Genomic DNA, 230,686 nt, shown 5'->3' on the forward strand with positions numbered 1-230,686 from the left:
CGGTGGAACCGGAGAAGTCGCCGGATGCGGAGTCCAAGCCTGTAGAACCGGAAGTTCCTTCCAGCAAGCCAGCGGGTTTCAAGCCACGATTTAAGGCGGGTGCTACCAAGGCCGTGGAACCGGAGAAGTCGCCGGATGCGGAGTCCAAGCCTGTAGAACCGGAAGTTCCTTCCAGCAAGCCAGCGGGTTTCAAGCCACGATTTAAGGCGGGTGCTACCAAGGCCGTGGAACCGGAGAAGTCACCGGATGCGGAGTCCAAGCCTGTAGAACCGGAAGTTCCTTCCAGCAAGCCGGCGGGTTTCAAACCAAGATTTAAGGCCGGTGTGACCAAAACTTCACCGCCAAAAACAGAAGACGATTAAGAATTGCTTTGTAACATATGAGCCAAACTGCGGATGACTCTGTCGTGTTTTTTAACAAACGGATTGTCTTCGTTCCATACATAACCTGCTAACACGGCGCATATTTTTCGCTTCACATCAAGATTTTCGGGACGATGGAAAAAAAGCGTTTGTAGATTGCCTGTATACCATTCTTTTACGTATGTTGTAAAAACATGAATACCACGTTGCATATAATCGGCATATTCAACCTGCCAATTAATTTTTTCGCCTTGTAATTGCCGATAGGCTAGTTTTGCGGAAAGAATACCGGATTCTGTTGCAAAGCACACGCCAGAAGAAAATACGGGATCCAAAAATTCCGCACTATTGCCCGTTAATGCAAAACCTTGCCCAAACATTTTAGAGACAGCAGCCGAGTAATTTTTAAGATGTATAGGTTCAAATTCGAAGTCTGTATTCGCAAAACGCTTGACATAAAAATCGGAGAGCTTAATCGCTCTTTTTAGAGCCTCTGCCGTGCCCTCATCTCCCTTTAGTTGTTCGATAAAATCCGTGTGTGCCACGATGCCCAGACTTGTCAACCCATTGGAGAAAGGAATAACCCATAACCAAACCTCGGTATCTAGTACATCAAATGAAATTTGTGTGCCCTCTATACCGATAGGACGGTTGGCATCTTTTACATGTGAAAAGATGGCGGAATGCGGATTCAGCTGTGACGGCGTGTCTAAATGTAGTAAACGAGGGAGGACACGCCCGTATCCGCTGGCATCGATCACAAATCGAGCCTTGATTTGTGCATCGACTCCTTCTTTGTCCTGAACGGTAGTCAAAGAATCAGTTCCGTTAAACTCGATCGCTGTAACCGCAGTCTCAAAAGCAATGTCTACATTCTTTTTTTGGAGCTCTTGGGTCATCGCATGATCAAAATCAGCCCTTGGAACTTGCCATGTCCAATTCCAACCCTCTCCAAATTTGTCTCCAAAATCAAAATCGCTAATGACGTTGCCTCGAATAAAACGTGCACCAGGTTTCTCCTGGAAATTTTGCGCCTGTAGGGCAGGTAACAGTCCCGCTTCGTCAAAATGATCCATAACACGGGGGATAAGGCTTTCGCCTACAACTAAACGAGGGAACTTGGATCGCTCGACAATCTTGATGTGAACACCCTGTTGCTCTAAATAACCCGCAGCTACGCAGCCTGAAGGTCCTGCGCCAATAATTAAAATATCTACTTCCTCGACGTGCATAGCTTGATGAATTAACCGAATTAAAATTAAATTATAGTATTTTTGCAAATGTTTCGATACGACACCGACCTACAAAAATAACAGTAAAATCTGTGCTTTTTGATGGTAAAAGAAAATTAGCGAAGAATATAGGCATACATGATTTCGGTAGATAAAAAATTAACGCTGTCTCAGTTTTATGAGATTATATTTAAAGGTGAGCCCCTTGCTATAGAGCCGGAGGTACTTCAGATAGTGGAAGAAAGCCATGTTTTCCTGAAAGAATTTGCTGCGAATAGAGTGATTTATGGCGTGAATACGGGGTTTGGGCCGATGGCGCAGTATCGTATACAAGACGAGGATACAAACCAGCTGCAATATAATCTGATCCGCAGCCATGCGGCGGGTACAGGTGATGTCTTATCGCCACTTCACGTAAAAGCAGCAATGCTCACGCGTCTGACCAATCTTTCTAAAGGGAAGTCTGGCGTCCACGCAACTGTTATTGAATTACTCAAAGAATTGATCAACCGAAATATTATACCTGTCATTTTTGCACATGGTGGTGTAGGAGCGAGTGGTGATTTGGTACAGCTTGCACATTTAGCCCTAGTGCTGATTGGTGAAGGAGAGGTATTTCATAAAAATGAACGTAGGGCTACAGCAATCGTGTTTAAGGAAGAGGGGCTGAGGCCTATTGAGGTGGTGGTGCGTGAGGGACTGTCGTTGATTAATGGTACATCGGTAATGACAGGCGTAGGGCTTGTCAATTATTGCTATGCATCGAAATTGCTAGATTGGTCGATTTGGCTTTCTTGTGCCATGAATGAAATTGTCAAGGCACATGACGACCATTATTCAACGCATTTGAATGCCGTTAAACTGCATGTTGGACAAAGTCAGGTTGCATCTCGAATGCAGGAGCATTTGATTGATAGTACGTTAATAAAAAAGCGGGAAGACGATTTGTATTCGGGAAATAATCAAGAAGATATTTTTAAAGAAAAAGTGCAAGAATACTATTCGCTGCGTTGTGTTCCACAGATTTTAGGGCCAATCTTGGAAACAATTCAGCAAGTGGGAAAAGTACTTGAAGACGAGCTGAACTCGGTTAGTGATAATCCGATAATTTCTGTGGAAAACCAAAATGTGTACCATGGGGGAAACTTTCATGGTGACTATGTTTCCTTGGAGATGGATAAGCTGAAACTAGCGATTACGCGTCTGACGATGTTATCGGAAAGGCAGCTAAACTATCTTATGAATACTAAAATAAATGGATTGTTACCGCCTTTCGTGAATATGGGTAAGCTTGGTTTTAATTTTGGTATGCAAGGAGCTCAATTTACCGCAACGTCCACCACGGCAGAAAACCAAATGCTCTCGACGTCTATGTATATACATAGTATTCCGAATAACAATGATAATCAGGATATTGTGAGTATGGGAACGAACGCCGCGGTGATAGCAAATCGGGTAATCGTAAATGCATTTGAAGTACTTGCGGTTCAAATTATTTCCGTGAGGCAGGCAATTGATATTTTAAATTATCAAAATTTTGTATCTTCAAAAACAAAAGCGGTGTATGATGAAATTAGTGCGATTATTCCTGCCTTTTCAGACGACAAACCGCTTTATCCTGCCATTCAGCAGGTTAAAGATTATTTGATGAGGTAATATGAAATGTGCATTGGTAACAGGCGGATCGAGAGGTATCGGACGGGCGATCTGTAAAAAGGTAGCAGTCGAATTGGGATACCATGTGCTGATTAATTATCAGGGAAATGAAGAAGCCGCTAAGGAAACATTGGCCATATTAGAAGATGAAGGTGCGACAGGGGAGATTATTAAATTTAATGTTGGAGACCCAGCGGAAGTAAAGGATGCGTTACAACGATGGAGTGAACGTCATCCGGAAGCGGTTGTGGAGGTTATCGTTAATAATGCAGGTATCGCGAGAGACGGTTTGTTCATGTGGATGTCTCCGGAGGATTGGTCGTCCGTGTTAAATGTCTCTTTGCAAGGGTTCTACAACGTAACGCATTTTTTTATCCAAAAACTATTACGTCAACGGTATGGTCGAATCATCAATATCGTTTCCGTCTCGGGCGTTAAGGGAACCGCAGGCCAAGTTAACTACTCGGCGGCGAAGGCTGGTGTCGTTGGGGCTACAAAAGCATTGGCGCAAGAAATTGGAAAGAGAAATATCACCGTCAATGCCGTTGCACCGGGATTTATCCGTTCAGACATGACAGAAGGGATGGATGAAAAAGAGTTGAGAAAGATCATTCCTGCAAACCGATTTGGTGAAGCAGAAGAGGTAGCGGATTTGGTTTGTTTTCTTGCATCAAAAAAAGCCGGTTACATCACCGGAGAAGTTATCAATATAAATGGTGGAATTTATGCGTAGCATTGTTGGATGAATAAGCGTGTAGTCATTACTGGAATGGGCATCTATTCCTGTATCGGAGTTAATTTGGAAGAGGTCAGACAATCGCTTTTTGAAGGTAAATCAGGCATTGTGATTGATCGGGAGCGGGTAGCTTTTGGTTTCCAATCCCCTTTGACGGGTACGGTGCCCGCACCGGATTTAAAGAAGGTGCTCAACAGGCGCCAACGTATCAGTATGGGGGAGGAATCGGAGTATGCGTATATGGCAACAACAGAAGCGCTAGCGCAAGCGAAGCTGGAAATAGAAGATCTAAATAAGCGAGAGGTAGGTATTTTGTTCGGGAATGACAGTGTTTCGAAGGCAGTGATCGACGCCACGGATATCGTGCGAGAAAAGAAAGATACCCAGCTAATTGGTTCCGGGGCTATCTTTAAATCCATGAATTCTACTGTTACGATGAATCTGGCAACAATTTTTGGACTGTCTGGTATTAACATGACCATTAGTGCTGCCTGTGCCAGTGGTTCACATGCTCTTGGTCTGGGATACATGTTTATTCAACAAGGGTTGCAGGATATGATTATTTGCGGGGGGGCGCAGGAAATCAACCCCTATGCGATGGCAAGTTTCGATGGTTTAGGGGTATTTGCTACCGATATTAGCCATCCACAACAAGCCTCTAGGCCATTCGATAAGAGACGTACGGGACTAGTGCCCAGTGGGGGAGCAGCCGCAGTCATATTGGAGAGCTATGAATCTGCTATCAATAGGGGGGCGCCCATTATAGCCGAAATATTAGGCTATGGCTTTTCTTCTAACGGAGGTCATATATCTACACCGAACATCGAAGGTCCTGCGAAAGCTATGCGACGAGCACTCGAACAGGCCGATATACGAGCGGCTGATATTGGCTATATTAACGCACATGCCACATCGACACCGATTGGTGATGCGAATGAGGCAAAAGCAATTTTAGAGGTATTTGGGGATAGACCGTATGTCAGTTCCACAAAATCTATGACGGGACACGAATGTTGGATGGCTGGTGCGTCGGAAATTGTATATTCTACGCTGATGATGCAGCATGGGTTCATCGCCCCTAACATTAATTTGGAAGATCCGGATGATGACATCAAGGAATTAAATTTTGTTTCCCGCACAATAAAACAAGAATTTGATATATATTTGTCTAATTCTTTCGGATTTGGTGGGACCAATTCCGCATTGGTGGTCAAGAAATTTAATGATGGATAAAGCGCGTATATATCAAAAGATAAATGAAATCTTGGTAGAAGAATTTGAGGTGGATGAAAAGATTATCAGTCCGGAAGCATCTTTAAAGGAATCGCTTGATTTAGATAGCTTAGACTACGTAGATTTGGTTGTTATTATCGAATCCAATTTCGGAGTTAAGTTGGTGGAGGCAGATTTTGAAGGCGTGGTGACTTTCCAGGATTTCTATAACATCGTAGAACAAAAAATGACGGTAAAGAGTTAAGCAGGGTAAGATGAGCCAATGGGACGGAAAATCAAAAGGAACACTCCTTGGCTATAAGATATTTGTCTTTTTAATCAAAAAACTGGGCGTTCGAGCGGCGTATAGCTTACTTATTTTTGTAGCATTCTATTATTTTCTCTTCTCTCCCAAAAGCTTTCGAGCCATCTATTATTATTTGCGTCATAGACAAGGTTATAGTCATTGGACAACATGTTGGAAAGTTTATCAAACCTACTTTGTATTTGGACAAACCATTATCGATAAGGTAGCGATTGCCTCTGGTCTTAGGAACAGGTTCACCTATGAGTTTGACGGAATTGATACATTAAAAGAAGTTCTCGAGAATAAAAAAGGTGGTGTTCTTATTTCTGCACATGTGGGTAATTTTGAGATTGCGGATAAATTTTTTGCGGATATTGACTGGGATCTTCAAATTAACTTGGTTACAGCAGATCAGGAACGCACGATCATTAAAGAATATATCGAGCGTATCTCTGAAAAACCAAGGGTTAAGTTCATCCATATTCGAGAAGATATGTCGCATGTTTTCGCTATCAACGACGCTTTATCGAATAACGAACTAATTTGTTTCACCGGCGACCGATATTTTGATGGTGCCAAAACGCTAACCGCCCCTTTGCTCGGCAAAGATGCCAACTTCCCTGTCGGACCTTTTCGCATCGCTTCCCGCTTATCTGCTCCTGTTATTTTTGTATATGTGATGCGCGAACCGGGATTACATTATCACCTTTATGCGCGCAGAGCGATCGATGTAAAACAGCGTGATCCGCAATCTTTTCTTGCAGCTTATACAAGCAGTGTGGAAAGTATATTACGGAAGTATCCGCTACAGTGGTTTAACTTTTTTGATTTTTGGAAATGATATCTCTACCTATTTCAGGCGAAGAACTATTATTACTCATTCCGCAACGAGCGCCGATTGTTATGGTCTCTACCTTAGAAAGCTATGACGATAAACGGCTGGTGTCGACTTTTGTCGTCTGTGAAGAAAATATCTTTGTTAATGAGGTAACGTTAGTAGAAAGTGGTTTGCTCGAACATATGGCTCAATCTGTCGCGTTGCACACGGGATATAGCTATTTCTTGAAGGGGGAAAATGCACCGATGGGCTATATTGGCTCTATGCAGGATGTAGACATTCAGGATCTACCAGAAATAGGAGAGACTGTTTTTTCTACCGTCACCATCCTACAAGAATTTATGGGCGTGACGTTGGTTGAAATCGAAACAAAACTCGAAGACAGTGTCATTGCACGTGCGCGCATGAAAACAGTGATAGCCAAATAGCGGTATACACCCTCCTCACGAAAATGTGTCGGATTTTATGGTCATTTTGACAGAACTGACATTTCCTTCCCTTAAAAAAATATGAAAAAAGTTTCGAAGTAGGTTAAGCCCTTACTTAACAGAGCTTTGTGCCGTTTATTTTGAGATAATATACCTGTTTATATTGCATCATCTTAATTTTCAGCACGTTCCTTGTGGGGTTATAACCGAACTAATGTTATTCAACAAAAAATAAACAGATGAAGATTCTAGTAATTGGCGCCGGCAACATGGGGCTAACGTATGCCCATGGGATGGCCCAATCAGACTTATTGAAAGAAAAAGATTTAATGATTTTGGACAACTCGGCAGAAAAAATTGCCGAACTACGAGCGGAGGGAACGTTCGATGTCTACGAAAAACTGGAAGATTGTTTGCCTAAGGCAGACATCGTATTTATTGCCGTGAAACCTTACCACAGCGACGAGGTTTTTGAAGCTATCAAAGCGCATAAGAGACCAGATCAGATTTTTGTGTCTATTATGGCAGGCGTCACGATAAAGACGATGCAGGAAGCGATGGATATTAAAAAGGTCGTGCGGGCTATGCCAAACCTTGCCGCACAAGTGGGACATGGCTTTACCTCGTTTATTGGCTCTAAGGAGGTCTCCCGATTGGAGCTTCTTACGGTAGAAAAATTGATAGATACAACCGGACGATCCATCAAACTGGCAAATGAAATGGAAATTGATAAGTCCACAGGAATATCGGGTTCCGGCCCCGCCTATGTATTTTATTTTATGGAATCAATGATGGAAGCAGCTACCAAGATGGGATTCTGTGAAAAGGATGCGCGCTTGATGGTTGCACAAACTTTCCAAGGAGCGGTTGAATTGTTTAATAGCTCTGATATCAATCCAACTGCATGGATGGATAGAGTTGCCTCCAAAGGTGGTACGACGCGTGCCGCGCTGGATTCTATGGAAGAAAACAATGTCAAGGAATTAATTAAAGATGCCGCTTATGCAGCGTTCGACCGGGCGGTACAGCTGGGAAAGGAAAGTAATAAATAGACATGTATAAAAAGAGAATTGTTATTAAAGTCGGTACGAGTGTTATGGCGAACCGGGATAACCGGATTATGCTGTCGGCATTAAATAAACTTGTTGATCAAATAGCACAATTATATGAGGACAATATCATGACGGTATTGGTATCCTCGGGATCGGTAAACGCGGGGCGTGAGATATTGGGAGATAGTGTGATAGAAGATAAATCGCAAAGAAGACAGGTGTATTCTGCTATAGGGCAGCCGCGATTGATGCGACATTATTATACCCTCTTCCAAAATTATGGTATGCGTTGTGCACAAGTGCTGGCTACAAAGCGTGATTTTAACCCTGGAGAGCACCGTACCAACATGATTAATTGTTACGAGGGATTAATGTCTGAAGGTGTTATACCCATCGCAAACGAGGATGATGCCGTTTCCGTATCACACTCTATGTTTTCAGACAACGACGAGCTAGCGAGTTTAATTGCGGAGTTGATCCATGCAGATATGCTCATCATATTAACGGATATTGATGGTTTTTATACTGGGCATCCCGCAGATGAAGATTCTAAGCTGATTAGCGAAATTAAAGTTGACCAGCAGGTAGAACAGTACGTTACGAAGATAAATAAGGGCGAAACCTCTGGTCGCGGAGGAATGGAGTCGAAGCTTAAGGTAGCTAAGCATACTGCGGCAAAAGATATTCCGACGTATATTGCTAACGGCAAAAGGGATCGTGTGATTCTAGATATCATCGAAGGAAAACCCGTAGGAACGAAAGTTATAGCTTAAGTCCTATTCCGATTAGAAACATAGCTCGATAATTTTTCAGTGTTGAGCTATGTTTATCGATCATTCTTCTTCGCTACCTCCGGATTCCGTATGGTTCTCGTTGGTTGAGGATGCTACCAGTTTTGCTAGTAATTTTTCCACTTCCTCTTCCGAAGAAGTAAGCTTGGCTTTGCAGAGCGCGATGAGTTGAGAAGCTTTGCGAATTTTCTCTGTAAGCTCATCAACATTCGTTTGGCCAGATTCGATTTCGGAAACAATCAATTGGAGTTCCTCGAACGCGTCACTATAGGTGTATGTCTTTTCCATAATTGTTAAAGGATTTATCTCACTATTTTACTGTATACAATCCCTTCGTATAGGATGGTTTCGATCTCGTCGCCCACCTTCACGGTACTCTCTTGTGTAATAGCATGACCATTAATTTTGGTGATACTGAACCCTTTTTTGAGTAGTTGCTTTGGGTCGGCTAATTGTAGTAATCGTTGTATGTTATTAAGATCTGCTTTTCGTTCTTTCAATAATTGCATGCTAAAAAGTTGTAGATGGTTTATCACAGTAGAGAGTTTGTGTCCTTCTGTAGCAAGGACAGCCTTGCTGCTCCAGGATATGGATTGACTGTATTGTGCTAACCTACTCTCTTCTTGTTCAAATTGGCTTTTTGAGGCCTGCATGATACGACTTAGTGCCTCGTCAACCGGAATAGCAAATTGATGAAATTTTTGTATCAGAAAATCTGCAAGCTCACTAGGCGTTATGGCATTTTCGTAGGCCACCATTTCACTGACTGTCTCATTGGTTGAATGGCCGATCCCCGTAATTACCGGAATGGGAAAAATCGCAATAGCCTTGGCGAGTTGGTAATTATTATAAGAGGAAAGCCCAACCTCTCCGCCGCCGCCACGAATGATAGCCACGGTGTCAAACTCCCCCGTTTTCTCTGCAATATTGGCTAATTGTCGGATAATAGAGGGGATGGATTTGTCTCCCTGTAACAGTGCAGGAAATAGGGTATATTCAAATTTATACTTCCAAGGATTTCGATGAATAATTTTGAAAAAATCGGATAACCCTTTGCTTGTCTCCACGGATATAATCGCAAGACGTTTGGGTAGAAGAGGAAAGGATAAATTTTTATTCGAATGGAATATACCCTCCGCTTGAAGCTTTCGGACACTTTCTCGTTTTTCCTTTTCCAGTTCGCCTAACACAAAGGTGGGATCGATATCTACTATTTTTAAGCTAAAGCCGTATAGCGGATCATAAGATATACCCGCTTGAAATAGAATCGTGATGCCATCCCGTAAGGGCTCGCCCAGTATCTTGATAAATTGCTGATTCACCCGCTGAAAATCTGCGTTCCATAAAACAGAACGCATTTCTGCTACGACCTTACCGTCTTTTTTCTCGACCAGTTCGGGATAACAATGTCCCGAATGTGTGTAATGATTGAGCTTGTTCATCTCTGCTTTAATCCAATACAAACTTCTGTAGCGTTCTGCAATTGTTTTTTGAATGCTACGAGACACCTCTAAGAGAGAGAAAATAGTTTTATCGCTGACAGTTTCGGGCATAAATCAAACCTAAATAAAATGCTTCGCATTCACGAATTCTCAAATTATAAAATTATCATGAGTAATTCATTTTTATATGCAATTTAATTGCGCATTATATAAAATTAATTATTCATATTCGTATGCTTCCAAAGGCATTCATGAGCACTACGTGGTTTATTTCGCTCTCCTCTGCCATTCAGGCTTATTTTATAGAGGAAATATAGAGTTTTTATGTTCTTTTTTACCTCAAAAAAGAACCAAAACCAAACGAAGTGAGCTCATGGGCACTAAAATTAAACATTTGTCCATAAAAATCGTCGCTGCGGATATTGGAGATAAGGGATAGTGCTAAGGAATGATTCTACATGACTCAAATATCCGGAGGCGACCTTTAGCTTAAATGAGGGGGTAGTACAAATCTTCAGTAGATTTTAATACATTTATGGTTTAAATCAGTAAATGAAATGAAAAGTACGATAACCTGTTTTTGTTTATTACTACTCCTATATACATCGAGCAGTGTGGCCCAATATAAGCAAACAATCGTTAATCAGGCGACGTTGATCCAGAACACGGGAGGCGTGGTGCCCTTAAAGCGTTTAGACAGACATCGTATGGTGGTGATTACACCGTTTCCTAACAAATACGCTCATTTTGTAAACATGGTAAAGCGTTATGCTGATGCCGAAAGTTTTGATTTCAACGGTTACGAAGAGCATACAAAATATCACAATACCATCATTATAGCCGGAACAAAGGAAGATCTCCGAAATGATCTATTGTTGCTGGTTCAACAATCTATTGTACACAATAAACAGATTATTGTCGTACAATTTGAAAGTAGGACGACGTCTTCGAGTTGGTCACGGGGACGCTTACAAGGTCGGTTTTCGGAGTTGATTTACCCCGAATTTAATAAGGAGGCTCAGCAGTATGCTGCCATGTCGGTTTTTGGGGGGCTAGCTATCACGCAAGGGCAAAATAGAACGGAGCAAACCCGCTTGCAGTATGCTACAGAAAATTCCTGTGGGCTGGATATCGAGGGCATGACAAAAAAGATTGATGCTATTGCGGCGGAAGCTATTCGCGAACACGCGGCTCCAGGTATGGTTGTTATGGCCGTGAAAGATGGACAGGTTATTTTTGATAAAGCGTATGGCACGCATACTTACGAGGGAAAAATACCAACTAAAACGAGCGATATATTTGACCTTGCATCTGTTAGTAAGATAGCGGGTACAACGCCTGTGGTTATGCATTTGCAAGAACGGAATATTATTAATCTGGACAGCGCAATGGGCTGTTATTTAGGACAGGCACAAGAAACAAATAAAAAGGATATTACACTTCGCAGTGTGTTGTTGCATGAAGCAGGGTTTACGCCTTTTATCCCATTTTATCGAAATCTGAAACCGGGGGATTTAGTTCATAAACCAGATACCGCTCATCAAGTACGTGTGGCGGATAGAGCCTACCTCCGGAACAACTACTATAGAGATGTCATGTGGCCACAAATGATGCAATCTCCTGTAAAACCTGTCGGTAACTATGTCTATAGCGATATCAGTATGTACGTGATGAAAGAAATTGCGGAACGTATGACTTCTAAGCCTATGGAAGACTATGTACAGGAACTGCTCTATCAACCTATAGGCATGAAAACAGCGGGTTATAATCCGCGTCAACGCTTTGCAAAAGACCATATCGTACCAACGCAGGACGATACTGTTTTCCGAAAAGAGCTATTACAGGGCTATGTGCATGATGAGGGCGCCGCTATGGCCGGTGGTGTCGCGGGGCATGCGGGGCTTTTTGCTACGGCAAATGACCTGGCTATTTATGGACAATTGCTGTTAAATAGAGGCGAGTACGGTGGTATCCGATATTTCAGACCGGAGACAGTCGATTTATTTACATCGAAGCAATCATTAACCAGTCGGCGTGGACTCGGCTTTGATCGAACTGATCCGGACAAGAAAAAAGAATATCCTTCCCGATTGGCAAATGAATCCGTGTTTGGGCACACAGGTTATACAGGGACTTGTATATGGATCGATCCAAAAAATCAACTTATTTATATTTTCCTGTCGAATCGGGTGCATCCGCAAGTGTCGACAAAGCTGTTGGATTTGAATATACGAAGTCGTATACAGGATGCTATTTATGAAGGACTTTGATAAAATGTTTTCATGATCTTCATAAAAATATAACAGCCGGGTTAATCCTATCTTGTCTTCACTTTTCAATACGGTTTAATTCTTCGTAGTTATTGTCTAGTTTGTTTATCAGCCTGCGGTATAGGATGTGATAATAACGTTTTAAGAGGTACGTAACGATTAGAATAACAGGGGTAAAAACAATAAGTACCAAAAAGGTCATTATGATTCCTTCCGCTACAGATTTATTTATGATTGTTGTAACAATCTCTTTCAATCCCGCTAGTGCGCCATAAAAGATAACAAAGTAAATGTTGAACTTGATGTAATTGTCAACAGATTGCCGTGTTTTTAAGATTGTTTTCAAGAGTGTCTTGGTGTTTGTGGTATTCTTGATCAGTCTATAGTTTTTAAAGAAACGGTAAATAAAATAAAGGATCACTGCTTTGAAGGCTATACCAAAAGTTATATCCAGAAATGATTCGAAGGACGTGCTTTTTTGATCCATCGGCAATATAAATCCAAGTATAATTCCAACGGACAATTCGATGAGGCTAATTATAAAAACCCATTTTATAATCGAAGAAGACCGCTGGTGTAACATGTGCCTTATTTCCTCTTTGTTTATTTTTGGAAAACGATCATCGTTATTCCAATGTTGCTTTAATAAATCTAATCCGTCCATTATATACCTCCTTTTTTGTTTAGTATAGCTTTCAATTTCGTCTTAATCCGATTCATTTTTACGCGAGCATTTCCCTCGGTGATGCCTAGACTTGCTGCAATCTCTTGATAATCTTTATCTTCTACGTACAAATAAACGAGTGCCTTCTCAATATCGTTTAGCTGTCGGACAGCTGTATAAAGAAACTTGAGCTTTTCTTCTTCTTCTGGATTGTATTCTTCATAACGTATACGGTGGAAAGAACTGTCCCATTCGACTGTGGTTATATTTTTCTTTTTGTTCCGGTATAAGGAGATGGCTGTATTTAGACAAACGCGGTAAGCCCAAGTCGAAAACTTGGAATCGCCTTTGAAATTAGGATAAGATCGCCACAACTGTATGACCATTTCCTGGAATAGGTCTTTATGCGTTTCGTTATCCTCTGTGTAGAGCGAACAAATTTTATGAAGGATATTTTGGTTTTCCTCCAAAAGATTAATGAAGCTTGATTCCAAGTGTTTGGTCATGATACGCTATATGTCGAAGGTAAGGAGAAGATGTTACAGATGGATAGCGTTATTTTTAAAAAATCTTTTTGTTTTTCTTATTTTCGCTTAATGGCTAAAGCAAAATCAACGTATTTCTGTCAGCATTGTGGGTACGAATCGCCTAAATGGCTGGGGCAATGCCCGTCTTGTAAACAATGGAACGCCTTTGTTGAAGAAGTGGTGGAAAAAACCGGCTCGAAGGTGCCGGAATGGCGGAGTACGTCTACGCCGAGTACGTCCCGTCGATCGAGTAAGGCGGCGGTTATCAATGAGATAGTTTATCAGGACGAGCAACGCGTAACCACACCCGACAAAGAATTCAATCGCGTGCTTGGGGGCGGAATTGTGCCGGGGTCACTTGTTTTGATTGGTGGAGAACCAGGGATTGGAAAATCTACGCTGATGTTGCAATTAGCGTTGAGTATACCTCAAGTAAAAACACTCTATATCTCCGGAGAAGAAAGCGAGCAGCAGATCAAGATGCGAGCGGAGCGGTTGTCACAGAGCTCCAAGGCGAATTGCTATATCCTCACGGAGACATCCACGCAACAGATTTTTAAACAAATCGAGACTGTACAGCCCGATATCGTCGTCATTGATTCGATACAAACGTTACACTCATCGCACATCGAGTCGGCTCCTGGATCTGTATCTCAGGTTCGGGAATGCACCGCAGAGCTTTTGCGCTTTGCGAAGGAAACCAGTACTCCCGTATTTATCGTGGGGCATATTACCAAAGACGGCTCTATCGCAGGACCGAAAGTATTAGAGCACATGGTCGATACGGTACTACAGTTTGAAGGTGATCGAAACCATGTCTACCGAATATTACGCGCCGTTAAAAACCGCTTTGGATCTTCGTCGGAACTTGGAATATATGAAATGCAGGGGTCGGGCCTTCGGGAGGTTTCAAACCCTTCTGAAATTATGATTTCTCAGCGCGACGAGCCTGTCAGCGGTGTGGCAATTGCTGCGATGTTAGAAGGAATGCGTCCGTTGATGATTGAAGTGCAGGCTTTGGTGAGTAACTCCGCTTTCGGAACGCCACAGCGAACGTCGACCGGTTTCGACACGAAACGCTTAAGTATGCTGCTTGCGGTTTTAGAAAAACGCTTCGGCTTCCGACTTAGTGCACAAGATGTCTTTTTGAATATAGCCGGAGGATTACGTGTGGAAGATCCTGCTATAGATCTAGCTGTCATAGCTGCGCTAATCTCTTCCCAACAGGATATCCCGCTCCCCTCGCAAGTCACTTTTGCGGGAGAAGTCGGTCTCTCTGGTGAAATTCGCGCGGTAAACCGTATAGAACAGCGAATTACAGAGGCAGAAAAATTGGGATTCGAAGGAATCTTTATTTCGAAATATAATACGAAAGGATTGGATGCGAAAAAGTACGATATCGCTATCCGCCCATTAGCAACCTTAGAGAATCTATTTAGCGCTTTATTCGGTTAAAAGAGGAAAGATAGGGCTCTCTTGATGAGCCTCATCGATATATATCCCGAGTTTTTTGGCTATTTTGCCATGCTTGCGAATGATATTATTGCTCTCTGTCGGATCATCTTTTAAGTTGTATAACTCCTCGGTGGTTCGACTTCCGTCTTTAACTTTAAGTCTTACCAATTTCCAGTTATCCGCACGGACCGCTTGTCTTCCTCCGTCTTCATGGAACTCCCAATACAGGTACTGATGCTTGTGCTGTTTTCCTTCTCCGGTGAGCGTGGGTAATATCGAAATCCCATCTGTAAAATCGGGTATCGAAACGCCCGAAACCTCCGCGAATGTTGGTAGTACATCCCAAAATGCAGCGAGATGCGGTGTTGTACTTGCAGGACTTATTTTATCCGGCCACACGGCTAACATTGGGGCTTTTATACCTCCTTCGTAAAGATCACGCTTGTATCCTCTTAGACCAGCCGAACTGTTGAAAAAATCGGGGTCTGCACCACCTTCGCGATGTGCGCCGTTATCGCTGGTGAAAATAATTAAGGTATCGTCCGATAATCCCAGTTCCTCTAACTTGGCAATGATTTCCCCCACATAGTTGTCTAGTCGACTAACCATAGCGGCAAAAGTTGCGCGAGGCTCTTCAACGGATGCATAGCCGGAAACGGTGGCATTTGGCCCATAACCATTACCCTTATGAGCCGTTTCCGGAAAGCTGGTGCTATATCGCTGATAGAATCCATCGTTAGGCCCAGCTAATTCCGCATGCGGAAGGACTGTAGGTACAAAAAGAAAGAAAGGTTTTTGTTGATTTTCCTCGATAAAAGCCAGTGTTTTTTGTTGGATTAGCGCGGGTGCGTAGTGTATTTTTTGCTGTAGATCGTTTCCCTCCAACATTACCTTTTCCCTATTATGCCATAGATGAGTAGGATAATAGCGGTGTGATTGGCGTTGACAATTGTAGCCGAAAAATTCATCAAAGCCTTTTTTTAACGGATCTCCAGACGTGCCGACCATGCCCAATCCCCATTTTCCAAAGGCCCCTGTAGTATAACCGGCTTCTTTCAGCAACAGGGCGACCGTTGCGATGCTATCGGCCAATGGTTCCTGTCCTTCCGGCTGGACTTCTTTGTTCCCCCGGATGTAGGTATGTCCCGTGTGTTGTCCTGTCATCAACGCGGAACGGGAAGGTGCACATACGGATGTGCCCGAGTAGAAGTTTTCAAATCGCATACCGCGGCTGGCAAGTTTATCGAGATTTGGGGTTTTAATTTTTTCCTGTCCATAAGGGCCGATGTCGCCGATACCCAGATCGTCGGCTAGAATAAGGACGATATTTGGTTGTCGATGCTGCGACATTACAGGAAGGATCAAGCTGAATAACAGGAACGTACTTAACAAACGGCTTTTTGAATTCATACCATAAAATTTTACCCACAATGCGACATGAAAATTTATAATGACCATGTTAAATATAAGATTATTTTTTATTTTTATTTTCTATATACAATATACGAAGAATATGGCGTCAGGTATTTTTGCAGTTTTAGATGATATTGCAGCTCTAATGGATGATGTTGCAGTAGCAGCTAAGGTCGCTACACGCAAAACAGCGGGGATATTGGGTGATGATTTAGCGGTCAATGCAGAAAAGGCGACAGGTTTTTTGTCTTCTAGGGAGATACCTGTACTCTGGGCAATTACCAAAGGTTCATTCGTAAACAAACTCATCATTGTCCCAGTCGCATTATTGTTAAATGCATTTTTTCCAATAGCCATTAAGATAGCTTTGTTGCTAGGAGGATGCTACCTTGCCTACGAAGGCGTAGAGAAGATTATTGAATACTTTTTCCATCGGTCGAAGCCGACACCAGTTGTGGAAAAGAAAGAGGAAGAGAGTAGTGGGGAGGAGAAGGTAAAAGTCAGATCGGCAATAACAACCGATTTTATTCTCTCCGTCGAGATTGTTATTATAGCATTAGGTACTGTGCTCGACAGGAGTTTGGCCATACAGATTTTAACTGTTTCCGTGGTGGCCCTTTTGGCTACCGTGGGCGTATATGGTATTGTGGCACTTATTGTCCGTATGGATGATGCAGGTTATCGGTTGATTAAGTACAGCGATAACAAGGGGTTTTTGTTCCACTTAGGACAGTTATTGGTGAAGGCTTTGCCCATTGTGATCAAAGGACTGTCTATTATCGGCACCATTGCATTAGTCTTGGTGAGCGGTGGTATTTTTGTGCACAATATAGACTACATCCACCATCTTTTTCCTGCGTTGCCAGCTATATTAAAGGAATTTGTTGTTGGTTTAGTCGCTGGTATACTTTTGGTAGGCTTAGTTACAGCAGTAAAAAAAATTTTTATGAAGAGCAGAGCGTAACGCGCTGCTCGCTATAACAGTTCCCTCAACTTCGTATTCAATTCCTCCCCATGCAGATTGCGCGCTACGATGATGCCTTCGGGATCAACGAGAATATTCTGTGGAATCGCACGCACACCATATAGCGTTCCTGCGGCATTCTGCCACGATTGTAGATCGGAGATATGTTTCCAGGTTAATTTATCTTTCTCAATACCAGCGACCCAATCGTCAAGTTTACGATCAAAAGAAACCCCTAAGATTTCAAAATTCTTATCCTTAAATTCAGCATATGTCTTGACCAAATTGGGGTTTTCTCTACGACAATCCGGACACCAAGAGGCCCAGAATTCGATTAAGACGTACTGACCACGAAGATCAGAAAGCGAGAAAGGTTCACCTTCTGGGGTAAGCTGCGTGATGGCAGGTGCTTTTTTACCCACAGAAGAATTCTCTAAACGCTTAAGATAATAGCCGAATTGCTTGCCTTGTGCCGACCGGCGTACAGTTTTATCTAAACCTTTAAATAATTTTCGCAGTTCTTTATAATCGGGATTGTATCCGCCCACTCGTTGTATAGTTCTCAGTGTTTCGATACTCGAGGGATTGGCTTTGACCTGCGTAATAAGCTCTTCTTTGGTTTGAGCTAAAAGGAGAGCAGGTATCGTGAACAAGAATATCGCTATATATTTTTTCATGATCATCTTGATTTATTCCTACAAAGATACGTGAAGTTTTTTAGAGCTGCATAACAGAGTTATAAACTTACGTTCCATATGCTTATCCCTTGGTTATATGTTTATAGGGATTTAACAGGGGGTTAATAGGGGTATAGTAGGGGTATAATAGGGTCTTAACCCCTATTAATACCTTATTATACCCCTATAAGATCTACTTTAAGAGATAATCGATATAGAAGGTGTATCAAGCGTTCCCCCGTCCCGGATTTGGCTATAATAAAAATATGAGTATATTTGCCTGCATAGAATCAATCTAAATAAAATGGAGAATAGTTGTGCATGGAAGATGACACAATATGCCTTTCAGCATCAATATATTAAAGGAAACGTACTGTTTTCTTATGAAACAACGAAAGCTTGTTATATTAACATTCTCTCTTATAATTGTTCGCAAATTATTCATTATACGTTATCCGATAATTCGCGCATTTTACCAGAGGGGCATAACGTTATTCACTATCTTGACGCAGATAGCACTATTGAAATACGAAGTGAGGATGAAAGTAATCATCTGTTAGTTGTGTTGATTCCGCCCGGAAATCTTCATTTTTTTCACGATAAATATCAGCAAGAATCAGCGAGATTTGCAAACGGTTTTATGACGAAAAGCGATGCGCGCTTCCGATTTTTATTTGAGCAGCTCCATGGGTTACCAGAAACTGATTTACTCTATCGTATGCGTTCGGAACTGATTATTTTGGAAGTTATATTTCATCAGATACAATTGCTAGGCGTAGACAGTAAAGATACACAGCAGGTAATTGTCATGAAGGAACATTATGAAAAAATTCGATTAGTCAAAGAGATTATTGACGAAGATCTATCTAAGAATCATAGTATTCCAGCGCTCGCGAAACAGGTCGGAACAAATATGCAGTATCTAAAAAAATACTTCAAGCAGTATTTCGGTACAACGGTAATGAATTATGTTGTCGAGAAAAAAATGGAATATGCAAAGGAGCTCATTCTCACAGGCAATTATTTGGTATCAGATGTTGCACGGATGACGGGTTATAAGCATTCCACGCATTTCACTACCGCCTTTAAAAGGCATTTTGGTTTTATTCCAAATTCGCTAAAATATGGCTTTCTGATCCAACAAGGAACTGAAATTTTGATAGATTTTGAATATGTTTTGGGGTGTTTGTAATTGGTTTTAGGTAAGGAGTAATAAGCGTTTAGTGAACGCACACCACCGCCTATTACTCCTTATTATAGTAGTTATTCAAACTTCCATCTTACAAAAGCTTCTATTGCTTCGTAATCAGCCAGCCCTAATTTATGATATAGCTCGGCAGTTTCACTGGTACGATCTTCTGCACGCACCCAAAATTCGCGGGGGTCATCGCCGGGAAATACAGGGACATCTTTCTGTGATTGGTGTTTGAAAATGGCAAGCCGCTTGCGTTTCACCTCTTGTGGAGAGAGTGGAACTGCCATTTCGATTTCGTGAATTGGATATTCGTGCCAAGCTCCACGATACAGCCACAGCCAACAGTCTTTTGTCCATTCATCAGTTTTCGATAAGCGTTTCAGAGCCTCGAATATGATATCAAAACATACTCTATGTGTTCCATGCGGGTCTGCAAAATCCCCGGCAGCAAATACCTGATGCGGTTTCACCGCCTGGAGCAACACCATTGTTTGCTGGATATCGTCTTCATAGGAAACCTCTTTGGAAAATTTTCCGCGATCATAGAAAGGTAAGTCCTGAAAATGAATGTTGCTGTCTGGGAGTCCTACAAAACGTGCGCCTGCGATTGCCTCCCCTTTGCGGATCAAGGCCTTAATTGTACGGATGATTTCTGGATCAACCTGATTTGGCTGTTTTGTTTTGAAAAACTCTTTCGCCTCCTTATACACGTTGGCCGTAACCCCGTTGTCGTCATCCACAGCGACGGCGAAGTCTTGAACAAATTCTAGATATCGTAATACGTCGTCGTCCCAAACAGCCGTATTACCTGAAGTTTGATAAGCCACATGCACATTATGTCCTTGGTCAGCCAAACGGATGAATGTTCCTCCCATAGAAATAACATCGTCATCCGGATGAGGTGAGAATAAAATAACGTTTTTGCGTCCTGGCTCCGCTCTTTCTGGTCGGTTCGTATCATCTACGCCGGGTTTTCCTCCTGGCCAACCAGTAATGGTGTGTTGTAATTCGTTGAATATTCTGATGTTGATGCTATATGCTGGGCCTTTTTCTGTCACCAATTGTGCCATACCATTATTGTTATAGTCATCATCTGTTAACTTCAAAATGGCTTTATTCAATTTCAATGATAACCACACAACCGCCTTCTTTATGAGGGTATCCGTCCACTTTACTTCATGGGCCAGCCAGGGTAAGTAAAATCTGGTCAATTGCGATGCCGCATCCGTATCCAATATAAATTCTACAGAATTGGAAAGCTGAAGGTATGTCGCTGGGATGTCTGACGAAATTTCGCCCTCCACCGCTTTTTTGACGATCTCCGCTTTTTTCTCATTCCAAGCCATGAGTACAATCTCTTTCGCTTTGAAGATTGTTCCTACGCCCATTGTTAGGGCTTTTGTGGGAACGTTCTCCTTACCGCCAAAGTCGCGGGATGCATCACGACGGGTTAAGTCATCTAATACGACCAGACGGGTGCCCGAGTTCGGTGCTGAGCCAGGTTCATTAAATCCAATATGTCCCGTTCGACCGATACCCAAAAGCTGAATATCAATACCGCCTAAATTCGATATCTTTTGTTCATAAGCTTCGCAATAGGTGTGAATCGCTTCTTCAGGCAATGTGCCGTCGGGGATATTGATATTCTCTTTAGGAACATCAATATGATCGAACAAATTTTTGTTCATAAAGGTCACATAACTTTGGGGAGCATCAGGTTTCATAGGGTAATACTCGTCCAAATTGAATGTGATCACGTTTTTGAAACTTAGTCCCTCTTCTGTATGAAGACGAACCAATTCTTTATAGACTTTAACAGGGGTAGCGCCGGTGGCTAGACCGAGAACGGCCATTTCGCCCTTTTCCTGTTTTTGTTTGATGATGTTAGCTATACGATTAGCAACATCCACAGAGGCCTCTTCTTGATTAGCATATACCTTCACCGGTACACGTTCAAAACGAGTCTCCTCCAATAAGTTTAATCTTGCCATTGAATAAGGAATAATTATATTGTTTACAACCTGAACTAACAAATTTAAAAATAAAACCCATCTGAATCGAAGAAACTAGGCGAAATCGTGCAAAAAAAAGCATAAATAGGGATCGCAATCGGTTGTTCAAACGTAACGTCATGAACAAAATTAATTAGCATACCCATCCATTTTCCGAATTTGAATGTTTATTTTCCGAATCCGTCATTTTATTATTTAGAATAAATCTATATTTGCAGCGAATTATTTAGACCAGTTCTAAAATGAAATTAGAGGGATTTATACGTTATATAGTAAGCTGTTTATTAATCTTGTCTTCCATTGTCGCATTTGGACAACAAAGTATCGTAAAAGGAAGAGTCCATATAGAATCTGGAGAGTCAGTTAGCCATGCTACGATAACGGTGAAAGGTACTTCTATCAGTAGTATGTCTGATAAGAATGGATATTATTCCTTACCCAATGTGCCTTATGGTAATCAGGAAATACAAGTGACGGCTATTGAGATTCAACCTAAAACTGTTCGGTTAAAAATAGATAAACCCACGCATGATTTTTCTATATCTGTATCATCTACCGGTGATATCGCGATAGAAGGTGTAGAAGTAAGTCGGATGACGGAGAAAAAAGATATGGAGACAAGTGGTTTTGCTGTAGCGGTTATCGAAACAAAAGAAGCATCTCTTAGAAACCTGACCACAAATGAACTGTTAGATCGCGCTGTTGGTGTGCGTGTTCGGCAGAATGGAGGGGAGGGTTCGCCCATCGAATATAATTTGAATGGTATGTCAGGCAGTACCATTGGCTTGTTTCTGGATGGTATCGAGATATCGACGTACGGCTCTTCCTTTAACCTCAATAACATTCCGCCCGCGATGATTGAGCGCATTGAAGTTTATAAGGGGGTACTTCCTTCGCATTTATCTGGTAATTATATCGGTGGTGCGATTAATGTCGTCATGAAAAAGGATGCGTCTGCCAATAATATCACTGCGTCGGTTTCCTATGGGTCGTTTAATACGTATCGCGCGGATATAGGTGGACTGTATCGTAACCAAAAAAATGGGCTTACGTTTCGTGCTTCTGGTTTTTATAGTCACTCGGACAATGATTATGAGATGTGGGGCAAGTTTTCGAAATACACGCTCCCTAACGGTCGGGTGAGCAGGTACTATCGTACGAAACGGCCAAATGATGAATTTAGAACGATCGGGGGACGATTTGAACTCGGCTTTACGGATGTTCGTTGGGCAGATCAATTCTTTGTAGGTTATAATGTATCTGATTCTTATAAGGAAATACCACATGGTATTACCATGACTAAGCCCTATTTCGGACGATTTAACGACTATCAGGCGCACGTATTCAGCTTAAACTACCATAAAAACAATCTATTGCTGAATGGCCTGTCGCTCCAAGTGAATGCGGTGCATAGTATGCGTAATACGTATCTGCAAGATACCGTTAGCCGAAAGTACAACTGGGATGGAACACCTTTAATGGCTCCACCCAATAGCAGCGGCGAGGTGAAGCCTTATCCTTACGAACCGGGAATGGGGCAACAGGGCGAGGCGGTGATGACTGATATAGACCGTAAGATTACCAACATCCGCTCTAATTTAGCTTACATGGTATATCCGGGACACCGTCTGTCTGTCAATCATAAATTTGAAAGTACATCAAGAGACGATCAGGATCTATTGCACGTCGAACGGAGCCGTTGGATTACAAACAGTGATTTGACGACTAATATTTTTTCGGCGAATTATGAAACTGAATTGCTTGATGGGAAGTTACGAACCAACCTCTTCGGGAAGTACATGCGCTACCACAGCATACAGCATATCCCTGTTGAAGATGTTAATGGAACGATGCGGTATGACCGGCGTAAATCGACAAATGATAACAAAGGTTTCGGTGGAACTTTGTCCTACCAGGCAATAAAGGATGGTTTTGTGATTATATCGGCGGAGAAAGCTTACATTATGCCTACAGAACGACATATATATGGAGAACCCGAGATGAATTTATTGCCTAATCCGGGGATCTTGCCGGAAATGGCCATTAACTATAATTTGGGTGCGCGATACGGATTGGTCGATTTTGGTAAGCATAAACTGGCACTGTACGGGAATTTTTTCTGGCGAAATGGCTACGATAAAATCATTTTACAGACCCGTGTTGATCCGGTGTTAGAGGGAAGAGAGAATCAGGTCGAAGATATACAAGTGACGCAGTTCGTTAACTTGGCAAAAACGCAATCGATGGGATTTGAAGGAGAAGTCAATTATATCTATGACAATAAGCTGAATGCAATGCTTAATTTCTCCAAGTTCAACTCCTTGTTTAAGGTGGAGCAGGACGAACGTGGCAAGCCGCATAGCCTATATGGCTTGCAGGTGCCGAATGAACCGTTTTTTACGGTCAATGGAAATGTACAATATCGTCTAAGAAATTTATTTCAACGTCATTCTGCGATGAATCTATATTATAACATGGGCTATGTGGCACCCTTCAGTACGATTTGGGTGGAGTCGGAATGGTTTACGACCCCGACACAGTTTGCGCATGATCTGGGAGTTAGTTATCGTTTTCCTAGCGGAAAGCTGGTCGCCAGCCTAGACGCGAAAAATATTTTTAATGCAGAGGTGTATGACAACTTTGGTGTGCAAAAGCCTGGGCGGGCATTCTATGTAAAATTAAACTATACAATAAACAATTTTAAATAACGATAATATGAAAATACAATTTTTAAAGAACATAGCTTTAGGATCGGTATTAGCGATTGCGCTGGTGGGCTGCGAAAAGAATGATGGTCCAGACGATAATACTCAGGAAGTTTCCGGTCCGGATGTCTGGGATAGAGAATTCGTTACAATAACAGAAGCTTTTCCGGATGCGGAAGGCACCGCCGGAAATGGTGGAACAATGGCTTATGCGTTAACGCTAGAAGAGGCTGCTGACCCAAACTTTGAGGTTGACGTCTATACAGTAGGTTATCCTTTGCGCTCACAACGTACGGCACGTGTGCAGGGGTCCGCGAATGGAAACTTTTTGTATAATATTCAATATACCGGAAATGATGGCGGAATTTTTAACAAATACCGTGTTCGAGGCGGAGATACTTTTGAAGATACTTTTGAGGAAGTGAATACAGAGCCTATTTTAGGGTCTTCTCCTCGTTGGGTACTCGCCGCTCCCGGTATCGGTATTGGGGTCTATGCATCGGCGGAGGTGGAAGCATCTGCTGAGGGTGCAGGCGCTGATTTTATCGACGTGAAAAGTACGGCGAAAATCGCCGTTCTAGATTTGGATAACCCGGAAATTATTCGCCAAACGGAGTTCATTATTCCTTTTACCGACGAGCAGACAAAAACGGGCTACCAGATCGGACGTATTGATGTGCCTGTATTGAATGCTGCGAAGACGAAAGTGTTTATCGGCTGTAATTTGACCCGCTCGGATGTGACCAAGAAGTCGACCGTAAACAGTAGAGGTTCGCAGTCATGGCCAGCAGCAACAAGGGAAGTAGGCACGGCAACTTTGGTTGTAGACTATCCGTCGTTGACCAATCCGAAGTTGATTTATTCGGCGCAAGCGGATGTGAACAACCATTCTTATAGGACGATGACGCAATATGTGGGCGATGATGACCATGTATATCAGGCGGCGGCTTCACACGGAAGTGGATACAAAATTTTACGTATCAGTAGCGAAACGAATACTTACGATGATGGTTATGTGTTTGACCTTAGAACGGCTTTGGGCGTGAATGATGCCAACATCTCCGCATGGCGTTATGTAAATGATGGCGTAGGGGTCGTGTTGTACACCAGAGAAAATACAGATGGTGGCTATATTGCGCTTATTGATTTAACTGCAGGAACCGGGAAAACATTGAATACAGATAATCAATCTGATGTTGGATTTTCGGGCAACGACGATATAGACGGTACTTTCGCCCAATTTCAGAATATCGGTGTTGCAGGCGATTATGTATACGTTCCGATGACACCAAATGGTGTGGATGGGAATCTTTATTTGATTAATTGGAAAGAAGGAAGTATTACCAAAGGAGCAAGGCTTAAAAATCAATCAGGAAGTTATTATATCGGCGCGTACTAATGCTGATATAAAAGTAAATTTCTGATAAAAATTAGGAGAAGTAGAGACTGCTTCTCCTGTTTTTGTTCTTTTATAGATAGCAAAGGGAAAGTGAACACAATGAGTAAAAAAGCAAAGAGCGATTCAATCTGGTCGAAAGTCAGAAAGTTTTTCAACGATATCCACCTGTGGGGAGGCTTGATATCGGGTATTGTCGTTTTTGTGGTGTGTCTGACAGGAACGATTTATGTATACAATACGGAACTTCGGGAAGCTGCATTATCGGAGTATTATAACGTCGAAGAGGTACAAGAAAAGTTATCTCTCGATTCCTTATTGACGTTGGCGAAACCCGCTATCAAAGGAAAAATAACCGGTGTTAGCGTGCCTTTCAACGAAGGGAGGACGGCTGCTGTTTTGTATAACAAACCATCGAAGGAAGAAAGTGGGGGTGGGAGAGGTCGTCGCCGATCCAATCAAATGATGGTCAACCCTTATACAGGAGATGTGCTTGGCGACCCGTCCAATGTGAAGACGAAAACAGCAGAGTTTATGGGAAAAATGTTTGGTTTGCACCGCTGGTTATTGTTAAATGAGATTGAAGACCCTATTATCGAGGGTATAGAAAACCGCAAATTGGGTTCTTGGATTACCGGTACAGCGACGTTGTTGTTTTTATTGGGTGTGCTAACCGGATTAATCATCTGGTTTCCGAAAAAAATGAGAGCATGGAAGAATGGTTTTAAAATCCGTTGGACGGCTAATTGGAAACGGGTAAACCATGATTTGCACAATACGTTAGGATTATATACTTGGCTCATACTGTTTCTTATGGCGATAACAGGGCCTTTTTGGTCGTTCGAATGGTATAGAGAGGGCTGGCAGAAGACATGGGGAACATATCAGAACCCGAATACCCCTAAGGAAGAAAAATTGAAGCCTATATCGACGATTATAAACGGGAAGAGTGCTATGACCGTAGAAGAAACTATTTTGACGGTGAATAACGTGTTGCCTTATGATGGCGATATCACGATTAATTTTGCCTCAGACAGTATCGGAACCGTTGGTATCATAAAGAATAAAGTAGGTTTCTTTGCGCCTTCAGCAAGTGACAGGCTAACGCTAGATCAATATAGCGGTGAAGTCTTAGAGAAAGATATCTTCCGGGAAAAATCCTTTCGAAACCGTATCGGTAGCTCCATTAAAGCACTACATATAGGAGATGTATATGGACCGTTTACTAAGCTCCTATATTTTATTGGCTGTTTGGTAGCAACATCACTTCCGATAACCGGCGTACTTATATGGATAAATAAAATGAAGAAAAAGAACGGCAAGAAAGGCAAAGCCCGGCTTTAACGTCTTTTTTCTTTGCCGCCGATACTGCCGATAATCATTTCAATAATTGCCACTACGATCGCAAATAATGTAGCTGTCCAGAAACCGTCGACTTCAAATTTACTCCCCATAAGCTTATCACTCAACAGGATCATTAATACGGTGATGATAAACGAGACAAGCCCAAATGTCAACCAATTTAAAGGGAAAGTAAATAATCGCAAAATGCCTCCCACAATGGCATTTACTAATCCAATAACCAGTCCGGTTATAATCGCCCACCAAAAATTGGCAACGGCAGCTCCTGGAACAATATAGGCCGCAATAGCAACCACGGCACCTGTAAGTAATAAACTGATAATAAATTTCATCTGATTCTTTTTCACAAAGAACTCAAAAAAAGTGCCAAAGGGTGGAACTTTCTTAATAGTGCTTATTCGTTTAGCGCTCATAAAAGATTAATATTGTAAATGGTGAATTAATTTCTTAATTTAAATAGATGAGCAAAAAGTTGAATAATTGCGATCATTTTTGCTTTATGTGCCGCCATGCTGGGCGAGATTGGTGGGAAAATATCGATATCCGGCGACAGGTTATCAAAGCAAAAAAGGGACAGCAAATCATTAATGAAGGAGAGGAAGCTATAGGGGTGTATTTTGTGCAAGAAGGATTGGTCAAAGTACATAAAAGACATGGAGATAAAGAAAGTATTGTACGTTTTGCTAACCAAGGAGAGATTATAGGACATCGTGGTATGCCGGGAGATAAACCTATTTTTCCGATATCGGCTACTTGTTTAGAAAATTGTGTACTGTGTTTTGTTCCCTTCGATTTTTTTAAAAAATTATTGCGAACGAATCCCGCATTAACGTACGCCATGCTGCTGTTTTATGCAGATGAACTACAGCTCTCTGAACGAAAAACGACTAATCAGGTTCATTTATCGGTTAAAGGAAGGCTTGCATGGAGTTTTTTTCAGTTGGAGGAGAAAATGGGTACGGATAACGAGGGATATATTAAATTGATGCTGTCTAAGACAGATTTGGCGGCTTATGTGGGATCAACTTACGAGAGTGTGTACCGCATGATGACCGAGTTGGTGACAGAGGGCGTTATAGAGTCGGTTGATAAGTGTGTCAAAATAAAGGATAGGGCAAAACTTCTTAGTTATAGTAAATCGTAATAGATGCGGTTGACGATGAAATGGGCTAGAACGTGAGCGTATTATAGATTATGGTTTATTTCGGTCTTTTGCCATTTACGGATACTATCGGGCGTATTGTAGTTCCGGAAATCTTTCGCATTCCCCGAAGAAGGGAGTTTTACCGCGCAAAGATTTTTTATAGCACGTTTTACGGAAAAGCTAGTCAGGTACCCATGTTGGTAATCGAGGAATAATTTCTGTAGTCCGGAAGCGGTATAAATGGCACACAAGGGTTCGACCTGTTCATTTTTCGTATACAGATATACGTCAGCCCCCACAATCTGCCGACGAATGTCCAACAGTCGCTGTAATAGTGGCGTTTCAATATCGATCATATCACAGGGTAGCACGAAGAGGTCTGCTTTGGGGAACAGTTGGTGAGCGCTCAACAAACCAGCTAAAGGGCCTTTTACATCGACTTGATCGATGATCAATGTTTCGGAAGAAAATAGCTGACGATAAGTGCTCTGCTGGAGCGGATTAATAGAGAAATAGGTTTCCAGGCCCAGACTTTCTAACCTGTCGCTCATATGTTTGGCCCAGGTACAGCCATCCTTGCGTAACTGTCCTTTGTCGGTTCCCATACGGCTGCTTTTACCTCCGCATAGCACTAATCCTAACAATGTGTGTGCTGTGTTTTCCATTGATAAATAGTAGATTTCCATGTCGTCCATTTACTTCTGTTGACAGGAGCAATGTCCTCCCCAGGCCCGCTCACCGTCCACGAAATGCTCACATTTCCATAGCGGTACATGATGTTTGATACGGTCGATGATATACTGATTGGCTGCGTAGGCTTCCTCACGATGGGCAGCAGCAGTAATGACCACCACTGCTGTTTCCATGACTGAAACTTTGCCCAAACGATGGACGGCGATTGCAACTTGTAGTCCCCAACGTTGTTTTGCCTCATCCAGTAATGCCGCAATCATCTTGTTGGCCATCTGCTCGGCAGCCTCGTAAGAAAGGTGCGAGACTTCCTTTCCTTGGTGGTTATTCCGTACTTCGCCACTAAACAGCACGACTCCCCCCGCTTCTGGATGATGAGCCTGCTTCCAAAGTGCCATTACATCAATTTTTTCGGTGCTAAGATGTGTCATCATTAGCCTCCGCTACTAGGTGGAATGACTAAGATAAGATCGCCCTGACGAAGCTGGTAGTCCTCCTGCACAAACGTATCATCTACCGCAAACCGACATTGCTCCAATAATGTTGTGGCAAATGATTGCTGATCAATCAGGTAACGTCGTAAACGATTGATGTCTTTTGGGGTCTCTTGGACCTCCATAACGGAAGGGAAATAATCCTTCAATCCCGCAAAAAATTCCAAAGTAATCATATTTATCCTCCAATTGTCAACATACTTATTTCGCTTCCGGAAAACTGCATTTGTTTTTGCCCGAGTGCTGCATATAAACTCGTTTCCAATCCTTTCTGACTGCTGACCTCCCGAAGAGGTATGGGCGTATTACTACTTAAACAGCCATAAATATTTCCCTGAGCGTCTAATCGCAGACGATTGCAGTCGGCACAAAAAGGATGGCTTTCATTGGCAATGATCCCGAAGCTATGGCCGCAAGCGGTGTTCCAGTACGTTGCGGTGTCTCCGTATTTCTTTGCCTGTTCGTCGATTGCATAGACACTACTTATTCTTTCCAGCATGGCTTGCCTCGAGAAAAACTTGCTGTCTGTATCGCCAAATAGATGGCCCATGCCCATCAATTCCAAAAAGCGTATTTTAATACCATGTCTAAAGGCAAAATCTAGTAAAGGCAGGATCTCCTTATCGTTTTCACCGGCCATAATCACCGTGTTAATTTTTACCTCCAACCCTATTTTTTTTGCGGCTATTATTCCCTCGATCACCTGCTTTACACCCGCCCGTTTTGTGACCCTAAAGAAGGGAGTTTCGGATAATGCATCTAGCGAGACATTGATGGATCGAAGGCCGGCTTCTTGGAGAGAAGTAACTTTTTTCGCCAGTAAAAAGCCGTTTGTCGTCATCTTAATATCATGGATACCCAATTGTCGAATACCCGTTATTAATTTGGGGAGATCGGGGTATAGCAGTGGCTCACCTCCTGTTAAACGGATTGTCTGTAGATGCAATACATCGTGCAAGCGACCTATGAGGTCAATGAGCTCATCGCTGGACAACACAACCGGCCTTGGTATGGCTGAGGTGATTCCATCTTCACATACACAATAGGTGCACGCAAAGTTGCATCTATCGAGCAGGCTTACGCGCAGGACTTTGAATGATCTTCCGATAGGGTCTGTCAATGTTTGCATTACATGAAAAATAATAGTTTACAACAAGCAATCAGGAGCACTACGCTCAGCAAGGTGCGTACAGTTGCCATAGGAAAACGCGCACTACCAAAATATGCGCCCGTAAATCCTCCGGCAGCGGCCGCACAAAACCAGATGGCGAAGGATGTATCGATGTATATCGGGGTGGTATTACCTAATAAGCCGCTGAAAGAATTTAACGTTATAAAAATGGCGGAGGTAGCTGCAGCTTCCTTGGCATTGGCCCAGCCCAATAAGATAAGCAACGGGCTTAAAAAGATACCGCCACCGATATTGAGCATACCCGATAGGAGGCCGATAATGGCGCCTATGAGTAACGCCAGCGGTATATTTACCGTTTTGCGTTCTGGGCGCTCTTTGGGTGTTATCCCCAGCAGCCGGATGATAGGCAATATTAAGGCAAGTCCAAGTAGTACAAAATAGACTTTCCCCTCAAGCGCATACCGTGCACCTAGGAATGCCGTTGGAATAGAGGTGATCAAAAATGGCCAACAGGTAGACCATCTGAAGTATCCGGCACGCCGAAACTGAAAGAATCCTGTGCCGGCAACGAGCATATTGAGCATTAATATAAGTGGTTTGTATTGTGCTACGGGAATGGAAAAGATGGAAAAGACAGCAATGTAGCCGCTGGCACCTCCGTGTCCAACCGAGGCATACAAAAAACCAACAACAAATAGGACGAATGCGATATAATAGAGTTCCATGTCAATGTTTTAAAGATGTGGTGTTGATTTGATCAAATGCTATAAATTCTCTTTTGGGAGAACCGCATAGACCACAGGTATAATCTGCAGGTAGATCGTCGAAGGCGATACCTGATTCTATTGACGCTAATGCATCCCCATAAGCGGGATCATAAATACTGAGGCAATGTGGGCAGCGGAATAATGATTGCTGCGGGGCACTATGCGAAAACTCCGGTAAATCGGAGGGATGATGTTGAGGCTCCGGATTGCTGTTTTGTAATGTGGCATCGTAAAAGCAATCACAAAGTGTTTTTAGCGTGGCGGGTAACGATTTCTCTGTTACGCGTTGTTTATAGAGAACGAGGTTATAAGAGTTGGCCTTGAAATCTTGCGTGTGGAAAACATCGAAGTAAGGTTCACTGTTCCCATGGTTGATCTGTTTGATGATAATCGAACCCCAGATGCCACTGTTTGATCCAATCTTAATGCCAAAACAAAGTCGGTAAGTTCGAATATTCCAGCGATCAAAATACCTGACGATGGAACGCTTCAACTTTAGCGCTGGTTCGCACCAGTCTTCGATTTGCCAATTTAGCTCGTTGGAGGCGTGGCGCAAGTTAATACGGTGTTTGTCGAGAATGATATCCCATTCTTTACGATCTTGCTGTCGGATGTCTTTAATGATGAGAGACCGCCAGGGCGTCGTATATATCTGACCTACCCGAGATGTTTGGCAAACGTTGCAAACGTCCAGCAAAAAGGAAACGGTGTAACACTCGTCTGGCCGATAAATGCCTAGCCAATATTTATCGTCATATGGGTTAAAACCTTCATAATAGGGAAGACGGAAATCCGATTCCGTTAGCGGTTCTTGGACTTGTTGAAAATGAAACGCACCCGACGCTTTAATTTTTAATTCCAGATCCACACATACAGCAGCAATGTCGTCTTCTGCTATATCTTTGTTATCCATTATGGCGCTTTCCAGTTCCTTGCTGACGGCGGCAATATCCATGGAATAAATGAGTGATGACCAGCTTCTTACTTGATTTGTTTTGGGCCATCGGATATAGACATGCCAATAATTGCCTACTCCGGAGGATACAAAATTCAAATTACCGGTATAATAAGATACAAAAGACTGATTCGCATCTACAATGTTGATCTTTAGTTTGGGCGTAAATTCAAAGGACGCTAAAATATCTTTATAAATTCCCTCTCTCAACCAATGCGGCTGATTGTAAAGACCATCGGCCACATAAGAACTTACGATATTTGGATAGTGATTTTCATTTACTTCATACAGCAGTTCTTGATTAAAGAGCTGATATTCGATGTCTTCCATTTGTGTTGGAGTGGCTGAAAAAAGCAGTTGTTGGCGTGTGCCGATCTTCACGGTTTTAACCTCTGCCGCATGCGCTGCTTCCAGTATGGCCTTGAAATCACCCACCGATACATAGCCTCCAGGTAGATTGATTTTCACGCGTTTCCATTCCTGTTGTATCTGCTTAGCCATTCGTAACCTCCATTTCTTCTTTTTCTGCCAAAAAATTATCCAAAATTGCCATCACTTGCGGACGGCATGAGCCGCATCCTGTTCCGGCACCACTGGTTTCGCATAATGTTTTTAGCTCCGTGCATCCGGATTGGATGAGCTTTTGCAGGTTCCCTTCTCCGACCTGGCTACAGCTGCAAATCAACTTACCGATAACCGGCTCTTTTGCACTGCCGCTACGCAACAATTGTAACCGTTTTTCACTAAGTTCTGTCTTGTTGGTGATCAGGTCTTTGAATTCTAGAAATTCATTCTTATCACCAATGAGTACAGCGCCTACTAAGCGATCTTGATGAATAATACATTTTTTATAATAGCGCTTTGCCTTGTCAATAAATACAATCTCTTCATATTCCTCGTTCGGACAATCAACGATGCCAATACTACAAAGATCGAAGCCCTGTATTTTGATGATGTTCATAAAGACAGAACCTGGATATATACTACCGATGTCGCCGTTATGATAACGGGCCACCACAGCGCTTTGCTGTTCGGCGGCAGCCGAAAAGCCGTACATGATCCCCTCAAATTCGGCAATTTCACCGATGGCGTAGATAGCTGGATCACTTGTTTGTAATCTATTGTTTACCACTACGCCACGCTGGCAGTACAATCCGGCGGCTTTTGCCAGCTCAATATTAGGCGTTGTACCGATAGCAACAATAACGGCATCGCATTTGATCTGTCGGCCACTCTTCAATTCCACCTTATTGACTTTGTTTCTGCCGTAATAGAGTTGTACCTCGTCGTTATAAAAGACATCACAGCCTTGGTCAATCATCTCTTCATGGAGCAATTGACTACCGAGGACATCCAATTGCCGGTTCAAAAAACGCGAAACACGCTGGACAACCGTAACCTGTACGTCCATCTCCCGCAAACTCGCCGCCATCTCCAAGCCCAACAGTCCGCCCCCGATAATGACTACAGAAGCGTCCTTACGGAGGAATTTACGGAGATTATCGGCATCCGACCGATGTCTGATGCTGAATATCCCCGGTAGCGATGGAATATCTTTGGGCATTGCCGACCGACTGCCGGTGCCTAGAATCAAGGTGTCATAAGGTGTTTTTATTCCTCTGGAATCTTCGACATATTTATGCTCGCGATCGATACGGGTCACGGTAACGCCTCTGATATGGTTAATGTTGTAGACATTCTTTTCTTCCTCATCCCGCATTTTGACGAGTTCCTCCCATTGTTGGTCGCCGCTTACATAATGTGGTAGCATGACCCGGTTGTAAAAGGGCAGGTTTTCATTGCTGATCACGGTTATCTCATCCCTTGTATTGATTTCCCGAAAAGCTTTGACGAAACCGAAAGCTCCGGCACCGGCGCCGACAATCACAATGCGCTCAAAGGGCTTCTCGTAAGGAACTACCTGAACGGCGCAGAATTTGAAATCCGGTTCTTTTGAAATGGGATCGAGCAGCGGGTTGGTGAGGTTATTTGCCCGATGTAAGTCCGTGTCACCGAGCTTTCCCCAGTGCATGGGTAAAAAGACACATCCCGGTTTTATGCTGGTGCTGAGGCTGGCCTTGACGCGTACATGACCGCGACGTGAGGTGATTTCGACCAGTTGTCCCTCCGTTACGCCGAGCCGTTCGGCATCCTCGCGATGGATTTCGAGCTGAGATTCGCTGATATGCTGTTTCAGCTTACTGACTTTACCCGTCTTAGACATCGTATGCCATTGGTCTCGGATGCGTCCGGTGGTCAGAATAAAAGGAAAGGCCGCATCTGGTAATTCGCTACGCAGATCGGTATCCGGACTGTGGATAATGGCTTTCCCGGACGGTGTATAGAAGTCATGATCGGCAAATAAACGCGTTGTTCCTATTTTTCGCCGCTTATTGTAAGGCCATTGAATGGTTTTATGTTTGTCGATCTGTGTATAATCCAGACCTTCGATATGCAGATTTGTTCTGGCTGTGAGTCGCGTATGTTCTTTGTATATGGCTTCGGTGTTTGGATAATCAAAACCTGCAAAGCCCATTTTTTTGGCAAAACGACAAATAATTTCAGCGTCAGGAAGTGCTTCGCCCGGCGGGTCGATGATTTTGTGTAAATGACTGATCCGACGTTCGGAATTGGTCATCGTTCCTTCTTTTTCTGCCCAGGCAGCTGCGGGCAAAATGACATCGGCATAAGCTAAGGTTTGGGGCTTGTTACTGATCTCCTGCACCACGACAAATTTAGCCTTTTCCAAGGCCTGTTCTACTGTTCGCGTATCGGGTAGGCTTGTCAATGGGTTGGTACATAATATCCAGACGGCTTTCAGCTTGCCGTCGGCCAATGCTTCAAACATTTCGGTAGCGGTAAGCCCCGGTTTGTCGGATAGGGTAGTTCCTCCCCAAAAATCAGCCACTTCCTGCCGGTGCGCCTCGTTTTTCAGATCACGATGTGCGGGCAGCAAATTGGCCAGACCGCCGACCTCCCTGCCTCCCATAGCATTTGGTTGGCCCGTCAACGAGAAAGGTCCGGAGCCTGGTTTACCGATTTTTCCGGTAATCAAGTTTAGATTAATGAGCGACAGATTTTTATCCACACCTTTCACACTTTGGTTAAGCCCCATTGTCCACATGGTCAATAGGGTTTTCGATTCGCCGATATAGGTTGCGGCTTGACGGATTTCATATTCAGGTATACGGCAGATACGTGCCGCTTCCGTTACGGTGCGCTCAAATACACGTGCTTTGTAATCTTCAAACCCCGCTGTATGGTGCGCTATAAAATGGTGATCAATAGTATCCTGCTCAATCAGAAGTCTGCCAATAGCATAATTCAAAACCATATCTGTACCCGGTTGGATCTGTAGGTGTAGATCGGCAATAGCTGCCGAATCCGTTTTCCGGGGATCGACCACAATGATTTTTGTGTGTGGATGATTTGCTTTGTGTGCTTCTACCCGACGCCAGAGAATGGGATGGCACCAAGCGGGGTTGGCTCCTTCTACTAAAAAGCAATCGGAGAGCTCGATATCATCGTAGCAAATAGGCACGGAGTCCTCCCCAAGAGCCATTTTATAGGCAGCAACGGCACTACTCATGCATAGGCGTGAATTGGTGTCTATATTGTTGCTGCCTATAAAGCCTTTTATCAGTTTATTGATGACGTAATATTCTTCCGTGAGGCATTGACCAGATGCGTAAAAGGCGACCGCATTCGGACCGTATTTATCCATCATCGTACGGAATACAGCGGCTGTACGGGTGAGCGCATCTTCCCAGCTGACCCGTTGCATCGGCATATTGCGGTGATATCGCATTTGCGGATAAAGTAGACGGTCGGACTTATCGTTGACCGTGTACTGCAGATTCATGCCCTTGCTGCATAATTTCCCCCGATTAACCGGATGTTCTCCGTCGCCTATTACCGTTACCGCATTGTGTTTATCTAGCTGGATTTTCACACCACATCCGACACCGCAATAACAACAGGTACTTGTTACTTCTGTTTCTTTCATGTCTGACAAAAGGCAAATCAATTCCTATTTTACTGTTGAAAGTCGAGCTCTCCTGTTTCCATACTACGCTTGATTGCTGGCTTTGGCTGGAATTTAGTCAGTGCGACTAACAAACCGATGAACACGACCCCTGCGCCGATATACTGAAAGGCATCCGCATAGGTCAGGTTTTCGGACTTGAACAGAAAACCAACCAACATGGCGCCAATGTTTCCGCCGGCACCTACGATACCGCTGACGATACCAATATTATCTTTGTTGATAAAAGGTACGATCCCATATGTACAGCCATTGGCCATCTTCAGAAACAAGGCGAAGATCAGCATGGAAACAACGGCAAAAACCAAAGTTCCTGAAGCAGCAAACAACGCGATACCCAGACCTTCCAAAACCAAAAGCAGCCCTAACAATGTCCCTTTTCCTTTTAGCCCGAATCGCTTGCCGACTTTGTCACTTACGATACCTCCCAGTGCACGGGCAAAAATATTCATGCCGCCGAATATACCGGCCATTGCACCTGCTACAATGATACTCGTGCCAAAACGGTCTATAAAAAATATGGCCGCCACATTATCTACGGTAATCTCAATGCCGAAGCAGGCGGCGTAAGCGAGTGTCAATACCCATACACGATAGTCTTGCAATGCTTCCACAAGTGATCCCTTGCTTTTTTTCTGATAAGCAGACACATCCTTTTTCTGCAAATCGCTAAAATTCCCTGCAGGTGCATCTGTCGTGTATCGGTAGTAAATAAAAGCCATGATCAGAAGGATGACGCCAGGAACAATCATGGCGAGTCTCCAGGAGTCCGCTTCGCTAACAAAACCCATCGCGGCAAAACCCGCAGCAATTAATGGCATAACCAAATTGGTAACGCCGCCGCCGAGATTTCCCCATCCACCAGTTACGGCATTGGCGGTGCCGACAATATTCGGCGCAAACATCATGGATGTATGAAATTGGGTGATGACAAAAGAAGCGCCAACAATTCCTATACAGAATCTGAATAGCAAAAAAGAGGTATAACTGTTGCTTAGGCCAATAAGCATGATCGGGATAGCACCCACAACTAATAAAATGGTATAAGTGAGGCGTGGACCCAGTGTGTCGCACAACTTGCCGATCAATAAGCGGGCAATAATGGTGGCGGAGACGGACGCTATAATGATATTACCGACCTCACTCTTGGTCAAATTCAGCTGATCGCGAATCATGGGCATCAAAGGCGCGACACCAAACCATCCGAAGAAACAGAAAAAGAACGTTATCCAGGTGATATGGAATGTACGCATTTGAACACCTTTGAATGAAAATATGTTGAGCTTTGAAAGGGGGGATTGATTCTGTTGCATCGTTAGTATGGTTTAAATAATATTAAAAAAAGGATGTAAAGAGAGTACCGGTATGCTGTCGTTTTCTGCAATTACATGTTTGTTATGGACATGCCAGCCGATACCATCGCATCCCACAGTAGCTGTTATATCTCCCGAGCCATGGTGAGGCTTCCAGGTGTATCCATATTCCCCAGCATGCCGAAAAACAGGAAAAAACTCATCGAGCGAAGATTTCTTAAATCTGGGAATCATTAATGTCGACGTTTGGAAGCGTTCGTTCGTAAACCCCAGACATCCGTGGAGATACTCCTCTACAAATAGTTTGAAGGTCATGAAACATGATAAGGGGTTTCCGGGCAACGCAAATATGATCTTGCCTTCTGGTAAGCATCCGACCAAAAGGGGTTTGCCGGGTTTAATGGAGACTTTATGAAATAATATCTCTACGCCCAGTTCTCGTAAAATCTGGGGCACATGATCGGCATCGCCAGCAGAAACACCTCCGTTGATCAGGATGAGTTGTTGCTGCGTGGCTTGTTTCAGGGCCGCTGATAACGCTTTGGGTTTATCAGACACATGCTGACAAGACCGAATGGGCAATTGCCATTGTTCGCAAAGCGCGCGCAATAGATATTGATTACTGTTGCGGATTTGAAAGTGTTCTGGTTGCTGATCGATATCGACCACTTCATTGCCGGTGGTGACAATCCCTACTGTGGGCATTTTATAAACGGGTGCTTGGTGGACGCCCAAAGCTGCTAATGTTCCGATTAGTGAGATATCACAAACGCGGGGCGTGGTAACGGCCAGTTCGTTTTTCTTTAGATCTTCGCCTCGTTGTGCAAGGTGTTGCCCACGCGAGATAGATTCACAGCGAATAAGAGCCGTACCATTTGGTGTAAAGGTAAGATCCTCTTTCCTGATAATGGTGTCCGCAGGAATAGGGCAGGCTGCACCGGTCATAATCTTATAGCATTCGCCGGTTGCAAGAGCTGTAGAAGTCTCCATACCGGCAAAAATTGTTGTGCGAATAGGGAATTCCCGGATGCCGTTATTCCAGTCGTCGATGCGTATGGCTATTCCGTCCATCGCTGCACGGTTAAACGGAGGATAATCCCTGTCTGCAAAGATGGGATGGGCGAGTACGCGGTTTAATGATTGGGCGAGAGGAATACGTTCTGTAGGAAGCAGCTTAACCATGCTTCGAATCTTGTCCCGGGCTTCCAGATAGGTCAACATATCAATGCCCTCCTCCCATCATCATTTTCCGGGCATGAAACAAGGCTGGCAAAATCGCCTCTAAACACTCTTTCACACCGTTGGTGCTTCCGGGTAACGTAACGATAAGTGAATTGCCGATTGTCCCCGCAACGGAGCGACTCATCATAGCCAGTGGCGTCCGTTGCTGCCCGTGTCCGCGCATAGCTTCGACAATGCCATCTGCCCTTTTGTCGATTAATTCAGAAACGGCTTCCACGGTAACATCCCGTGGTCCCAATCCAGTTCCGCCCGTTGTAAAAATAAAATGTATGTCTCGATCAACCCATGTTTTGACGGCTTGTTGGATGCGAGGTTTCTCATCTGCAACGATTTGGTAATCCAATACCTGTGCGCCAGTGGCCTCCAACATTTCTTCAATTTTTCGACCACTGTTATCCTGCCGATGTCCGCTAGCGGTAGCATCGGAACAAACCAAAATAGCGCAGGTGGCGAGGGGTGCTAAAAAGCGATTATGGTCAGATTTACCGCCTGTTTTATTTGCTAGGCGAATATGGCCAATCTCCAATTGATTGTCGACAGGCTTCAACATATCGTAAAGCTCGAGTGCTGCTATGGATGCAGCAGTAAGCGTCTCCATCTCTATACCGGTACGACCTATGGACTTGGCAGATACTGTAATCAATATCCCGGCACGCAACTGCGGTTCGGTAAAAAAATCTGGATGGGAGCTGGGATAGATATATTCGAAATCGACCTGCATCGCGTCAATATTAACTGAGTGACAGTGAGGCAATAGTTGTGGGGTGGTCTTTGCCCCCAAGAATGCTGCTGCGCGAGCAACATCAAACAGGTTTCCTTTGGGAAGTTCATCCCGTTGGATTTTGACAGCTGTTAACTCGGTAATATAGATCACTGCATGAGCTAGAGCTGTGCGTAACGTATTGATTTTATGACTTATATCTCTCATGCTTTCATTTCTGGGGTGGTCTCTGTTGGATCGGATTGCAAACTGGAAAAATTAATGACGCGTTTCTGAAGAGAAAGCACATCGAATAAAAGCAATTTACCCGTCAGTTTGTCTGGCAAATCCAATACTACTTTGATGGCCTCGTTTGCCATCAACATACCCGCTATCATACTGCCGATGACGTACGTGCCGGATACTTCACAGCGCATGCTTTCCGCAGCTGGCTGCAGGGTGAATAAATCGTCTATGGCCAGGCGTTGCGCTTCATAGTTAAAAATGGTGATCTGCACTTCAGAACGAAAAATAGATCCGTAGATGACTGGTCTACCGAGCTGAATACCCGTATGGCCGATTAATAAGCGGGAAGGAAAATTGTCTGTGGCATCGATGATGATGTCATATTCAGAAAATATGGCGTGAATGTTGGTTTCGTCTACAAAAAATGGGTGCTCTCTGAAGATCGTTGCCTGATATCGGTCCTTTAAATGGGTGACCGCAGCTGCAGTTTTCAATGTTCCAATTTGCGCTGGCGTATAGAGATATTGGCGTGCTAGATTTTTGAGCTCAACCTTATCGCCATCAAGTACTCCGATATATCCAATGCCACTAGAAGCTAATGCTGAAACCGCAGGGCATCCCAATCCTCCGGCACCAACCACCAGCACGCGGGTAGATTTTAATTTGTTGAGGCCCTTATTGCCCATAAACGGCAGTTGAAGATGGTCGCTAAAAAATCTACTATCCATTTCGCTCATTCGGTTATATCTTATATCCCAAACCGATACCTAAAGTCCACCTCCCGTTGTCAACATTTGTCTTGGGTATATAGAATGTCGGTACCTGTAATGCCAGATGCCTAAAAATGGTTAAGGTAGCACCAAGCCCTAAAGTGGGGGTAAACGCAGCATTCTTTACAACGGAGGTATCTTCTTTAATTTTGACAGAAGGTAAGAACCCTAACATAAGGTTCCATTTCTGTGTGGTATATTTCACGGCGGGTCCGGTACAATTGATATATGCGCCATTGTCCGCATAGCCACCTACGATAATTCCGTCAAAAGCTTGTACACTAATTTTTTTATGCTGCGCATGTACAGCTGTTGCTGTCAGTACTATGCATGCTATCGTACAAAAGGTGCGGTTTGTCTTCATGTTTACAAAGGATTACTTATTGACTGCTATTATATATTAATTCTGTAATGCAATATATACGAACCCGTCTTCCACTTTTACCGGATAAGTCTTGATAGCGCATTCATCGCCAGAGAGACATTCGCCGGTGTCCAGTGCGAATGTTTTCTTGTGAAAAGGGCAAGCGATTTTGGGTTTATCGCCTAATGATCCGATCATACCGCGACTAAGGATCATTTGTCTTTTATGTGGGCATTCGTTCTGTGTGGCGTACCATTCATTACGGCGCTTGAAATAGAACAGTGCAACCTGCTGATCTTCTAGTTTTACACAGATGCCTCCATTTTCAATGGTGTCTTCTACGCGACAAGCTAATTTCCATGAAGTGGTTGTTAACATTTCCATAATGATATTGTGTTAAAGTTTTGTATTTAGTTGATTAATATGTTATTGGGGCATTCCAGTCGGCCGCTTTCTTTTGCCCGCGCATTTCTTCGAATTTCACTGTTTCATCTTTCTCGGAAGGCGCATTCACAAAATGAACAAACCGCTTGCGTATATCCGGGTTGTTAACCGCAACCTTCCATTCACATTGATAGGCGTCTACTAATGCCTGCATCTCTTTTTCCCAAGTTTCCGCCATTCCAAGACTGTCTTCCACGACAACATTCCGGAGGTAATCGACGCCGCCTTCCATTTTATTCAGCCAAGTGGCCGTACGTGTTAATGGATCGGCAGTGTGTATATAAAACATAAGGAACCGGTCTAGATAGCGTATACAAGTTTCACTATCGATGTCACTCACCAAGAGATGCGCATGTTGAGGTTTGCTGCCGCCGTTTCCGCATACATACAAATTCCAGCCTTTTTCCGTGGCAATGATTCCAAAATCCTTACTCTGCGCTTCGGCACATTCCCGGATACAACCGCTGACGGCGGATTTCAATTTGTGGGGAGATCGGATCCCACGATACCGTTCTTCGATCTGAATAGCAAAGGATACACTATCGTGAAGACCAAAACGACACCACGTACTTCCTACACAGCTTTTTACCGTGCGTAAAGCTTTTCCGTAGGCATGTCCACTTTCAAAACCAGCTGCAATTAACTCTTCCCATATAAAAGGAAGGTCATTGAGGTGCGCGCCAAACATGTCGATGCGTTGTCCGCCCGTGATTTTGGTATAAAGCCCATATTTCTTAGCGACTTCGCCGATAACGATCAGTTTTTCGGGTTGGATTTCTCCTCCCGGTACGCGTGGTACAACAGAATAGGTTCCACCTCGTTGTATATTGGCCAAAAAGCGGTCATTGCTATCTTGAGCCACATCATTTCCCTTTCCCAGTATCATTTCGTTCCAAAGGCTGGCTAATAGCGAAGAAACTAGGGGTTTACAGACTTCACAGCCGTGCCCTGTTCCAAGATTGTCCAGTACACTGTCGTAGGTTCTTAGATCATGAATCTTGATGAGATCAAATAGCTCTTGTCGACTAAAATTGAAATGTTCACATAGGGTATTGCGAATATATTTACCCTGTTTCTTCATGGTATATGCTACCAGGTCTTTGACCATAGGGACACAGCCACCACAACCAGAACCGGCTTTCGTGCATTTCTTGATATCATCGGCATTCTCACATCCTTGCTGACTTACCGCATCACATATTTGAGCCTTTGTAATGCCTTCGCAGCTACAGATCAACGCCGTGTCGGGCAAGGCTTCCAGTCCTGTGCCGGCGGGTTTACTTTCACTTTGTTCTCCTAAAAGGAGCGTTTCGGGGTGTTCCGGTAGCGGCATATTGTTATTTACAGTCTGTAATAACATATTGTAACTCGCTGCTTCACCCACCAAAATACCACCTAATAGCCTTTTACCATCCGGACTGATATTGAGCCGTTTGTAAATACCTTTATTCTTGTCTTCCAGAAGAATGGTCCGAGCATGAGGCTCCGTGATAAATGGATCTCCAAAACTAGCCACATCGACGCCCATTAATTTTAGCTTTGTGCTCATGTCGAAACCAGAAAAAAGCTTTTGTTCGCCAGAAATGGTAGTTGCGGCGACCTCTGCCATTTCGTATCCAGGAGCTACCAAGCCATATATCATATCGTTATAAAGGGCGCATTCACCGATAGCGAAGGTGTGAGGGTCGGACGTACGCATGCTCTCATCGACGACGATTCCTCCGCGAGGTCCAATAGCCAGTCCCGCAGCTTTTGCTAACTCATCACGAGGTTTGATGCCTGCCGATATGATCAAGATATCGCTGTCCAATTGCGTGCCATCAGCGAATGCAAGCCCTGTTATTTTATTTTTGCCTAGTATTTGGGTTGTGGATTTTTGCAGAAAGCAGGTCAATCCTAGTGCCTGTAGCTTGTTTTGTAATAGGCTGCTAGCCATGTCGTCAATTTGTCTGGGCATTAGTCGTGGAGCAAATTCCACAACAGCTGTTTCTTTTATGCCGAGATCTACGAGTGCTTTTGCTGCTTCCAGACCTAACAATCCACCGCCAATGACCGTACCTTTATTTGCGGCCGAGGCATATGCTTTAATTTGGTCAAGGTCTTCGATCGTGCGATATAAAAATACCCCTTCTTTGTCGACACCGGGAATTGGGGGGACGAAAGCAGCCGATCCGGTAGCTAGGATGAGGTAATCGTAATCTATCTGGATATTCTTTTTGGAATGGATGCGTTTTTTTTCAATATCAATGTCTACAATAGGGTCATGGAGATATAAATCAATATTATTTTCTTCGTACCACTCGTTTTTTGACAAAAATAAATCATTTAATGTCTTATTTCCGAAATAATCAGTGAGATGTACACGATCATAAGCCCTAATTGGTTCCTCGCCGAACACTATTAGCTTAAAATTGCTGCTTTTTGTTGTTAATTTTTCGCAAAACTTATGACTAACCATTCCGTTTCCGATTACTACGACTGTTTTTATGTTCATTTTTCAAATATTTAGAGGTAAAAAATGATTTTTCGCTATTTATTTTGCTAATTTATGTTTTTGATATCAGTAAATGAAATATTTTCATGATATATATCATATTATTTTATATTTTTGATTGATTTGTGGTAAATTTTAATGATTTTTATATGGTAAATCGGTTAAAATCTCTAAAAATAGTCGGTTCTGGTCCGGGTGATCCAGAATTATTGACGATAAAAGCGTATAAAAGCATAAAAAATGCCGAGGTAATACTGTATGATAACCTAATTAATGAAGAAATACTCCATATTGCTTCGGAAAAATGTCTAAAAATATACGTGGGAAAGCATCCGTACGGAAAATACATGCCACAGGAAGATATAAATACATTAATAGCTTATTATTGTGGGCGTTTTTCCAATGTGGTAAGGTTGAAAGGAGGTGATCCGTATATATTTGGTAGAGGATTCGAAGAGTGGTTTGTTGCAAAGGAGTTGGAGATCGAGGTAGAATATATTCCAGGGATCAGCAGCATGCAAGGTGTAGGATTGAGTGATATACCGCTGACGCATCGTGGTGTTAGTGAAGGCGTATGGGTCTTGACAGGTATGAAAAGAAATGGTGATATCGCGACTGACCTTTCGTTAGCGGTTCGCTGTAATTCTACAGTTGTTATATATATGGGTATGCGTAAATTAGCAGAAATCGCACGGATCTATCTGATGAATGGTAAGGGAGATCGCCCGGCTGCGATCATACAGCGGGCTTCCAGGGCAGATGAAAAGAAAGTGCTATGTAAGGTTAAAGACCTGGTGAAGGCGAGTCAGCAAGCAGGGATGTCTCATCCTGCTATTGTTATTATCGGTGAAGTTGTCAATTTGCAGTATAATCTTTCTGCTTTATTGCAGCGAGAAAGAAATATGGTGTAATTGTTTTGATAGTCGAGCGTACTATATTTGATTTTCTGCATGCTTTTTGATAGCATTAACATAGTTAATAGTTATAAACTAGAAAAGATATGAGGAAGATGCTGTTTGTGTGGCTAAGTATGCTGATTGGACTTCAGGCTATAGCACAAAATAACCAAAATATAGTCGGAAAATGGAGAACCGTGGACGATGAAACGGGAGAGACAAAATCTATTGTAGAAGTTTTTCAAAAAGCAGACGGTAAGTATTATGGTAAAATTAGCAAACTCCTCATCAGGCCGGAGAACGACAAATGTGTGCAATGTAAAGATGATCGGAAGAATCAACCGCTGTTAGGACTGGAAATTATCCGTGGCATAATACGAAAGGGAAGCGAGTTTTCCGATGGTACCATTACAGATCCTAAAAATGGTAAGACATATAAGTGCATCATCACGAGGAAAGGGGATGAACTTCTTGTTCGAGGTTACATCGGTTTTTCCCTAATTGGAAGAACGCAGACCTGGAAACTTGTAAATTAGTTGTTCTCCCGTAGATAATGACTAAAAATATTTTCCGTGCGTTGCAATTTACACATTATATAAAAAAGTGTATTATTCATCAGATTTTTCTATTAGGAGTTCTTGAATGCTACGCATTTTGCGTAAGTTTGAGATGAAATAACGCGCCATGTCTGTTAATATGTCTTACCGGGAGAATGTTAAGCTTGCCTTACAATCCATTGTAAGCAATAAGTTGCGTACTTTTCTGACGGCGTTGATTATTGCTATTGGAATAATGGCACTTATTGGTGTATTAACTTCTATTGATGCCATGCAAAGCTCGTTGACCAACTCCTTCTCGTCAATGGGATCCAATTCATTCAATATTCGTAATCGTGGGGTGAATGTCCGCATTGGAGATTCCGGGAGCCAAGCAAAAGTGTTTCCGTCCATTACATACCGAGACGCTTCAGCCTTTAGGGAAAGATTTGACTATAGTGCTGTTGTTTCGCTTAGTGCAAATGTCACCTGGGGAGCAACGGCCAAGTATATGGCTGAAAAGACAAACCCCAACATCGGCGTAATAGGTGTGGATGATAATTACCTACAGACATCAGGGTATAAGCTTTCTGATGGACGAGATTTTACCATTCAAGATGTGGAAAATGCGCATGGTGTGGTTATTATAGGTGAAGAGGTTAAAGGTAAATTATTTAAAAATAATAAGAATCCAATAGGGGAATATATTACCATTGGTGGAGAACGGTTTACGGTGATTGGCGTGCTAGAAAGCAAAGGATCAAGCGCTGGCTTTGGTTCGGATAAAACGTGTTTTGTTCCCCTGTCGCGTGGAAGGGCGATGATGTCGCAGGGAAACCCCTCCTATGTCATTACTGTTATGACTACGGATCCCTATAAAATGGAGGGCGCTGAAGGAGAGGCTATTGCAACCTTTCGTAAAATCAGGGGATTGACAGCGAAACAAACCAATGACTTTGAAATTGTGAAATCGGATGCGGTGGCGCAGATACTGATGCAGAACCTTGCCTACGTAACGTTGGGTGCTGTTGTTATCGCTTTTATAACATTGGTGGGGGCTTCTATTGGTCTAATGAATATTATGCTGGTTTCTGTGACGGAACGGACACAGGAAATCGGTGTGCGGAAAGCCATTGGGGCAACTCCGGAGGTGATCAGGAAGCAATTCTTAATGGAAGCTATTGTGATTTGTGTGCTTGGAGGGATTGTCGGTATTGTAGTTGGTATCGCTATAGGTAACCTGCTGGCATTGGCCTTGGGGGCAGACTTCATTATTCCTTGGAAATGGGCGGTTTTGGGGATGTCTGTTTGTATCGGTGTGGGCATGCTGTCCGGCTACTATCCGGCCTCAAAGGCTTCAAAGCTGGATCCCGTTGAAGCATTGCGGTACGAGTAAACGGAGTAAACGATTGCATGCGCCGTATTCCAAAATATACCCCTATCTTCGTAAAAGTTCAAGGCAATATAGCTTTAGTTACTAATAACTCATTACTTTTAAGATGTACAACACTTTAAAACCAGCATTGGAAAAAGAGCTTGCAGCAATTAAAGAAGCAGGTTTGTATAAAGAGGAACGCATTATTGTGACACCGCAGGGCGCTGATATCAAAGTTGATACGGGGCAGGAAGTCATCAATTTTTGTGCAAACAATTATTTGGGCTTGTCTTCCCATCCGAAAGTGATAGAAGCAGCAAAGAGCGCGATTGACCGGTATGGTTACGGCATGTCGTCCGTTCGGTTTATCTGTGGGACGCAAGATGTTCATAAAGAATTGGAACGTAAATTATCCAAGTTTTTGGGGACTGAAGATACCATTTTGTATGCGGCGGCGTTTGATGCAAACGGTGGGGTCTTCGAGCCGTTATTTGGTGCGGAAGACGCTATTATATCCGATGAGCTGAATCATGCCTCCATTATAGACGGCGTGCGTTTGTGTAAGGCGCAGCGCTTCCGATATAAAAATTGTGACATGGAAGATCTGGAAGCTCAACTGAAAGCAGCTTCGGGAGCCCGTCATCGAATTATTGTAACGGACGGAGCCTTTTCTATGGATGGTTCAATGGCCCCTTTGGACAAAATCTGTGATCTAGCGGATCGGTATGAGGCCTTGGTCATGATTGACGATTCGCACTGCTCAGGCTTCATCGGGAAAACTGGTCGAGGGACACATGAGCTGTTCGATGTGATTGATCGCGTAGATATTATCACGGGGACATTGGGTAAAGCACTAGGCGGTGCATCTGGTGGTTTTACGTCTGGACGTAAGGAAGTTATCGATATGTTGCGTCAACGCTCGCGACCCTATTTGTTTTCAAACACCTTGGCTCCGGCTATTGCAGGGTCTTCCGTTGCCGTATTAGATATGTTGAGTGAAACAACTGCGCTTCGTGACAACCTCGAAAATAACACGCGATATTTTCGGGAAAAGATGACAGAAGCTGGCTTTGACATCAAGCCCGGTTTTCATCCGATTGTTCCGGTGATGCTTTACGATGCTAAATTAGCACAGGAATTTGCCGCTAAGATGTTAGAAGAGGGTGTTTATGTAATCGGATTTTATTATCCGGTCGTACCTCAAGGAAAAGCCAGAATTCGCGTGCAATTATCCGCAGCACACGATAAACAACATCTAGATAAGGCTATTGCTGCCTTCACGAAAGTAGGTAAGGAATTAAAGGTAATAAAATAATAATATAAAAAAATAAATTTTGAGGTGCAAAATGATTAACTTTGCACCTCAAAATTTTTATAATACATTATCGCTCAATGCAAAACATTAGAAATATTGCGATCATCGCACACGTCGACCACGGCAAAACAACCCTTGTTGATAAAATCCTCCATTTTACAAGCCAATTCAGGGAAAATGAGAATACCGGAGAATTGATTTTGGATAATATTGATTTGGAGCGGGAGCGAGGAATCACAATTGTTTCCAAAAATGTAGCAGTAAAGTATAAAGATACCAAAATCAATATTATTGACACACCGGGTCACGCCGACTTTGGTGGAGAGGTGGAACGCGTATTGAAAATGGCCGATGGAGTGGTGCTATTAGTCGATGCATTTGAAGGACCGATGCCGCAAACCCGTTTTGTAACAGGAAAAGCGCTAGGATTGGGAATCAAACCGATTGTGGTTGTAAATAAAGTAGATAAAGAAAATTGTCGTCCAGAGGAAGTTTATGAGCAGGTCTTTGATTTGTTTTTCAATCTGGGAGCAACAGAGGAGCAGTTAGATTTTCCGGTATTATATGGGTCCTCTAAACAAGGTTGGATGTCTACAGACTGGAAGCAACCTACAACAGATTTTACAGATTTATTAGAAGCTATCGTTTCGCATATACCCGCACCGGAAATTTCGGAAGGTACGTTGCAGATGCAGGTTACGTCCTTAGACTATTCTACCTTCGTAGGACGTATAGCTATCGGACGTGTTGCTCGAGGTACGATCAAGGAAGGTCAGCCTGTTTCTTTGGTTAAACGTGATGGAAAAGTGGTAAAGTCTCGCGTAAAAGAACTACAGATTTTCGAAGGCTTAGGGCGGGCGAAAGTATCGGAAGTAAAAGCCGGTGATATTTGTGCGGTAGTTGGTATTGAAGGTTTTGAAATTGGCGACACCATTGCAGACTTTGAAAACCCAGAACAATTAGAAGTTATCCACATCGATGAGCCAACGATGAACATGTTGTTCACGATCAATAATTCTCCATTCTTTGGTAAAGAAGGTAAATTTGTGACTTCTCGCCATATTTATGACCGTTTGCAGAAAGAATTAGAGAAAAACTTGGCATTGCGGGTGGTTCCTACAGAATCTCCAGATGCTTGGTTGGTATATGGTCGCGGTATTCTGCATTTATCGGTATTGATCGAAACAATGCGTCGTGAAGGATATGAATTGCAAGTAGGCCAGCCGCAAGTAATCGTAAAAGAAATTGACGGCGTAAAATGCGAACCGGTCGAAGAGATGGTTGTCGATGTGCCTGCAGATGTTTCAGGGAAGGTGATCGAACTGGTTACCCAACGTAAGGGAGAGCTACTCGTGATGGAAACAAAAGGAGAAATGCAGCATTTGGAATTTTCCATTCCATCCAGGGGAATCATCGGGTTGCGGAATAACGTGTTGACTGCTACGGCAGGAGAAGCTGTGATGGCGCACCGTTTGAAAGGTTATGAACCGTGGAAGGGAACGATTCCAGGTCGTTTGGCAGGCGTGTTAATCTCTTTGGATACCGGCACAACAACAGCTTATTCCATTGATAAACTACAAGACCGCGGACGTTTCTTTGTTGATCCTGGTGTAGACATTTATGAAGGTCAAATCCTAGGTGAACATATCCGTGACAACGACTTGACGATCAATGTTACCAAAGGAAAGCAATTGACGAATATGCGTGCTTCTGGTTCAGATGATAACGTACGTATTGCACCGGCCATCAAATTTTCCTTGGAAGAATGTATGGAATATATCCAAGCAGACGAATATATTGAGGTGACACCACAGTCTATCCGTCTGCGTAAAATTTACTTGACGGAAAACGAACGTAAGGTAAACGCGAAGAAATTCCAGTAGATAAGAATCGAACGGTTTGTTATATTTTATAGAGACGCCATCCCATCGGCGTCTCTTTTTTTTGTTATCTTTAAATATGGATAAGGATAACATAGAATGGTTTGTTGTCAAGAAGCCTCGCGAAGAAGGAAAAATAGAAAAGGTAGAGGTCGGTGGAAAAAAACTTTGCGTTGTTTTATGGAACGGAAAGCTTTATGCTACCACTAGTCGCTGTCCACACGCAGGCGCAGATCTTAGTCTGGGTTGGTGTGAAGGAGGAAAATTAGTTTGTTCGTATCATCGACATCGATTTGATTTGCAAACCGGAAAAGGAGATGAAGGGCAAGGTAATTATATAGATACCTTTCCGCTAAAAGAAGAAAATAATCAATGGTATGTGGGGATTAAGAAGTCTTGGTGGAAGCGGTGGTTTTAATTCAACGTTAAAATTATACATTTTTTATGTCGCTCAAGCCGCGACAGGGCTTGTACTTTTTTTCTCTCAAAAAAAGTACACAAAAAAAATCGCCACTTTAAAATTTTGATGGAATGTGAAGTGCACTCATAATATTTCTACATATTCAAAATTTTATATGTGGCATTAGAAGTTAAATAAGGGATAATACAATTGCATGAACCCACCTTAACTTTAATTGTCGCATCCAGATTTTTGAGGTGGGTAGACCCCCATCCTTAGCACTATCCATTCTCCTCAAAGATCTGAAGCGACGCTTTTTTGCGCAACTTTTTTCTAAAAAAAGGTTGCATAAAGAAAACGTTTCTTTTAACCTATCAGTTTTATCCCTTTAGGATAGACACTCGTTCAAGAACCAAATTATTTAAAAAAATAATCTGTATTTTTGTACACTATGGCTAAAGATCTTCAAGTTACGATTGATAAAGACTCCGGCTTCTGTTTTGGCGTGGTGTATGCTATTGATATGGCAGAAGAGATTTTGGAAGAGGATGGATATCTATACTGCTTGGGCGATATCGTTCATAATGACGAAGAAGTGGCTCGTTTAAAAGCCAAAGGTCTGCGTATTATCGGGCATGGCGATTTAGCCGGCCTGAAGAATGAAAAAGTTCTGATTCGGGCCCATGGCGAAGCCCCCGAAACATACCGTACAGCCCTTGAGAATAATATTACGCTTATTGATGCCTCCTGTCCAGTCGTACTTAAACTACAAAATAGGATCAAAACGTCTTTTGATGGTCAGGAAAAAATCTTGATTTTTGGAAAGCATGGACACGCAGAAGTGATAGGATTGCAAGGTCAAACAAATAATGAGGCAATTGTTTTCCAAGATTTAGAAGAACTAGATAGCATCGAACTTCCTCCATCCTTTACGCTGTATAGCCAGACTACAAAAAGTGTCGATAAATTTTACGCTATTAAACAGGAACTTCAAAATCGAGGCTATGAAGTAAAAGCCAACGATACGATATGTCGGCAGGTTTCCAATCGCTATGAAGACTTGGGTGATTTTGCTCGCCAATATGACAAAATTGTGTTTGTGTCTGGTAAGAAGTCGTCCAACGGGAAAGTGCTTTACGATGTGTGTAAGCAAGCAAATCTCCAGAGTTATTTTATCTCCGATCCGGCGGAATTGGATGAAACGCTATTTCAACCGAATGATACCGTAGGAATCTGCGGTGCGACATCCACGCCCATGTGGCTTATGAAAAATGTAAAGCTGGCGCTAGAGCAGTTTTAAGCTCAGTCATGTTATTCTCATATTATCTGTGTTTCCCCAACTTCCCTGTAATTTATGGTTATTTTTGTAGCAAATGAGTAAAAGCGCTACAAAAGGAATTCTTTTGGTGCAATTAGGCACACCGGACAACCCTACAACAGCTGATGTACGCAGGTATTTGACAGAATTTTTAATGGATCCTCGAGTAATGGATATACCTTATCTAGGACGTACACTATTGGTAAAAGGGGCAATTGTTCCAAAACGTGCACCGTTGTCAGCAGCAACTTACCGGACGATATGGGACGAGGAAACAGGATCCCCGTTGTTGTATTATAGTGAATTACAGCGTGACTTGTTACAGCGGGAGTTAGGTGAAGAATATCATGTTGAGTTAGCGATGCGTTACCAAAACCCATCGATTGCTTCAGCTTTGCAGAAAATGGAGGCCATGATGTTGGAATCCGTTCGTGTAATCCCTCTTTTTCCACAATATGCTTCTGCAACCACCGGTTCAGTCATTGATAAAGTCATGGAGATTATGCGGCGCTGGCAATACTTTCCAGAGGTATCTTTTGTTAGCAGCTATTGTGACGACGCAGAAATGTGTCAGACGTTTGCCGATCACGGGCGTCGATATCCAATCGAAGAATACGATCATGTGTTGTTCAGTTACCACGGATTGCCGGTAAGACAGCTTGGAAAGGTTGATCCTTCTGGTTCGCTAAAATGCCCAGACTCGGGTTGTGAATCCTGTAAAGAATCCAAAAAAGCTTATTGTTACCTGTCGCAGTGTTATGCGACATCGCGCTCCATAGCCGCGAAATTGGATATTACACAGGAGCAGTATTCGGTTTGCTTCCAGTCTCGGTTAGGAAAAACACCATGGATTCAACCCTATACTTCCGATACCTTGCACGAAATGGCGGCACGCGGGTTTAAAAAACTACTCGTATTTAGTCCGGCTTTCGTAGCGGATTGTATAGAAACGCTCGACGAGATCCAAGTCGAATACGCGGATGAATTTAAAGCGTTGGGAGGAGAAGAGATTACGATGGTAGAAAGCTTGAACGATGACCCAAAATGGATTAATGTGTTGAAGCGATTGGCACAAGGATAAAAAGAATGTTATGTTAATATTTAACGCCATATTATTAGTTGTTTTCGATTTTTATATTTTCTTTGCCTTACGTGCGACGAAAATTAAAATGGCGAAAACAAAATGGTTTTCATTGGTGTGGTGGGGCTATTCTATGGCTTTATTGCTCGGGCTCTACATCTCTGCGCAGTTTAATCTTCCTCTAGCATATAGATCCATTATTTTGGTTGCTTTTTTTATGACGGCAACCAGTAAGTTTATTTTTATCGTGGTACTGCTACTCGATGATATTCGTCGGGGAGGAATTTGGATAGCGAAACTTTTCGCTCCACGTAAGCGTGAAAATTTAGAGGAGCGTGTCGAAGCGCTTTCTGAGCCTCTGCCCGAAAAACCAATAAACGGAATCTCCCGTTCGGAGTTTTTAACCAAATCCGGTATATTAGTAGCCTCTTTACCTATCTTTCCCTTATCTTGGGGCGTTATTTCGGGCGGATATGATTATAAGGTCATTCGACAAAAACTGTACTTACCCAACCTTCCCGCGTCATTTCATGGTATGCGTATCGCACAGATATCGGACGTCCATTCGGGATCCTTTTATAACAAGAAAGCCGTATTGGGAGGAATTGAAATGCTTTTGGGCGAAAAACCAGATGTGGTCTTTTTTACGGGAGATTTGGTCAATAATGTTGCCTCTGAAATGCGGGACTATCAAGATATTTTCGCAAAATTAAAAGCAGATTTAGGCGTATATTCGGTATTAGGTAATCACGATTATGGAGATTATTATTTCGGTAGAGAGGATTCTGCTGCAAAGCGTAAAAATCTGAAAAATCTTAAAGAAACCCATCAGGTAATGGGGTGGGATTTATTGCTGGATGAAAATCGTTCCATCGAATTGAATAAGGAGAAAATTTCCATTGTAGGCGTAGAAAACTGGGGTACAGGTCGCTTTCCGAAGAAAGGGGATTTGAAAAAGGCATTGACGGGAACGGAAGACGCGCAGGTAAAGTTGCTCCTATCGCACGATCCGTCTCACTGGAGAGCACAAGTACTGGATACAGATGTGGATGTCATGTTTGCTGGGCACACGCACGGCATGCAGTTTGGTGTTCGTGGCGAACATTTCCAATGGAGCCCAGCTAAATACATATACAAAGAATGGGCTGGTCTTTATGCGCATCAAAATCAGAAACTCTATGTAAACGTAGGGTACGGATTTTTAGGTTATCCCGGACGCGTTGGGATTCTGCCTGAAATTACTGTTTTCGAATTAATAAAAGGAGAAAAGCCGATCATTTCTTAATCCCTGACTTGTCAAAAGTATGATCGAGACGGTAAGTTTCTGATAGTCATTCAGTTTTGTTTCTGTAAAGTGTATTATTGACACTTTTTGTTCTTCATCTATTTTGTTTTTCCAAAAAAAAGGGGATATTTATAAAAATATAACCTTAAGCCATGCTGGATTTTGCAGAACAACCACACAAACGTAAGAATCTTTTAACCGGAGAGTATATTCTTGTTTCTCCCCATCGAAGTAAACGTCCTTGGCAGGGGCAAGTTGAAGATCTCGCGCCGGACGACCGCCCGCAGTATGATCCCAAGTGTTATCTATGCCCAGGGAATTCGCGTGCAGACGGTACCCAAAACCCCGATTATACGGATAGTTTCGTATTTGTTAACGATTTTTCTGCTTTACTGGAAGATACATCGATTGAGCAGTTTGAAGACGAGGAATTGCTGATAGCCGAATCGGAGAGAGGAATATGTAAAGTGATTTCCTTTTCACCACGCCATGATTTGACGCTACCTCAGATGGATTTGCCGGCTATTCAGGCGGTTGTAAACCTATGGCAACGGGAATTCAAAGAGTTGGCGGAAAAGGAATGGATAAAATATATTCAGATATTTGAAAATAAAGGCAGCATTATGGGCTGTAGTAACCCACACCCGCACGGTCAGATCTGGGCAGAAAGTTCGTTACCAGTGGAAATAGAAAAAGAGGGAAAACAGCAGGAAATTTATTTTAAAAAACACGGACGTACGCTTCTTCAAGATTACGTGGTCCTCGAATTAAAAAAGGAGGAACGTATTATCATCGATAATACACACTTTGTAGCGCTTGTTCCCTTTTGGGCAGCTTGGCCTTATGAAACGATGATTATCAGCAAACGTCCCGTACCCTCTATTCTAGAATTTACGGAAGAAGAGAAGGAAGACTTGGCGCGTACGTTACAGGAGCTGACAATTCGTTACGATAATATTTTTAAAACTTCTTTTCCGTATTCAGCAGGTATGCACCAATCCCCCGTAAACTCTGGAGAACATCCGGAGTGGCACTGGCATATGCATTTTTATCCGCCTCTGTTACGCTCGGCGACTGTAAAGAAGTTTATGGTGGGGTATGAGATGTTAGCTACGCCGCAGCGTGACATTACCCCAGAACAAGCAGCGAATACGCTAAAGCAACAATCTACAATTCATTACAAAGGATAAACACATGATTTCTAAACAACAGATAGAGGAGAAATATACAGCCATTTTTGAGCAAGCACCGGCATATGTGGTACGTTCACCAGGAAGAATTAATATCATAGGTGAACATACAGACTATAATGAAGGTTTCGTGCTTCCCACAGCAATCGACAAAGCAATTTATGTAGGAATAGGAAAGCGCGATGACCATATCATCCGTTTGTATGCGGAAGATTTCAAAGAATACTTCGAGCTCGCGTTGGCTGATGTGCATCCCGTAGATAAAGGTTGGCCGAATTATGTACTTGGTGTTGTGCATCAGCTGCAGTTAAGAGGAGCGAATCTGAAAGGATTTGATATGTATATTGATGGCGATGTGCCGCTAGGGGCTGGATTGTCATCTTCTGCCGCATTGGAATGTGCCGTGGGATTTGCACTAAACGTACTTTTTGATCTAGAAATAGGGCGTGTGGATATCGCGAAAATTGGGCAATTGGCAGAGCATACCTATGCGGGTGTGAAATGTGGTATTATGGATCAGTTTGCATCGGTGATGAGTAAAGCAGGTCATGTTGTGAAATTAGATTGTCGTGATCTTTCTTTTTCCTACAAGCCGTTGGAATTAGACGATTATGCTATTTTATTGTTGAATACCAATGTGAAACATTCTTTGGCGTCGTCTGCTTATAATGATCGTCGCGCTTCCTGTGAAGAAGGTGTACGATTGGTGCAGCAAAAATTTCCGGAGGTGAAAAGCCTGCGCGATGTGACGCTGGAGATGTTGGAAGCCCACGTGAGGCCTGTTGATATGGAGGTGTATACGAAATGCCGGTTTGTTGTGGAAGAGAATGAACGATTGCATCAGGCTTGCGACGCATTAGAGCACGGCGATATAGAAACAGTAGGTCGACAGATGTTTAGCGCACATGAAGGATTGAGCAAAGAATATGAAGTAAGCTGTCCCGAACTAGATTTTTTGGTAGACTATGTGAAATCTTTTCCCGAAGTAATAGGTGCTCGAATGATGGGGGGTGGTTTCGGTGGATGTACCATTAATTTAGTGAAAAAATCTTTTCAGGATTTATTAGTAGAACGTTTAGCACCGATTTATAAGGAGGAATTTGATCTGGAATTGACAGCTATTAAAGTTATTCCTTCTAACGGGACGGAATTGCTGTGATAGCGACCGACACACGGATCATCTTTGCTCTTCAGGAAGTAACAACAATACGAGAATAAGGATGATCCTTTTTATTGGGTTGTTCGATACCACATAACGTCAAATGTGTCGGGGTATTCTTCACCCATCAAACGCCGGTAGTTCTCCGTAAAACGCTTATAAAAAAGTGCTGCACGAGGTTCGAGCTTTCCTTTGTACAGTGCGTAAAGACCTTGTTCCAAGGCCGATTCATTGACTGTGTCGATAGTAAGCAAGGCCTCTGCTGCACGAAATAACGACGACCAGTCTTTATCCTCGCGGCTTTTGGTTATACATTTTTGGAATTTTTCAATCAACATACTTTCGATATCATATTTAGACTTATCGAAAATGGGGTCATCCATCCCCAAAAGGAACTCGCCACGTTCTAAAATACGTAAAACCTTTGGAGAAAGAACATCGAGATCCTCGGTAAGAAGTTCCTTCAGTTGCCAATAATCACAATAGCAAGCAGATTCGAATATCACACGGTAATGCCCCTCTTCATAGATTATTTCTATACCATCCAATTCGCTCAATACCTTCCGAAGATTGTTTATGGCTACACCTCGAGACGTCTTTGCCTTATCTTTTGGTTTGTCCGGCCATAGTAAGTGGGTGAGCAGATTAGAACTAATGCCTGTATTATGGCTATGAAACAGAACTAAACAGAAAACCTGTTGCAACCGTGCGCTGAACAAATGGGAAATATCCATTCCTGTTCTATCTACGACCGTGAAATCCCCAAAAAGATAAATACGATTTATCTGTGGTTCTTCAGGCAGCTTTAGCTCGTCGGGTAGTGTTGTAATAGGTTCACCTCGCCTAGGGCGACGATAAACCTTGTATACGAAGATACCGATACAAAGAGCGCTAAACCCCAAGAGGTAGAACTTTATATTTTTCTGTGCACGCGGACCAGGAAAAGCATATAGTTGGGATTCGCTGATGGCCGGAAATTCCAAACTATATACGGTAAGCGTGGATCGGATATCATTGTCTGATTCCTGCACGAGTGCAATCAACTTCTTTAGATGAGGATCAAAATACAGGTTTGCATGGGTACTAATTTTATCGGAATAAATCGGGATGGAGTCTCCCAATTCTTCATATTCGCCGTCATGAATGGCAAATCGACGGAGTTTAATAAAGGAATGTGTTAAATGTTCGGGATACCCGAGCATATAAATCCAGTTGGAGTCGGGAATGACCAATCCTCGGGCAGGTACGAAGAGGTTTTCCTTCCGGTCTACGTCCCATATTTTCGTTGTTCTTCGGGTTGTTGGATCTAATGTATAGAGGTCGTAAAAGTATTTTCGTCCTACTATATGCTGCCCAGATTCGTTACCCATACCCCCAAAAATATAGATTTTCTGATCCACCTGAGACCGACCTGTAGAGGTAAAGTATCGAGGTAGAATAGAATCCCCACGCATGCTCTCTGGTTGGGACCAATTTTTCTCGGTTAAATCATAAAATAGCAAATCGTTACTATAGACCATTTTCCCGTATCCACCAAATAACAGTAATTTTCGGCTATCGGGTAGAAAGTATGAAGCATGGTGATTTAACTCGCGCTGTAAGTAATCACTACTCTCTATTCTCCAGGTAAAATCATGCAGATCTAAACTGACAACCGTGGGCCCCGTATAGGTTTCTTCGTAATAGGTTTCATAGACATACAGCCTGTTTTCTTCGTGATTTATAAAGCAGTTCCCGAGCTTAAACTTCATCGGGCAGGGAGCAGAAAAACGAGTACTACGGGTTACACCGGTTTGAATATCATAGATCTCTACAGAATCTTGGTTCACGTAGTAGATTGATTTTCTTTTTGGATCATAAGCGGCGCCCGAAGGGCTTGAAGAATGCATGACGGTGTGTTTATGCCAATGAAACGCATCGTTCAATAGCCAAGTGCCATTTGTAACCTTTCCCATCACCTCACCGGAAGCATTATGTAGTTTATTTCCTTCGCTTTCCAGTAGCGGGAAGACGATTTCCTTCTCTTTGTTACCGATCCGGAAATTTCGAAGAGAGAACGACGGGACATCAATCATGTAATCGCTACGTCCAAATGTTACGTTCGGAGAATAAGGTGACTCGATAGATACCGTTGCAGACTGTGGTATTTCATTGGCGATCTGAAGCTTGATTTGCCCCTTTTGGAGATCATACTCCATCCGCACCGGAAACCAGTGCCGTTCAATAAGATACTCCAGTGCAATCCGCATGGTAATCAAACTGGTTTTCCCTTCTTCGTTCAGACGAAACACCGCCTGTTCTCCTTCTTTGTCATAATGTAAATTGAAAATAGAGCCTTGGTTTTTCTCTTTAATCCGAACGATATAGCCGATGGTATTATTTTGAGGTAACTGGAGATCAAAGTTAATAGCAAACGCTTGATAAAAAGTAGGTACAGCATCCGAAAAAAATGCGACGGAGGTGCGCCCTTCAATAGGTTCGTCGCTTCCCGTAAACCGTATACCCTGCGCGGAAGCGTCATCCGGGAAAACGAACGAAATCATTAAAATGAAAAGACAAAGAAAAATAGATCGTACTCGGTAAATGCACATGTTGCGGTTTATCTCTGTCATAAATGTGATGTACAGTTTATAACTTTTAGTACAAAGGTAGCTAATATAATATAAAAAAGTTAGGGAAGCATGGAGGAAAAAAGATCGCTAGAAGGTATCGAGGGAGATGAAAATCAAAAATAAAAGGAGGGGTTAATGTTTTTGTTTAGGGTTAAATCTCATTTTTAACCCTAGTTTTAATCCGTGTCTACCTATTTTGGATAGGAAATATGTCGAAAGACTATTTCACCAATTTTAAATTTTGTTATAAACTTACTTAATCGCTAACATGAAGTTTTTCATTATTGCCCTGTACTGTACGATGTTTTGGAGCCTTACTTCGGTAACTGTCGTCCTATCAGGATGTGCCCGAAACTCGTTACCTTCGGAGGTAGAAGGAGAGGAGGAAACGGACGATCCACAAATTATAGCTAGACGGAATCTACAGCGTTCTATCGATTTAATCGACGTAACGATTGACCATTATTTTGATCCAGAGACTTTTGAGATGCGTCGCTTTTACAACCCGTTTACAAATGTTAAATCGGATGAGCGGGCTTCTGTCTGGATGTATACAGCCGGAATTGAAGCAGTCAATGCTGTGCTATCGGCGCTTAAACAGGCCCAAGAAATCGATGGGAACACCTTGTATAAAGATCAGTATGAGCGCTACATAAAACTGTTAGACAATCTGTACGCAAATGCAGATTATTATTTAGGTACTTTTGAACTTATTTCCTATACACAGACGAAGGAATGGTCTGTATACGCTGTTGATCGAGTCAATCAAAAAGGGCAAGCAAATGTTTCCGGTATTCTAAATGTGTATGACGACCAAATGTGGTTAATCCGCGAACTCTTGGACTCCTATAAACTAACAGGCAAAATGGAATACTTAGAAAAAGCCGAGTACTTAACAGCTTACGTGTTGGATGGATGGGATGTGACCCGCGATAGCAATGGAAAAGAAAACGGCGGAATACCCTGGGGACCGGGCTATACGACGAAGCATGCTTGTAGTAATGGACCACTGATCAGTCCATTAGTCTGGTTACATGAAATTTACAAAGATAAGTCTGACAAGATCGAACATCGCTACATAGATGCAGAAAACAAACAAACCCGCCGAACCGAACAGGTGGAAAAGGGAAAATACTATCTTGACTATGCGCGATCTATTTACGAATGGCAGAAAAGTAACCTCCTGAATGCAAGTGGCGTATACACCGATATGATGGGTGGTTGTCTGCCAAACTGTGATATACGTTATGAAGAAGTGGACGGTGTGCGCTATCGAGCAAATACACCATTGACCGAAGCTGTAGGCGAGGCATATACCTATAACAGCGGAACTATGCTGTCAGGCGCAGTGGATCTTTATCGTGTGACGGGAGAGAGAAAGTACGCAACGGATGGTCGGGAGCTAGCTAAAAACAGTTTCAAACAATTTGCTTCTTTGGGAAAGGATATTCCACAATATTACAGCTTCGGAACCGACGGGTTTAGAAATTGGTTTAATGGTATCCTCATGCGCAGCTACCACGAAGCGATTTCGCTTGATCAACAAGTAGAAACCTATCTAACCGCTTTCCAACAAAATTTGGATTATGGTTTTGAACGTTACAATCAGGATGGCTTTCTTCCGACAAACCTATTAAAGGGTTGGGCAGGAGAAAAGAATGGACAGGGAGTAGAAGGGATGTTTATGTTTACATATGCCGCGCAGTATGCTATTTTGGGTGAACATCAATTGACGTCTGATTTGAAAGTTCTCCACTAAAAAAAATTAACTAATCATCATTTTTCCACGTATAAACTAAACCAGCATGAATGTAAACTTTGAAAAACGAAAACTCCTACATGGAATAACCATCTTATTGGTATTCCTGTTGCTGCCAGGGTGGTTGTGGGCGCAAAGTCAGGTTTCTGGCGTTGTGACAAATTCCGCCGGTCAGCCGCTCATTGGCGTATCTATACGCGTCAAAGGTTCATCTCCTCAGCTTGCTACCAGCACCGGTGCGGAAGGACAATATTCTCTACAGGTACCGGAAGGGGCGGTCCTCCGCTATACCTTTGTAGGTTATCGGATGCTAGAGGAAGAAGTGAACAACCGCAGTCGGGTTGATGTCCAATTGGAAGCAGACGATTCCACGCTTGATGAAGTGGTGGTCGTGGGTTACGGGACGCAGAAGAAAGTAACCTTAACTGGAGCGGTATCGGGCGTAAAGGGAACCGAAATGCGAGCGACCAAAAATGAGAATCCACAAAACATGTTGGCAGGCCGTATTGCAGGTGTGCGCGTATGGCAACAAAGTGCAGAACCAGGAGCCTATCGGGCGAATTTTGATATCCGGGGTATGGGAGCGCCACTAGTTATTATCGATGGGGTACCACGTTCTATTGAAGATTTTCAGCGTCTGAACCCGAACGATATCGAGGATATTTCCGTACTTAAGGATGCCTCGGCGTCTATTTACGGCGTACGCTCCGCAAACGGTGTTATGCTCGTAACGACGCGTAAAGGTCGAGAGGGGGCGGTATCTGTGGGCTATAATGGATCTTTTACCTTCCAGAGACCGTCGAATATGCCTTTTCTTGCTGATGCTTTTGAGGCGATGACATTATATAATGAAAAATCAATGAATAATATCAACGGCGGCAACCTAATCTATACCGAAGCGGATTTTGAAGCATTTCGTGATGGTAGCAGACGCTCTTCCGACTGGACTTCGTTAATTTTTTCAGATGTATCTCCTCAGACTTCACATGATCTGAGCATTTCTGGGGGGAGTGCTAAAACCCAATATTATATCGGGGCTGGGTATGCTTCTCAGGAAGGTTTTTTCAAAACAGGTGACCTGAATTATAATAAAGTGAATCTGCGATCCAACATCACAACGGAAATTATCGATGGATTAAAATTTGATATTAATCTGGCTGGAATGGCTGATCAGCAGAACAACCCTTATTCCAGTTCGGTGGATATTATCCGGAACTATTGGCGGCAAGGCATGTTGTTCCCGGCATATGCTGATCCCGAAGAGACTATGCTGAATTATGAAGGGCTGGATCTAGAACAAAACACTGTGGCGATGATAGACTCGGATATTTCGGGTTATCGTAAATATAAAAAGAAAACATTCCAATCTTCTGCGTCACTGAACTACGATTTTGGAACGCTATCCGAATCGTTACAGGGATTTACGGCAAAAGCGTTGATATCCTATGACTATCGTACGGATAACAATAGTATTTTCCGAAAGGAATATGCCCAGTATGCTTTTGACCCGATAACCGATAGTTATCTTCAAAAAAACTATGAATTGAGCAGTCCGAATCGTTTGCGGCGCGAGTTCTATGAAAAACAGCAGATATTAAGTCAAATCACCCTAAACTACGATCGGCTATTTGCGGAAAAACATCAAGTTGGCGTCGTATTGGGGTGGGAAACCCAGAAGAATGATGGTGATAATTTTTATGCGTTGAAGAATCTGGCTTTTCCCTCTGATAAGTTGTTCCTAGGAATGGAAGATGGCCGTATGACCGGTATGTCGGACGCGCTGTCCGACTATTATCAGGAAGCCAAACAAGCGGCACTCGGACGCGTGAATTACGATTACAAAGGACGCTATATTGCAGAATTTCAATTTCGCTACGACGGATCTTCGCGTTTTATTAAAGGAAATCAGTGGGGATTCTTCCCCTCAGGGTCAGCTGCATGGCGTATATCCGAAGAACCTTTTTTCAAGGCAATCGAAGCGCTTAATTTCGTTGACCAATTCAAGCTGCGGGCGAGTTACGGTATTTTAGGTAATGATTTGGACGTTAATAATAATTGGGATTTTGGTTGGATTGGCGGATATGAATATCCCGCAACAAGCAATAATGCTGAAAATGGTTATTATAATCATTACGTGCCGGGCTACGTTTTTGGTGATCAATTTATAACAGCTGTTAGCCGTAAAGCTACTGCTAATCCATATATAACCTGGTTTGAGTCAAAAACTTTCAATGTGGGTGTGGATATGGATGCTTGGAATGGAAAATTCGGTTTTACATTGGATTATTTTGACCGTCGACGCAGTGGACTTTTTCAGCGTCGTACTTCAACCTTTCCTACCGTGATTGGTGGAATACCCCCCTTGGAAAACGTAGACAGCGACCAACACCTAGGTTTAGAGCTTGAACTTCGTCATCGCAATCAGATTGGTGATTTTGGTTACAGTATTAAGACGATCGCCACCGTTACACGAAACAAATACCTTACAGCCGTAGATAAAGGACCGTGGAAAAATTCTTATGATCGCTGGCGGAATGACAACATGAACAACCGCTATCAGGGTATTCAATTTGGTTATGAGTCGGACGGGCGCTTTATGGATTGGAACGATATCCGGACGTATCCGATTTACACCGAACGCGATATGTTGCCGGGCGATTATAAATACATTGACTGGAATGGGGACGGGGAAATCAGTGGTTTGGATGAACATCCCTTTGCATTTGATCAAACTCCTTGGGTAAACTTTAGCGCGAATTTGCAAGCTAATTATAAAAATATCGATCTCTCTATGTTGTTTCAAGGATCCGCACTCGGTTCAATGGAATACAAAGAACCTTTGTATTCCATCTGGGGAACCAACGGGGGTGGGACGTTGACACAGTACCTAGATCGTTGGCATCCGGTAGATCCTACAGCCGATCCGTACGATCCAAGTATCGAATGGGTGCAGGGGTATTATGCCTTTACGGGACGTTATCCGAGAACAAACTCGGAATTCAATCGCGTAAGTACGAACTATCTGCGGTTGAAGAGTTTGGAGCTTGGCTATACATTGCCAACGTTCGACAAACATCCGAATATGCGTTTACGCGTCTTTGCAAATACCTATAACCTTTTTACCATCACCGCGGTGAAGTTCGTAGACCCCGAACATCCTGATGACGATCTGGGACGGATGTATCCCTTGAATAAAACCTATACCATGGGCGTTTCCATGACTTTTTAACGCTTAAATAGAGGAAAGAAAATGAAGAGACAAAGATTTTTAACGATATTGGCAATAGCCGGAGCGGCTTGTATATGCCTAAACGCCTGTGTAGATTTAGATATTACACCCAAAAATGTAGTAGCAGACGAAGAGGTGCTTAGTACGGAAGCAGGTGTAAATATCTATATGGCCCGTATGTATAGCTTGATGCCTTTCGAAGACTTTAAGTATACAGCACAATGGGGCTTTGAAAATAATGGCTGGTTAAACTCCACGGGTATAGAGGGTACAGGCGAAGCTGTTAATAGGGAGGGGCTTTCTGCTGCATTTACCAGTGAACGTACGGCTTACTGGAATAAAGGTTTCGAACTGATCCGAGAGGCGAACTATTTGATAGAGAACCTACCGAACTATCAAGAGAATTTCGGTGAAGAGCTTTACAGTCACTATCTAGGAGAAGCTTATTATATCCGTGGGATGGTATTTTATACGATGGCTAAGCGGTTTGGTGGTATTCCTTTAGTGACTAAAGTTATCCCATATCCTGCTAGTACGGAAGAAATGGAAGTACCGCGATCAAGTGAGGAAGAAACTTGGGATCAGATTTTGACAGATTTTGACAAAGCTGCCTCCTTGATGATGGCAAAATCACCCATGGAAGGGTATGCTAACAAATATGTTGCTCTAGCGTTCAAATCAGAAGCAATGCTTTATGCCGGTAGCGTAGCGAAGTACAATCAAGAAGTATCGGGCCGTTTGACCGGATTAGGACGTAAAACTGGTGTTCGTGTGATTGGGTTTGATGCGGCAACGTGGAAAACAGCTTCTATCCGTTATTTTACAGAATCCTATAAGGCGGCAAGAGAAGTGATGCAAGACGGCGGTTATTCGCTCTATAAAAAGCGGTGGGCTGCGAACGACCCAGAGGCACAATACCAAAATATGGTCGATATGTTTTCCGACTTGAGTAGTCCCGAAAACATCTATGTAAAACAATATATATACCCGACGACCACGCATGCGTTTGATGCCTATAACCTCCCTTTCACTTTTAGAGCTCCCTTATCAAGTGGTACCTGTCCTACATTAGATTTTATCGAGCTTTTTGATGGCTTTGATCGTTATCCGGATGGCAGTATTCGGGTCACGAGTGGGGACCAGAATACCTCAGGAAATTATTTGATGTTTGATAGCCCACTCGATTTTTTTAAAGATGCTGAACCTCGTTTACGAGCTTACGTAATCTTTCCGTTCGATGAGTTCCGAAATCGACAAATTGAAGTGCGTGGAGGTATTTATACAGGTGATACACCGATCAAACCGTTCTTTTCGAATTATGGCTATAATACAGCAGATACCCGCTATCAAAACCTGTCGATCTATAATGGTTCGCCTAAGACACTTTACTTAAGTCCGCGTGAAGGAGGAAGCCAAGAGGTGGTCGACTATAACGGAAGGCAAATGAGAGCAGCAGGTGAAGAAGGCCCATTCTATGACAATGGAGAGGCAACTGTGACCGGGCTTTATTTGCGCAAATGGCTCAATACTGATCCAAATGCGGAAGGAGGAGAAGGGAAGTCTGCTCAACCATTTGTTCTCATGCGTTATGCTGATGTACTATTGAATGCGGCGGAATCAGCAGTGGAACTTGAACTGGCTGGAGCAAATTCTCCTGACGGTAGTAATCTTATGCAAACTGCTACGGATGCTGTAAACGAAATTCGGGAAAGAGCTGGTGCTGTATTGTTGCAGGGAACACTCACAAGCGACATCAACGGACGCAATGTCGTGCGTAAGGAGCGCCGAAAGGAACTAGCCTTTGAACATAAGTCGAAATGGGATATACGGCGTTGGCGTGTAGCACATTACGAAGGAAGAGATGGCTTTTGGGGAGAAACGCGTGATAAAAACAAGTTCAGCAATAATGAAAACTACCGCTTCCGCGGTCTTTATCCGTTCTTTTCGACAAAAACAGGCAAATATTTCTTTGACGCCCGTTTCCAGTGGGTAGCATCAAAAACTTATGGATACACGCCTTTGAATTATTATTTTGAAATACCCGGGGGGGAAGTGGCCAAAAGTAATGTTATTGATCAACAACCGAATAGATAAGGATTTAGATAAAAGAAATAATTAGATGAAAAAGATAATACAGAGTGGGCTGTTATGCCTTGTTTGGCTAATAAGCTCGTGTAGCCTATTTGAAACAGATAATTTCGAAGCACCAGACGTTACACTTGAAGGGCAGGTTGTCGATGTATTGACCGGAAAGCCTGTGTTTACCGACCAGGGATCGGAAGGAATTCGCGTTCGTCTGACGGAATTGAGCTGGGGAGATAATGTAGAGCATAACCCAGATTTTTACTGCATGCCCGATGGAACCTTCCGAAATACGAAACTTTTTAAAGGCAACTACCATATCACCGTTGACGGCCCTTTTATACCGTTGTTACGCAGAGATCCCAATGGTAAAGAACTGGCTGACGAAAGCTTGATCATGGATTTAGAAAGTAGCCATCAGGTTAAATTTGAGGTGCAGCCCTTTTTGCATGTAGAATGGGTGGGAGAGCCTACGGTCGATGATGGTAAAGTCACCGCACAGGTGAAAGTCTCTCGGGCTGTAAGTCCGGAAGACTTCAGAACGAAAGTAGAACCCATGGGGGGCTATAGTGATGATTTTCTAAACGTGACAGATATTCAATTTTTCGTAAGCTATTCCTCCAGTGTGGGTTACCGCGCCCGCGACGAACGTTGGTCGAGTCGTCTAGATTACGCAGGTAACTCATTTGATAACTTATTTGGTGAAGCGATTACGCTTGAATCGAATGGTACCATTCCTACTGGCCGAACTGTATTTGTCCGGGCGGCTGCTAGGATAAATTATGACACACCCACAGGTAGTGGAACAAAACGTTGGAACTATAGTGAAGCCAAAGAAGTATTGATTAACTAATGAACAGGTTGAAAATTTAAAGGATGATCATGGTAAATTGGAGAATATTAATTGGGATGGGATGCTTGCTAGGACTCAACGGCACGATTGTCGCCCAAAAAACGACAGATCAAGTTAAAACCACTTTTCAGACCTCTCGAGAATGGCGCCCTACATTCGATAACCGTGCGGACGCGGTGATGATTTATGGCGTAGGCGGAAATCCTTCGGATAAACATAAAAGGTTACCGTTTAACGAGCGGGTGAAATCTTGGAAAGACAGGGGTTATACAATTCATTTTATGACCGGAATTGCCTGGGGCGAATACCAAGATTATTTTACCGGTCAATGGGATGGTGAATGGCATCTGGACGAGGGGCAGGTTACCCGGCAGCAGGATACGATCTGGCATGGCCATATGGTTCCTTATATTGTGCCGACAGACAACTTCCTTGCGTATTTGAAAGAAAAGCACGTGAAGCCTGTCATCGATGCGGGGATCGACGCTATATTTATGGAAGAGCCGGAATTCTGGGCACGGGCAGGCTATAGCGAATCGTTCAAAAAGGAATGGAAGAAATATTATGGCTTTGATTGGCGCCCACAACACGAATCTCCAGAGAATACCTATCTTTCTAATAAGCTCAAATATCACCTCTACTATAAGGCGTTGAATGAGGTGTTTACGTTTGCTAAGGAGTACGGTAAATCGAAAGGCATGGATGTGAAATGTTACGTTCCCACACATTCACTCGTCAATTATGCCCAATGGATGATCGTTTCTCCCGAGGCTAGCTTGGCATCCTTGCCGGTAGTAGATGGTTATATCGCACAAGTGTGGACAGGTACCTCGCGAGAGCCCAATCACTTTAATGGAAAAGAAAAGGAGCGGGTCTTTGAAACAGCCTATTTAGAATATGGTTCGATGGAGTCTATGACCGCTCCTACTGGCAGGAAGATGTTTTTTCTGACGGATCCAATTGAAGACCGTGCCAAGGATTGGGTAGATTATAAAACGAATTATCAAGCTACATTTGTCGCGCAATTGCTCTATCCGAATATTGCCGACTATGAGATCATGCCTTGGCCCGAACGGATTTACGAAGGGTTGTACCGGACCAACTCGAACAGTGATCAAAAAGAACGTATCCCGCGTCATTATTCCACGCAGATGCAGGTTATGATCAATTCATTAAACCAGATGCCATGGAGCGAGAATAAACTTTCCGGAAGCGAAGGAATTTCGGTGTTGATGGCGAATTCATTGATGTTTCAACGTTTCCCCACGCACGACGGGTACGATGACCCACAGTTGGCAAACTTTTATGGTCTTGCCCTCCCTTTTCTAAAACGCGGTGTACCTGTGAAGACTGTGCATATCGAGAACTTAGGGTATAAAGAGGCTCTGGCGGATACCAAAGTGTTGCTCATGACCTATTCCAATATGAAACCGCTTGATTCAATTGCCCATGAGCAACTGGCCGAATGGGTGAAGTCTGGTGGACAATTGATTTATAGCGGAACCGACAGCGATCCATTCCAAAGCGTTCAAGAATGGTGGAACACGGCGAGCCATACGTATAAGGTCCCGGCTGATCATCTTTTCGAGAAAATGCGCATTCCGTCGGGAGCAGATGGCGGCATATATACCTATGGTAAAGGAACCGTACAGATTATAAGGGTGGATCCAAAAGATTATACCGTTAAAATAAACAACAGCCAACAGCTGATTCAGGCAGCACAGGAGCGATACCGAGCTGCTCAGGGTAGACCGTTGGTCTTCAAAAACAACTTTTACCTGCAGCGCGGTCCATTTGAGTTGGTGGCCGTGATGGATGAAAGTGTCAGCGAAGAAAACCACACGATTCGTGGTACGTTGATCGATCTATTTGATCCAAAACTACCCGTATATAACACCCGATCTATTGCACCCGGTGAGCAGGGCTATTTCTTAAACGTGGATTTGATTGAGGAAAAGCAAAAACCACAAGTTTTAGCTGCAGCTAGTCGTGTTTACGATGAAAAAATTACGGCGTCCAGTTATACTTACGTGGCAAAAAGCCCGATAGAGACCACCAATGCCTCTAGGATACTTCTTCCCAAGCCACCGACAAGCGTGAAAGTCCAAGGAAAAGAGGTGTTCGACACACGGAATTGGCATGGGGAGTCAAAGACTTATTTGTTGGGATTTGAAAACGACCCGGACGGCGTCGAAGTAACATTTGTATGGTAGAAATTAAATAAATAATCTTTAAATAACATGCATGAAATGTCCACGACTACCAACCATAAACATCGATGAATTTATGCTGGATATTCCAAATGGCCATAAAAAAATAAAATACAAACACATATGAAACAACATTCTTTTTTCCTGTTAATTCTATTATGGACGGCGAGCCTTCCGAAAATCTTTGCACAATCACCCGATCCTGTCGATTACGTAAATCCATTGGTAGGGACCTTATCTAAATATGAGCTTTCAACAGGGAATACCTATCCCGCTATCGCCCGCCCTTGGGGTATGAACTTCTGGACACCACAGACCGGTAATATGGGAGACGGATGGATATATACCTATACTGCAGACAAAATTAAAGGTTTTAAACAGACACACCAGCCGAGTCCGTGGAACAACGATTACGGACAATTTTCGTTGATGCCTATAACCGGACAACCGGTGTTTGATCAGGGTGCTCGGGCGAGTTGGTTCTCTCATAAGGCCGAAATCGCAAAGCCATACTATTATAGCGTATTCCTTGCGGATCACGACGTTAAAACAGAATTCAGTCCATCACAACGTGCTGTCGTGTTCAAGTTTACCTTTCCAAAAACCGATAGTGCGTATGTTGTCATCGACGCTTTTGATAAAGGTTCTTTTGTCAAGCTTATTCCGGAAGAAAATAAGATTATTGGCTATAACACCCGTAATAGTGGTGGAACACCAGAAAACTTTAAGAATTATTTTGTAATTGAATTTGACCAGCCGATGGACAGCCATTTCGTTGTGGACAATGGAAAAATGAATGCCAAGGGTTTAGAAGTTACGACGGATCATGCGGGTGCAATTATAGGCTTCAAAGGGTTGAAAAGGGGACAGCAGGTGACCGCTCGCGTAGCGTCTTCGTTTATCAGTTTTGAACAAGCATCGTTGAATCTAGATGAGGTGCGTGGGAAATCCTTAGAGGAAGTTGCTAGTGAAGGACGTAACCAATGGAATGAAGTGCTCGGCCGGATCCGTATCAAAGATCAGGATATCGATCGCCTCCGCACCTTTTACTCCTGTTTGTACCGCTCTACACTCTTCCCGCGAGATCTTTCGGAAATAGACGCCGCAGGAAACCGTGTGCACTATAGCCCCTATAACGGACAAGTATTACCGGGAGAGATGTTCACCGATACCGGGTTTTGGGATACGTTTCGTAGTCTTTTTCCGTTATTGAACCTGCTTTATCCATCCATGAACGATCGCATGCAGGAAGGGCTGGTGAACGCGTATAAAGAGAGTGGCTTTCTACCGGAATGGGCGTCTCCCGGACATCGTGCTTCCATGATCGGAAATAATTCTGCTTCTGTAGTAGCAGATGCGTATCTCACCGGACGAAAAGGTTACGATCCATTGGTATTATGGGAAGCGGTCCAATGGGGAGCGAATAACGTGCACCCAAAGAATACCTCCACCGGACGGTATGGACATGAACTTTATAACAAGTTAGGCTATATACCCGCTGATGCCGGTATTTCGCAGAATGCTGCCCGGACATTAGAATATGCTTACAACGATTGGTGTATATATCAGTTTGGCAAGGCTTTGGGACGACCGGATGCAGAAACCAGCGTATACGCCAAAAGAGCGCTAAACTACAAAAATCTCTACGACCCTTCCACAAAGCTTATGCGCGGAAAGAATAAGAATGGGTCCTTTATCGCAAATTTTGAACCAAGCGCCTGGTCTGAGGAATTTACCGAAGGTAATTCATGGCATTGGAGCTTCTGTGTATTTCATGATCCACAAGGGTTGATCGACTTAATGGGGGGCAATGAGGCTTTTACCGGCATGTTAGATACCGTCTTTTTGGTGCCTAGTTTGGAGGGGATGAAAAGTCGAGGCATGATCCATGAAATGCGGGAAATGCAGATTATGAATATGGGACAATACGCACATGGCAATCAACCTATACAACATATGCCTTACCTTTACAACTATTCCGCTTCGCCATGGAAGGCGCAGTATTGGGTTCGGCAGATCATGGATAAACTCTACTCTGCAGCAGCAGACGGTTATTGTGGCGACGAAGACAACGGGCAGACTTCAGCTTGGTATGTATTTTCTGCTGTGGGTTTCTATCCGGTCGCACCAGGATCCGGCGAATATGTACTGGGATCACCACAGTTTGACGAAGTAACACTACAGCTGGAGAACGGAAAAAAGATAACAATCTCCGCAGAAAATCAATCAAAAGAAAATGTATACGTTGATCAGCTGCGTGTAAACGGCAAGAACTATACACACAATTTCTTGCGTATAGCCGATTTATATAAAGGTGCTCAGCTAAAATTCAGCATGTCCGCACAACCCAATCTATCCCGAGGGATAGCACATGGAGATAAGCCGTATTCGTTTTCTGACGAATTAGGGGATAAAGAGTAATATTGTAAACCAAATAGAATAGTATGATAGGCGTTCGAAACTTTATAAAAAATGGAAAACACATGGGCATAGGGCTATTTGTTTTCGTCTTATGCATATTAACAACTTACGGACAAGTTGATCAAGTTCGGAAAGCTCCGGCCTATCCCTTGATTACACATAATCCGAATTTCAGTATCTGGTCGACTAGTGATCTTCTGACAGATAAAGTCACGGAGCACTGGACCGGTGCAGCACACGGTTTGACTGGCTATCTTGAAGTCGACGGTACACTGTACCGTTTCATGGGCAAGGAGAAGCTCCGTTACACCTCGATAATAGCCGAGGACGAAAAGGCCAGTATTCGGTATGTAGAGCAGCCGCAAAACGAAGCTTGGCAATTGCCAGACTTTGAAGATTCAGATTGGAAAGACGGCGTATTGCCTGTATCCGATGATAAATCAGTAGCGGGTACATTTTGGGCATCTGACAATATTTGGGTAAGGCGGGAGTTCTCGCTGGATAAGATAAATGACAACGAGCCGCTATTCCTGAAATTGCATCATGATGATAACATTGAAGTGTATCTAAACGGGACGCTTGTGTTTAAAAGAGACGGTTGGAACCATCGTTTCGATTATTTCGATATTTCGTCTAAAGCGAAAGGGCTTCTACGCAAAGGGCAAAATGTGCTTGCGGTTCACCTGAAAAATACGGCAGGTGGTCGCTTTTTAGATTTTGATTTAGTAAACAGTATGCCGTCTGATAAGGCGGAGGTATCCATTGCGGAACAAACATCGGTGGCGATAGAGGCTACACAAACAGCGTATACATTTGACGCCGGTGCAGTAGCGCTGAAGGTTACCTTTACTTCACCCTTATTGATGGATGATCTTGATCTTCTTGCGCGCCCCGTTTCCTATGTCTCTTATGAGGTGACAGCAAAGGATGGAAAGAAACATGATGTTAAGATACATCAGGAAGTATCTTCTGATATAGCGGTTTATATGCCCGACCAGCAAGAGGTAGAAGGGCAAGCCTATCAAGACGGAAAGCTCTCCATATTGAAAGTGGGTACCGTTGAGCAACCTGTATTGCAAAAGGGAGCCGACGATATGCGTATAGATTGGGGGTATTTATATGTGGCTGCTCCATCCGGAAACGATGTTAGGCAATTTTTGTCCGGGGGTAACGATCAGAAAAATGAGAATTCAAACCGAGGAAAATCGCTATCGTTGCATACCGAAATTTCTTTAGGTGCTGTCGGTTCCACTCCAGTACAGCGTTTCCTAACTATTGGGTATGATGAAATATATGCCATTCAGTATTTCCATACGGATTTACGTCCTTGGTGGAACAAAAATGGAAACCATTCTTTCGAAACACAGCTACATGCTGCGGTAAAAGATTATGAAAAACTGATGCAGCAGTGTGCTGATTTTGACAGAACCCTTAGAATGCATACGGATGAAGCAGGTGGAAAACAATACACCCACCTCTGTGTTTTAGCATACCGACAGAGTATTGCAGCCCATACCCTGGTTGAAGGACCGGAAAAAGAAGTACTGTGGCTTTCCAAGGAAAATAACAGCGGAGGATTTATTAATACGGTAGATGTGACCTATCCCTCGTCACCGCTATACTTAAAATATAACCCTGTCTTGCTACAAGGGATGCTCAATGGTATTTTCTATTTCAGTGAGAGTGGAAAATACCCACACCCTTGGGCGGCGCACGACCTCGGTACCTATCCTTTAGCTAATGGGCAGACGTATGGAGAGCCTATGCCGGTAGAAGAGTCCGGGAATATGTTGATTATGACGGCCGCAATAGCCCGCGCGCAGGGAAATGCGCGGTATGCAGAAAAACATTGGAAGACTCTAACCACGTGGGCTGATTATTTAGTGAAAGAAGGGTTGGATCCGAAAACCCAGCTCTGTACAGACGATTTCGCGGGTCATCTTGCGCGGAACGCCAATCTTTCGTTGAAAGCAATTATGGGAATAGCGAGTTATGCCCAGCTGGCAGAAATGTTAGGAAAAAAAGAAATTGCCAATCGTTACCGAAAGATTGCAGAGGACATGGTACCCCAATGGATGAACTTAGCAGACGGTGGCGATCACTATGCACTAACGTTCGATGACCCAAACACCTGGAGTCAAAAATATAATCTCATTTGGGATAAGGTTTTGGATTTTAATCTGTTTCCCAAAGAAGTGGCTACGAAAGAGATCGCTTATTATCTGCCACGGATGAATCGCTTTGGTCTGCCTCTTGATAGCCGTAAAAATTATACGAAGAACGACTGGATTATTTGGACGGCGACATTAACGGACAACCAGACCACTTTTGAAAAGTTTATCGATCCGTTATACCGCTTTGTACTCGAGGCTCCTACGCGTGTACCGCTGAATGATTTCTATGATAGTACGACCGGTATTCGCGAAAATTTTAAAGCGAGAAGTGTGGTTGGCGGGTTCTACATGAAGCTACTCGCCGACGAATGGACGCGGTAATGATCGTTTTGATTAGACATTGAGACGATTTGGTGCTATTTTGAATTAAAAGGTCAAGGTTTTATTTTCTTTATATTGCATTTTTGAAATATAAACCGGGAAATCAAAATAGAAACAATAATGAAGCGATTTTTTGCATTTGCATGTTTAGTCACAACGAGCTGCTTCGCTGTTCAGGCGCAAGATTGGAAGCCAGCAGGCGACAAAATTTTAACTACTTGGGGGGAACATCTGGATCCGGAGAATCCGCATCCAGAATACCCTAGACCACAATTGGAACGCAAGGAGAATTGGAAAACGTTAAACGGATTATGGAAATATACCATTGTCGATAAATCCATTTCTGAAAAACCAACATCTTGGGAAGGAGATATATTGGTTCCGTTTGCTGTTGAATCAGCCCTATCTGGTGTAGGGAAGGAGGTCGGAAAAGACAAAGCTTTATGGTATAGTAGAACGATCTCCGTACCTAAAACCTTTCGTAAAGGACGTGCTTTGCTACATTTTGGTGCAGTAGACTGGCAGTGTGACGTATACGTTAATGGGCAGCATATCGGTCAACACGAGGGCGGTTTCGATCCATTTTCTTTCGATATTACCTCCGCTTTAAAGAAGGGAACCGAACAAGAAGTGGTGGTGCGCGTCTGGGATCCAACCAGTGACGGTCCGCAACCGCGTGGAAAGCAGATCAATAATCCACATGGGATTTGGTATACGCCGGTAACGGGCATATGGCAGACCGTTTGGTTAGAAAATGTGCCCGAGAGCTATATAGTTAACACAAAGCAGACACCAGACGTTGATCAGTCCTTACTGCATTTTTCGGCCGAAGTCGCGGAAGCAAAAGAGGGAGATCAACTGCTCGTGGAAGTTTATGACGGCGCGCAGAAGATTGCAGAACAACAATTTGCTGCAAACCAAGCGTTAGCTTTGTCCTTGAAGAACCCTATGCTATGGAACCCGGACAATCCGAAACTTTATGATTTGGATATCAAGCTGGTGCGTAAGGGTAAGGTAATCGACCAAGTTAAAAGCTATTTCGCTATGCGAAAAATAAGTGTAAAAACAGGTAATGATGGTATTCAGCGCATGTATTTGAATGATGAGTTTGTGTTTCATTATGGGCCGTTAGATCAAGGCTGGTGGCCAGATGGACTACATACTCCGCCGAGCGATGAAGCGTTGAAATTTGATGTTGTCAAAACGAAGGAAATGGGGTTCAACATGATCCGTAAGCATATCAAAGTGGAACAAGCCCGCTGGTATCGTCACTGTGACAGCATTGGCATTTTGGTGTGGCAGGACATGCCGAGTGGAGATCTTGGCGAAAATATCTGGGACATGCAGCCCGGTAAAATTTCCAACGGTATACACGATAAGAACAGGACATCCGAATCGGAAGCAATTTATAAAAAGGAATGGAAGGCTATAATGGATGCATTACATAACTTTCCGAGCATCGTCGTTTGGGTACCTTTCAATGAGGCCTGGGGGCAGTTTAAAACGAAAGAGATTACAGAATGGACCATGAATTATGACCCATCTCGGTTAGTGAATAGTGCTAGTGGTGGTAACTTTGCCTATATCGGACATATATTGGATATCCACAATTACCCCGGTGCGGCTATGCCCGATCCGAATCTTTTCGGTGACAAATTTGTATTGGCTTTGGGCGAGTTTGGCGGACTGGGATTACCGGTAGAAGGCCACACTTGGCAGGAAAAAGACAACTGGGGTTATCAATCGTTTAAAAACAAAGAAGAGCTTAAAAAGCGTTATCAGGAATTGGTAACAGATTTGAACGCGTTAGTCAAGCGTGGTTTGTCTGCAGGCGTTTATACCCAAACAACGGATGTGGAGGTAGAAACCAACGGGTTAATGACGTATGATAGGAAAGTGATTAAAATTCCAGAAGCAGAGCTTAAAAAGATGCACGAAGTGTTATACCAACATGTTGTCCAGTAATAATGTGTTAAGATAACCTCAATGATGAATGTCGTTATCAAAAGTATATTCCTAATTGGGTTCCTAATGCAAACCCTTACTTCTTGGAGTCAGGAACAACCCCATATTATCGTGATTTTAACCGATGATATGGGGTTTAGTGATATCGGTGCATTTGGCGGAAATTTCGTTCCGACTCCTCGGCTTGACCAGTTTGCGTTAGAAGGTAGCCGGTTCACCCAATACTATAGTGCATCCCCGATTTGCAGCCCTTCGCGCACGAGTATTCTCACCGGTATGTTCCCGGCAGAATGGAATTTTACTACCTTTTTAAACAACAGACGGAGCAACGAACTGGCGGAGCAGGCCAACTATCTACATGTACACGCACCTTCTATCGCTAAGATCCTGAAAGGTGCAGGCTATACAACGGCACATTTTGGGAAATGGCATATGGGCGGCGGAAGGGATATAAAAAATGCGCCAAAATTTAAGAAATATGGTTTTGATGAGCACGCCAGCACCTATGAAAGCCCAGAGCCGGATCCGGTATTGACAGCTACCGACTGGATATGGTCCGACGTAGATAGCGTAAAGCGTTGGGATAGGACAGCTTACTTCGTGGATAAAACGCTTGACTTTTTGCGTCGGCATCAGGGCACACCCTGTTTTGTGAATTTATGGCCCGACGATATGCACGATCCTTGGGTGCCTGAAGAGAACCGGCGGCAGTCGGGTCAGTTTCCGATGAACCCTAAGGAAGAGGCCGCATTCAAACTCGTGTTGGCCGAGTTTGATAAACAAATGGGCAGGCTCTTCGACGGACTGCGTGAACTAGGTATCGCCGAGAATACCGTGGTCATCTTCACCAGTGACAACGGTGCATTGCCGAGTTTCAAGGGCAGTCGAAACGGAGGCCTTCGCGGCACGAAGCTTTCGCTGTACGAAGGTGGTATACGAATGCCGTTCATTGTGCGTTGGCCAGGCCAAGTGCCTGCAGGCGCAACAGACAGTGTTTCGGTATTGAATTCGACAGATTTGGTGCCGACACTAGCCCACATCGCAACTGCCGAGATACCCGCCAATTACAAAGGTGATGGTGAAGATCGCAAGTCCGTTTGGTTAGGAACACCAGCGCCGCGTACTAAAGATATGTATTGGGAATATGGTAGGAATGATTATGCGTTTAATTTCCCACGTGGTAGAGACCGAAGTCCCAATCTGGCTATCCGGTCGGGGAAATGGAAGCTGCTTATGGATAACCACAAAAATAATCCCGAATTGTATAATATGGAGATGGATCGCTATGAAACGAGGAATGTAGCCGACGCGCATCCGGATATTGTCAAGGAGCTGCGGACGAAGCTGATTACTTGGCGTACTTACTTGCCGGAATTGACGACCGGTCGGGCAAATCCACCGGTTGATTGAGTATAGCTGATGAATAGGAGAACTTATCTTTTAATAGCGGCGTCGATGGTACTGTCTCTTCTTGTGAGTGCACAAGAGAAGAAGCCTAATATCCTGTTTATTCTCGTCGATGACCTGCGTCCGGCAATAGGGGCGTACGGAGATCCTGTCGCAATCACACCGAACATCGACAAGCTGGCTGCACAAGGATTCCGGTTTGAGCGAGCGTATTCCAATCAAGCCGTTTGCGCGCCCTCGCGGTTTAATCTGCTGTTGGGTAGCAGGTCTACCTCGTCGGGAATTTACGGATTCGGACAAAATTTTCGGGACTATTATCCAGATGCCGTGACCCTGCCGCAATATTTTAAGCAACACGGTTATCACACCGAATCAATGGGTAAGGTCTTTCATATTGGCCATGGTACTTACGCGGATGACCTATCTTGGAGCGTGCCACACCACAAGGAGTTGGTCATCGAGTACGTTGATCCGACCAGTAAAGCGTTGGGGTTCACGCGTGAAGAAGCGCTCTTTTCGAATCAGGACGCTCGTGGATTGCCTCGGGGGCGCGCCTGGGAGTTACCTGATGTTGCCGACGATGCCTATGCGGATGGTCGTGTCGCGAAGCGGGCGGTTAATCGCCTTCGGGAATTAAAATCGCAACCGGATCAACCGTTTTTCTTGGCCGTAGGTTTCGCCCGGCCGCATCTACCATTTTCTGTGCCTAAAAAGTACTGGGCGCTGTATGATGAACCGAATTTACCATTACCTACACATCGTGTGCGACCGGAAGGGGCGCCTCCATATGCCGTGAAATACGGTGTGGAAATCGATCAGTATACTCCCATTCCGACCCATGTTACAGAAGCTGCCTTTCCGGATAGTCTTAGCCGTAAATTGATACACGGCTATTATGCCGGTGTGAGTTATGTGGATACCCAGATTGGCAAGGTGCTGGAAGAACTTAGTGCGCTTGGTCTCGATGAAAATACGATTGTCGTGCTCTGGGGCGACCACGGCTATATGCTGGGTGATATGGGCATGTGGACGAAGCACGTCAATTATGAGTTGGCGAATCATATACCCTTAATTATTTCTGCACCAGGCTTGGTACAGGCAGGTACCCATACCGCGCAGCTCACCGAGACGGTCGACATTTACCCCACGTTGGTGGAACTCGCCGGATTGCCGGTTCCGCAGGTGCCGCAACCCGTTGATGGGTTAAGTATGGTGCCTGTACTCCAGGATCCGGAAGTCCGGGTCCGGGATCATGCCTACCACAGTTTTCCGAGAGGAGGACGGTTGGGGCGGGCTATCCGTACCGATCGCTATCGTATGGTGGAATGGAAGAAAATCGGCGATACCACGGGAAACGCGGAATATGAGTTGTACGATTATCAGCATGGGTCGCGCGAAGTCAAGAATATTGCCGCAGAACATCAGGAGGTGCTCCGGGAGCTTCAGACCATTCTGGGACGGCATCCGGCACCGATGCCAGGGCGTGTTCCATCATCTCGATAACCCTTTTGTTACGTTATTTATGCTTTGCCGCGTAGTCTTTCGGGCTGATCCCAAATTGCTTTTGGAAATTTCGGGAAAAATGTGATGCGGTGCTAAAACCCAAAAGATCGGCAATCTCATAAACCTTATATTCGCCATCCAACAGCAGTTGGCTAGCTTTATTTAATCGTGTCAAGTTGATGAGTTCATTGGGTGATAGATCAGAAAGAACCTTTATTTTTCGATAAAGCGTCGGTCTGCTCATATGCAATCGATCGGCCAACATATCCACACAAAGTGCAGGATCGGCCATATTTTGTAAAATTAGTTTATTGATCTTTTTTAAGAAGGCTTGGTCAGATTTGTTATGCCCACTGATATCCAAGGGGCTGCTCGGTATTCGTTGGAAATGATCTTTGACATGTTTTCTATTGCGCAAGAGGCTAGCTATTTGAGCCTCCAGAAAGTTTGGTGAAAACGGTTTCTCAATGTAAGCGTCTGCCCCATATTCCAAGCCTTCTATCTTGGATTGTAGACTGTTTTTAGCCGTTAACATAATAAAAGGGATATGGCTGTACTGTTCATCTTCTTTCAGTTTAGTGCAGAACTCATAACCATTTAATTGGGGCATCATGATGTCGCTGACGATCAGGTCCACGTCATGTGCATACACGTATTCCAAAGCCTCTCGTCCATTAAGCGCTTTGACCACCTCATACTTCTCCTCTAAGTCATCCGCTATAAAATCCAAGATGTCCACATGGTCATCTGCTAACAAAATAACGGACTTTTCTATTGCCAAATCGATATGCATAGCATTTATAATGGTATCTCTAAAACAAATATATTCAAATTTTCTGAATTCTTTTTATAAACTAATGTGCCACCATGCAAAGAAGTAAATGAATAAGCCAGTGCCAGCCCGAGTCCCGATCCTTTAACGCGATAGTGCGTACTGGCGCGCTGAAAGGGTTCGAAAATCTGTGTTATCTCTTCGTCTGAAAGTAGAACACCATCGTTTTTTACCTCTATGCAGAAACTCGCCCTTTCTGCAACTTTATAAAGATTAACATGGACCTCCTTTTCCGCATACTTCGTCGCATTTGACAGTAAGTTGGAAAGAATCTTATACATCGCTTCAATATCAACGTCGGCATATAAGGTTTTGTCCAGGCACTTGGTCAGCTTGATTTGTTTGCTTTCTATTAGCGGCGCAAAATCCTGTAAACAGATTAAAATAAGGGAAGCTACCGATTGTCTCTTAAGCTTTAAAGAAAAATGTTCGCTTTCTACTTTTCTGAAGTCCAGAAGATTGTCTGTCATTAAGAGTAGTTTTTCCGTGTTTTGGTGGATCGTTTTTAGCCACTTTTCCGATTTTTTCGGCTCGGCACCCAACATTATTTTTTCAAGCGGCGCTTTGATCAGTGTTAATGGTGTTTTAATATCATGGGTTATCTGCATGAAAAAGTCCATCTTAGCCTTGTAAAGTTCTTTTTCCTTATGTGCTTTGATTTTCTCTAGTCGTTGTCTATTCTTTTCTTTCATTTTTTGGTCGTACCAATAGAGCACCATACCTATTAACCCCAGAGAGAACAATGCATAAATAATGTAAGCCGGAACACTGGCCCAAAAGGGCGGAAGTATGACGATTTCCAACGACTTTATTTTTGAAATAGGTGTCTTGTTGGCATCAGCAGCCATAACCTCGAACGTATATTTCCCGGGAGGAATTTTTGTGAAATTTGCTTTTGTATTGTTTCTTAAAAAAGTCCATGTTGTGTCTAGCCCGACGAGACGGTACAGGTAGGAGGTCGCATTAGCTGACGCAAAATTTAAGGCAACAAAATCAAGACTAACGGTTGATTCATCGTATTTCAATTTGATGCTGTTTGTGTATAAGATGGATTTGGACAGCGCGCTGTTTTTGTCTTGTATAGTTAGTTCATGTTGATTGGTTTGGATGCCGGTAATGTAAATAGGCGTGTAAAAATCTGTCTTATATAAGTCGGTAACGGATGACGGATCGAATCGGATTAGTCCTTTCGACGCTCCAAAATAAAGCAAGCCGTTAGAATCCTTGAACGCCGAGTTATAATTAAATTGAAGATCCAATAGACCGTGTTCTAAACTATACGTTTCAATGCGATGAGACAGAATATTCATTTTCACCAATCCTTTGGTAGTCGATATCCATAAATTCTCGGAATCGTCTTCCTGCATAGCTAAGATAAGGTTGCTCGGTAGCCCATCTTTTGAGGTGAAACGTTTGAAGGACTGATTATTTTCATCATAAATACATAGCCCACTCTCTGTGGCAACCCAAATCTTTCCTTTTGAATCTTGAAATACACGATTAACGCGATTACTGCTAATCGTCGAATGGTCTTTTGGGTCGTGTACAAAACGGGTCGGTTTTTCTTGGCCTGATTTTAATTTATATAAACCATCGCGCCAGGTAGTAAACCATAGTGTTTGTTCCCTATCCTCAAAGATCGATGTAAAAAAGACGTGATCCGGGGCACGTTTAAAGGGAATAAATCGATTTTCCCCTGGAATAAACTGGAAGATCCCCGGTGCAGTTGCCAATAAAATTTTCCCGTTTGATGTCTTGTAAATATGATAAATAAAATTACTCTTGAGGGCTTGATTCGTATTGTTAGAATCAAAGTGTTTGATCACTTTTTTTTGTCGTATATCGATCACGTCAAGCCCCTGGAAAAACGTACCGATCAATAAACTGTCTCCTGTAATGAGCAAGCCATGTATATTGGTATGCGCTAAACCATCTTCTGGCCCGAAATTGATAAAATTATTTGATTTTTGATCCCAATAGGCCAATCCCTGATCCTCTGTGCCTATCCAAAGGTTTTGTTGTCCATCCTCCACAATTTCTCTAACAGCATGGCCCCCAATCGAATTGGGCGAGTTACGCGGGAATATCTTTTCAAATAGGTTATGTTGCGGATGGTAATAGTTTATTCCGCCAAAAAAGGTACCAATCCATATCCCATCTTGGTTATCTTTCATAACAGCGTAAATGGCATTATCCGAAAGACTCCACGGATTATCTTTTTCATGCGTAATATGCGTTGTTTTATGGGTATGCATGTCGTGCACGAATAGCCCACTTTCTGTCCCAATCCATAGCTGATTTTCGTTTATTTGCGCTATTTCTCGTACATAAAGCGGCTTATTGCCGATGTTTTTGATCATGTGCTGGGTTTCCTTGCTGTCTCTGTTCCATTTGTAAACCCCGTGATGAGACGTTCCGATCCAAATGTCGTTGTTGTCGTCTACAAACAGCTCTTCCACGCCGCCCGTGAATTGCTTCCCGTTGGAAAAAGTATACTCTTTCCCGCTGTTCACATGGCAGATACTTTCCTTTAACCCTATCCAAACTTCGTTATTCTGGTCAATACAGAAGGCATGCGTTTTTTCCTTCCATCGCTCTGCATAGGTTTTATCGACTTGTTGCGTCTTTGGATCGTATTTGTGCAGGCTGCTATTGGAAATAAACCAAATATTTCCCTGTTGATCTTCGGAGATCTGTAAACTCTCACTTTTGTAAACCTTATCAAAAAGAGAAAATTCCTCCTGCTGCGGATCATAGATATAGATGCCCTGATCGGTTCCCACCCAAATCTCGTTTGTTTTGCGCACCATAAGGCTGTGGATCAGGTTGCTTCCTAAACTTTTCTCATTTTCCGATTCGTGAAAAAAGTTTTTGAAGCGATATCCATCAAACCGGTTCAACCCATCCCGTGTACCAAACCAGATAAATCCATCCTGATCCTGTACACTACATAATATAGCGTTGTTTGACAGTCCTCTATTGACTTGGAAATGATTGAAATAATAAGGAGAGCTTACCAACCGTACGGTGGTGACACAAAAAAACAAAAGAAGCCAAAGTCTTGCTAACATGTAAACAGGTCTATCCTATAAAAATAGGAGAAGTTTAGATACCGGACAAGTTGCGCCGACAAGAAAAGTTTTTTTGAGACGAATTCACTGTATATTGATACAATTTTGATAGAAATTTTCTGGATATGTTTTTATTATGCATTTTTCTTTTCAATGGAACCGAAATGTTGAAGAAAAGCTTTAATATTGATAAACTTAGAACAAACGCATGAAGAAAAATCAAATAAACCTACTATCCGTATTATTAACAATACTCGTCGGCGCCTGCCAAAGCCCAGTGAAAGAGCAGAAGACTGTTTCGGGGCTCGACCGGAAGAATTTTGAAGATGTAATAGAAAATAAAAAGACAGATCTGTTTATCTTGCGAAATAAAGCAGGAGTAGAAGTTTGTATAACAAATTATGGTGGTCGGATAGTCTCCTTCATGGTGCCTGATCGTGATGGACAGCTGCAAGATGTCGTGCTAGGCTTTGACAACATACAAGAATATGCGGACAAGCCATCGTCATTTGGTGCCACTGTTGGAAGATTCGCAAACAGAATTGCTTACGGAAAATTTGTATTGGATGGAGACACGATTTCATTAGATGTTAATGACGGTGAGCATACGATTCACGGCGGGGCAGACGGATGGCGTGGCAAAGTGTTCGACGCCGAACAGCCTGCGGATAATTCGCTTATATTAAGTTATGTCTCGAAAGATGGGGAAGCTGGATTTCCGGGTGAGGTTAAAGTCAAAGTAACGTTTACTTTAAACGAAGAGAATGCTTTGAAAATAGATTATTTGGCAGAGACGGATAAGAAAACGGTTATCAATATGACGAACCACAGTTTCTTTAATTTGTCCGGAAACCCGGAGACCACCATATTAGATCATGTGCTTTTGGTCAATGCTGATCGCTATACCCCGTTGAACGAGGAGCTTATCACTGTCGGTACGATGGAGAATGTGGCGTCAAGCCCCTTTGATTTTACGACCCCTATTTCCGTTAAGGATGCTTTATCACGAGATAGCTTGCACGAGCAATTGCAACGCGCACAAGGTTTTGATCATAATTACGTACTCCGTACCCCCGGTAAGTTAGACGTTCCTGCGGCCGAGGTGTATTCGCCGTCATCAGGTATAACCTTAGGCGTGTACACGACGGAACCAGGCATACAAGTATATAGTGGTAATATGTTAGACGGTTCGCGAACAGGAAAGAATGGAGTAGATTACCAAAAGCAAACAGGTCTTTGCCTAGAACCTCAGCACTACCCCGATTCGCCAAGTAAACCCGTATGGCCTTCGACGATATTGGAGCCTGGACAGCAGTATACCAGCTCCAGTATTTACCGATTTGGTATTAAACAATAGTATATACACCTTCAGGAAAAATGGGCGATGTAAATAAAATACATCGCCCATTTTCTTTATTATCCCTATCGGAAAGTCGTTACATTCAGTGCTTTAGGGTAATTGATACAATTATGCAAAAAAATGAGACAATTTAACCGATTATTGCCATTGCCTTTCTCTAAAATTGTACTAGCAATTAGAAATCGAAAATAGTGATGATGAAATAGCACCGACTAACTAGGTAAAACCTAAGGTATCTCACTTTTTTAAAAAACAAATATAAACGTTCTATTAGCGCGAGTTAAAACAGATGATGTCGCTCTACAAACTAAACTCTTAATTAATGAATACAAAAGAAGACACTTGAAAAGGGTAGCAAACCAATAGATCTTGTATGTAAAAGAAAATTTTTAACCAATATAAAACGTATATGAAAGTAGAGAAAATGAGTAAAATATGGAAGCCCTTCCATGGAATATGGCTGGCCATGATTATGCTTTGCTTTGTGCAGTGTAAGGAGAGTAGTGATGAAGATTCTGTCGTAGATTTTGATCCTTCGAAACCAGTCTCGATAACGGATTTTCTTCCGAAAGAGGGGGGGGCAGGGAGCAATTTGATCCTTTATGGTGATAATTTCGGTAGCGATCGTTCTCAAGTGAATGTCATTATCGGGGGGAAGCGAGCGCCGGTTATCAATGTAAAAAATAATACCTTGTATTGTACCGTTCCACAAGGAGCCTTTGACGGCGATATAAAAGTATCCGTAATTGATAGGGGAGGAGAAGAGGTGGCGCGTGCCGAGGCTAAAGAGGTATTTGTCTATATAAAAAAGTGGTTGTCTTCTACGCTCGCCGGTAAGTATTACGAAGTGACCAACCAATTCGAAGAAAAGGAAGGACCATTTGACGACTGTGGAGGATTTAATAATATAAACTGGTTTTCATTTGACCCACAAAACCCAAACCACATGTATGTTATGGCGGAGGGTTCGAATGCGAGGCTGGTCGATTTGGAGAACGAGTACGTCAGTTATTTTCGCACCGGGCTGTCAAGAGTAAGCTCTATGGCATGGCGAATTGACGGCAATCAAGATATGATTTTACCGGATAATCATGCGAGTGATACTAGGGTGGCCCATCATATCTTCGCTAGAGCCAATGGCTTTGCAGCACCGGGAAATCCGATCCTTGTAAATGCACGCGGCGTGAATGGTGTTATGGTTCATCCTACAAATGGTGAATTGTATTATGGTGGTTTCCGTGCGAACAGTGTATTCCGGTACGACTTTGAGGAACAGAAAGTGGAAGCCGCTTTTCCAAGTGCTTATTCTGCCAATGCGATCTATATGGTTGTGCACCCTTCGGGAGACTATGCTTATCTAACTAATTTTGAGAGGCATTATATTATGAAGTCTGAATACGATTACGAACGAAAAACGTTTAAAAATCCATATCCTATTGCGGGAATGCCAGGCCAAAGCGGGTATGCAGATGGCGTGGGAACTTTTGCACGCATAAATAATCCAGTACAGGGGGTTTTCGTGAAGAATCCGGATTACGAAGAACAAGGCGGTGAACAGTACGATTATTATTTCTGTGACATGGCTAATCATGCCATCCGGAAGGTGACGCCAGAAGGTCGGGTGACTACTTTTGCCGGGCGGGGTAATAGCGGTACTGCTGGATACGCCAATGGCGATTTACGTGCGGAAACACGTTTCGATCAGCCTAGAGCTATTGCGTACGATGAAGCACGCGAGTGTTTTTACATAGGAGAGCGTGGTAAAAATAAAATCATCCGGAAAATTGCGCGAGAAACCGAAGACGACGCAATTCCTGAAAACGAAGAAGAACCAACCGATAACGATTAATGATAAATTATGATGAAGAAAAACTTAATATTATTATGTGTCATCTTTCTAGGTACCGTCCTTATCTCCTCCGCACAGGATCAGGCGGCTCAGGAAGAGGTAACGATAGCGGGGATCGTCACGGATGAGGGGAAGAATCCGCTGATCGGTGTGAATGTTTCCGTTAGTAATGCACCCGGACTAGGAGCAATTACGGACGTTGATGGCCGCTACAGCTTAAAATTAAAACGCTATCAAACGCTAGTTTTTACCTACATCGGTTACGATAAGGTCGAAGTGCTGTTGAAAGAGCAGTCACAAGTTAATGTGGTGATGAAAGAATCCGATGCCAGTGTAATCAACGAAGTCGTTGTAACCGCTACAGGTAACCAACGTCGGATAGCTGTAACTGGTGCGATCACGACCGTTGACGTGGAGCGACTCAAAAATAACCCATCAACATCGATGGCTGATGCTTTGGCTGGCGAGGTGCCTGGAATAATGGCAATGCAATCTTCGGGTAGGCCGGGCGAAGTTTCGGACTTCTGGATTCGTAGTATTTCCACGTTTGGTGCGAGTAGTGCGGCGCTCATTTTGGTAGATGGTTTTGAGCGGGATATGAACGAGGTCAATGTGGAAGATGTGGAGTCTTTCACCTTGCTCAAGGACGCCTCTGCCACCGCCATTTACGGTAGTCGCGGTGCAAACGGAGTCGTTTTGATCAATACGAAAAAAGGGAAGGACGGCAAGGTCAACATCAATGCACGGGCAGAGGGTTTTTACAGCCAGTTTACCAAACTACCCGATTTTGTTGATGGTTACACATACGCATCCATGGCCAACGAAGCGCGAACGACAAGAAACCAAGAGCCATTTTATTCTCCAACAGAATTGGAGCTTCTACGGCATGGGTTAGATACGGATCGTTTCGCGAACGTTGATTGGATGGACGTCTTGATGCGGGATGCCGCTTGGAGCAAGCGTAGCGTACTGAGTTTTAGTGGTGGTGGAAAGACCGCCCGGTATTATGTGTCCGGCAGTTATCAGGATCAACAAGGGATGTACAAAATTGATGAGGCTTTAAAAGATTATAATACCAATGCGGGCTTTAAAAGATATACCTATCGACTAACAGTCGATATGGATATCACGAAAACCACGTTGTTACGGGCAGGGGTTTCAGGCTCCCTACGTACGCAAAACGATCCCGGAGTAGGAAGCAATGCAATCTGGACAGCTTTAATGGGATACAACCCGATTATGGAGCCTTTGATGTATTCTAACGGTAAGATACCGGCATTTGGTGACGATAACGGCGACCGTTTTAATCCGTGGGTACAGGCTACCATGACTGGATACAATGAAAACTGGCAAAACAATATCCAAACGACGTTAAATTTGGAGCAAAATTTGAATTTTATCACACCGGGTCTTCGGTTTATAGGACGTTACGGTTACGATACCAAGAACTGGAATAATATCAGACGCTATAAATTTCCAGAACTATGGAAGGCAAATCGTTACCGGGATGTAAATGGCGATTTATTGTTCGAACGCATAAAAGAGGAGCAATTGATGACCCAGACATCAGGTTCAGATGGTGAAAGACGGGATTTTTTCGAATGGGATTTAATCTATAACAAAGGGATTGGTAAACATAATTTTGGTGCGATAGCTAAATATATGCAATCCTCACTGGTATTTACCCAAGGAATCGGATCAGACTTGAAAAATGGTATTCCAAGACGAATACAGGGGTTATCTGGGAGAGTAAACTACAATTATGACCAACGTTATTTCGTAGACTTTAACTTTGGGTATACGGGATCAGAGAATTTCCACCGGGACTATCGCTTTGGCTTCTTTCCCGCTTTTTCCGGCGCATGGAATGTGGCCGAAGAGCCCTTCCTAAAAGATGCGGATTGGGTGGATATGTTTAAGATTCGGTATTCGCATGGTAAAACAGGAAACGATCGGTTGGGGTTCGGTAATGGGGTGCGTTTTCCCTATTTATATAATATTGAAACGATGGACGGAGGCGGCTATAATTTTGGTGATTATAATGCAGACAATATATGGTCGGGCATGCGTTATTCCTCTATTTCCTCCCCTGACGTCTCTTGGGAAATAGCAACAAAGAAAGATCTAGGTATTGATTACTCGTTTCTGAATGATCGCATTAATGGTGCGGTGGATTTCTTTTATGAAAAACGAGAAGGGATTTATATGCAACGTAATTTTCTGCCGGGCTATGTGGGGCTGGAAAGCGGGGCAAATCCTTCCGCTAACGTTGGGGCGGTCGAAGCGCGTGGCTTCGACGGCAATATTGCTATCAAACAAAAGGTGAATGCTGTGGATTTTACACTGCGGGGTAACATCACCTACAGTAAAAACGAAATTTTAGAAAGAGACGAGCAGAATACCATTTATGATTATTTATTGGATAAAGGGCATCGTGTCGATCAGGCGCGGGGATTGATTGCACTCGGCCTTTTTAAAGATTACGATGACATCCGCAATAGTCCTAGACAAACCTTTGGCGAAGTCATGCCGGGTGATATCAAATACAAAGATATCAATGGTGATGGAATTGTGGATAACGCGGATATCGCGTCCATTGGAGCAACTACACGACCAAATTTAATCTATGGGTTCGGGGTTTCAGCCAACTGGAAAGGCATTGATATCAACGTACACTTTCAGGGAGCGGGAAAATCCAGCTATTTTATCGAAGGCACTTCGGTGTACATGTTTCAGCTAGCTAGCGGCTGGGGGAATATACTCAATGATCTCGCGCAAAGCAATCGTTGGATATTAGGCGAAAATGAGGACCCAAATGCCGAATACCCGCGGTTAAGTCAAGGGGGCAATTCCAATAATTATCGCAGATCCACGTTTTGGATCAGAGATGGTTCTTACATACGTTTAAAGCGGTTAGACATCGGATATTCTCTACCGAAAGCGCTGGTGAACAGAATACGTGTGAATAATGCACGGCTTTTCTTTGCAGGTACAAATTTATTAACATTTTCACCTTTTAGTCTGTGGGACCCGGAATTGGGGAACCCGACTGGAAAAGTGTATCCGTTAAGTAAAACCTTAGCTTTTGGAGTAACCGTTAATCTATAACGAAATAAAAAAATGAAAAGAATAACTATACTATTATCCGTTGTTGGGCTAATCCTTATTGCCGGCGGATGTAAAAAATATTTAGATTCGGATTATCTGTTTGATGAACGCATGACGATCGAGGATGTATTTAGCAATCGGGATTATACCGAAAGATGGTTGGCACGTGCCTATTATTTCTTGGGGACCAATGCCATGCAGGATGTCAGTAGCAAAAAGTCGGTGATGTTCAACTTTGCCGACGATATGTATTACGGTGATGAGAATGATGAATACGCGCGGTGGCGGAAAGGACAATATGACGAAAACGGGCTTAGTGGAGAGAATAAAGGAATTTGGAGCACCGGATACCAAGGCATCCGACAGGCAACGGTTTTTATAAATAATATTCATTTAAATCAAGAATTTTCAGATTTTGAACGCGAAGACTTGAAATCGCAGGCGCGTTTTCTAAGAGCCTATTTTTACTGGGTGCTGCTTCGTACGTTCGGTCCTGTCCCGCTACTTCCTGATGAAGGAATTGATTATACCAAAAGCTACGATGACATTGCGTTACCGCGGAATACGTACGAGGAATGTATTAATTACCTCGCAGGTGAATTGGTGGAAGCGGCCAAGGCACTACCCATGTCGCGTGGTATCCAACAGATTACGAGACCCACGCGCGGAGCGGCTTTGGCTCTCCGAGCCAGAGTATTGCTATTTGGTGCAAGCCCGCTTTATAATGGAAAGGCGCCAGCTGACGTCGCAGCGGCACTGGTGGATAAGCAAGGAAATCCTTTATTGTCTATGACTTATGACGAGTCCAAATGGGCCCGTGCGGCGGCGGCGGCAAAAGATGTGATGGATCTTGGTCGTTATCAGCTGTATGTCTCTTATAGAAGAACTACAGGTGATATCGCTTATCCTGCTACCGTGACACCACCGTATGACGCACAATTCTCTGATAATAATTGGCCGATGGGCTGGCGAGATATCGACCCTTTCGAATCATATAGGTCGTTGTTCAACGGAACTGTTCCTGCTTTTCAAAATCCCGAATTGATTTTTACACGCGGTCAGAACCAAGGCAGCGAAAGTATTAAAGTCATGGTGTTGCACCAGTTGCCTAGACTGGAAGGTAAGGGGTACAATTCTCATGGTATGACCCAAAAACAAGTGGATGCTTACTACATGAACGATGGAACAGATATACCCGGGATGAACGACATGTATGCTGGCAGAACGAATTATGAAGGGCGATACAATACCGAAGCTCGACGATCCGGTTTGGTTACACAAGAGGAACTTTCCAGCTATCCCGAATTGGGCCCTTTGGGCGTCGACGTACACAAGCAGTATGTCCAACGGGAGCCCCGTTTCTATGCATCTGTTGGTTATAATGGCGCTACATGGCATCTGTTAAGTGGAGAAGCTAGTAAGGAAGAGGTTAACAATGCGCAGATATTTTACTATCGCGGATATGCCAATGGCTATAAAAATACAACCTATTGGCCGAGAAGTGGTGTCGGCGTTAAGAAATATGTACATCCAAATGACATTAGTAACACGACCGTTACTTCGTATGACCAATCGCGTATTGAGGATAAACCCGATCCAGCCATCCGGTATACGGAGGTTTTGTTGATCTATGCAGAAGCATTGAACGAATTGAATGGCAGTCATACGATTCCAGCGTGGGACGGAAGTAAAACGCATACTATCTCGCGAAGTGTTGCGGAAATGAAACAAGGCATCCAGCCTGTTCGAATTCGTGCGGGTGTACCAGATTATTCGGAAGAAGTGTACAATGATGCAGATAAGTTCCGCATAAAATTGAAACGAGAGCGACAGATCGAAATGTTCGCCGAAGGGCACCGTTACTTTGATTTACGTCGATGGGCGGATGCACCTAGTGAGGAGTCGGCGCCGATATACGGTTGTAACGCATTGGTAACAGATGATAGGAAAGAGCTTTTTCATACGCCGGTTGCTATTCCGTCCTTACCATCCATCTTCACGTTGAAAATGTGGTTTTGGCCAATTCATTGGGATGAGTTGAGAAGAAATAAAGAACTGACGCAAAATCCAGGTTGGACTATGCCGGAATAATAAATTTATAATCTTGAAGATATGATGAAGAAAATATATATGCTGTTTTTAGCAGTCACGGGCTTCATTGGTTTCGTGTCTTGCAATAATGAATGGGAAGACGAACAGTATGAGCAGCTGGTTTCCTTTAAAGCGGAACCGAATACACAAGGGGTATCCTGGACATATATACGTTATAAGCCGGACGGAAAAGTCACCTTTCAACTTCCGCTTGTGATCAGCGGCTCTACCCCGAATACGCAAGATCGTGTTGTTCGCATCGGTTTAGATCGAGATACCTTAGCGACGCTCAACCGTGAGCAATTCGGGCATCGGGAAGAGTTGTTTTTCCGAGAGTTACCGAGTAGTTTTTATAGTATGCCGGAAACAATTACCATACCGGCAGGGGAGAGTTTGGTGACGATACCCATTGAGTTTTCCTTAGCAAACATTGATGAAGTAGAAAAATGGGTGTTACCGCTGCAGATTCTAGAGGATCCTTCAGGAAATTATCAGGTAAATCCACACAAACATTATAAACGCGCCATGTTACGGATTACGCCATTCAACGATTACTCTGGCGTTTATAGCGGAAGCTTATATAAAATATTTCTGGAAGACGATGATAATGAAGCTTTGACCATAAATGAGCACCGGGCCTATGTGGTCGATGACGAAACTATTTTCTTTTATGCCGGTACCCGTGACGTCGATTTCCTCGATCGTAAAAACTATAAGGTATTTGTTAAATTTTTAGCTGACGGCCAACTGGAAATATGGAGCGATAATGCAGAGAACAATGCGTTTAAAATCAGTGATCAACAACCTATTTACTATACCAAGGAGGAAGAATGGGATGCCGTCAAACCGTATTTAAAGCATGTTTATATTACGCTTTCATTTGCCTATTCATTTGAAGATTACACAGCAATACCAGGTTTACGCGTGAAGTATTCTACAGAAGGTATGCTGTCTATGCAACGTGATTTGAATACGCTTATTCCAGACGAGGATCAACAGGTTCAGTGGTAAACAGCAGTACGGACTATGCGATAGGGTTATACATTGAATAGTATAGCCCTATATCACTATTTCTAAATTAACTTTCAGAACCTATATGAAAAAATCAAAACGACTATTGGCCGGATACCTTATCGTAATGGCTTTACCGCTCATGAATATTGCTTGTAAGGAATCAGAAAATAAAATTGGCGATGGAGAAATTACACAGTTCACCGTATGGGATCAGAATTCGACAAAACATGAGCTTCATGTAAATAACGTGAAGAATATCATCAGTAACAAAGAGACTTTTCCGATTAACGTGAATCTTTCTCGATTAGTTGCGGAATTCAAAACTAACCATGCGAACGTCGTCCTTAAGGTGAACGGTGAGCTGCAGCAAAGTGGCAAAACACGAAATGATTTTACGAAAGAAATAATCTATGATCTTTTTGTCGGAGAAACAAAGCAACGTTCCTATGCAGTTAATATCACCAAAGGTGTAATGACAAATTCCTTTCGGGCGTTTAGTTTTCCCGAAAAAGAAATGGAAAATTATCAGCCTATTATAAACGAAGAAACTGGTGAGATTTTCAATGAAAATGAAATTCCTAAAAACATAAATATCAGCGATTTGGCACCTGCATTCACTTTAACGGAGAGAGGTGCAACCGTCAAAGTAAACGGCGTAAAACAAGTGAGTGGTGTGCAACGGCATGATTTTAGCAAGCCTATCGTATATACAATTGAGGGCGAAGACGGATCGTCACGCAGTTATACTGTGGATCTAAAACAAGGTGATTTTGTAGCCATTAAGAATCCTGTTATGTCAGGAAGCTATGCAGACCCTACGGTTATCCACGTCGGTAATGAGTTCTATACTTACGTGACTTCTGGCCGTGTCAGAGGTTATCGATCATCCGACCTCTTTAACTGGAGAAGCATTGGCCCACCAAGTGAGGTCTTTACGACAAGGCCCGACTTCGTCGAAGTTGTTAGTGGAAAGGACGCTCCCGGCATGTGGGCACCTGATATCAATTATTTTGATGGTAAGTATGTCATGTATTACTCCATCTCCCAATGGGGCGAAGGAGCGAAATGTGGTATAGGTGTAGGCGTTTCGAACCTTCCACAGGGGCCTTTTGTCCCACCTGCTGGTAACCCCAATGGAAAACTATTTATCAGTACGGAAATCGGGGTACATAATTCCATTGACCCCTGTTTTTACGAAGAGAACGGTAAACGCTATCTCTTTTGGGGAAGTTTTCACGGGCTTTATATGACCGAACTTACTGCTGATGGTATGGCCGTGAAGGATATGGCCCAAAAGACCAAGGTTGGCGGTAAAGCCTTCGAAGCAACCTACATCCACAAACGAGGTAATTACTATTATCTGTTTACATCCGTAGGCGGTTGTTGTGATGGGGTTAATAGCTCCTACAAAGTAGTGGTCGGTCGGTCTCAGAACCTCGCTGGGCCTTACATGAGCCGTGGAGGAGTAGATATGAATACCGTTGATGCTTGGGGGGCTACTGGTTTTGACCCGATCGTCTTGCAAGGCAATGATACGTATACAGGACCCGGTCATAATGCACGTATTATTACCGATAAAAATGGCGTAGATTGGATGTTGTATCATAGCTATATTAAAGAAAACAATACGGTTGGTTCTAGGAATTTAATGCTGGGTAAAGTGAATTGGGATAGTGACGGTTGGCCTATAGTCGACAATGGGACGCCTTCTCCCGTATTAACGGAAATACCAGTCTTTTAGTAAGAGGAAGAAAGTAAAAATGTAATTATCATGATGAGTAAATATTTTGTTTTAGCACTTGCACTGTTTTGGTCTTGCAAAAGCAGCAGCAATGTAACACCTACCGAAAAAGAAGAAGATGATCGAGAGATCGTTGTTGTCGCAACAGTGTCCAATTTGATTGCGGAAGAGACGGAGAAAAAAAACGAGCTAAAACTTAGTTGGAATAACCCTCCCGCTGCAGTCTCTATGATGATTTCCTATACAGAAGAAGGTACAGATAATGAGCATACAGTCACGCCTCATGTACAGGCAGGCGGTGCCAGTAAAAGTTCATATGTATTAAGATTGCCACGTTATGCTACCTATAAAGTTACAGTTGTCGCTATGGATAATTATGGGAGGAAATCGGAACCGCTGTCAGTAACAGCCACCCCAGCCGAGAACGATGCGCCGATATCTTATGAAATCATTGAAAATAGATTACCCATTGCGGATCCCTATGTATTGTACCACAACGGTAATTATTACGCCTACGGTACACGAGTGAATGGTTTTGAAGTTTATATCTCCGAAGATCTGAAACATTGGAGACGTAGCGAGCATTTAGCATTATCTCCAGAGAATTCCTGGGGCGACCGATGGTTTTGGGCACCTGAAGTTTATTACGTTGAATCAAAAAATAGGTTTTACATGTTCTATTCCGTGGATGAGCACATTGCCGTTGCCTCGTCTAATAGACCAGAGGGACCTTTTGTCCAGCAGGAGAAAAAACCTGTCGTAAGTGAAAAAGCAATTGATACAAATCTTTTTATTGATGAGGATGGTACCCCATACCTTTATTATGTCCGCTTTACAGGGGGCAACGTGATCTGGGTGGCGGAAATGAACGATGATTTAACAAGTATAAAACCAGAGACGTTGACGGAATGTATTCGTGCGGAAGAACCTTGGGAAAGAAAGCAGGGGACAATCGCAGAGGGACCGTCGGTACTGAAGCGTGGCGATACATACTACCTGATGTACTCGGCTAACCATTTCGAGAGTAAAGATTACGCTGTCGGGTATGCCACAGCTACATCGCCTAAGGGACCTTGGAAGAAGTATGAAGGCAATCCTATTTTACGCAGGGATATGCCTGCAGCTACCGGATTGGTGGGTACAGGGCATGGTGCTCCTTTCGTTACACCTGATGGTGGATTTAAATACATCTATCATGCACACGCCAGTGAGAACAGTGTGGGGCCACGTACGTCTTATATCAACGATATGGAATTCTCAGCAGATGGTGTGATTCGTGTTTTCGGTGAGGCTATCCATCCTGTGGTGGTGAAATAGGATTTTTTATTTCTAAGGGAACTAGTTGAAAATTGTAGATGCTGCTTAATTCAGGTCATATTTGATTAATTCATAACTACCCAAAGAAAAATAATTTATTATACATCTAAAAAAATCAATAGATGAAAAGACTTAAATTAAATCTGGACCAATTGGGTAAGGAGCTGGAAATGTTGGACAATGAGCATCTGCGCGGTATCAAAGGTGGCTGGGACGGAGGGTATGGTGCTTACGGCGGCTATAATTCCTGGGAAGAACTTTGGGAAGCGATGCAAAATGGTTATGTTCCGCCGGAAGGTGATTACAATCCGGGAGGTTATGGCGGGTACGGAGATTACGGCTGGGGTGATTACGGTAATTATGGTGGATACAACGGAGGATGGCCGGGATGGTATTCGCCAGGAGGCGATTATGGAGGGTATGGAAGTTATGGAGGATATGGGAGTTACGGCGGATATAACGGTGGCCCGTTGCCCAATGGCGACTGTCTCTTCAACATGGTCGCGTATATGTTGGACGGGAATACGGACGACGCACAGTGCTATAAAGACGAACTGATGAACCAATATACGTTTACTGAGATGACTTTGGAAAACGGACTGCCGGCTTATAGTTATGATCCCGACGATGTAGTTTCTTATATGAATTCTTACAGTTCCGGCTACCATATCTCTTATGGTGATCTCCCCAATGCAAGTGATATCCAGTCTGTATTGAATAAGGACGGGGGAAAGGTAGGTGTATCCTATAATGGACATAATTTTGTGGTTAAGGAAGTAGATCCAGATAATGGTCAAGTACGGTTGTTCGACCCTAGCAATCCCGGCAATCAAGATATTTATGTGGCTTCCTCGGCATTGTATGGAGTCTATAACTTCTATAGGGATTAGGTTGAGTCATGTTCATGGAGTAGTATAATAAAAATTTACAAAAAAAATAACAGAGTAAAATATGGGCGTTTTAGGATCAAAAGGATTTTATAGCTTGATTGCGATAGCCTTTACCCTAGTCTCCTTTTTTCAGAATATAGGGTACGGTCAGGATTTTTCCAAAACTAGGTCGGCGAGATTTGGCGTCAAGTTCAAAGCACCGAAGGAGTTTAGGATGTTCAATAACGACGATGAACCTTTTCGGGAATATTTTTTTTATACCACAAAGCCGGATGACCGTCGAAGGAACATCCTGCCGGATTTCTACCTGGTCAACAAGGATTCGTCCATTCTAATATTGGCAGAAACATATGGCTACTCTCCGATGGAGCCAGATATTTTTAATCGATACTGGATCGACCCCAATCGGTTAGCCTTCAACCACGCATTGGGTTCTTCAGACACAACAGACCGGTCTATCGAATACTATTCTGCCGGTCGGCGCCGGTATTCGCGAGCGGACTGGATTGCTGAATTTACCCGTGATCTGGGAAGCCGCAATACGTTTGGAGACTACCTTTACAACCGTTGTCTGGTGATCAATAAGCACGACCAGGTTTTTTTGCAGGTGACGTACCTTTTTAAGGAATCCGCTAGGGATAAGGTGGATAAGGTATTGCACACGACCCGGCGTATGTTCCGTTTCGAGGACCGACCAGCGGCAGCGCCGGCAAGCATTGCGCGCAATCTGGAGAAGCATTATGTCGAGGTTGATGCGGATATCCTAGAGGATTCACTTGTTCATCGTTGGAACGAGGGAAAAATATATGATAATCAGTATCATTTCTGGGGAGAGGATCTTGCCTTTGAACGGGACGGTATGGTGATCAGTGTGAAATTTCCGACGAATGACAAATGGCCGTACATGAACCATATCTATCAGGAGCGAATGGACACGGCATCGAACAGGGTTAGGTGGGATGTGGCAAATAAAGACCACCACCGTTTTCTTGCGTTGGCCAGATTCACCCCATATAAGTGTACAGTTTCGGAGACAAGTGAACTGAACGCAGACGAGGCTTATATTTTTGATTTTTCCCATGACAGGGACGATCTGTACAGAGGTACTTATCAGGACTGTAAGGTCATCGTGTTTCACAAAAGGAATGTAGGTTCGGTGATCGTCAAATATTATTATCGAAGTAGGGACGGTGAAAAAGTGGATAGACTAATGGAAAGTACGTGGGGCAAGATCAGGTTTAGAGGCAGGGCATTCTTTGATGGGCTGGAAGGAAGGTTTTATCCGTATTAATCGGGAAGAAACTGCGGGAGCGAATTGATTGGGAAAATTGACCGCAAATATTTAGTCAAAGACAGTTTTATCAGGAATTTTATTACCGACAAACTGGGGACTCAGCGTTCCGACAGCTTTTACATTTCCATAAAAGTGATCTTGATATTAGCTAATTTCTAAACTCATTTTTTTATTAGTTCCTATAATAGAAAATATTTCTTAATTTTAGGATTGGTAAATAAAATTGTAAACTTTTTTAATAAACCATTAATTACCATATATTATCGTTATTTTCTAGAGATGACGAATGAGGTTATACTACGCAAAACCTTTGAAGCCAACTATTATCTATAAATAATTTTAAATGAAAAATTTTCGAATTTCTTTCTGTACCACTTGTATGAATCGACTTTCATATCTGAAGCAGACATTGGCAAAGAATTTGGATGATAACTTGGATTATGAAAATCTTGAATTTGTCCTTCTTGATTACAATTCGTCTGATGGTTTAGAATCCTATATCAAAGCAAATTACTCGGAAGAACTGAAAAACGGAAAGTTGGTCTACTTTAAGATAGATACAATAGAGTTTTACGACTGGACACATTCCAGAAACCTAGTCGTTTCTTTGGCTACGGGCGACATCATCTGCAATATTGATGCGGACAATTTTACCGGAACAGGTTTTGCAACATATGTGAACCATGTTTTCAATCAGGCATCCGATGTATTTCTAACGACCTACTACGTCCCGTTGCAGAAAAATGACGTTCTGGGCAGGATATGTATGCTCAAGCAAAGTTTTCTAAAGATTGGGGGATACGACGAGCGAATGAAGCATTATGGCTTTGAAGATATTGACTTGATCCATCGTTTAGAGCGTTCAGGCCTTAGGAAGATAGATATTAACAATCCCGTGTTTCTTAATGCGCTACCACATTCCAATACGGAACGAACATCAAACTCAAAGGAAGGTGCTTATCTTAAGGATCTTTACATTAAATATATAACAGGATACCGCTCCGAACTACTTTTTCATTTTCAAGATGGAACGACACGTCAGGGAACTATGATAAACAATATTCTTTTTAGCAAGCTGGAACCAAATATTCCATCAAATTTTTCACTTCGATATAATTACTCGATCTTGGAAGACTCTTGGCTAGGAGGTTTTTGGAGAAATGGAATCCCGGATAATGTCAATGACTTTACCAACTATTACCGGGTAGATTCAAAATACTTACGTGAGGAAGCTCTCTTCTTTTTCCATCAGATTTCCAACAGAATGATTATGGAAGAAAACACGCGAAAAGGAACTGTCACTGTTAAAAACGAAATAAGTAAAAGAGGGAATCTCTACAAAAACTTTTCGCCGGTTCCGATCGATAATTAAAATTATTATTTCCAAGGTATAATATCGTCCAACATTCCGGTCTGTACGATATTCTTAAATAAGACGCCGTTGAAATGCAGATGGGATGGTGTACTACCGGTAATTTCGTTGTATAATCTACTTTTATCAATATAAAAGTCCTCCAGCACATGGTTAACTTCTTCGAAAAATAATTTGTTTCTTGTGGCAGGATGGCTATGTAAGATATCTATACGGTTGACAAATGTTTGAAAGATAGTACAGTGGTAATCCAATCGAATTTCATTTCGATGCAGTAAGTACAATTTTGTCCATAGAAACTGATTACTCATCTGATAATTGCTTTCTGATGCACGGTCGGTAGAAACCATGAGCTCTAGCTTATCGAACAATTTCAACAATGACACCACGGAACCTATATAACCTCCGGAATTAAGGTATTGAAATTTAGTTTCACCTACACCGTACTCTATTTTGTGTGCTTCGTGCGGGAAGCAGTTGGTCTCTGCAGAAAATACTACAGCACCGTTAAAAGCATTGTATTTTTTTAATATTTCTTCCTCACCCGATACAAACATGGTATCATAACCATCCGTAAATAAGATGATCTCATGTGGGTCTAAAGTTTTTAAATAGTTCTTAACGTGAAAATCTTTTAATCGATGACTGTTCCATCCACCTTTATTATATAATGTTTTTAAATTCAGACCATAGTAATTACAAGATTTTAACAATAACTTGTAACCGGGATGTTCCATATCGGATATACACGTTAAAATTATCATAGAAAATAGGTTGTTTAAATAAAATTATTCATGGAGTTTATACCGTAAGTTGTCAAACAATCGTTCTATAAGACGGCGTTCGTGAACAATGATATCTCCGGTACCTTTCGTCTCAAAACGAAAACCAAGTTCAGATCCGTAATTTGTCTTTAAATCATTCGGCAAAGAAACGTTTACCAGATAATTTTCAACGGCACCTTCCGTTGTATTCTGCACATTGGTTGTTAAGGAGATGTCCGTAACGACTCCTTTGATACTTCCATACTCCATATAAGGATAATCCTCCAGCTTGATAATAACTTCTTGTCCTTTCTCTACTTTTCCCGCTCCCTGAACGGGTAAATTCATCTGCCCTAAAATGTTGTTATGTAATGGAACAATAGTAAAAATAGGTTCTCCCCCTTGGACAAATTCGCTTTCTACCCAAAATTTTAGGAATTGTACTTTCCCATCCATCGGCGCCTTCAGCACATATTTATCCTCCCACATCTTAAAATTATCCTCTAGATCGGTAAATGCAGAAATCAATTCCAGTTCTAATTGATTTTCTTTTTCCATTTTCTGGATCATTGTCTGTTGTAACTGGTTCTGTGTCTGCTGTAATTGGCTGTTGGTGGACGCATAAGATTGAAGCATGTTTTGATAAGCATCCCGTGCAGAAATCAACGTTATCTTGGACCGGTCGTTTTCAGCTTCGGAAAGTACTTTTTTAGAAAAAAGAATAGAGTCCCGGTTCGAGAATTTACTGACTATTCCCATGTTGGCTCTGCTCATTTCAATACGTTTTCTCGTGATATCTAGCATTGTCTCGTACTCCTTGATCAGTTTTTTTAGCACAGCTGCCTGTTCGTCATATAGGTTTGCCTGATAATACTGTGCCGTCTGTGTAAAAGCATTGAGAAACACAAAGTATTTGCTGCTTAATTCACCGAGTGAAACATTTTTAGGAAAGAGCGCCAATTTATCAAAGCTTTTAATCTCTTTTATACTAAATTCGCTAATTAAATGTGCCACTTTTCTAACGTCATTTAAATCAGCGGCATTATGGATAATACCAACATACTCTCCTTCTTTTACTTCCTTTAAATTTTTAATTCCCGCAAACTGGAGTTTACCGGATGTATGGGCAACCAATTTTACAGGCGCACTGCTGGCATTTATGGTAATGGCACCCGTTACAATATCCGAATATTTAATAATCCACCCGAAACTAAAGAAAACGGTTACCAACGCCAAAACGAATAAGGTAATGCGCAGCCCGAAGCGATTTGGCATCCGGTCAATGATAGCTTGGACTTCTTCCGTACGCTCTGCGTTCTTAAACTCTTCAGGGGTAATTTCGGTTTCCATTTCTTTTATCCTTTAGTTGTCTTTGAGCTCTCAGAACCTATTTCGATTGGATCTATTGTGTTAGAAGCTAGCATTGATTCTCCGTTGCTTTCCATATGTTGCTCTACCTTTTTAAGTATTTTGGCGTCTATTTGTGGTTTTGGTTCGCTGTCATTAACTTTCTCCTGCGCGTTCTCTGCGATATTACTGACCAGGTCCACTTGCGATTCGACCAATTGATAATAAAGACCGCGCCTCTTCATAAGCGTCTCATGCGAACCGATTTCAACGACACGTCCTTTTCTCATCACAACAATCTGATCGGCCTTACGGATGGTACTCAGCCGGTGAGCGACGACAATCACCGTCTTGTTTTTGAATACATTTTCTAATGAAGCAATAATTTTTTGCTCATTAATCGTGTCCAAAGAGTTTGTGGCCTCATCAAAAAATAAGAAATCAGGATTCTTATAAAGTGCGCGTGCAATCAGGACACGTTGCTTCTGCCCGCCACTCAACCCTCTGCCTTGTTCACCCATCATTGTTTGATATCCCAAAGGAAGGTGCTCTATCTCCTTTGCTATATTTGCCGTTTCTGCTGCGTGCCCCAATCGTTCATAATCGATCTTCTCATCATCGAGTACAATGTTATTTAAGATCGTATCGTTAAATATTTTACCATCCTGCATCACGACACCAACTTTATCACGCCATTGTTTTAGGCTGATATTATTGAGGTTCATATTGCCGATCAGGATTTCACCATGTGATGGTCTGTAAAGACGGAGCAATAGTTTGAGTAATGTAGATTTCCCACTTCCGCTATCACCTACAATCGCTGTCACTTTCCCTGCCGGTATGTTTAAATGTACGCCATTGATAACCATAGGTGAATTGGCCGTATATTGGAAAAAGACGTTTCTTAAAATAAGGCTTTTGTCAGAGGTCAATGTAATGCTGTTACTGCCCGTATTTTCTTCTTCTTCCTGTTGCTGGTGTATTTCATTCAACCTCAGAAAACTGAGATGTGCAAATTGTGCTGAAACGATGAAGCTGACAAATTGCTGTACAGGGCCGCTCAACATGCCGATAATAAACTGGGTAGATATCATGACGCCAAAAGTAATCTCACCGGCGATAACCGCTTTTGCACAAAAAAACGTAATCAATAAATTCTTGATACTGTCTATACACTGTGCACCCAAGTTCTGCATATTATTAACGGTCATGCTCCTCAGATTCACTTTGTACAGTCTTGCCTGGATATTCTCCCATTTCCACCGCTTTGCCTTCTCGTAATTATTTACCTTGATATCCTGCATACCTTCAATAGTTTCTACCCAGTAGCTTTGGTTTTTGGAGATCAATTCAAAATAGTTCCAATCCAATTTGCGCCTCAGTTTTAGAAAAGCTAATACCCAAAGGATGTAAAGTGTACTGCCGATCAGGAAAGTATAAAAAATGAATGTATTGTATATCCATAAGATTATACCGAAAACCACAAATGTCAAAACGGAGAAAATCATGTTCAGTGAGTTGTTCATAATGAAACTCCGGATCCGTTCATGATCGTTAGCCCGCTGTAATATATCACCCGTCATCTTGGTCTCAAAAAAAGTAATGGGAAGTTTCATCAATTTCATTAAATAATCCGAAATGAGTGCGATATTTATGCGTGACGTTACGTGTACCAATATCCAATCACGTACGGCGTTGGAAAGCGTTATAGATAGGATAATTGCAATATTAGCAATCAGTACAATATTAATAAAATCGATATCCTGCCGTTGAATGCCTACATCTATAACTGCCTTGGATATAAACGGTAGAAGAGCCTGTAGCAGCGTTACGACAAACATAACTACAAAAAGGTTGGCAAAATTCTTTTTGTACGGGGTAAAATAACCAATGAGGTTGTCGATCGTCTTTTTTCTATTTCGCTTCTCACCCTCATTTATGAGTTTGAAATCTGCCTGCGGTTCCAACGCCAATAATACGCCCTTTTTATCGCCATATTCCGGTTTACACCAGTTGTTTGTAAATTCCTGATGGGAATAGCTTAGGAGTCCCTTTGCCGGGTCAGAAACGTAAATTCTTTTTGCTGTTGTTTTGTAAACGACTATGAAATGGCTATTGCTCCAATGCACGATGCAGGGGAGAGGTACTTTTTCATATAAATCATGGATGGTTGCCTTAATACTGATACTTCTTAACCCTATACTTTCCGCAGCATAACTTAGATCGAGAAAGGATACACCTTCTCTCGATAAACCGCATTTGTCGCGTAAATATTGCAGAGAATAATATTTGCCGTGAAACTTTGCAATGGACTTGAGACAAGCTGGTCCACAATCCATCATGTCTAATTGTCTATCAATCGGGAACGGTCTAAACATGGTCAATGTACTTAGATTCGCGGTTTATAATTTTGTTAAAATTGTTTCCTAATATAGAGAATATTATTTAGCTTTACTGTAGCTAAATAAAAATTATAAACTTTTTTATTCTTTAATCAACCATTAATCGACATATAGCAGCGCATAAGAACATCGTTACTTTGTAAGATCACCGATGCTTGGATGCCACAGAAAATATGCCAAGCATATAGATGAAAATGAACAAACCCTACCCCTCGTGTTTCGCCATTTATTATACCCGGCAAGGGTGGTCTAATCTGTTGAAGAATTGCATAGACCCACTTATTCAACAGAGGGAGAAAGAAGGTAGCCGTAATGATTTTGCTCTGTACTTCTCCGATGATCAGGGAGAGCATATACGGTTAGAGCTTTATACGAATGCAATGGTTCATGATAAGGAAGCGTGTTTAGTTGCTTCGATAGAGAAGTTCTTGCATGTGCATCCTACAAGGAGAAGGGAAAAACCTTTGCCACTACGTCACTCATTCTTCATTGACCTGCCCAATAATATGGTCTATACAAATTGTTTTAAACCTGTTATACCGCCTACGACCGGGTTTAATCCAGTAGAGGTTATCCGATTTCGAACTGTTATATCCACAATGATACTGGAAGGCTTTGCTGAAAATGAAGTTGAGCAGGATTCGTTGTTCAACTTTTACCTATGTGTACAAATGGTGAGCTTGTCTGTGTTCGGAGGCGAATTGGATACTGCAGCAGATGCATTGCTAAGCGAATTTAACCGTATGGCCAGTAGATTATCCGTAGCAGAATGTAGTCGGATAGAATATGAAGCGGATCAACTTATAAAAAGCAATCTGGATGATCTGAATGATTTGTTGACTGTTGCGAAGCAGGGTGTACTTACGACCGATACGGAGTGGCTGGCAGCATGGTATCAGATATGTGGAGAATTGGGAGGCACGAGAGATCCACTTCGTTTATTCAACGATATCGGAATGTTTATTCGACAGCATATAAATTTTCGTGAGGCCAAATGGAACGTGCTATGTATGGCTGTTATTAACCGTATGCTATCCGAAAAAAATAACATAATCCACTATAAACTTAAAAAAATCAGCGTATGAAAAGACTTAAATTAAATCTGGACCAACTGGGTAAAGAACTGGAGATGCTGGACAATGAACATCTGTGCAGTATCAAAGGTGGATGGGATGGAGGATATGGTGCTTACGGCGGCTATAATTCCTGGGAAGAACTTTGGGAAGCGATGCAAAATGGTTATGTTCCGCCGGAGGGTGATTACAATCCGGGAGGTTATAGCGGGTATGGAGACTATGGCTGGGGTGATTACGGTAGCTATGGAGGATATAATGGTGGATGGCCCGGGTGGTTTCCGCCTGGATCGGGAGGCTATTTTGGAGGGTACGGAGGTTATGGAGGAGATGGTATCGGAGGTTATAGTGGCTATGGATCGTACGGTAGTTATGGGCCAGATTATGATAACTCTGAAGTTCGTATAAGTGGTGGTTCCGTAACTAATCATGGCAACGGTATTCTTTATAAGGGAGATGATGGCCGAATTGTGTATTTCGAAGGGGTGAATGTTGCGACGAATTCGTTTGATCATAACTCAGCTTATCAGCTAAACGGGAACATTTATATTGGCGAAGATTGGCGAGCCAATGGCTTTGATGTATACATTCTTGCACATGAATATGGGCACTACCTCCAGCAGCAGCAGTACGGCAGTGATACTTATTATGTGAATGTTGCACTGCCTAGTTTCATATCCGCAGCGTTTAATCCTGAAAATCACCATGCGCAATGGTATGAAGAAAATGCGACACATAGGGGAGAGCAATATTTAGAGGAATATTCTGTTTATCCATAAAGCCCATAATATATGAGATATATTCTGTTTCTATTATCTGTTCTGTGGTTGTTTGTTATACCTATTAGTTGTATGGATACCATGGAGACGTCTGTTCCCGGTGCGGAAGACTCATTACACCGTTTTGACGCCAAGGATTATAAAATTATCCACGGTCTGCCTGACTCGGCAGGATTCCGTATAAAATCTATTAAAGTAAATGAGAATTCGAGAGATAGATTGGTCCTTGATATAGAATTAAGTAAACGTAATGATGAGTACAATTTTCCTATCGTATATGGCGGTAAGAATTTACATGGAAAAACCATAAAACCTACTCAAATATCTGTTCAAGAAATGGGGAAAACAGATTCGTTGCTAAATAAGCAGTTGAAATATTCTATATATGGATTTATGTCGGAGTACAGCAGAGTATATATGAAACTTCCGGATCAGGATAGTGTATTATTGGAACTGCCGGTGCGGTGGCATCCCAGAGAACAGTATCGGTGACGCCTAAGGCTATTGGAGTATAAACACCCAATCCTTTATAAACTTAAAAAATCAGCGTATGAAAAGACTTAAATTAAATCTGGACCAACTGGGTAAAGAGCTGGAGATGTTGGACAATGATCACCTACGCGGTATTAAAGGCGGATGGGATGGAGGATATGGCGCTTATGGAGGCTATAATTCCTGGGAAGACCTTTGGGAAGCAATGCAAAATGGCTACGTCCCACCGGAAGGTGATTACAATCCGGGAGGTTATGGAGGCTACTGGGGTGATTTTGGTGGTTACGGAGGTTATAACAACCCTATTCCGATTCCAGGTGTAAATATCTATGGCGGCTACGGAGGTGGCTATAATGGATATGACGATTATTGGGAAGATTATTACGGTGGCTACTACGGGAATTATGGTGGCTACTATACCGGAGCATATGGGGGTTATTATAATGGGGGATACGGGGGTTATTATAATGGAGGATATGGAGGCTATTATGGAGGTGGTGGCGGAGGCGGCAGCTATACGCCGCCTACCAATAATACAGGGGATACTGATCCTTGGAAAAGGGATGCGAATGGAAATCTAATTGCTATACATACAGGGATATCAACTAGTAACAGTGATTACGGAGTTACGCTAATCATGGATCAGGTTAAGGTTCAGTTAGCTAACGGTCAGGAAGCTATTGCATATAAAGTTGGAATGGTTTATGATCCTGCAACACAGGAAAATAGGTTGCCTACAGATGCCGAAAAGGCGAATTGTTTCGGGCAAGCGTTGCTTGGTGGAGAGTATTGGTTTGGAGTTGATGATCCAAATACTCCAAATGTGAACGAAGGGGTTGAGCTTGAAAAAGTACTTGGTCTATATTTTGAGGAAACAACTAAGGATGAAGCTTCTCTAGTTATTGTAGATCATGGAAGCCCATACCATGCTGGAATTGTTAACGAAGACGGAAGTTATACTGCGAAAGGCGGAACAGGAGAAGAACAAACATATGGAAATGAGGGGGCATTCCGAAACGGTCCAGACGGAGAAGGCACATATACGGATGGAGAGATTAAATATTACAAGCTTAAAAATTAATAATCGTTAATACCATCTACGATGAAAAGGAAAATATTTTTACTTTTAAACCTCTTTTTCTTGTCTACTTATTTTTTGGTAGCACAGTCTGTTGATCAACAGAAAAATATTACTAGTATCCGTATCTCTATTGCGGATACTAGTAATAACTACCTTTTCTTAGAGCAAGAAAAACTGAAGGAAATATGGGGAATATTCCAGAACGACGAACTTCATGAAATGCGATTACGCTACCAAGAACCAGATAACGAATTTTGGAATAGTGAATACTACGATATGAATTTTGAGGGGGATGTATATGTTTTCAAAAAAAAATATAATAATAGTATTCACTTTTTAAAACCCAAAATCGATGTTCAGAATATTTATGGAAGGGCCAAACAATATGTAAACAGTAAACAATTTCTAATAGTTATTCGCAAAGATTCCGTGATATTTGATTTTAGATTGGAATGTTTGGGAGAGGATATGCAAGGCAATGTTCCTAACCGAAATAAGTTAGGAGTACCAGCAAAATATTTTGGCGATTTGAAAAAGCTCTCTTCATCAATAGAAAAACAGTTTGCCGAAATCAATTCCCCAGCTGAGGTTGATTCAATTATTGTTTTTCGCTGCGTAATTGAAGTAAGTGGAGATATGAGTAGTTTAATTCTAGAAGCTGGTGAGCGATCTGCATTTTCCGATGCTGTAAAAAATGCATTAAATTCTTCACAAAGAACTCAAACATTGAGAGAGCCTAAGCGCTGGGTGCCGGCACGGATCAGTAGAGGGGCCGTCAAATCAAACATAAGAATATACGCCAGACTCCATAAAGACGGAAGCGTTACGATGTCAACAACCCGTGTCTTAGGAACAATTTCTGTTTGGGATTAATTGTCGCTATTCTGAATATGAAAACAAGCATTTTGTCTATGTTTCAACTGACCTTTATATATTTTATTAATTTTCCTATCGCGTATAGTGATAGGAATTATCATGGTGCGAGTATAAAACCTACTCAAATATCTGTTCAAGAAACGGGGAAAACAGATTCGTTGCTAAATAAGCGGTTAAAATATTCTATATATATATCTATGTCGGAATATATATCTATGTCGGAGTATAGCAGAGTATATATGAAACTTCCGGATCAGGATAGTGTATTATTAGAACTGCCGGTGCGATGGCATCCCAGAGATCAACATCGGTGAAGACTGGTATTTAGCGCGTTTATAGTTTTTATTTAATTATGGAAAAGTGAGCGAGATGGCATCCTAGAAAAAGAGTTAATCATTAATAGACAGCAAATATGATCCATATTCTTTTTATCATACCGCTGCTGTTAGCCTGTGGCTCTAACAAGAGCGAAAGAATATCTGATTTCGCTAAAGATAAACCGCAATCTGCCTATACTAATGTTGATACACTTAAAAAAGCAAACGATCACCAAAAGCGTTTACAGTTCCATTGTTCTTTGAAAGATCGTCATGCGAGGAGATGAACTCTTTTTTAATACCTACCGCGGACGTTTTGCGAAAGCAAGAATTGTTAAAGATTCAAAAGGACGATTGAAGATTACGAATGTACGTGGTAATATCAATCTGTCTCATTACAAAGAGTCAAAGTTTAGCGATGTGGATTTCTATTTCATTTCGGACGGGGAATCAATCCTGCTGGAGAAAAACATGAACGGTAAGCCTGCTGATACGTTACGATATGTACTGATCAATAAACGAATAAACAGTATAACGTATCCGACGGCTGAGGCCTATTTATTGTTAAACAGTTCTTTTGAGTTTTCAAACTCACTTCAGCCGTATTTTAAGACATTCGAAATCGAATTTAAATTGGATGGAACAGTAATTTCACCGTTGTGGAAGGCGTATACTATACTTCGAAAGGGAAACATGATTGAAAATGTGAAGATGGACTATATGGCAAGTTCTGTATTGGAATTAGTAGATAAAAAAGGTGTTAAAACATCTAAAATGCTGCTTGTTCATAGTCCATCGGAATTTAGGCTTTACGATTTCACTTTGAGTGACAAGCGTGTATATCATTTGGATAATACGTCCTATTGGATTTTAAGACCTATGACAAAACATGTTGATTCAATCCATAATTTCTATGAACGGTTTTGAAATATCGGGCTATGCAAAATTATAAACACACATTTATTATTGTACTGACTATTGTAGCAGTTCTTCTGGGGTACGAACTATTACGGAGAAAGGTCGGTAGTTTTGCCGGATCCTATCCTTTTGCTGAAAAGTGGGAGATAGCCGCTCCGCTGGACAGCGTTAAAAGTGCCATAGTTAAATTAAAAAATAATGATCCAATGCTTTTTCCTGCACAGGACGTATTACAGTTTGATATTGATCATACGGGATATTATTCGAAAGTGGATTTCTATTACGAAGATAGTCAGCAGGTTGTCAAAACGCTACTACGGGAAAGAAAGAGCGGTGAAACAACGCTGACTTTAGTTGAGTTTGAAAAAAGCGAAAATGGCGAGTTAAAAAAAATGAACAGAGATTTTAATTATTTCGACAACAGGAAGGAAATCAAAAAATTTGAGCGGTTGATCTATGATGAAATTATCGAAAAGCTAAATGGGAGCGCTATTCAATCTAGAACAAAGGCTGTAAGGTAGTTTGCAAGGTAGATGAGTTTATTGGCTTCATAATATTAAATAATTTTTACAAATAAGCACGTGGTCAATGGCAGGATTATTAACTTTACCATTAACATCATTTACAAGCTATCGTAATATGGAACAGCATACAGATTTTGAAGTCATCATCGTAGGGGGCAGCTATGCTGGCTTGTCTGCCGCGATGTCACTCGGGCGGTCACTGCGTAACGTGTTGATTATTGACAGTGGTTTACCCTGCAACAGACAGACACCGCACTCCCATAATTTCCTTACGCAGGATGGCGAAAAACCGAGTGCGATTGCAGCCAAAGGTAAAGCACAGGTGTTGGCGTACGAAACCGTGACATTTCATCATGGTATTGCCATCAGTGGAAAGGAAATCGAAAATGGTTTTGAAGTCACAACGGAGAAAGGCGCAAAGTTTGCAGCAAAGAAATTGATCTTTGCAACAGGCATAAAAGATATCATGCCCGATATTAAAGGTTTTGCGGCATGTTGGGGCATCTCCGTTATCCATTGTCCCTATTGCCACGGCTATGAAGTCCGGGGGCTTAAGACAGGATTGCTGGCCAATGGCGAACGTGCCTTTCATTTATCGGGTATGATCAATAATCTAACCGATGATCTTACCCTGCTTACAAACGGCAAACCGGATTTCGATACCGGACAATTGACCACGCTCGAAAACAACGGTATTTCGATAGAGGACCGGGCGATAGACGAAATCATCCATGAAAATGGTTATGTCAAAAGTGCTCTTTTTAAAGATGGGACCACACGTGATTTTGAGGCTATTTATGCCGCAATTCCATTTGAACAGCACTCCGATATCCCGGCTACGATAGGCTGCGAACTAACGGAATTCGGATATTTAAAAGTAGATGATTTTTACAAAACAACAGTGCCAGGTGTATACGCATGTGGTGATAATACGGCTATGATGCGATCGGTAGCTAACGCCGTTTTCGCCGGAAATATGACCGGTGCGATGGTGAATAAAGAACTTACCGATGAGCGATTCCTTCCTTAATCTTCCATTTTGTACATGTACATAGCCCCGCCCACCATGTACTTAACGACTATGTACAGTGACATAATCAACAAAGCAATGTAGTTGTTGGTTTTGAACAGTGTCAAAATACACTTGTTGCCTGACATGGCGACAATGTCCTTTGAATGGTCAATGACCGCACGGTACTGTTCAGAGAAGTTCCGTGCGTCGACGACGTTGTCCTTGTAGCGGATGGCAAAGTCACGGGACATCGTCAATAGCTCACCTGACATGTCGACTTTGTTTCGGCACAAAGCAGACCTGTTACGTGCAGGTATTCACATGTACTGTGCAGGCATTCACATGTACATGTACATAATGGATAAGAATCATTATTACTGCTCCAATAAGGCATTCACACACCACAGATAGGGGAACTGTCCGTGGAAATCACCCGTTCTGCGCGGACGGTCGTAATAATATTGTTTATCGTTCTTTTTGTTTGTACCAACGCAAACCTCCGATACGCTCCCTTTTTCATCCACATAATCTACCAACGCTAACCAAGCCTTACGGGCTGCCGGAGCATACTCTTTTGAATCCAACCAACCTTGTTTCACGCCGGTGATGAATGCGTACGCAAACATCGCAGACCCCGATGTCTCCGCCCAACAATCAGCCTCGTCGATTAACTGGTTCCACATACCATTCGGCTGTTGGTATTGTTTTAAGCTTGCCATCATCTTGCGATACCCTTCCAAAATACGTGGACGGTATTCGCTGTCCTCCGGTAAGTAGCGTAGCAGCTCTGTTACTCCTGCGGCCATCCATCCGTTGCCACGTCCCCAGTAGAATGGAACATCAGGCGCATGGTAGAAAAGGCCGTTAGGGCGCTGCAACTCATCCAGGTAAAGCACCATTTCCTTCGCTGCGCGGTCAATGTACTTCCGATCGCCCGTCACTTTGTAGGCTTCGCTCTGCACAATCGTGATCATATACATGTCATCTATCCAAAGGCGTGTTTGCCAAGAATAGCCTTTGTCTGCCCAAGCTTTCTCCTCTGGCTTAGCATGTGCAGGTACTTCCCATTGCGTGTCTGCGTATGGTAAACCAAGATCGAAGTAGCGTTTGTCTTCGGTGATTCGATACAGTGTTAAGGGCAGGCTGCCGAACATATTCAGATCCACGTGGTTCTTAATGGGGAGCAACTCCCTGTCTTTGCCAAACAAGAGTTCAAATCGGTTTTTTAAGTATGTCGTCAGGAGCTCATCCTTCGTTAATTCTGCAAAATTAAGCCCACTTTTCCAGTAAAAAGTCTGTGGATAACCAATCCATTTGCCGGCATGCAACGCGTTACCCATATACACAAAACGATAGGCGATCAGCTTGCCAACTTCCTCCGGCGAATAGCCCTTCGGAAAATCCGTCAGTTCTTTATGTTGGGCAATAGTGGCCTGCAACGAGCAGGCGATTAACAACAAAAGGAATAATTTTTTAAGCATAATATTGATTTTTATAAACGTATCTTATATAATTTTTAACGACTGATTTTTGGGTCATAAATAGCCACACCTACTTGACTATCGGCGCAGCCGTAGTACAAAAACCATTTGTCCTTGAAGTAAGCAAGTCCTTGGATAAATACCGTGCCATCGGGATATTGGCCGCTTTTTTCGAAAGGTTCGGTGGGTACAAAAAAAGGTTTGTCTAACCGGTCGATAACCTTCGAAGGATTGTCGAGATCAAATAACACCTGACCTGCAGCATATGTATTGGCCGTATAGTTTGTATCTCTGCCATCGTTCCCTTTATTTTTACCATTGTACAGCACCAAAATGCCTTGTTCGGTCAGGAGAGCAGGAGGACCGCATTCGGTTAAATCACTATCGAAATAACCTCTTCGTGGTGTGACAACTAAATCCAGTCCGCCCGTATCATTTAAGGTAGGTATCCAGTTGATGAGGTCGTCCGATGTAGCAATATTCATATAACGCTCGCCCCAATACATCATGTACTTTCCATTGACCTTGGTAATGACCTGCTTGCCATTATCTAACTTCGTAACCACAGAGCCCGATTTGCAGAAGAGATCTTTAAATCTACCGTTATGGGCAGTCTGGAAAGCAGGTCCGTGCTTGGTCCAGTTTTTTAAGTCACGGGAGGTTGCTACAGCCAAGCGGGCAACCTTTCGGTTCCATTGCGTGTAGAGCATCACATAAAGACCGTCCGCTGTGACAGCGATACGTGGATCTTCACAACCGCCAGGCCATTCATTTTCTTTCTGTCCATCTTCATCCGGATAAAAGACCGGTTTCTTGTCGCGCTTCATGTGAATACCGTCTTTACTTTCGGCAATTCCGATACGGGACGTACGTTTGCCGATACCCATGCCGGATTTGTCTTCGCCACGATAAAGGACGTATATGCGATTATTCTTCACGACGGCTGCGGGGTTGAAAATGTCGCCCGCCTCCCAAGCGATTTCTTGCTTGCTCATGGGATCAAAAAAGGTGTTGTTTGGATCGGGAGAGATGATGGGATTGACACCGACCGGTCGTATAAAGGGCCCCAACGCCCAGTCCGGAAGCTGATGTTGCGCTTGCACGAACGACGCAACAAAAAATGAAGCAAGAAGAAGCCGTAGCCGTAAGACACCGAAATTCATACTGTTTATTTATAAAGGAATGATAAAATATAATTTATTAATATTTGAAATTATTTCCCCAGTAGAGCAGCCGCACACCAAAGATAAGGCGCCTGTCCATGAAGATCTCCCGGATTACGCGGGCGGTCATAGTAGTATTGCTTGTCGTTCTTTTTTCCCGTTCCGATGCAAATCTCTGTCACGTTATTACGATCGTCAATAAAAGGGATCATCGCTAGCCATGCCTTGCGCGCTGCTGGTGCATATTCGGCCGCATCCAACCAACCTTCCTGCACACCGACAATAAAAGCATAGGTGAACATAGCTGTTCCAGAAGTTTCAGCCCAAAATGTAGGTTCATCGATCAATTGATTCCACATGCCGCTCGGTTGCTGGTGTTCTTTCAAGCTTTTCATCATCTTTAAGTAGCCTTCCATGATACGCGGACGATCGGGATGATCTTCGGGCATCATACGCATGAGATCGGGCATACCGACTGCCATCCAGCCGTCGCCACGTGCCCAATAATAAGGTACGTCCGGTGCATGGTAGAACAGTCCGTTCGGGCGTTGCAACTCATCCAGATACATCACCATTTCTTTGGCTGCGCGGTCTAGGTATTTCTTGTCTCCGGTCACTTTATAGGCTTCACCCTGGACCACGGTAATCATGTACATATCATCGATCCAAAGACGCGTCTGCCAAGAATAGCCTTTATTTGCCCAAGCCTTCTCCTCTGCTTTGGCATTTGGAGGGACTTCCCATTGGGTATCTGCATACTTTAAGCCTAATTCTTTGTAACGCTCATCCTTGTTGATTTGATAGAGTTTCAACGCAAGACTTCCGAACATATTGTAGTCTACGTGGTTCATTGGTGGTAATAATGATTTTTCATACGTAAAAAATGGTTCGAACTTGTTCTCTAGTTGTTTAATGAGTTTTTTGTCATTTGTTTTCAAGGCGTAATCCAACGCCCCATTCCAGGCGCAGACGCTAGCGTAATGCATCCATTTCCCTGCATAAAGGTCATGTCGGCTACCAACAAAATGATCGGCTAACCGTTTTCCGACTTCCTTCGGTGTTGATCCTTTTGGAAAACTTTTTAATGAATTATCTTGAGCAAATAACAGCTGCAGCGAACATACTGCAATGAATAATGAAAATAGCTTTTTTAACATAACGTTGTTTTTAGTGATTAGATTTAGAATTTTGTATCCATGTTTACGCCTGAATCGCCTTGTTCTTTCATCCAGTTTTGTAAGCGACTCGTATATTGGGTGACTAACGTTTTATAAGCGGGTATTTCCGCCAAATTCTTCAATTCATTAGGATCCTTTTGTAGATCGTAGAATTCAATTGCCGATTTGTGTGAAATACGATTTGTTAGCTCGGCTGCGGCTTTGTCGTATTTGGCTTCAGCTATCCAGGTAGGCCATACCAACGAAGGATCTTTGTCGTTCATCATCCATTTGATGGAATAGGTGGCTTCTGGTTTTAAATTTAAGATTAGTTTATACTGGTTGTCGCGTATACTGCGCATCGGATAGGCCGGACCTTCCGGAATGTTGTTGTGAATACCGAAAGCGACGTCCCGGTGTGGTTTCTCTGGATGCGATAACACTTGTTTAAAACTCCGACCATCCAAACCTGTTATCGTTTTTCCCCCCGCAATATCGACAAGGGTAGGTGTAATATCTTCGTATTGTACGATCGCATCCGTTTCTATTTTAGCCTTCACTTTTTCTGGCCACCGAACGATCATGCCGCTTTTCTGTCCATAGTCGTACAGCCCCCATTTACCGCCGGGAAATTGCGGTCCTTGTTCTCCCAGAAAAATAACGATGGTGTTTTTGTCCTGACCTGTCTTTGCTAACATTGCTAAAACATCACCCACCTGATCGTCTAGTCGCCTAACCTCAGCTAAGTATTTGCGGAACTCTGTACGACTCTGGTCTGTATCGACCCAATGTGCGGGCAGTTTCAATTCCGCAGGGTTAAATTCACTCGGATCTCCAACCGTCCAGGGCGCATGCGGATTGTTACTCATGATGAACAGACAATAGGGCGAACCTTGCGTGATGTAGTGTTGAACACTGTCTAAAAAATAAACATCTGTTGGGGATACACAATTTGGTTCAAAACCATCGATGAGGTCGAAAGGAAAGATGGCTTTCGGTTTCGTCATGTGGTCTTTTCCGGTAAGCCCTACGCGATAGCCCAAATCCCCGAGATAATGAACAATGCTTTTTAGCCCTTTGTTTATCGGCTTATGATTCTGATAGGCACCGTGGCGCGCTGGATATAAGCCAGTCAATAAGGAAGCCCGCGTAGGAATGCACATGGCTTCCGAAGCAATCATGGAATTGAACTTTAGTCCTTCCGATGCAAGGCGGTCGATATGTTTCGTCTCTAGATTTTTTCCACCGTAACAGCTAAGTTGCTGCACATCCAGATCGTCCGCCATGATGATGAGGAAGTTGGGTTTGTTGGGATCATGAGGCGTATTATTTGCACCTTGAGCAAAAGCCGTTTGTACATGTATTGCACATAGAAAGACGAATAATAGGCTTTGAAACCTATTATTCGTTTCGATAAAAATATCCATATCCTAACTGTTAATCACCAGTGTTATCCTCGTCGGCTACAGCTTCTTCCCAAGTTTCCCATTTTGGTGTTGCCGGATCGTAGCCATCATAACCAAAGTTTTGTGCTAGTTGTCCTTTATTGTTAGCAGAGATAGCAGCATATGGTATTGGCCAGTACATGTTCTTTTTGTCCATGGTAAAGTTCGGCTCGCTATTGCCGGTAGCATCGATTTTTATGGGGCCTTTGTTATACAAACTATAATGCACGATACGTTGATACCAGTAGCTTCCACCCTGAGCATCCCGTCCACTTTGTTTATCAAAATTGTCTAGGTTGTACGTATTTCCCCATTCGTCCGGTTTGCCGCTACGCGCGAGACACAAAGACACGCGTTTTAGTTCTACGTTACGCCATTCCTCCCAATATAGCTCACGGGCACGTTCGTTCATAATATCGCCTATGGTAACGGCTCCTTCATATAACTGAGTAGCTTTGGCTCGTTGCCTGATGATGTTGAGGTCGTCCTTAATCGTAGGATCCCCGGGATTGATATAATACTTGGCTTCTGCTCGGAGTAGATAAGCTTCTGCCAAGCGATACAGATACCAGTCTGCATTTCCTCCGTTTGTAGCGCCCCGAAGACCGTCTGAACCGGTGATATTAGCCTCGTTTACCGGATCGTCTAGAAATAATTTATAATGAGGCACATCAAACCAACGACGGACGGTGTCGCTGCATTCTACATTTCCCTCGATATTTCTTTTTTCATCGTGGAGTACGAGTGGTTCACCGAATAGAGAAGAAGCTTTATTATTAACGCGATAATCTTCCATCCGAATCCAGTTTCCCACTTCTGAATTATGGCGTAAATCGGTTTCGTCCATTACGCCGTTGACCTGCCATAAATTGGTCATGTGAAAACGGGTAGGACGAAAAGTCGCAATGCCGCGTCCGAATGCGCGCATATAGTCATATTGAGGGTTGTAATCCGCATGGTTACGTCTGAGGTTCAGCAAAGCCTGTTTACCATCTTTTGTTTGGATTCTATTGTCAAAAACAAACGGATATAAGATGCGCATCGTGAGCATCTTGGTAAAGGCTTCGGTGTCTGATCCGCGGTTAGGCATACCCATAATCACCTCGCTGTTTGCGGCGATAAGTTTATTTTCCGCACGATGCATATCCCAGATAACGTTGCGTGTAATTTTCCAGGTTTCTGGTTCAGGCCCTTCATTGAAGGAACCGAAGCCATCGCCTGAGATGAGGGCATAGCCCGATTGATCAATTAAAATATCGGTTTGTTCCTTTGCTTTCTCGTATTCACCCAATGCGAGGTAACACTTGGTTAGTAACATGCGACAAGCGCCCTTATTGACCATACCGATTAGATTCATATCTTTCTGATCTGGAACCCATTCTACAGCGAATTCTAAGTCTTTTTGCAACATTTGGAGAATAGCTTCTCTTTTTGTACTTTGATAGGTCTGTTTAGGAGCTTCGATAATGGTGGTCACTAATGGCACGTCACCGAATTGAAATACCAAGGCCATATAGCGAAAAGCACGATGAAAGTAAGCTCTACCTATATAGGCATTCCTAGCCTCCTCATCCAAACCCTCTACCAAGTCAGCGTATTTAATGACGGTATTGGCATACATAATGCCCTTGTAGGTTTCCTCCCATAAATACCAAATACTATTTGTTCTTTCAATGTTTTGATAAGAAGTTTCACTGGTTGGTGTAAGCATATTCGCTACGTCGGCAAGCATATTCCGTTTATCGGTTGCGCTGGCGACCATGAGTTCCGAAAAGATGTACTCCGTACCCAATGTCAACATTTCGTTATGATCCGTCGCCCAATACGACTTTAGATGACGATCGCATATCGCTAACGCTGAAAATAATCCCTCTTCGGTACTGAAAGCGGCATCGGGGTCATAAAAAGACAGTGGCTTTGGAGTTAAAAAATCTTTGGAGCAACTGCTAACGATAATGGTCCCGCCCATAAGGAGAGTAAAAGATATATATTGTATTTTTTTAGCTAAGTGTCTCATTTTTATTGTTTTTAATGTGTTTAAAAAACTAAATTCAGTCCCAAGGTATATACCCGTGTTGCCAATCCGCCATCTCCGCCATTATTTCTATCGAAAGAAGGATTAGCTTCAGGATCACCGTATTCCCAATCTTTGGCCCAGGTAGCTACATTACGGATAGTGCCGTAAAGTTTAACGCGGTTTAGGTTCCAGTTAGATGTCCATCTTTGAGGTAAGGTATAGCCGACCGAAATATTTTCTAGACGGATGAAAGAGCGGTCATGTAGTTTTTGTGCCCCAGCGGCACCCGTAGGCCCCGCAGCTTCAATACGACCATATTCGTTCGTCGGATTTTCAGGTGTCCAATACTCCTTTGCCGGCACATTTTGTAAGGCATAAGCCATCCGCCCGCCCAGATCATCATTGTTCAGGTACTGACCATTTAAGCTCTTATGGCCCATATAGGAATAAATATTGAAAGAGAAACTGAGATCACGCCATAGCACAAACTCGTTTCGCAATGACCAATGGTAAGGTGCAAGCGTTTCTCCTAAGAATTCCTTATCGTTGTCGTTGTATACATGTGTAACCGAACCGTCAGCATTGACTACATCGTCGGCGGTGTAATTATTGGCAACTTTCGGATCACCCGGTTTCTGCCCGTATTTTGCGGCTTCTTCAACTTCATTAGCCTGCCAGATTCCTGTTACCCGATAATCCCAAATGGCACCGATAGGCTGGTCGATAAACCAACCGTTGGATATATCATCCATTTCTTTTCGGTCGACGACGTTTCCGTTTGCATCCAGTACGTCTTCATATTCGTAATACAGGTGTTTAATCCTGTTCTTGTTGTAAGAGAAACCGAAGGTCGTTGACCAACGGAAATTATCTTTAGTGACATTTACGGAATTGATAGCTAATTCGATCCCGCTGTTATTTACTTGTCCCAGATTGCTCGTAATGTTGGTGAAGCCTGTGAAACTTGGCAATCGTTGCCGCATAATCATATCATGTGTTTTCATACTGTAGTATTCCAAACTACCAGAGATCCGGTCGTTAAGGAAGCCAAAATCAAGTCCGAAATTCCAAGACGCTGTTTTTTCCCATTGTAGGTAAGGATTAGCCAGTCGCTCGGCCATTAAATAACGGTATAGGGAAAGGTCGCCTGACGGATTAATATATCCTTGCATTCGACCAGCTCCGGAATAAAGATTGGCCAAGGCTACGTATGGATTATCCAGGGATCGGTTACCATTCTCACCGTATGATACACGGAGTTTACCGCTACTCATGACATCGTGCCATTGGAAGAAGTTTTCGTTTGTGAATGACCATGCTGCAGCAATCGATGGGAAAGTAGCGTAAGGGTTTGACGTTCCGAAAGCGGAATATCCATCGCGACGTATTGACGCAGTCAACAAATAACGGTCGTCATAGGAGTAAAACAAACGGCCCAATAAACCTGTAGCTGTTTGATGTGCATCGCTGCTGGAGTATGCACTGTTCTCTTTAGCACCATTCTCGGTATTATGGAAACCTAATGCATCGGAAGGAAGAATGTTTCTTGCCTCTATACGGTCATTCCACGACTTCAATTCTTCGGCTTCTTGTACAAGGGTGACGATAAAATGGTGCTTCTCGTTGAATGTCTGATCCCAAGTAATCGTATTGTTTAACGACCAGTCGAGTCGTTTTCGCTGCTCACGATTTACGCCGCGTGAAGCAGGATCGGAACCAGGTAATTCTGCTGACATAAAATAACGGTCATAGAAAAATTGATACCGCGGTGACGCATTAAATGAATAGGTAATGTTGAAAGGAAGTTTGACTTTCGCTTGCAGTATCGTATTTAATACGGTATAACCTTTTTCTAGGTCCAGATATTGCCGCTGAAATTCGTAATTGTACCCGCGTTGGCTGTATTCTCCGCTTAAGGGGAATTGCACCGGATTACCCATTTCGTCACGATAATCTGCGTATGGACTGTTCCGAAGCTGATAATCTAAATCAACATCCATATTGCCGTCGGATCGATCTTGAAAGTTTACATTGGCGCCAATTTCAAACCAATCCGTAACCATCGTATTTAGTTTTATGTTCGCACGAACAGCTTTGTAATCATCACTAACGTCGGCTCCCTGATTTTTTAGATAGCCCATAGATAAGTAGTAATTGGTTCGTTCACTGGCTCCGCTTACGCTGATGTTATAATCCTGATCGAATCCATTACGGTAAGTGGCATCTTCCCAATCGACCGTTTTGCCCGCGAGTAGATTTTGTAGTGCGTTCCCCTGAAAACCTAACCTTTTACCCCAAATACTCAAATCGGATTCATCCGAACCATTGGTGGTGTAATTCCGCCATGTATCGAGAGATATGTTTCCCGGGAGTTGATCCGGCCGCATAAAATAACCGGGTCTGTTGTTGTATACGCCCGTTTGATAAGCCTCATAAGCACCCGTTTCCGGATTTACTCCGTAGGTGTTCTTCGTATACCAGTCCTGCCGATGTTGTAAATAGGCTTCCGGACTGAATCGTTTGCGGTAATCAGCAGGCGTCGTCATGCCGATGTTCGTGGTCATGTTGATGACAGGTTTTCCTTGCTTACCCTTCTTGGTATTCACGATAATGACTCCGCTTGCGGCTTTGGCACCATAGACCGCTGCCGCAGAAGCATCTTTCAGTACATCAATCTGATCAATATCATCGGGATTTATTTCCGAAAGCTCACCGTAAAAAATCATACCATCAAGAACGATTAACGGGCTGTTATGGCCTCCGTCATTATAAACAGATCGTCTTCCACGAATATTAATTTCGCCGCCACCTTTCGCAGAGGGACTGTAGCCGACTCTTATACCTGGTGTTCCACGTAGGATATCCTGAACTGTCTTGGGATTCTCATTTGCCAACCGATCTGCCTGGATTTGCGTAATGGAACCCGTCAAATCCTTTTTTCGCATCGTACCATATCCTACAACAACCACTTCTTCTAGTGCATCAGTATCACTCGATAACGAGACGTTAATAACATCTTGGGAACCGAGGGGCAACTCCTGTGTTTCATAGCCAATTAGCGATATGACCAATGTTTGTGCTGTGTTAGGAACAGATAAGGTATATTGCCCCTGTTCGTCGGAGGCCGTGCTAACAGAAGTTCCCTTAACGGTGATGGTTGCACCTTCTAAAACGGTGCCTTCCGCATCCGTCACTCTTCCACGGATTTCTTTGGTCTGCACCCGAACGGCTTTCGTGCCTGTATTCGGACTGGCTATAACCGTGTGGATTGGTGTGCCTACCGAAAATAGACATAATAAGCAACTGGCCGATATCCACTTCATTTTCGCCAGTGAAAAATGACGTTTGGTTTTATAAGGAATTAACATAAGACTTATATTAGTTACATCGTTAAATATGTTTATAATGGTTCCTTAATGGAAACTTAATAAACAAAGTTTGTTAATATTCATCGATAGAAATTGCTGGATTGTATCAATAAATTGTTGTTTTGTCTCAATCTATATTTCCTCTATAAAGTAGCCCTTGATGGCAGAGGAGAGCGAAATAAATTCATTTTATATTATGCGCAATTAAATTGCATATAAAAATGAATTCATTTAGGTTTGGAGTGATGTCTGTACTTTTATAGCTAACCTTGTGATACAAAACGATGCGTTTTTGAATCGAAATGGTAACTTTTATTGGGAAGCAATTTGCATTTTTGTTGGTGTTGTAGGTAAAGCTGCATAAATCAAAAGCTCTTAATTAAAGTGCAATTATAAACAAACTACATATTAAATTTTAAATGTTGAATTGTTGCTGGACTCAGCTGTATGGATAAAAGAATGAAGAGAAAAAGTAAAAAACTTGTCGTGCCTTTTTTGTCGGTTGTTTCATCTTGCCTGTTTCTCGCTTGTGCAAGTAGTACAGGTGGACAGGGGCGAATGCCGAAAGAAGATCCTGAAACCCGTTTTGTTAATCCGGTATTTGAACCCATTTTAGCCGACCCCACTGTGCTTCGTGATCCCGTTTCAGGCGTGTTTTACGCCTATGGTACGCAAGACGACTGGGGCGATGGGGTAGGCAGTAGATTGGTCCCTGTTTTGAAATCCAAAGATTTATCGAAATGGGAATTGGTAGGATCTGCTTTTGAATCGAAGCCTAGCTGGAAAAAGAGAGGTGGCATTTGGGCCCCAGAAGCTGTATATAATAATGGTAAATATTTTTTGTATTACGCTTTTTCGATCTGGGATGACCCGAATCCGGGAATAGGTGTAGCAACTTCGGATAAACCAGAAGGTCCGTTTCGCGATCACGGCAAGCTATTCGACAGTAAATCAATCGATGTGCCTAATTCGATTGACCCGTTCATGTGGCAGGAAGATGACGAAAAGTACCTATTCTGGGGAAGTTTTGATAACGGACCTAAGCAAGGGACATATGGCGTTCCCCTGCACGAAGATGGTATTCAGATTACGGATCCCGCGGATAAGTTTAAAATTGCTGCCGGCGACCTCGAAGCCGTTATTATCCACAAACGTAACAATTACTACTATTTTATTGGTTCCAGAGGATCGTGTTGTGATGGGGTAAGAAGCAGTTACCACATGGTGGTCGGGCGATCTAAAAATCTGAAAGGCCCGTATCTGGATAAGGAGGGGCGTGACCTACGTGAAAGAGGAAACGGAACACTCATCCTAAAAGCAAATGACAAATTTGTGGGCGTGGGCCATGGCTCCCGAATCTTGAAGGATGATGCTGATCAGGATTGGATTTTATACCATGGCATTGATGTCGAAAAAGGAAAGGTAGCTGGGGGTGCGAGTAGACGGATGCTGTTCCTCGATAAAATAGATTGGGCAGACAATTGGCCTGTTATAAAAGGGGATACACCCAGTGTTGTTGCTCAACATAAACCTTATTTTAAACAATAGAAAATCATGAATAAACTATTTTTTATCCTCATTGGATTGCTGTTCACCATGCTGTCATGTAATAGCAATCGTACGCAAAGTCAGGAAAATCAAGAAAATCCCGAAAGCCAAGATAATAAAGCAGCGGTATACGAGTCGAATAATCCATTGGATGTAGCATTTGGCGATCCGTTTATTGTTTATGATGATGAATCGGATACGTACTATATGTATGGAACAGGAGGCGTAAAAAATGGTTTTATGGCCTATTCGTCCAAAGATTTAAAAACTTGGGAGAAGCGGGAGCAGGTTTATTCTGCGGATCAAGAGAAGTCCTGGGGAACAAAAGATTTCTGGGCACCAGAAGTATACAAGGGAAACGGAAAATACTATATGTTTTATAGTGCGCATTGGAAAAACAACCCGAATAATGAATTGGAAAACTATAAAATAGGGGTTGCAATAGCCGATAATCCATTAGGACCATTTGAAGATATGACCGGAGAACCTTTATTCGATCCGGGATACCCGATTATTGATGCCAATGTTTACTTTTCCGAGGATGGCAAATTGTATCTATATTACTCCAGATGTTGCTATAAACACGCCGTAGAGTCTGAAATTGCCGACTGGGCCCGCGAGAAGAAAATGTTTAACGAAATCGAAGAGAGTTGGATATACGGTATAGAGTTATCGCCAGACTTTGCTTCGGTTATAGGCGAACCGGTACTGTTGCTCCGACCACCCGTTTCTATGGACGACCAACAAGCTGAATGGGAAAGCCGTTCGGTCACGTCGGGCGAAGTGAACCGCAGATGGACGGAAGGTTCATATCTGTTTAAGCACAATGATACCTATTATATGATGTACTCCGCTAATTTCTTCGGTGGGCAACATTATGCTGTTGGTTATGCGACGGCGTCGAGTCCATTAGGTCCGTTTGAGAAGTCAGCTGCTAATCCCATCCTACAAAAAAATACAGAAAGTGGAGGCATTGTGTCGGGTACGGGACACAACAGTTTGTTGCAAGATAGAGAAGGAAAGATGTGGTGTGTGTATCACGGTAGAACGAATAAAACAGGGGATGAACGCCTCGTGTTTTTAGATGAGCTACAGCTAACAGAGAATGGAGAACTCAAAGTTAAAGGCCCAACGGTTAAAGTGGATTAAGTCGATAATAATTACAACGTTTTCGTAAATTAACTATTACGGGTGCAGAAACTACGTTCGATATTCTTTACATTTGGGTGAATTGTAAGCCCGAAGAATAAGATTGAATTTCTTGAAATCGGAAAAAAGAAAGTACTAAATGAACAGAAAAGATTTTATAAAGATTTCGTCGATTTTTGCTGCATCTGCTTTTGTGCCTTTTTCTGGAGTACTTGCCAGCCAAGTGTCCCTTAGAGTTGGGCTGATTGGCGCACACGGAATGGGGTGGGCAAATTTGAACGCGATATTGAAGAATACGAACGTACGATGTACCGCATTGTGCGATGTAGACGAAAACGTATTACAGAGACGTACAGCCGAGTTGGCCGAACGCGGCATTGATGTGCAGACATTCGTTTCCTATCAGGATATGCTGGAAGCGGATTTGGTTGATATCGTCATCATCGCTACACCCGATCATTGGCATTGTCTGCAGCTTGCAGATGCGGTGAAAGCGGGGAAACATGTCTATTTAGAGAAGCCAATCGGTAATTCGGTCGAAGAATGCGACGTGATGGTAAAAGCTGTAGATAACAGCGCGAGCGTAGTACAAATTGGTCAATGGCAGCGTAGCCAACAGCATTTTCGAGATGCCATCGACTTTGTGCATTCCGGACGGTTAGGGAAGATTAGGACGGTGAAGGCTTGGTCTTATGTAGATTGGAAGAAGACCATCGAGCAGAAACCCGATACGGCTGTCCCAGAAGGCGTACATTACGATTTATGGTTGGGTCCGGCAACAAAACGTCCCTTCAATCCCAATAGATTTCACTTCGAATTCCGTTGGTTTTGGGATTATGCAGGCGGACTTATGACTGATTGGGGCGTACATATGTTGGATTACGCCTTATTGGGAATGAAAGTATCCGATCCTGTTTCGGTGATGGCATCGGGCGGTAAATATGCGGATCCAAACGGCGCTTCTGAAACACCCGACACGATGCGTGTTGTGTATGCGTTTGAGGATTTTAGTATAGAATGGGAACATGCCATTGGAATCGGCCTTGGCCCATACGGTAGGAATCATGGGGTGGCATTTATAGGGAATAACGGTACGCTGGTGTTGAATAGAAATGGATGGGAGGTCATCCCCGAGAAAGGGAGGATGGAGGCTGTTGCACTGCAAAAACCGAAAGATAATGGTCTGGATATGCACATGCAAAACTTTGTTCAGGCCATAACGAAAAAAGATCGTACCCTGGTCAATGCGCCTATTCAGGTCGGGGCTCATATAGCTGTTTTTTGCCAGATGGGCAATATCGCTTACCGGACAGGTGAAAAATTATATTGGGATCGCACGAAACGTAAATTTACAGATAGAAAAGCCAATAACTATCTCTTGGCCAAATATCATAACGGTTATAAATTGCCTAAGGCGTGATGCGCTTTTCCTATCTATTATCTAAATACGAATATATAAATACACTAAAAAAATGAACGCAATATCTAAATTTTTGGTCGCAGCGACTATCAGCTTTGTGGCTTGTCAATCTCCGACTGAAGCACAAAACGGAGGTAAATGGACGGATCTGTTTGACGGTAAGACGCTGGAAGGGTGGAAATCGGTAGGCGGAGATGCACCCTATACGGTTGAAGACGGTGTAATCGTGGGAACTATGACCAAAGGAACACCAAATTCATTCCTGATTACGGAAAAAGAATATGGAGATTTTATCCTGGAAGTGGATATTAAATTGGAGGGAACCGAAACCAACTCAGGTATACAGACGCGTAGCCATATCGACCCCGAAGGGAATAACGGTAAAGGCCGGGTATATGGTAGACAGGTAGAGGTAGATCCGACGGCAAGAGCGTGGGCAGGGGGTATTTACGACGAAGCACGCCGCATGTGGCTCTACCCTTTGGATCTCAATGAAAAGGCGAAGACCGCTTACAAGGTCAACGAATATAATCACTACCGTATCGAAGCCATTGGCGACGAACTGCGTGTTTGGGTAAACGATACGCCGACCGCATATGTTATTGATACGCTGGACAAATCCGGGTTTATCGGTTTGCAGGTACATAGCATTAAAGACCATCTGGACGGACAAAAAGTATACTTCAAAAATATCCGCATACAAACTGAAAATTTAGAGCCGACGGCTTTTCCAGAAGATGTGTTTGTCGTAAATCTTAAACCTAATGATTTGAGTGATGCGGAGAAAAAATCCGGTGTGGAGTTACTGTTTGATGGCAATACGGCCGACCAATGGCGTAGTGTGCGCGGTGACGCATTCCCGGAGAAAGGATGGAAAGTAGGAAATGGCGAAATTACCGTATTGAAATCTGATGGTGGCGAATCGACGAATGGGGGAGACATTATCACACGGGATCAGTATGCGGTTTTTGATCTTTCTTTCGAGTTCAAACTGACACCAGGTGCAAATAGCGGTGTAAAGTATTTTGTGACGCTAAAAGAAAAAACCAAAGGGTCTGCAATCGGGTTGGAATACCAGATTTTGGACGACAAACTGCACCCAGATGCGAAGATGGGCCGTGATGGCAACCGTACACTTGCTTCGTTATATGACTTGATCACATCAAACAAGGATGGCCGTGCCCGCAGACCTATAGGACAATGGAACCGTGGAAGAGTACGCGTCTCGGAAGATGGTACGGTAACGCACTATCTCAATGGCACTAAAATGGTCGAATATAAGCGCGGATCGCAAGAATATCTTGATCTGGTAGCGAAGAGCAAATACAAAGATTGGGACAATTTCGGTGGAGCTCCTCAAGGACATATCCTTTTGCAGGATCATGGGGATAATGTCTCTTTTAGAAATATCAAGGTTAAAAAAACGAAGTAATCACCTATAAAAAGATAAGATATGAACCATTACCTTTCACGTCGTAGTTTTATCAGCCGTGCTGCTATGGTAGGCGGTGGCGTGATACTATCCAATAGTCTGTTAGGAAAAATTCCGTTTGCTCCGGCCAATGAACGCGTGAACTTAGCGTGTATTGGAGTAGGAAACCGGGCGGGTGAAATCATCCGTGATTTGTATAAAACAGGACTTTGTAATATTGTTGCACTGTGCGATGTCGATATGAATGCGCCGCATACGCAGCAGATTTTGAAGATGTTTCCGGATGTTCCCCGATTCCAAGACTTCAGACAGATGTTTGACAAAATGGGCAATCAGATCGATGCCGTATCGATCGGTACGCCCGATTTTGCGCACTTTGCGATAACGATGACCGCTTTGGAGTTAGGCAAGCACGTATATGTGGAGAAGCCAATGGCACAGACTTTCTGGGAAGTGGAACTGATGATGCAAAAAGCGAAAAAGCACAGCAATGTCGTCACGCAGATGGGAAATCAAGGGCATTCAGAAGCAAATTATTTCCAGTTTAAAGCTTGGAAAGATGCTGGTATTATTAAAGATGTAACCCGTATTGATGCGCACATGAATAGCCGGCGTCGGTGGCACGATTGGGATCCGAATATGAAAAACTTTCCGCCGGCAGAGAAAATTCCATCTACATTGGATTGGGAATTGTGGCAGATGCAGACACTAGGGCATAACTATAATAAGGATTTTATCAACGGACAATGGCGTTGTTGGTATGATTTCGGTATGGGAGCCCTAGGCGACTGGGGTGCGCATATTCTCGATACAGCACATGAATTTTTAGAGCTGGGCTTACCAACGCAAGTGGAAGCAACTTATCTGGAGGGGCACAATGCGTTCTTTTTCCCCATGTCTTCTACGATTAAATTTCATTTTCCAAAACGGAAAAGGATGCCTGCAGTAGACATCACCTGGTATGATGGTTTGGATAATCTACCTGAGATTCCGGAAGGTTATGGCGTTTCGGGCCTAGACCCGAACATCCCACCACCGAGTACGGGGAAAATTGAACCAGTGAAACTTAATCCAGGGAAGATTATTTATAGTAAAGACTTAACGTTTAAGGGAGGCTCGCACGCAAGTACACTGCAGATTATTCCGGAATCAAAAGCGCAAGATATGGCGAATAAACTTCCAGAAGTTCCGCAGTCTCCTTCGAACCATTTTGCAAACTTCTTGAAAGCTTGTAAAGGCGAAGAGAAGACGAGGTCTCCTTTCGAGATCGCTGGTCCGTTAAGTCAGGTGTTCTGTCTGGGCGTCATTAGTCAACGATTGAATGGTAAAATAGAATTTGACCCCGTGAAGAAAGAAATTACCAACGACAAATTTGCAAATGCATTGTTGGTAGGTCCGCCACCAGCGAAAGGTTGGGAGCAATACTATAAAGTATAAGGAAACAAAAAGGAACTGGTTTTCAGTTCCTTTTTTATTACGCTCAGACGCATCATATTGCTAATCAAAGCTTAGAACATATGAAGAATTTAGTGCTATTTTTTATGGCGATAAGTTTCATCATCCCGACTGTACAGGCGCAGCAATCAACCAAACCCAATTTTATCTTTTTTATTACGGATGATATCGGATGGGCGGATTTAAGTTGCTATGGCAGCCCGAATGTAAAAACGCCACATATCGACAGTCTGGCAGCAAACGGACTTAAATTCGAAAACGCTTACCTGACAACCAGCAGCTGTAGCCCAAGTCGTTCGAGTATTATTACCGGGCGTTATCCACACAATACGGGAGCACCGGAGCTGCATGATCCGCTGCCCAAGGGACAGGTGATGTTTCCGCAACTATTGAAAGAAGCGGGTTACTATACGGTGCTATCGGGCAAGAACCATATGGGGCCGCAGACAAAACATGCGTTCGATATGATTTCACCGGGCAAAGGTCCAGGGGGAGAAGAAGATTGGAACGAGATTATAAGAAACCGACCCAAAGACCAACCCTTTTTCTTTTGGTTTGCTTCACACGATGCACATCGCGACTGGCAGATTAATGATAAAGGAACACAGTATAACCCGGATGAACTTGTCGTACCCCCGATGTTATATGACGGCCCGCAGACGCGTAAGGATCTGGCGGCGTATTATCATGAGGTATCGCGTGCAGACTATTATATGGGAGAGATTGTGAAGGAATTGAAGAAGCAGGGAGCCTTGGAGAATACGTATATTATCTTTATGAGTGATAATGGTCGGCCTTTTCCGAGAAACAAAGGAAGACTATACGATAGTGGGATCAAGACGCCTTTTATTGTTTATGGTCCTGATATAGTTCAAGGCACTACAAAAGCCTTGATAAGTTCAGTTGATATCGCACCAACAATTTTACACTTAACAGGTCATAAAATCGATGATCGAATGCAGGGACGGAGCTTCCATCCCATTTTAGCGGACAAGGAAGGGGCTGACCACCGTGACTTTGTTTTTGCCGAGCATAACTGGCATGTTTTTCAAGCCCATGAACGCATGGTTCGATACAATGATTGGGTATATATCCGAAATGCTTTTCCCGAGCGTCAAAATCTGCTAGGTGAGTCCACTCGTCAATTTCCTGCGGGGGAGGAATTGTGGGAAGCCCATGATAAGGGATTGACAACGCCTGAACAAGAAGATGTCTTTCTCGTGCCTCGGGAGGAGGAAGAATTATACGACCTAAGCGCTGATCCTCATCAATTTAAAAATCTGGTATCCGATAAAAAACACGGCGATACCCTTAATTACTTACGAAAGGTGATGGATCGATGGATCGAAGAAACTGGCGATTCGGTTCCGCAACACCCAACACCCGATCGAGACAATGTACATGGCAAGCGTTTACCCGGAACTTGGAAAAAAGGTGAAAAGGCCGGAGCAAGTAAGCAGGCTGAACGTATTCAATTAAAGGGACCGTTAAAAATTCAGGATCTGAGGTAAAAATTAGATCTGCCAGAAAAACATCATAATTTTTGTATCTTCATGGCGCATAAATAGAGATCGCTATATTATAAATCAAAAGTCGCAAAAACATCTTGTTACAATTAAAGATGGGATATGAAACACCTAAAAAATCATACGGATGAAGCCTTGGTTGTCTTATTGAATAAGGATGACCAAAAAGCTTTTTTGGAGATTTATGATAGGTATAAAAATGAACTGGCTACGCATCTGGTTCGACTACTTCGTTCCTACGAACTGGCCGAAGAGGTTTTGCAAGATGTGTTTATGATGCTATGGGAGAAGCGACATGACATGGATGCTTCAAAGTCCGTTCCGGCTTACCTATACCGGAGCGCAATAAATAAAACCAAGAATGTATTTCGTAAAATAGCGAACGACAATCGTTTGCGGGAAGAATTTCTGATGCACGTTAGCGTAGCGAATAGCAATAGCGTGGAGGAGTGGATAGAAAATAAGGAAATTCAACAATTATTGCAAACATTGTTAGACCGCTTACCGCCGCAACAAAAGAAGGTATATATGCTTTGTAAGCTTGATGGTTTAAGCTATAAAGAGGTGAGTGAACAGCTAAAAATATCGATAGCAACTGTTAATAGCCATATTAGAAATGCCAATATTTTCTTAAAAGGGGAGCTTAAAAATAAATCTGAACTTTCTAGCTTTTTATATATCGCGCTTATTCTTCTCCTTTTTTAATTTTTTTTTACTGATTATCAGTGTATTGTAAAATATATCCTATTCTTCTTGCTTGCTTTTTGCATTTCAGGTGTAATGTATAAAGTTAACCGAAATGTTATAATGCGATAAAGAGCCAGTATGATATGATTTGATAGCGGCGAATGAACAAACAACCGAAAGTGCGACCAACACTTCCGGCGTATCTGCTAGGCAGAAAATGTTCAGTACAACTTGTAAATCTATAGTTATTCAATTAAACCAAACATTGTTGTAAATGTACGAAAAAATTACTTTCACCTTGGACTGGGTGCTAAAAAGACAGGTGCTTATGCGCGTTCAGCTTACGCTTACCATTATTATTTTTTTCGTTATGCAAGTAGGCGCTAGTAGTGTGGCACAGCATAATATCACCCTCCGGCAGAACGGTATTTCCATTAAAAATGTTTTTAATGAAATTAAGAAACAAACAGATCTCACAGTCTTCTATTCGGCGAAACGGTTGAATGATTCCCGAAAAGTCAATATCAATGTTAAAAATGCTGCTATAGAAACTGTATTGCATGAATGTTTGCAGGGGCTTCCGTTGACGTATGTTATTATGGATAAGACAATCGTTCTTAAAGAACGAAACGAACAATCGGCTAAAGCTAAAAACACCCGATTGCCTAAGCAGGATGAAATGTCTACCATTTTACATCAACATATTGTTCGCGGAACTGTCCGGGATGGAAGTGGGACGCCATTGGCAGGGGTTTCTGTATCGGTAGTCGGTACCACTGTACGCACAGCGACCTCCAACGATGGCGGCTATCGCGTGGAAGCAAAACCCGATGCGAAGCTCGTATTTTATTCGGTAGGTTTTGAACAGCAAGAGGAAGACATTCAAGGAAGAAATGTGGTGGACGTCACTTTAATGCAGCAAGTCAGCGATTTGGACGAAGTGGTCGTGGTCGGATATGGACAGCAGAAAAGAGCTTCTGTCACGGGGTCGGTTGCCTCGATACAATCTGAAGAACTAAATAAAGTGAAGACCCCTAACGTCACGAATATGCTTGCAGGAAGACTACCTGGAATAAGAGCAGTTCAACGTTCAGGCGCGCCCGGCGATGATGCCGCTTCCGTGGATATACGTGGTTACGGGAGTATGCTGGTTATTGTAGACGGCGTACAGCGCGAGTTTGGTCAGATTAATGCCAATGACATCGAATCTATTTCGATTTTAAAGGATGCTGCAGCTGCGGTGTATGGATTTAAAGGAGCTAACGGTGTCCTCTTAGTCACGACCAAAAGTGGAACATCATCTAAAACGAAAATAGAATATAATGGTTTTGGTGGAGTCCAACAAGTTACCCGTTACCCACGCATGATGGATGCATACGAGTACGCATCGCTCTATAATGAAGCTATTTTGAATTTGAATCCAAGTGCTACGCCTGCTTTTACAGAAGAACAATTGGCAAATTATCAAAATGGAGGGGGAACAGATTGGTGGAAGGAAATGGTTAGAGGAACAAGTGCGCAAATGTCGCATGATGTAAGCGTTTCTGGCGGAAACGATAAAGTGAAGTATTTTAACTCATTTGGTTACATAGACCAAGGAGGTATTTTGCGGTCTGGCGATTGGAAATTTAACCGTTATAACCTGCGTTCCAATATCAACATGATAGTTACGGAGGGACTCACGGTGGATGTCAAATTAGGAGGGATTTTTCAGGATCGAAACAAACCGTATTTCGCGGATGATATATTCAGGTCAGCACAAATGGCTGTCCCGACATTTGATGTTTTTGCGAACAATAACCCCGCATACTGGCAGGCTGTCGGGGATAGAGCCAATCCCGTTCATACATCCTATATAGACGATACAGGGTACGAACGACGGTTAAGAAGACAATTTGTTAGTTCGGCAACATTAAACTGGCAGCTTCCATGGGTAGACGGCTTGAGTGCTAAAGCAATGTTGGCATACGATTTCAACAATAGCGAATGGAAAACCTGGATTAAGGAGCTCTCTGAATATACCTACGACGCAGCTTCAGATACTTATAATGAAAAGATTTTAAGAAGTTTAGGTGGGTTGGAATCAAAAATGGAGAACTATTATAAACCCACCCAGCAGTATTCGTTAAACTACAACCGTACATTTGGTGGTAATCACGATGTGAGCGGGTTGGTATTGTGGGAGATGTATCATGACCGTGTTACGTCTATCTTCGGCGGGCGGCAGTATACGATTGGTTTAATTGACGATATCGACTATGGCGATAAGATCAACCAAAAGACAGAGGGTATTTCCAGAGAAACCGCTCATGCAGGTTTGGTAGGACGATTTAATTATGCTTATGCGGGCAAATACCTTGCGGAATTGAGTTTTCGGTATGATGGCTCTTATAAGTTTCGTGCTGATAATCGTTGGGGTTTTTTCCCGGGCGTATCGCTTGGGTGGAGAATTTCGGAAGAAAACTTCTTTAAGCAGCATCTTTCAGACTTCGATAATTTGAAGATTAGAGGATCTTATGCCAAAGTGGGCGACGAAGGAGATTTCGCTGCATATCAATATCTTGACGGTTATCAATATAGTGGAGGGTATGTTTATGGAGATCAAGGTATCACGTTGGGGTTAGCCTCTAGAGGCATGGCCAATCCTTGGTTGAGTTGGTACGAATCCAAAATCATGAATTTTGGGTTCGAGGCTTCGTACAAGAATGGTCTGATCACAGCGGAGTTTGATTGGTTTAGAAGAAATCGTTCCGGGCTTCCGGCAACGAGACAAGGGTCTTTACCGACAACGTTTGGTCAACCCATGCCGCAGGAGAATTTAAATTCGGATATCCATACGGGGTTCGAATTAAGTATCGGTCACCGGGGGGCAGCAGGAGAATTTAAATATAATATATCTGCGAATTTTTCCACGACACGGATTAAAAATGATTATGTGGAAAGAGCGATGCCGATTAATCTTTATGATAACTGGAGAAACAATACTAACAGTCGTTTTAAAGACATCCGATGGGGTAGAAAGGTCATCGGACAATTTTCCTCGTACGAGGATATCTTAAATTCACCGATACAGGATAACAATGGAAATAAATCGTTGTTACCTGGTGATTTGAAATTTGAAGATGTCAATAACGACGGTATCATTGATGATAACGATGTGCAGCCTATAGGGCATGGATCTACGCCGCGTATGTATTACGGATTAAACATCGGTGCACAATATAAGGGGTTTGATATGACCGTTTTCCTCCAAGGGGCAGCAGGACACGATGTATACCTCAACGGCGATGTCTTGGATCCATTTATCCAGCAAGGATTGGGCAACGGGTTTTCGTTTATGACCGATCGCTGGCACCGGGCAGACCCCACGGACCCAAACAGTGAATGGATACCAGGAAAGATGCCCCCGGCTCGTGTGAGCGGTTTCGGTAACAATAGATCAGGCAATACATATACATTACATAAAGCCGATTATTTACGTTTAAAAACCGTAGAGGTTGGTTATACCTTACCAGACACATGGCTGGCGGAAAAAGGAATTGATCGTATCCGAGTTTACATCAACTTAAACAACTTCCTGACCTTTACCAGCAAAGATGGTCTGATGCAGTATATAGACCCAGAAGCCGATAGTAGCACACTGCGGTATTATCCGCAAATGAAAACGATGAATTTTGGTGTCAATGTAAGTTTTTAAGAGTGAATATTATGAGATCTATATCAAAAACATATAAAAGCCTATTGTGGGTAGCTTTGTCAACATTTATATGCAGTAGTTGCGAAGATTATTTAAATCGAGAAGATACCAGTGGATTTATTACCAACGATCAGATTTGGGAAAACTCGAAAGCAATTGATGCCGTATTGGTGAATCTTTATGACGGTGGTTTGCGGCTAGACGAATTCGATGATTGGTACACAGATAAAGCAAATCATTTAAATCCAACTTCTTTATCCGATGAGGCACAAGGATCGTATCAAAAGGATCCTGCTTTTAGTAATGCGAATACGGTCTACACCTACGGAGACTACCTCTTTGAAGATAAATTTTCAGATAGGTATGTGCACATTAGACGAGCAAATGAATTTCTGTTGAACCTACAAAGTACCGATGTCGTTGATGATGAAGCAAAAAAAGCCTACAATGCCGAGGTGAGGTTTGTTAGGGCCATGGAATATTTTGGATTGATAAAGCGATATGGTGGTGTGCCTTTGCTAAAAGAACCTCAAGAATTTAATCCAGGCGATTTTAGCGCCTTACAGATACCACGCAATACGGAAAAGGAATGCTATGATTTCTTAATAGAGGAGTGTAAAGAAATAAGTGAATTTTTACCCGATAGCAGACCGGGTGAGGTGAAATACCGGGCCACGAAAGGAGCTGCATTAGCCCTATTATCAAGGGCCGCATTGTACGCAGGCTCTATAGCGAAGTATGGAACGGTACAGATTGATGGTTTAGTCGGTATTCCTGACGACCAAGCAATACATTATTTTACGGAATCTTACCATGCCTCGAAAGCTATTTTTGATTTAAACTATCAGTTATATGATGTAAATCCGGATAAAGCACAGAATTTTTATGATTTATTTTCCAAAGCGGTAAATGGCAATAATGGGGAATACATTTTCCAGAAACAATATAGCCTATCGGGTGGTAAAGCCCACAGCTGGGATAAGATGAGCGCCCCGTTTTCCTACCGGGGCGGCGGTTGGGGCTGTGGAATGGCTCCGACGTTAGAAATGGTAGAGGAATTTGAATACATCGATGGTTCTGAAGGAAAATTAGTCCTACTCGAAGCCGATGGCGTAACACCCAAACGTTATGACGATCTTTTCGATCTTTTCGAAGGTAAAGATCCGAGATTATTTGGATCGGTCTATGTTCCGGGCAGCCCCTTAAAAGGTACTAAAGTAGAATGGCAACGGGGGATCGTGGGCAAGGATGGAAAACGTTATCAAGCTTTTAATCAACCCGATAAAGATAATACTGTCACCGTGGACGGAAAAGCGTATACCGCTTCTGGGAAAGACGGCGGTGCGGATGTAGGGGATGCTTCCAAAACCAGTTTTTATCAGCGGAAGTTTTTTGATGAGACGCAAACAAATATGGACATGAATAAATCAGAGACACCTTGGGTTGTATTCCGTTTGGGCGAAATTTACTTGAATCTAGCAGAAGCTTGTGTCGAAATAGGAGGAAAAGAACAGGAGGCACTAGACGCGGTAAATGCTATTCGGGATCGGGCAGGGATAAAGCCGTTAGATGCCATTTCTTTAGACAAAGTACGCCATGAACGTAAAGTGGAATTGGCGTTTGAAAAGCATCGGTTTTGGGATATGAAGCGTTGGCGGATTGCGCATCTTGATGTGGCTAATGGTGGTTTGACAAACTTTAGGGGTACGGCTTTATATCCCTGGTACAACGTGTCTGACGGAAAATACACCTTCACAACAGGCAATCCTCCGAAACAACTGCGCTCCTTTTTGCAACGAAACTATTATGTTCGTTTGAATAATACCGATATCAGTACGAATCCAAAACTTATTCAAAATCCCGATTATGAAAACTAGAAGAAATCATGCAGCATATATTTTTTTGTGGAGTCTTTTTATGCTTTTGTCTTGCGAGAATGATATCGATAACTATAAGGCCCCGGATGGTGGAATATACGGAATAATATATGACGAAGAGACGAATGATCCTATACCATTGCCGGTTCAGGGAAATACGGGCGTATTAGTGAATTTAATTGAACAGCATACTAACGCGACGAAATCGGTTGATTTTAGGGCAAAGCAAGATGGCAGTTACGAGAACAGTAGGGTATTTAACGGCGATTATAAAGTTGTAGTGAATGGGCCTTTTGTGAATGATTGCGAAGATGATGTGGCTATTAACGGTCAAACCCAATTAGACTTTAAAGCCTTGCCTTTTTCTAGGATTGCTATTGCCGCAGAAGTGAGCAATGATAACAAAGTGAGAGTCGATTATCAAGTAGAGAAGACAGATGATGCTTTTAACTTAACGGAAGTCGTAGTGATGTGGAACTTTGCTCCGGGAGTGGACGACAATAGTTCAAATTACGCCACGAAAGTTAAATTAAGTACGGATGCCGAAGGTTTTCATATATTTGATTTGCCAAATGAGAAATCTTTTCAAGATAATTTACATAAAATAAAAGCTAATAGTAACCGCGTCTATGTTCGGGTAGCGGCAAAAGTGAATAATGTAATGAACTATAGTCAGGTTATTATGGTTACTGTTCGTTGATAGGATAATAAAAAAATTATAATGGGAAAAAGCCGATACGACATCGAGATACTATGTAGAAAATATATAGACCGCTCTATTTCTGAAGAGGAAGTAGCAGAAATGCTCGACTATTTTAAAGATCATGGTATCCCAGATAAATTTGACCAGCTTTTAGGTGAAGAATTTTCCAAAGCCGTGGAATCTACTAACCCAACCGAGCAAATAGAGCACCTAACCGATAAAGTCAAATTAAATTTGAAGCAACATGTCGCATCGAAAAGGAAATCAGATTTGTATCGTTGGCTACCTTATGTTGCTGCCGTATTAATATTTGGCACGGTAGGGGTTTCCTGGTTTATATTCTCGCCGAAAGCGGATGATACGATTGTCTCTGAAATGAATATTATGCCCGGAGGAAATAAAGCAACGATAACACTTGCTGATGGTAGGGTACTAACCCTGGACGAAAGTCGTGAAGGTATTATTATTGAGGGGCAGGAAGTCACCTATAATGATGGTACCTCCACTGTTTTAGCATTGGAATCATCTTCCCCTCAAAAGTTGACCCTAACTACACCTCGCGGAGGAACTTATAGAGTTACACTGGCCGACGGATCCATGGTCTGGTTGAATGCCGAGTCAACACTAAAATATCCTTCCCATTTCGCTAAAGGAGAGCGCGTCGTTGAATTGGAGGGAGAGGCCTATTTCGAAGTAAAGCGTGTACAAACGGAAAGCTCGGATGTGCATTTTCAGCCCTTTAAAGTCGTTAGTGCCAACCAAACGATAACGGTTTTAGGTACGGAATTTAATGTATCGGCTTATCATGATGAAGATGATACGAAAACAACGTTAGTTGATGGGAAAGTTCGTATTCAGGCTGCTCAGGATCGTAAAAACATCACCCTGTTTCCGGGAGAACAAGGAATAAGCGGACAGGGTGGATTGGGGAAGAATAAGGTGGACGTCAGTGATTACATAGACTGGAAGAATGGGGAATTCGTATTCCGAAATGAAACAGCAAAGGAAGTGTTGCATAGGATAGCCCGTTGGTATGATATTGAAATTGATTATCGCAAATACCTGCCTGCCGATGAGATATTCTCCGGAAGTATTTCACGGCAGAGCAATCTCCAGACCGTGTTGAATATTATGCAAGAAGCAGGCGATTTAGCATTCGAAATTGAAAATAGGACGGTCATAGTTCGGAATAAATTTAAAAAGAAAAACTAATCACTCCTAAAAACCAACCATATTATGATATAAAAGACGACGAGATGAACAAAAAAGCCGAAAGCGCGACCAACACTTTCGGCAATATCTGCTAGGCAGAAAATGTTCAGGACAACTTGTAAATCTATAGTTATTCAATTGAACCAAACAGTATTGTAAATGTACGAAAAAATTACTTTCACCCTGAATTGGGTGCTAAAAAGACAGGTGCTTATGCGCATGCAACTTACGCTAACAATCATTATCTTCTTCGCCATGCAGGTGGGAGCAAATAGTGTCGCACAGCACTATGTCACCCTACAACAGCAGGATATTTCCCTAAAGGAAGTTTTTAAGGAAATTAAGAAGCAAACAGATCTCACGGTTTTCTATTCAGCGAAACGGCTGAATGACGCCCGTAAAGTTAATATCAATCTTAAAAATGCCGCTATAGAGACGGTATTGCAGGAATGCCTTCAGGGGTTGCCGCTGACATATGTTATCATGGATAAGACGATTGTCTTGAAAGATAAAAGGGTAAAAACACCAAAGGATAACAATATGCAATCAAATAATGGATCGGCAACTTCGGTTTTCCAACAACATATCGTAACAGGCACCCTCCGCGATGCAAGTGGAAACGTATTGACGGGGGTTTCTGTTTCGGTGGCAGGAACGGCCTCTACCGTAGCCACAGCTGAAAATGGTTCTTATCAAATCCTAGCGAAGCCGGACGCAACGCTTGTGTTTTATTCCGTAGGCTTTCAACGTAAAGAAGAAAGCATTCGTGGTCGATCAGTGATTGATATAACCTTGGAGCAAGAAATCAGTGATCTGGATGAAGTGGTCGTGGTGGGGTACGGCACGGTGAAGAAATCTGATTTAACAGGAGCTGTTAACGTGATCAGTGAACAAACGATCCGTAATACGCCTGCCGCAAATATTGGAATGGCGCTGCAAGGGGCAGGGGCAGGCGTGAATATACAACGTAGCGGCGGGTCGACGCATCCGGGGCATACGCCCGAAATCCGTATTCGGGGAACCCGTTCCATAGCTGCCGGCAATGATCCACTTTTGGTTGTAGATGGCATTCCTTACGATTTAGGTATGATGAACAATATTGCACCAGACGATATCACTTCGGTTACTGTTCTTAAGGATGCTTCGTCAACAGCGATCTATGGTTCGCGTGGAGCCAATGGCGTTATATTGATGACGACCAAGCGCGGAGTAGAAGCGGCAAAGGCTACCGTTACCTATAACGGATATCTTGGAATCAACAAGCCGTTAGGGTTTTATGATCTTATGAATGCGGACGAGTACATGGAACTACGGAAATGGTCCATGTACAATCGATACAAAAATTCGGACGGCTACACCGGCATCGATGATCCCAGGGTATTGGAACGGGTATTCGAAGGGGGGCTTGACGGAGAAACGGACGGCTATAAAAATGGCGTGTATACCGACTGGCAGAAGGAGCTGTATGACAAGGATCCGGCAATCACCAATCATCAGGTCGGCATAGCAGGCGGATCGAAAAATACCCAGTATGCCGCATCATTGGGGTATTATAAAGCGACAGGTATATATGATTTACAGTCGATGGAACGCACAACTCAGAAATTATCTGTGGATCATACCATAAACAAATACTTAAAAATAGGGATCAACACATTGAACACCTATTATATAAGCAGAGGAGAAAGCCTCAACCCAATGGGCGACGCCCTAAGACTGAGCCCATTGCTCACGCCGTTGATGGACGATGGATCAATACGGGAGAAAGTACATCCGAATGACCTGATGAGCAACCCACTAATGGATTTGCGCGAGGGCGCTATCCAAGACGATCGCAAACGATTATCGACCTTTACAACCGGCTATCTGGATGTGGATCTCACGCACGGCTTTAAGTACAGGCTTAATGCGGGTGTGCAGTTATCGCAGACCACATTGCAACGCTACTATCAGCAAGGAACAAGCAAGCGTCGTCAGTCATCGAATTATGGCTATAACGAATCGGCTTCACTTCTAGACTATACCATTGAAAACCTGTTGACGTATGATAAAAAAGTAGAGAAGCATAATTTTAATGTTACGGCGTTATTTAGTGCTGGAGAAAGAGAAGCGCAGAATTTTGACCTGAACTATGAAAATGTACCGACCAATCAAGTAGGTTATTACAATCCGGGTACGGCTGAAAACCATAAAGGAGGTGGAGAATACAGCAAGTGGAGCATGCTTTCTTACATGGGACGGCTTAATTATGATTATGACCAACGTTATTACCTGACGACGACGCTTCGTGCCGATGGCTCTTCACGCCTGGCTAAAGGTAATAAGTGGCATTATTTCCCTTCTGCCGCCTTTGCGTGGAATATAGGAAACGAGCAGTTTATGAATAGAACCTCTTCTATATTGTCTCAGTTGAAACTGCGTCTCAGTTATGGGGAAGTAGGTAACACCAACGTGGCTCCCTATGACACGCAGGGTAATATGAGCAGCAATAGGTATATCTTTGGGTCTCAGGGGGTACTTGGATATTATCCGACTGCCGCCTCCAACAGCGAACTAAAGTGGGAACGTACAGCCAGTTATAATGCGGGTATAGATTTTGGTTTTTTAGATAACCGGATTACCGGTTCGATGGAAGTGTACAAACAGTACTCCAACAATTTGATGATGAGTTTCACTCCTCCTGCAACGAGTGGTGTTAGTACGGCAATCCCTTACAATGTAGGTAAAACAGAAAATGTAGGATTTGAGACGAATGTCCGTATGCATGTTTTCAATGGCGACGGCAGGAATAAATTCCAGTGGACCACCGATTTAAATATCTACTTTAACCGGAATAAAGTCGTTCAGCTTACCGAAGGAGCAGATCAACTGATTTCTGACAACCTCTTTGTCGGTCATCCGCTGGGATCTTTCTACGAATATGTAGGATTGGGTATCTGGCAAGATACGCCTGAAGACAAGACGCTTGCCGAAAGCTTAGGACTTCAAATCTCGGGTGATGACTCCGTAATAGGAACAATTAAAGTGGCCGACATCAGTGGACCGGATGGTGAACCCGATGGCGTCATCAACGACTATGACCGGAAAGTATTGGGAAGTCATCAGGCTAATTTTGAAGGTGGATGGACCAATACGCTAGCCTATAAGAACTTCGACTTCACGGTGGTTATGAATTTCCGACAAGGAGGTTTGCTTCGGTCTGAACTCTATGGCGGTGGACAAAATTCGCTGATAGGAGGTTACTACAACAACCTGGATGTTGACTATTGGACACCGGAAAAAACAGATGCTCGCTGGCCAGCCCCAAATAACAGGGTACAGAGCATACCTTATAAAGGAACGCTTACGTTGTTCGATGCATCTTACCTCAAGATACGGACACTGACATTGGGTTATACGCTGCCCGATAAATTGCTTACTTCAATTGGGTTAAGCCGGGCTCGTATATACGCAACAGCGACAAATCCGTTTACGTTCTTCTCCGAATATGTAAACAAATACAATGGACTTGATCCCGAGACCAACCGGGTGATGAATACGGTAATTCCTCCATCATGGCAAATGTTATTCGGTATCAATGTAACTTTCTAATTAAGAGATGACAATGAAACCATCATGATTTATTCAATCACACAGAGGAATGAATAAATTTGATAGCTTCATCACCATTAAAAAACAAATTATATACAGATGAAAAATATAATATATTTATTAGCCTGCCTTCCGTTACTTTTCGTTACGGGATGCGCTGATTTTCTGGAAGAGGAAAATCATTCAAAAATGACACCCGAGTCGTTTAATACACCACAAGGGTTTGAACTTGGGTTGAACGGTGTATATGGCGGAATGAGAGCTTTTTACGGACCAATTAGCGCTATTCATATGTTAACAGTACCTGGAACGGATGAATTCTATAGCCGTGCTTCGGGTGACATTTATAATTTTGGAAATTATACAGCAAACTTCAAACCCAGTTCGGATTATATTTATTCCTATTGGAGATCTTCCTATACGTTGATTAATACGTGCAATGGTCTTGTACACTTTGGTGAAGACATGACGGGCATTACCGAAACTAAAAAAACAACCATGCTGGCAGAAGCTAGGTTCTTTCGGGCGTTGCTTTATTTCCGTTTGGTGCAGTTCTTTGGCGATGTAACCTTGAACCGTACCTATAATGATGGAATTGTAAAAGAGGCTACGCGTGACCCCATAGCCGATGTATACGACTTTGTTATCGAAGACCTGTTGTATTGTACAACGGCGGGGAATCTGCCTGCCGGACCGAAAGATACCGATCCGGGTCGTGTTACACAAGCTTTAGCCCGCCATCTGTTGGCAAAAGTATATCTTACCCGTGGATGGAGCAGCGCTGCTCAGTCTACTGATTTTGAGAATGCGTACAATACAGCCACTGCACTGATTAACGATGGAGAACAGATAGGCGTCAAACTTATGCCAAGATATGCAGATATCCATGAACCGGGCAATGAAAATAACCAGGAGATTCTTTATAATGTACAGATGACAGATGATCCGATTTACGGTGTGCCGCAAGCAGATGCCAACATCAATCATCTGAGCCATGTTTTTGTCGGGGGCTATTTTAATTTTAATGGTAGCGGTAATGTTCAACAAATAGAAGACGGACGCGTGTATGCGCGATATCACGGAACGAGCTGGCTATATAATGAAGTTTTCGGCGATATAGATAAAGACTCGCGCTATTATGCTACTTTCCAAAGCGAGTGGACGGCCCCAGTTGATTTTCAGAATAAAACACAGGAATTTTATGTGGGCAATAATAAGTATGCTGCCGTTAGAAGTGGAACAAAAGGAGACCTTGCAGGTTATCTTCCCGGCAAACATATGACCAAAGAGGAAATAGAGGCGACGAATTACTATATACTTACGCCCGAAAACTATACCGATCCATCATTTCCAACCATGAAGAAGTTTTTAGATCCCAACCGGGCAAGTCTCTCATTCGACTCCCAACGTTCAATCATCGTATATCGTTTGGCCGAGACATACCTTGTCGCCGCAGAGGCAGCTTTCAAACTCGGTAACAATTCTACCAACAATGGTGCAGCTTATTACATTAACGAACTTCGTAAACGAGCGGCCTCGAAGGAAGAATATAGGGATGACCTGATGATTACTGCCGCCGATATAACCATAGATTATATCCTTGATGAAAGAACACGCGAGCTTTGTGGAGAACAGTTACGCTGGCTCGACCTTGTTCGCACACAAAAATTGGTTGAGCGCGTACGAAAGCATGGGTTCTTCACGACAAAATGGACAAATCACACCCTGCCCAAGGATAATATCCAGGATTTCCATGTGTTACGACCCATTCCGCAGAAGCAAATCGAGTCTGTTATTGCAGGCGACCCTTATCCACAACAACCTGGAGGATGGGATAGGATGTAACCCCTTCTACAAGTTATACAGACGTACGACATCTGGCGTGCGTCTGTTTTAAGATGGAAGACTTAATAATAGAAATAGCGTACGTAAAATAATATAAAAAATGAAGGTTATTGCGAATTGATACAGTAATGCAAAAAAACAAGATGATTTAACCGATTATTCCCGGTATCTTTCTTTAATATTGCTAATTATCATTGTAATACCTATTGCTAAAATGAAAAGAACATTATTACTTTTGGCTACTTTGATACTTTGCTCGTCGTCGTTTTGCCAGCCCAATTTCATAAAACGCTTGCAGAAAGGCCAACCACAGCATCTTGTCGTGTATGGGACAAGTTTATCCAGCGGAGGCGCCGGGAATGCATGGATGCGGGTCGTTTCAGCGGCTATACAAGAGCAATTCGGAGATGGTTTAATTCAATACTCCCTTGCCGGCAAAGGCGGGATGTGGTCTGTTTGGGGCGTAAAAAACTTCGAAGATAGTGTCATTGCCAAAAAGCCGGATGCCGTGTTCATAGAGTTTGGTATGAATGATGCGTTTCAGGAATACGGGACATCTGTTGCATTAGCTAAATTGAATCTGGAATATATGATTGATCGCCTACGGCTTTATAACGATTCCTGCGATATCTTTTTACAGGTTATGAACATGCCGATTGGTAAATCCGCTACTTTTCGGCCCTATCTCCAAACATATTACGCGATGTACCGGGAAGTGGCGCGAGAGAAAGATGTCATGCTTATCGATCATTACGCCAACTGGCAGGCTATCCTAGATCAGGGAGAAGACATTTTCAGGCAATACGTTCCGGATGGCTTACATCCAAATAAGAAAGGTGGAGAAGAAGTTATCGCACCGAAGATAGTAGAAGTTTTAAACTTAAATGTAAAAGAAAAATAGAACACATGAGGAAAACACTATTAGCTGTGGTTATCATAGGACTGCTTGTTTCTTGTAACCAATCGCACTCCAATGAATATCAGGCAGACCTGATTATCTACGGTGGTACATCAGCCGCTATCACGGCGGCTGTACAGGCTAAGCAATCCGGAAAAACGGTGATTGTCGTATCACCGGATAAACACTTAGGCGGACTGTCTTCGGGCGGCCTAGGGTTTACCGATACCGGTGATAAATCGGTAATTGGTGGATTAGCTCGGGATTTTTACCATCGCGTATATCTGCACTATCAAGATAGCTCGGCGTGGCGCTGGCAGAAGCAGGCTGAATATGGAAATACAGGACAGGGAACGCCTGCTATCGATGGCGATGCCCGCACGATGTGGATATTCGAACCGCATGTAGCTGAACAGGTATTCGAGGATTACGTCCAAGAATACGATTTGGAAATTTGGCGGGATGAATGGCTGGACCGGGAGAGCGGCGTATCAAAAAAGGGAGATCGGATTATATCCATGACAACATTGAGCGGGAAGACCTTTAAAGGCAAGATGTTTATCGATGCCACCTATGAGGGGGATTTGATGGCTGCTGCAGGTGTGAGCTACCATGTGGGACGCGAGGCAAATAGTCTCTACGGGGAGAAATGGAATGGTATTCAAACGGGAGTGTTACACCACGACCATTGGTTTAAGAGCGACATTAGTCCGTATGTAATACCGGGGGATAGTACGAGTGGACTGCTATATGGTGTTTCGGCGGAAGATCCAGGGGTGTATGGTGAAGGTGACCATCGTTTGCAGGCTTATTGTTTCCGGATGTGTTTAAGCAATCACCCGGATAATCGTGTGCCTTTTCCTAAACCAGACGGTTATAACCCGGAGAACTATGCATTATTGTCCCGGGTTTTCGCTTCAGGCTGGCGGGAGACTTTTCGGAAGTTTGATCCGGTTCCTAACCGCAAAACGGATACGAATAACCACGGCCCCTTCAGTACCGATTTTATCGGAATGAATTACGATTACCCGGAAGCCAGTTATGAACGCCGCAGGGAAATCGTTAAAGAACATGAGGACTATCAGAAAGGGTTACTGTATTTTATGGCTAACGACGCGAACGTGCCATCCGACGTGCGGGACCAAATGAAACAATGGGGCTTAGCAAAAGATGAGTTTGTGGATAACGGCAATTGGCCACATCAGCTTTATATTAGAGAAGCCCGTCGGATGGTTGGGCAGCATGTCATGACCGAGCACGACACGTTTAGCGAAGGCGAGATTTTAGATCCTGTTGGTATGGGATCCTATGCGTTGGATTCACATAACGTACAGCGGTATGTCAAAGCTGATGGTTATGTCCAGAATGAGGGGGATATCGGTGTAAAACCCAAAAAAGGGCCTTATAAAATAGCCTATGGCTCCCTCGTGCCCAAAAAAGAAGAGTGTACAAACCTGCTGGTTCCGGTATGTGTTTCTAGCTCCCATATTGCTTTTGGCAGTATTCGTATGGAACCGGTATTTATGATATTGGGGCAAAGTGCAGCTTTAGCGGCATCTATCGCTATTGACGAGGGAATTGGCGTGCAAGAGGTTTCTTATGATGCGCTTCAAAAATTACTATTAGATAGTAAACAGGTTTTAGCAAAACCATAATGACTATATTTACCTATAGAAGAAATCCGAAATTAGAATTTTGTAAAAAGATACTATGAAAGTAGAGGTTATCAATAGAAGAACCGCCCTTCGACGCTTATTGTATATAGCAGGCGGAACACTTTTGCTTCCGGCTTGCTATCGACAATCGGGTAAAGAGACCATAGCATTAACCCATTTGGTAATCGATGAAGAACAGGAAAACCTGCTGGCTGAACTGGTGGAGACAATTATTCCCGCATCCGACACACCAGGAGGAAAAGAATTATTGCTACACCTTTTTGTGTTGAAAATGGTCGATGACTGTCATAAACCGGAAGATCAAGCAGATTTCATGGCGGGATTGGCTTCTTTTTCTGCTTGTTCGCGGGAAAACATGGGGCAAGACTTTATGAAACTGACAGTTGATCAACGAATCGCTTTTTTAGAGACAATGGGAGAAATAGCCGATGAACAGGTTAAGCGATTTTATGCCATAACCAAACGTCGAACGATACAGGGATATATGAATTCGAAGTACGTGATGACAGATTTGAAGAAATATGAGCTTGTCCCCGGAAGATATAATGGTTATTTTAAAATGACCTGATCGCTCATAGCGGTCAGGGATTAGCTTCGGTGCTCTCCCTTGGATACGCATGAGCAACCTAGGGACGTGAGCGGAGCGAGCGTTCCAGTTGCGACGCATACCAAAGGGGCAAACTGAAAACATACGAAATGTCCATGATTGCAAAACACAAACACGAATGAAAATAACCGAGCTTGCGAGCTCATCGAAGATAATCTGGACATTCCATATGGCCTTTAAAAAACAAACCGAGTGTAACGAGCTCATTTACATAAATGAATACTTACACTTATAAATAATTATTTACATATGAAATCTTCAGAAGCGAAAGCTCGGCTATAACGGAGATTAAAAAGAAATTTTAGAGAGAGAACACCAAAAGAATGGCAAACTTAAATATAAACAGTATAAAAGCACGCACGTTCGATGCGATCGTCATAGGTTCAGGTGCGAGCGGGGGGTGGGCAGCAAAAGAATTCACCGAAAAAGGCCTAAAAACACTTGTACTTGAAAGAGGACGCGATGTGGTACATGTCAAAGATTATCCGACGACCAACCTTTACCCTTATGAATTGGAACACCGCGGAGAGATGACATATGCTGATAAGCAAGCAAACCCTATTGCCAATAGGTGCTATGCTTATAAAGAAGATACACAACATTTTTTCGTTAAGGACGAAGAACATCCTTATGTTCAAGAAAAGGATTTCGATTGGATCCGGGGATATCAAGTAGGTGGAAAATCGCTTTTATGGGCAAGACAGACCCAGCGATGGAGCGAATATGATTTCGAAGGACCTGCACGTGACGGCTTTGCTGTTGATTGGCCTATCCGATATCAAGATATTGATCCGTGGTATAGTTATGTCGAGCGTTTTGTGGGTATTGCGGGCAATAAGGATGGTTTATATACATTGCCAGACGGAGATTTTTTGCCTGGTTATCCATTGAATGCCGTAGAGGATTACTTTCGCCAATCCGTTAACAAAAATTTTAAAGATAGACATATTATCAGTGCTAGATGCGCACATCTTTCAGAACCACAACCGATCCATATGGAGCAAGGGCGTGTAAAATGCCAACACCGTATATTGTGTCAACGTGGATGTCCGTTTGGAGGGTATTTTAGTAGTAATGCATCGACGATTCCTTGGGCGCAAAAGACAGGAAACCTAACGTTGCGCCCGCATTCTGTGGTGCATTCGATATTATACGACCAAGAATCTGGAAAGGCTACGGGCGTAAAAGTAATTGATACCGAATCGCTGGAGGAAATAGATTTTTTTGCCAACGTGATTTTTGTCAACGCCTCGGCATTGAACACGAATCTCATCCTGCTGAATTCCAAATCCGACCGTTTTCCAGAAGGCTTAGGAAATGACAATGGCTTGCTGGGAAAATATGTGGCTTTCCATAATTATACGGCGCGTATCCATGCGGAATATGATGGGCTACTGGAATATCGAACCGATGGTCGTAACCCTGCCGGCGGCGGGTATATCCCGAATTTTCGGAATGTAGATCGTCAGGAAACAGACTTTTTACGGGGCTGGGCGGCCGCTTTCGGCGCTGGCCGATCACAGATTCGAGATACGAAAGGTGTGGGTGAAACACTGAAGGATGCACTGTTGGATGATTCCAAATGGAGCAACTGGCGTGTACATTCCCATATGATGGCGGAGACAATTCCCAAAGAGGAAAACCGGGTGTGGCTCGATACCGATAAAGCAGATAAATGGGGTGTACCGCTCTTACATATTTCTGTGGACTATGCAGAGGATGACTGGCAACGACGTAAAGATTATTTTGAGCAGATGACCGCGATGTACGAAGCTGCCGGATTTACGAACATCCGAACATCTAATGATGGTCGTCGGCCCGGTAACGATATTCACGAGATGGGTGGGGTTCGGATGGGGCATGATCCCAAAACATCGCTATTAAATAAATGGAATCAACTGCACCTTTGCCAAAATGTATATGTCACCGATGGTGCGTGTATGACATCGACTGCAACGCAAAACCCGACATTGACCTATATGGCACTTACAGCAAGGGCGGTCGACCATGCGGTCAAATCGTTGAAGAACGGTGATTTATAAGAAGAGGAGAATCCTCTTCTTATATCTCTTGTAAAGCCCTTTCAAAATCTGCAATAAGGTCATCGATATGTTCGATACCTACCGACACACGAAGCAACCCTTTACTAAAGGAGGGTTGATTTCCGTTTTTTCCGGATTGATGTGCGCCCCACATGCTGGCGGGATGTGTAATCAACGATTCGACTCCTCCTAAACTAACGGCGTTGTGGAAGAAGTCTAATCCACTTAATAGGGCTTGTGCGCGTTTAAATTGTTCCGCATCATCTTTGCCATCCACCTCAATAGCAAGCATGCCGGTGAATCCTTTCATCTGTTTTGTTGCTAGGGTATATTGCGGATGACTTTTTAACCCCACGTATGCCACCGACCTGATCAGCGGATGCTTTTCCAACCATTGCGCTAAAACAAGCGCATTTTCATTAATTTGACGGACACGTAATGCCAGTGTTTTTAATCCCCGTAATAGCAACCAAGAATCAAAAGGACTTAACGATGCTCCTAATAAAAGGGATCGGCGCCAAACTTGCTCGATGTACTCTTTTGAACCGCATACCGCACCTGCTGTGAGGTCGCTATGTCCGCCGAGATATTTCGTAGCACTATGGACAATAATATCAATACCGAAATCAGCAGGTACTTGGTTAATAGGAGAAGCAAAGGTGTTGTCTATCATGGTCAAAATACCATGTTTTTTTCCCAGTTTGCCAATATATTCCAAATCCGTAATATCGAGGTTTGGGTTGGAAGGGGTCTCTACAAAAATGAGCTTTGTATTTGGGCGTATAGCGGCTTCGAAAGCGTCGTTATCTGTCTGGTCTACTTGCGTCACCTCGATGCCATATTGCAGCAGAAAATCGCGCATAAATGTCAATGATGCGGCATAATGGGCGTGCTGTGCGATAATATGGTCGCCACTTTTAACGACGGCTAGGATAGCTGCGCTGATTGCCGCCATCCCGGTAGCTAATACAAGCGCGTCTTCTTTTTTCTCTAATTTTGCGATAAGCGCTGCCGCCTGACTATTATTGGGATTGCCGTGACGATGATAAAACGCAGGCGATTTGACTGCTGCCGCCGCATGTGAAAAAGTATCTATATCATCAGCAAGATACGTCGATGTTTGAAAAATTGGAGTAACGACGGAATTCGTAGTATTGAAATGTTCACCTTCGTGAATCAAAGAGGTTTCTAGCTTTGCCATAACGAATAAAATATAGCGCAAAGCTAATAAATAATCTACTTAAATAGTAGTGATTAACGGACGGTATCGTGGTGACTTGATGCAGAGGAAATAGTCGCTTAATATGTATTTTATATGATATGCGTATCTTGTGGACAGAAAATCAATTCATTAAATATGAGAAAAATAGCCCTTTTACTGGCGTTGACAGGTTTATGTAGCTACATAGGTCAAGCACAGACAGACAATGGAATCATACGTTTGGATGAATTCCGTTACACTAAAAAACGAAATATGATAACTATTCCAGACGTAAACGGACGAAAGGTTTTGAAATGTGATTTCCATATGCATACTGTGTTCACCGACGGGCATGTATGGCCGAATGTACGTGTTCAGGAAGCTTGGAAAGAAGGACTGGATGTGATTTCTTTTACGGAGCACGTCGAATATACACCGCATCAAGCGGATGTTAAGCCCGGCAACCTCCGCTCGTACGAATTAGCTAAAAATATGGCTGATGAAAATAATATCCTTTTGATCAAAGGAACAGAGGTAACCAGAAATACGCCTCCCGGACATTTTAACGCACTTTTTATCGATAATGATGAGAATCTTGTCGCTGATAGAGCGAATGCGTTGGATGAGCAGGCCATCCAAGCTGTTATAGACCAAAACGCGTTTGTTTTTTGGAATCATCCCGGTTGGAAGGCCACGCAAATCGAAGGCTCATACGATTGGATCCCTTTTGTAGAGAAAATGTACCAAGAAAAAAAATTACATGGAATCGAGGTTGTGAATGGTTTAGGGTTTCATAAAAAAGCATTGGATTGGGCGTTAGATCGAAATTTAACCATTATAGGAAATACAGATATTCATAATTTAATTGCGCATGAGTATGCTATTGAAAGAGAAGGAGTGCATCGTACCATGACATTGGTCATGGCAGAAGATCGTTCGGCTACCGCTATCCGTGAAGCGTTAGAACGAGGTAGAACTATCGCTTGGTCCAGTAATTACTTGTTTGGGAAAGAAGAGCACGTCAACGATCTTTTTCATACGTGCGTTTCGTTAAGCAGCGCCTACCATAGCAAAAAGAATGCGCAAGGTGTGGTCACGAAGTACTACGAAATTAGCAATCATAGCGATCTGTATTTTGAATTACATTTGAAGAATGGTAAAGGAACAAAAAAGATAACGCTTTTTCCTTCCTCTTCACAGATTATTACCGCTCAGGACGGACAAGCAGAGCTAACGTACGAAGTCGTGTCGACATATATACGCAGTGACAAGCATTTAGAGGTCAAGTTAAGTCTATAATAATATAGGCTATTGAACGGCAAATAACATACGGTGGTCGGTAGCTACAAGCCGACCACTATATCTATATCATCTCTTTTAATAAATGCAACGCATAATCAATGCTATTAACATTGCTAAGCGCTAGCCTAAGTTGCCCTTTTACCTCTTTTAAATTCGATATCGCTGGATGTGCCTGCACGAATGCCAGTACTTTCCCAAATTGATCAGATTCATAATAACTGGATTTCGGATTACTGACAAAATAGCCTTTGAGTGTATTCTTCTTAAAAGAAATCTTCTCGAAGCCAATTTGTTTACCGAGCCATTGTAAACGTAGGGTATTGAACAACTCATAGACGGGCTTCGGTATTGGGCCAAATCGGTCCTCCAATTCTTTTTCAAACGTCGCTAACTGCTGTTCGTTTTCCAGTTTACCGATGTCGTTATACAGGTTATAACGTTCACTGATATTGGTGACGTATTCATCCGGAATCATGACTTCCAGATCGGTATCTATTTGGGTAAACGTAACATACTTTTTATCCTTTTCGTCGGCAAATAGTTCTCCAAATTCATCTTCCTTTAACTCCTGGACGGCTTCGTCTAGAATCTTGTTGTACATCTCGAAGCCGATTTCGGCAATAAAGCCGGATTGTTCTGCACCCAATAGGTTCCCCGAACCGCGAATATCGAGATCACGCATCGCCACATTAAAACCTGAGCCGAGTTCTGAAAACTCTTCCAGGGCGGAGAGGCGTTTATACGCTTCGTTGGTTAATGTGGATAAGGGCGGACTTAATAGATAGCAGAATGCTTTTTTGTTGGAACGCCCTACACGGCCGCGCATCTGATGGAGATCACTGAGCCCGAACATATGCGCATGGTTGATAATGATCGTATTGGCATTGGGGATATCCAGACCCGCTTCTATAATCGTGGTGGCGATCAATACGTCAAACTTGTGGTTAATGAATTTGAGCATGACATCTTCTAGTTCATCTCCTTCCAATTGTCCATGTGCAATACCTACGCGAGCGCCGGGGACCAATTTTTGAATCATAGCACCCAGTTGCGGTAAATCAGCTACTCGGTTATGAATAAAAAACACCTGACCATTCCGTTCGAGCTCATAGGCAACAGCTTCCTGTATGAGTGTTTCGTTAAACACGTGTAGTTCTGTTTGTACGGGCTGCCTGTTGGGTGGTGGTGTGGAGATGATACTCAAATCACGGGCACCCATCAGCGAAAAATGCAGCGTACGTGGAATGGGGGTGGCGGTTAACGTCAGGGAATCTACGTTTGCCCGAATCACTTTGAGCTTCTCTTTGACGGAAACACCAAACTTTTGTTCCTCGTCGATAATCATCAGCCCCAAGTCTTTAAACTTGACGTCTTTACTGACCAATCGGTGTGTGCCGATGATAATATCGATTTTGCCTTCGGCCAACCGCGTCAAGGTATCTTTAATCTGCTTGGATGATTTGAAACGATTAATATAGTCTATGTTTGCAGGCAGTCCCTTCAGACGTTCGCTGAACGTACGGTAATGTTGTAATGCTAAAATGGTTGTGGGGACTAATACCGCTACCTGCTTACTGTCGGCTACAGCTTTGAAAGCCGCGCGAATAGCAACTTCTGTTTTTCCAAAACCTACATCACCACAAACCAGCCTATCCATCGGATGGGGCGATTCCATATCCCGTTTGACGTCGTTGGTAGCCTTTTCTTGATCTGGTGTATCTTCGTAGATAAAAGAAGCTTCGAGTTCATTTTGTAAGTAAGTATCGGGACTGAACGCATTTCCCGTTTGGGCTTTCCGCTTGGCATATAATTTAATAAGGTCGCGGGCAATGTCTTTAACCTTTTTCTTGGTCGTCTTCTTCAATTTGTCCCATGCGTCTGTCCCAAGCTTGTTCATTTTAGGGACCGTTCCCTCTTTACCTGAATATTTGGAGATGCGGTTTAAGGAGTTGATATTGACATAGAGTAGGTCGTTATCGGCATAGACCAGACGTATCATCTCCTGTGTCTTACCGTTGACTTCCACTTTCTCCAGACCCGCGTATTTTCCCACGCCATGGTCGATATGCGTAATAAAGTCGCCCGGTTTTAGGTCACGAAGTTCTTTCAACGTAATCGCTTGCGAGCGTTCATATCCCTTTTTACGTTTGTATTTATAGTACCGATCAAAAATCTGGTGATCCGTATAACAGGCCAGTTTTTGCTCGTCGTCACGAAAACCTCCACGTAACGCTCGGTGTACGGGGATAAATGTTGCCGACTTGTCGATATCTTCAAGAATGGTGAAAATCCGCTCAATTTGTTTCGTGGAGTCGGCGAAGATAAGATTCGTTATACCTTGCTTGACGTTTTCCTGAAAATTGTGGATCAGCAGATTAAAATCTTTATTAAAGGAGGGTTGTGGGTGTATGTCGAAAGAAAAAGTTTCGTCTGCCTTATAAAAAAATTGCTTCCCAAATTCCATATTCGGAAAGTCAAAGAGCATTTCGCTGAAGGTACGATCAGTCGTGAAGGTAACCCGTGGATCGACCCATTCGCTATTGGCTTGGATGTCCTTTTCCGAAAGTGCTTTCCAAAATTCGGAGGCTTTTTTATGGCCATCTTTCAGGATATCAAGGGTGAACTGTACATCTTTTAGCCAAATGACACTGTCGCGATCGATATATTCCAGTAAAGAAATATGATTATTAGATAGGAATTTTGCCTGTACATTGGGTACAATGGTAACCGTGTGGATTTTGCTGACAGAAAGCTGTGTGTCCACGTCAAATGTCCGGATGCTCTCGATATCATCACCGAAAAATTCAATCCGGTAGGGGAGATCGTTGGAAAAAGAAAAAATATCGACGATACCACCTCGGATAGCAAATTGTCCGGGCTGATACACAAAATCTACACGCTCAAAATCGTATTCGTAAAGAAATTCGTTGATAAAGTCAATACTGAGTTTGCTTTGCTGGGTAATGCTTAACGTATTTTTTTCTAAATCGTCCCGATTGATGACCTTTTCCGCAATAGCTTCCGGGTAGGTCACGAGCATTTTGGGCAATTCCGAAGCATGGTTTAATGCACTTAACGCCTCCGCACGCTGCAGCACATGAGATGCATCTGTTTGTGTAAATTCAAAGGCTTTTCGGAACGATGCGGGGAAAAACAGAATCTGTTTGTCTAAAATACTTTCCAAATCACTCAGAAAATAAGAGGCTTCTTCGTGCGTTGGCAAAATAAAGATAAAAGGTCTTTCCTGTAGCTTATAAGCCGCTGCCGCAACTAGGGCGTCAGATGAACCGATGAGCCCTTTGAGATGGACCTTTGGATTTTTCGCTTGTATGCCTTTAACCAGTGATTTTATCTTTTCGCTTTGCGCGTACTTGTCGAGAATTTCTTGTATACCCACGTAATGCCAGATCTTGTTTCTGCAAACTTACACAAAATCACTTTTATGTACAGTATAATGGGGGAGCATATCCAGATTTTAAGGATCGTCTTCTTTTTTGTCGACAACAAAAAAGAGGACGATCGTATTATTTATTTGATTTCCTTCAATACCAATACGACGCTTCTCCGATGGTTGTTTAATACAGGATTCAGCCCTATTCTCATGAGGAAATCACCAGACAAAACAAAATCTGACGCAAAATTACTGTTTCGTCCACCTAGATTTATCTCCTTGATTTGATAATTTTTTTCCGCGGCTAATCCTTGCCATTTGATAGGTGTAGGGGTATTGGAAACTTGGCTATATGTTGTTAAGTAATTGAACATAACGGCTTCTGACTGATCTTTGCTGATGTAGGCCAAACTTGCGTAATTAGTTTGTCGTGGATCTGCGAAGCGGTATAAATCACCGTGCCATATTATACGTTTGTAGCGGTCATAATTTTTAACGGCGTCCTGTGCGAAAGCGAGGTCTGCTGCCTCGAGTTCCTCTAAGTTGAGATCAAAACCCATTTTCCCCATCATTGCCACGTCGATTTTGAATTTTATATCTTGTTTTCCGAAAGTAGTAACGTGGTTGGCACTGGCTATAGCCGGGAAAAATAACGAGTTTTCATATTGCATATATATCCGATCCAACGGATCAGTATTGTCACTCGGCCAGTATTCTGTAAAATACTGCATCGCACCGTAATCCATTCTCCCCCCTCCGCCCGAGCAAAGCATCATGGGAAGATCTGGATATTTACTGCGGAAGCGCTCCAAGACCTTATATAGGCCCAGCGTGTAGTCAACATAGAAATTGTTTTGATTGTTCACATAGCTAGAATGTGCGTTATAAATGACCGCATTACAGTCCCATTTTATATAAGCTATTCCTGGATTTCGTTGAAGTAAACTGTCCAACATATCATATACAAAGTCCTGAACTTCGGGATTGGATAAATCTAATACCAATTGGTTTCGGAAATAATATTCATCGCGCTTTGGTTGTTTGACAACCCATTCTGGTTTTTTGTCATAAAGTTCACTCTTCGGACTGATCATTTCCGGCTCTACCCAAATTCCAAAACCTACCCCTACTTTTTTAGCTTCTTGAACTAAAGAAATGATTCCATTGGGTAATTTTTCTTTATTTTCTATCCAATCGCCTAATGCGGATGTATCTGCGTTTCTAGGGTACTTGTTTCCGAACCAACCATCATCCAACAAAAATAAATCTACACCCAACTCTTTCGTGTTTTCTAAAAGCTTAAAAATTTTGGGTTCATTAAAATCGAAATAGGTGCTTTCCCAGTTATTCAATAACGTATTACGGGAACCAAACCCGTCAATCAGACGGTAGTTGCGTGCCCAATCATGAAAATTTCTGCTTCCTTGACCAAGCCCCGTTGTTGACAAGGTAAAAGTAAAACGCGGGGTTGTGAACGTACTGTGGGGAATCAGAGAATAATGAGAAGCGTAGTTGTTAATACCCGCAATAATGCGTAGGTTATCCTGTGGATCTTTTTCAAAATCAACCTTAAAGTTGCCGCTCCAATCGAGTCCCCCCAATAATACCATCCCTTCGTTTTCAGAAAAATATGGGGTAGTGGCTAATGCAAAATAAGAGGTACGGAAAAGGTTGGTCCGGGTTCCTAGTTTACTATCCAGTGTTTTGATACCATGGGTAATTCGTTCAACCTCTGGTTGCATTTCTGCAATCCAATCTCCATGATAGCTTTTTAAAAAGAAGTCGCTCCCTTTAAGACTAAGGTTTGCGGAAGCGAACTTATGCAACTTGACGTTACCTGTTTCCTGATGTCGAATGCTGGCCCACTGCTCGAAAACATTTTCTTTGTAGTTGGCCAGATAATGTAACTCCACCGTAAATGGATAAACCTCATCTTGCAGAAAGATCGTCAGCTGTTTTTGATTATCGCTCAGGCTTTTTATTTCATGACGAACATATTTCAAATCAAGGGATAGATTGCCATCAGCATGTTCTACGCTAATGGCGGGCTCTAATAGGTTACGCGTTCCAGAGGCGGTATAAGCCGATTGATACATATTGGTATAATCGTGATTCTGCTTATATTGACTGTTGACCAACGCGTATTCTCCGTCGTTTTTCAATTTGTCGCCTAAGTAGAGCATATTGACATCCCTATTCTCTTCGATGCTAAATGCCAGGGACAATTTTTCTGTCTCCAGTACAATATTATTTAGCGTCTCCAAAATAAGTTGTTGTTGCTGCGCAAATGATTGACCGATATAAATCGTAATCAATATGGATAAAATAATTTTTTTCATGAATAACGAAGGTTTAAAATAAACAAATAAATTAAAAATTCTCAAATTGATAGCGAATGACGTGACAATATTCCTCGCCGGGCTTTAATATAGCGGATGGATACGTTATAATATTAGGGGAATTAGGAGCGAAGTGAGGTTCACAGCACAATCCCTGAAAAGGGAGTAGCTTACCCGTCAGATAATTACCAAAATATACTTGTAAACTGGGGTAATCAGAGAATATTGTCAATTGACGCCCTGTTTCTATATGTAAAATCGTTGCCACCCTTTGCACCTGATTTCCTTCTTTCTTTTCTATACAATAGTTGGCGTTGCAGATCACATCTTTAATGTGACCAACGTCTTTAAATTGGCGTAAATCAAATACTGTATTATCTACTTTTTCCTTAAAAGGATACTTAGGTAAATGGTAAAGGTCTAGTGGAGTGTAAAAATTTGCTTCCACTTTGATTTCATGCCCATCTATAGAAAGTTGTTCGTCCGATAGGTTGAAATAGCTGTGGTTGGTGATGTTGGCGATCGTTGTCTGCGTTGATTTTGCGGTATATTTAATCGTCAGTTCGTTGTCGTCCGAAAGTTCATAACGTGTATTCGCGATTAGCATCCCGGGATATCCTTCTTCTCCATGCAAACTGGTCAATGTCATCTCAATCGCATTGTCCGTTATGTCGACCACATTCCAATACCGTTTATCAAATCCAATCTCGCCACCATGTAGATGGTTTTTTTCTATCTTTTCGTTAGTCGTCAATTGTATGGGCAGTTGCTCCAGTGTGAAACGACCCTGTGCAATGCGATTGGCGTACCTTCCTACTGTTCCGCCGACATAATAAGGATCATTTTTATAATCGGCTAGATTCGGATAATTCAAGACCGCATCAATGAGTCTCCCCGACTTGTCCGGCACCTTAAGCGCAATAATGCGACAACCCCAGTCTAGGACCTCGACATGCATATTTTGTTTATTTTTTATCACAAGTCTTTTCATTCCTCAAAAAAATGCTTTTACTTTGAACTTCATTTACAATTGACTACTCGTTTCGTTAAAAGAAGGTTACAACTGCCAACCGCACAAATTTAGGTAGAGAATAGGTGTATTATGATAGAATTATTGTTCATTAAGATGGATTATATTCTTATGTAATTAATTTGAGACCAATGGAAGCAAAAAGTAAACTTGAAGGATTTGATGGGGAGATGCGTATTGTTGTACCTCCGGTAATTCTAGCGGAAAACATACGGAAAGGGAGGCCAGACGCCCTGTATATTACCGATATTGGCTATTATCCAAAAGCCAGACATCATTATTGTTATCGACCGGAGGGTTCAGAAGAACACATTTTGCTGCATTGTGTCAATGGACGTGGTGTAGTGCGTATTGGTCACGAAGCTTTTGAATTGGAAGCCAATCGGTATATCCTGATTCCTGCCCACCACATGCACGCGTATCAAGCTGATAATACGAATCCGTGGACGATATATTGGATGCATTTTATTGGAAGACCATCGGACGATTTTATTCAGAAAATATTCCAACGCATCCAAGAGCGTAAAAACGTACTGGCTTTCGATGGCGAGGTGTATCGTATTTTCAACCGTTTTTGTAAATTACTGTCGAAAGGATATAGCCGGGAAATACTGGAATATATTAACCTGACATTGCCCTATTTTTTCTGCGAGTACTTGTATCCAGAAATTGCCAGAGATAAGAATGTCGATGGCACCGATGTCATCGAACTCGCTATAGAATTTCTAAAAATAAACATCGGAAATCGAATAGGTTTACAGGAAATAGCATCGCACGTGAATCTATCGGTCTCGCATTTTAGTAAGGTATTTAAGCATCGAACGGGATATTCTCCAATCGAGTATCTCAACCATTTGAAAGTGCAAAAGGCTTGCTACCTTTTACAATTTTCCGATAAAAGAATTTCATTAATTTCCTATGATCTGGGATTTGAAGACCAATATTACTTTTCCCGCCTATTTAAAGAACATATGGGGGTGTCTCCTTCTTCTTACCGTGCTAGTCTAGAACAAGATAATAATAATAAAATCCATTAATAAGCTCATATTCTGCATGTAGGTGATTGTCAAAGGGTCTAACTTAGCATCATAAAATAAACCGTCGTTATGATGAACGCTAAGTCCGGAAATATTCGTGTGTCATCTTTTCCAGTTATCTGCTATGGAGCAGTTCCTGGAACCGACAGTAAGACATTGGAACGATACAAGATAAACACTATTTTTTGATAGACAATATGAGCGACTTTAAGAACAAAATAGTCATTGTAACCGGTGCCGGCAATGGAATAGGGAAAGGCATCGCCAAACTGATGGCCGAACAAGGTGCGAAGGTCATTATCGCAACCAAAGAAGATGCCGAGGGTTATCAGGTAGAACAAGACCTGACAGCGGCGGGTTATTGGGCAAAACACATCCAGACCGATGTGAGCGACGGGCAAAGTGTACAACGTATGTTGCGTACGACGCAGACGGAAGTGGGAAAAGTGGATGTTTTGGTTAACAATGCCGGGATAACTATTTTCAAGCCACTGATTGAGACGACATTGGAAGACTGGAACAGGGTTATCGACACGGATTTAAAAGGTGTCTTTCTCTGCAGCAAATATGCTGCGCAAAATATGATTGCCCATAAAACAAAGGGATGTATTATCAATATTTCATCCAATCATGCCTATCGTACGTTACCAGATACAGAAGTATATGCCGCGGCAAAAGGAGGTATCAACGCTATGACACGTAGTATGGCCATTAGTTTGGGACAATATGGAATCCGTGTGAACAGTATTTGTCCGGGGTTTACCGATACGCACCATTATCAAAACTGGTTAACCGAAAAAGAGAATCCACAAGCGCTAGAGCAAGAGATACATGCGCTGCACGCGTTAGGTAATATATCCACACCAACCGACATTGCACATATGGTGTCTTTTTTGGCGAGTGATAAAAGCCGAAATGTAACCGGGGCCGACTTCCTGGTAGACGGAGGCCTAACATCCAGACTCTATTATTCACAAAAATTTTAAGAAAATATCGATGAAAAATAAATTAATTGAAGTACACTTGGTTTTAGTTAGCATTGGGATGGTTTTTTTATTTGCCAGTTGTAATATCACAAAGAAATCTCCTTATGTGGCATCCAAAAACGGGTTAAATAAAATTACGTTGTCGCTAAATGAGAATGGAGAACTATTTTACAACGTAACGCGCCGCGACAGTATACTAATCTCCGACTCTCCCTTGGGGCTTTATTGCGACGATCAGAACTTCACATCGGGATTATCAATCGCTGAAATTTCGTCTATGGAAGAAAGAAGAGAAACGTACGACTTAAAGGTCGGTCATTATAAAAATATCGATCATGTTTTTAATGGTAGAAGTATAACGTTTAAAAACAGCGCCGATGCGTCTATGATCATTGATCTGATCGCAGGGGAAGAAGGAGTCGCATTCCGGTATCGATTCCCCGATGAGGGCGGACAACCGCGAATAGTAAAAGATGAAAAGACGGGCTTTCATATTGAACGAGATGCAAAAGCTTGGTTGCAGCCCTATAACAGTGCTGGACAATACACGCCAGGTTATGAAGATTTTTACTTGAATGTAAATTCGGGAGACTCGATTCAGGGTGCCCGTAATCCTTCTGTGGGGTGGTGCATGCCGGCTCTCTTTCATGTAAATGATCAGAAAAACTGGATTCTTATTGCGGAAACAGGCCATGATGGTATGTTCTCAGGGTGTCATCTACAGGCTGATTCGGAAGGTGGGCTCTATAAAGTCGCTTTTGCAAAAGAAGATGAACGATACACGCTCCCCTTAGAAGAAAAAGAAAACGCTTACCCCACATCCAATCTTCCATGGGCAATGCCGTGGCGGGCTATTATTATTGGAGATCAGGCCGGTGACATCTTACTGTCAACCTTAATTACAGATTTAGCGCCAGCATCCAAAATTGAAGATACTTCCTGGATTGAGCCGGGGAAGGCCTCTTGGTCATGGTGGTCGCACCCCGATGATCATTCACCGGCAATCTATAAAGAATTTACCGATCTTGCCGATACCTTTGGTTTTGAATATACGCTCTTTGATGCGGGTTGGGAAAAAGCAAACCAGGAGGGCGGTATCATTGATCATGCTATTGCAAAAGGGATTAAACCGATGGTTTGGGGATATTCTGCTTCTTATTTTGATTCCGAAAGCCGAAAAAAGAGATTCAGGGAATTGGCCGATATGGGAGTTAAAGCGGTTAAAATAGACTTTTGGTGCTCAGATAGGCAAGAAGTCATGGCCGCATTACAGTCGGTTTTTGAAGACGCGGCTAACGAAAAACTCATGATCAACTTGCACGGTTCCACCATGCCCAGGGGTTGGCATAGAACTTGGCCTAATTTTATGACGGCAGAATCCGTACTGGGAACAGAAAGCTATTTTTACGAGCCGAGGTTTCCGGAAAAAGCAGCGGAGCAAAATACCGTGTTACCTTTTACCCGAAATGTAGCTGGACCTACAGATTATACGCCGTTTGCCTTAACGATGCGGCAATATCCGCGGGTCAACACCGCTGTCCATGAGCTGGCAACAGCCATGATCTATACGTCCGGAATTATTCATTTTGCAGATTCTAAACAGGTGTTTGATGGGCTTCCGGTAGCGGTGAAGCATTTATTTAAAGAGATGCCCGCCACTTGGGATAAAACCGAATGTATTGTGGCAGAGCCCGGTAAAGCTATTATACTTTCTCGCCGGGAAGGGGCAAAAGCTTATATCGTCGGTATTAATGGTGGTGATCAGGAAATGTCCGTTAAATTGGATTTGGCAAAATATGGTAAAGGCTTTTCGAAGTTCAGCGTCATTACCGAGGGTGAAGATCCGTTAATGGAATTTAAAACAGAGACCTATCCCATCACGGCAGACTGGTCGTATACCATGGCGCCAAAAGGAGGATTTATTATCCAGTTTGTAGAATAGCGTCGCGCTAACATTTTATTTCGTACCTATTTATTTTAAACCACTAACTGTATGAACAATTTTATAAACGTTAATTCTAACTTAAAAATAGCGCTCATGCTGCTGCTGTTTATTATATCCGGGGGTACTGTCATTGCTCAGGATGTAAACGTTGTGGGAAGCATCACCGATGCACAGACCAAAGAACCCCTTGTGGGGGTGTCTGTGGCTGTGAAAGGCAGCTCTACAGGCACATTATCTGACGAGCAGGGGCGCTATTCCATCACGGCGGCAAAGGGAAGCACGCTGATTTTTACCTTTATGGGCTATGAGGCGAAGGAAATTTCCGTTATCAACGCAACGATGCATGTAACGCTTGCATCGCATGATTATCAGCTTGACGAGGTGGTCGTGGTTGGTGCTGCATTTAAGAAAAGTGACCTCACTGGAGCCGTTAGTAGTGTGGGCAGTAAAGTTTTGGAAGAAAGACCGGTAACCAATATTAACCAAGCCATTCAAGGTCGTGTCGCAGGTGTTTTCATCGCCAACCCGACTCGCCCGACAGACGATGCTTCTATCAAGATTCGCGGTATCAATACCATTAACGGCTCTACTGACCCTATCTATGTGGTAGATGGTATGGTCATGGACAACTCATTTTCCGGCTTCAATGCCGTAAACCTGAATGATGTGGCCTCCATTGAGGTGCTGAAAGACGCCTCTGCCACGGCACTTTATGGTTCGCGCGGATCGAATGGCGTTGTCGTCATTACCACCAAAAAAGGCAGGAGAGGTGAAGGACGCGTGACGTACGACGGGTGGATGGGTTTTCAGACCTATGCTAACACACCGAAGACGATGAACACGCACCAATTGTTTGAGCTTCGTAAAGAAGCCTATAGCAATGGCTATCAGCAGACCAATCCGGACGGTGATGTGAATACCTATATTAATGATATTATCATGGGGTCTAATACCGTCTTTGCCGATTACGAGTTTACGGCCTATAATAATAATGAAAATTACAATTGGTTGGATGCGGTGAGCCGTACGGGCAGACAGCAAAATCATGTTGTGAGCATGTCCAACGCAGACGACAGAGGATCCTATTATATCAGCTTCGGTTATACAGACCACAAAGGAGTCATTAAAAAATCGGAACAAGAAAAGTACAGCGGACGTATCAATGCGGACCAACAGATCAAACCTTGGCTGAAGGTTAGTACCAATACTTCTTATACCCGCACCAACAATACATTGGTTGATGATGGTATCATGAACCGTGCACGTTTGGCTAATCCCATGCTAGCCGTTTCGGATGAGTTGGAAACGTTAAACTGGCAGGGCATTTTTGACCAGAATAACTTCAATCCACTGCGTTCGTTGCGGGTCGACCACGATCTGGTTTATAATCGGTTGCTTACTTCTAACTATGTTAATATTAACCCGATAGAAGGATTGAATCTACGCTCGACGTTTTCTGTTGATTACGCGCAGAAACAAGACAATCAGTACACGCCCAACGATATTTACGAATCGGAACGCTATGGCACACAAGGACAAGCGAGTGATAACCGGGATACACGTACGGTATGGCAGTGGGATAATACGATTTCATATGCAACGACGTTTAATGACCGCCACAAGTTGAACGCTATGGTGGGTACAAGTGCTACCCAGACAAAGTATAGCTATATAAACGGGAGCGCTATGGGATATGGATCTAATTTGTTTGGATATCATAGTTTGCAGTCGGGTTATAAGAAAGACCAACGCGGTTTGAGTTCAGGATGGTCAGAACATACGTTGCTTTCCTATATCGCCCGCGTAAATTATACCTATGACGACAGATATTTATTGACGGCTACGGGTCGTTACGACGGTTCTTCCAAATTTGCGAGTGGAAACCAGTGGGGTATATTCCCCTCATTATCGGCTGCATGGAACATAACGGAAGAAGATTTTATGAAGGAGCAGCATTTCTTTGATCAATTGAAGCTACGTACGGGGTTTGGCATCGTCGGTAATCAAAATATCGATGATTTTGCTTATCTATCTTTATATAACGTTAGTTATACCGGTACTGCAGAGACGGGTTACACCTATTCATTCGCATCTAACGGACGCCGGGGCACACCCAATATAAGTTGGGAAAAGCAGCAACAGTGGAACCTAGGCGTAGACATGGGGTTCCTGCAGAATCGTTTCCAATTGTCGGTGGACGCGTTTTTGATCAAAAACAAAGATTTGCTGATGAGCCACTCCCTCGCTACGACTACCGGCTATTCGACCACAATTGAGAATATCGGCGCTATTGAGAATAAAGGTTTGGAGTTTTCTTTGAACGCTAATCTATGGCGGACAGAAGATTTCGAGTGGAATTTTGCGGCGACCTTGTCCATGGATAAAAATAAGGTAACACAACTTTATGGAAATACCGGTGTGGTTTATAACGTAGATGGAGACCGTAACATTCAGAAAGAAGGCAACTTATTCCTAGGCGAATCACGTAATACACTATATCTGTGGAGAACGGGAGGCATAGCGCAGTCTGTCGATATGGCTCGTTTAAATCAGATTAATTGGAACGGTTATAACGTCAATCCGGGAGACCTCTATCCACTGGATATAAATGAGGACGGGCAAATCGATCAGAATGACCGTGTTGTTATAGGGGCTACCGATCCCAAATTTTATGGCGGGTTCTCCTCGGATTTCAAGTGGAAAAATCTCTCTATGAATGCGGTGTTTAGTTATTCTTACGGCGCGAAAAAACTGAGTCCATGGTATGAGTCCTTAGTTACCAGCAGTGGGTCAAGTGTGGCTTCTATTGATTTGTTAGATCGTTGGACACCAGAGAATACGGGTGCCCCGCTTCCACGGGTATTGGCCGGTTTTGACTATAACCGTTATAATGCGAGTCAAATGGATTTCACCGTGCAGGATGCATCATTCCTTCGGCTGTCTGCCCTAACCGTGGCTTATAACTTCCCAAATCAAGTTCTCCATGCGGCTAAATTCTCCAATCTACGTGTTTATGCGACCGGTTCCAACCTATTCTGTCTGACAAATTATAAAGGGTATGATCCCGAAATGGGCGACTGGTATCCACCCACACGTATGTGGACATTCGGTATAAACATGGCGTTTTAGGGATAGTATTAAAATAGTTTAAAAAACAAATAAAGCGATGAAACCATCCTATTTATTCAATCCACAGGGGTATGAATAAATAGGATAGCTTCAGCACAATTAAAGAACAAATAAATCGATGAAAAAGATATATAAATATAGCGCAATAGGTGTGTTAAGCTATGCATTCATACTCAGCACATCTTCTTGTTCGAATTTCCTGTCTGTAGAGCCTACGGGATCACTTACAGAAGAGCAGGTTTTTGAAAAGATCGAAAACGTACAGCCGTTGGTTCTCGGGTTGTACGATAGCTATCGTGGATGTAAAGAAGGACGTAACGGACTAATGCCTTACTTGGGAACGGATGAAACACAACAGGGTAATTATCAGTTGATTTCTTCCGGTGATCAGGCAGGTATGGATAAATACAATGGGCAATTAAATGCGACATCCACACAGGTGGCCAGTATCTGGAACAATCGTTGGCCTGCCGTCGTCTCGGCTGCAAAAGCCATTTATGCGCTAAGCATAACCACGGAAGATCCCGAACGCGCTATGAAATTAACAGGAGAGGCCTGTTTTATACGGGGTTTGTTAATGTTCGAATTGAGCATGCTCTGGGGCGAGATCCCGGTTGTTGATATGAACAGGACAGACGAACTCGGACTTGGGCGTCAACCCTTGGATGTCGTATGGCAATATATTATCGATGATTTCACCACGGCGGCAAACAATCTACCCGAATCGTACGATGGCGAACCGCAACGTGCTACAAAAGGCGCTGCATTGGCCATGTTGGGGAAGGCATATATGGCTGCTCCCGAATCGACCAACCTACGTGATTTTTCGAAAGCAGACGACTGCTTTAAGCAAATAATTGATATGGGACGATACCGATTGCTGGATAATTATAGTGACTTGTTCCGCTATGATAACCCAAACACGACAGAATCTTTGTTTGAACTGCAATTCAATAATGTGTATCCCGATTGTAATTTTTGGCAGTTTGATACCGGTTCACGCGCTGCCGACTCTTGGTTTAGCCAATCATGTTCTTTTTCTGGCTATGACTTTCTTCTTCCTACCCCTTTTGCGTATCAAGCTGTGGAGGAAGGCGGTGTTTGGGAAGACGGAGACACCCGTAAAGGGGAAGCACTGCGGGAGGACTTCACGTATTACACCAACCGATACAGTTCCGATGGATCTTTTCAACATGTCACCCCAGACTTGTCAAAAACGCAGTGGACCGGAACAACCGACGAATTGGATCCACATATTAAAAAATATGAAGATCCTCGGACCGACATTCTTTCGGGTCTTGGAATTAACAATATGTGGAATTCGGGTAAAAATTTCGCTGTCATACGATACGCAGATGTCTTGCTTTTACACGCGGAATGTTTGAACGAGTTAGGACAGACCGCTGAAGCAATCAACATTGTAAATGACGAGATCCGTACGAGAGCATGGGGAGGCACGCTTCCGGAAGATAAGAAGTGGGGCGCCCTGTCTCCTGACGATTTCCGGGCCAAAATTATGGATGAACGCATGCGCGAGTTATGTTTTGAAGGTTGGCGTCGTATCGACCTCTTGCGTACCGGTCAGTTTGTGACGCTGGTCAAAGAACGTAACAAATGGGCAAAAGAGTCGGGAACCATACAGGATTTTCACAAACGTTATCCTATCCCCGATACGGAGATTAAAACGAACGACGCATTCACGGAAGAAGATCAAAACCCCGGTTACAATTAATGCAAAAGTAACAAGTACCGCGCCTGTCGTCACTCTTATTTCGTTATTGCCCAAGCTATTCCTAACGGATGAAAATAGCTCGGGCAATTCCTTTTTAGGAGATAATATAATCCATCAATAGCATGAAATTATGCATCCTAAAGCTTCTCCTATGCTCTAAATTTGATTGTAATAAATAACCCAGTTAATAAACCATATGCTGACTACAGAATTTTAAAACTATGAAACCTATTTATTATTATGTATCGTGTTTTTGTTTGCTTGTCTTGTTTCAGGCGTCTCCATCCCAGGTGTTGGGGCAGCAGGATAAGATTATTGTCTCGGGTTCTGTGCTTGACTCTTTGGAAAAGGCCTTGGAAGGAGTTAGCATTAAATCCAAAATGACAGCCGGGAGGGAAACAAGAACGGATCAGAACGGTCGCTTTATTTTGGAGTTGCAAGAAGAGGACGATATCCTGATTTTTTCATTCGTTGGTTACCAAACGGAAGAGATACAAGTTCCCGAAGGTGGAAAGGAACTAATTGTGCATCTTGCGGAAAGTGGAGAAGGTATAGAAGAAGTGGTGGTAACGGCCTTTGGACAACGACAACGGCGCGAAGCGGTTGTTGGATCGGTCGCTTCGGTGAAGCCCGGCGAACTGCGGATCCCGGCAAGTAATCTGACGAATGCCATGGCCGGACAAATAGCCGGCGTTATCGGTTTCCAACGCTCAGGCCAACCGGGGCAGGATAATTCCCAATTTTTTATCCGTGGCGTAACAACCTTTGGCTATCGGCAACAACCACTTATCTTAATAGACAATGTAGAACTCTCGACAGACGACCTTGCACGGCTGAACGTAGATGATATCGAGAGTTTTGTTATTCTCAAAGATGCCAATGCAACAGCACTCTATGGTGCACGCGGTGCCAATGGGGTGATTCTGGTGACGACAAAAGAAGGAAAGGAAGGTAAAGCTTCTATTAATTTTCGGACGGAACTCTCCAGTTCCCAATCTAACCGGACACTGGACTTGATCGAGCCTATGGAATATATGCGCCTGTATAACGAGGCATCGCTCACCCGAGATCCAGAATTGCCATTACCGTTCTCGCCTACGAAAATTAGGAATACGCAGGCTACGATCAATGGCGATCCGGGTAGTAATCCTTATGTATATCCCGCTGTTGATTGGCTGGATATGCTCTTCAAGAAACGAGCGATGACCCAGCGCAACAACCTCAGTGTTAGCGGTGGAGGAAACGTGGCTAGATACTACGTTGCTGGTACCTACAACCAAGATTTCGGCGTATTGAAAACGGACCCGCGGAACAATAACGATAACAGCCTTAACTTTAAAAATTATCAGATTCGGTCGAATGTGAATGTCAACTTAATCAAAACAACGGAATTGGTGGTCCGGCTATCTGGAAATTTCAACGAGTACAGAGGGCCAATTACCGTTGACGGATCATTTGCTTCAGATTTATACAATGTCGCCATGCATACCAGCCCCGTGTTGTTTCCGGCATACTACGAACCCGACGAAGCCACACTGAACGCAAAACATATCTTGTTTGGTAATAATGGCACGGCGGGTGGTACAGCCAGCAACCAGATTCTTTATAATAACCCTTATGCGCAGATGTTGCGCGGACAGAAGCGCTATTCACAATCTCGGATGTCTGCCCAGTTGGAGCTGAACCAAAATTTTGACTTTATTACAGAGGGACTAAAATTCCGAAGTCTGTTTAATACTAACCGTTATTCGTATTTCGATTCTCAACTCGCCTACAGTCCGTTTTACTACAATATCAACACGTACGATGAAGAGACAGGGGCATATTCCCTATTGTGGCTTAATCCGCAACCTACCGGTTATAATGTAGCGACGGAATACTTGGGTTATAGCCGCAGCGAACCCAATGCCAATACATTTGTGTATTTGCAGACCGCTTTAGACTATAATAAAGCGTTGGATGAAAATCACACGGTCAGCTCCACCCTGATTGGTACGCTGCAACAGACGGTTCATTCCAGTGCCAGTGATTTACATAATTCGTTACCCTATCGCAATTTAGGGCTTGCGGGAAGACTAACGTATTCGTTCAAAAATAAATATTTCAGCGAGTTCAATTTTGGATACAATGGATCGGAACGTTTTTCAAAAGAGCACCGTTTTGGCTTTTTTCCGACTATCGGAGCGTCGTGGGTAATATCCAACGAAGATTTTTGGAATACCGAGGGTTGGGTGAATAAACTAAAAATACGGGGTAGCCATGGTTTGGTCGGTAATGATGCGATCGGATCTCAACGATTTTTCTATCTATCTAATGTAGAATTGGCCAATGGTCCGCACTGGTCACAGTTCGGTATCAATAATAGTTATGAGCGAAAAGGGGTGGAGATTAAGAGCTATGAGAATCGAAACATCAGTTGGGAAACGTCGCGGATGAGTAATGTAGGGGTAGAGGCGACGCTTTTCGACAAACTGAATATCATTGCAGAAGTTTATAAAAATCATCGTTATGATATTCTTCGGGAACGATTTATACCATCTAGCGAAGGATTGGAAGCTTCGGTCAGTACAAATTTAGGTGAAGTAGATTCGAAAGGGATCGATCTCTCGGCAGATTATAGTAAGAGCTTTAGTAACGGCTGGTGGACATCGTTTCGCGGTAATTTTACTTTTTCTACCAACCGGTATACGTATATAGAGGAGCCAAATTTTGCGGAGGAGTGGCGACATTTTATGGGTCAGCCCATTAACCGCCAGTATGGATTTATTGCCGAACGGTTGTTTGTAGACGATGAGGAGGTCCGTAATTCACCGAGGCAAGTAATGAATGTACAAGATGCGTCGGGAAATACTATCCAGGGTATCTTACCGCAAGGAGGGGACATTAAGTATCGGGACATGAATGGCGACGGGCGTATCGATGACCTTGATATGGTCTTTATGGGCTATCCTACGGTTCCTGAAGTTGTTTATGGCTTTGGGTTCTCGACAGGCTACAAAGGTTTTGATCTCTCTGCATTTTTTCAAGGACAGACGCGTACATCGCTTTTCATCGATCCATGGAAGGTAAGTCCTTTTGTACAAAGTCCTGAACAATACATCTATGGTAATACCCAGGTCTTACAGGCATTTGCGGAGAGCCACTGGTCGGAAGAAAATCAGGATCTGTACGCCCAATATCCGAGGATGGGCGTGAATGTTCCATCTATTGCCAATAATTTACAATCGAGTACCTGGTGGATGCGTGATGGTAGCTTTATCCGTCTGAAATCATTGGAAATTGGATATAGTTTACCTCAATCTGTCTCTGATCGGTTAAAGCTAAAGAACTGTAGGATCTACTTCAACGGGCTCAACTTGTTTACGTTTAGTCCGTTCAAATTGTGGGATCCCGAACAGGGTGGAAATGGATTTGCCTATCCGATACAAAAAGTGTTTAATATGGGGCTAAATGTGAATTTGTAAATCAAAAAGTCATGAAAAGAATATTTCGATATATATACCTGTTCATCATGGGAATGACAGTGTCTTCCTGCAACTATCTCGACATTGTGCCAGATAACGTGGGAACGTTAGAATATGCCTTTCGCAACCGTAACGAAGCCGAAAATTATTTATTTGGCTGTTATTCAACTATGCAGCGCCTCTCGGATGTAATATACAATCCCGGATTTACGACATCTGCCGAGGTGGTTTATCCGATATTGGAAACACAGTTTTTTAACGCATCAGGTTTCAATCTGATCCGGGGGACGCAGAATAGCAGTAGTCCGGTGCTTTCGCAGTGGGGCAATATGTACAAGGCTATTCGCCGTTGCAATATCATGTTGGAAAATATTGATCAGCCAATCGATCTAAGAGAAGCTGAAAAACGGCGATGGATTGCGGAAACAAAATTTCTAAAAGCCTACTATCATTATTATTTGATCCGGATGTACGGACCAATTATTCTGATAGACGAAAACAATCCTGTTGACGTGAGCATCGAACTAACCAAACGTAAACGCGCTACGCTAGATGAATCCTTTACGTATGTCGTATCCTTGATGGATGAGGCGATACCGGATTTACCGCCGATTATCGAGAATAGAGCACAGGAATTTGGTCGTATCACCAAATTTATCGCCATGGCTGTTAAAGCCGAAATGCTTGTATGGGCAGCTAGTCCATTATTTAACGGAAATCCGGACTATATCGGGTATCAAGATAAAGACGGAAGGGAGTTGTTCCCATCGGCATACGATCCGCAGAAATGGCGATTAGCAGCCGATGCTTGCAAGGAAGCTATTGAGGAATGTGAGGCACAGGGCTTACGACTATATGATATATTACCGGTAAACGGTATTCGCAATGTTTCGGACGAATTGAAGGAGGTTCTTATTCTGCAGAATATCCTTACCCAACGATGGGAGGAGAATCCGGAATTGATTTGGTCATTGAACCATGGGTTCGATTATCAAGGCTACACCATTCCGAAACTGACAATGAATGCCGTCGGTATGTCAAACAGCTATCCGAGCAACTGGGCAGTACCTTTTGTTACAACAGAATTGTTCTATACCCGTAATGGGGTGCCGATCAACGAAGATGTCTCGTGGGATTATGCCAACCGTTTTTCGGTAGCGGTAGGTAACGAAGCAAATCAACATTATATTAAACAAGGATATGAGACGGTGAAAGCGCATTTTGATCGTGAACGCCGCTTTTATGCTGCCTTAGGATTTGATGGAGGCATCTGGTTTGGCAATGGACAGGTAGATGAGGAGACCGCTTATCACGTACAAGCCCGCGGTTTGCCGGCTATTGCCGGACCGAAAAGCTTGAATGCTACCAATATCACAGGATATTGGCCTAAAAAATTAACGAATTACCTGTCGGTTATGGATGTGAATTTCTCGGCAGAAGGTTTTCGTATACCGATGATGCGGTTGGCAGGGCTTTATCTGCTGTATGCCGAAGCGTTGAACGAAGTCGAGAGCAGTCCAACCGAAGAAGTGTATGAATATATAGATCGCGTGCGGCATCGGGCTGGCCTGGCGGGGGTACGGGAGGCCTGGTCTGCTTACGCACGAAGTCCGCAGAAAGCAACTAACAAAGACGGCATGCGTCAAATCATTCGCCAGGAACGTCGCATCGAACTGGCTTTTGAAGGGCAAAGCGGCTGGGACTTAAGGCGCTGGAAAGAATTGCAGGGGGTATTGGGACGACCGTTACAAGGATGGAGCGTGCAAGGAGAAACTGCAACGGATTATTATCGACCTGTTCCGGTCATTATACCTTCATTCAGTGTACGCGATTATTTGTGGCCACTGAATAATTATGATGTGGTCGTTAATGAACACCTGAAACAAAACCCTTATTGGTAAGACAAGATGGACAGTTTAATATGTAACGAGATGAAAAAGAATAAACAAATAAATAGAAATATACCGACTTACATGATGCCTTTCGTTTTGTTTATCGCCTTATTTGTGGGAGCGTGTAAAGAAAGTGAATCGCCTGTGGAAATCATTTCGAATGATATGACGAAGCCGGAGATGGTGACCGATGTGCATGTTGAAAATCTGAATGGCGCCGCCAAGATTACGTATAAGTTGCCGAACTCCAAGAATTTGCTGTATGTGTTGGCGCGTTATTCGATTAATGATGATCATGTTCGTGAAGCGAAAACCAGTTATTATCAAGATACCATTCTGGTGGAAGGATTCGCCCGCGAAGGGGAATATGAAGTCTCCTTATATGCGGTGAGTCGTGCGAATGTCCTTTCGGATCCAGTCGTCGTCAAGGTGCAACCTAAGACCCCGAATTATATCCTGATCAACGAAGGGCTAGAAATTTCGCCGGACTTTGGAGGAGCTAACTTTGCGGGTGTTAATCCAAATGGTGCTCCCATATCGATCCATTTACTCGCATTTGATGATGCCACTAATTCTTTTAAGGAGCGGGATCCGATTTATATTCACACCAATACCATCGATGTTTCAGTGCGGGGATTTGAACCTACGGAACGGCAGTTTGGTGTGTATACGTCAGATCGCTACGGCAACAAGTCCGAAATCCGCTATACTTCATTGATACCGTTGTTTGAGACACAATTGGATAAAAAGAAGTTTTTCGTTTATCCATTGCCAACGGATGCTCCTGTTTGGGGTGATTGGGATTTACGGAATTTCTTTGACGGAAGCTTGACGGGTAATGGGTGGCATACCACAACAGCGCCGTTGACGGCCGGCACATTCGGATTGGGCCAAACGGCCAAGATTAGCCGCTTTATTTTTTATCCCAGAATACAGGATAATATGTATACCTATCAAAATGCCAAGGAAATCACGATATGGGGTTCCAACGTGGATAATCCACCAGATGCAAATTTGCCGAGAATGTCAGAACCGGGAACAGTTGTCGGCGACTGGGTGAATATGGGTAATTTTAGCCATCCTAATCCGCCATCAGGGTTACCGCCTACGCAAGCTAATGCTGCGGATAATGCATTTGCTGCCGCTGGCATAGATTTTAGTATGCCTAGTGCGGCTCCAGCTGTAAAATACATTCGTTTTGTATGTACCCAGACCTGGGGTGGACTCAATTATATCAATGCGATGGAGATTACCTTTTTTGGCAGTCCGGAAGAATAATGAATATTTTCAATTAGACGAATATGAAATATCCATGATTACAAAATATAAACGCGGATGACCGCGGAGCAGCATACACACTAATTCGTAATAAAAACGTGTATAATATAACTGGATATTCCATATGACCATTAAAAAAACAAGTTATATACATATGAAACATTTGATTTATATACTCCTTGCTTTTAGTTTATTGATAGCCTGGGTAGGTTGTGAAAAATACGCAGATGATTATAAGCAATATTTAGATGATAAGGAGATTACGTATCCGGGTTTAGCCCGGGATGTCCGATCTCAGGCGGGATACCTCCGGGCTGTATTGGTTTGGAACCCTAGCCCGGATCCCAATATTGATCACTATATGGTGTATTGGAACAATAACAACAATTCGCAGCGTGTGGAAGCTACCACCCACAGTCCTTCGGACAGTATCGTTGTTTCCATTCCCAATTTGGAAGAATATGTCTATAGCTTCACCATCGTTGCTTACGATAGCGAGGGAAATGTGTCGGTCGGACAGGAACTGAACAACGTACGTGTATACGGAGAAACTTATCGGGCTGTATTACAAAATAGGGCTTATCGCCTGTCTGATCCTTATGAAACGTATGAAGACGGTTTTCTGAAACTGTTTTTCAACGCACCTGATACATTGAATACGGGCACGCAGATTAAATATACAAACAGAGACGAGCAGGAAAAGATGGTCGTTTTATTACCAGGCGATAACGATATCACCATACCCGATTTTAAGTTTGGAACGACCTTGCAATACCGATCTGGCTATGTGCCAGAACCGAACGCGGCGGATACCTTATATACGTTGTCTTGGGAAACGTTTCCCGCGATTGTACACATCGTGGAGGCAGACAAATCGCTGTTTCAACCTTGGTACCTGCCAAATGATGCAGGAGATGCTTGGGGCTGGGTATTGCCCAATCTATGGAACGGCAATACGACCAGCGATCAAGGTTTCCATACCGATGGGATAGGTATGCCGATTTCCTTTTCATTGGATATGGGAGCGGAATCTGCGCTTACGAGTGTGCGGTTCTGGCAGCGCTATTCCGCCCGCTATAACGATGGCAATCCAAAACAATTTGAAGTATGGGGAAGCAACGACCCGGCGTCGGATGGCAGTTGGGATTCCTGGACCAAACTCGGTACATTTACGAATGTTAAACCATCAGGCTTGCCGGGAGGACAAAATTCGGATATCGATAATACCACCGCGGCGGCCGGAGAGCTGTATGAGTTCAGTGAACCGACTGCTCCTGTACGTTACTTGCGTTTTCGTGTTTTGGAAGTATGGAATGGTGATTACCTTCATCTATCGCAGCTTTCGGTATATAAACTAGGAGAATAAATAGGAGGTGTTTCTGCCTTACAAACTCATTACGAATACAAAAACAGATTAATCATTATATATGTTAGTTCCAATCAAGAATTTATTTTTCGCGGTTTTGTTTTTTCTATCTGCGATTTGTCCGTTGGCAGTTTTTGCAAAGAAAAATAATAATCCCAACGTATTATGGTACGATGCACCGGCCAATCAATGGGAGGAGACACTACCTCTCGGCAATGGTCGATTAGGGATGATGCCGGATGGCGGGGTGACGAAAGAATCTATCGTTTTAAATGATATTACCCTATGGTCCGGTTCACCACAAGATGCTAATAACTACGAAGCACACAAGTACCTGCCAGAAATACGTCGGTTGTTAAAAGAAGGAAAAAACGATGAAGCGCAGCAGCTGATCAGCCAACATTTTGTGTGTAAAGGGCCCGGTTCTGGTGGCCCGCAATGGGGAAAATACCAAGTGCTGGGTTTTTTGGATCTGGCATTTGAATACCCCGGGGCAAAGGTGGCTACGATGGAGAATTATCGCCGCAGTCTGGATATCGACAATGCCGTAGCTAATAGTACTTTCGAAATAAATGGTGTTACTTATAAACGTGAATACTTTACGGCATTTGGGACGGATGTAGGTGTTATTCGCTTGTCGGCTAGTGTGCCGGGAAAATTAAATCTTAAAATTTCTATGCATCGGCCGGAGCGGGGCGATACCAAGGTGGTCGGGGAAGAATTGCAATTAGCCGGACAGTTGGACAATGGTACTGACGGGAACGGCATGCAGTATATCGCCCGGGTGCGGGCATTGCTCGATGGGGGGATCCAAACGAGCACACCGGATGAATTGGTCATTCGTGGTGCAACCTCTGTTATCTTGTTAATGTCGGCAGGTACGGATTTCCGAGGGGACAATTATCTGGCGACGACGGCCAAGCTGTTACAAGGCGCTATGGATACACCTTATGAAAGTCTGAAAAAACAACACCAAGCGGATTACCAGAAACTTTTTAACCGTTTGCAGCTTGATTTAGGAAAGGGAAGAATGGACATTTCAACCGATCGACGCCTAGAGGAATTCCAGCAGCATCCGGAACGGGATCGCGGATTACCGGCATTGTTTTTCCAATTCGGGCGGTATTTAAGTATCAGCAGTACGCGGATAGGTTTACTTCCGCCAAATCTTCAAGGACTTTGGGCAAACCAGATTCACACACCTTGGAATGGCGATTACCATCTGGATGTTAATGTGCAAATGAATCACTGGCATTTGGGTGCTGCTAATCTCAGTGAGCTGCATCTTCCGCTGGTGGAATTGGTACGTGGTTTGGTGGAACCGGGTCAACGTACAGCAAAGGCGTACTATAACGCCGAGGGGTGGGTGGCACACGTTATTACCAATATATGGGGGTTTACCGAGCCCGGTGAAAGCGCTTCCTGGGGCATTGCTAATGCGGGTTCCGGTTGGTTGTGTAACAACTTATGGGAACATTACGCCTTTACGGGGGATAAAGACTATTTACGCGATATTTACCCCATTCTGAAAGGATCAGCACAATTTTACAACAGTGCGCTGATGGAAGATCCCAAGACCGGCTGGTTGGTAACAGGACCGTCGGTATCACCAGAAAATACATTTTACATGCCCGATGGCAAGACACATACCAATGTCGCTATGGGACCTACTATTGATCATCAGATTACACGGGAGCTTTTCACGAATGTTATTGAAGCGGCAACACTTCTTGGATTGGATAAAGATTTTAGCGATACGCTCCGTACGAAACTGGAACGTATTCCGCCCCCGGGCAGGATTGGGTCAGACGGACGTCTCTTGGAGTGGCTGGAGGAACACAAGGAGGTGGATCTACAGCACCGGCATATCTCCCATTTATATGGGGTGTTCCCGGCGGATCTTATTTCACCCTTTAAGACACCAGAGCTCGCCGAAGCATCCAAAAAATCATTGGAGGTGCGCGGTGATGATGGTCCTAGTTGGGCCATTGCCTATAAGCAAATCTTTTGGGCTCGTCTGTTGGACGGTAACCGGGCTTATAAGTTGCTCATGCAATTACTAACCCCCACTCGAGAAACGCATATCAACTACGGCGCAGGGGGTGGTACCTATCCCAATCTATTTACTGCGGGGCCTCCCATGCAGATCGATGGGAATTTTGGTGCAACAGCCGCCATTGCAGAGATGTTGCTGCAAAGTCACAACGGGATGATTGATTTATTACCGGCGTTGCCGGATACGTGGAAAGAAAGCGGGGAGGTTAGGGGATTCCGCGCTCGTGGAAATTTCACAGTCGATATGAAATGGAAAGATGGAAAAGTAACGTATTATCGTATTTCATCTCCAAAACCGACGAAAGTTAAGGTCAAGGTCAATGGAGAAATGAAAGAAATTACTAGTAAACGTATATAGGTAATGTCAGCATGCTTAAGTTAAATTATGCTCCATTGTAAAGACCGTCATTTCCTCCATCGGAGCTTGCAGATCAAACTGTAGATCTTCGTGAAGTTTTGCAAACTTGGCGGTTGTCGTTTTAATACGGGCTCGTACGTAATCGTGCAACTTGGAAGCACTATGAACCGCTGATTTTTCAAACAGACGCGGAAACCGTGTGAAAGCCTGATTTAAGATATAGATCCGGCAATCCACCTCGCTATATTTGTCTTTCGTGATCTTTTCATGTTCGTTGATCATGCCGCTAGCTTGCCGTATCAGACTTTGAAGTTCTTTGTAATTACTGTATACAGGGATGTTCTTGACAGAATTTCTGCTTTCGACAAAGAGAGCGGCCAGTCTTTCTTTGAGTTTCTCGATGCGGTCTTCGAGATCGATTTGGTCTTCTAAAAGTTGAAAGTGGAGCTGTTTCATCAACATTTTATCTTTGCCGACTAAACGCACGAGTAACTTATCCTTTTCCTTTTGGGGAAGATTTAAGACGGCCTCCTTTAATTCGGGTTGCTTATGTAACGACATGACGTGAAGTTAAAAATAATTATTTAACTTCTTACAAGTAAAAAATACCATTACCTCCCTTTTTTCTACCATTGTTTGTGGATATATCTCTGTATCTTTGTGTATGATTTCGAAAGTGCCTATCATAGAGCAATGTACAGTGTCGACAAACTTTCGACGAGGTGTTATGATAGAGGGTTTGGCGGGTTATTTAGAGCGGAATAAGAATCTTGTTTTTCCACATAGACATAATTTTTACCATTTGTTGTGGTTTACGCAGGGTGGAGGAACGCATACAATCGACTTTGAAACCTTTGAGGTTGTGCCGTGGCAGATTTACTTTATGTCACCCGGGCAAATCCATACCTGGTCTTTTATCGGAGAAATGGACGGTTATGTGGTTAATTTCGACGCCGATTTTTTTAAAACCTTTTTGCTCCAGCCAGATTACATCACGCTATTTTCCTTTTTTTCCGGTTTGGTTCAGGACGAGGTTTTTGTGGTGCAGGAAAAGGAACGCGGTATAATAGAGGAAATATTTAAACGCTTACAAAGTTATGCGGACGATATGGATTTTGCCCGTATTTCGCTTTTGTATATTTTTCATCTGCTTGAACAACAACGTGATCGATCAACAGTATTGCAGGATGATACGTACAATCATACGCTGTTGCGTAACTTTCTGAATTTGATCGAATCCAATTTTAGAACCTTACGGTTACCCAAAGAGTACGCAGCCCTACTTTATATCACACCCAATCATCTTAATGCCTTATGCCGAGAAGTGCTGGGGACATCGGCAGGAGATGTTATCCGTAAGCGTGTGTTGTTGGAAGCAAAACGTTTATTGGTAATTAGGGATTACGGGATATCCGAGATCGCTTATGAACTCAACTTTAACGATAACTCTTATTTCACAAAATTTTTTAAAAAGGGTGTTGGCATGACGCCAGAAGAATTTAGAAGAAAACATATTTAATTCGTATAATAAAAATGGAAAACAATATTACCTACACAATCAGTCCATTGAAAGCTGCGCGGGAATGTAAATGTCCCCGATGCCGAACCGGTAAAATGTTTGGAGCCGGTACATTCAGCCTGAGGCAGAAAATGAATAAAAATTGCCCACATTGTGGATTCAAGTTTGAAATAGAACCCGGTTTTTTTTATGTTGCTATGTTCGTTAGCTACGCATTGAGTGTTGCCCAATTTATAGCTGTTTGTATAGCAACATATGTGCTGTCCGGAGGATCGGAATCACCTTGGGTGTATTTAACAGCTTGTATGTTAACCGCAGTGGTCTTGGCAGGCTTTAATTTCCGATACGCCCGAGTTATCCAATTGTATTGGTTGGCACCCAGTGTGAACTTTAATGAAAAATACTATGGAGACGCCTATAAGAAATCATAGGCGTCGATGTTATCCAATTGGGTTTTCTTGCAGGTACCTCTCCCAAGCCCATGCGGATGCCATCATCTCGTCGATGCCGAGCTCGGCTTTCCAACCCAGTTGTTCAGTTGATTTCGTGACGTCTCCCCATACCCTGATGATGTCGCCATCGCGACGCGGGCCCACGACGTAGTTCAGTTTCTGTCCCGAAGCTTTTTCAAAAGCAGCAATAGCTTCCAACACCGAATAGCCGTTTCCGGTACCTACATTAAACACATCATACTTGCCGTTGGGGTTGCCTTTTTCTAGCAGGCGAATGGCCGCAACGTGGGCTTTCGCCAAATCGACTACATGGATGTAATCGCGGATACAAGAGCCATCAGGCGTGTCATAATCACCGCCGAAAACGGTTAACTTTTCCCGTTTGCCAATGGCGGTCTGCGTGATGAAAGGTAAGAGGTTTTGCGGAACACCAAGCGGAAGCTCACCAATTAGTGCCGAAGCATGTGCTCCGACCGGATTGAAATAGCGTAAAGCGATGGTATTATAATTTCCATAAGCGGCAGCCACTTCCTCTAATATTTCTTCGGCAATCTGCTTGGTATTACCATAGGGAGAGGCCGCTTTCTTTACGGGGGCAGATTCTGTTACCGGCAAGGTGTCGGGTTCGCCGTACACCGTACAACTGGACGAAAAAACAAAATTGATCGGCTTGCCCTGATAGGCATTAAGGAGATTAATTAACGAGAAGAAATTGTTATGGTAATATTTTAACGGTTTTTCGACGGATTCTCCTACTGCTTTTGACGCCGCAAAATGAATAATCCCTGTAATATCTGGATTTTCTTGAACAAAAGTTTTCGTTTGCGCTTCGTCACATAAGTCGAATTGATGGAACTCCGGTCGTACACCGATAATTTTTTCTATTTGATTTAGAATTTGAATATTTGAGTTCGATAAGTTATCGACAATAACCGGTGTGTAACCCGAGTTGTGTAATTCTACTACCGTGTGCGAACCGATGTATCCGGTCCCGCCAGTGACTAAGATTTTGCTCATTGTTCTTGACTATAATATGTTATTTCTTTGTAGTTTAGTATATCTTTGACGAATATAAGCATATTTTTCGCTGTACTATAGTTCTGGAGGACAGCGGAGAGCAAAATAAATAAATTTATTAGATTTTTAATCAACATGCGTGTTCTATACGACATAGGAATAGTCCTTTACACAGTGCTGTTGCGCTTGGTTTCCCCCTTTCACCCAAAGGCAAGGCTGTGGGTGGAGGGACGTAAACATCTATTTGAACATATAGAACAAACGATGGAAAAGGATGCTGCGCCAATTTGGTTCCATTTTGCTTCGTTGGGTGAGTTTGAGCAGGGAAGGTCGGTTATGGAAGCTATAAGAAAAAAATATCCAGAGGAAAAGATAGTGATCACTTTTTATTCACCGTCAGGATATGAAATTCGAAAAAATACGCCCTTAGCAGATTACGTTTTTTATTTGCCTACGGATACAGCAGTCCATGCACGAAAATTTCTAGATATCGTACAGCCCAAGTTTGCCCTATTTACGAAATATGAATACTGGTATCATTATTTCCGCATTCTTCGAGAACGTCGTATTCCTTTATTTGTTATTTCGGCTATTTTTCGAGAAGAACAAGTGTTCTTTAAATGGTACGGCGGATTCTTTCGTCAAATATTGAAAAACGTTAGTTTTTTCTTTGCCCAGAATAGGGACTCTGTACTGTGGTTGCGGGCCATTCGTATTAGACAGGCTGGACTGGGGGGAGATACTCGGTTCGACAGAGTCGTGGAGTTACCTAAGCATCAGCGCAACATACCAGAAGTGGAACAGTTTCTGAATAGACATACACAAGTCTTCGTCGCGGGAAGTACATGGACGCCTGACGAACGTATATTGGCCGAATTATTCGCCGTCCAAGAAGGTTGGAAAATGCTCATGGCACCGCATGAAATACACGAAGCTCATTTGCAGGAGATTAAACTACTATTTCCCGATGCCTTATTTTTCTCTCGCTTTGCCAACTATACGACCACTGAAATAGAAAAGGCTTCGGTTTTGGTTATCGATAACATCGGCATGTTATCTTCGCTGTATGGTTATGGGCGAATCGCCTATATTGGTGGAGGTTTTGGTGCCGGAATCCACAATACACTGGAGGCTGCTACATACGGTATGCCTGTTGTTTTCGGACCGAATTATGCACGTTTTCAAGAGGCAGTCGACCTGATCGGTATTGGAAGTGCCTTTCCTGTGAGAAATGCCAAAGAATTAGAGCGTATTGTATGTGCGTTATCCGATGAAGAGAAGAGAAGTATGGTGGGAGAGGCTGCACAACAGTATGTACAGGAAAAAGCAGGAGCGACACAAATTATTATGAAGTACTTGGAGACGGAGGGATTGATAGGATAAATCAGGGTGCCCTCAGCTGAAAAAGAAACCTACCCGCAAATGCAGGTAGGTTTTTCCGTCCAATAAGACGATACTAATAGATGAAAATTGAAAGCACTTAGTAATAGCTATATTGTCTGACGCCTGCTTGGTGTCGTGCCAACCGCATAACCTGGTTTACATAGCCATATTCATTGTCGTACCAGACATAGATAACTATATTTTTACCGTTAGAAGATACAATAGTGGCCGGCGCATCGACCACCGCGGCTGCGGTGGTGCCAATCACGTCCACCGATACTAAATCTGGATTGTTCTCATATTTGATCTGTTCGACCAGCGATCCCTTTAAGGCGGCGTTGAGCAGAATATCATGTATGCCGTTGACGGTACAAGGTTGCTCTACTTCCAACTGCAAGATCGCGAGCGAACCATTTGGGATCGGTACACGAACAGCATTAGAGGTGATTTTACCTGCAAGTGAAGGTAATACCTTCGATACCGCCACACCTGCTCCGGTTTCGGTAATCACCATATTTAAAGCGGCGGCACGTCCTCTTCGGTATTTTTTATGGATATTGTCCACGAGGTTTTGATCGTTCGTGTAAGCATGTACCGTTTCGATGTGGCCGCTGGCTATACCCAGCTCTTTGTCAATAACAGCCAAAACAGGCGTAATGGCATTGGTGGTACAGGAAGCTGCGGAACATAGCGTGGTTTCACTAGGGGAGATGCTATTTTCATTAAGGCCATAGACTATATTGGGCACACCTTTGCCCGGAGCAGTCAGCAGCACTTGGGCAACGCCCTTAGCCTTTAAATGACGTGCCAACTCCTGTTGTTCGCGGTAGGCTCCTGTATTGTCTATAACAAGTGCGTTTTGGATAGCGTAGACCGAATAGTCTATATCTTCCGGTGCGCCTGCGGACAGCATATACACGGTAATACCATTAATAACAAGCGCTTTCTTTTCATTGTCAATATCTACGGTTCCGTCGAAATTACCGTGTATGGAATCCCGCTTTAACAAATTTGCACGTTTCGTTAAACTAGCCCCATCGATTTCCTCCCGTACGACAATCGCGCGGAGCCGTAGCTGTTTCCCATCGCCGGTGGTGTTTATTAATTCTCTTGCCAATAATCGTCCGATACGTCCAAAGCCATATAATATCACGTCCTTGGCCTGGAACGCCTCATGTCGTATAACAGAAGCTAATCGCTTGCGCACAAATAAATAGAGGGGGTCTCCACCATTTTGTTGACGACTAAAATCCAACGTCAGTGTTCCGATATCAATTCGGGAAGGCGGCAACTCCATTTCTTGTATCGCTTCTGCCACTTCCAATATGTTGGATATGCAAAGCGTTGTTGTACCTATTAAATTTGACGCGTGTTTGTGGATGTGAAGCAGAGACCCGGGCCGCTGATGTAAAATCTGATTTCGAAAGAGAACCAGTTCAACACCCTGGTTAATCCATAGATTGCTGACAATTTTAATGAGGCGGGCAGCCGCATTTTGCTGTTGTTGATAACTTTTGATTTCCTGTTCAAAAGCAACTGTTGGTACCATAATTTTTGTTATAGATGATTACAGTACAAACATATTAAATGTTGAATATGAAAAGGGTGAAATTTAAAAAATGATAAAATATGGATAAAATAGGTTTATGTTTTTGATGAAATGCTAAAAAAATAATCAAAAAACGGTTATTTGATAATGATTTCTCATTTTGCAAATGGCGTTATTTAGGGGATGAGAAAAAGTTCCGACGCGATGTAATCCGCCAGGAGTTTTCCTTTCATCGTCAGGATAAGGTAGCGCTCACCGATTAACTCCACTTCTTGCTTTGTTATAAAAGGTTGCGTATTCAAAACGAGATGTTGCTCGGTATCTGCACCAAATTCTCGCAATATTTTCTCCAGATCAACGCCCCACATCGTTCGCAAAGAGGTCATGATATACTCATTAAATTGATCTTCGCGGGATAAGTTTTCTATTTCATATGCGAATTGTTCTGTTGTTATACCGTCGATATAGCGTGCATTGTTGGCGATGTTCCAACTTCTCGATTTCCCGTTAAACGAATGTGCCGACGGGCCAATGCCAAGATAATGCTTACCTTGCCAATATGCCGTATTGTGTTTGGCGTATTGGCCGTTTTTGGCAAAGTTCGATATTTCATAGTGCTCAAATCCATTTTGGGTTAAGACATCAAAAAGCATCTGCATCTGTTCCGCACTTTGTGCTTCTTGCATGGGAGGTGTTTTTCCGCTGCCGATGAAGTGTGCAAGTGCCGTCTTCTGCTCTACGGTCATCGCGTAGGAAGAAATATGTGGAACATCAAATGCGATCAGTTTCTCCATGTTGGATTTCCATTTGGTGTCTGTTAACAAGGGGTAGCCATAGATCAGATCGGCCGTTATGTTTTCGAAACCGGCATCCTGTACTCGTTTAATCGAAGACTCCCCCTCTAAGGCGTTGTGTGCCCTATTCATCCAACGTAAATCTTCTTCGTAGAACGATTGTATACCGATGCTAAATCGGTTGATGGGGGTATGTCTCAGGGCTTGTACCTTGGCATTGTCTAGGTCGTCGGGGTTTGCTTCTAGTGTGATTTCAGCATCACTGGCGATCTCGAAGTGTGCAGCAACCTGCCCGATCAGTTGTTCGATTTCTCCAGCCGTCAGCAACGAAGGGGTTCCCCCACCGAAATAAATGGAGGTAATCGCTTTATCCGCTAGATAGTTTGCACGTAATGTTACCTCCTTTTGCAAGGCTTGTAACAACTCCTCCTTATACTTTAGTGAAGTGCTGAAGTGGAAGTCGCAGTAATGGCAGGCTTGTTTACAGAAAGGGATATGGAAGTAAATCATATGACTATTTCACCCAATTATTATCCGCCGATTCTATATCCGCTAACCGCAAGGATGGGTCTATCTGGACCTTAACAGGCTTCTTATTTGTGGGTAAGGTATAGCTCGGTTTTGTCCAGAACCAATCTTCCGATATCGTGCGTGGCACACCGTTATACATAGAAAAGGATTCGGCAGGTTTTTCACCACGCATTTCCCGTAGTGGGATGTAGAAGAGTTCTTTGGTGCCGTCTTCGTATTCTACCAGCAGATCGATCGGCATAGCGAGGTTCGACTTATTCCGTAAAGTAATTTCGTTATCGGCGACGCGCTCGATAGCATAGTCAATGGTGCGTGTCGTGTTTACAAATAGATTGAAGTACCATTTTAAATTGATGCCAGATACCTCTTCAGCCACCCGCTTAAAGTCATTGGGAGTGGGGTGCTTAAATTTCCATAGCTCGTAAAATTTGAGAAAGGTTTTATCTAAGTTCTGCTGACCAATAATATAGCCCAACTGTTGTGCAAAAACTTGTCCTTTGTTATAAGCCTGTTGGCTATAGCCATAATTGGTGTCGTAATAATCCGCCAGTAAGCTCATGGGCTCTTCCTTCCCAGATAAAGCCAGTTTGTAGTAAGCCCGATAAGCACCAATGACGGGATTGGTGTCTAATTGACCTCTTTTTTCGAACAAACTCTGGAAGCCTAACTCCTCTATATAACTGGTAAACCCTTCGTCAAACCATTCATCTACCGTTTCATTGATTCCGAACAAATGTTGATACCAAGAGTGAGCAGCTTCATGGAAAATAACACCGACCAAGCTTTGAATATCACGACCGCCAGTCACGAGGGTTGCGGTACCGTATTCCATACCACCATCGCCTCCCTGAACGATCGTGTAGGTGGGCCAAGGATAAGCCCCAAAACGTTCGGCACAAAAATCAAAGAATTCCGCAGCGAGTCGCTGGGCGGTTTTCCAATTTTCTTTCACCTGTTTGTTCGTCGGTAAATACACGGTGTATACCGATACCCCTCCCGTGCTTTTGGTCGAATCGACAACAAACTTGGGATCAGCTGCCCAGGCAAAATCATGGATGTTTTCCGCTTTGAAATGCCAGCTCGCTTTCCCGTTAGACGAAACTACCCGGGCTTTTTTGTTATATCCTTTCACTTCTGTTGGATTTTGCAATACACCCGAACTCCCTACGACGTAATCTTTGTGAAGGTGTAGGGTTACATCAAAATTGCCAAAAGGAGCCACAAACTCACGAGCGACATATTCATCCAAGTGCCAGCCAAACTCATCGAAATGTGCCATTTTAGGATACCATTGTGTCATGGATAAAGCTACGCCTTCTTTCGAATTTCTGCCGCTGCGGCGTATCTGTTCCGGCACCTGCGCTTCCCAGTTCATATCGAAGGTGACTGTTTCTCCACTTTGTATGCCCGCTGGCAAGACCACTTCCAGTATAGTGCCGTCTTCTTTAAAAGTAGTTGGCTGTCCGTTCATGGTGAGCGATTGTATACGCTGATAGCCGATTTGTTCTGGTGTCAATGTGGCGATTCGACTTTGGATTTTCGGATTTTCTGTTGTGCCTAAATTGGACGTCATCCGCGGATCCGGATCGGCAATGTGGGCTAATCGATAGTCCATCATGCTTCCCGGTTGGAATGCATTGAAATATAAATGGAAGTATACCTTTCCCAGGGTTTGATTGGAATTGTTGGTGTATTTTAATGCCATTTTCCCTTGATACTGATATTTTTTTTCATCGACATCAATATTCATTTTGTAATCGACAGCTTGTTGCCAGTATCCCGCGCGTTGGGCAAACAAGAGTGTATGAAAAAGCATTAAAAAAAGTAAAAGCAATTTTGTCTTCATATCATTTATCGTTCGTTTCTCGTAACTCATCACTATAGCGCATCATTCTATTACATATAATAATATTCGACGCCTTCTTGCCGTATCGCGTGGACAAGTGCATCGAGGTCATCTGCTTTTTGAAATAACTTATTACGCCAGTATCTTTTTGGTGTTGTACCTTTCTTATAAAAAAACATAATAAGGTTGCCACCAGATCGAGGTACGTTACGTAAATACTTAATTTCGTTTATAGAGAAAGAATCCTCTTGTTGGTTCTTAAAACGTATCACGATATGTCCTTCTTGTATAGACCATATCGAGTCGTTTTTACTCCATCTGATACTGCAAAAAATCAATAACGGTAGGCTTACCAGTACCACAAGAATCTTGGCGATCTCGGATATAGGAAGCCGCGAGGCGATAAGCGTCACTAGACAGACTCCTGCCAGAAGAAGTAACATATATCGTCCGCGATGTAGTGTTGCTATATGAAAAGACTTGTTGGCCATGCCCCAAAAATAAGAAAGAGCAGCCATATAGCCGCTCTTTTGATTAAATATCATGCGTTATCTGCGCATTATTTCCCCTCCTCAGGCTGTACATATTCCCCTTTCGTGTTGATATACAATGCATCTTCACCTTCGGTTTCATTTACCGCAGCTATTCCGTCATAAAATGGTGTAGCATAGTCATATTTAAAAGGTATAACTGTTTTCCCATCTTTCGTGATGTAACCATATTTGTCCCCTTGAAGGGCTACTACAAGGTTATCCTCATTTGCCAATAGTAAGTATGCGTATCCTGCTGTCGTCTTTTGCTGTGATCGTATATCCACCACGTAATACTGCTCATTTTCGATGATGATGATATGGTCTTCATCATAATCCATAATGGTCTCGAAGACAGGGGGCAAAACAATATGGCCATCTAGATTTACGAGACCCGTTTTCCCATCTTGGAAAAAAGATGCGTGCCCCTTCGCAAAGAAGGAAATATGGTCATATTGAGCGGGGATAATTACGTGTTGATGGTAATCCATCACCCCCGTTTTTCCATCTATGGAGAAGAAGATAATTTCCAGTTCGGGATCTTGGGCGAGATACTCCCATTCGCAAGAGATAATTTCCCGGCCATCCGTGTCAATAATACCATATTGAAATTCGGTGTTTGTGACAACGGCATGTGTTCCAATAAATTCATTGATAGAACCGTATCGTGGCGTCACGATGACCTGTTGGTTGCTGTCCCGGATACCAATGAGATGGCTTGTTGAATCCTGAAACGCATATAAATCGTGACCTAGCGGCATATCGAAGAAGCTAAGAGCATAAATATCTTCTTGTAAGGAGTAGTTTTCGGGAATTTCGAAGAGTGTCGGGTCAAAATCTATTTCATTAACGGTGCTGGCTTCTATGCCGATTCCAAATGCGCCGATATACAGTGCTGCACCGGGGATATCTTTGAGATAGGCATATTCACCCCAATATACGGAAGGAAGGTTTTCATTATACCAAATCTCCAGTTTAGCGTCTTGGGTGAGCGATGGATCAAACTCTTCTGATTCGAATTCTAGAACGGCCAGCTTGCACGGTAGGCCGGCGATGGTCTTGCTGGTATCGGCTACGAGACGTATCGGGAAATCGGCCGTATTTGTGACGAGAATGTCTTCTCCGGTGTCGTGGACATTTATCTTATCTGTCGCGTCGGCTGTTTTGGTGTATGCCTGTACAGACGGATGGAGCATATAGGAATGACCGGAGTTGCGATCGGTAATCTGGATTTGATTGTTTTGCATAATACCCTGTGTCTCTACACGGATAAAATCGCGATTTACCCAAGCCTGCACTTGCGGTGTATCATCTTCGGAAAATGCCGCCGCCAAAGCTGCTAATAATGCCATAGAACCGTCTTCTGCTGTGTCGGTTTGTGCAGACGTTTCTGAAGAAAGTGCGAGCTTGTAGTCAATTTTAAAAAGTTTCTCCTGTGAAGAAACCGTGGAAAGGAAAAGACTCAACAACAGAGCCAATAAACTTCGGTACATAGATGTGTTTTAATTAGGGCGCAAATTTAGAAAACCATCATGGTTTTTTCAAACCAATTTATTTGGCTGAAAAAAACTGCAAAACTTTCTACCTTTGGACGATAATTACAGGTTTGTAGGAAATATCCATTTTTAACAAAGGACAAACACGATCAAAATAATCGTGTATAGCGCGCCTAACAAAGATCATTTGGATATTCCATACGACCGAAAAAAACAAGATATACATATGCATAATTTTGATATTAATAGTATTGTCGATTTTCAGGTAGCCGAACGGTTTATGCGCTATGTTCAGATTGATACGGCGTCCGACCCTCATGCAACTTCATTCCCTTCCACGGAGAAGCAAAAGGATTTGAGCAGGCTTTTAGTCTCGGAATTGCAACAAATGGGAATAACGGACGCACATTTGGATAAATATGGCTATGTTTATGCAACCATCCCGTCAAATACAGATAAGGAAGTGCCTGTTATCTGTTTTTGTTCACATGTGGACACGTCGCCGGATTGTTCGGGGAAAGATGTGAAGCCGGTGATACACGCGGCTTATCAAGGTCAGGATATCGTGTTACCAGACGACCCATCTGTTATTATTAAATACAGTGAGCATCCTGATTTGCAATATCAATTAGGGCATGATATTATCACGGCCAGTGGTACAACGCTACTTGGGGCCGACGATAAAGCAGGGGTAGCGGAGATTATGGATGCCGCGCGTTTGTTAATGAATCATCCGGAAATAAAGCACGGGGAAATCAAATTGTTGTTTACGCCCGATGAAGAAATAGGTCAGGGGGTTGAATATGTCGATTTAAATAAGTTGGGCGCAGCGTTTGGCTATACGATTGATGGAGAAAAAGCAGGCACTATTGAAGATGAGACCTTTTCAGCGGATGGAGTGCGTGTCATTATTCAGGGAATTTCCGTACATCCCGGTTTTGCCAAAGGGAAAATGGTCAGTGCACTGAAGATAGCGGCCGATATTATCGCAGATTTGCCGAAAGATAAGTTGTCGCCTGAAACAACGACAGGAGCAGCGGGCTTTATCCATCCGACTGAAGTAAACGGAGGCGTAGACAAAGCAGAAATTGGTTTTATCATCAGAGACCACGATACCACAAAGTTGATGGAGCACGAAGCTATATTACAACGTATCGTAGAAAATGTGGTAACACGTTATCCGGGCGCATCGTATACGTTCGATGTGAAAGAGCAGTATCGAAATATGAAAGAAGTCCTCGATCAGTATCCGGAAGTTATGGAAGTAGGTATGGAGGCCATTAGACGTGCCGGACTTACGCCCGAGCGAAGAAGTATACGTGGCGGCACGGACGGCTCGCGCCTTTCTTTTATGGGGCTTCCCTGTCCGAATGTATTTGCGGGGGGGCACGCTTTCCATGGAAAAATGGAATGGGTCAGCAAACAAGATATGGAAAAAGCGGTGCTGACTATTTTACACATTGCCCATATTTGGCAGGAGAGGTAAATTGAAAATCACGAAAAAAAATAAAAAATATGAAGAACGAAGTATTGCAGGCCATTCACGGCAGAAGAATGGTAAACCAAAATAGTTTTACCAACGAAGAAATTTCGAAAGAGGATATCCTTACCGTGTTGGAAGCCGCAAACACAGCTCCTACCCACAAACGGACACAGCCTTGGCGTTTTGTCGTTTTTCAGAAGGATGGGCTGGACCGCTTGGGTACAGAACTGAGCCGTATTTATAAGGAAATTACGCCGTCCGAAAAGTATACCGAACTGACGGAGCAAAACATGGCAAAAAAAGCAACCATGTCGAATGTGGCGATCGCCATTATTGTGAATTATACGGGCGAGCTGCCCGAGTGGGAAGAGCTAGCGGCGACGGCTTGTGCTGTACAAAATATGTGGTTGGCGGCTCATTCGCTTAATATCGGAGGTTACTGGGCGTCACCGGGGCTTATTAACCATTTAGGACCGTTCTTGAATTTAGGAGAAAATCAGCGATGTATCGGTCTTTTTTATATGGGACATCATAACAGCGAACCCCGTGAGCCGGTTCGTTCTCCCGTCGAGGAGAAAATTCGCTGGGAAGAGTGATTTTTTCTTTTTTTCCGCAAAAAAGAAACAAAAAACTCGTCGCTTCGGATGTTTTACATGTGGGATCGTACTAAGGATGAATTTGTACAGTTGTAAAATATCCGTATGTGACCTTTTGTGTTAAGGAAAGGATGGTGCAATATTTGTGATAAATACTAAAAAAGTCATGAAGAAATTATTTTATGTGGCATTTGCAGTATTTGTTTTTTCAGCCTGCACCTCGCCTAATAACTCACAGACAAGCTCGGAAGGACAAACAGATTCATTGACAGACCAAATGGTATCTCGACCGTTAGAGATGGAAAACCCAGACCCGGCACATAATTCCCAAAACGCTGTTGATTGGATGGGGACTTATGAGGCCACTTTGCCGTGTGCAGACTGTCCGGGAATTAAGACAGTCTTAGTTCTGAACGACGATGAAACATTTCAAATGAGCAATGAATATCTCGAAAGAGATACAAAGTTTGAAGACAAGGGAACATTGGAGTGGCAAAATAATGGTTCTGTTGTGCATTTGAAGGGAAAAGATACCGATATGAAGCTTAAAGTGGGCGAAAACAGGCTGTTTCAGTTAGATCAAGAAGGTAATGAAATTACAGGAGATCTAGCAGCGCATTACATCTACAAAAAACAGCTATAACAAATGGAAAAATTGCCAAGAAGAGCCTGCATACATTGCGGGCTTTTCTTTTATTGGTTAAGTTTGTCTCCAATCGAATGAAAGATATACAAATCGACACGCAGAAAACACAATTAACACCAGCGATATTGTGGTTGATGGCCGTTCTGTCCGGCTTGGTAGTGGCCAATAACTATTACAACCAACCTCTTTTGGGGCTAATCGCTGCAGACTTCCAAGTTAGCGAAAGTAGCGTGAGCAAAATTGCTGTGCTGACCCAGATAGGATACGCTTTTGGACTGCTATTTATCGTGCCATTGGGCGATAAATTATGGAGAAAGAAATTAATCCTGGTCGATTTAGCGCTCGTTATTCTGGCCTTGCTATTTATGGCATATGCGCAGCAGCTAACAGGACTTTTTGTTGCGAGTTTCTTTATTGGAGTTACCTCCGTGATTCCCCAACTATTTGTACCAATGGCGGCAGAACTTTCCAGCCCGGAGAAAAAATCGGTCAATATCGGTATGGTCATGTCCGGGTTGCTGATCGGCATATTATTATCGCGCTTTTTCAGCGGTATAGTCGGCGAGTTGTGGGGTTGGCGGACGATGTTCGAAATAGCGGCGGGGATGATGCTATTAGCTTGGTTGTTGGTCTATCGGTATTTGCCGGAACTACGACCTAATTTCGAGGGCTCTTACGGTTCGTTGATGAAATCGGTATGGCAGCTAGCGAAAACCCAGCCTGTCCTACAAGTAGCTTCATTCCGTGGCGCAATGGGCTTCGGTGCGATGTCTGCGGTTTTCACAACACTCGTATTCCACATGGAAGGAGATCCTTTTCATGCAGGTTCATCGGTAGTAGGAGGGTTCGGTTTGATCGGCGCTGTAGGCGCTTTAGCGGCAGCCTTTGTGGGAAGATTAGCACAGCGTTTTACCCGATATCAATTGATTTATTACTCATTATGGATATTGCTGCTGAGCTGGATATTTATTTATTTCGGAGGATACACCTATTGGGGCTTAATTATAGGTATTATCTTGGTTGATTTGGGATTACAGAGCTCCCATATAATGAATCAATCTGATTTTTTCGCGTTACCGACACATGCTACTAATCGATTAAATACGGTTTATATGGTCAGCTATTTTATCGGCGGCTCGTTAGGGACCTACTTGGGCGCTGTTGGCTGGCAATATGCGGGATGGACGGGGGTCTGCGTCGTAGGAACGGTTTTCAGTACGTTAGCTTTTACCGCACATGTTTTGTTCGGGAGACGGAAATCGAGTCATTAATTCATGTTAGTTTCATCGCGATTGAAAAACAAGCGTAGCGAATTTATGAATACAATTGAGGACATATACAGATGAATAAACAAATTTTTTAATGAAAAATAACTAAATTGCAACATGGGATTTGCGACGAAGAAACCGAAGCGCTGGGAATTACGGCAATTGACATGGACATTCATATCCATTGCTATGTTTATTCCGTTTCCGGTACATGCATTTCCCTTTGTGATGTTATCCCAAGCCAAAAAAAGCAAGATCCGTTCTTGGTATGCTACAGGCGTGGTGTTGTTGATGGTGGAACTTGCGTTATTTGCTTCCTTCGTTTATTTTTTTGGTGCGTTTTCTCAAGGAATGTTATTGACACTCGGCGGATATGTTACATCTTACATCGTTGGAAATGGCTTGTTATTGAATCGTGCTAAACCCTATTTACAACGGTTGGAGCTCGCAGAAGTGCGCCCTCTAGCTTGGATTCCCACAGCTTCTTCGCGAAACAGATTACAGGAATTACCGCAAGCAACATTGGATACCCCTCAATTGTTTATTGAGAGGTTACTACATTGGCGTAAAGCGATTAATAATCGAACAATACATCAGAATATAGATAAAATTATCCATCTCTTTCATCTCTTGGAGCAGCGCGATAAAATGGAAGCGGAGAAATTCCTTGTTCGACACGCTACCGTGGTTAATGTATTGATGAAATACGATGAAATTGAGAATTCACGGCTTAATAATCAAGTGGCTATAGAATCTAAAAAGAAATTGGAGGAGGTGATTGCTAAGGCGGCTGTTGCTATTGAACAGGAAGTAACGAATCAGTTCAAAGCAGGTATCTTGGACGTATCAGCCGAGACAGATGTGTATATACAGACATTAAAAAACAGGAACCTATTAAAAGATTAACTTATGGCAAATCTAGATTTGACGACGTACGACGATAACGACGAAAACAAAAAAAGCCAGGACGTATCGGTAAATTTCTCTGATGAGGAAAAGGCTGTGATAAAGCAATATAAGGATAAAATCAACTTGACATCAACCACCGATGTCATCCAATATGGTGTAGGAAGCCAAACAAAGGTCAGTAATTTTTCAAACGAAATACTGAAACAAGTGCGTACCAAAGATATGGGAGGAGCAGAAGATATCCTATTGAATCTGCGCTCCGACATTAAATCATTTGATGAAAACGTAAACAAAAAACCGTTAATCCCTTTTTTTGATAACTTAAAGAAAAAGGTAAAGCGTATGCGTACCGAGTACCAATCGGTAGAAAAGAATATCCATCAGATTGAACTGAAACTAGAAGGGCACTATAAAAACTTGGCAAAAGACGTCAATATATTTGATAAGCTGTTTGTAGAAAATCAAAACTATTTTAAGGAACTTTCGCTGTACATTGCGGCAGGAGAAGAGAAATTACAGGAAGCCCACTCCACTACACTACCGCAATTAAAGTCAGAGGCCGAAGCTTCCGGAGATCAACATAAAGTACAAGCGTATAAAGACATGGAGCAGCATGTGGTGCGTTTTGAACGTAAAATACATGACTTGAAGCTTACGCGGATGGTTGTGCTACAAACTGCCCCGCAAATTAGGTTAATACAAAACAACAGCTCGTCTTTGATGGAAAAAATCCAATCTTCGCTGGTGAATACCATTCCGTTATGGAAAAACCAAATGATATTGACGTTGGGTATTGCTCATTCGCAGCGGGCATTAGAAGCGCAAAAGGCGGTTACGGATGCAACCAATGAATTGCTGAGACGAAACTCCGAGATGCTGAAAGACTCGACCATTAATATTGCGAAAGAAACAGAACGCGGTATTGTCGATATTGAAACCATCAAAAAGGCTAACCAGGATATTGTTTCCACGATTGATCAAGTACTCCAGATACAACGGGAAGGTCGGGAGAAACGCAAAGTTGTAGAACAGGAATTACTCCAATCCGAAAATGAATTGAAGACGCATATCTTGAAGTCTGCAACGGATGAGAATAATTTATTAAACTAGTTTTTCTGTCACTTTTTTTTCCGCAAAAAAAGTAACCAAAAAAACTCGTCCTTCGAATGTTTGAGAGGAGGGAATGGTACTAAGGATGAGTTTCTACCGACCTCAAACATTCGGATGGACATTTTGTGTTAATAAGGGATAATACAATTTTGTATAGCGTGTTATTCCCTTGTTTAATAATCCTAAGGCTAAGGTAGTAAGGTAAAACAAATATAGACACCCTAAGCCCACGGTACGTGGGCTATAATCGACATCGTATCGTTTCGCGGCCAGCTTTTCGCAGGCTATTTCGGAAAGAACAAAATTTGTTTGACCGAAGGGAGTTTATTTTGTTCCGAAATAGGCAAGAAAAGGTAGCGAAACGATGCAAGTCGTGATCTTTTGCTTCTTTTCCATCTAGGGAAAAGAAGAAGAAAAATCAATCTTCCCATCGCTTTTTAGGCACACAAGAAATGCTATGTACTTTCCGCAACACGATAGGTCGCTGGTCATATCGGCTTTCTAATATTAAGGAATCGGTATTGTGGTAAGCAATGCGGTAACGAGGTAAGTATGTTCCGGTTCTATGGCAGCCAGAAACCTTGTATCTGCCATTTGGACGCGTGTAGATGCCTTCTCCGATCAAGCTATCGCCACGCACCACATAGACACCTTTCGCATACTCTGTCCATTTTCCGTCCTTATAACAGGAATCGGGTATACGTTGCATTTTAGCGTGCACCCGCATGGTGGTATATACCGAGTCACATACAAATCTAAATTCATGTAGGGTATAATCCATCATCTGCGATTGATGGAGGATACTGTCTTGAACCCACACACCCTGTAAATAATCTGCGCCTTCGGACTGCATTTCTGAATGACGAACACAGCTGCTTACAAAAAGAAGCATGCCTACCATCGTAGATAGGCATGCGAATAAGCGTTGTTTTGACGATAACAGTATAATCACCTGATTATTTTAAGCTTCCAACCATATCCTCCGGTTTCACCCACTCATCAAACTGCTCTGCTGTTACATACCCTAACGCAATGGCAGTTTCTTTAAGGGTAGCGTTATTTTTATGAGCAGTTTGCGCTATTTCTGCGGCTTTGTAATAGCCGATTTTGGTATTGAGAGCTGTTACAAGCATCAAGGAATTGTCCACAAGCTCTTTAATACGCGCGTAATTAGGTTCGATACCTGCGGCACAGTGCTCCTCAAAAGATACGCAAGCATCCCCGATAAGACGTGCCGATTGTAAGAAGTTGGCTGCCATAAGCGGTTTGAATACGTTCAATTCGTAATGTCCTTGTGTACCTCCGATGGTGATGGCAACATCATTTCCCATTACCTGTGCAGCAACCATCGTGAGCGCTTCGCATTGGGTAGGGTTCACTTTACCTGGCATGATGGAAGAACCCGGTTCGTTTTCCGGAATCAGGATTTCGCCGATACCCGAACGCGGACCGGAAGCCAGCATACGAATGTCGTTTGCTATTTTATTCAATGAAACGGCAAGCTGTTTAAGTGCACCATGTGTTTCCACGATAGCATCGTGTGCAGCTAGCGCCTCAAATTTATTCGGAGCTGTAACGAAAGGTAGTCCCGTAAACTCGGAGATATACCTGGCCACGACAACGTCATAACCCTCCGGCGTATTCAACCCAGTTCCTACTGCGGTGCCACCCAAGGCCAATTCGGATAAGTGAGCCAATGTATTCTTTACCGCTTTTAACCCATGATTAAGCTGTGCCACATAGCCCGAAAGTTCCTGTCCAAGTGTCAACGGCGTAGCATCCATTAAGTGCGTACGACCTATCTTGACGACTTTCATAAATTCTTCGGACTTACGTTGCAGCGTATCCCGTAGTTTTTCCACGCCCGGAATCGTTACTTCTACTACAGCTTTGTAGGCCGCGATATGCATACCGGTGGGGTAAGTATCGTTTGACGACTGCGATTTATTGACATCATCGTTTGCCTTTAATACCGGTTCACCCTCACCGATTTTGCCGCCAGCCAATACTTGCGCACGATTAGCGACTACTTCGTTGACATTCATATTGGATTGTGTGCCCGAACCGGTTTGCCAGATCACCAAAGGGAACTGGTCGTCGAGCTTGCCAGCTAAGATTTCATCACAGACAGCGCCGATCGCATCGCGTTTCTCTACGGATAAAACGCCTAACTCGTGATTAGCAAAAGCCGCCGCTTTCTTTAAATAAGCGAAACCTTCGATAATCTCTTTCGGCATAGACGCTGCCGGACCAATCTTAAAATTGTTACGTGAACGTTCAGTTTGTGCTCCCCAGTATTTATCCGCAGGAACTTGAACTTCACCCATGGTATCTTTTTCTATCCTAAATGACATAGTGTGCGTGAATGTTAAACGTTAAAAAATCAACCTGTAAAGGGTTGTGCAACAAAGTTAATGAAACTTGAAGGAAAAAGGAATTTTTGTTTGTGCTGTTGTTGAGCGTCCTTTTAATACTGTCTTGAATTAAAAAGTTAAAAATGTTAAAGGTGCTGGTACCGTATGTTTTTAACTCTATTTTCGTGATTATCAATATTTTGTTAAACTTTAATATTTCAATTATGAACAAACGCTACTTATTTTTATGCCTGTTTTTCTGCATGGCAATGACAACTGCCCATGGCCAGATTTCTACTAATCCCCCAAAGCATAATTTCAGCATTGGCCCCCTTGCTGGTTACGATTATGAACTCAAAGGGCCTGTATATGGCGGCGGATTGATGTATGAATTTCGACCCTTTAAGAATGTGGGGTTTACCGCCGGATTTAATTACGAGCAGATGCGGAAAAATGTTCCGGAATCCAGCTTTGGAGAGGAAACCTGGCGACACGAGGTATACGCTTTTCATGTCGGTGCCAGATACTACATGGGTGATTTTTATCTTGGAGCGGCATTGGGATTAGGACATGAGCGGGGTACGTTCAAACAGACCGATGGGATGACCCGCAGTGGGGGAAGCACGAACAGCTTATACAAAAGTATTGGTGCTGGATACCAGATATCGTTACGAAACCGGGATGCGATCGAGATTGAAACTGGGACATTCGGCACATCAACTTCCATGAAAGTCGGCGGGACGGTGCGGTATAAGTTTAGAAGATAAGCGAACTGTTCCGATGTAAACGGTTGGGGTTTCTACATCCCCAACCGTTTATTGATACGTTGCTGTATATGATGGTACAGTTGTTTGGGCTTCAGTGTACGCCAGGGGAAGCTGTTAAGATCACCGCCAAAATGGATGTAATAATCAATTCCCTGTGCCTGAAATTCCTGAATCACATGATCACGAAAATTCATAGCTACGATCCAGCCATCGTCGATATCCTGGAACCATTCTTCGTAATAAGAATCATCCGAACTATGGAAATTGAGAACATTTTCGCCGATAAGCAAAAACTTGCTGATCCCTTCTGCAATCATCATATCGATTATTTCGCGTTTTAGTAACATGATGTCGTTATAGATGGTGTCGTTCCATTCGCCGATGAGTTCGATGACAGCAAACCCCATGTCGTAGCTCGCATAGAGGATTTTGATGTACAGGGTTTGTGATCCGAATTCGTCCCACTGCGGATGCAGCAGAAAGTTATAAATCTGCTTATCGTATGCGAATTCGCTATATACCGTGCCGTAGAAAGGCGATTTTTCGTCTTCCGAGGCGATGTAATCATCGCGCCAATTATAATAAGGTTCGATTTCGTGCATATATTTTTATGTGTCTTTTTTTTAGAAAAAAGGACGAAAAAATCGTCGCAGCGGATATTTGAAAGAATGTGTAGTGCACTAGCGTATTTCTGCATACTTCAAATCTCCGGAGACGACATTCTTCAGTTAATTGAGGGACGTGCAATACTGTCACCAACAAAAACAAAGATAAAACCATCAGGATTTATTCAAACCATAAAGGGTAATGAATACACCGAGCTTGCGAGCTCTTGAACACAGACAAAACAAACACTGGTGAAAAATCTGATAGCTTCATCGCCGCTAAAAAACAAATTTAACGGATGAAAATAATTATCACGTAGTTTTTACGAGAATATTATGAACAATAACGCATTTAATACGTATATTATTCGAATACTTGTCAACTTATTACGCAACTATTTGAGAAAACTATTTTAATTTTGCAACTGAATTTTATCCATGCAAAAAGGTACTAAACGGAATATCTTTGTAGCAGCTACTTATGCTGCCGTATTGTTCTTGGGGATCCTACTGGGGCAGAACTATGCGGACGAGCAGGGAAGTAAACCCGGTAACACATTGATACCTATCGGTTTGTCGAGTAATACGTGGAAAGTACAGCAATTGTTAAACCTTGTGGCGGAAGCTTATGTGGATAGTGTTGACATTGATTCGGTACAAAATGGAGCCATCAACCACATTATTTCTCATTTAGATCCTTACTCGCATTATTTGGTTCCGAACGAGTCGCAACGACAAACCGAAATTTTGGAGGGAACATTTGAAGGTATCGGCATGGAGTATTTTAACCTGAACGATACGTTGATGATTGTCTCCCTAATTAACGGCGGGCCCGCTGATAAGGCGGGATTTCGGGTAGGGGATAAGCTCCTGAAAATAGGAAATCAAACAGTAGCAGGTATACATATTTCTCGCGAGAAGGTGGAGAAGTTGATCCGAGGGCGTCGGGGAACGGATGTCAGTATCCATGTAAAGCGAGATGGGGAGGCGATGGATACACCGATTAAAGTAGTTCGTGATCAGGTAACGGTAAGCTCGTTAGATGTCGTTTATATGATTGAACCCGGTGTGGGATACGTCAAGATAAGACGATTTGGGATTAATACAGCGGACGAATTTCGACAGGCTATCACGGAGCTGAAAAAACAGGGTGCACAAAAATTGATTCTTGATCTACGCGATAACGGCGGCGGGTATTTCCATATGGCAATCAAGGTAGCTAGCGAATTTTTTTCTGACAAGCGTCTTATTGTCTATACCCAAGGAGCGCACGAAGAGCGACACGAATATTATTCCGATAGTATACACGGAGGCCATTTTGCAACGGAAGACTTGACCATATTGATTAACGAAAATACCGCTTCGGCGAGTGAGATTGTAGCAGGAGCTGTTCAAGATTGGGATCGTGGAACAATTATCGGAAGGCGGTCGTATGGAAAGGGAATCGTACAGGAGCAATTTGATTTTTCAGACGGTTCGACAGTAAATTTGAGTATCGCACGTTATTTCACCCCACTTGGACGAAGTATACAAAAGAAATATATGGCGAATTGGTCTATAATGGATGACTTCAGTTCGATGTATAGTGGATTGTGGGCACTGGATACCTTATATGCGCATGGAAAGGCCTTTGAAACGAAGGCAGGTAAGCGCGTCTATAGCGGAGGAGGCATATTACCCGATATTCATGTGGCACAGGATTCGAATGCATTAAGCCTTTTCTATCAGGACTTAATACAATATAGTTTTATCGAGCAATTTGTATATACGCGTTTTACAAAGCAGACACCGGCTTATTCTATTGAGAATTTCTTACAGGGCTACCACTTGCCCGATAATGAATACCATGCATTTATTGACTTTGTCCGCGAGGAGGGCTTTGTCATCTCGGATAGAAAGAAAGACGAGCTAAGGGGACTTATCGAATCGGATATCGAAGCGCTTGTAGGACGCTTTTATTTCGGACGCGAAGCCTATTTCAAAGTTAAAAATCGGAACGATAACTTTGTGCGAAAAGCATTGGATTTTTTGGGCGAGTGATGAATGATAAATTACTTAGCCTCTTTTTCCGGTATTTGAGCGCGTAAAGCTAACGAAGATACTTTTTCCATTAAGAGGTCCCTATGACGAGTTAATAGCGAATTCTTCTCTTCGAGATCACGTACCCTATCTTGTAAAGCAATGATTCTTTTTAATAACGAATTTTCTTTTAATAGGCCCTGAGATGCCTCCTGATTATATAACCCAGATATTTCGTTTACTGTATTAAATGTGGTACGGAAGCCCTTATTGGGTTCTGGTTTCGCTATTTTCAGTAGAGGCATGGTCTTTTTTATCCAGGCCAACATCGTCCGTTTATCCTTAACGTTATATGTGACCATAGCTTCCTCCAAAAGCAGTTCACCGCTAACAATAGCCTTTACGGCTTCTATTTGAAGTTCCTGTTTAGATTTCATCTGTGTGTTTGTAAACGTTATACTCTTTCCCTCATCCAGATGTTGAAATCCTTCCTTTTAATCGATTTAATAGTACAATAAGAGAAATGATCGATCCCTTGAAAAAAGAGAAAAATAGCTTGACATGGACAATTCCATGTCAAGCGCAACCAATAGTAAATGCAATCATCAACTTAAAAATTTTTTAAGTCATTTGATACGGTGGGTAGGTTAGTTATAATCTCTTACACAACGGATTTTCATACCCCAGTCTACGGTAGAGAATCCCCCGTCTCGGTTAGAAACAACACTATACCAATTGCCGTTTTCTTGATGTCTTCCGGCCCAAAGAATCCACAAGGAAGTTGTAGACCAACGCCAGCCCTCTCTCGGTTGAAGGATGTTTGAATTTGTAGGTACTCTGTAGCCCGTCTCGGGAAAAAATAAACCCTCATCATCGATGGTTGGATACCAAGCGCCATCTATACCGTCCATAATGCGAGGTTCCGATGTATCCGTTTCGCCGCTTAAAATGTCGAAATCTTCTTTTGTTGGCGTGCGCCATTGATTACCGTCCATCACCAATGCACAGGGGTCCCCTAGATTGGCAGCAGAGCGATCAAATTCCCGACCGTCGCCATACGGATAAAGGTGCCCAAAAGGGAAATAGCTACCACCTCCTTGATTTTGTGCAAAGTTATATATATCCGTATTGGTATCGTATGCAAGATCTCCTTCGGCCCAAATTAAACCACCGACGTCCTGTGGATGCTTTTTAATGGTAATGTTTAAATCATAACGTTCGCCAGGATGAATTGAAATCCCACCGATTTCCACATTGTTTTTTGTGACATCCCCAATTTTTATTGCTCCGATTTTCAGAATACCGTTTGTCGTACTTGGATGAGCGATAATGGTGGGTAGGGAGGTGATGGTGTTACTTCCCAAAACGTCCATTTGAACCGGTGATCCGTCGGTACTTATGTTGTTATAGGTTATTGCCCCATCTGTTAACGCCAAGTCGACTTCGTTGTAGTGAGGCGCTAAATAGAAATTGTCCGCGATCTCGATCGATCCGATTTGACTTCCATCAACTGTTGTCGTAATTTCGCTGAACAGATGTCTTAAGGTAATATTCAAGGTATTGTCTCCGGCAGTTACGACTTGATCTATACGCGTATACAAGAGATCCGACGTTCCTGCAATGCTTTCTACTTTCACTGTAGACAAAGGATCTGTCCCGATACTTGGTACAAGATCGGAATTGTTTAAAGAATAAGCAATAAATGTATAGGTTTGGTCAGCAGCCAGCTCAAATGGTTCGGGTGCGCTACCGCCAATTATATAATCCGCTTGGTCAACGTAATCTCCTTTGCTATCATAAACCACAACGATATAGGTAACACCTGTTGGTAACGGATTTGCCGCTTGAATTTTTGATGACGAGGCTTGAGCCCGAGGGGCATTTGCTCTTTTTAAATGCGCAACGCCGGACGCTTGATCCTCTGCGTCTGTTCTTGACAACGTCGCTTGCATATAATGGTCATTATCCAACCGAACACTGACTGTCTGAACACGAGAAAGGGAATTCTTCGCGCTCGCTTGCTTTGCAGATGAAGACTTTAACCCACTTGTTTCGGCGTGGTCTATACCGGCAACGCGTACTTGGACTTTGGCTACCTTATCCGAATGGATAGTGTTTTCTTCCTTCGAACAGGCCGTAAGGAAAACAAGAGAAATGAGGATGCCGATAACCGGCTTAAGCATCGGTCGACTTAATATTTTTTTCATAATACAATCTTTGGATTAACGTGTGTTGGTCTCCGTTAAATAATAGCGTTACCAATTAATTTCTTTGCTCTGGGTGGACTCTTGATCCCATTGTTCATTGACTGATCCGGAGCCTATGTTTCCCGCTCCGGATCCGGAGGCAATCGAATACTCCATTTCGATAGACATTCCTTGGATCATGGGCGGGATATAGGTCTGTCTTTCCTGTAAGATACCTACATCTTTCTTTTTTGGTCTGTTTAATTTTTTCATTGTTGTTTGAGGTTATTCATATTTATGATGAAATATCGATTCTAAATTTTTTGTCATCGCATTTCTGCGACAATAATAGTATTTAGATGATTGGACGCAAAAAAAGTGATATTCACATAGGTATCACATTTTCGTAAGTGGCTGTTTTATAAGTTTTTATTTCTTGGTTAAAAGAGCTGCCTCGGTAAAAATAAAAAGAGGGCTTACCTTTTGGAAAGTCCCTCGTTTTATTTATAAAATTGTGATTGTACTTAGTTTTGTACGCAGCGGATTTGGTAAGCCGTACTTGAACTGCGTGGTGTCTCCGATACGTTCATGGTATAAGTACCCTGAACTTGAAGAGCTCCAAAATCGCCGTTGCTGTTACGTAGTAGATAATAACCAAAACCTTCCTCTTGTTTGTCGGATCCATTGTTGTAGACACCCGTGTAAGGAATAAACAGATACTGCGCCTTGTCCTCATCTGGTCGCGACTGTGTGCCGAAAAATACTCCTTGTTGTCCCGATGTTCCGGTATAATAGCCACCCCATCTGGCAGGGGCATATTGATTAGGACCTGGATTGTCCGCTCCTTGGTCGTTATTACCTATCGGATTTGTCCGTCTCTTTAATGTATTCATTTCTGCGGTAGTAGGCAATCTCCACGTGTTGAGGGGATAAACTAATGCACAAGGGTCCCCGTTAGTCCCGTTCATTTCGGGGTTCGGTCCTCGATTAATATCGTCCCCGTTTCCGTTTAATCCGAATACTTTTGGCTTCACGTAATTCGGGAAGAAATATGAATCTGAAATTTGATTGTTTGACGTAAAGTCATAGGTATCGGTTGCGGGATCATATGTCAAATGTCCCGGAGCCCACATAGAGCCCCCAATATCAATGCCCGTATCCTCCTTATCACCCAAATTTAATTCCAGTATATATTGAACACCGGCTTTTAGTGCCCAGCCGTCGCTGCTAATGGCTCCGTCAATACCGTTGATAGTTACATCGCTCAATTCCACAATACCGTTGTTTGTATCCTCAACAGCAATCATAACGGGGTCACTTGTCCAAGTTTGACCTACAGACTGGTTTGTAAACTTAATAGCTGCTGCAGTTGTCGCTGAACCGAAAGTAACGCTACCTGTTTCCTCGTTAAATGTGTAGTTATAATTTGGAGCGAGGGTACCTGCATTAATAGCAGTGATTTGGCGGCCAGCACCTGCATTGAATACAACGGTTACTTCTGTAAGCTTGTGTCCCAATACAATATCAAGGGTGTTACTACCGGCGGCTATCGCGACCTCTTTTTCCCACCACAAAGGATCCTGATCCGCAGAACCCTCTTCTGCGCTCGCGTCTCCATATGCAAATGCTTGGAAAGTATAAGTTTTTCCGCCTTCTAGCGCAAACTTTTCGGTATTACCTTCGCCTTGTATAAACGTTTTTTGATCTACATATGTAGCACCGTCGTATACTCGAACTGTATACGCTGTACCTGGGGCTAATGCCAAGATTTCTCCCGTGCCAGTAGTTATCGTCTCTGCACGGTTTGCAGAAGCACGTAATGCCGGTGCTGTAGGTGTTACTTCTTTCAGGGTTGCGGTAACATTATATAGCTCGTTAAACTTGATTACTTGACGTTGTACAGCAGGTGTTGCAATAGTATTGCCTGCGCTAGCAGATGCGCGTAGACCAGCTTTAGCTTTATTGCCGGTTGAAGGCCCCACACCTTGCATGTTGACGGTAACAGTCGCTTCACCACGTAAGTTATCGACGCCATTTTCTTTTTGACAAGATGCAAAGACAGAAACCGCGATAAAGCAGGCCACTAAGGTTTTGATGTAATTATGTCTCATTATTTGGAAATTGTGATATTAAATAAAATTGAATGTAATCGCGTAGTGTAACCTCCTAGTCTACCAATGATTGTTTTGTACCTCTTGCGTTTGTGTTTCCGTAGTATTCCATTGATGGCTGGTCGAAGGTGCTGCCGAACCAGAAGCAATACCATACTCTAATTCTATTTCCATTGATCGCAAGACCGGGGCTTCATAGCTGAGCTTTGTGTCTAAATTTTTTGTTGATTTTGTTTTTTTCATGATTTTTTATTGTCGATATTTTATTCCTTGTATCGAAGGCCATACTACATAAACGCTGACCCTGATGAATCTCATTAATTATTGATTTGGGTGCAAAGGAACAGGTTTTGTTATTGTTTTTTGGGGAAAGGATCCCCCTTGTAACATGCTTTTGCGATGCTTTTTGCGATATATAGCAAAAACATGCTATGCCTTTCTAGTTAACTGTAGTTGAAAGTTTACATTTAGAACACTGACGGTATTTAGCAAATAAAATAGTTGATTTTTTATGGGATATTTGTTGCACTTATGAGCAATTTAACACATGCTGTAGTATTAGATGATCACCAATTATTTGCGGATTCTTTTGCGCTGCTGCTACAAAGACATGGTGCTTTCGATGCGGTCTCATCCTTTAGTAAAGTGGATGAATTCTTCGGTTTTCTAGAAACTTTTGGGGATCAGACGCTCTTTGTTTTTTTGGATTATTATCTTCCGGACACAAATGGCCTCGCACTCTTAACCGATATTAGAAGACTGAATAGGCATGCCAAGATTATTTTTATAACCGGTACCATTTCACCCGCAGTTGTAAGGAATATCGTTAAATACAAACCGAATGGACTACTGAGTAAATCTGCAGATATCCACGATTTTATCCGATGTATTAAGGACATTGAACGTGGACGGCAATATATTGATACACAATTTGAACCGTATTTGACGCAACGCGACGAGATTGCTGTGAACTTCACACCTAGAGAAATTGAATTGTTAAAATACTTCTCACAGGGAAATACAATAGCAGAAACAGCTGTTAAGACCTTTTTAAGCCCGCATACAGTCGTTGCACACCGCCGGAACATGATGGCGAAAGCTAATGCGCAGACGATTGCCCAGATGCTTACCTATGCACGGGATAACGAGTTGATCTAGTTTTCCGTTGTTTCTTCTGCAGTGTCAATTTCAAACCAGAATGTTGTCCCTTTTCCGAACGTGCTTTCGACAAATAATTCACTGTTATTTAGCTGAAGGTAGTGTCTACATATCTGTATGCCCAGGCCAGAGCCTTCCTCGTTTTGTGTGCCATACTGTCGGGCGTAGGTAGATACAGTAAAGAGGTTTTTGATCGTTTTTTCAGACATGCCGATGCCGGTGTCAATGATTTGTATTTTTATACGACGATTATTTGCTGCTGATGTGGTACGGATATGGACAACAGCTCCGGGATGAGAAAACTTGATGCTGTTATCGATTAAGTTACGGATCACCGTAGCGATAGCTTCTTCGTCAGCATATACTTTGGTACCTAAATCGTACGTGGCCACCAATTGAATGTTTTTGTCCCGCGCTTTTTTTTGATACAGCTCACATATAGGTTGTAGCACATCCTCGATAAGGAATACTGTTTTTTGCAATTTTGTGTAACGCAGTTGGAGCCTCACCCACAACAGCAAATCGTCGAGAAGGTGGATTAAATTATTTACATCTTGATGTGAATAGGACATTAGCTGTTGGATTTCTTCGGGCGACAAATGCTTGTTTTCAAAAAGGGATAGTACTTTTTGCAAACTTGTTATCGGATGGCGCACATCATGTGCTACCAATGATATCAGTTGTTCTTTAAAATGATTGGATGATTCCAACTGAACATGTTGTTCTTCCAGCAAATTGTTTGTTTCCTTCAGGATGCGATTTGTTTTGTGTTTTTGTTTAATATTGCTATACAATAAAAAGGCCGTGACCATCAATACAAAAACCAGCGCGACAGCACCATATAAGAATTGTCGCTGTTTTTTCAATTGCATATGATAGATCAGTTTTGCCTGTTCCTGATCTTTTTGGTACTTGTATTTTTCTTCCATGCGTACCAACTCTTCTTTATTCCTCTGACTGTATAGACTATCTGCAGCCGTTATCGCTTGCTTATAATAATCTAATGCTTGTTTATGATGTCCTTTTTTCTCGTAAAGCTTGGCCAATTGATTTGCTGCGGTTTGTATGTAATAGAGTTGCTGTTGTTTCTTGGCCAAGTCTAAGCTTTTGGTAGCAAATCGATTTGCAAGGATATCATTGCCGAGTTTTGCATAGCAAGTGGCAAGATTGTCCAGTAAGCGTAGATATTCTGTCTGTTCACCCGTAGAGGTTAATACTTCTTTTGCTTGGAAGAAATAAGCTAATGCTTTCTGGTAGTTTCCTTTCTCCATAAAGAAGGCACCCAAAGACTGCAAAGCGTTTCCGATCGCTTTTTTATTTTGTTGTTTTTCTGCCAGCGTTAGAGATTTAAAATAGAGCGCTTCTGCTTTCTTGAAATTTTTCTTTTTCAAAAATAAATGTGCCATATTCCCTAAAATGAAAGTAGAATGTGTAGTGTCGCCGTTTGATTCGTATAACTGTAAGCTTTTGTCGTAAAACTGGATGGCTTGATCATTTTTGAATTGATAATGATATACCATGCCGATGTTATGATGTACATGTGCTAAGGTACTTATGAGTTTCTCTTTCTCGGCAATTGCTAAGGCTTCATTTAGATTGACCAGTGCCTCGTCGTGTGCACCTAAAGCCAGATAGGCCATAGCGATATTGCTATGTAGCCGAGCTTGGAAGGAGGTCTCCTCCATTTCTTGCGAAAGTGCTATGGCTCGTTTATAAGATTGCACTGCTTCGCCATAATTTCCCTTTTCGTAATGGCCGAGACCTAAATTCCTATAGGCCAACATCTGTCCCTTGGTATAGGCAAGTGTGCTGCTTATAGAAAGCGCCTGTTCAGCTAAAATAATGGTGGAATCAGGCTTTGAGGACCAAAATGTCGGAGCTTCTTGGTTTAATTGGTTAACAAGATTGGTATCTGGTGTCAACAAGAGTTTCTTTTGTTGAGCAGTTGCAATATGACAAATTAATAATTGGGATAGAAGTAAGATTAAAAACTTCCTGTCTTTTAAAAAGCACAAACTCATCTCGCTCAATTGATTAAGAATAAGTGAACAATATAGTGTTTTTGCATCTAAGAGTCTGTTTAAAATTCACCTAATTGTTTTTTTATGCCTCTTTCTGGCTGCAACTTCGTTAAATTTTATCGAGATAGCTTCCGGCTATTCCAAGAAAATTTGCCTTGTTTCGCTTAAAAATAACCTGTAAAATTCTTAATAATACAACTTTAAATAGGCGCTAAAATGATTGCTTACAATCTAATATCTGCAAAAAGAGGGTAATGGTCAGAAAGTTCTTGCTTGATTATTTGGTAATTTTCGACTTGAAACCCGGGACTACAGAAGATGTAATCAATCTGAAAGAGCGGGAGCATTTCATAATGTGTAACGCCCCATCCCCGACCCTTTTCTCGGAAAGTGTTTTTCAATCCTTTTCGGATAAGATTGACACTATACGACATGGGTGTATCATTAAAGTCGCCCATAACGATAATAGGGTAATGCGTTGCATCCATGTGGTCTCGTAATGCTCTCGCCTGTTGACTACGTTGTTCGAAAGCATATTTCAGCTTCCTGCCCACGCGCGTAGTGGCGTGTTCCTCGTTCGAGGTATTAGACGGGTTTTGAATAAATTCCTTGTCTTCCGTCTGCAGCCCAAAAGAGCGTAAATGTACGTTATATACACGGATCGTGTCTTGACCTTTTCGTATATCTGAAAAGGTGATGCGGTTGATACCATACTCATTTTTGGTAATAGTACCGGAGTGTATAATCGGATATTTAGAAAAAATAATTTGCCCGTACCCCTCATGCTCGCTTTTAGTTGCTGGTTCGAAAAAATAATCTTCCAGTCCGCTCTCGGCCACAATGCGATCACTCATCTGTTTGGTGCCTTTGATCTTGGTAAAGAATTCTTGGATACAGAGGATGTCTGGATCCGTGTTTGTTATAAGCGATACCACTTCATCCCGAATAGTTGTTGAGGCTACGCCATTTACTTCGTTGAAGAGATGCGCGTTGAAACTCATTACGCGTATAGCTTTTTCATTTCTATCTGCGTTTGTATGTTGCGAACGAAAGCCGATATGCTGCGTGAGCAAATTCCATCCGAGAAGAATCGGAATTAAGGTGTAGAGGGAATAAAAAGGACGACGTAATAGCCAATACAGGACAAAGCCAATGTTGACTATTAAGATGGGAAGATAGCCTAGACCAAAGAAAGGTAAAACCCAGAGTGTTTTAGGGTTGATAAAGGATGCTGCATAACTCAAAAGTAAGAAGAGTACAGCAACCATATTACATAAAAATATCGCTTTACTGAAATAACCTAGATTCTTTTTGAAGAGACTCTTCCTTGCCATGACTATTTATCATCCTTACTTGCTTTGAATAGCACTTCTTTCTCCCGTGAAGTTAAGCTTTCATAGCCGCCTACAGAAATTTTATCCAAAATTTCGTCAATTTCTTCTTGATTCGGAAGATCGGATACATGCTTGTAACTGCTGTAAGTGGTTGAAGTGGTTTTGTTTTGGTGCACGACTTTCATCTTCGACTTTTTTATGCGTTTTCTTAATTTTAATAAACTAAAATCTTTTCCTTTATTCAAGGATTGGATAAAGAGAATACCCCAGCCCGCTGCTGCCAGAAAGCTGATGCCGCCAGCCTTATTCATCAGACCTGTAAAAACCAGCTCTACACAAATATAAATAAGGGCAATGGTTTTTAAGGAAATCGATCCCAATAGGAGTAGGCGTACTTCGTATCGGGGCGCTAAGGTGGCTACGGAAGCTACTAAGGCGCCCAGAGCAAATGTAGAGGTGTGAAAGGATAATTGTACACTATTTTGTAATATCGGTACAAATCCAAGACCGAGATAGAGGCATGCTCCTAAAAGAGCGGTGCTGAAATAAAGAAATAAGAATTGCCGCCTGTTCAGAAAATTTAAAAAAATATTGCCCATCCAGTATAACCACAGACAATCAAACAACAACTGAAACAATCCTGTATATAAAAAAGGATAGGTGATGATGGACCAGGGTTGTGTCACAAACTGACTCAAAGATAGCGGCAAGCTCAGATAATCGATGGCATAGGCGTAGAGCGATACCTGAAGAAGGTTGACTTCTTTTAGTAGATCCAACAGATGGATGAGTACGAAGATGATAACTTGTACGGATATGATAAAAGGGATGGGAGACTTACTCTGGTAAGTATCACGCCAAAAAGTTTTTAACACGCTCTCTTTCATCAGTTACACTAATCTTTAGTACATGCTGCCCCTTTTAATACGCCATATTTTGAGTAAGATATAGGCGAACAAAGCTCCTCCCACGTGGGCTAGGTGGGCAATAGATCCTCCAGAATTTGAAAAGCCTAAATATATCTCAATTAAAATTAAAATCGGAATAAAAAATTTCGCTTTTATGGGAATCGGGATAAACATGAGGTAAAGCGACATATTGGGAAACAGAAACCCAAAAGCTAACAACAGCCCATATATGGCGCCAGAGGCACCGACAAGCGGTGTGCCGTATATAGAGGCTAGCGTGTTAAATTGATCCTGTGTGACGTCCAGATTGGAGCTCACCCGATTGCTTAACATATCGAAATTTAAAAATTCAGATGCCCGAACCGTTCCGGCGATGTTATAGACCTCTGCCGCTTGTACACCGTATTGCAATACAAGTGCCCCGAGCCCGCAAATCAAATAAAAATTTATAAAACGCTTAGATCCTAAAACTTGTTCGATAATCGGTCCAAACATGACGAGTGCGAACATATTAAAGAAAATATGCCCGAACCCCCCATGCATAAACATATAGGTAATCAATTGCCAGATATGAAAGAAAGGTGAATCTGGATAGAATACCCCAAAAAAACGAGGGGCTTGCGTGAAAATGGCAGAGCCAATAAAACACACCACGTTAATGATGAGTAGATTTTTGACGACGGGCGTTAAATTCGAGAGGATGTTGTTCATATACTATACCGTAGGTTGTAAATGTTTAGTTTCTATTAAATCGTTCCATGAGTTCTTGCAAGGTAATCGTCACTACAATCGGCTTGCCGTGTATCGATATACTCGGCGATTGGGTAGCAAAGAGTTTGTCTATCAATTCAGCCATCTCTTGGTTGTCTAACGCTGTACCCGGTTTGATTGCCGCGTTTTTTGCGAGACTACGTGCTAAGTTTTCTCTTTTATTAAGTTGTAATTCGTCTTTATTGTTTTTGAAATCTTCCAAAAGCTGTTCTAAAATTTTTGTTTCGTGGATACCTTGCCCTAAATCTGCCGGAATACCATCAACAATAAAAGTGGTTTTCCCGAAAGGCCGAACTTGGAAGCCTAAGGTTTGGATTTCGGGTAGAATGTCTTCCATCAATACACAGTCTGCGGGACTTAGCTCGACAGTTTGGGGAAACAAACTTTGTTGGCTACTTCCTTGGTTATGTTCCAGCTGCTCCATATAGTGTTCATATAAAATACGTTCATGAGCCGCTTGCTGGTCTATCAGCATGAACCCCGAATGAATCTGTGACACGATAAAGCGATTATGCAACTGAAAAAACTGTTTAACAGGATCTTGAGAAATGGTAGAAGAGGACGTGTGTTCTCTTGCCGAGACGCTCGAAAATGCTTTTTCTTCCTCGTGTAAAGATAATTGTTCAGGGGTGCCCTCTTGTGTAATTTGGTATAAGGAATCCCAATTTTGCGGAATTCCGGTTTTCTTTTCCAACCCCGCTGCATAACTGGAGGCACGAGAACTAGCCGAAGAAGATTTCGCGTCTTCAAAAGGATTGAAATTCGGGTTAAAGGAAATAGTGGGTGCCTGAATCTCTTCCAGTGGTTTATTGGTAATGAAATTCGTGAAACTTGTTTCTTGATTGAAGTCTAATGTCGGCGTAATATTATACCGGCCCAACGAGCGTTTAACGGTCGATCTTAAAATCGCATACATTGCTTTGTCGTCCTCATACTTAATTTCTGTTTTTGTAGGGTGGACGTTGATGTCAATTTTGGAGGGGTCTATCTCGATAAACAAAACGTATAACGGATAGGTGTCTGTCGGCAGAATATCCTCGTAAGCATTCATGACAGCGTGATGGAGATAAGGATCCTTCACAAAACGTTTATTGACGAAAAAAAACTGTTCACCACGGGTTTTCTTTGCAAATTCTGGTTTGCCGATAAATCCGCTGACGGTAATAATAGTCGTGTCTTCCTCTACGGGCACAAGACGTTGATTATAGTTGTTTCCAAAAAGGTGTACTATCCGTTGCTTCAAGGTTTCGGAAGGTAAATGAAAGAGTTCATTACCCTCACTATGTAAACTGAAGAATATTCTTGGATGCGCCAAGGCTACACGTTGAAATTCGTCAATGATGTGACGCATTTCAACGGAATTGCTTTTCAAGAAATTACGGCGGGCAGGAATATTGTAAAAAAGGTTTTTTACGCAGATACTCGTGCCGGCGGGCAACGCTTCGGGTTGCTGACTGACGACCTTCGAACCCTCAATTTGTATAATCGTTCCCAGTTCGTCTTCCACACGTCTGCTTTTCAGCTCTACCTGCGCAATGGCGGCAATCGACGCGAGAGCCTCTCCACGGAAACCCATTGTCCGGATAGCAAATAAATCTTCTGCCTGGCGTATTTTGGACGTAGCATGTCTTTCAAAACAAAGGCGAGCATCGGTGATGCTCATACCACAGCCATTATCAATGACTTGTATGAGGGATTTTCCAGCGTCTTTAACGATAAGTTTAATTTTATCCGCTCCCGCATCGATTGCATTTTCAATAAGTTCTTTTACCGCAGAAGCTGGGCGTTGTACCACTTCTCCTGCAGCAATCTGATTGGCAACTGAATCCGGCAGTAACTGTATAATATCTGACATACAAGAGCAAAGTTACTAATTTTTCGTGATTCATAACTTGTACTCCTAACGCGCGATTTGGTTATTATACAAATGTTTAATATCTTTATTGTAGAAACCAAATATAACGAAGTATGAGAAAGGAATTAACAGAACGGGAATGGGAGTTGATTGAAACTATCCGTAATTATAAAAAAACGTATCCTCCATCTGTTGAACTTGAGTGGTATATCATGATGCTCGTGGATATATTGTTGGACAAAGAACAAAATTAATAACAGCTCTTGAAAAGGGCATGAAAACAAAAGATATGGAAGTGCAAGTAAAAAAAGAAAGTATGAAATCTCAACTATGGGATATCATTGTAGATGTGTCTTGGGCACAGATATCACAAAAATATTTTGGTAAATCCCGGTCTTGGTTAAGTCAGAAGATGAATGGGCTTGATGGGAATGGTACCGCGACAGAGTTTACAGAGGAAGAAAAAGAAAAACTAAAACACGCGCTTAATGATTTGGCTGAGCGTATACGGATTTGTTCAGATAAGCTTTAGTTCTTGTTGTTTTCCGACTTAAGCCCTGTGCGCGCTTCGCAGGTTTTTTTAAAGCCTATGAAATATACATCATTACGTTGGTGGATACACCTTCCCATCTTATTTTCAGCTCTACTTTTTGTTTCGAGTGGTTTGTCTCCGCATTTGTACACCGTCGAAACGTTACCCAGTCCGAAAGAAGCAGGGCAAGATTTTTACGTCAGTAATCCGGATGCTGTATTGTCTTCTGCAATCGTAGACCAACTAAATATGCTTTCTGTCGGAGTAGATAAAGTCTCGGGAGTGGAGTATGCTGTAGCCGTGGTCAATGATTTTGAGGGATATGATATATTCGAATTTGCAATGGAATTGTTCAATACATGGGGGATAGGCAAGCAAGGACAAAATAACGGGCTGCTATTATTTATTGCCAAAGACCGGAGGGAATACCGCTTTATATCTGGATATGGCATGGAAGCGATTTTTCCAGATGTTTATTTGCATCGTATTGGTGAGAAATATCTTGTTCCTCATTTTAAGGAAGGGGATTATGACCAAGGTGTGTTGGAGGCATCCACCGTTATCCAGCACGCATTGATGTCGTCGGATGTGCAAGCAGAGCTACACCGTATGATGCCAGAAGCAACACCTTTCTTTAGTCAGCGTAACGTCCACCTAAAAAATACACTTATTGTTGTCGTGCTGTATATGGGGATGTATTACTGGGTAGATCGATCGGGGAAAAAATGGAAAAAAGGGGGACAAGTTTATGCAAGAAGTAACCGTAGCACAAAAGTTCGCACAAAAAAAAGAAAACAAGGTTGTAGCGGTTGGTTTGCTTATACGATCATGGGTGGTTTGGCAACGGTATTCACGATGTTGTTTATCATGCTGATTTTTGCTTTTTTAATAAGAGATATGAATCGCATGTTCCAACTTACTGTACTCCCCTATGTTTTTGCCATTTGGGGCAGTTACACGATGGCTTTCAAAATAGCTGAAGAACTGGATATTGTTAAAAAGAGTTATCGAGATGAAGAGAATAAGTTAAAAGCACTCCGTGGTTTTCAACGAAGCGTATTTATTTCTTATCTGTTCAGCCCGTTTATGCTGTTTGGCTTTTTTAACCTTAACCGAAAATGGAAAAATAGTCGACTACGGTTTATTCCGCCAGATGATTCTGGGGATTGGGAACGTGTTAACCGCGACACTGTGAAAGCGAGGGTAATACGTGATTATCTAAGCAAGGGACGGTTGAAAGAAGAAAGCCTGAATTCCCGATTTTATGAGATTTGGCTCCATAAAAAGACAGGAGAGAAGAAGATATTAGGTTGGAAAGGAAAAGACGAACTTGACGTATGTCCGTCTTGCGGATACCGAACTTATGAAAAGGGGATAAGAGGAAAGGTATTGAAGCGCGCGACATACACCAGCGCCGGATTACAAAAAATCTATGACGAATGTAGGCATTGCAAGCATAGAGAGGACAAGGGAACGCGGACGATTCCAAAGAAAGTACGCAGCTCCGGCAGTGGTGGCTCCAGTTCTGGGAGCGGCGGTTTTAGTGGTGGCTCCTCTAGTAGTGGGGGTGGTAGCTTTGGCGGCGGCTCATCGGGAGGCGGTGGTGCGGGAGGTAGGTGGTGATGTTTTACACCTGGGGATAGTACTAAGGGGGAGTTTGTGCAGTCGTAAAACATCCGAATGCAGTATCTAATTGTTGATAGAGGAAGCACAACTTTTTGTCTTGAAAAAAAAGAAAAATTATGTCATTTCGGCTTTTAAAAACCTAGCTGTTTCATTGCCTTTCTGCTTGACGAGGTCTTCCGGTAATCCAGCGAACATCAATTGCCCGCCACCTTTTCCGCCCTCAGGCCCCATGTCAATAACCCAGTCAGCAGTTTTTACGACATCCAGATTATGCTCAATGATTAATACGGTGTTTCCGCGATCTACTAGACGGTTGATAACACCCAATAAGACATTTACATCTTCAAAATGAAGACCGGTCGTCGGTTCGTCCAAAATATAGAACGTATTACCTGTATCCTTTTTAGACAGTTCGGTAGCCAGCTTGACCCGTTGTGCTTCCCCCCCGGAAAGCGTCGTAGACGATTGTCCTAATGTGATATAACCTAAGCCTACATCGTGTAATGTTTTGATCTTTCTATAAATGGAAGGAATGTTTTCAAAGAAATCTACCGCTTCATCGATACTCATATCTAAAACATCAGAGATTGATTTTCCACGGTAGCGGACCTCCAGCGTCTCACGGTTATAACGCTTCCCATGACAAGTCTCACAAGGGACCTGTACATCCGGTAAGAAATTCATTTCGATGATCTTCAAACCCGCTCCTTGGCAGGTTTCACAACGTCCTCCTTTGACATTAAAAGAAAAACGACCGGGCTTATAGCCTCGTATTTTTGCTTCCGGCAGTTGCACAAATAAAGTTCGGATATCTGAAAATACACCGGTATAAGTCGACGGGTTAGAGCGTGGTGTGCGACCTATCGGGCTTTGGTTGATTTCGATAACCTTGTCTATATGTTCGAGTCCTTCGATTTTTTTATAAGGTAGCGGTGTGCTTTTAGCGCGGAAAAAGTGTTTGTTTAATATCGGGTAGAGTGTCCCCGTGATTAGACTGGATTTTCCCGAACCGGACACGCCCGTCACCAAAATTAATTTTCCCAAAGGAAAATCTACTTGGACATTTTTTAAATTATGGCCAGATGCACCTTTTAGCGATAATATTTTGCCGTTACCTTTACGTCGTTTAGTAGGAATAGCAACTTCTTTCTGCCCATTGAGGTAGCTAGCGGTCAATGTGTTCGCTTTCAAAATTTCTGTCGGTGTTCCCTGAGCTACCACGCTTCCACCATGTATGCCGGCTTGTGGGCCCATGTCGATCACGTAATCAGCTTGTAGAATCATATCCTTGTCATGCTCGACTACCAATACGGAGTTACCGATATCACGTAGGTTTTTCAGTGAATGAATTAGCCGTTCGTTATCCCGTTGATGTAATCCGATGCTTGGTTCGTCCAGAATATAGAGGACGTTCACGAGTTGTGAACCTATTTGCGTTGCTAGTCGTATACGTTGGGCTTCGCCCCCCGAAAGTGTTTTGGAAGAACGGTCTAAAGTAAGATAACTTAATCCTACATCCAAGAGAAAACCTATTCGGGCTCGAATTTCCTTAAGTATTTCGGCAGCAATGGTGTTTTGGCGCTCGTTGAGACGCCCCTCTATACCTTCAAACCAATCGTGCAACGCATTAATATCCATTGTCGCCAGCTCATGAATATTCTTTTGGTCTATTCTGAAATGTAGAGATTCTTTTTTCAATCGAGCGCCCTCGCATGAGGGGCATACAATTTTTGTTCGGAAATCTTCTAGAATAGGCGCATCGTCTGAGCCTCTACCATTGATTTCTTCCAACATGTTGAAGATACCCGTAAACTGTATTTTGTATTCGCGCGCTCCATAACTCCCGTACGAAACGGTAAGACTTAAAGGCTCTTCACCTCCAAAAAGCAGTGTGTCCAGTTGCTCGTTGTTCAGTTTTTCGATCGGACTGGTCAACGAAAAATCCAGTTTTTTAGCCACCGCTTTTACAACTTGGAATGTCCAAGAGTCACGCGATGGGCCTAAAGGCAGAATAGCGCCCTTTTGTATGCTCGCTTTTTTATCGGGGATAACGATATCTTTGTCTATTTCGAATATATAGCCAAGCCCATCACATTTTGGACATGCGCCATACGGAGAGTTGAAGGAAAAAGTATTGGGTTGTGGTTCATCGTAGGAGATACCGGACGCTGCATCCATAAGATAGCGGCTGAAAAAATGTTCTCGTCCGTCCTTGTTCGCAATTTTGATAATACCTTTTGCTACTTTCATAGCCTGCATAACGGACGTATATAGTCGTTTTTTATCACCTTCACTTGCGTATAGCCGGTCTACAACCGTTTCAATATCGTGGATCTTATAGCGATCGACCTGCATTTTAGGTGCGAGATCCAGAATTTCCCCGTCTACGCGTACTTTGGTATAGCCTTGTTTTCGAATCTGTTCAAAAAGCTCGCGATAATGGCCTTTACGACCTTTGACGACAGGGGCTAAAATATATATCGGTTCATCATTGAATTCTACCAATACCCTATCAACAATTTGCTCTTCCGACATCCGCTGCATGCGTTTACCCGTCACGTAAGAATACGCTTCGCTCGCCCTTGCGTACAGCAATCGTAAGAAATCATATATCTCGGTGATCGTTCCCACGGTCGAGCGTGGATTCTTATTTGTAGTTTTCTGTTCGATGGATATCACGGGACTTAGTCCCGATATTTTATCAACATCAGGGCGTTCCATTCCTCCTAAGAACTGTCGGCTGTAGGCAGAGAAAGTCTCCATATAACGACGCTGTCCCTCCGCGTAAATCGTATCGAATGCCAGGGAAGATTTACCACTACCACTAAGTCCTGTAATCACGACTAATTCATTGCGTGGAAAACTGACGTCGATATTTCTGAGGTTATGTACACGTGCGCCAAACACCTCAATTTCACGTTGTTCGCCTAAATCTATAGGATTGTGCTGCTGGATAGAGCTCATGTTGTGTTGTTCTGAAATTTGCAAGTTACAAAGGTACGGTTTATTTCTTTTCTTTTTTCTTAACAAAAAAGAACCAAAAAGTCAAGACTGGCAAGGTTCCGCTACCTTTACTTGCCTCTTCCTAAACAGAAAGGAACTCACCGCGTAGGGGCGGTTCAAACAGCTTTCTGTTTTTAACGGAACACACTGCGTAAAGCTGCCCGCGGAACAATGCTAGGTCGTTTTAACCCGCATAATCACAATGCGATAATAATTGCTTTCAACTACGCTATTCCCCTCCATTGGAGGGGTGCTCGTTAGGACGGGGTGGTAAATTGCACCATCCCCTCCTTAACATTCAAGGTCGCATCAAAACCGAGCCCTTGGCGAGCTCAACGAAGTTAAACTTTGGCAAATGTAGGACTCTATTCTTAGTACTATCCCTAATGCCAAAGATTTTAAGCGACGAGTTTATGAACTCTTGTTTATTTTGGTATTCATGAGCTCACTTTGTTTGGTTTGCTTCACTTTTGCGGTCAAAAGTGGTATTGAAAAAAATTTGTACTTTGGTTGTATAAAAACAAACAACGCGTGAAAAAATTGGATTTGACAAAGCAGGAACGAGAAGTCGTTGAAAATGCACTGGACCACTGGCAAGCGTCCAATTTATTGGAAGCGGGCAAAGTCGAAGAGTTGAAGCAAACCATTGACGAAAGAGGGTTCGAATGGAAACATTTGGCTCGATATGCATTTTGGATAGCATTGGTTTCCCTCATTTTTGCAGTATTTTCGCTTTTTGCAGACGATGCATTGATTCGTTTTGTAGAACGCTTTTACGAAACTCCAAATATTGTTTTCTGCCTGTTTTTTGGGGGAATCGCGGTTCTTTTTTATTTTTTGGGCTTCCGGAACAAAAAGCGATACCCGGAGAAGACGTTTTCCAATGAAACCCTGATGCTGGCCGGTTCTTTTGCAACAGCCGCATGTATAGGTTTTTTGGGGCAAGTGCTGGATCGGACGACGAGTCATTACACACTCCTTTTTCTATTGTCGATTATCATATATGGGACCTTATCCGTTAAACTTAATTCGAAACTGATATGGGTGTTTACCTTGGTAGCACTCGGTATCTGGTTTGCGACCGAAACAGCATACCACAGCAATTGGGGATTTAAGTTTTGGGGGATGAATTATCCGTTACGCTTTACGTTGTTTGGATTGCTTTTGACCACTTTTGCACTATGGGGACAAGAAAAAATCAGACCGTTGAAACCTTTCCAATCCACAAGCTATATCGTTGGATTATTATATACCATGATTGCGCTATGGTGTCTTTCTATTTTTGGAAATTATAGCGATTTAGACGCTTGGACACAGGTTCGCCAATATCATATTCTTTACTGGGGAATTTTAGCTATTGTGCTTTCATTGGGCTTGGCATTGTATGGGATGAAAATAAAAGACCACGCCACGCGCGATATAGGTTTCGTGTTCTTCATCCTTAATCTTTACACCCGCTTTGTAGAATACCTATGGGATAATATCAATCGCACGATATTTTTTCTCCTGCTAGCTGGATCGTTTTGGTTTGTTGGTAGGTGGGCAGAACGGATATGGCGTAAAGGGAAGTAATTTATAATAAATAATGTTATTTTTGTTTCATTATGAAGTTAAGACAAGATTTAGTCCTTCGGAAAGTAGGGGACGACTATATTATGGTAGATCCAAGTCAGGGCATGGTAGACCTTTCCAAAGTTCATACGCTTAATGAAACAGCGGCGTGGCTTTGGGAGCAATCGATAGGTAAAGAAATCAGCGTTGGAGGTATATCCGAGCTTCTATGTGAACGATACGACGTTTCGCAAGAAAAGGCCGTACAGGATGCGGAAGCGTTGATTCAAGAATTTGAGAAAGCCGGTCTTTTGGAAGCATAGCGTAAGTAAAAAAATATGGGAGCCAACACCGTACCGAAATTGACAAATCATTATTATGAAATCGCAGGCTTACAATTAGAATTACGCTTTTGCTCAACGTTAAGCTTGAATAATATTTTACCTTCTTTTGTCGGTTTTCGTGTGGAAAAGCGGAATGAAACATCTGCCGCAGTCGTCACCTTTCAGGAAGAAGAAGTGCCTTCGGAAGAAGAATGGGGTATGCTTCGAAGCGATATTTCTTTAGTTTGGGGCGACAACTTTCGTTTCTATGAACAGGAAGACGCATTCGTTACACTGATAAAACATACCGTAAAGGACAAGCAGTGGATGATGAAGAGTTCGAAAGATTTTAGAGAATCCCGCATATATGGAAAAGCGGACGATCCGAGAATGGGGGAATTTGTCAGTTGGCTATTGATGGTGGTTTTTGGACAAGTAGGACTGCAACACCGACTGATCTTGATTCATGCGTCTGTGATTGCTTACCGGCAAAAGTACGGTGTCGCTTTTTTGGGAAAGAGTGGTACGGGCAAGAGTACGCATAGTAGACTTTGGCTGCAACATATTCCAGATACCGAGTTGTTAAACGACGATAACCCCGTAGTACGCTTTGAAGAGGATGGAAAGATCATGATATATGGTACGCCGTGGAGTGGGAAAACCCCTTGTTACAAAAATAAACGTGTAGAACTTAAAGGTTTTGTACGGCTAGAACAGGCCCCCCTAAACAGATTTACATGGAAAAAAGGTGTAGAAAGCTTGGTCACCGTTCTTCCGAGCTGTACCGCTCTCCGTTGGAATAAAGATCTATTCAACGCCATGACAGATACACTCTCGCAATTAATGGCGCAAGTAGAAGTAGGTTATTTGGAGTGCTTACCCGATGCCGACGCTGCAAAAACATCGCATAACGCACTTTTCGAAGAATGGAGATAAAGCAGCATCACCAGTAGAAATCAGATTGCGGCCTTCAGCCATTTAAACAAATTTCAAACTATACGTAATCTCTACACCGCCTGCTGCTAACATATCATGAACGGAACAATATTTCTTTACGGCCAGTTCTGCCGCTTTATGTACTTTTGCTTCGTCGAGTTGCCCTTTTAGCGTAAAAGTAAGGTGTATGTGGGTGAAAATATTAGGAATTTCTTCCCGACGTTTCCCCTCTACCTCAACCTGTATGTCTTCTATGATCTGACGCTGTTTTTTCAGGATACTGGAAAGATCAAATACGCTACAAGAACCTAACGCCATGAGTACCAGTTCCATCGGGCGTACGCCTTTCCCTTCTCCACCGATACTCTCCGAACCGTCAATATTTACTGTTACGTTGCCGAGTTCGCTCGAACCCTCAAAATGAACGGCGTCGTTTTTACGTTGCAAATGGATTTTCATTTTGAATATGATTATTTATTCATTTGTAGCTGTTTTCCCCAAGGAATTCATTGCTGCCAAGTTACGCAAACTTATTGAAAATATACGCACTAAGGAAACTTCACCCCTCTATATTTTGAAGCATCTACTTTTGGAATTCTACTACTGTATTGTTTATTTATGGCTTCAATAAAAAGATTGGCGATGAGCGCATTTCCCATCGGCGTGAGATGCACGCCATCCAATGAAAACGCGTTCCCTGTAATAAACGATGCATTGACAGCTACACCATTGTAAACAATGCCCGGATTTTGAATACGGTTGAGATAAGCATGCGCATCTGCCAAGGCTAAATCCTCTTCTTCTGCAATGTCTTCAATAATATTATTGAAAGCCTTTATGCGTGCTTGAATAGTTGTCACCTCCCCGTCGTCGAGTACATATTTGCTTTCGACCGGATGGTCTGGATGCAAGCCGTAGGGAAGTGGGTTCTCCGTTGAGGTGCTGCCCAGCAAACCCGCCGATGCAAAGGGTAGTACAAATAAGTCTTCATCTGTAGCTGCTCTCCGCGTATCCGAACCCGTTTCAATGTAGATGTCTTGAACATCTTGACCGCTGGCAGCTTTCACCGCTGCAATCAATGCTTCCCGTGTTACGGTGGTGAAAAAAGGGATGGCTGTCACATCCGGAATAGTGGCCACAACACCTTTTCGTTCGTTGGCAGTCAATGCTAGGATAAACCCCCTGTATACCTGTTCAAACGTTGCCGTTTCTGTCAGTACCGTGGTGGGATCTCCTTCGTTGGTGACCGCGCCGTTCATGGCATAACCCAACACATCGTTGTTCCCCAGCCAAAAACTAAAAAATGTATGGTTTTTTTCCGTGGCAAATTGCATGTAAGTCTTTGTTCCAACATCGGTGTCGGGTAATAAGCGCTCAAAATACATGTTCAAGGCACCAAACCAATCTTGGGTAGAAAGATCTAACCGCATGCCCGGAACACCCAGGTTCTCTATATCTCCCATGTGTTTGCTCAGCTTCCCCGGTTCACGATAAGCCAGGTTATCGGTAACGTCCTCCATGACTGGCTGTCCATTGACGAGTTCTTTAAGTTGTAGATACCCAGAACCGTTACGTTCATTCTCCGCGAAAAAGGGGCTTCTAAAATCTCGCCCACCGACTTCTCGCAACTGTTCGGCAATAAGATTAGGAAATGCCATTTGCTGCCCCTCCAGATATAATCCCCCATCGGCAAAGCCCGCAGTTAAAGAATTTCCAACGGCAATGTATTTCGAGAAATCCGCCTCGCCAGAGGTGGGTTGAAAGCCTTCTATTTCAGGCTTACAAGAGGATGCTACAAGGGTGGATAAAATACCAATATATAGCGCAATATTTTTGAATATTCTTTTCATCGTCATCACCATTTATAAGTTAAGGATAGGCCAGGAGCATGAATATTTGTTTTGTATGCACCGGAGAGCCCTGTGTTCACACTGGTTACTGTACGCTCTAGAATGCGTTGAAATACATAAGCGCCGGTAAGATCCCATCGATCATTAATATCGTACGTAAAACCTATGGATCCCATAATACGGTTATTGTCCGGGGTTTCGGGTGATACATAAGGCCCCCGCACAGGGCTATAGACGTATCCGCCTCCAATTCGAAGATCGAGACGATCAGATGTTTCATAATTGATACCCACCTTAGCGGAAAATGCATTTTCGTATTTTTTCTCCTGTTTTGTGTCTTCTAATACAGGCGTGTTGTCTTTGTAATCGAAAACGAGCTCTTTATATATGCTGTAACCAATGAAAGTGGCATCAGCAGCGATGTCCATGCGTTCACCGGCAGGGAATGTAAGCCCTATATTAAACGAACTTGGTAATGGAAGCTCTGCATCAAATGTTGTGTTTGGAAAGGATGTCGCTAACGCTGGCGGTACCGTAAATTTAGCATCTCCGTCTTTAAGTTTAGTGGTTACTTGGGAACGATAACTTAGGGAGATTGCAAAATCGTCTTCTAAATTATAATGCACGCCCACATTAAAACCCATACCTGTACCTACCCCCGACAGTTCCGCTCTTCCGGGGGTTCCATCAGCCGAAGCGGTAGGAATCGAACGAGAAAGATCGACCAAACCGACGTTGTACACGAAGCCCCCACCGATACCGAAATTTTCGGTTAGTTTAAAGCTTAATGTCGGTTGGATATAGATGGCACGCATTTGCAGATGATTCAACTCATATCGGCCGGGCCACCGATCACCCCAATCGACAGAACCGCCAAACGGGGTATATACGCCCAGACCTGCTTTCCACCATGCATTTTTAGGGCCAAATGTCGCAAAGACGGAGAACGGGGGCGAAATCTTAAACTTGGTGTGATGCACATCGGTACTATTAAGTTCTCGAAAGGCTGAACGATACATAACGGCGCTTGCGCCTACCGATAAAGCATTGTGATCCATTTTAACAAGTGCACCGGGACTATAGAAGATGGAAGTCTCATCTACAAAAAGCGCTGACCCAGCACCAGCCATACCAACGGCTTTTTGACCTTGCGTGTTTACCTGCGACCCCTGTGCCCATAATACGGTAGGACTGGCAAGTAATAATCCTAGTAGTAGTTCTTTTATTCGCATAAGTTGTCCTTTTAGCTAAACGTATTAATAGGTTTATAAACTCTTAGACAAAAGAGAGCAAACTATATGCCAGCATAGTATTTTATGCCTGTGAAATATAGAAAAAATTTTAACTTTGCTTCGTTATGGACAAAGATCAATCTAAAATCATCCGCGAACAAGCTCCTCGATCCGCGACCCGTGAGCATTCTGTTCCTTTATACTTAACATCCAGTTTCATTTTTGATAGCGCTGAACAAGGTCGTGCTGTTTTTGCGGGCGAAGAAGAAGGTACTATATATTCACGTTACTCCAATCCGAATACCACAGAATTTATAAATAAAGTATGTATCATGGAGGGAGCAGAAGATGGTTTAGCTTTTTCATCAGGAATGGCCGCTGTTTTTGCTTCTTTTGCAGGTTTTGTACGAAGTGGCGACCATATTGTTTCTGCTGGTGCTATCTTTGGTTCTACCCACCAACTATTTACAGAACTGTTTCCTCGCTGGGGAATCACGACCAGCTATGTAAATGCGGTAAACAATGAAGCTTGGGAGAAAGCTATACAACCCAACACGAAGATTGTTTTCTTAGAATCGCCTTCTAACCCCGGATTAGAACTTGCGGATTTGGAGTTTTTGGGTGGCTTAAAGAAGAGATATCCCCAGATCATCTTTATTATTGACAATTGCTTTGCGACACCTTATCTGCAGAAGCCATTAGCATATGGTTTTGATCTCTCGTTGCATTCGGCGACCAAATATATGGATGGCCAGGGCAGAGTGTTGGGTGGTGTTATTGTCGGAAAACAAGATTTAATTGATGAATTGATGTTTTTTATTCGTCATACTGGACCTGCTATGTCTGCATTTAATGCCTGGACACTATCAAAAAGTTTGGATACGCTTGCCCTTCGTATGGATAGACATTGCAGCAACGCTTTGGCTTTGGCTGAAACACTGGAAAAGCATCCGGAAATTGTACAGGTAAAATATCCATTTCTACGTTCTCATCCACAGCATGACCTGGCTAAGAAACAAATGAAAGCCGGTGGTGGTATCGTCACCTTTGAGGTCAAAGGGGAGAGGGAAAGGGCTTTTCGTTTTTTAGACAAGCTAGAAATGATTCTTTACACGTCAAACTTGGGTGATGTGCGCTCCATTGCCACGCATCCGGCTTCTACGACACACGCTAAACTTAAAGAAGAGGAAAGATTAAGCATAGGCATTATGCCTGGTACTGTACGTATATCTGTAGGTTTGGAAGACAAAGAAGACATCATTGGAGATATTTTGCAAGCATTGGAAGCTTCTAAAGGATAAAAAGAGCAAAGATGTGGTGGTATACACATCGTCTTTGCTCTTTTTTCATTTCTCTTTTTTCAAAATATTACAATGCTGCCAAAGCCTTATCGTAATCTGGTTCTTCCGTTGTTTCGGCAACCTGTTCGATATAAGAGACCTTACCTTCTTCATCGATTACCACAACCGAACGGCTCAATAAACCGGTCAATGGACCATCTACAAACTTTACATGATAAGCATCTGAAAAGTTACTGTCTTTATACTCGGAAAGCGTGATGACGTTCTCTAAGTTCTCTGCAGCGCAGAAGCGCCCCTGCGCAAAAGGAAGATCGCGCGAGATGCACAGTACAACGGTATTTTCCAATTTAGAAGCTTTTTCGTTAAATGTACGTACAGACATGGCACATGTGCCCGTATCTATGCTTGGAAAAATATTCAAAACAACTTTCTTTCCTTTAAAATTGCCTAAACCTTTCTCTGATAAATCGCTTGCGGTCAATTTGAAGTCTGGGGCAGAAGATCCAACTGCTGGTAACTCACCTTGTGTATGTACTGCTGTTCCTTTAAATGTAATTTTAGCCATTATTTTTTAATTTTAAATGCGTCTATTAAGATACGAAATTTTAAATAACAATCGGCGTTAAATTCAATTTAGCACTGGATATGAATCAAAACAATAAATTATTTTTTCGTGAAAACATCCTGAATTTCGATATATGGGGTAAAATCGTTTACACGATAGGTAATTTTATTAAATAGGAATTGACTAGCGGTATATATGTTTGTAGTGTTATACGAGGTTTAAACCTTGCCACTATGCAGAAAATGCTACTCAATCAGATTAATTTTGCCGAATATGCGCAGAATAAAAGCTGGTAGCGCCGCCTATTGTATGTATGTTTAAAAAACTATTTTCGATTATGATGTCTTATATTTCAATGAAAAAATCAAAGTTCTTTTTTTTATCTTTTCTTCTACCGGTAGTAGCATGTATGCCAGAGGTCGCCGAACCAGATCCTTACGGGGCCTTGCCTACAGAACGCCAACTGCGATGGCATGAAATGGAGATGTATTCTTTAATTCACTATACGCCAACAACTTTTCAGAATAAAGAATGGGGATTTGGCGATGCTGATCCGCAGATCTTCAACCCGCAGCATTTTGATGCGCAGCAGATTGCCGCCGCCGCCGCCTCGGCTGGTTTCAAAGGATTGATTTCTGTAGCGAAGCATCATGATGGTTTTTGTTTGTGGCCTACCACAACGACAAGTTACAGTATAGCTGCATCGCCTTGGAAAGAGGGGAAAGGAGACATGGTAAAGGAATTTATGCAGGCGACCCACGACCACGGAATGCAATTTGGTGTATACCTGTCTGCTTGGGACAGAAATGATATACGTTATGGCACAACTGCTTATGCGGACGCTTATCGGGAGCAATTGCGCGAGTTGATGACGCAATATGGGGAATTATTTACGTCATGGCACGACGGAGCAAACGGCGGAGACGGCTATTATGGTGGTAAAAAAGAAAAGCGTATCATCGATCGTACGAGGTATTACGAATGGCATGAGAAAACCTGGCCTATCGTACGCGAAAAGCAACCGATGGCGATGATTTTTTCCGATGTAGGGCCAGACATGCGTTGGGTTGGCAATGAGCGAGGTTTTGCCGCTGAAACAAGCTGGGCTACTTATACACCCAGAGGAATCGATGGAGGACCTCCTTTGCCGGGAGCATCGGACTACAGTGAATCCGAGACAGGCACCCGCCATGGCGAACACTGGATTCCAGCAGAATGTGATGTGCCTCATCGACCAGGTTGGTTCTACCATCCTGATCAAGACAATCGGGTGAAAACGCCGGATGAGTTGTTTGAGATCTATCTCAAATCGGTAGGACGTGGAGCGAATATGAACTTGGGTCTAGCACCCATGCCGGACGGCTACCTACATGCTAATGACGTGAAATCTTTAGCCGCTTTCGGTCGGAAAGTGGAAAAGACCTTCGAAACCAATCTTGCAAAAGGAGCACAGATTAACGCTTCAAACGTAAGAGGGAATTCCACTAAGTTTGGAACGAAATGGCTGCTGGACGACGACCGCTATACGTATTACGCTTCAGACGACGATGTATTGGAACCGGAGCTGGAGATTACATTAACCTCGGAACAAGAGTTTGATATCATCCGTTTACGGGAAAATATCAAATTGGGGCAACGATTGGACAGCGTGTTAATATCCATCTCCGAAGGTAATGAATGGGTACCACTGGCATCCGCAACGAGCATTGGAGCTAATCGACTTATCTATTTGGATAAACCGGTTAAAGCTACGAAGCTGAAGATGAAGTTGTATGCACCGGTGGCACCGACGTTAAGTGATTTCGGCGTGTTCAAAGCCTTTACAGAGCCTTTCACTTTTGATACAAATACCAACGACCGAGAGACGAAGTTTACTTTGAATGATTTCTCTATACAAACAGGCGATGGTTTGCCGAAAAGTTTGGATAACGACCCGGCAACTTTCGAAACACTTTCGGAAATTGGAAGTGGTGTTGTTTTTGAATTGAAAAAGCCAATTTCTGCAATAGGTTATTTGCCACGTCAAGACGGACAAAAGGAAGGCATCGTGTTGAAGTACGAGATTGCAACAAGCGCCGATGGCAAAGAATGGAAAACGATTAAGAGGGGAGAATTTTCGAATATTCAGGCAAACCCCATGGAGCAGATTATCACATTAGATGGCCCGGTTCGGGAGAAATATATACGCTTTTTCCCAACAGAAACAGTAAATAAGACATTTTCTGTCGCTTCATTTACACTGTTTAATTAACGGCAGACGGTCCATGCTGAAAAACCAGAAAGTCAATAAATAGTTGACTTTCTGGTTTTTAGTGCTTATATTTGGTTATCAATTAAATTATAACTTGATAACTGAACTATGATGAGAAGACCAATCCACTCGGGTTGGTATAGCTTTTTTATCTTTTTTATCATGTTTAACGTCTCTTCTTGTAAGAAAAATACAGAAGAACAAAATGATGCTCAAGAAAGCTATACCGTAGGGTTCAAATTCCAGGAATTTGAACAAGATGCCTCCCCTTTGGGAGCAAAAAGGGCAGCAAGTAGCAAACGCTATGCTGTCGTCAACACCACAACAGAAAACATGTATGAAGGCCACATCTATTATTGGTCTTTTAATACAGAAACATTGATGCCGGATATTTATCCAAGTACACACTGGCGTATCACGTATAACGGCGGACAGATTCCGGACGAATATGGAATCGGCTGGGCTTACGAAGATCATACGGCAGGCAGAGCTTTATCTTTAAAAGGTTTGAAGGAGCTAATTTTTAAGATGCCGTTGACAAATGTGTTGGCGCTGCATGAATTAGCTTTTGACGTTAGCTCCTCAGGAACAGGGCCAAAGAGCTTTTCCCTTTCCTTTTCCCAAAATGGAGACGATTATACAGCTCTCCAAGAAAACAACCAGTTTACAAATACGAATACCCCACAGGCAAAAAACACATTCACCTTTGCATTAGCGGAACAATCACTGGATTTTTCGCGCGATTTATATATTAAATTGACGCCGAAAGCGGGCAATAGAGGAAGTGCGGGTGATTATAATGAAGTTACGGGCATTATGCGCGTCGATAACTTCCGTTTATCGGGTATTGCCGAACGCGTAGCGGATGCGAATGTACGTCGTATACACTATCATATTTTCGATGCGATAACGAAAAACGTAATTTTGTCTGGCGCCGATCATTTTCGGGAAGGGGCGCTGTCTGATTTTGCGCTGACGCTTCCAGGGGGAGACTATATCGCTTCTTTCGTGACCAATGTGTCAAATGCGGAACTAGATATCCCCGAGATAGGAGGGGCATCGGACTATTTCGTTGCGAATACCTTTTCTAACAGTAAGGCGGAGATTTTTGGTGTTTTGGATACGTTTACCGTTCAGGGTGATATGCAAAAGGATATAGCATTGAACCGCTATTATAGTGAGATTCGGTTTGCTTTTACAGACCCCGGAGATTTATCGGGTGTGGCAAAGCTGATTGTAAAGCGAACGCATGAAGCGAATTTCTACGCTCCTTTTAATCCCATCATGAATAATCCGATAGAAGATACGTCGGAAATTGTTCTCCTTCCCGAATTTGATGAAACGAACCGGGAAATATATTTTAACCAATTTATCGGACATACATCAATTCCCTTACCACTGGGATACAGGGTAGACGTATATGACGCCTCCGACGAATGGATACGCACATTCCAAGTGGAAAGTGAAATCCGTAACAATATGCAACTGCTATTTCGTGGGAAATTATTAGATGCCCCAAACGGGCAGTTCGTCGTCCGCTTGAATGAAAAATGGGATGGCGAGCAACAAGTCGATTTTAATTAAATAACTGATTTTTTAATTGCAAGTTGTAATTTAATATGATACGAGAGACGCGATTTTTATCGCGTCTCATTATTTATGATCCTATTACATTAACCGATTGTCCGTCTAGGAAGGATTTGATGTTTCCTACAACAACATCCAGGAGACGAATTCTGGATTCTTTGGTTGCCCACGCTATGTGCGGGGTAATTAAACAATTTTTGGCATTAAAAAGTGGATTTCCAGCTGGGGGTGGTTCTATTGGCAATACATCTATACCCGCCCCGCTAATACGGTCCTCGTTCAGTGCGTTTGCTAATGCTGACGCATCTACCAAACCTCCCCGGGAGGTATTGATGATAACAGCAGAAGGCTTCATTATCGCGAGGGACGATACATTGATGAGGTTTTCCGTTTGAGGGGTCAAAGGGCAATGCAAGCTGACGATATCCGCTTGTGCCAACAGATCTGCCTGTTCGGTTGCCCATTTAAAATTCTTGCGATGAGACTGATCTGTTTTTGTACGGCTATAAGCTAGAACGGACATACCCAAAGCAGCACCAACATCCGCTACTTTCTGTCCGATACTTCCAAATCCTATAATGCCAAGCGTTTTTCCTGATAACTCTGTTAACGGGTAATCCCAAAAACAAAAATCAGGGCTTGCTGTCCATTTGCCCCCCGTTACTGCATCGCTGTGGCGCTGCGTGCGATAACATAGCTCCAATAGGAGAGAGAAAGTGAGTTGGACAACAGATGGCGTACTGTATCCCGGGACGTTGGTCACGACGATACCTCGTTTTCTAGCACAATCCATATCGATGATATTATAGCCGGTAGCCATAACACCGATATACTTTAGTTCTGGAAGAGATTCGATGATCTGTGCGGGAAGCGAAACCTTGTTGGTGAGCACAATTTCGGCTCCTTTTGCCCGTTCGAGAACTTCTTTTTCGGAGGAACGGTCATAAATCACGACATCTCCGAGCCGTTGTAGCCCATCCCAGGATAAATCTCCCGGATTCATAGCATAGCCATCTAAAACGACAATTTTCATCCCGTTATTTTTTACATTAACTGCTCTAACAGATTGTTCCAACTAACAAGTTCTCCGATGATGTTGCGAAGATCAGCGGCAGGAACACGTTCTTGCTCCATGCTGTCGCGGTGACGTATCGTTACTGTATTATCTTCTAACGTTTGGTAATCCACCGTGATACAGAAAGGCGTGCCAATGGCATCTTGGCGACGATAGCGTTTTCCGATGGCATCTTTTTCGTCATACTGTATATTGAAATCCAGTTTCAATTTGGTCATAATCTCCCGCGCTTTGTCTGGTAATCCGTCTTTTTTAGTGAGCGGTAATACAGCCGCTTTGACAGGGGCGATAGCGGGATGGAATTTCAACACAACACGCGAATCTTTCTTTTCTTCGGTTGACAAATCTTCTTCTACAAGAGAGTTCGCCAATACCGTTAAAAATAAACGATCCAAACCGATGGAAGTTTCTACCACATAGGGGACGTAATTCTGATTAATTTCCGGATCAAAGTACTGTATTTTCTTTTTAGAGTACTCTTGGTGTTGTTTCAGATCGAAATCTGTACGCGAATGTATTCCTTCTACTTCTTTGAAACCAAATGGAAATTGATATTCGATATCGACGGCTGCGTTAGCATAATGTGCTGGTTTGACGTGATCGTGATAACGATATTTTGTTGCGTCTGCTCCTAACGCTAAGTGCCATTTCAAGCGCGTTGCTTTCCATTTTTCGTACCATTCCATCTCGGTGCCGGGGCGGATGAAGAATTGTAGCTCCATCTGTTCAAACTCACGCATCCGCATGATAAACTGGCGGGCAATAACCTCATTGCGGAAAGCTTTACCGATCTGTGCTATACCGAAAGGAATCTTCATACGGCCGGTCTTCTGTACATTTAAGAAGTTTACAAAGATACCTTGTGCGGTTTCTGGACGTAAATATACTTTTTCAGCTTCCTCCGCCATGGCGCCCATTTGTGTAGCAAACATCAGATTAAACTGACGTACGTCTGTCCAGTTTTTGGTTCCCGAAATAGGACAAACGATATGATGTTCTTCGATAATCGCTTTTAAACGTACTAAATCATCTGCCGTGATAGCATCATCGAGGTCTTTTTGAAGCCGTGTGGCCTTATCGGTTTTACCGTCTTTTTCGTAACGGTCTATTTTGTCTTCGATAAGTTGGTCCGCACGATAACGTT

General features: G+C 42.9%; 172 protein-coding genes (1 of these 172 only partly in view). 105 read left to right on the plus strand and 67 right to left on the minus strand.

Translation table 11 applies throughout. The annotated features are described in order from the left end of the window. Nucleotides 1-362 (plus strand): hypothetical protein (locus H8B17_RS02140; protein WP_223816304.1); only part of this gene is annotated, 362 nt, incomplete at its 5' end. Here H8B17_RS02140 and H8B17_RS02145 read toward each other — a convergent pair. Next, on the minus strand, nucleotides 359-1,594 hold the full coding sequence (locus H8B17_RS02145) for an NAD(P)/FAD-dependent oxidoreductase (RefSeq protein ID WP_190307518.1): 1,236 nt from the start codon (nucleotides 1,592-1,594) through the stop codon (nucleotides 359-361). The two genes, H8B17_RS02140 and H8B17_RS02145, sit on opposite strands and share 4 nt — an antisense overlap. Before the next feature lie 138 nt (nucleotides 1,595-1,732). Here H8B17_RS02145 and H8B17_RS02150 point away from each other — a divergent pair, with 138 nt between their 5' ends. The 8 genes from H8B17_RS02150 to proB all read left to right on the plus strand — a co-directional run bounded on the left by H8B17_RS02150 (nucleotide 1,733) and on the right by proB (nucleotide 8,596). Beyond that, nucleotides 1,733-3,250, plus strand: a complete 1,518-nt coding sequence (locus H8B17_RS02150) for an HAL/PAL/TAL family ammonia-lyase (protein WP_190307519.1) — start codon at nucleotides 1,733-1,735, stop codon at nucleotides 3,248-3,250. A gap of 1 nt (nucleotide 3,251) precedes the next feature. Continuing rightward, a complete protein-coding gene (fabG, locus tag H8B17_RS02155) occupies nucleotides 3,252-3,983 on the plus strand; it encodes a 3-oxoacyl-ACP reductase FabG (RefSeq protein ID WP_190307520.1) in 732 nt (243 codons plus the stop codon). A 9-nt stretch (nucleotides 3,984-3,992) separates the two neighbouring features. Then, nucleotides 3,993-5,219, plus strand: a complete 1,227-nt coding sequence (locus tag H8B17_RS02160) for a beta-ketoacyl-[acyl-carrier-protein] synthase family protein (protein ID WP_190307521.1) — start codon at nucleotides 3,993-3,995, stop codon at nucleotides 5,217-5,219. Beyond that, nucleotides 5,209-5,463 (plus strand): acyl carrier protein, encoded by a 255-nt coding sequence (locus tag H8B17_RS02165; RefSeq protein WP_223816305.1) that lies wholly within the window; start codon nucleotides 5,209-5,211, stop codon nucleotides 5,461-5,463. The genes H8B17_RS02160 and H8B17_RS02165 overlap by 11 nt, the downstream gene beginning before the upstream one ends. Nucleotides 5,464-5,473: 10 nt before the next feature. Continuing rightward, nucleotides 5,474-6,346, plus strand: a complete 873-nt coding sequence (locus H8B17_RS02170; protein ID WP_190307522.1) for an LpxL/LpxP family acyltransferase — start codon at nucleotides 5,474-5,476, stop codon at nucleotides 6,344-6,346. Then, nucleotides 6,337-6,771, plus strand: a complete 435-nt coding sequence (locus H8B17_RS02175) for a hypothetical protein (protein ID WP_223816306.1) — start codon at nucleotides 6,337-6,339, stop codon at nucleotides 6,769-6,771. Before H8B17_RS02170 ends, H8B17_RS02175 begins: the two co-directional genes overlap by 10 nt. Before the next feature lie 239 nt (nucleotides 6,772-7,010). Next, on the plus strand, nucleotides 7,011-7,823 hold the full coding sequence (proC, locus tag H8B17_RS02180; protein ID WP_190307523.1) for a pyrroline-5-carboxylate reductase: 813 nt from the start codon (nucleotides 7,011-7,013) through the stop codon (nucleotides 7,821-7,823). A 2-nt stretch (nucleotides 7,824-7,825) separates the two neighbouring features. Further along, nucleotides 7,826-8,596: a glutamate 5-kinase gene (gene proB / locus H8B17_RS02185; RefSeq protein WP_190307524.1), complete on the plus strand. Its 771-nt coding sequence runs from the start codon at nucleotides 7,826-7,828 to the stop codon at nucleotides 8,594-8,596. 60 nt (nucleotides 8,597-8,656) lie between these two features. Here the strand turns inward: proB and xseB are convergent, their stop codons facing one another. Both xseB and xseA read right to left on the minus strand, forming a co-directional pair. After that, complete coding sequence (xseB, locus tag H8B17_RS02190; protein WP_190307525.1) at nucleotides 8,657-8,902, minus strand: exodeoxyribonuclease VII small subunit; 246 nt, start codon at nucleotides 8,900-8,902, stop codon at nucleotides 8,657-8,659. 14 nt (nucleotides 8,903-8,916) lie between these two features. Further along, nucleotides 8,917-10,167 carry an exodeoxyribonuclease VII large subunit gene (gene xseA / locus H8B17_RS02195; protein WP_190307526.1) on the minus strand — a complete coding sequence of 417 codons (1,251 nt, stop codon included), beginning with the start codon at nucleotides 10,165-10,167 and terminating at the stop codon, nucleotides 8,917-8,919. A 446-nt stretch (nucleotides 10,168-10,613) separates the two neighbouring features. Between xseA and H8B17_RS02200 the strand changes: the two genes are divergently transcribed. After that, entirely contained in the window at nucleotides 10,614-12,326 is a 1,713-nt protein-coding gene (locus H8B17_RS02200; RefSeq protein ID WP_190307527.1) for a serine hydrolase domain-containing protein, read from the plus strand. Between the two features lie 58 nt (nucleotides 12,327-12,384). On the opposite strand, the gene H8B17_RS02205 is transcribed toward H8B17_RS02200, so the two are convergent. Together H8B17_RS02205 and H8B17_RS02210 are read right to left on the minus strand one after the other, a co-directional pair. Beyond that, a complete protein-coding gene (locus H8B17_RS02205) occupies nucleotides 12,385-12,990 on the minus strand; it encodes a hypothetical protein (protein ID WP_190307528.1) in 606 nt (201 codons plus the stop codon). Next, nucleotides 12,990-13,496 carry an RNA polymerase sigma factor gene (locus H8B17_RS02210; protein WP_190307529.1) on the minus strand — a complete coding sequence of 169 codons (507 nt, stop codon included), beginning with the start codon at nucleotides 13,494-13,496 and terminating at the stop codon, nucleotides 12,990-12,992. The genes H8B17_RS02205 and H8B17_RS02210 overlap by 1 nt, the downstream gene beginning before the upstream one ends. 90 nt (nucleotides 13,497-13,586) lie before the next feature. Here H8B17_RS02210 and radA point away from each other — a divergent pair, with 90 nt between their 5' ends. Beyond that, nucleotides 13,587-14,972 (plus strand): DNA repair protein RadA, encoded by a 1,386-nt coding sequence (gene radA, locus H8B17_RS02215; RefSeq protein WP_190307530.1) that lies wholly within the window; start codon nucleotides 13,587-13,589, stop codon nucleotides 14,970-14,972. On the opposite strand, the gene H8B17_RS02220 is transcribed toward radA, so the two are convergent. Beyond that, on the minus strand, nucleotides 14,961-16,382 hold the full coding sequence (locus tag H8B17_RS02220; RefSeq protein WP_190307531.1) for an arylsulfatase: 1,422 nt from the start codon (nucleotides 16,380-16,382) through the stop codon (nucleotides 14,961-14,963). The genes radA and H8B17_RS02220 overlap by 12 nt on opposite strands. 103 nt (nucleotides 16,383-16,485) lie before the next feature. Here H8B17_RS02220 and H8B17_RS02225 point away from each other — a divergent pair, with 103 nt between their 5' ends. Then, the gene (locus H8B17_RS02225) at nucleotides 16,486-17,349 is read left to right on the plus strand and encodes a DUF808 domain-containing protein (protein WP_190307532.1); all 864 of its coding nucleotides are present in this window, start codon (nucleotides 16,486-16,488) and stop codon (nucleotides 17,347-17,349) included. A gap of 11 nt (nucleotides 17,350-17,360) precedes the next feature. On the opposite strand, the gene H8B17_RS02230 is transcribed toward H8B17_RS02225, so the two are convergent. Further along, nucleotides 17,361-18,026 carry a peroxiredoxin family protein gene (locus tag H8B17_RS02230; protein WP_190307533.1) on the minus strand — a complete coding sequence of 222 codons (666 nt, stop codon included), beginning with the start codon at nucleotides 18,024-18,026 and terminating at the stop codon, nucleotides 17,361-17,363. A gap of 304 nt (nucleotides 18,027-18,330) precedes the next feature. Here H8B17_RS02230 and H8B17_RS02235 point away from each other — a divergent pair, with 304 nt between their 5' ends. Beyond that, nucleotides 18,331-19,218, plus strand: a complete 888-nt coding sequence (locus H8B17_RS02235; protein WP_190307534.1) for a helix-turn-helix transcriptional regulator — start codon at nucleotides 18,331-18,333, stop codon at nucleotides 19,216-19,218. Nucleotides 19,219-19,289: 71 nt separating this feature from the next. Here the strand turns inward: H8B17_RS02235 and nagB are convergent, their stop codons facing one another. After that, a complete protein-coding gene (gene nagB / locus H8B17_RS02240) occupies nucleotides 19,290-21,212 on the minus strand; it encodes a glucosamine-6-phosphate deaminase (protein ID WP_190307535.1) in 1,923 nt (640 codons plus the stop codon). Between the two features lie 263 nt (nucleotides 21,213-21,475). Between nagB and H8B17_RS02245 the strand changes: the two genes are divergently transcribed. From H8B17_RS02245 to H8B17_RS02255, 3 genes are all read left to right on the plus strand, one after another. Next, the gene (locus H8B17_RS02245) at nucleotides 21,476-23,941 is read left to right on the plus strand and encodes a TonB-dependent receptor (RefSeq protein ID WP_190307536.1); all 2,466 of its coding nucleotides are present in this window, start codon (nucleotides 21,476-21,478) and stop codon (nucleotides 23,939-23,941) included. Between the two features lie 7 nt (nucleotides 23,942-23,948). Continuing rightward, nucleotides 23,949-25,337 carry a hypothetical protein gene (locus H8B17_RS02250; protein WP_190307537.1) on the plus strand — a complete coding sequence of 463 codons (1,389 nt, stop codon included), beginning with the start codon at nucleotides 23,949-23,951 and terminating at the stop codon, nucleotides 25,335-25,337. 99 nt (nucleotides 25,338-25,436) lie between these two features. Next, on the plus strand, nucleotides 25,437-26,678 hold the full coding sequence (locus H8B17_RS02255) for a PepSY-associated TM helix domain-containing protein (RefSeq protein WP_190307538.1): 1,242 nt from the start codon (nucleotides 25,437-25,439) through the stop codon (nucleotides 26,676-26,678). On the opposite strand, the gene H8B17_RS02260 is transcribed toward H8B17_RS02255, so the two are convergent. Beyond that, nucleotides 26,675-27,028, minus strand: coding sequence for a phage holin family protein (locus H8B17_RS02260; protein WP_190307539.1), 354 nt, complete (start codon nucleotides 27,026-27,028; stop codon nucleotides 26,675-26,677). The genes H8B17_RS02255 and H8B17_RS02260 overlap by 4 nt on opposite strands. A 128-nt stretch (nucleotides 27,029-27,156) precedes the next feature. On the opposite strand from H8B17_RS02260, the gene H8B17_RS02265 reads away from it, so the two are divergent. After that, nucleotides 27,157-27,840, plus strand: coding sequence for a Crp/Fnr family transcriptional regulator (locus H8B17_RS02265; protein ID WP_190307540.1), 684 nt, complete (start codon nucleotides 27,157-27,159; stop codon nucleotides 27,838-27,840). A gap of 41 nt (nucleotides 27,841-27,881) precedes the next feature. Here H8B17_RS02265 and mobA read toward each other — a convergent pair whose 3' ends face one another. The 14 genes from mobA to nirB are packed head-to-tail and all read right to left on the minus strand — an operon-like array spanning nucleotide 27,882 to nucleotide 43,496. After that, nucleotides 27,882-28,505 (minus strand): molybdenum cofactor guanylyltransferase, encoded by a 624-nt coding sequence (gene mobA / locus H8B17_RS02270; protein WP_190307541.1) that lies wholly within the window; start codon nucleotides 28,503-28,505, stop codon nucleotides 27,882-27,884. Nucleotides 28,506-28,535: 30 nt separating this feature from the next. Continuing rightward, a complete protein-coding gene (locus H8B17_RS02275) occupies nucleotides 28,536-28,964 on the minus strand; it encodes a molybdenum cofactor biosynthesis protein MoaE (protein ID WP_317170980.1) in 429 nt (142 codons plus the stop codon). Further along, entirely contained in the window at nucleotides 28,964-29,200 is a 237-nt protein-coding gene (locus H8B17_RS02280; protein WP_190307542.1) for a MoaD/ThiS family protein, read from the minus strand. The genes H8B17_RS02275 and H8B17_RS02280 overlap by 1 nt, the downstream gene beginning before the upstream one ends. Before the next feature lie 2 nt (nucleotides 29,201-29,202). Continuing rightward, nucleotides 29,203-30,153: a GTP 3',8-cyclase MoaA gene (locus H8B17_RS02285; protein WP_190307543.1), complete on the minus strand. Its 951-nt coding sequence runs from the start codon at nucleotides 30,151-30,153 to the stop codon at nucleotides 29,203-29,205. Beyond that, nucleotides 30,153-30,881 (minus strand): sulfite exporter TauE/SafE family protein, encoded by a 729-nt coding sequence (locus H8B17_RS02290; protein WP_190307544.1) that lies wholly within the window; start codon nucleotides 30,879-30,881, stop codon nucleotides 30,153-30,155. Before H8B17_RS02290 ends, H8B17_RS02285 begins: the two co-directional genes overlap by 1 nt. Before the next feature lies 1 nt (nucleotide 30,882). After that, entirely contained in the window at nucleotides 30,883-32,379 is a 1,497-nt protein-coding gene (locus H8B17_RS02295; protein WP_190307545.1) for a rubredoxin, read from the minus strand. Beyond that, nucleotides 32,372-35,884 carry a nitrate reductase gene (locus tag H8B17_RS02300; RefSeq protein ID WP_190307546.1) on the minus strand — a complete coding sequence of 1,171 codons (3,513 nt, stop codon included), beginning with the start codon at nucleotides 35,882-35,884 and terminating at the stop codon, nucleotides 32,372-32,374. Before H8B17_RS02300 ends, H8B17_RS02295 begins: the two co-directional genes overlap by 8 nt. A gap of 29 nt (nucleotides 35,885-35,913) precedes the next feature. Further along, entirely contained in the window at nucleotides 35,914-37,236 is a 1,323-nt protein-coding gene (locus H8B17_RS02305; protein ID WP_190307547.1) for an MFS transporter, read from the minus strand. A 12-nt stretch (nucleotides 37,237-37,248) separates the two neighbouring features. Further along, the gene (locus tag H8B17_RS02310; protein ID WP_223816307.1) at nucleotides 37,249-38,457 is read right to left on the minus strand and encodes a molybdopterin molybdotransferase MoeA; all 1,209 of its coding nucleotides are present in this window, start codon (nucleotides 38,455-38,457) and stop codon (nucleotides 37,249-37,251) included. Between the two features lies 1 nt (nucleotide 38,458). Beyond that, entirely contained in the window at nucleotides 38,459-39,406 is a 948-nt protein-coding gene (gene moaCB / locus H8B17_RS02315; RefSeq protein ID WP_190307549.1) for a bifunctional molybdenum cofactor biosynthesis protein MoaC/MoaB, read from the minus strand. After that, complete coding sequence (locus H8B17_RS02320) at nucleotides 39,403-40,161, minus strand: HesA/MoeB/ThiF family protein (protein WP_317170981.1); 759 nt, start codon at nucleotides 40,159-40,161, stop codon at nucleotides 39,403-39,405. Before H8B17_RS02320 ends, moaCB begins: the two co-directional genes overlap by 4 nt. 4 nt (nucleotides 40,162-40,165) lie before the next feature. Then, nucleotides 40,166-40,558 carry a hypothetical protein gene (locus H8B17_RS02325; RefSeq protein ID WP_223816308.1) on the minus strand — a complete coding sequence of 131 codons (393 nt, stop codon included), beginning with the start codon at nucleotides 40,556-40,558 and terminating at the stop codon, nucleotides 40,166-40,168. Between the two features lie 36 nt (nucleotides 40,559-40,594). Continuing rightward, nucleotides 40,595-40,942, minus strand: a complete 348-nt coding sequence (gene nirD, locus H8B17_RS02330; protein ID WP_223816309.1) for a nitrite reductase small subunit NirD — start codon at nucleotides 40,940-40,942, stop codon at nucleotides 40,595-40,597. 34 nt (nucleotides 40,943-40,976) lie between these two features. After that, a complete protein-coding gene (gene nirB / locus H8B17_RS02335) occupies nucleotides 40,977-43,496 on the minus strand; it encodes a nitrite reductase large subunit NirB (RefSeq protein WP_190307551.1) in 2,520 nt (839 codons plus the stop codon). 149 nt (nucleotides 43,497-43,645) lie between these two features. Here nirB and cobA point away from each other — a divergent pair, with 149 nt between their 5' ends. The 11 genes from cobA (at nucleotide 43,646) to galK (ending at nucleotide 55,931) form a co-directional block, all read left to right on the plus strand. After that, nucleotides 43,646-44,407: a uroporphyrinogen-III C-methyltransferase gene (gene cobA / locus H8B17_RS02340; protein ID WP_190307552.1), complete on the plus strand. Its 762-nt coding sequence runs from the start codon at nucleotides 43,646-43,648 to the stop codon at nucleotides 44,405-44,407. A gap of 89 nt (nucleotides 44,408-44,496) precedes the next feature. Next, complete coding sequence (locus H8B17_RS02345; RefSeq protein WP_190307553.1) at nucleotides 44,497-44,928, plus strand: DUF2147 domain-containing protein; 432 nt, start codon at nucleotides 44,497-44,499, stop codon at nucleotides 44,926-44,928. Between the two features lie 148 nt (nucleotides 44,929-45,076). After that, complete coding sequence (locus H8B17_RS02350; protein ID WP_190307554.1) at nucleotides 45,077-46,324, plus strand: ABC transporter permease; 1,248 nt, start codon at nucleotides 45,077-45,079, stop codon at nucleotides 46,322-46,324. A gap of 103 nt (nucleotides 46,325-46,427) precedes the next feature. Further along, nucleotides 46,428-47,618 (plus strand): glycine C-acetyltransferase, encoded by a 1,191-nt coding sequence (kbl, locus tag H8B17_RS02355; RefSeq protein WP_190307555.1) that lies wholly within the window; start codon nucleotides 46,428-46,430, stop codon nucleotides 47,616-47,618. Between the two features lie 77 nt (nucleotides 47,619-47,695). Beyond that, entirely contained in the window at nucleotides 47,696-49,501 is a 1,806-nt protein-coding gene (gene typA / locus H8B17_RS02360; RefSeq protein WP_190307556.1) for a translational GTPase TypA, read from the plus strand. Between the two features lie 76 nt (nucleotides 49,502-49,577). Continuing rightward, the gene (locus H8B17_RS02365) at nucleotides 49,578-49,916 is read left to right on the plus strand and encodes a Rieske (2Fe-2S) protein (RefSeq protein WP_190307557.1); all 339 of its coding nucleotides are present in this window, start codon (nucleotides 49,578-49,580) and stop codon (nucleotides 49,914-49,916) included. A gap of 433 nt (nucleotides 49,917-50,349) precedes the next feature. Beyond that, on the plus strand, nucleotides 50,350-51,198 hold the full coding sequence (locus tag H8B17_RS02370; RefSeq protein ID WP_190307558.1) for a 4-hydroxy-3-methylbut-2-enyl diphosphate reductase: 849 nt from the start codon (nucleotides 50,350-50,352) through the stop codon (nucleotides 51,196-51,198). Between the two features lie 73 nt (nucleotides 51,199-51,271). After that, entirely contained in the window at nucleotides 51,272-52,297 is a 1,026-nt protein-coding gene (gene hemH / locus H8B17_RS02375; RefSeq protein ID WP_190307559.1) for a ferrochelatase, read from the plus strand. Nucleotides 52,298-52,307: 10 nt separating this feature from the next. After that, nucleotides 52,308-53,582, plus strand: coding sequence for a metallophosphoesterase (locus tag H8B17_RS02380; RefSeq protein ID WP_190307560.1), 1,275 nt, complete (start codon nucleotides 52,308-52,310; stop codon nucleotides 53,580-53,582). A gap of 152 nt (nucleotides 53,583-53,734) precedes the next feature. Continuing rightward, complete coding sequence (locus H8B17_RS02385; RefSeq protein ID WP_190307561.1) at nucleotides 53,735-54,772, plus strand: UDP-glucose--hexose-1-phosphate uridylyltransferase; 1,038 nt, start codon at nucleotides 53,735-53,737, stop codon at nucleotides 54,770-54,772. Between the two features lie 4 nt (nucleotides 54,773-54,776). Beyond that, the gene (galK, locus tag H8B17_RS02390) at nucleotides 54,777-55,931 is read left to right on the plus strand and encodes a galactokinase (RefSeq protein WP_190307562.1); all 1,155 of its coding nucleotides are present in this window, start codon (nucleotides 54,777-54,779) and stop codon (nucleotides 55,929-55,931) included. Between the two features lie 71 nt (nucleotides 55,932-56,002). Here the strand turns inward: galK and H8B17_RS02395 are convergent, their stop codons facing one another. After that, nucleotides 56,003-58,474, minus strand: a complete 2,472-nt coding sequence (locus H8B17_RS02395; protein ID WP_190307563.1) for a Kelch repeat-containing protein — start codon at nucleotides 58,472-58,474, stop codon at nucleotides 56,003-56,005. Between the two features lie 337 nt (nucleotides 58,475-58,811). On the opposite strand from H8B17_RS02395, the gene H8B17_RS02400 reads away from it, so the two are divergent. The 10 genes from H8B17_RS02400 to H8B17_RS02445 all read left to right on the plus strand — a co-directional run bounded on the left by H8B17_RS02400 (nucleotide 58,812) and on the right by H8B17_RS02445 (nucleotide 78,467). Continuing rightward, nucleotides 58,812-60,302 (plus strand): glycoside hydrolase family 76 protein, encoded by a 1,491-nt coding sequence (locus H8B17_RS02400; RefSeq protein WP_190307564.1) that lies wholly within the window; start codon nucleotides 58,812-58,814, stop codon nucleotides 60,300-60,302. 46 nt (nucleotides 60,303-60,348) lie between these two features. Beyond that, nucleotides 60,349-63,531, plus strand: coding sequence for a SusC/RagA family TonB-linked outer membrane protein (locus H8B17_RS02405; RefSeq protein ID WP_190307565.1), 3,183 nt, complete (start codon nucleotides 60,349-60,351; stop codon nucleotides 63,529-63,531). 21 nt (nucleotides 63,532-63,552) lie between these two features. Then, nucleotides 63,553-65,625, plus strand: coding sequence for a RagB/SusD family nutrient uptake outer membrane protein (locus tag H8B17_RS02410; protein ID WP_190307566.1), 2,073 nt, complete (start codon nucleotides 63,553-63,555; stop codon nucleotides 65,623-65,625). A 25-nt stretch (nucleotides 65,626-65,650) separates the two neighbouring features. Further along, entirely contained in the window at nucleotides 65,651-66,466 is an 816-nt protein-coding gene (locus H8B17_RS02415; RefSeq protein WP_190307567.1) for a DUF3823 domain-containing protein, read from the plus strand. 29 nt (nucleotides 66,467-66,495) lie between these two features. Continuing rightward, a complete protein-coding gene (locus H8B17_RS02420; protein ID WP_190307568.1) occupies nucleotides 66,496-68,679 on the plus strand; it encodes a hypothetical protein in 2,184 nt (727 codons plus the stop codon). Between the two features lie 120 nt (nucleotides 68,680-68,799). Further along, nucleotides 68,800-71,097 (plus strand): GH92 family glycosyl hydrolase, encoded by a 2,298-nt coding sequence (locus H8B17_RS02425; protein WP_190307569.1) that lies wholly within the window; start codon nucleotides 68,800-68,802, stop codon nucleotides 71,095-71,097. 62 nt (nucleotides 71,098-71,159) lie between these two features. Beyond that, a complete protein-coding gene (locus tag H8B17_RS02430; RefSeq protein WP_190307570.1) occupies nucleotides 71,160-73,592 on the plus strand; it encodes a glutaminase family protein in 2,433 nt (810 codons plus the stop codon). A 120-nt stretch (nucleotides 73,593-73,712) separates the two neighbouring features. Continuing rightward, complete coding sequence (locus tag H8B17_RS02435; protein ID WP_190307571.1) at nucleotides 73,713-75,557, plus strand: glycoside hydrolase family 2 protein; 1,845 nt, start codon at nucleotides 73,713-73,715, stop codon at nucleotides 75,555-75,557. 21 nt (nucleotides 75,558-75,578) lie between these two features. Then, complete coding sequence (locus tag H8B17_RS02440) at nucleotides 75,579-76,967, plus strand: sulfatase family protein (protein WP_223816310.1); 1,389 nt, start codon at nucleotides 75,579-75,581, stop codon at nucleotides 76,965-76,967. A gap of 9 nt (nucleotides 76,968-76,976) precedes the next feature. After that, nucleotides 76,977-78,467: a sulfatase gene (locus H8B17_RS02445; RefSeq protein ID WP_190307572.1), complete on the plus strand. Its 1,491-nt coding sequence runs from the start codon at nucleotides 76,977-76,979 to the stop codon at nucleotides 78,465-78,467. A 13-nt stretch (nucleotides 78,468-78,480) separates the two neighbouring features. Here the strand turns inward: H8B17_RS02445 and H8B17_RS02450 are convergent, their stop codons facing one another. After that, nucleotides 78,481-79,260 (minus strand): response regulator transcription factor, encoded by a 780-nt coding sequence (locus H8B17_RS02450; protein ID WP_190307573.1) that lies wholly within the window; start codon nucleotides 79,258-79,260, stop codon nucleotides 78,481-78,483. A 5-nt stretch (nucleotides 79,261-79,265) separates the two neighbouring features. Further along, nucleotides 79,266-82,370 carry a ligand-binding sensor domain-containing protein gene (locus H8B17_RS02455; protein WP_190307574.1) on the minus strand — a complete coding sequence of 1,035 codons (3,105 nt, stop codon included), beginning with the start codon at nucleotides 82,368-82,370 and terminating at the stop codon, nucleotides 79,266-79,268. Between the two features lie 208 nt (nucleotides 82,371-82,578). Here H8B17_RS02455 and H8B17_RS02460 point away from each other — a divergent pair, with 208 nt between their 5' ends. The 10 genes from H8B17_RS02460 to H8B17_RS02505 all read left to right on the plus strand — a co-directional run bounded on the left by H8B17_RS02460 (nucleotide 82,579) and on the right by H8B17_RS02505 (nucleotide 98,406). Beyond that, nucleotides 82,579-83,727: an aldose epimerase family protein gene (locus tag H8B17_RS02460; protein WP_190307575.1), complete on the plus strand. Its 1,149-nt coding sequence runs from the start codon at nucleotides 82,579-82,581 to the stop codon at nucleotides 83,725-83,727. A gap of 412 nt (nucleotides 83,728-84,139) precedes the next feature. Continuing rightward, entirely contained in the window at nucleotides 84,140-85,579 is a 1,440-nt protein-coding gene (locus tag H8B17_RS02465) for an IPT/TIG domain-containing protein (RefSeq protein WP_190307576.1), read from the plus strand. A 9-nt stretch (nucleotides 85,580-85,588) separates the two neighbouring features. Then, nucleotides 85,589-88,687: a SusC/RagA family TonB-linked outer membrane protein gene (locus tag H8B17_RS02470; protein WP_190307577.1), complete on the plus strand. Its 3,099-nt coding sequence runs from the start codon at nucleotides 85,589-85,591 to the stop codon at nucleotides 88,685-88,687. A gap of 12 nt (nucleotides 88,688-88,699) precedes the next feature. Next, nucleotides 88,700-90,778 carry a RagB/SusD family nutrient uptake outer membrane protein gene (locus H8B17_RS02475; protein WP_190307578.1) on the plus strand — a complete coding sequence of 693 codons (2,079 nt, stop codon included), beginning with the start codon at nucleotides 88,700-88,702 and terminating at the stop codon, nucleotides 90,776-90,778. 21 nt (nucleotides 90,779-90,799) lie between these two features. Continuing rightward, entirely contained in the window at nucleotides 90,800-91,789 is a 990-nt protein-coding gene (locus tag H8B17_RS02480) for a DUF4973 domain-containing protein (protein WP_223816311.1), read from the plus strand. A gap of 85 nt (nucleotides 91,790-91,874) precedes the next feature. Further along, nucleotides 91,875-93,533, plus strand: a complete 1,659-nt coding sequence (locus H8B17_RS02485) for a family 43 glycosylhydrolase (protein ID WP_190307579.1) — start codon at nucleotides 91,875-91,877, stop codon at nucleotides 93,531-93,533. Between the two features lie 30 nt (nucleotides 93,534-93,563). After that, a complete protein-coding gene (locus H8B17_RS02490; RefSeq protein ID WP_223816312.1) occupies nucleotides 93,564-94,850 on the plus strand; it encodes a glycoside hydrolase family 43 protein in 1,287 nt (428 codons plus the stop codon). Between the two features lie 122 nt (nucleotides 94,851-94,972). Then, complete coding sequence (locus H8B17_RS02495) at nucleotides 94,973-95,740, plus strand: hypothetical protein (protein ID WP_190307580.1); 768 nt, start codon at nucleotides 94,973-94,975, stop codon at nucleotides 95,738-95,740. A 61-nt stretch (nucleotides 95,741-95,801) separates the two neighbouring features. Continuing rightward, nucleotides 95,802-97,031, plus strand: a complete 1,230-nt coding sequence (locus H8B17_RS02500; RefSeq protein ID WP_190307581.1) for a hypothetical protein — start codon at nucleotides 95,802-95,804, stop codon at nucleotides 97,029-97,031. A 346-nt stretch (nucleotides 97,032-97,377) separates the two neighbouring features. Next, nucleotides 97,378-98,406 (plus strand): glycosyltransferase family 2 protein, encoded by a 1,029-nt coding sequence (locus tag H8B17_RS02505; RefSeq protein WP_223816313.1) that lies wholly within the window; start codon nucleotides 97,378-97,380, stop codon nucleotides 98,404-98,406. A 5-nt stretch (nucleotides 98,407-98,411) separates the two neighbouring features. Here H8B17_RS02505 and H8B17_RS02510 read toward each other — a convergent pair whose 3' ends face one another. The 3 genes from H8B17_RS02510 to H8B17_RS02520 are packed head-to-tail and all read right to left on the minus strand — an operon-like array spanning nucleotide 98,412 to nucleotide 102,895. After that, nucleotides 98,412-99,170, minus strand: a complete 759-nt coding sequence (locus H8B17_RS02510; RefSeq protein WP_190307583.1) for a glycosyltransferase domain-containing protein — start codon at nucleotides 99,168-99,170, stop codon at nucleotides 98,412-98,414. A 24-nt stretch (nucleotides 99,171-99,194) separates the two neighbouring features. After that, complete coding sequence (locus H8B17_RS02515) at nucleotides 99,195-100,520, minus strand: HlyD family secretion protein (protein ID WP_190307584.1); 1,326 nt, start codon at nucleotides 100,518-100,520, stop codon at nucleotides 99,195-99,197. 5 nt (nucleotides 100,521-100,525) lie between these two features. After that, a complete protein-coding gene (locus tag H8B17_RS02520; protein ID WP_190307585.1) occupies nucleotides 100,526-102,895 on the minus strand; it encodes a peptidase domain-containing ABC transporter in 2,370 nt (789 codons plus the stop codon). A gap of 212 nt (nucleotides 102,896-103,107) precedes the next feature. Here H8B17_RS02520 and H8B17_RS02525 point away from each other — a divergent pair, with 212 nt between their 5' ends. The 8 genes from H8B17_RS02525 to H8B17_RS02560 all read left to right on the plus strand — a co-directional run bounded on the left by H8B17_RS02525 (nucleotide 103,108) and on the right by H8B17_RS02560 (nucleotide 110,009). Then, on the plus strand, nucleotides 103,108-104,004 hold the full coding sequence (locus H8B17_RS02525; RefSeq protein ID WP_190307586.1) for a hypothetical protein: 897 nt from the start codon (nucleotides 103,108-103,110) through the stop codon (nucleotides 104,002-104,004). Beyond that, the gene (locus tag H8B17_RS02530; RefSeq protein ID WP_190307587.1) at nucleotides 104,001-104,771 is read left to right on the plus strand and encodes a hypothetical protein; all 771 of its coding nucleotides are present in this window, start codon (nucleotides 104,001-104,003) and stop codon (nucleotides 104,769-104,771) included. The genes H8B17_RS02525 and H8B17_RS02530 overlap by 4 nt, the downstream gene beginning before the upstream one ends. Before the next feature lie 12 nt (nucleotides 104,772-104,783). Further along, nucleotides 104,784-105,263, plus strand: a complete 480-nt coding sequence (locus H8B17_RS02535) for a hypothetical protein (protein ID WP_190307588.1) — start codon at nucleotides 104,784-104,786, stop codon at nucleotides 105,261-105,263. A 58-nt stretch (nucleotides 105,264-105,321) separates the two neighbouring features. Beyond that, a complete protein-coding gene (locus H8B17_RS20555) occupies nucleotides 105,322-106,344 on the plus strand; it encodes a hypothetical protein (protein WP_223816314.1) in 1,023 nt (340 codons plus the stop codon). A gap of 21 nt (nucleotides 106,345-106,365) precedes the next feature. Then, nucleotides 106,366-107,217, plus strand: a complete 852-nt coding sequence (locus H8B17_RS02545) for a hypothetical protein (RefSeq protein ID WP_190307589.1) — start codon at nucleotides 106,366-106,368, stop codon at nucleotides 107,215-107,217. Nucleotides 107,218-107,810: 593 nt separating this feature from the next. Then, nucleotides 107,811-108,464 carry a hypothetical protein gene (locus H8B17_RS02550; RefSeq protein ID WP_190307590.1) on the plus strand — a complete coding sequence of 218 codons (654 nt, stop codon included), beginning with the start codon at nucleotides 107,811-107,813 and terminating at the stop codon, nucleotides 108,462-108,464. A gap of 11 nt (nucleotides 108,465-108,475) precedes the next feature. Further along, nucleotides 108,476-108,976, plus strand: a complete 501-nt coding sequence (locus H8B17_RS02555; RefSeq protein WP_190307591.1) for a hypothetical protein — start codon at nucleotides 108,476-108,478, stop codon at nucleotides 108,974-108,976. A gap of 67 nt (nucleotides 108,977-109,043) precedes the next feature. Next, complete coding sequence (locus H8B17_RS02560; protein WP_223816315.1) at nucleotides 109,044-110,009, plus strand: NAD(P)/FAD-dependent oxidoreductase; 966 nt, start codon at nucleotides 109,044-109,046, stop codon at nucleotides 110,007-110,009. Here H8B17_RS02560 and H8B17_RS02565 read toward each other — a convergent pair. The 7 genes from H8B17_RS02565 to H8B17_RS02595 form a co-directional block, all read right to left on the minus strand. Continuing rightward, nucleotides 110,006-110,263, minus strand: coding sequence for a hypothetical protein (locus H8B17_RS02565; protein ID WP_223816316.1), 258 nt, complete (start codon nucleotides 110,261-110,263; stop codon nucleotides 110,006-110,008). The genes H8B17_RS02560 and H8B17_RS02565 overlap by 4 nt on opposite strands. A 102-nt stretch (nucleotides 110,264-110,365) precedes the next feature. Continuing rightward, the gene (locus tag H8B17_RS02570) at nucleotides 110,366-111,472 is read right to left on the minus strand and encodes a glycoside hydrolase family 88/105 protein (protein ID WP_190307593.1); all 1,107 of its coding nucleotides are present in this window, start codon (nucleotides 111,470-111,472) and stop codon (nucleotides 110,366-110,368) included. A gap of 35 nt (nucleotides 111,473-111,507) precedes the next feature. After that, the gene (locus tag H8B17_RS02575) at nucleotides 111,508-112,635 is read right to left on the minus strand and encodes a glycoside hydrolase family 130 protein (protein ID WP_190307594.1); all 1,128 of its coding nucleotides are present in this window, start codon (nucleotides 112,633-112,635) and stop codon (nucleotides 111,508-111,510) included. Between the two features lie 50 nt (nucleotides 112,636-112,685). Next, nucleotides 112,686-113,792, minus strand: coding sequence for a glycoside hydrolase family 88/105 protein (locus H8B17_RS02580; protein WP_190307595.1), 1,107 nt, complete (start codon nucleotides 113,790-113,792; stop codon nucleotides 112,686-112,688). A gap of 23 nt (nucleotides 113,793-113,815) precedes the next feature. Then, nucleotides 113,816-115,219, minus strand: a complete 1,404-nt coding sequence (locus H8B17_RS02585; protein WP_190307596.1) for a sulfatase family protein — start codon at nucleotides 115,217-115,219, stop codon at nucleotides 113,816-113,818. Between the two features lie 10 nt (nucleotides 115,220-115,229). Further along, complete coding sequence (locus H8B17_RS02590) at nucleotides 115,230-117,254, minus strand: RagB/SusD family nutrient uptake outer membrane protein (RefSeq protein WP_190307597.1); 2,025 nt, start codon at nucleotides 117,252-117,254, stop codon at nucleotides 115,230-115,232. A gap of 20 nt (nucleotides 117,255-117,274) precedes the next feature. After that, a complete protein-coding gene (locus H8B17_RS02595; protein ID WP_190307598.1) occupies nucleotides 117,275-120,577 on the minus strand; it encodes a SusC/RagA family TonB-linked outer membrane protein in 3,303 nt (1,100 codons plus the stop codon). 504 nt (nucleotides 120,578-121,081) lie between these two features. Here H8B17_RS02595 and H8B17_RS02600 point away from each other — a divergent pair. The 17 genes from H8B17_RS02600 (at nucleotide 121,082) to H8B17_RS02685 (ending at nucleotide 147,987) form a co-directional block, all read left to right on the plus strand. Further along, complete coding sequence (locus tag H8B17_RS02600; RefSeq protein WP_223816317.1) at nucleotides 121,082-122,170, plus strand: family 43 glycosylhydrolase; 1,089 nt, start codon at nucleotides 121,082-121,084, stop codon at nucleotides 122,168-122,170. 6 nt (nucleotides 122,171-122,176) lie between these two features. Then, complete coding sequence (locus tag H8B17_RS02605; protein WP_190307599.1) at nucleotides 122,177-123,319, plus strand: glycoside hydrolase family 43 protein; 1,143 nt, start codon at nucleotides 122,177-122,179, stop codon at nucleotides 123,317-123,319. A 139-nt stretch (nucleotides 123,320-123,458) separates the two neighbouring features. Beyond that, the gene (locus H8B17_RS02610; RefSeq protein WP_190307600.1) at nucleotides 123,459-124,739 is read left to right on the plus strand and encodes a Gfo/Idh/MocA family protein; all 1,281 of its coding nucleotides are present in this window, start codon (nucleotides 123,459-123,461) and stop codon (nucleotides 124,737-124,739) included. Nucleotides 124,740-124,791: 52 nt separating this feature from the next. Continuing rightward, the gene (locus H8B17_RS02615) at nucleotides 124,792-126,171 is read left to right on the plus strand and encodes a 3-keto-disaccharide hydrolase (protein WP_190307601.1); all 1,380 of its coding nucleotides are present in this window, start codon (nucleotides 124,792-124,794) and stop codon (nucleotides 126,169-126,171) included. Between the two features lie 21 nt (nucleotides 126,172-126,192). Further along, the gene (locus H8B17_RS02620; RefSeq protein ID WP_190307602.1) at nucleotides 126,193-127,608 is read left to right on the plus strand and encodes a Gfo/Idh/MocA family oxidoreductase; all 1,416 of its coding nucleotides are present in this window, start codon (nucleotides 126,193-126,195) and stop codon (nucleotides 127,606-127,608) included. 80 nt (nucleotides 127,609-127,688) lie between these two features. After that, nucleotides 127,689-129,137 (plus strand): sulfatase family protein, encoded by a 1,449-nt coding sequence (locus tag H8B17_RS02625; protein WP_190307603.1) that lies wholly within the window; start codon nucleotides 127,689-127,691, stop codon nucleotides 129,135-129,137. A 117-nt stretch (nucleotides 129,138-129,254) separates the two neighbouring features. After that, nucleotides 129,255-129,857, plus strand: coding sequence for an RNA polymerase sigma factor (locus H8B17_RS02630; RefSeq protein ID WP_190307604.1), 603 nt, complete (start codon nucleotides 129,255-129,257; stop codon nucleotides 129,855-129,857). A 256-nt stretch (nucleotides 129,858-130,113) separates the two neighbouring features. Further along, entirely contained in the window at nucleotides 130,114-133,536 is a 3,423-nt protein-coding gene (locus H8B17_RS02640; protein WP_223816318.1) for a TonB-dependent receptor, read from the plus strand. A gap of 11 nt (nucleotides 133,537-133,547) precedes the next feature. Continuing rightward, entirely contained in the window at nucleotides 133,548-135,413 is a 1,866-nt protein-coding gene (locus H8B17_RS02645; protein WP_190307605.1) for a RagB/SusD family nutrient uptake outer membrane protein, read from the plus strand. After that, a complete protein-coding gene (locus H8B17_RS02650; RefSeq protein ID WP_190307606.1) occupies nucleotides 135,403-136,113 on the plus strand; it encodes a DUF3823 domain-containing protein in 711 nt (236 codons plus the stop codon). Before H8B17_RS02645 ends, H8B17_RS02650 begins: the two co-directional genes overlap by 11 nt. Nucleotides 136,114-136,134: 21 nt before the next feature. Beyond that, nucleotides 136,135-137,328 (plus strand): FecR family protein, encoded by a 1,194-nt coding sequence (locus tag H8B17_RS02655; protein WP_190307607.1) that lies wholly within the window; start codon nucleotides 136,135-136,137, stop codon nucleotides 137,326-137,328. 159 nt (nucleotides 137,329-137,487) lie between these two features. Continuing rightward, on the plus strand, nucleotides 137,488-140,919 hold the full coding sequence (locus tag H8B17_RS02660; protein ID WP_190307608.1) for a TonB-dependent receptor: 3,432 nt from the start codon (nucleotides 137,488-137,490) through the stop codon (nucleotides 140,917-140,919). Nucleotides 140,920-141,018: 99 nt separating this feature from the next. Further along, complete coding sequence (locus H8B17_RS02665; RefSeq protein ID WP_190307609.1) at nucleotides 141,019-142,764, plus strand: RagB/SusD family nutrient uptake outer membrane protein; 1,746 nt, start codon at nucleotides 141,019-141,021, stop codon at nucleotides 142,762-142,764. A 214-nt stretch (nucleotides 142,765-142,978) separates the two neighbouring features. Continuing rightward, nucleotides 142,979-143,665, plus strand: coding sequence for an SGNH/GDSL hydrolase family protein (locus tag H8B17_RS02670; RefSeq protein WP_190307610.1), 687 nt, complete (start codon nucleotides 142,979-142,981; stop codon nucleotides 143,663-143,665). 5 nt (nucleotides 143,666-143,670) lie between these two features. Continuing rightward, on the plus strand, nucleotides 143,671-145,317 hold the full coding sequence (locus H8B17_RS02675) for an FAD-dependent oxidoreductase (protein ID WP_190307611.1): 1,647 nt from the start codon (nucleotides 143,671-143,673) through the stop codon (nucleotides 145,315-145,317). 55 nt (nucleotides 145,318-145,372) lie between these two features. Then, a complete protein-coding gene (locus tag H8B17_RS02680; RefSeq protein WP_190307612.1) occupies nucleotides 145,373-145,906 on the plus strand; it encodes a gluconate 2-dehydrogenase subunit 3 family protein in 534 nt (177 codons plus the stop codon). A gap of 362 nt (nucleotides 145,907-146,268) precedes the next feature. Next, nucleotides 146,269-147,987, plus strand: coding sequence for a GMC oxidoreductase (locus tag H8B17_RS02685; protein ID WP_190307613.1), 1,719 nt, complete (start codon nucleotides 146,269-146,271; stop codon nucleotides 147,985-147,987). A 19-nt stretch (nucleotides 147,988-148,006) separates the two neighbouring features. On the opposite strand, the gene H8B17_RS02690 is transcribed toward H8B17_RS02685, so the two are convergent. Further along, nucleotides 148,007-149,188 (minus strand): trans-sulfuration enzyme family protein, encoded by a 1,182-nt coding sequence (locus H8B17_RS02690; RefSeq protein ID WP_190307614.1) that lies wholly within the window; start codon nucleotides 149,186-149,188, stop codon nucleotides 148,007-148,009. 156 nt (nucleotides 149,189-149,344) lie between these two features. On the opposite strand from H8B17_RS02690, the gene H8B17_RS02695 reads away from it, so the two are divergent. After that, the gene (locus tag H8B17_RS02695) at nucleotides 149,345-150,487 is read left to right on the plus strand and encodes an Sb-PDE family phosphodiesterase (protein WP_190307615.1); all 1,143 of its coding nucleotides are present in this window, start codon (nucleotides 149,345-149,347) and stop codon (nucleotides 150,485-150,487) included. Nucleotides 150,488-150,551: 64 nt separating this feature from the next. On the opposite strand, the gene mfd is transcribed toward H8B17_RS02695, so the two are convergent. The 3 genes from mfd to H8B17_RS02710 form a co-directional block, all read right to left on the minus strand. Then, nucleotides 150,552-153,887 (minus strand): transcription-repair coupling factor, encoded by a 3,336-nt coding sequence (gene mfd, locus H8B17_RS02700; protein WP_190307616.1) that lies wholly within the window; start codon nucleotides 153,885-153,887, stop codon nucleotides 150,552-150,554. 131 nt (nucleotides 153,888-154,018) lie between these two features. Further along, the gene (locus tag H8B17_RS02705; RefSeq protein ID WP_190307617.1) at nucleotides 154,019-156,220 is read right to left on the minus strand and encodes an alpha-galactosidase; all 2,202 of its coding nucleotides are present in this window, start codon (nucleotides 156,218-156,220) and stop codon (nucleotides 154,019-154,021) included. Between the two features lie 31 nt (nucleotides 156,221-156,251). Beyond that, nucleotides 156,252-157,211: an aldose epimerase family protein gene (locus H8B17_RS02710; protein ID WP_190307618.1), complete on the minus strand. Its 960-nt coding sequence runs from the start codon at nucleotides 157,209-157,211 to the stop codon at nucleotides 156,252-156,254. A 170-nt stretch (nucleotides 157,212-157,381) separates the two neighbouring features. Between H8B17_RS02710 and H8B17_RS02715 the strand changes: the two genes are divergently transcribed. The 10 genes from H8B17_RS02715 (at nucleotide 157,382) to H8B17_RS02760 (ending at nucleotide 176,492) form a co-directional block, all read left to right on the plus strand. Next, on the plus strand, nucleotides 157,382-158,287 hold the full coding sequence (locus H8B17_RS02715; RefSeq protein WP_190307619.1) for a helix-turn-helix domain-containing protein: 906 nt from the start codon (nucleotides 157,382-157,384) through the stop codon (nucleotides 158,285-158,287). 197 nt (nucleotides 158,288-158,484) lie between these two features. Continuing rightward, a complete protein-coding gene (locus H8B17_RS02720; protein WP_190307620.1) occupies nucleotides 158,485-159,273 on the plus strand; it encodes an SDR family NAD(P)-dependent oxidoreductase in 789 nt (262 codons plus the stop codon). A 10-nt stretch (nucleotides 159,274-159,283) separates the two neighbouring features. Continuing rightward, a complete protein-coding gene (locus H8B17_RS02725; protein ID WP_190307621.1) occupies nucleotides 159,284-161,215 on the plus strand; it encodes a glycoside hydrolase family 97 protein in 1,932 nt (643 codons plus the stop codon). A gap of 51 nt (nucleotides 161,216-161,266) precedes the next feature. Next, nucleotides 161,267-164,347 carry a SusC/RagA family TonB-linked outer membrane protein gene (locus tag H8B17_RS02730; RefSeq protein ID WP_190307622.1) on the plus strand — a complete coding sequence of 1,027 codons (3,081 nt, stop codon included), beginning with the start codon at nucleotides 161,267-161,269 and terminating at the stop codon, nucleotides 164,345-164,347. Nucleotides 164,348-164,465: 118 nt separating this feature from the next. Beyond that, nucleotides 164,466-166,079 (plus strand): RagB/SusD family nutrient uptake outer membrane protein, encoded by a 1,614-nt coding sequence (locus tag H8B17_RS02735; RefSeq protein WP_190307623.1) that lies wholly within the window; start codon nucleotides 164,466-164,468, stop codon nucleotides 166,077-166,079. Nucleotides 166,080-166,300: 221 nt separating this feature from the next. Further along, nucleotides 166,301-169,543: a SusC/RagA family TonB-linked outer membrane protein gene (locus tag H8B17_RS02740; RefSeq protein ID WP_190307624.1), complete on the plus strand. Its 3,243-nt coding sequence runs from the start codon at nucleotides 166,301-166,303 to the stop codon at nucleotides 169,541-169,543. A gap of 11 nt (nucleotides 169,544-169,554) precedes the next feature. Next, nucleotides 169,555-171,444, plus strand: coding sequence for a RagB/SusD family nutrient uptake outer membrane protein (locus H8B17_RS02745; protein ID WP_190307625.1), 1,890 nt, complete (start codon nucleotides 169,555-169,557; stop codon nucleotides 171,442-171,444). A 30-nt stretch (nucleotides 171,445-171,474) separates the two neighbouring features. Next, entirely contained in the window at nucleotides 171,475-172,713 is a 1,239-nt protein-coding gene (locus tag H8B17_RS02750; protein ID WP_190307626.1) for a DUF4959 domain-containing protein, read from the plus strand. 154 nt (nucleotides 172,714-172,867) lie between these two features. Continuing rightward, nucleotides 172,868-174,079 (plus strand): DUF4998 domain-containing protein, encoded by a 1,212-nt coding sequence (locus tag H8B17_RS02755; RefSeq protein ID WP_190307627.1) that lies wholly within the window; start codon nucleotides 172,868-172,870, stop codon nucleotides 174,077-174,079. Nucleotides 174,080-174,140: 61 nt separating this feature from the next. Beyond that, nucleotides 174,141-176,492: a glycoside hydrolase family 95 protein gene (locus H8B17_RS02760; RefSeq protein ID WP_190307628.1), complete on the plus strand. Its 2,352-nt coding sequence runs from the start codon at nucleotides 174,141-174,143 to the stop codon at nucleotides 176,490-176,492. A gap of 15 nt (nucleotides 176,493-176,507) precedes the next feature. On the opposite strand, the gene H8B17_RS02765 is transcribed toward H8B17_RS02760, so the two are convergent. Continuing rightward, the gene (locus tag H8B17_RS02765; RefSeq protein WP_190307629.1) at nucleotides 176,508-177,053 is read right to left on the minus strand and encodes a hypothetical protein; all 546 of its coding nucleotides are present in this window, start codon (nucleotides 177,051-177,053) and stop codon (nucleotides 176,508-176,510) included. A 103-nt stretch (nucleotides 177,054-177,156) separates the two neighbouring features. Here H8B17_RS02765 and H8B17_RS02770 point away from each other — a divergent pair, with 103 nt between their 5' ends. After that, nucleotides 177,157-178,011, plus strand: a complete 855-nt coding sequence (locus H8B17_RS02770) for a helix-turn-helix domain-containing protein (RefSeq protein WP_190307630.1) — start codon at nucleotides 177,157-177,159, stop codon at nucleotides 178,009-178,011. 14 nt (nucleotides 178,012-178,025) lie between these two features. Next, a complete protein-coding gene (locus tag H8B17_RS02775) occupies nucleotides 178,026-178,442 on the plus strand; it encodes a DUF983 domain-containing protein (RefSeq protein WP_190307631.1) in 417 nt (138 codons plus the stop codon). Nucleotides 178,443-178,451: 9 nt separating this feature from the next. Here the strand turns inward: H8B17_RS02775 and galE are convergent, their stop codons facing one another. Beyond that, nucleotides 178,452-179,480 (minus strand): UDP-glucose 4-epimerase GalE, encoded by a 1,029-nt coding sequence (gene galE, locus H8B17_RS02780; RefSeq protein WP_190307632.1) that lies wholly within the window; start codon nucleotides 179,478-179,480, stop codon nucleotides 178,452-178,454. Nucleotides 179,481-179,615: 135 nt separating this feature from the next. On the opposite strand from galE, the gene H8B17_RS02785 reads away from it, so the two are divergent. After that, complete coding sequence (locus H8B17_RS02785; RefSeq protein ID WP_190307633.1) at nucleotides 179,616-180,863, plus strand: 3-deoxy-D-manno-octulosonic acid transferase; 1,248 nt, start codon at nucleotides 179,616-179,618, stop codon at nucleotides 180,861-180,863. Between the two features lie 97 nt (nucleotides 180,864-180,960). On the opposite strand, the gene H8B17_RS02790 is transcribed toward H8B17_RS02785, so the two are convergent. The 5 genes from H8B17_RS02790 to H8B17_RS02810 form a co-directional block, all read right to left on the minus strand. After that, on the minus strand, nucleotides 180,961-182,412 hold the full coding sequence (locus H8B17_RS02790; RefSeq protein WP_190307634.1) for a glyceraldehyde-3-phosphate dehydrogenase: 1,452 nt from the start codon (nucleotides 182,410-182,412) through the stop codon (nucleotides 180,961-180,963). Between the two features lie 176 nt (nucleotides 182,413-182,588). Beyond that, on the minus strand, nucleotides 182,589-183,716 hold the full coding sequence (gene hemW, locus H8B17_RS02795) for a radical SAM family heme chaperone HemW (protein ID WP_190307635.1): 1,128 nt from the start codon (nucleotides 183,714-183,716) through the stop codon (nucleotides 182,589-182,591). A 4-nt stretch (nucleotides 183,717-183,720) separates the two neighbouring features. After that, nucleotides 183,721-185,583, minus strand: a complete 1,863-nt coding sequence (locus H8B17_RS02800; RefSeq protein ID WP_190307636.1) for a M1 family metallopeptidase — start codon at nucleotides 185,581-185,583, stop codon at nucleotides 183,721-183,723. A gap of 50 nt (nucleotides 185,584-185,633) precedes the next feature. Then, complete coding sequence (locus tag H8B17_RS02805) at nucleotides 185,634-186,128, minus strand: hypothetical protein (RefSeq protein WP_190307637.1); 495 nt, start codon at nucleotides 186,126-186,128, stop codon at nucleotides 185,634-185,636. 14 nt (nucleotides 186,129-186,142) lie between these two features. After that, nucleotides 186,143-187,606, minus strand: coding sequence for a WG repeat-containing protein (locus H8B17_RS02810; RefSeq protein WP_190307638.1), 1,464 nt, complete (start codon nucleotides 187,604-187,606; stop codon nucleotides 186,143-186,145). A 229-nt stretch (nucleotides 187,607-187,835) separates the two neighbouring features. Here H8B17_RS02810 and pepT point away from each other — a divergent pair, with 229 nt between their 5' ends. From pepT to H8B17_RS02840, 6 genes are all read left to right on the plus strand, one after another. Beyond that, a complete protein-coding gene (gene pepT, locus H8B17_RS02815; protein WP_190307639.1) occupies nucleotides 187,836-189,095 on the plus strand; it encodes a peptidase T in 1,260 nt (419 codons plus the stop codon). Between the two features lie 29 nt (nucleotides 189,096-189,124). Beyond that, nucleotides 189,125-189,688, plus strand: a complete 564-nt coding sequence (locus H8B17_RS02820) for a nitroreductase family protein (RefSeq protein WP_190307640.1) — start codon at nucleotides 189,125-189,127, stop codon at nucleotides 189,686-189,688. A gap of 166 nt (nucleotides 189,689-189,854) precedes the next feature. Beyond that, on the plus strand, nucleotides 189,855-190,331 hold the full coding sequence (locus tag H8B17_RS02825) for a copper resistance protein NlpE (RefSeq protein WP_190307641.1): 477 nt from the start codon (nucleotides 189,855-189,857) through the stop codon (nucleotides 190,329-190,331). A gap of 77 nt (nucleotides 190,332-190,408) precedes the next feature. Next, nucleotides 190,409-191,605: an MFS transporter gene (locus H8B17_RS02830; protein WP_190307642.1), complete on the plus strand. Its 1,197-nt coding sequence runs from the start codon at nucleotides 190,409-190,411 to the stop codon at nucleotides 191,603-191,605. Nucleotides 191,606-191,719: 114 nt separating this feature from the next. Continuing rightward, nucleotides 191,720-192,508, plus strand: coding sequence for a hypothetical protein (locus H8B17_RS02835; RefSeq protein ID WP_190307643.1), 789 nt, complete (start codon nucleotides 191,720-191,722; stop codon nucleotides 192,506-192,508). A gap of 3 nt (nucleotides 192,509-192,511) precedes the next feature. Next, nucleotides 192,512-193,621, plus strand: coding sequence for a toxic anion resistance protein (locus tag H8B17_RS02840; RefSeq protein ID WP_190307644.1), 1,110 nt, complete (start codon nucleotides 192,512-192,514; stop codon nucleotides 193,619-193,621). 418 nt (nucleotides 193,622-194,039) lie between these two features. Here H8B17_RS02840 and H8B17_RS02845 read toward each other — a convergent pair whose 3' ends face one another. Together H8B17_RS02845 and fumC are read right to left on the minus strand one after the other, a co-directional pair. Then, nucleotides 194,040-194,573, minus strand: a complete 534-nt coding sequence (locus tag H8B17_RS02845) for a fumarate hydratase (protein ID WP_317170982.1) — start codon at nucleotides 194,571-194,573, stop codon at nucleotides 194,040-194,042. Between the two features lie 4 nt (nucleotides 194,574-194,577). Beyond that, a complete protein-coding gene (gene fumC, locus H8B17_RS02850; RefSeq protein ID WP_190307645.1) occupies nucleotides 194,578-195,975 on the minus strand; it encodes a class II fumarate hydratase in 1,398 nt (465 codons plus the stop codon). A gap of 224 nt (nucleotides 195,976-196,199) precedes the next feature. Here fumC and H8B17_RS02855 point away from each other — a divergent pair, with 224 nt between their 5' ends. Further along, complete coding sequence (locus H8B17_RS02855; protein WP_317170983.1) at nucleotides 196,200-196,742, plus strand: outer membrane beta-barrel protein; 543 nt, start codon at nucleotides 196,200-196,202, stop codon at nucleotides 196,740-196,742. 32 nt (nucleotides 196,743-196,774) lie between these two features. Here H8B17_RS02855 and H8B17_RS02860 read toward each other — a convergent pair whose 3' ends face one another. Further along, nucleotides 196,775-197,344: a hypothetical protein gene (locus H8B17_RS02860; protein ID WP_190307647.1), complete on the minus strand. Its 570-nt coding sequence runs from the start codon at nucleotides 197,342-197,344 to the stop codon at nucleotides 196,775-196,777. Nucleotides 197,345-197,785: 441 nt separating this feature from the next. On the opposite strand from H8B17_RS02860, the gene H8B17_RS02865 reads away from it, so the two are divergent. Continuing rightward, complete coding sequence (locus tag H8B17_RS02865; RefSeq protein WP_190307648.1) at nucleotides 197,786-199,387, plus strand: S41 family peptidase; 1,602 nt, start codon at nucleotides 197,786-197,788, stop codon at nucleotides 199,385-199,387. Nucleotides 199,388-199,398: 11 nt separating this feature from the next. Here the strand turns inward: H8B17_RS02865 and H8B17_RS02870 are convergent, their stop codons facing one another. From H8B17_RS02870 to H8B17_RS20560, 5 genes are all read right to left on the minus strand, one after another. Continuing rightward, the gene (locus H8B17_RS02870) at nucleotides 199,399-199,803 is read right to left on the minus strand and encodes a hypothetical protein (RefSeq protein ID WP_190307649.1); all 405 of its coding nucleotides are present in this window, start codon (nucleotides 199,801-199,803) and stop codon (nucleotides 199,399-199,401) included. Between the two features lie 210 nt (nucleotides 199,804-200,013). Continuing rightward, entirely contained in the window at nucleotides 200,014-201,573 is a 1,560-nt protein-coding gene (locus H8B17_RS02875; protein ID WP_190307650.1) for a fimbrillin family protein, read from the minus strand. Between the two features lie 48 nt (nucleotides 201,574-201,621). Beyond that, nucleotides 201,622-201,825, minus strand: a complete 204-nt coding sequence (locus H8B17_RS02880; RefSeq protein ID WP_190307651.1) for a hypothetical protein — start codon at nucleotides 201,823-201,825, stop codon at nucleotides 201,622-201,624. A 251-nt stretch (nucleotides 201,826-202,076) separates the two neighbouring features. Then, complete coding sequence (locus tag H8B17_RS02885; protein WP_190307652.1) at nucleotides 202,077-203,663, minus strand: fimbrillin family protein; 1,587 nt, start codon at nucleotides 203,661-203,663, stop codon at nucleotides 202,077-202,079. A 60-nt stretch (nucleotides 203,664-203,723) separates the two neighbouring features. Next, a complete protein-coding gene (locus H8B17_RS20560) occupies nucleotides 203,724-203,906 on the minus strand; it encodes a hypothetical protein (protein ID WP_223816319.1) in 183 nt (60 codons plus the stop codon). Nucleotides 203,907-204,194: 288 nt separating this feature from the next. On the opposite strand from H8B17_RS20560, the gene H8B17_RS02890 reads away from it, so the two are divergent. Continuing rightward, complete coding sequence (locus H8B17_RS02890; protein ID WP_190307653.1) at nucleotides 204,195-204,821, plus strand: response regulator; 627 nt, start codon at nucleotides 204,195-204,197, stop codon at nucleotides 204,819-204,821. On the opposite strand, the gene H8B17_RS02895 is transcribed toward H8B17_RS02890, so the two are convergent. The 5 genes from H8B17_RS02895 to mutL form a co-directional block, all read right to left on the minus strand. Then, nucleotides 204,818-206,842: a tetratricopeptide repeat-containing sensor histidine kinase gene (locus H8B17_RS02895; protein WP_223816320.1), complete on the minus strand. Its 2,025-nt coding sequence runs from the start codon at nucleotides 206,840-206,842 to the stop codon at nucleotides 204,818-204,820. The two genes, H8B17_RS02890 and H8B17_RS02895, sit on opposite strands and share 4 nt — an antisense overlap. A gap of 224 nt (nucleotides 206,843-207,066) precedes the next feature. Then, nucleotides 207,067-208,176, minus strand: a complete 1,110-nt coding sequence (locus H8B17_RS02900; RefSeq protein WP_190307655.1) for an endonuclease/exonuclease/phosphatase family protein — start codon at nucleotides 208,174-208,176, stop codon at nucleotides 207,067-207,069. A gap of 2 nt (nucleotides 208,177-208,178) precedes the next feature. After that, nucleotides 208,179-209,063, minus strand: a complete 885-nt coding sequence (locus H8B17_RS02905) for a rhomboid family intramembrane serine protease (protein WP_190307656.1) — start codon at nucleotides 209,061-209,063, stop codon at nucleotides 208,179-208,181. Between the two features lie 15 nt (nucleotides 209,064-209,078). Continuing rightward, on the minus strand, nucleotides 209,079-209,795 hold the full coding sequence (locus tag H8B17_RS02910; RefSeq protein ID WP_190307657.1) for a rhomboid family intramembrane serine protease: 717 nt from the start codon (nucleotides 209,793-209,795) through the stop codon (nucleotides 209,079-209,081). Nucleotides 209,796-209,820: 25 nt separating this feature from the next. After that, nucleotides 209,821-211,710 (minus strand): DNA mismatch repair endonuclease MutL, encoded by a 1,890-nt coding sequence (gene mutL / locus H8B17_RS02915; protein ID WP_190307658.1) that lies wholly within the window; start codon nucleotides 211,708-211,710, stop codon nucleotides 209,821-209,823. A 113-nt stretch (nucleotides 211,711-211,823) separates the two neighbouring features. Between mutL and H8B17_RS02920 the strand changes: the two genes are divergently transcribed. The 3 genes from H8B17_RS02920 to H8B17_RS02930 are packed head-to-tail and all read left to right on the plus strand — an operon-like array spanning nucleotide 211,824 to nucleotide 213,865. Further along, complete coding sequence (locus H8B17_RS02920) at nucleotides 211,824-211,964, plus strand: hypothetical protein (protein WP_190307659.1); 141 nt, start codon at nucleotides 211,824-211,826, stop codon at nucleotides 211,962-211,964. A gap of 20 nt (nucleotides 211,965-211,984) precedes the next feature. Then, nucleotides 211,985-212,242, plus strand: coding sequence for a DUF5053 domain-containing protein (locus H8B17_RS02925; protein WP_223816321.1), 258 nt, complete (start codon nucleotides 211,985-211,987; stop codon nucleotides 212,240-212,242). A gap of 57 nt (nucleotides 212,243-212,299) precedes the next feature. Beyond that, nucleotides 212,300-213,865 carry a TPM domain-containing protein gene (locus tag H8B17_RS02930; RefSeq protein WP_190307660.1) on the plus strand — a complete coding sequence of 522 codons (1,566 nt, stop codon included), beginning with the start codon at nucleotides 212,300-212,302 and terminating at the stop codon, nucleotides 213,863-213,865. Between the two features lie 117 nt (nucleotides 213,866-213,982). Here H8B17_RS02930 and uvrA read toward each other — a convergent pair whose 3' ends face one another. Then, nucleotides 213,983-216,832 (minus strand): excinuclease ABC subunit UvrA, encoded by a 2,850-nt coding sequence (gene uvrA, locus H8B17_RS02935; RefSeq protein WP_190307661.1) that lies wholly within the window; start codon nucleotides 216,830-216,832, stop codon nucleotides 213,983-213,985. 570 nt (nucleotides 216,833-217,402) lie between these two features. Between uvrA and H8B17_RS02940 the strand changes: the two genes are divergently transcribed. The 3 genes from H8B17_RS02940 to H8B17_RS02950 are packed head-to-tail and all read left to right on the plus strand — an operon-like array spanning nucleotide 217,403 to nucleotide 219,681. After that, nucleotides 217,403-218,443, plus strand: a complete 1,041-nt coding sequence (locus H8B17_RS02940) for a DUF2157 domain-containing protein (protein WP_190307662.1) — start codon at nucleotides 217,403-217,405, stop codon at nucleotides 218,441-218,443. A gap of 32 nt (nucleotides 218,444-218,475) precedes the next feature. Next, on the plus strand, nucleotides 218,476-218,745 hold the full coding sequence (locus H8B17_RS02945) for a PqqD family protein (RefSeq protein WP_190307663.1): 270 nt from the start codon (nucleotides 218,476-218,478) through the stop codon (nucleotides 218,743-218,745). Nucleotides 218,746-218,760: 15 nt separating this feature from the next. Beyond that, the gene (locus H8B17_RS02950; RefSeq protein ID WP_190307664.1) at nucleotides 218,761-219,681 is read left to right on the plus strand and encodes a hypothetical protein; all 921 of its coding nucleotides are present in this window, start codon (nucleotides 218,761-218,763) and stop codon (nucleotides 219,679-219,681) included. A 42-nt stretch (nucleotides 219,682-219,723) separates the two neighbouring features. Here H8B17_RS02950 and H8B17_RS02955 read toward each other — a convergent pair whose 3' ends face one another. The 3 genes from H8B17_RS02955 to H8B17_RS02965 form a co-directional block, all read right to left on the minus strand. Next, nucleotides 219,724-220,140 (minus strand): OsmC family protein, encoded by a 417-nt coding sequence (locus tag H8B17_RS02955; protein ID WP_190307665.1) that lies wholly within the window; start codon nucleotides 220,138-220,140, stop codon nucleotides 219,724-219,726. A gap of 89 nt (nucleotides 220,141-220,229) precedes the next feature. After that, nucleotides 220,230-221,531 (minus strand): SGNH/GDSL hydrolase family protein, encoded by a 1,302-nt coding sequence (locus H8B17_RS02960; RefSeq protein WP_190307666.1) that lies wholly within the window; start codon nucleotides 221,529-221,531, stop codon nucleotides 220,230-220,232. Nucleotides 221,532-221,536: 5 nt separating this feature from the next. Next, the gene (locus H8B17_RS02965) at nucleotides 221,537-222,763 is read right to left on the minus strand and encodes an OmpP1/FadL family transporter (RefSeq protein ID WP_223816322.1); all 1,227 of its coding nucleotides are present in this window, start codon (nucleotides 222,761-222,763) and stop codon (nucleotides 221,537-221,539) included. 125 nt (nucleotides 222,764-222,888) lie between these two features. Here H8B17_RS02965 and H8B17_RS02970 point away from each other — a divergent pair, with 125 nt between their 5' ends. After that, on the plus strand, nucleotides 222,889-224,064 hold the full coding sequence (locus H8B17_RS02970; protein WP_190307667.1) for a trans-sulfuration enzyme family protein: 1,176 nt from the start codon (nucleotides 222,889-222,891) through the stop codon (nucleotides 224,062-224,064). Between the two features lie 67 nt (nucleotides 224,065-224,131). Here H8B17_RS02970 and tpx read toward each other — a convergent pair whose 3' ends face one another. Next, on the minus strand, nucleotides 224,132-224,629 hold the full coding sequence (gene tpx / locus H8B17_RS02975) for a thiol peroxidase (RefSeq protein WP_190307668.1): 498 nt from the start codon (nucleotides 224,627-224,629) through the stop codon (nucleotides 224,132-224,134). A 355-nt stretch (nucleotides 224,630-224,984) separates the two neighbouring features. On the opposite strand from tpx, the gene H8B17_RS02980 reads away from it, so the two are divergent. Together H8B17_RS02980 and H8B17_RS02985 are read left to right on the plus strand one after the other, a co-directional pair. Continuing rightward, entirely contained in the window at nucleotides 224,985-226,880 is a 1,896-nt protein-coding gene (locus H8B17_RS02980; protein ID WP_190307669.1) for an alpha-L-fucosidase, read from the plus strand. A gap of 108 nt (nucleotides 226,881-226,988) precedes the next feature. Continuing rightward, entirely contained in the window at nucleotides 226,989-228,464 is a 1,476-nt protein-coding gene (locus tag H8B17_RS02985; RefSeq protein ID WP_190307670.1) for a hypothetical protein, read from the plus strand. A gap of 73 nt (nucleotides 228,465-228,537) precedes the next feature. On the opposite strand, the gene H8B17_RS02990 is transcribed toward H8B17_RS02985, so the two are convergent. Further along, a complete protein-coding gene (locus H8B17_RS02990) occupies nucleotides 228,538-229,500 on the minus strand; it encodes a D-2-hydroxyacid dehydrogenase (RefSeq protein ID WP_190307671.1) in 963 nt (320 codons plus the stop codon). An 11-nt stretch (nucleotides 229,501-229,511) separates the two neighbouring features. Continuing rightward, nucleotides 229,512-230,686 carry the 3' portion of a glycine--tRNA ligase gene (locus H8B17_RS02995; RefSeq protein WP_190307672.1) on the minus strand. The gene runs 295 nt beyond the window's last position, so only the last 1,175 of its 1,470 coding nucleotides appear in the window; its start codon lies off the right edge, out of view; the stop codon is at nucleotides 229,512-229,514.

Source organism: Sphingobacterium arenae (assembly GCF_014692505.1).
Classification (GTDB): Bacteria; Bacteroidota; Bacteroidia; order Sphingobacteriales; family Sphingobacteriaceae; genus Sphingobacterium; species Sphingobacterium arenae.

Coding starts and splice junctions, on each gene's coding strand:
- H8B17_RS02145 (WP_190307518.1), bottom strand. CDS start 1,594: ATGCACGTCGAGGAAGTAGATATTTTAATTATTGGCGCAGGACCTTCA.
- H8B17_RS02150 (WP_190307519.1), top strand. CDS start 1,733: ATGATTTCGGTAGATAAAAAATTAACGCTGTCTCAGTTTTATGAGATT.
- fabG (WP_190307520.1), top strand. CDS start 3,252: ATGAAATGTGCATTGGTAACAGGCGGATCGAGAGGTATCGGACGGGCG.
- H8B17_RS02160 (WP_190307521.1), top strand. CDS start 3,993: ATGAATAAGCGTGTAGTCATTACTGGAATGGGCATCTATTCCTGTATC.
- H8B17_RS02165 (WP_223816305.1), top strand. CDS start 5,209: ATGATGGATAAAGCGCGTATATATCAAAAGATAAATGAAATCTTGGTA.
- H8B17_RS02170 (WP_190307522.1), top strand. CDS start 5,474: ATGAGCCAATGGGACGGAAAATCAAAAGGAACACTCCTTGGCTATAAG.
- proC (WP_190307523.1), top strand. CDS start 7,011: ATGAAGATTCTAGTAATTGGCGCCGGCAACATGGGGCTAACGTATGCC.
- proB (WP_190307524.1), top strand. CDS start 7,826: ATGTATAAAAAGAGAATTGTTATTAAAGTCGGTACGAGTGTTATGGCG.
- xseB (WP_190307525.1), bottom strand. CDS start 8,902: ATGGAAAAGACATACACCTATAGTGACGCGTTCGAGGAACTCCAATTG.
- xseA (WP_190307526.1), bottom strand. CDS start 10,167: ATGCCCGAAACTGTCAGCGATAAAACTATTTTCTCTCTCTTAGAGGTG.
- H8B17_RS02200 (WP_190307527.1), top strand. CDS start 10,614: ATGAAAAGTACGATAACCTGTTTTTGTTTATTACTACTCCTATATACA.
- H8B17_RS02205 (WP_190307528.1), bottom strand. CDS start 12,990: ATGGACGGATTAGATTTATTAAAGCAACATTGGAATAACGATGATCGT.
- H8B17_RS02210 (WP_190307529.1), bottom strand. CDS start 13,496: ATGACCAAACACTTGGAATCAAGCTTCATTAATCTTTTGGAGGAAAAC.
- radA (WP_190307530.1), top strand. CDS start 13,587: ATGGCTAAAGCAAAATCAACGTATTTCTGTCAGCATTGTGGGTACGAA.
- H8B17_RS02220 (WP_190307531.1), bottom strand. CDS start 16,382: ATGAATTCAAAAAGCCGTTTGTTAAGTACGTTCCTGTTATTCAGCTTG.
- H8B17_RS02225 (WP_190307532.1), top strand. CDS start 16,486: ATGGCGTCAGGTATTTTTGCAGTTTTAGATGATATTGCAGCTCTAATG.
- H8B17_RS02230 (WP_190307533.1), bottom strand. CDS start 18,026: ATGAAAAAATATATAGCGATATTCTTGTTCACGATACCTGCTCTCCTT.
- H8B17_RS02235 (WP_190307534.1), top strand. CDS start 18,331: ATGGAGAATAGTTGTGCATGGAAGATGACACAATATGCCTTTCAGCAT.
- nagB (WP_190307535.1), bottom strand. CDS start 21,212: ATGGCAAGATTAAACTTATTGGAGGAGACTCGTTTTGAACGTGTACCG.
- H8B17_RS02245 (WP_190307536.1), top strand. CDS start 21,476: ATGAAATTAGAGGGATTTATACGTTATATAGTAAGCTGTTTATTAATC.
- H8B17_RS02250 (WP_190307537.1), top strand. CDS start 23,949: ATGAAAATACAATTTTTAAAGAACATAGCTTTAGGATCGGTATTAGCG.
- H8B17_RS02255 (WP_190307538.1), top strand. CDS start 25,437: ATGAGTAAAAAAGCAAAGAGCGATTCAATCTGGTCGAAAGTCAGAAAG.
- H8B17_RS02260 (WP_190307539.1), bottom strand. CDS start 27,028: ATGAAATTTATTATCAGTTTATTACTTACAGGTGCCGTGGTTGCTATT.
- H8B17_RS02265 (WP_190307540.1), top strand. CDS start 27,157: ATGAGCAAAAAGTTGAATAATTGCGATCATTTTTGCTTTATGTGCCGC.
- mobA (WP_190307541.1), bottom strand. CDS start 28,505: ATGGAAAACACAGCACACACATTGTTAGGATTAGTGCTATGCGGAGGT.
- H8B17_RS02275 (WP_317170980.1), bottom strand. CDS start 28,964: ATGATGACACATCTTAGCACCGAAAAAATTGATGTAATGGCACTTTGG.
- H8B17_RS02280 (WP_190307542.1), bottom strand. CDS start 29,200: ATGATTACTTTGGAATTTTTTGCGGGATTGAAGGATTATTTCCCTTCC.
- H8B17_RS02285 (WP_190307543.1), bottom strand. CDS start 30,153: ATGCAAACATTGACAGACCCTATCGGAAGATCATTCAAAGTCCTGCGC.
- H8B17_RS02290 (WP_190307544.1), bottom strand. CDS start 30,881: ATGGAACTCTATTATATCGCATTCGTCCTATTTGTTGTTGGTTTTTTG.
- H8B17_RS02295 (WP_190307545.1), bottom strand. CDS start 32,379: ATGGCTAAGCAGATACAACAGGAATGGAAACGCGTGAAAATCAATCTA.
- H8B17_RS02300 (WP_190307546.1), bottom strand. CDS start 35,884: ATGAAAGAAACAGAAGTAACAAGTACCTGTTGTTATTGCGGTGTCGGA.
- H8B17_RS02305 (WP_190307547.1), bottom strand. CDS start 37,236: ATGCAACAGAATCAATCCCCCCTTTCAAAGCTCAACATATTTTCATTC.
- H8B17_RS02310 (WP_223816307.1), bottom strand. CDS start 38,457: ATGTTGACCTATCTGGAAGCCCGGGACAAGATTCGAAGCATGGTTAAG.
- moaCB (WP_190307549.1), bottom strand. CDS start 39,406: ATGAGAGATATAAGTCATAAAATCAATACGTTACGCACAGCTCTAGCT.
- H8B17_RS02320 (WP_317170981.1), bottom strand. CDS start 40,161: ATGAGCGAAATGGATAGTAGATTTTTTAGCGACCATCTTCAACTGCCG.
- H8B17_RS02325 (WP_223816308.1), bottom strand. CDS start 40,558: ATGAAGACAAACCGCACCTTTTGTACGATAGCATGCATAGTACTGACA.
- nirD (WP_223816309.1), bottom strand. CDS start 40,942: ATGGAAATGTTAACAACCACTTCATGGAAATTAGCTTGTCGCGTAGAA.
- nirB (WP_190307551.1), bottom strand. CDS start 43,496: ATGAACATAAAAACAGTCGTAGTAATCGGAAACGGAATGGTTAGTCAT.
- cobA (WP_190307552.1), top strand. CDS start 43,646: ATGGTAAATCGGTTAAAATCTCTAAAAATAGTCGGTTCTGGTCCGGGT.
- H8B17_RS02345 (WP_190307553.1), top strand. CDS start 44,497: ATGAGGAAGATGCTGTTTGTGTGGCTAAGTATGCTGATTGGACTTCAG.
- H8B17_RS02350 (WP_190307554.1), top strand. CDS start 45,077: ATGTCTGTTAATATGTCTTACCGGGAGAATGTTAAGCTTGCCTTACAA.
- kbl (WP_190307555.1), top strand. CDS start 46,428: ATGTACAACACTTTAAAACCAGCATTGGAAAAAGAGCTTGCAGCAATT.
- typA (WP_190307556.1), top strand. CDS start 47,696: ATGCAAAACATTAGAAATATTGCGATCATCGCACACGTCGACCACGGC.
- H8B17_RS02365 (WP_190307557.1), top strand. CDS start 49,578: ATGGATAAGGATAACATAGAATGGTTTGTTGTCAAGAAGCCTCGCGAA.
- H8B17_RS02370 (WP_190307558.1), top strand. CDS start 50,350: ATGGCTAAAGATCTTCAAGTTACGATTGATAAAGACTCCGGCTTCTGT.
- hemH (WP_190307559.1), top strand. CDS start 51,272: ATGAGTAAAAGCGCTACAAAAGGAATTCTTTTGGTGCAATTAGGCACA.
- H8B17_RS02380 (WP_190307560.1), top strand. CDS start 52,308: ATGTTAATATTTAACGCCATATTATTAGTTGTTTTCGATTTTTATATT.
- H8B17_RS02385 (WP_190307561.1), top strand. CDS start 53,735: ATGCTGGATTTTGCAGAACAACCACACAAACGTAAGAATCTTTTAACC.
- galK (WP_190307562.1), top strand. CDS start 54,777: ATGATTTCTAAACAACAGATAGAGGAGAAATATACAGCCATTTTTGAG.
- H8B17_RS02395 (WP_190307563.1), bottom strand. CDS start 58,474: ATGATTTCGTTCGTTTTCCCGGATGACGCTTCCGCGCAGGGTATACGG.
- H8B17_RS02400 (WP_190307564.1), top strand. CDS start 58,812: ATGAAGTTTTTCATTATTGCCCTGTACTGTACGATGTTTTGGAGCCTT.
- H8B17_RS02405 (WP_190307565.1), top strand. CDS start 60,349: ATGAATGTAAACTTTGAAAAACGAAAACTCCTACATGGAATAACCATC.
- H8B17_RS02410 (WP_190307566.1), top strand. CDS start 63,553: ATGAAGAGACAAAGATTTTTAACGATATTGGCAATAGCCGGAGCGGCT.
- H8B17_RS02415 (WP_190307567.1), top strand. CDS start 65,651: ATGAAAAAGATAATACAGAGTGGGCTGTTATGCCTTGTTTGGCTAATA.
- H8B17_RS02420 (WP_190307568.1), top strand. CDS start 66,496: ATGGTAAATTGGAGAATATTAATTGGGATGGGATGCTTGCTAGGACTC.
- H8B17_RS02425 (WP_190307569.1), top strand. CDS start 68,800: ATGAAACAACATTCTTTTTTCCTGTTAATTCTATTATGGACGGCGAGC.
- H8B17_RS02430 (WP_190307570.1), top strand. CDS start 71,160: ATGGGCATAGGGCTATTTGTTTTCGTCTTATGCATATTAACAACTTAC.
- H8B17_RS02435 (WP_190307571.1), top strand. CDS start 73,713: ATGAAGCGATTTTTTGCATTTGCATGTTTAGTCACAACGAGCTGCTTC.
- H8B17_RS02440 (WP_223816310.1), top strand. CDS start 75,579: ATGATGAATGTCGTTATCAAAAGTATATTCCTAATTGGGTTCCTAATG.
- H8B17_RS02445 (WP_190307572.1), top strand. CDS start 76,977: ATGAATAGGAGAACTTATCTTTTAATAGCGGCGTCGATGGTACTGTCT.
- H8B17_RS02450 (WP_190307573.1), bottom strand. CDS start 79,260: ATGCATATCGATTTGGCAATAGAAAAGTCCGTTATTTTGTTAGCAGAT.
- H8B17_RS02455 (WP_190307574.1), bottom strand. CDS start 82,370: ATGTTAGCAAGACTTTGGCTTCTTTTGTTTTTTTGTGTCACCACCGTA.
- H8B17_RS02460 (WP_190307575.1), top strand. CDS start 82,579: ATGAAGAAAAATCAAATAAACCTACTATCCGTATTATTAACAATACTC.
- H8B17_RS02465 (WP_190307576.1), top strand. CDS start 84,140: ATGAAAGTAGAGAAAATGAGTAAAATATGGAAGCCCTTCCATGGAATA.
- H8B17_RS02470 (WP_190307577.1), top strand. CDS start 85,589: ATGATGAAGAAAAACTTAATATTATTATGTGTCATCTTTCTAGGTACC.
- H8B17_RS02475 (WP_190307578.1), top strand. CDS start 88,700: ATGAAAAGAATAACTATACTATTATCCGTTGTTGGGCTAATCCTTATT.
- H8B17_RS02480 (WP_223816311.1), top strand. CDS start 90,800: ATGATGAAGAAAATATATATGCTGTTTTTAGCAGTCACGGGCTTCATT.
- H8B17_RS02485 (WP_190307579.1), top strand. CDS start 91,875: ATGAAAAAATCAAAACGACTATTGGCCGGATACCTTATCGTAATGGCT.
- H8B17_RS02490 (WP_223816312.1), top strand. CDS start 93,564: ATGATGAGTAAATATTTTGTTTTAGCACTTGCACTGTTTTGGTCTTGC.
- H8B17_RS02495 (WP_190307580.1), top strand. CDS start 94,973: ATGAAAAGACTTAAATTAAATCTGGACCAATTGGGTAAGGAGCTGGAA.
- H8B17_RS02500 (WP_190307581.1), top strand. CDS start 95,802: ATGGGCGTTTTAGGATCAAAAGGATTTTATAGCTTGATTGCGATAGCC.
- H8B17_RS02505 (WP_223816313.1), top strand. CDS start 97,378: ATGAAAAATTTTCGAATTTCTTTCTGTACCACTTGTATGAATCGACTT.
- H8B17_RS02510 (WP_190307583.1), bottom strand. CDS start 99,170: ATGATAATTTTAACGTGTATATCCGATATGGAACATCCCGGTTACAAG.
- H8B17_RS02515 (WP_190307584.1), bottom strand. CDS start 100,520: ATGGAAACCGAAATTACCCCTGAAGAGTTTAAGAACGCAGAGCGTACG.
- H8B17_RS02520 (WP_190307585.1), bottom strand. CDS start 102,895: ATGTTTAGACCGTTCCCGATTGATAGACAATTAGACATGATGGATTGT.
- H8B17_RS02525 (WP_190307586.1), top strand. CDS start 103,108: ATGAAAATGAACAAACCCTACCCCTCGTGTTTCGCCATTTATTATACC.
- H8B17_RS02530 (WP_190307587.1), top strand. CDS start 104,001: ATGAAAAGACTTAAATTAAATCTGGACCAACTGGGTAAAGAACTGGAG.
- H8B17_RS02535 (WP_190307588.1), top strand. CDS start 104,784: ATGAGATATATTCTGTTTCTATTATCTGTTCTGTGGTTGTTTGTTATA.
- H8B17_RS20555 (WP_223816314.1), top strand. CDS start 105,322: ATGAAAAGACTTAAATTAAATCTGGACCAACTGGGTAAAGAGCTGGAG.
- H8B17_RS02545 (WP_190307589.1), top strand. CDS start 106,366: ATGAAAAGGAAAATATTTTTACTTTTAAACCTCTTTTTCTTGTCTACT.
- H8B17_RS02550 (WP_190307590.1), top strand. CDS start 107,811: ATGCGAGGAGATGAACTCTTTTTTAATACCTACCGCGGACGTTTTGCG.
- H8B17_RS02555 (WP_190307591.1), top strand. CDS start 108,476: ATGCAAAATTATAAACACACATTTATTATTGTACTGACTATTGTAGCA.
- H8B17_RS02560 (WP_223816315.1), top strand. CDS start 109,044: ATGGCAGGATTATTAACTTTACCATTAACATCATTTACAAGCTATCGT.
- H8B17_RS02565 (WP_223816316.1), bottom strand. CDS start 110,263: ATGTCAGGTGAGCTATTGACGATGTCCCGTGACTTTGCCATCCGCTAC.
- H8B17_RS02570 (WP_190307593.1), bottom strand. CDS start 111,472: ATGCTTAAAAAATTATTCCTTTTGTTGTTAATCGCCTGCTCGTTGCAG.
- H8B17_RS02575 (WP_190307594.1), bottom strand. CDS start 112,635: ATGAATTTCGGTGTCTTACGGCTACGGCTTCTTCTTGCTTCATTTTTT.
- H8B17_RS02580 (WP_190307595.1), bottom strand. CDS start 113,792: ATGTTAAAAAAGCTATTTTCATTATTCATTGCAGTATGTTCGCTGCAG.
- H8B17_RS02585 (WP_190307596.1), bottom strand. CDS start 115,219: ATGGATATTTTTATCGAAACGAATAATAGGTTTCAAAGCCTATTATTC.
- H8B17_RS02590 (WP_190307597.1), bottom strand. CDS start 117,254: ATGAGACACTTAGCTAAAAAAATACAATATATATCTTTTACTCTCCTT.
- H8B17_RS02595 (WP_190307598.1), bottom strand. CDS start 120,577: ATGAAGTGGATATCGGCCAGTTGCTTATTATGTCTATTTTCGGTAGGC.
- H8B17_RS02600 (WP_223816317.1), top strand. CDS start 121,082: ATGAAGAGAAAAAGTAAAAAACTTGTCGTGCCTTTTTTGTCGGTTGTT.
- H8B17_RS02605 (WP_190307599.1), top strand. CDS start 122,177: ATGAATAAACTATTTTTTATCCTCATTGGATTGCTGTTCACCATGCTG.
- H8B17_RS02610 (WP_190307600.1), top strand. CDS start 123,459: ATGAACAGAAAAGATTTTATAAAGATTTCGTCGATTTTTGCTGCATCT.
- H8B17_RS02615 (WP_190307601.1), top strand. CDS start 124,792: ATGAACGCAATATCTAAATTTTTGGTCGCAGCGACTATCAGCTTTGTG.
- H8B17_RS02620 (WP_190307602.1), top strand. CDS start 126,193: ATGAACCATTACCTTTCACGTCGTAGTTTTATCAGCCGTGCTGCTATG.
- H8B17_RS02625 (WP_190307603.1), top strand. CDS start 127,689: ATGAAGAATTTAGTGCTATTTTTTATGGCGATAAGTTTCATCATCCCG.
- H8B17_RS02630 (WP_190307604.1), top strand. CDS start 129,255: ATGAAACACCTAAAAAATCATACGGATGAAGCCTTGGTTGTCTTATTG.
- H8B17_RS02640 (WP_223816318.1), top strand. CDS start 130,114: ATGTACGAAAAAATTACTTTCACCTTGGACTGGGTGCTAAAAAGACAG.
- H8B17_RS02645 (WP_190307605.1), top strand. CDS start 133,548: ATGAGATCTATATCAAAAACATATAAAAGCCTATTGTGGGTAGCTTTG.
- H8B17_RS02650 (WP_190307606.1), top strand. CDS start 135,403: ATGAAAACTAGAAGAAATCATGCAGCATATATTTTTTTGTGGAGTCTT.
- H8B17_RS02655 (WP_190307607.1), top strand. CDS start 136,135: ATGGGAAAAAGCCGATACGACATCGAGATACTATGTAGAAAATATATA.
- H8B17_RS02660 (WP_190307608.1), top strand. CDS start 137,488: ATGTACGAAAAAATTACTTTCACCCTGAATTGGGTGCTAAAAAGACAG.
- H8B17_RS02665 (WP_190307609.1), top strand. CDS start 141,019: ATGAAAAATATAATATATTTATTAGCCTGCCTTCCGTTACTTTTCGTT.
- H8B17_RS02670 (WP_190307610.1), top strand. CDS start 142,979: ATGAAAAGAACATTATTACTTTTGGCTACTTTGATACTTTGCTCGTCG.
- H8B17_RS02675 (WP_190307611.1), top strand. CDS start 143,671: ATGAGGAAAACACTATTAGCTGTGGTTATCATAGGACTGCTTGTTTCT.
- H8B17_RS02680 (WP_190307612.1), top strand. CDS start 145,373: ATGAAAGTAGAGGTTATCAATAGAAGAACCGCCCTTCGACGCTTATTG.
- H8B17_RS02685 (WP_190307613.1), top strand. CDS start 146,269: ATGGCAAACTTAAATATAAACAGTATAAAAGCACGCACGTTCGATGCG.
- H8B17_RS02690 (WP_190307614.1), bottom strand. CDS start 149,188: ATGGCAAAGCTAGAAACCTCTTTGATTCACGAAGGTGAACATTTCAAT.
- H8B17_RS02695 (WP_190307615.1), top strand. CDS start 149,345: ATGAGAAAAATAGCCCTTTTACTGGCGTTGACAGGTTTATGTAGCTAC.
- H8B17_RS02705 (WP_190307617.1), bottom strand. CDS start 156,220: ATGAAAAAAATTATTTTATCCATATTGATTACGATTTATATCGGTCAA.
- H8B17_RS02710 (WP_190307618.1), bottom strand. CDS start 157,211: ATGAAAAGACTTGTGATAAAAAATAAACAAAATATGCATGTCGAGGTC.
- H8B17_RS02715 (WP_190307619.1), top strand. CDS start 157,382: ATGGAAGCAAAAAGTAAACTTGAAGGATTTGATGGGGAGATGCGTATT.
- H8B17_RS02720 (WP_190307620.1), top strand. CDS start 158,485: ATGAGCGACTTTAAGAACAAAATAGTCATTGTAACCGGTGCCGGCAAT.
- H8B17_RS02725 (WP_190307621.1), top strand. CDS start 159,284: ATGAAAAATAAATTAATTGAAGTACACTTGGTTTTAGTTAGCATTGGG.
- H8B17_RS02730 (WP_190307622.1), top strand. CDS start 161,267: ATGAACAATTTTATAAACGTTAATTCTAACTTAAAAATAGCGCTCATG.
- H8B17_RS02735 (WP_190307623.1), top strand. CDS start 164,466: ATGAAAAAGATATATAAATATAGCGCAATAGGTGTGTTAAGCTATGCA.
- H8B17_RS02740 (WP_190307624.1), top strand. CDS start 166,301: ATGAAACCTATTTATTATTATGTATCGTGTTTTTGTTTGCTTGTCTTG.
- H8B17_RS02745 (WP_190307625.1), top strand. CDS start 169,555: ATGAAAAGAATATTTCGATATATATACCTGTTCATCATGGGAATGACA.
- H8B17_RS02750 (WP_190307626.1), top strand. CDS start 171,475: ATGAAAAAGAATAAACAAATAAATAGAAATATACCGACTTACATGATG.
- H8B17_RS02755 (WP_190307627.1), top strand. CDS start 172,868: ATGAAACATTTGATTTATATACTCCTTGCTTTTAGTTTATTGATAGCC.
- H8B17_RS02760 (WP_190307628.1), top strand. CDS start 174,141: ATGTTAGTTCCAATCAAGAATTTATTTTTCGCGGTTTTGTTTTTTCTA.
- H8B17_RS02765 (WP_190307629.1), bottom strand. CDS start 177,053: ATGTCGTTACATAAGCAACCCGAATTAAAGGAGGCCGTCTTAAATCTT.
- H8B17_RS02770 (WP_190307630.1), top strand. CDS start 177,157: ATGATTTCGAAAGTGCCTATCATAGAGCAATGTACAGTGTCGACAAAC.
- H8B17_RS02775 (WP_190307631.1), top strand. CDS start 178,026: ATGGAAAACAATATTACCTACACAATCAGTCCATTGAAAGCTGCGCGG.
- galE (WP_190307632.1), bottom strand. CDS start 179,480: ATGAGCAAAATCTTAGTCACTGGCGGGACCGGATACATCGGTTCGCAC.
- H8B17_RS02785 (WP_190307633.1), top strand. CDS start 179,616: ATGCGTGTTCTATACGACATAGGAATAGTCCTTTACACAGTGCTGTTG.
- H8B17_RS02790 (WP_190307634.1), bottom strand. CDS start 182,412: ATGGTACCAACAGTTGCTTTTGAACAGGAAATCAAAAGTTATCAACAA.
- hemW (WP_190307635.1), bottom strand. CDS start 183,716: ATGATTTACTTCCATATCCCTTTCTGTAAACAAGCCTGCCATTACTGC.
- H8B17_RS02800 (WP_190307636.1), bottom strand. CDS start 185,583: ATGAAGACAAAATTGCTTTTACTTTTTTTAATGCTTTTTCATACACTC.
- H8B17_RS02805 (WP_190307637.1), bottom strand. CDS start 186,128: ATGATATTTAATCAAAAGAGCGGCTATATGGCTGCTCTTTCTTATTTT.
- H8B17_RS02810 (WP_190307638.1), bottom strand. CDS start 187,606: ATGTACCGAAGTTTATTGGCTCTGTTGTTGAGTCTTTTCCTTTCCACG.
- pepT (WP_190307639.1), top strand. CDS start 187,836: ATGCATAATTTTGATATTAATAGTATTGTCGATTTTCAGGTAGCCGAA.
- H8B17_RS02820 (WP_190307640.1), top strand. CDS start 189,125: ATGAAGAACGAAGTATTGCAGGCCATTCACGGCAGAAGAATGGTAAAC.
- H8B17_RS02825 (WP_190307641.1), top strand. CDS start 189,855: ATGAAGAAATTATTTTATGTGGCATTTGCAGTATTTGTTTTTTCAGCC.
- H8B17_RS02830 (WP_190307642.1), top strand. CDS start 190,409: ATGAAAGATATACAAATCGACACGCAGAAAACACAATTAACACCAGCG.
- H8B17_RS02835 (WP_190307643.1), top strand. CDS start 191,720: ATGGGATTTGCGACGAAGAAACCGAAGCGCTGGGAATTACGGCAATTG.
- H8B17_RS02840 (WP_190307644.1), top strand. CDS start 192,512: ATGGCAAATCTAGATTTGACGACGTACGACGATAACGACGAAAACAAA.
- fumC (WP_190307645.1), bottom strand. CDS start 195,975: ATGTCATTTAGGATAGAAAAAGATACCATGGGTGAAGTTCAAGTTCCT.
- H8B17_RS02855 (WP_317170983.1), top strand. CDS start 196,200: ATGAACAAACGCTACTTATTTTTATGCCTGTTTTTCTGCATGGCAATG.
- H8B17_RS02860 (WP_190307647.1), bottom strand. CDS start 197,344: ATGCACGAAATCGAACCTTATTATAATTGGCGCGATGATTACATCGCC.
- H8B17_RS02865 (WP_190307648.1), top strand. CDS start 197,786: ATGCAAAAAGGTACTAAACGGAATATCTTTGTAGCAGCTACTTATGCT.
- H8B17_RS02870 (WP_190307649.1), bottom strand. CDS start 199,803: ATGAAATCTAAACAGGAACTTCAAATAGAAGCCGTAAAGGCTATTGTT.
- H8B17_RS02875 (WP_190307650.1), bottom strand. CDS start 201,573: ATGAAAAAAATATTAAGTCGACCGATGCTTAAGCCGGTTATCGGCATC.
- H8B17_RS02880 (WP_190307651.1), bottom strand. CDS start 201,825: ATGAAAAAATTAAACAGACCAAAAAAGAAAGATGTAGGTATCTTACAG.
- H8B17_RS02885 (WP_190307652.1), bottom strand. CDS start 203,663: ATGAGACATAATTACATCAAAACCTTAGTGGCCTGCTTTATCGCGGTT.
- H8B17_RS20560 (WP_223816319.1), bottom strand. CDS start 203,906: ATGAAAAAAACAAAATCAACAAAAAATTTAGACACAAAGCTCAGCTAT.
- H8B17_RS02890 (WP_190307653.1), top strand. CDS start 204,195: ATGAGCAATTTAACACATGCTGTAGTATTAGATGATCACCAATTATTT.
- H8B17_RS02895 (WP_223816320.1), bottom strand. CDS start 206,842: ATGAGTTTGTGCTTTTTAAAAGACAGGAAGTTTTTAATCTTACTTCTA.
- H8B17_RS02900 (WP_190307655.1), bottom strand. CDS start 208,176: ATGGCAAGGAAGAGTCTCTTCAAAAAGAATCTAGGTTATTTCAGTAAA.
- H8B17_RS02905 (WP_190307656.1), bottom strand. CDS start 209,063: ATGAAAGAGAGCGTGTTAAAAACTTTTTGGCGTGATACTTACCAGAGT.
- H8B17_RS02910 (WP_190307657.1), bottom strand. CDS start 209,795: ATGAACAACATCCTCTCGAATTTAACGCCCGTCGTCAAAAATCTACTC.
- mutL (WP_190307658.1), bottom strand. CDS start 211,710: ATGTCAGATATTATACAGTTACTGCCGGATTCAGTTGCCAATCAGATT.
- H8B17_RS02920 (WP_190307659.1), top strand. CDS start 211,824: ATGAGAAAGGAATTAACAGAACGGGAATGGGAGTTGATTGAAACTATC.
- H8B17_RS02925 (WP_223816321.1), top strand. CDS start 211,985: ATGAAAACAAAAGATATGGAAGTGCAAGTAAAAAAAGAAAGTATGAAA.
- H8B17_RS02930 (WP_190307660.1), top strand. CDS start 212,300: ATGAAATATACATCATTACGTTGGTGGATACACCTTCCCATCTTATTT.
- uvrA (WP_190307661.1), bottom strand. CDS start 216,832: ATGAGCTCTATCCAGCAGCACAATCCTATAGATTTAGGCGAACAACGT.
- H8B17_RS02945 (WP_190307663.1), top strand. CDS start 218,476: ATGAAGTTAAGACAAGATTTAGTCCTTCGGAAAGTAGGGGACGACTAT.
- H8B17_RS02950 (WP_190307664.1), top strand. CDS start 218,761: ATGGGAGCCAACACCGTACCGAAATTGACAAATCATTATTATGAAATC.
- H8B17_RS02955 (WP_190307665.1), bottom strand. CDS start 220,140: ATGAAAATCCATTTGCAACGTAAAAACGACGCCGTTCATTTTGAGGGT.
- H8B17_RS02960 (WP_190307666.1), bottom strand. CDS start 221,531: ATGAAAAGAATATTCAAAAATATTGCGCTATATATTGGTATTTTATCC.
- H8B17_RS02965 (WP_223816322.1), bottom strand. CDS start 222,763: ATGCGAATAAAAGAACTACTACTAGGATTATTACTTGCCAGTCCTACC.
- H8B17_RS02970 (WP_190307667.1), top strand. CDS start 222,889: ATGGACAAAGATCAATCTAAAATCATCCGCGAACAAGCTCCTCGATCC.
- tpx (WP_190307668.1), bottom strand. CDS start 224,629: ATGGCTAAAATTACATTTAAAGGAACAGCAGTACATACACAAGGTGAG.
- H8B17_RS02980 (WP_190307669.1), top strand. CDS start 224,985: ATGAAAAAATCAAAGTTCTTTTTTTTATCTTTTCTTCTACCGGTAGTA.
- H8B17_RS02985 (WP_190307670.1), top strand. CDS start 226,989: ATGATGAGAAGACCAATCCACTCGGGTTGGTATAGCTTTTTTATCTTT.
- H8B17_RS02990 (WP_190307671.1), bottom strand. CDS start 229,500: ATGAAAATTGTCGTTTTAGATGGCTATGCTATGAATCCGGGAGATTTA.